Origin of the sequence: Cohnella sp. OV330 (genome assembly GCF_900112065.1) — a bacterium.
Lineage (GTDB): Bacteria > Bacillota > Bacilli > Paenibacillales > Paenibacillaceae > Cohnella.
On record NZ_FOKE01000007.1, the window covers coordinates 1 to 230,686 of the forward strand.

The following is a 230,686-nucleotide window of genomic DNA, read 5'->3' on the forward strand; positions in this document are numbered from 1 at the left end:
GGCCAGCAGCAGCCGTATTTCGAAAAGGGGTTCCAAACGCTTACGCAGAGCGCTGTATGTCGCTGTGCAGTGCGGGCTTAGAAAGGGTGTAAACGAACGGCTAAAAGCCTATTACGACAAGAAAAGGAAAGAGGGCAAGCCCTACAAGGTAGTCGTGATCGCTTGCGCCAACAAGCTTTTGCATCACGTCCATGCCATCCTCGTAAAAGGCGAGCCCTACAAAGCCTAAATTCCATATTCACCCAGAAGCATCCGCGCCAACGGAGGCTTCTTTGTGTTAGTTCAAAAACAGTATAGCAATAACGATGCCGCAATCCAACCACATAGGGTTGACAAACATTAGCTGGTTTTTGCTGACCGAATGGTTATGGATGGGAGGCAGCTTTCTGCTCCTGTCGATGCTGGTCGTCCGCTATCTGTCGGGAAGCTGCGCAAGGGAGATTTGGACGGTCTTCTTAACGATGCAGACAGTCAAGTGGTTCGTCGGCGCGCTAAAGTCGGAGTTCCGTCTGGTGGAATTCCCAGTGCGACTCTTTCCTTATGCGACGCATCAAGACTTCGTGACCGACTTCGCGTTATGTCCGACGATGGCCGTTCTCTACGCCATGTTCGTCCGCGAGCGCACGCTTCGCGTTCAGCTATTCTATGCCTTGTGGTTCGCCGCGGCCTATGCGCTGTGGAGCTGGACCATGACGAGATGGACGAACTTGCAGGTTCACCTACGATGGAGCTCCTGGTTCGACTTTTTGCTCGTATTGGTCATGCTTCCGGCCGTGAAGCGAATATCGGACTGGATCGTGACGACGCCCACGGCGGTTGCGGAAGGGCAAGTACGTCCATGAATCTCGAACAGGGGATCGAGATCTCCGTCTGGGTGATGTCCGCCGTGCTGCTGATCGGGCTCATCCCCCCGACTAGACGAAGAGAAGCCGTGCTTAGCATCGTATTCATGCAATTCATTTCTTGGATTTTAAGCTTGGTTGTCGTCGAGTTGCACTTGCTCGACTATCCTCAGTGAATCTTCACCGCAGCGACCCGGGCTAATGTGACCTTCGAATTTTGCGCTTTGCCGACGATCGGCGCGATCTTTAACGTCCGCTATCCTGCTGCCCGTCCTTTCTGGCTTCGCGCCGTTTATGTCATCGCATTCCCGACGATTCTGTCCGCAGTCGAATGGCCGATCGAGGTTTCTACCCATCTCGTCCGTTACGAGCATTGGAATCTCGGGGCGACCTGGATCAGCGAGTTTGCGGTGCTCCAGGCCTGTTATTGGTTCTACCGATGGTTCTTTGGCTTGGCGCGCGGGACGCGGCAGGCGGTCTGAACGCGGCGTATGGCGCTGGGTCCGCCCGGGCAAAATGGAGGAGAATGCCAGCGGTGAACGGAGGTTGACGATGGCTGACGGTAAGGGCAACGATGCGGGAGCGAATGCTGCCGAAAAGACGAAACCTACGCTGGCGCTCGTCGCCGAGTCGGTGAAGGGCTGCGCGGATTGCCTTCATGAGAAGCTCGCAGGCAGCGGCGCCGAACTGATCTATTTTCCGACGCTCGTCGATCTTGACTGCCTTCAGCGGGATCTGATCCGCCCCTTGTCCCAAGCGTCTCCCGAACAGCTGAACTCGCTGCTGTCCGGTGCGCCGTACAGGACCGCGACCGACCTGAAGTCCTGCGCCAAGTCAATCATGGACGGAGCGGCAGCCGTCTTCGCGGGGCAGGACGTCTACCTTTTCGATGCGCCGAAGTCGACCGGCAGGAAGATCGAGCAGTCGGAGACGGAGACGATCATCACCGGTCCCCATGACGGATTCGTCGAAGCGCTCGAGGAGAACCTCGGCGTCATTCGCAAACGGATTCGCAGCCCCAAGTTGAAGTCCGTCGCGCTCGAGGTTGGGGAAGTGGCCAAAACCCGCGCGATCCTGCTGTACGTGGAAGGACTTGCAAACGAACAATTCGTCACGATGTTAACCGACCGCATTCAGGATATCGAGATCGACGGCGTGTCGGATGCGAATATGCTCGTTCAACTGATCGACGAAAATCCGAACTCGCTCTTCCCGCAATACCTCACGACCGAGCGCCCGGACGCCGTCGTCTCGAAGCTGCTCGGCGGCCGCATAGCCGTCATCCTGGACGGGAGTCCGAGCGTGTTTTCGGCACCGACCGCTTTTCTCGAATTTTTCTCGTCGCCGGACGATTATTACCAACGGTGGCCGATCGGGACCGCGTTGCGCATCCTGCGGCTGATCGGCTTCTTGATCACGATTTGCTTTACCGCCTTCTACGTATCGGTGACGACGTTCCATTACGAGATGATCCCCCATACGATGCTGCTGAATCTCGCCGAATCCAGGAGCCGGGTACCGTTCCCGCCGCTCATCGAAGCGCTCCTCATGGAGACGACGATCGAACTGCTGCGGGAAGCAGGCGCGCGCCTGCCGACGAAGATCGGGCAGACGATCGGCATCGTCGGCGGTATCGTCATCGGCCAAGCTGCCGTCCAAGCCGGGTTCACGAGCAACATCCTGATCATCGCGGTCGCGATCTCGGCGATCGCATCGTTCGTCATTCCAAGCTACATCATGAGCGCTTCGCTACGCCTGATCCGATTCGGCCTGATCGTCCTGGCCGGCATCCTAGGCAATTTGGGCCTGATCTTCGGCATCGGCTTCCTCGTCGTTCATATGGCGGGCGTGACCAACCTCGGGACGTCGTATTTGACGCCGATCGCCCCGGCGAAGTTTATGGACATCCTCGACACGCTCGTCAGGGGACCGTTCTGGGCGCTCAAGAAACGACCGAGCCTGAGCCGTTCGCCGAACAAGACGCGTGCGAAAATCAAAAGATAGCGGAGGCATCCCGTGAAGGAAAAACTGAACGGCTTTCATGTGGCACTCCTGATTTTCATGATCGAGCTCGACGTCACCGTATTCATGCTGCCTCGCATGGTCGCCGTTCAGATCGGCACGAACGGTTGGCTCGGCTTCCTGGGCCTGTCGCTGATCGCGGCTTTTAACATCTGGCTCTATCGGCTCGTCTACCGGGCGGGGCAGGGAAGATCCGTATTCGACATCTCCGAAGCCGTCCTTCCCAAGATCGTCCTGTACCCGCTCTATGCGTCGCTGTCTCTCCTATGGCTAGGGATCGGCGCGTTCGCCGGCAAGAGCTTCGTGCTGGTATTCCAGACGCTCAGCTTCCAGACCAGCCCGCCGATGCAGATCTTTGCCGTCTATTGCTTGCTCGTATACGCGCTGCTGGCCAAGGACCTCTACAGCATCGTCAAGGCTTCTACCGTATTTTTTCTGCTGTCCATCTGGATGCTGGTGCTGGCGCCTTATTTCTTTAAGGACTGGAGCATCCACCGATTCACGGCGTTTTTCTTTCATGGCACGGAAAACGGCCACAGCTTATCCGGCATGCTGGACGTGTATGCCGTTTTTATCGGCTACGAGCTTTGCGTGTTCCTGTTTCCCTTTTCGGACGCCAAAACGAAGCTGTTCAAAGGCGTATTTGCCGGCCATGCGATCATCACGGCGACGTATTTGCTTACGATTCTGGTTTCCTTCGGCTTTTTCAGCTTCGAGGAAGTGAAGATCCTGCAGTTTCCGCTTATTCACACGCTGGAGTATATCGAGATGCCCTTCATCAATCGCGTCGAAAATCTGGTTTTTCCGTTCTTCCTGTTCTCCAATCTGGTCACCACGGTCATGTTCGCGTTCGCGGCCCGAAGCGCGCTCGGCCGCATGCTGCCCGGCGTCGAGGCGAAGCGGTTCGCGCTTCCGCTGGCGGCGGCGGTGTTCGCGCTCGGCTTTCTGCCGTCGGTCTTCCGCGAGGCTGCGGCGTTGATCCGCCTGACGTACTTTACGGAGACCTGCGTCGCGTTCATCCTTCCGCTGCTGCTGCTCATTCTCATCAAGATCGGCGGCAAAACGTCCAAGGAGGCCTCCTCGCGATGAGACGCAAGGGAATCGGCTGGCTGCTCGCCCTGTCGCTGCTCAGCGGCTGCGCGGATCAAAAAATACTCGAAAAAATCGGCTTCGCCCGCACGATCATCCTCGAGAAGGCGGAGGGCCAGGACAAAGCCTTGAAGGTCACGATCAGCATTCCGAAAACGAATCAGACCGAAAGCATTGTCTATACGGACGTCGCAAGGAGCTTCAAGCAGGCGAAAATCCATTTCGACATGCAAAACGACCGTCGAATCGTGCTCGGCCAACTGAGGCAGGTCATGTTCGGAGCGTCTCTGGCCCGCCAGGGCGTGTGGCTGCCGATGGAATCGGTCTTTCGCGATCCCGCGATCGGCATCCGCACGCACGTGATCGTCGCCGAGGGGGATATCGGCCGCTTTGTCACGAGAAAGTACGTGCAAGGCGGCACGATGGGCGAATATATCGATAACCTGTTGCGTTCGGATCCCGCCACCCGGGGACAATTCGATACCAATTTGCATACGTTCCTTCGGGATTACTACGATGACGGCGCGGAGCCGGTAGCCACGATCATCGGAGAGACCGTGGAGGGCCTGAAGGTGAAAGGCATCGCGCTGTTCGTGCGCGACCGATACGTCGCGAAGATTCAGGCGGAGGACGCCATGTTCTTTTCCTTGCTTCGCTCCGATGCCAAAAACGTCTCTTTGTTCATGGACGAAGTCGAGACGCCCCGCGGCGCGGGCAGCATCTCTCTGGCCAACGTGATAGGCAAACGCAAGATCAAAATACTGTCGCCGCCCGACCCGAATCGAAAAAAGCCTGCGCGAATCGTGGTCGAGCTCAAGCTCAAAGGCTCTTTAATGGAATACGACGATTTGCTGGAGATGAACAATCTCGCGAGCCAGCCCGTACTCGAGCGGGCGATGGGGAAGTACGTCGCCGATCGATGCGAGCGTCTGATCCGCGAGATGCAAAAGCCGGGCGCGGACGGAATCGGGATCGGCAGCCACGTTCGCGATCGCATGCGATATAAGGATTGGAAGGCGCTCGATTGGAATCAGGCTTTTTCGGACGCAGAGATCGAGGTCGTCGCGGATATTAAGATCAGAGATTACGGCAGACTGATCGACGCCAGCGCGTGAGCGGCCGCGAATGTGACGAATGTCATTGCCGGCGGAGGGCGAATATGGCAATCTGATAGGGTAAGCGGACCATCGACGGTCCGCAGAGGAGGCCTTCCCATGAAGTTCGACGATCTCCCCCCTGCCGATCAGATCATCGAGATGATCGGCCGCATCTACCGGTTCGGCATGACGACGACGTCCGGCGGCAACTTATCCGTCTTGGACGGTGACGGCGATATATGGATTACGCCTGCAGGCGTGGACAAAGGCTCCCTGCGCAGGGAAGATATCGTGCGCGTACGCGCGGACGGAAGCCATCAGGGCTTGCACAAGCCGTCGAGCGAATTTCCCTTTCACCAAGCGATCTACCGGGCGAGACCCGATTTGCGGGCCGTCGTGCATGCGCATCCGCCCGCGCTGGTCTCGTTCAGCATCGTGCGCAAGGTTCCCAACGTCGACATGCTGCCCGGCGAGCGCGAGATTTGCGGCGAAGTCGGGATCGCGCCCTACGCGCTTCCCGGCAGCGCGCAGCTCGGCGCCAACATCGCCGCCGTCTTCGCCGAGGGCAAGCGCTGCGTGATGCTGGAGAACCACGGCATCGTCGTCGGCGGCGACACGCTGGCGGACGCCTACAAGGCGTTCGAGACGCTCGAGTTTTGCGCGCGCATGGAGATCCAGGCGTCCAGCCTCGGCCGTCCGCGGTCGCTCACGCCGGCGCAGCAGGCGTTGGCTGCCGCCGCCGTCGCGGCGCTTCCCGTGCTCCCCGCTCGCAGCGTTCCGATGCCGACCGCCGAGCGCGAGGCGCGCGTCGGGATGCGCGATTTTATCCGCCGCTCTTACGAGCAGCGCCTGTTCACGAGCACGCAGGGCACCTTCTCCGTGAAGCTGGCGGACGACGCGTTTTTAATCACGCCGCACGGATTGGACCGCAAGTACCTGGAGCCCGAGGACCTCGTGCTGGTCCGGGACGGCTTGGCCGAGCAGGGCAAGCAGCCGAGCCGCTCCGTCTTGCTGCACCGGGCGATCTACGCGCAGCAGCCTCATGTCGGCTCGGTGCTGGTCGCCCACTCGCCCTACACGATGGCCTTCGCCCTGACGGACCGGCCGTTCGAGTCGAAGACGATTCCCGAAGCTTACATTTTGCTGCGCGGGATGCCCAAGTTGCCGTTCGAATCCGTCTACGCGTCGGTGGAGGAGACGGCGGCGCGGTTCACGCCGGACGTGCCGCTCGCGCTCGTCGACAACAACTGCGTCATCGCGACGGGCAGCAGCCTGCTGAACGCCTTCGACCGGCTGGAGGTCGCGGAGTACAGCGCCAAGTCGATCATCGAGGCGGCGAATCTCGGCGCCATCGTTCATATGGACGACGCGAGCATTAAGGACATCGAGACTGCTTTCGGGCTGTAAATAAACGCTAGAGCCGCTGCGGCTCTAGCATTTTTTAATTAAAGCGCGAACAGAAGGAATGGCCAATGGTTCCGTCTGCGGCGCGTCCCAGCCTCCATGTTCTCGCGTCTCCCCGGGTCAAGCGGACGTGAAGCATGCAGGCGCAAGATCGTGCGGATCCCTCCGCCCGAGCGGACCGTGCTGACCGATGCGGAGAACAGGGTGATCGAACGCGCCGGGCGGCGCTTCAGCCATGCGACCGGCACGCGCCTCGCGGCTTCTTACGCGGATTATTACATTTTCAACCGCGCCCTGCATCCTGCCGGCGTTCGGCGATTAACGAGACGGGAAGGCGTACGACCGTTTCTCTGTGCTCTTTCCGGACCACAAGATCGTGCGGGTATTCGCTCGGGAGATCGCGCTCGGAGGCGGCAATATTCGCGGCATCGCCCTGCGCGTGCCGGCGGCGGAGCGCCGCCGATGACGGCGAAAAACACTTGCGTTCGGGCGACAAGCTGCTACTATGTTGTGATGAAAGGCATCCAGAGCGGCATCGAATGAACCCCATTCAAAAACGGAGGGCATAATTCACGTGAAGCTTTTAACTTTCTTCAAGCAAGGCAAGCCTTCGCTCGGCATCAAGATCGACGGCGGCATCCTCGACGTAGCGGCCGCGGGCGCGGCTGCGGGACGGCCGGTGCCAGACTCGGTCCAGTCCGCGATCGAGCAGGGATCGGACGCCCTAAGCGCGCTCGCGGAATTGGCGGCGTCGTCCGCAGGAACGTCGTCTCTGCTCCCCGAGTCCGATTTGACGTTCGCGCCATGCGTGACGGCGCCCCGGAAGATCGTATGCGTCGGCTTGAATTATCGCAGGCACGCCGAGGAGACGGGCGCGCCGATCCCGGAATATCCGATTCTGTTCAACAAATTCCACAACGCGCTGGCCGCCCACGGGCAAACGATCGAGATCCCGCGCGTCACCGCCAAGCTGGATTACGAGGCGGAGCTCGCGATCGTGATCGGCAGACGGGCCAAAAACGTCCCGCGCGAGCAGGCGCTGGATTACGTATTCGGCTATAGCTGCGCCAACGACCTGTCCGCGCGGGACCTTCAGATGCGCTCCACGCAGTGGATGCTCGGCAAGATCGGCGACGGCTTCAGTCCGCTCGGGCCGTATGTCGTCACCGCCGACGAGGTCGGCGATCCCGGCAGCCTGGCGATCCGGTCGCTCGTCAACGGAGAAGTACGACAGCGCTCCAACACCTCGGACATGATCTTCGCATGCGACGAGATCGTCAGTTACATTTCCCTACACATGACCCTCGAGCCCGGCGACGTGATCCTGACGGGCACGCCCGAAGGCGTCGTCCTCGGCTATCCGCCGGAGCGGCAGCATTACCTGCAACCGGGCGATGTCGTCACGGTCGAGATCGATCGGCTGGGCGCCTTAACGAACCGCTTCGTAGCCGAACCGCAATAGCGGATCAGCCGCCAATCGCACTCTGCCCGCGAGATTCGCGGGCTTTTCGGCTTGCGCGCGGGCGCAGGACGGCCTCTATCGGCTTTGCAGCTTTTGCTATTGCGAGGCCGGCTTGATGTGGTAGACTTCATTCCATACGATCACCGACCCAGACTACGGGAGTGTGCCTATGAATCTCGTTCATGCGCTCAGGCGAACGTCCATCCTGACCAAGCTCGTGCTTACCTTCATGCTCACGATGACCCCCCTGTACTTCATCAGCCTGCAGATCAACCAGACCGGCTCCAGAAACGTCAAGGAAGAGATCATCGGATCACTCGAATCCAGGCTGCATTATTACCTCAGCGCCTTCGAGGCGGAGATCGGCCGGATCATGCGGCTGCAAGAGCAGTATGCCGTGGACGAGGACATCGACAAGCTCAGCGCGCTCCCGCCGTCGATGAGCGACTACGAAGCGATCGAACTGCAGAAGCGGGTCCAGAACAAGCTGCTCGTCCTGAAAAGTTCCAGTCTGTTCGTCGGAGAGGCCTACGCGTATATCGCCTCGCTGAACAGGACGCTCGATTCGGCGACATACGGCGGCGGCATGCCGGACGAGCGGATCTGGACGCTGCAGTCGCTCGCCCGCCTCCAACAGTCGCCGCTCGCGTTCGCGAACGGCCAGCTCATGATCAATTCCATTTTCCCTTCCCCCGTGTATTCCGAAGATCCGCCCGCCTACATTTTGCAAACGGTGCTTTCCCGCAGGGAGATCATGGCTTTCCTGCCGCAAGCGACGAACCACAAGGACGAGGAAGCGCTCCTGATGAATCTCGGGCAGGGCTGGAGCATCCGCGGCGGCGAAGACCGGACGATGGACGAACGCATCGCAGTTTTTCTCAAGGATCCGGCACGGCTCGGCAGTCCGATCGGCAGGGGCGTCCTCGAGGCCGACGGCCGTTCCTACTGGGTATCGTACGAACGCTCGTCGCTGCTCGATACCTACTTCGTCATCTATTTGCCGGAAAAGGAAATCACGGGCCAGCTACACAAGTATCGGGACTGGATCTGGATCGTATCGTTCGTCTCCTTTTTCGTCATTCTCGCGTTCTCCTACTGGATCTACCGGGTCATTCATAGCCCGCTCCGGAATCTCGTCCGGGCGTTCCGGAGAGTGGAGCATGGCGCCATGGACGTTCATATCAGGCACCGGAACTATACGGAATTCGACTATCTGTACGGCCAGTTCAACTCCATGGTCAGCAAGCTGAACACGCTGATCGAAGAAGTGTACGAGTCGCAGATCCGATCCCAGCGCTCCGAGCTGAAGCAGCTCCAGTCGCAGATCAATCCGCATTTTTTGTACAATACCTACTTCATGGTCCGGCGGCTGGCCGAGGAATACGATTACGACAACGTCGCGCGGCTCGCGCAGCATCTGGGCGATTACTTTCTGTACATCACGCGCAACGCCGACGACCTCGTGCGGCTGGAGACGGAATGGGCGCACACGTTCTCGTATATCGAGATTCAATCCATGCGGTTCGGAGAGCGGATCCGCACGTCGGTCGGCGAACTTCCCGAATGCTGCCGGAACTTGCTCGTGCCGAAGCTGTTCCTCCAGCCTATCGTCGAGAACGCTTACAATCACGGCTTGAAGGACAAGCTCGCGGGCGGGATCGCGGAGTTGTCGGCGCGCGTCGAGGAAGGAATCGTGCGCATCCGCATCCAGGACAACGGCGACGACTACGACGAGGCTCGCATCGAGCGCGTCCGCAGGCTGCTGGTGTACAGCGACATCGAGGTCGAGCGGACGGGCCTGATCAACGTTCACCGGCGGCTGCAGCTCACGTTCGGCAAAGCGTACGGAATCCGGATCTCGCGGGGCGAGATGGGCGGACTGGCCGTGGATATTACGATACCGCAACAGGGAGAGGGATAAAGCATGCAACGAATCTTGATCGTCGACGACGAGGAATACATCGTGCAGGGGCTGGTCGGCCTCATTCAGCGCGCGGAGGATCTAGAGCTTGAAGTGTACAAGGCGACCTCCGCGGAGCAGGCGCTCGACTGGCTCGGGCGGACGAAGATCGATATCGTGCTATCGGATATCTCGATGCCCGGGATGGACGGGATCGCGCTGCAGAAGGAGATTATGGCGCTGTGGCCGAACTGCCGGGTCATCTTTCTGACCGGCTTCAGCGATTTTTCGTACGTCAAGGAAGCGCTGCGCCACCAGGCCGTGGACTACATCCTGAAGGCGGAGGGGGACGAGGTTATCTTGGGGGCCGTGCGTCGGGCGGCGGATCTGCTGAACCGGGAGTTCGAGCGCGCGGGATTGCTGGAGCGGGCCGAGGAGCAGCTGGAAAAAGCCGTGCCGGCGCTGCAGAAGGAGCTGCTGACGGACGTGCTGCTCGGCGAGCTTCGCGAGCCGGACGATCTGAAGGCGCAATTCGGCGAGCTTCGCATTCCGCTGAGTCCGGAGCAGCCGGTGCTGCTGATCGTCGGCAAGGCCGACGAGTGGCCGATCGGGGACGGCGTATCGAATCGCGCGCTGCTGCTCCAAGCCGTCCGGCAGATCGCCGCGGAGCTGCTCGGTTCTTCGGCCAGGCTCGTCTCTTTTCCGTACGAGCGAGGGAAACTGGTCTGGTTCCTCCAGCCGTTGCCCGGCGAAGACGACGGGATCCAGCAGGAGCCGCGGGAGGAGCAGCGACTCGTCCGGTTTGCCGAGGGGACGCTGGAGTCCGTTCAGGAAAACGTCCGGCAGCATTTCGGCCTTCGCATGTCGTTCGCGCTTGCGAAGCGGGCGGTGCCCTGGTCCGAGGCGGCGGGGAAATTCGGTCGGCTGCAGCAGCTGCTGGGCAGCGGCGCCTACTTGGGACAGGAGGCGCTGCTCACCGAAGACGTCTCGCCGCTGGAGCCGGATGCGGACCGTCGCCGCTCGGGCGTCGTCCGCGCCGTTCGCCGCGCGGGACAGCTCGAAGAGCATCTTGAGAACGGACGAAAAACCGAGTTTGTCGCCAACCTGGAGGCGCTCGCTTCCGAGGCCGAGGCACAGACGCCCACGACGCGAATGATCGCCTACCATCGGCTGGCCGCGCTGTTCATGGCCCATATGGCCAAAATCGGCGCTTATCCGGCGATCGAGGCCAAGCTGGACTTGTCGAAGCTGGGCGGCTATGAAGCACACGGATCGTGGGAAGCCGCGGTCGCCTACTTCCGCGAGCTGGCGGAGCTCAACTTCGAATTCGGCCTATCGGATGCCCGGCGGCATCAGCATCGCCTCGTGCAGCGGGTCCATCAGTTCATCGGGGACAATCTGGCGGGGGACCTGTCGCTCACCCGGATCGGAGAGTGGCTGTCGATGAACCCGTATTACCTGTCGCGCCTGTTCAAGCAGTTGACCGGCGATAATCTTACCGAGACCATTGTGGCTTGTCGGCTGGACCGCGCCAAGCAGATGCTGCTGGACACCAATCTCAAGGTTATCGAGATCGCGGCCCGCGTCGGTTTCGAATCCAATGCGTATTTCCACCGTTTTTTCAAAAAATCGACCGGTCTGACCCCCCAGGAATTCCGCGAATCCGCAAAGTCGGATAAATAGGTCAGTAAAAATACAAATCGTCCAATTGAGCGAAGTTTACGTCCGCATCATACTTAAAGCGTAGCCCATTAACAATCATGTGCAGGGGGACGGTCGCATGCAATCGAGGATAACGAAGACGTGGATCGCGGCGCTGACGCTGGCGCTGCTGGCGACGGCTTGCTCGGGAAAAGAACAAGAAAACGCGGGCGAACCGTCCGCCGCGGTATCGCCCTCCGCAACGGCTGCGGCCGCCGGCAGCGCGTCCGCCTCGGCCGAGGAAGCGGTCAACCCGCTCGGCAAGTACGATCCGCCCATCGAGATGAGCTTCGGCAAGCTGATCGACCAGTCGATGAAATTCAAGGAAGGCGAGTCGATCGAGAACAACGCCTGGACCAAGCTGTACGAGGAGAAGCTCGGCATCAAGGTCGAATTCGACTGGACGGTCGCGGGTACGGAGGATCAATACTTCCAGAAGCTGAACGTCGCGGTCGCTTCGAACAACATCCCGGATTCGTTCATGGTCAATGCCCAGACGCTGGCCAAGCTGGCCGAAGCGGGCCAGATCGAGGATCTGACGCCCGTGTTCGATAAATACTTGACCCCCACGACTAAAGAGCTGTACTACGCGGACGGCGGCAACGCGCTCCGGGCGGCGACGTTCGACGGCAAGCTGATGGCGATACCGAACATATCGTCCGAGATCGACAGCACCTCGATGCTATGGGTCCGCACGGACTGGCTCGAGAAGCTGAAGCTGCCGGAGCCCAAGACGATGGACGACGTATACGCCATCTCCGAAGCCTTCGCGAAGCAGGACCCGGACGGCAACGGCAAGGCGGACACGTACGGACTCGGCGTCGACAAGCTGCTCTGGGACGGCTTCCCCGGGCTTGAAGGCTTCTTCAACGGCTTCCACGCCTACCCCAACATGTGGGTGCCGGACGCGTCGGGCAAGCTGGTCAGCGGCAACGTCCAGCCGCAGATGAAGGCGGCGCTCGCCAAGCTTCAGGAGATGTACAAGGCGGGCCAGATCGACAAGGAGTTCGGCATCAAGGATAGCGCCAAGGTCGCAGAATCGCTCATCGCCGGCAAGCTCGGCTTGTACTATGGCCAGCCCTGGACGCCGCTGTGGCCGATGCAGGACGGCAAAAACCTAGACCCGAACATGGAGTGGAAGGCGTACCCGCTGCCGAGCGTCGACGCCGAGCCGGCCAAGACGCAGTCGCTGTTCCCGATCAAGCAGTACTTCGTCGTGAAAAAGGGTTTCAAGCATCCGGAAGCGCTCGTGAAGCTCGCGAACATCTACAAGAGCGACGAGGTCGCGAACAATCAGGAGCTCTACTCGAGCAAAGACGGCATCGCTTTCTTCAAGTACGCGGTGACGGCCGGCAGCGATCCGCACCAGAATCTGAACGCCTACAAGAAGCTGTCCGCGGCGATCTCGGCCAAGGATCCGAGCGGACTGTCGCCCAGCGATAAGGCCGGCTACGACCATATTCAAAAGTATCTCAACGGCGATAACGTATCTTGGGGCAATTATCTGGTCTTCGGACCCGGAAGCTCTTATTCCATCATCGACCAGTATCTGACGGACAAACGTATTCAGTACGACGCCTTCTTCGGCGCCCCTACGCCGGCCATGACCGAGAAGACGGCCGCGCTGAACAAGCTGCAGCTCGAAGCGTTCACGAAGATCATCATGGGCGAAGCGCCGATCGACGCCTTTGACAAGTACGTGACCGACTTCAACAAGCTCGGCGGCGAGCAGATGACGCGGGAAGTGAACGAATGGTACGCCAAGCAAGGGAAATAAGTCGCGCGGAAGTTTCGCACTAAGCATCGGGGGAAAGCAATACCACTTGCTTTCCCTTTCTTATTCTCAATTTACAGGGAGAGGAAGGTAACGGAGGATGGCATTTCTCAAAACTTGGCGGAATCTCCCCTTGCATATCATGATCTTCCCCGCGCTGGCGCTCGTGCTCGTCTACAGTTACGTCCCGATGGTCGGCATCGTCATCGGATTCCAAAGCTTTCTGCCCGGCAAAGGTCTGTTCGGCTCCGAGTGGATCGGACTCGAGAACTTCCGCTATCTGCTGGACATGCCGGATACGCTCCAGGTGCTGCGGAACACGCTGCTTATCGCCTCGCTCAAGATCGTCGTCGGCGAATTTTTCCCCATCTTCGTCGCGCTGCTGCTGAACGAGGTGCGCAAGCTGTGGTTCAAACGCGGCGTGCAAACGCTGATCTACCTGCCCTATTTCATGTCGTGGGTCATCCTGGGCGGCATCCTGATCGATATCCTGTCCCCGTCTCAAGGCATCGTCAATCAAATGCTTGGCTGGATCGGCTTCGAGCCCGTCTACTTCCTCGGCAGCAACGACTGGTTCCCTTATACGATGGTCATGTCCCACGTCTGGAAGGAATTCGGCTTCAATACGATCGTCTACCTCGCCATCCTGACGAGCATCAGCCCGTCGCTGTACGAAGCGGCGGTCATCGACGGGGCCGGACGTTGGAAGCAGACCCTTCACGTCACGCTCCCGGGGATGGTTCCGATTATCCTGCTCATGACGACGCTGAGTCTCGGCAACGTGCTCAATGCCGGATTCGATCAGATATTTATCCTCTACAGCCCTTCCGTCTACGACAGCGGCGACATTATCGATACGCTCGTCTTCCGGACGGGGCTCCAGAACGCCCAATACGGCGTCGCGACCGCCGTCGGCCTGTTCAAGTCCGTCGTATCCTTTCTATTAATATCGGTCTCCTATATCGTCTCTTACCGGATGGCCAACTACAGAATCTTCTAGTGCGGAGGAAGGGTTGCGAATGCAGCATATAGCCCCCAGCAGAAAAGCGTTTCTCGTCGCGAACTATGCCTTCTTGTGCCTGCTCGCGGTCAGCTGCGTGCTGCCGCTCGTATACGTGCTGGCGATGTCGTTCAGCTCGAGCAGCGCGGCGGCCGGAGGACTCGTCACGCTGTGGCCGGTCGGCTTCACGACGAAGTCCTACGAATACATTCTGGAAAAGCCGGCGTTCAGTCAAGCATTCCTCGTGACGCTGGAGCGGGTCGCACTGGGAACGGCCGTCAACATGTTCCTGTCGATTCTGACCGCTTACCCGCTGTCCAAGGAGTCGACGCAGTTCAAGCCGCGCACCTTCTATGCCTGGGTCTTCGTGTTCACCATCCTGTTCTCGGGCGGCCTTATTCCATGGTATGTCACGATCCAATGGACGGGTATCAACGATACGATCTGGGCGCTGATCCTCCCTGGCGCCGTCCCCGTCTTCAACATCATCTTGCTGCTCAACTTCTTCCGCAAGCTGCCGAGGGAACTGGAGGAATCGGCTTTTATCGACGGCGCGGGCCATTGGACGACGCTGATCCGCATCTTCGTGCCTCTGTCGATGCCGGCGATGGCGACGATCATGCTGCTCACGATCGTGACGCATTGGAATTCCTGGTTTGACGGTCTTATCCTCATGAACAAGCCCGAGCATTATCCGCTCTCGACCTATCTGCAGACGATCATGACACAGATGAATCTGACGACGCTGACCGCGGAGCAGATGGAGGATCTGGCGAACGTGTCGGATCGCACCGCGAAGGCCGCCCAGCTGTTCCTCGGGGCGCTGCCGATCCTGCTCGTGTATCCTTTCCTGCAGCGGTTTTTCGTGACCGGCATCGTCATGGGCAGCGTCAAAGAATAACCCGGGGGAGGAGAACGGCATGCAAGCGTCATCTATATACAGTACACCCGTATCGTACATTCTGAGAGTGGTCGGCCTGTCCGAAGGGGATGAAGAGGAATGGGCGCGTACGCTCGATTTCGCGGACGCCGGGGCGTTCGACGCCGTCATGTGCTTCAACGCGACCGGAGAGATGCCACCGCACCCCCCGCTCGGGACGATCCGGGAGCGCGTCCCGTTCCTCGCCCGGCGCATGGCGGACATCCGCGCGCGCGGCATGTCGCCGATGCTGAATTATTTTGTGACGCTCGGACACGGCGAAGCGAAGCCGGCGGCGGGCATGGACCGGTTCCAGCCGATCGTCGACGGTCTGGGGCGCGAGCCGATGGGCTGCTATTGCCCGCTGGACGAATCGTTCGCGGCGTATCTCGCGGAGGCTTTCCAGCTGCATGCCCTGGCCGGCGCGGACAGTCTGTGGATCGACGACGACTTCCGCCTGTACGGGCGCGACGGCGCGGAGACGATGCAGTGCTTCTGCCCGCTGCACATCGGCGCGTTCGCGGAGCAGCACGGCGAGACGTGGACCCGCGAGGCGCTCTACGAGCGGCTCCTTCGCATGGACGCTCCAGACCGCGAGCTGCGCGCGCGCTGGTTCAGGCTGCAGGGCGATTCGCTCGCGGGACTGGCCGCGAAGCTCCGGGACGCGGTCGCCGCCGCCGACCCGGCGGCCGGAATGGGACTGATGGTCGTCCCGCCTTTCATGAACGGACTCGGCGGGCGGCGGCTGGACGCCGAGATCGACGCGCTGCGCACGCCGGCGCTGCCGGACCCATGGGTGCGGACGGGCGGCGGCTTCTATCACGACGAGCGTCCGCTCGACCTGCTCGACAAGATCGTGAACGCGGTCGATCCGCTGCCCGCCATGATCGGCGTGCCCGCGCGGCTGTGCGGCGAGATCGAGAACTATCCGTTCCCCGTCGGCTACAAGTCGGCGACGATGCTGCGGATGGAAATGTACCTGAATGTCGTATCCGCAAGCGGTCATCTGACTTTCAGCATCCACGACTTCTATCTGGGCAATCACGATCCGTCCGGCAACGTCCTGCCGATGCTGCGCGAGACCAAGCCTTATTTGCGGGCGGTCGCCGCGGCAATGGTAGGCAAGGTCCGCAGGGGCGCTTCCTTCCCGTACCACCCGCGCCTGGCGGAGGTGCGGGCGCTCACGCCGGAAGGCTATGCCTCCCGGTGGAACGTAAATCTGGCTCGCCTCGGCATCCCGCAGTCGCCGTCGGACGCTTCGCCGCCGCTGCTGATCGGCACGACGGCGAACCTGTATTCCGACACGGAGGCCGAAGCGCTGCTGGCGCGGGGAGCGATGCTGGACGCGGAGGCTTACTGGATCTTGCGGGAGCGCGGATTGTTGACGGAATGCCCCATCACCGTCGAACGCAGGCAGCCGGGCGGAAAGATCCAGACAGAGCGGGTCGTATGCAAGCGGGCACCCGACTGGCTGAAGGGCAAGAACCTTGCGGTGCGCTGGCATGTGTCGTATTTGGACGGCTATTCGCTGGAAGCGACGGCAGGCGCGGAAGACTTGTCGCTGCTGCTGGATGCCGAAGGCGACCGCTTGTCCGCAGGCGTCGTCGTGACGGATCGGCCGTATCGGCTGGCGGTCTTCCTGCACGCGGGCGAGCCGATGCGGGAGCTGGGCCGGCAGTGGCTGGTGCAGGAGGCGCTCTGCCGCGTCGCAGAAGGCAAGCTGCCCCCGATGGTGGAAGGCACGCTCAATCACTATCCGGTCTGGTGGGAGGGGGGCGGCGAAGCGGTGCTTGGCTTGTGCAACTTCGGGCTCGAAGCTTTTGCGCGCATGACCTTGCGTCTGCCGGAAGGAAGGCCGATCGTATCGGTGCAGCGCCTCGCGCGGGACGGCGAATGGACGGACGCGGATTATGGCGCGTCGCCCCATGTCTCGGGTTCGGGACTGAGCCTGATCATGCACGGCGACAGCGTGCCTCGGCCGCTGTCTTTCGAGACGTTCCGGATTCGGTATGCGGCAGATCGATAGAGCGGTTGAACGGCAAACAGAAAGGTGGCGGAAGGAGAAGAGCATGATGGAAAACACGGAACGGCTGCAAAGCCAGAAGGCCAGGCAAATGAGCTTCGAGGGCGACGCGCTGCGGATGTCGATGGACTGGTCGGTCGCGGATCTGGACAAGGCGCAGGTGCTCGTCGAGAGCACGCAGGGCTCGAGCCATCCGAGCTCGTACCATCTGGGCGAGCTGGTCGCCGAGATGGAGAAGGGCGTCCTGCAGAGCGGAGGCAAGCCGGCCGTCTACACGACGACGGACATCTGCGACGGTATCGCGCAGGCGCATGCGGGCATGCGGTACTCGTTGGCCTCGCGGGACGCAATCGCCTCGATGGTGGAGATTCATGCGCGGGCGACGCCGTTCGACGCGATGGTATTGAGCTCGGCCGGGGACAAGGCGGTACCCGCCCATCTGATGGCGATCGCCCGACTGGACGTTCCGGCGATCCACGTGCCGGGCGGCGCGATGGGCGCCGGACCTTGCATGAAGTCGAACGAAGAGCTGTGGCATATGAGCGTCGAGGTCAAGGAAGCGAAAATGTCGAAGGAGGAATTCCTCGCCTTTCAGCGTGCCTGCTGTCCGACCTGCGGCGCCTGCCAGTACATGGGCACCGCCGCCACGATGCAGGTCATGGCCGAAGCGCTCGGGCTGGCGCTGCCCTGGTCCGCGCTGATCCCCGCGACGAACGCCGAGATCCGGCGCATGGCGCGGGCCGCGGGACAGCAGGTCATGAGCCTGCTGAGGGACGATATCCGGCCGTCCCGCATCCTGACGCGCGAAGCGTTCGAGAACGCGATCATGATCCACTCGGCGATCGGCGGTTCCCTGAACGCGGTCATGCATCTGATCGCGATTGCCGGGGAGGCCGGCATCGCCATCGACGCCGGACTGTTCGACGAGATCCACCGCGAGATCCCGGTGCTCGTCGATACGAAGACGGCGGGCAGGTATCCGACGGAGCTGTTCTGGTACGCGGGCGGCGTGCCGGCGGTCATGAAGGAGCTGAAGGGAAGCCTGCACCTGGACTGCCTGACCGTCACCGGCCGTACCGTCGGCGACAATCTCGAACAGGTCGCGGCGAGCGAGATGCCGCGGTTCGCCGAGATGTTCCTCTCGAACTACAAGCTCGGCAAGCGCGATGTCATCTATCCGATCGGCAGGCCGTTGAAGGAGGAAGGCTCGACCGCGCTGCTTCGGGGCAACCTGGCGCCGGAGGGCGCGATCGTCAAGAAGTCGGCGGTCGTCAAGGAGATGCTCGTTCACGAGGGGCCGGCCAAAGTGTACGAGCGTGAAACCGACGCCGTGGACGCGCTGCTCGCGGGCGCGATCGTTCCAGGCGACGTCGTCGTCATCCGCTATCAAGGCCCGCGGGCGGTCGGCATGCCCGAGATGTTTTACATGTCCGAGCTGCTGGCTTCCGACCCGCTGTTGTCGAAGACGACCGCGCTCGTGACGGACGGCCGCTTCTCCGGCGCGACCCGCGGGCCGTGCGTCGGCTATCTCTGCCCGGAGGCGCTGGACGGCGGTCCGATCGCGCTCGTCCGCGACGGGGACCTCCTCCGCATCGACATTCCCGCGCGCCGGCTCGACGTGATCGGCTTCGGGGGCGAGCGCCGCGCCGAAGCGGACATAGACGCCGCGCTGAACGAACGGCGCGCGTCATGGGCGCCCCGAGCGATCCGGCACGCCGGAGCGCTCGGTCAATACGCGCGGCTCGCCAGGCCGGCGCTCGAAGGGGCTTCGAGCAGCGAACCGGGGGCGAACGCGCGATGAGGATCATGGTAGGCGGGCTGATGCAAGAGAGCAATACGTTCAGCGCCGCGGCGAGCGCGCTTTCCGACTTCGAGCGGCATTACTACGTCGTCGGCGAAGCGCCGAGCGATAAGCTCGGCATCGAGAACGAGTGGACCGGCTTCCGCTCGGCGGCCGCGGAGGCGGGCGTCGAGCTTGTGCCGACGCTTTACGCGACGGCCGTATCCTCCGGCAGGATCGGGAGAGCGTCGCTGGACGAACTGAAGGCGAGGCTCTTCGCCGAGATGGACCGCGCGCTGCCGTGCGACGGCATTCTGTTCGCGCTGCACGGCGCGTGGGTCGCCGAGGACGAGGACGATGCGGACGGCGAGGTGCTGGCGGCGATCCGGGAGCGGGCGGGCCCGGACGTGCCGATCGTCGTCACGCTCGATTCGCACGCCAACGTCACGCGGCGGATGATCGCTTGCGCCGACGCGCTCGTCGGTTATCGGACGTTCCCGCACGTCGACTACGCGGACACCGGATACCGGGCGGCCAAGCTGCTGTTCGCCGCCGTCCGGGGAGAGATCGAGCCCCGGCTCTCGCTGGCGAAGATCCCGATGATCGTGCCTGCGGAGAATCAGATGACCGACCGGGGTCCGATGGCGGAATTGTGGGCGGAGGCGGCGGCCGGCGAAGCGCGCGGGGTCTCGCTCGCCACGTCTCTCTTCGCGGTCCAGCCGTGGCTGGACGTGCGGGAGATGGGCTTCGCCGCCGTGACCGTGTCCGACGCGGCGGGCGCGTCTGCGGCGGAGACCGAGGCGAAGCGTCTCGGCGAGCTGGCATGGCGACTGCGCAAGCGATTCGACGTCGACTTGTTCACGCTCCCCCGGGCGCTTGCGCTTGTCGGACGGCCGGACGCGCGCAGGCCCCTCATCGCGTCCGACTCGGCCGACAGCCCGGGGGCGGGCTCGCCGGGCGACAGCAACGCCGTGCTGCGGGAGCTGCTGGCGCTGGGCGCAGGCGACCGCTTGAAGCTGAAATGCCTCGTGTCCATCGTGGATGCGGACGCCGCGCGCATCGCCTGCGAGGCAGGAGCCGGCGCGCAAGTGCGGCTAAGCGTGGGTTACTCGGTCAGCACGGCGCTCGGGCAGCCGCTCGAGATCGAAGGCGTCGTCGCGCGCACGGGAGACGGGCGCTTCCGCTTCGGCGGCGGCCATGTGGCGAATCTCGAGGCGAACATGGGCCGCTGCGCAGTCGTCGCGCTCGGGAGCATCTCGCTCCTCGTCATGGAAAATCCGGTGTTCACCGGCGACCCGGCGATGTACCGGTGCATGGGACTGGAGCCCATGGAAGCGGACCTCGTCCTGGTAAAGTCCGCCGCGCAATTCCGGGCCGAGTACGAGCAGCTGTCCGATGCGATCTGCATTCTGGATACGCCGGGCGCGAGCACGGCGAATCTGACGAGCCTGCCGTATAGCAGGCTGGAGCGGCCGATGTACCCGTTCGACGACGACTTCAGACGGGAGGAGGCGCGAGCATGAGGCTGGCGAACAAGGTGGCGCTCGTCACCGGCGGTTCGACGGGCATCGGCGAGGCGGTCTGCCTCGCGTTCGGCGCGGAGGGCGCCAGGGTCGCGGTCAACTATCCGTCCGACGCGGCGCGGGCCGAGGACGTTGCGGGGCGCATACGCGCGGCCGGCGGCGAAGCGATGGCCGTGCAAGCGGACGTCAGCAATTCGGACCAGGTCGAAGCGATGTTCCGCGAGATCGGCGAGACCTGGGGCGGGGCGGACATCGTCGTCAACAACGCCGGCATCTACCCCCGCAGGGCGTGGCACGAGATCTCCGAAGCGGAGTGGGACCGGGTGCTGGCCGTCAATCTCAAGTCCTGCTTTCTGACCAGCAAGGCGGCATTTCCTCATATGCGGAGCCGCGGATACGGCAAGATCATCAACGTCGCGTCGGTCGCGTTCCTTCGCGGGCAGGGCGGCTTCGCTCATTATGTCGCCTCCAAGGGCGGCGTGATCGGCTTCACCCGGGCGCTGAGCCGGGAGGTCGGCCAGTTCGGCATCGCGGTGAACGCGGTGTCGCCGGGCGCCGTGATGACCGAGCAGGAGCTGGCCGATCTGCCGGACCCCGTGGCGCAGGAGTCGCTGCGGGCCTACCTGGACCGGGAGCAGGCGATTCCCGGCCGGCTGCTGCCCCGCGACGTGGCGGGCTGCTTTTTATTTCTCGCGTCGGGGGACAGCGACCATATGACCGGCCAGACGCTGAACGTCGACGGCGGCTGGGCGATGCACTGATATGGATACGGGATAGGGGATCGTCAGAAAAAAAGGAGGCGCGGCAACATGCGAAGTTACGAAAAATCCCGAAGTTTGCTGGCCGAAGCGCGGGAGGTACTGGCCGGCGGCGTCGCCAGCTCGCTGCGGGCCTCGATGCGGCCCGTGCCGCTGTACGCGGCAAGCGCGGAAGGGGCGCGCGTCCGCGACGCGGACGGCAACGAATATATCGATTACCTGCTCGGCTACGGTCCGCTGATCCTGGGGCATGCGCCGGAGGCCGTGACGGATGCCGTCCACCGCGCGATGCGGCGGGGCGCCGCGTTCGGCTTGCAGCACGAAGGAGAGATCGCGCTCGCCCGGCTGCTCGCGGACCTGCTGCCGTGCGCGGACAAGGTCGCGTTCAGCGGATCCGGTACCGAGGCGGTCATGCTCGCGCTGCGGCTCGCGCGCGCCCATACCGGACGACGGCGGATCGTTCGCTTCCACGGCCATTATCATGGCTGGTCCGACGCGATCTTCACTGCTTTTCCCGCAGCGGATATGCGGCACGCCGGACAGCGGACGACCGCGCGGATTCCCCCCGGCACCGCGGGCCAGAGCGCGGGCGCGCTGGGCGATATTTTCCTGCTGCCGTGGAATGACGAAGCGGCGCTGGAATCGCTGCTTCGCGCCGATGGCGCGGACATCGCGGCGGTCATCACGGAGCCCGTGATGTGCAATTCGGGCTGTATCCGGCCGAAGCCGGGGTATCTGGAGCGGATGCGAAGCCTGACGTCGGAGCTCGGAATCGTCATGATCATGGACGAAGTCATCACGGGATTCCGGCTCGGACCGGGCGGCGCGCATGGCAGATTCGGCATTCTGCCCGATCTGGCCGTCGTCGGCAAAGCGCTCGGCGGCGGCTTCGCGGTCAGCGCGGTCGCGGGCCGGCGCGAGATCATGGATCTGATCGAGGACGGCACGGTCGGCCATCTCGGAACGCTGAACGGGAACAGCGCGGCCATGGCGGCGGCGCTCGCCACCGTGGGGGCGCTGTCCCGGAACGACGGCGCCGCGTATGCCCGGATGGAAGCGCTGATGATCCGGCTCGCGGAGGGCGTCCGCGGGCTGCTCGCGCTGCACGGCGTCCGAGGCGTGGTCAATCAGATCGGTCCCGTGTTCCATTTGATGTTCGTCGAGGCGGACGAGGTGTCCGACTTCGATACGTTCCAGCTTCGCGATTCGGGCGCTTATGGCGACTTCGCCGAACGGATGCTGGCGGAGGGCGTGCTCCTGAGGCCCAGCGGCCTATGGTACATCTCGGCCGCGCACGGCGAAGCGGACGTCGATCGGACGCTGGACGCCGCGGATCGGGCGCTGGCGGGCATGAAAGGGACCGTATAATTCCATTCGGGCGGGAGGGGAGGGATGCGGGCGCGGGCGACGGGCAGAGGCGGGAGCCGGCGATGGCGCCGGCGGCGTCGCGCAGGGGGCGCAACCGTACGGCGCATGGCGGCAAGCTGCAGTAAAAATCGATCGATAATGGAGCTGATGATTCATGACGGGCTGGCAGGCAAGAGGACGGCTGGCATTGGGACTCGCTTTCGTTATGCTGTTCGAACTGTTCGGCATCGGTTCGTTCGCCTCCCCCCGCTCGGCGTCGGCCGCGGGGAACTGGCCTGACGGATCCGGCTACGTGATGCCATACGCGCCCGCGGACGGGCTCGTGACGAGCCAGAATCCGCCCGACTTCCATTGGCCGTTCATCGGCGGCGCGGATACGTATCATCTGCAGGTAAGCAGGAGCGCTTCGGTCGCCAGCGTCGTATACGAAGACGCCGCGATCGTCCGAAATTACTATAACTTTTCCCATACGTTCGATGCCGGTACCTGGTATTGGCGCGTCAAGTACCATACGTCATCCGGCGGCTGGTCGGATTGGAGCGCGATTCGAAGGTTCCGGATCGAGGAGGACAACGTGCCTTTCGTCGTGCCCTCCGTCGATACGCTGATCGCGAACGTCGGCACGTCGCACCCGCGGATCTGGACGAACGCGGCGACGCTGCAGGATTTCCGGGACCTTAGGCTGTCCGTAGGCAAGACAGTGTACGAGGCCCGGCTTGCCGCGGCGACGGCGAATATGAACAAGTGCGCGACCGATCCCTCCAAGTGCAGCCTGGTCGAACCGGTCTTCGAGGGCATTCCGGGCAGCGATCCGTTCTCCCCCGCCTATGTCGCAGCCCAAAGAAAGCTTCGGGATCAGTCCGACGGCGCTGTAAACGTCATGATGGACGCGGCCTTCGTCTATCTCGTGACCGGAGACGCGCAGACCGGCGCTTACGCGAAGGCGCGTCTCCTGGATCTCGCCTCCTGGGATCCGAACGGGAGTACGAGCTACGAAAACTTCGACCAGGTCCATCGTTATATCGCCTACAATTCCGCAATGGCCTACGATTGGCTGTACGGCTTGCTCTCGCCCGCCGAGCGGGAGCAGGTGCAGGATATGGTCACGGCGAGGGCCGAACGGATCGTGAGCGCGTTCGCCTCGTATCCGATCGAGAAAAACCCGTACGATTCGCACGGCTGGACGCTGCTCGGCTATCTCGGCATCATCGCGACGGCGCTGCTGAACGACGTCGACGAGGCGGAGGACTGGTACCGCAAGGTCGTCCCGGCCTATATCAATTTGCTTCCGCCTTGGGGCGGCGAAGACGGAGGCTGGTCGCAGGGCACGGGGTACTGGCGGTGGTCGAACTTCGCCAACAAGGAGTTTGCGGACATTCTGCTGAGCTCGACCGGCTTCAGCCTGTACGACAAAGCGTACTCGAGAAACGAGCCGCTGTATCCGCTGTACATGTACCCAGGCGGAAGTCCGAGAGGCGTGTTCGGCGACGAATCCCAATTCGCGCCCGGCCCGCCGAGCGTGGCCGCGTACAAGCGCTTTGCGCAGATATACGGCGACGCCCGCTCGCAATGGGCGGCCAACGCGATAGGAACGCCGACGCGTCCGGAGCTTCCGAATTATTTTTACGGCGACGACAGCGTTCCCGAGCGGCTGCCGACGGATCTGCCGAACGGCAAGTGGTTCCGCGACGTCGGTTATGTCGCCATGCATTCGAGCCTGTACGATCCGGACCGGGTCTCTCTTTATTTCAGGTCCAGCCCGTACGGGACGTTCAACCATTCCCATGCCAACCAGAACGGCTTCGCGCTGAACGCGTTCGGCGAGACGCTGGCGATCGAGTCGGGTTATTACACGACTTACGGCAACGACCATTTCGACCATTACTTTAAAAACACGTTCGCCTACAACGCGATCACGTTCGACGACAAGACCGGACAAACCGACGGCAGCATCGACGCGGACGGCCGGATCGACGGGTTCGTCACGCATCCCTACTTCGACGCGACGGTCGGCGAGGCCGCCGCCGCGTACGGGGGCGCGCTCGATACGGCGAACCGTACGATCATCTACGTGCGGCCGGATCAATTCGTCGTCATAGACCGGCTGAAGGCGGCCGGCGCCGGGACGCATGCCTACGAATGGCGGCTGCATGCCGAGGACGAGCTGAACCTCGACGCCGACGAGGCCGGCGCGACGGTCGTGAACGGCCGTGCCGCGCTGAAGGTGCGCATCCAGGCACCCGCCGGCGTGACGGCCGCGGTCGAAGATCGTTACCTGGACGCGGCGGGCGACGAGTGGAAGCCGGACGCGCCGTACGCAGGCGAAGAACAGCTCCATGCGGCCTTCGTCACGCCGCAGGCGAACGCCGCGACCATCGTCGCGACGATGGAAGCCTACGCTTCGGACGGCGCGCCGTCCGGCGTCGTCGCCGAGAATGAGGGAACGTACGAAAAGCTCTCGTACGCGGACGGCACGGTCGTCTACGTGCGTCTCGGCGCCGGCGGCGAGGTGGACGCGGGAGACATACGATTCGACGGGACCGCCATGGCCGTCAAGGGCGATACGGTACTGCTCGTCGACGGGACGAAGGCGGTGAAGGACGGCATCGCGGTCATCGAGAGCGCCCAGCGCGCGACGATCGTCTTCGGCGGCGACCAGCTGTCCGTGTCGGGGCCGAGCGATACGGCGGTGACGCTTCGCGGGGCGAATATCGCCCGCCTGCGGGACTTCGAGAGCGGGGACGACATTCCCGCAGGTGGTTCGGTCGACGCGGCCGTCGGACTGCGAGGCGTGCACTGGACCGCCTCGGGCGGCGTCGCGACCGTGACCGTGGAGAAGGGACAGCGGGCGTTCAAGCTGAACGAAGCGCCGATGCCGGGCGAGCTGGCGCCGATGGCGCTGGCGACGGAGATCGACGGCGTGCCGGGCTCCGTGACGCTGGCCGCTTACGGCGACACGGAGGGCGTGCCTGTCGGCCGCGGCAGTCTTGGCAATGCCAAGGGACTCTACGAAATCGTCGAAGCGCCGGACGGATTCACGTTCGAGAAATACGGCGTGCCGAAGTACTTGTATCTCGGGGAGGATGCGACTGTCATCAAGCGGGGCGCGGGCGGTACGCTGAAGCTAGTCAAGCATTCGGGAGGAACGCCGCTGCCGGCTGATTTCTGGTCCGATCCCGAGGCGAAGCGGGATACGCTGCCGATCGCGTGGAAGGAGGCGGAGACGTTCGCCAAGGCGGATACCGGCATCGCGAAGTATACGACGCGTCCGTTCCTGTCCGGCGGCGCCGGCGTCGGCAGCTGGGATCAGGAAGGACAATGGATCGAATGGAAGCTCGATGTCCCCGTTGCGGGTACCTATGACCTGGTGTTCAAGTATGTCGGCGGCTGGTCTGCGCCGCCGGACGGCAAGACGACGCGCCAGGCCATGATCGGCGACAGCTTCTATACGTTCGAAGCGCCGACGACGTACCCGCAAGACTTCGGCAGGGAGGCCGCCTCCTGGCGGGGTCTGCGGGTCAAGACGGAGACGACGCTCCCCGCAGGCCTGACCACCGTGAGGCTGTGGCATGCAGGAGGCGCCATGAACCTGGATTGGATCGGCTTGATGAAGCCGAGCGCGGACGAACAGCCGCCGACGACGCCGGGCGACGTCCAGGTCGTCTCGTCGACCGATACGGCGGCAACGCTATCCTGGAACGCGTCTACGGACGATACGGCAGTCGAGAGTTACGCGCTGTACGCCGACGGCGTCCTTAGAGCGACCGTCCCCGGCACGGCGACGTCCGGTACGATCTCCGGTCTCGCGGTCTCCCGGACGTACGCGCTCACCGTGAGAGCCATGGACGCGAGCGGCAATCGTTCGCCGGCCAGCGCGGCGGCGAGCTTTACGACGGCCGATACGACGGCGCCGTATTGGGCCGATACCGACGGCGCCATCCGGGTCCGCACGTTCGATGGCGGGACGGCCCGAATCGAGTGGGACGCAGCGATGGACAATTCGGGCAAGATCGCGGCCTACAGGCTGTACCGCAAAAACAATCCGGGCGGCGCTTATGCGGCGACGGCTAGCGTGGCGGGGACGGTGTACGACCTATTAGACTTGACGCCGAGCTCTAGCTACAGCTTCAAAGTAGAGGCCGAGGATGTCTCGCACAACGTCTCGGCGACCGGCCCGGAGGTGACGGTGACGATACCGGCGCCGGCCGGCTCGGGCGGCGATTTTTACGAGACGTTCGATGCCTGGACGACAGGGACGGCGGTCCAGTCGGCGCATCCGAACTGGACCTTTACGACGGCCAGCGGCACGCTGGTCGAGTTGGCCGAGCTGCCGGAGGGCGGCAAGGCGCTGCAGTCGACGGACAACTACAACGATCCGGCCAACCCGTATGCGGAAACGCCGTACACGAAGCGATCCGTCTCCTCGCCGCTCGGCGGACAGGTCGTCGCGGAGACGCGCTTCAGGTTCAACGAGCAGTCGACTCCGATCGGCACCTTCTATTTCAGTCTGCTCGGCGACGCCAACGTCGAGGTGGCCCGGTTCAACGCCTTCTCCGACGGCGCGTTCGGCTACATGAAGCAGACGAACGGCATGAGCGGCTACGTGCGGATCCCGCTGCTCAAAGGCGGGGGCTTCGTACCGCTGCCGCACGACGCGTGGATCAAGGTGCGCGCGGAGCTCGACACCGATACCAAGACCTATGCCTTGTCGGTTCAATCGGACGGCTTCAAGAGCTTCGCGGGCAAGCTGGCGACAGGCAAGTTCGATGCGGCGACCGGCACGTTCCGGGTAGAGGGCCTGCCCTTCCTGAACGCGGCGGCGAACGTATCGTCCGTCACGGGAATCGCGATGCGGAGCGGACTATATACGGGCATCCTGCAGTATGATTATCTGACGATGTACGAGGACACGTCCTTCGGGCTCGTGCCGACTGACGTGCATGTCGGCTCGCAGACGTCCGCGGCGACCGCGGTCGAATGGACCGCTCCGGCCGACGCGGCCGCCGTCCGGGAGTACAGGGTCTATCTGAACGGCGTTCAGAAGGCGGCGGTGCCGGGAGGGACGCTCTCCGCGACCTTGACGGGGCTGACGGTCGGAGAGACGTACGCGGTTACGGTCCGTTCCGTCCATACGAACGGGCAGCGGTCGAAGGAGAGCGCGCCGATTCAGATTACGATACCCGATACCGTCGCGCCGGGCTGGGCCGCCGGAGCGGCGCTTCGAGCAGGGCATGCGTTCGCCGACACGGTACGTCTGTCCTGGGACGCGGCAACCGACAACTCGGGAACGATCTCTGCCTACCGCGTGTACCGCAAGGACACGCCGGGCGGGGCCTTCGTCCAGACGGCGTCGGCGGCGGGCATCGCGTACGACGCGACCGGGCTCTCGCCGGGCGGCACCTATACGTTCAAGCTGAAGGCGGAGGACGCGAGCGGCAACGTATCCGCGGACGGTCCCGAGCTGACGGTGACGCTGCCCGCGGCCAATACCGGCGGCGAATTCTACGAGTCGTTCGACGGCTGGACGACGGGTACGGTATCTACCGGCGGCGGCTGGACGGTCTCGGCGACGGGCGGCACCGGCGTTCAGGCGGTCGCCTTGTCCGGCGGAGGAAAGGCGTTGCAGATCGACGACAGCTACTACGATGCGGCCAACGAATACGCGGAGACGCCGTTCGTCAGGCGCTCGACGTCCGCGATCGGCGGCAAGGTAGCGGTAGAGACGAGGTTCAGGTTCGAGGAGCTCTCGCATCCCTTCGGCGCCTTCTCGCTCAGACTGATGGGCGGTTCGACGGAGATCGCGCGATTCTCCGGATTGTCCGAGGGACTGTTCGGGTATACAAAGCGGGTGAACGGCGTGGACAGCTACGGCATTATCCCCAAGTCCTACGGGTTTCCGCTGCCTCACGACGAATGGCTTACGCTGCGATACGAGCTTGATATGGACGCCAAGACGTATGCGATCGAGATGCAATCCGACTCTCTGAAGGCGTACGCGGGTACCGTGGACGCGCCGGGCACGCTCGACCGCGCGACCGGGATTTACCGGATCGATGGGTTGCCGATGCTGAGTTCGGCGGTCGGCTCGGTCAGCGAGATCCGATTCGTCAGCAGCAGGTACACGAGCCGGTTGAAGTTCGATTACGTGACGATGTACCAGATGCCTTCGGGCGCCTGACGGCTGCTTCGGCAGCCGCGGGAAGCTAAGCTTGCCGCCTCGCGATTGGCGAGTGCGGCAAGCTTTTATTGCGGCGGGAAGTTCAAGAAGGCGCTTGTCAGAGCGGGAAAGGTTGCTTATATGAATAAGACCGGACATATCGCATTTGCGATCGGAGAACTGCGCGTGGAGGGAATCAAGGAGCCGCTCGGGATCGACGTCGACAAGCCCCGGTTCTCGTGGCGCTTGCATAGCCAGGCGAGAGGCGCGATACACGCCGCCTTCCGCCTGCGCGTCGCGTCAGCCCAAGCGGCGCTCGAATCGAGCGCGGCAGACGTGTGGGACAGCGGGATCGTCCGAGGGCGGCATCTCCAACTCGACTATGGCGGGCCAAGTCTATCCGGCGCGCGGCGATATTGGTGGAGCGTCGAGGCATGGGACGCCGACGGACGCGCTGTCGTCTCCCCACCTTCGTTTTTCGACACCGGCCTCTACGCCGGCGACTGGCGGGCGGCCTGGATCTGGCATGACGCGGGTATACGGACGAACGACTTCGCTTATTTTCGCAAGGATATTCGCGTCCGCGGGCCCGTGGCTTACGCCAAGCTGTTCGTCTCCGCCCACCATGCCGTCCGCGCGTACGTGGGCGGGTGCCGGATCGGCGGCTGGGGGTCTCCCGCGCCGACGGACCCGGCCAAGCGCAAGTATTACCTCGCCTACGACGTGACCTCTCTCCTGAAGGCGGGAGCGGCTACGATCGCCGCGGTCGCCCATTACCTGGGCGGCAGCGGACAGAACTACGTCAACGGGAAGCCCGGCTTCCGCCTGCAATTGACGGCTCGCTATGAAGACGGGGTCAGCGAGACGTGGAGCACCGACGACAGCTGGGAGACGCTGGTCGATATCCCCCATGCGATCGGCACGCCTTATCAGCAGAATCGGCGTCTCTCGGCGATCGAGGATTATGACGCACGCAAGCACCACCCCGCATGGATGCAACCCGGATACCGGCCGGAAGCGAGCAGGCTGGCTGCGCCGGCTGAGATCGGCGCGGACGTATGGCCGATGGTCTGGCAGACGATCCCCGAGGGGGCGGTCGAGGAGCTGATCGCGCCCGCGCATGTTCCGGAGACTGACGGGGGAGATACCGCCGTCAACCGACCGGAGGCTCCAGCTGCCCCATTCGCGGTACGACAGGTTTTCGACGCCGGCAAGATCGTATCCGGGTGGCCGCGCATCGTCCTGCAGGGCGCTCGCGGGACGACCGTACGCATGCGGTACGCGGAGGCGCTGGACGAGAATGGCGCCGTTCTTCATCGGGTATGCAACGAACAGTCCGAGTATTATTACGATCAGTACACGATGCGGGGAGACGGGACCGAGCGTTGGGAGCCCGATTTCTCCTACAAGGCGTTCCGGTACGTCGAGGTGACGGGTTATCCCGAGCGTCTCGTGCCAGGCACGAATATATGGATCGTCTCGGCGCATACGGATTTGGCGCACAAGGGTCGTTTTCACTGCGCCGACGAGCGTTTGAACCGGCTGTACGAGGCGAGCGTGCAGACGCAGAAAAACAACGCCCTCGGCCAGCTCGCGGACTGCCCTCACCGGGAGCAGGCGCAGTATCTGGCGGACGCTGACCTGCAATCCGAGCTGCTCCTGTACAACTTCGACGCGCGGCATCTGCTGGAGAAGACGCTGTCGGACTTTGCGGACGCACAATACGCGGACGGGACTTTTCCCTTCGTCGCGCCGTCCAACGCCGAGCATCCGGACTTCGATCTGCGTATTCCCGAGTGGGACCTGCATTTTTGCACGCTGCTTCGGCATGTGTACGAGACCGTCGGAGACGAGCGGCTGCTCGCGCGTCATTACGGCGCCGCGAAGCGAGTGACAGACTATTATCTGGGCATCGTCGACCCGGGCGCCGGGCTGGCGCCCCTGGACCGGGGCTGGCATATCAGCGACTGGCCGTACCCGACGGTGGACCAGGAAGCCGCGTTTCTGGCGGTGCAAAATATGAAGCTGTATCGCGCGGCCTGCATCGTGGCGGATACGGCAGGCATCCTGGGACTGCCGGAAGAGCGGAGCGCTTATGCGCATCGCGCGGAACGTTTGAAGCGTGCGATCGTCGCCAAGCTGTACGATCCGGAGCGCAAGAGCTTTAGAAGCGGTCTCGGCTCCGGTCAATCGCATCAGGGCGTCAACGGCCTCGCGCTGCTGTACGGACTCGTGCCTGAGGAAGACCGCGCCTCGCTGTTGCGCCGGGTCGCGGACGCCGATTGGGAAGCGCGCACGGTGCTGTCGCTCCCCCTGCTGCGCGCGCTGTTCGAGCAAGGCGCGCCCGAAGCCGCTTATGCCCTGATCGCGAGGGAGGATTATCCGGGCTGGGGCTATATGATCAAGCACGGCGCGACGACGCTGTGGGAAGGCTGGGACGATATCGAGTCCCACTGTCATGCATGGAACGGCTATCCGGCCCGTCTGCTGCAGGAGTACATCGCCGGCATCCGAATAGCGGCCCCCGGGTTCGACGAGGTTCGAATCGAGCCGTATATGCCTGCCGGTCTCGCGTACGCCGAGGCGGCGGTATCTACCGTCCGCGGGACTGTCGTCGCAAGATGGGAACGGATGCCGGGTGCGGCGGCGGACGGATACGAAATGAAGATCAGCCTGCCGGCGGCGATGCGCGGGATGGTCGTACTGCCGATTGCTTCTGGCGCCGCGCCGCAGGTTCGCGAATCGGGCTCGCCGCTATGGCAGGATGGCCGGTTCGCCGGAGGCATTCCCGGCGTGAGCAGCTGCGATCGCGTACCTGGCGGTTGGGCGATCGAGGTCGCTTCGGGAGACTACCATTTTACGATAGAAGGAGAAGGATCGCGATGAAGCGGCCATACGGCAGACAGCAGAACGAGGCTTTCGTATTCGTCGGCGAGGCGGCCATGCCTTTCCGTTATCCCCCGGACCGCGCCGAGCCGCCGACGCTTAGAAGCCAAGCGGACGCGAGCTGTCCCGGCGCAGTTGCGTTCGAGGAGGGCGCCGACTATCTGGTCGACTACGAACGAGGAACGATCCGCCGAACGAAGCGCAGCAGGATTCCGGACGGAGCGCTGCACCCGCTGCACGGCGCGGTCCGCTTCGATCATACGAATATCGATTGCAGCAACCGCGCTTATACCGTGTACGCCGACTATCGGATCGCCGGGACGGACGACGGCGAGACCTGGGCCACAGCTCATGCGCGCGACAACAGGCCCCGACGCAGGCTTGGAAACGGGAAAAAAGGCGGGGACGCGGTCTATGTCGTGTTCGGAGACAGCATCAGCGCGGGCGGCGACGCGAGCGACGAGAAATATATGTATTTTAACCGCTTCCTTCAATATGTCAATGAACGTGCCATGGGCGGCGGCGTTCGCCTTATCAACAGATCGGTCGGCGGAGAGACGAGCGAGGGCGGATGGAAGCGAATCCGGGAGGACGTCGCCGCCCTTCGTCCGGCGCTCGTATCGATCGCTTACGGAATGAACGACCAGAACCTGTACGACACGGGTCTCGAAGTCGAACCGGATGCTTATGCCAAACATCTGCGCGACATGATCGCGTGCCTGCGCGAGATCCCGGACTGCGAGATCGTGCTCGTCACCCCTTGCTCGCCCCATCCGGCTTGGAAGCACGCGAGCGGCAGAAGCGGCGAGTACGCGGATGCCGTTCGCCGCTTGAGCGCCGAATGCGAGGTCGGCGTCGCGGACGTGTACGCGGCCTGGCAGCGGGAGCTTGCGGCCGGCAAAACGCCGAATTGCTTGTTGCTGAACCATATCAACCATCCGAACGATTACGGGCATCAAATCTATTACGAGACGCTGGTGGATTGGTTCGAGCGACGTTAAAGGAGGTTTGATTGACTTATATCTAACTCACAAAATCATTGACCCTTCCATGATATCAGGATATAATTTCTGTATTGTAATTTAGATATAAGTCAATAATCGCTAAAAATAAGGCATCGCGACACGCTGGATGGATAAAAATGGCCGGAGAGGAGCAAGTACCATGGCCTACACATTATCGCAAGTAAACAAAAACGGCATCCCGCCGTTGCTGGCCGGCATCGCCGACAAGGTGCAATGGATGGAAAAACGCGCGGGGATTCGCCGGACGTGGCTGGAATATATCGGGACGCTGCCGGAGCGGCCGCCGGCGAGCCTGCGTTATTTGTCCGCGACGGAGGAGTCGGGTTATACCCGTCATCGCGTCGAATACGATACGGCATACGGCGATACGGTCCCGGCTTATCTGCTCGTGCCGGCTGCGGCGGGGGACGGCTCCCGTCCGTCGTCCGGCTACCCGGCCGTCCTGGCGCTCCATCCGACGCACGAGAGCGGCAAGGACGACATCGCCATCGTGCCGGGCAGGCCGAACCGCGGCTATGCCGCCGAGCTGGTCCTTCGCGGATACGTCGTGCTCGCGCCGGACGCGCTCACGGCGGGCGAGCGGATTTATCCCGGCTATCAGGCTTTCGACAGCACTGCGTTTTACGAGGCATATCCGCAGTGGTCGACCGTCGCCAAGAACGCGACCGACCATATGCAGGCCATCGACGTCCTCGCGTCGCTGGCGTTCGTCGACCGCCGCGCGATCGGCGCGATCGGCCATTCGTTCGGAGGCTACAATGCTTATTTTTTGGCCGGTCTGGACGATCGTGTCCGTGCCGTCGTATCGAGCTGCGGCTTCAGCCCTTTCGCGGGCGACCCGCATCCGGACCACTGGGGCTACCGGACGTATCCCTACACGCATATCCCGAAGGTGAGCGCCGATCTGCGGGAGGACCGGATTCCCTTCGACTTTCACGAGATCGCCGCGCTGTGCGCGCCCGCGCCGTTTTTTAACTACGCGGGCCAGCAGGACGCCATCTTCCCGCATTGGCGTTCGGTCGCCGAAGGGATGGGAGAGCAAGCGAAGCTGTACGGCCTGCTCGGCCATGAGGACCGCTTCAGGTTCTATCTCGGCGAGGGCAAGCACGATTTTCCCGAAGAGATCCGCTTGCTGGCTTACCGCTTCTTGGACGGCTGGCTGAAGAAAGAAGGAGAATGATCGATGAACCCGCTGAAAATCGTCATGCTGCAAAGCCGTCATTTTACGGACCGTATCTTTACCGAAGCGCATCTGGCGCGAATCCGTCAGCTCGGCGAGCTGGTGGTCAACGACACCGTTGGCAACCCGACGCCGGAGCGCGCGGCCGAGCTGGCCGAGGGCGCGGACGTCATCATCACGTCGTGGGGCTGTCCGCCGCTGGATGCGCGGATCCTCGACCGCTGCCCGAAGCTCGGGATCGCCCTGCACGCAGCCGGCACGGTCAAGCCGATCCTGAGCCCCGAGCTTCCCGCGCGAGGCGTCCGCCTCGGAACGGCGAACGAAGCGCTGGCCCGCGGCGTGGCCGAGACGGCGCTGGGACTTGCGATCGTATCGCTGAAGAACATGTGGCAGTTGGCCCGCAATACGCGTGAAGGCGAGTGGGACAAGCAGCGCGAGCGCGTGCGCGAGCTGTACGAGGTGACCGTCGGCGTCATCGGCGCCGGGCTGTCAGGCCGCCACCTGATCAAGCTGCTTCAGGCGTTCGAGGTCCGGGTGCTCGTCTACGATCCGTTCGTGAGCGAAGCCGACATCGCCGGCATGGGCGCGGAGAAGGTCGAGCTGGACGCGCTGCTGACCGGCTCGGACGTCGTCTCGATCCATGCGCCGTCGATTCCGGAGACGGAGCGTATGATGAACGCGCGCACGATCGGCCTGATGAAGGACGATGCGATCCTCATCAATACGGCGCGCGGCTCGCTCGTCGACGAGGAAGCGCTGGCGGCGGAACTGCGCAAAGGACGGCTGTGGGCATGCATCGACGTCACGGACCCCGAGCCGCCGGCGGCCGACCATCCGTTTCGCTCGCTGCCTAACGTCACGCTGCTCCCGCATATCGCCGGCGCCGAGAACAACGGTCTGCGCCGGATCGGCGCCTATATCGCGAGCGAGGTCGAGCGATACGCGGCAGGCACGCCGCTCCAGGGAGAGGTCGACGTATCCCAGCTGTTCAGGCTGGCCTAGCGGTCGTATTGACACTGCGCGAAGCGCGCTACTAAGATAAGAAGAACATCGGATTCCGACTCGCCCGCGGGTACGCGAATCCTTTTTATTTCTTGAGAAGCGGCAGGGAGATAGCGATGAAAACGAAGCAGAGCCGCAAAACGTTCCGGATCCGCCAGGAAGAGATGAAGAGCCGCTTGAGGCAGGACATCCTCGAAGGCGTCCGTAGGCCGGGAGAGTTCCTGCCTTCGGAGAAGGACCTGTCGGACCGGTTTGCGCTTAGCAATAAAATCGTGCGGGACGTGTTGGCCGAGCTGGCGGCGGAGGGATTGATCGAGAAGAAGCCGCGGATCGGCAGCGTCGTCTCGCAGCGGAGCGAACCGGAACGCGTCGTCGTCAAGCTCGGACATCACGGATCGACGATGCAGGAGTCGGCCCTGAAGGCGCTTCTGGCCGGCTTCGAAGCCCTGTATCCGCATATCCGGGTGCAGGACGTCACGCTGCCCGGCCACGACCCGGAAGTGCTGAAGCCGTACCTGGCGCACGGGCTGATCGACGCGCTGACGCTGAACGATGCCGAACTGCGGGCATTCGGTGAAACGGGAGACGCTGACGGGCTGCTGCCGCTCGAAGGGGATCCGGACTGCTATCCGTTTTTGACCGGCGCGATGACGTCCGGCGGCGCGCTGCTCGCGAGACCCTTTACGTTCAGTCCGACGATCCTGTGCTACAACCGGGAGCACTTCCGCGAACGGGAGATGTGGGAACCGGATAGCAGCTGGGGCTGGGACGAGCTGCTCGGCGCCGCGGATCGGCTCACGGTGCCCCAGGAGCGGGCCGGCTTTCATTTTTCGGCCACCCAGCGCAACCGTCTCGCCGTATTTCTGCTGCAGAACGGCGCGAAGGCCGAGCGGGACGCCGCCGGCCGGCTTCGCATGCATGATACGCGGATGCTTGCGGGCATCCGCCGCTACAAGGAGATCGTCATGGACCGGATGGCGCCGCTCATTTCCGAGCGGGATGCCGGGTTTCGCGTCGAGGAGCTGTTCGCGCAGGGCAAGCTGTCGATGATGCTGACGACGTATTACGGCCTGAACGCGCTCCGTCAGGCCAACATCGCATACGATATCGCCCCGCTCCCCCGGCTGGCGGATCCGGTAACGCTGGTCATCGCCATCGGCCTCGGCGTGAACAGGCATTCGCCCCGGGCGGCGGAGGCGCGGCTGCTCGCCGAGTACTTGACGGGTCCGGCCGCGCAGACGATCATCCGCCGCGATACGCTCAGCCTGCCCGCGGTGAGAGCGTCCATAGACGAGTCCGGCATCGGCGGTGCAGCAGAGGGAGTATCCCGGCCATCCCGGTTCGGCATGTACCGCGAGATCATTCCGACGTTTCGGTTCGGCGACGCGCTCGGCCTGACGGAGCGGGAGTGGCGCTGGTTTTTGCCCGAGGTCATGCTGTATTTGTCCGGCCTGCAGACGGAGGGGGCTTTTTGCGACAAAGTCGAGGCGTCCGGAGAGCCTTCGTAACCGCAGGCATTCGAAAAAACGCGCGAGCCGCTATGGCTCGCGCGTTTTTTTCGGCATGTTTACACCGATTATTCTTTGCCAACGCATGCAACTCTCGGGGGTGACCCGCTCGCCGGCAAGCGCCGTCAGCCGATGATCCGGAAGGCGATGAACGCCAAGTCTTCAATATCGACGACGCTGTCCCGATTGATGTCCGCGACTTGCGCTGCTGCCCAATCCGGGCTTGACGGATCTTTTCCGTAATAAGTCGATACCTTTACGAAGTCGGCAATATTGAAGAGCGGGTTGTCGTCCATGTTGCCCGTTGCATCCGTAATCCGATGAGATTCGAACGCCGCAATGGCCGCCGACAACTCCGTTCTTGCTGTTTGCACCTGCGCTTCGGTTGCATCAGTCTGATTGAACACGGCCTTAGCCGCATCGATCGCTGCCGTCAGCGCCGATTTCAAACCTTCAAGCGCGGAGCTGAAAAAGCTGCCCGTTGTCGTTCCCGCGACAGCCTGATCGCGGGCGGCTTCAGCCTGCGCGATCAGCTCTCCAAGCGAGGCTTTGCCCGAGATACCGACTTGCGCCGTACTGCCCGACAAAGCGGAGATCGCGCCGGACTCCGAGGAAGCCGATCCGGCTGCCGTCGCGAAGCTTGCCGTCCCCAAGGCTGCATCCGGCTTCGCCTGGAAGCGCAGGGTCAAGAAAGGGGCGTCCGCCGGAAGCGTGCCGGTTCCGATTCGCGCCGACAGGATACGCAGCTTGCCTTCAGCCTCATTGTTCGTAAGGATCACCGCCTGCTGCCCGTAATCTTTTGCATACCCGGTATAGGTGAACTTGCTCGGATCGTAAGACAGCGTCAGATCGACGCCGGCCGCCGATTCGGCCTGTTCCAGCGCCAGTTGGACGTCCAGCGGTTGACCCGGCGAGACCGAGCTTGCGCTCGAGGTAACCTTGACGGACGGCACGGCGGCCGAATCGGTTTTGACCAAGCCGACCCAGTCCGTATTCATCGGTCCTCTGACATTCCACATTTTGAGCTGTACCTGGCCTGCGGGAAGAGCAGCGCCGGTGTGGACGGTCAGCGCTTTCCAGTACTCAGGCAGCGTCCCGAAGTCATACGTCGTTTCCGCTTCCGCCGTATAGAACTTGTTGCCCAGTTGGATCAGGCGAGTGGGAGGACCGCTTGTCGCATCCCAAGCAACGTATTTGATGACGATATCGTAATTGCCGGCCTCGGGGACGTTCAGATTCCAAGTTATATTTTGCCCGACCGTCGCCCAATTGCTGACGCCTTTGCCGCCGGACAACCAAGGCCGCGAGCTGTACACGTTAAACGTACCGCCGTCCGTATCGACGAAGCTCTCGGATTCCGCGAATACATCCAAGCTTTCTTTGACCGAATCGTAGTCGCTCGTCGCATTCGTCGGCGTAATCCCGCCGGCTCCTGCGCTTCGAAGCTTCAGCGTACCGGTTACTTCAGGCAAAATAATCTTCGTATTGGCCCCCAGGAATAGGACGGGCTTAGCCGTGCCCAATCCTTCGAAGATCAGACCCGGCGGCGAATCCTGCACCTCATAGAGAGCGGCCGAATTCGTTAAAGTCCCCCAGGCAGCCGTTCCGCCTTTCCCGTCGCTATAGGTGGACAGCGTGACCGAAGTAGATACGCCGTCGATCTCGATCGGATAGGCGACCGTTCCCATCGGCGCCGGTGCCGGGATATCGCTGAGTAAAAGTTGATGCTGTCCGGGCTCGACGTTCAGCTTCAAGGCGCTGCCGTCCGTGTCCCAATGCACGCCGCGGGTGTAGACCGCTTCCGTGACGCTTCCGCCCTTCGGCAGGCTGCGGTATTCTTCGTCGAGCACAGTCGTGACGCCTGGCTTATTCAAGCTGACCTGCGAGCCTTGCGTTCCGGTGATCGACAGCTCGTCGCCGGAGAGTGCGATGGTCGCCGGCTGCGTGCTGCTAATCCTCGTCACGCCGTCCATGATCAGTTGGGTGCCGCCGACCAAGAGAATCGAGTCTCCTTTGACGGTCGCCGCGATGCCGTCGAACTGAAGGCTGCCGGCATCTACGACACCGCTTTGAGCGGAGCGTACGTAGACGTCCGTACCGTCAGAGAAGCGCAGCTTGCGGTACGTATCGTGGTCCTCGGAGACAATGTCCTGCGGCGCAGAACCGACCTGGTACGGAACATACGTGGAAACGAGCGTTGCATACTCCGTTTTTGGCGTTGCGAATTTGGCATGGATCCGTTTTGCGTCTTTATACTGCTTGCCTATCGGCAGCCTTTCCGTGCCGTTTGCGTCCAAGAACTGATCGGTTTTGGATGCCGTCAGTCCCGGATAGTACAGACGCATTTTCAATGCTGCTTTATTTTTGACGATGGTTGCGCCGCTTTGATCCTCGTCGATCGTCAGGCTCTTGTCCGCTTGCAGCCAATATTCGAAGCTGGAGCCTCCCGGCTCGCGCGCATTCAGATTGTCGACGACGACCAAGGCGCCTGGTTTTACATAGATCACGCTGCGCTGAGCCAGATCGAGGCCGATACTGCTTCCCGTGTTATAGGATGTCGTAGCGTCGCCGACTGCCGCGTCGAAGTCTTTGTTGGTGGCGAAGCCCGTAATTTGACCCTTCGCATTCATATCGAAAATGTTCTGACCTTGTTTGTTGTCATACGTAATCGCATTATGGGCGAAGGTTTGCTTGGCGTATTTCTGGAAATGAGCGCTATTGTAATCGTCGTAAAATCCGCCGTCGACCGTCAGATCTTCGCCGTAGGCTTTGATCATGATGCCGTTCTGATCGGCATGGCTGTGATTGTAGCTGCCGAACGGACTGGATTTGAAATAGAACGATAACCGCTTCGGATCGAGCAAGCTCGAATGCATGGCGACCGTGCCGATATTTTCGAAGTACTTGGCGGTCGGCATCTCTACCGGCGGACGCGCTGGCAGGCTGCTGTCTTCATATGAGTAGGTAATGAAGTTGTCATAATCGTAGGCATCCCGCTGCGCATACCACTGCATAACCTCGTTCTGCTGCATCTGTGCGCTGCGCGTTACGCTCGCCGCGACATACGAACGGGAGATATCTTCATTGTCGTCCCCGAACGGCCCGTTTTTCTGTCCGTAAGGCAGCATGTACATCGGGTAATCGGGTTCATTGCGCAAAAATGCCTTGTTGTATAGGCTGAAGCCCGTCGCCGTATACAGCGTATCGATGAACTGCTTGTTGCTCATCGTGGCCCATTGCCAGTAGCCTTCGCCGTTGCCCCAGCTGCCGTCTTCTCCGCCCCATGGAGGCAATATATTAATATAAGCGGGAACGATCAGATTGAACCATTCCTGTGCGTCCTCCGCCACGACGTGGCCGTTCACGCTGATCTCGTCATGCAGCAAGGCGGTCGAGATGACGCCGAGGAAGCCGAAAACGGTCCAGCCATGCGAGTCGTAGGGTTTGCTGGAGATCGGCTTCTTGTCGTACAGGACATCGTCTGCAATCGTTTTGGCACGATTATGCACCATGGTCAAGACGGTTTCCCGCTCGGTCTCGCTGAGAAAATCGTAGAGCCAGTCGTACGCCATCGCTCCCGTCAACGCGATCTCCCGGTGAGCCTGATCGTCGTTTTCATAGGAGGTTGAACTCTCCTTATCCGTGCTCCACGAAGCAAGATGCAATAATCGCCGCTTGGCGAATTCGCCATAGTCGGGATCTTGCGTGATTAAGTATATAAAGGCGGCGTCTATTAAAGGATTGGTGAAGGCCGTCGTTTGATCAACAACTTTAATGTCGGTATCCGGCACTGGCTCGCCCGGCATCGTTTCCGGCGTTTCCGATTCGACTTTATCTTTTATGTGGCTTTTTACTTTATCGAACGTCTTTTTGCCATCGCCGTCTTTTCTGGCGCGGAATGCTTCTAGCGTATCCGGCGTCGTCAGAATGCGCGGATGAGCGTTCGGTACGGCATTGAACAGATCTGAAAGGGGCGGCACTGGAAACGGTACGTTGTCCGCGTCGATACGGAATTGACGAACATCGCTCCAGGCAGACCAGCCTTCCGTCTTATGGAATCTGACTTTCCAGAAGTAAGTCTGGCCGCCTGCGAAAATATAAGGGAAGTTATAAAAATTCGTCGTGATATCGCTCTTCTGGTAAGCGATCGTCTGAAAGGCGCTGTCAGGCGACACTTGCAGCTCGTACGCATCGGCATTGTCGATGAAAGGCCAGCCGAAATCGGGCGGATTCTGCGTCGTAACGAGATGGTCGATCGGCTGGAATTTCCTTGTGCTAGCCGGATCCTCTTCTATGGGCCAATTCAGCGAACCGGCAGGCGGGGGAGTCGGCGTAGGCGAAGCCGTGGGACCTGGCGTCGAACCGGCTACCTTAAGCGATGCCTGATCGAAGTAAATATCGGCGGTTCCGGCACCTGAGGTGGACAATTCGACTTGAACGCCGGTGGTCCCGGCCGGAGGCTCGGCGGTTAGCGTCAACGTCTCCCAGCTGCCTGTATTGGCGGATTGCGCTTCCGCGAATTGTTGGCCTCCGGCGCCTAGGAAGTGTAGGATCAGACTTCCGACTCCGGACGCTGCCTTCGCTTTGACGGATGCCGTATACGACTTGCCGGACACGATCGGCGTCGTCACGCTCTTCACGCTATAGGCATCCGTAGCGGATGGATCGACGATCCGCAGGTACTTGCTGCCGTGAGCCGCATATACGGCACTCGTAACGGTGGCGATGCTCGAGGCTGCGCCATGATCGTACAGCGTCCAATCATTCGGCTTTGTGCCCGTCGTCGCTTCAAAGCTCGGATTCAGGATCAACTCGTTCGTCCTAAACGATGCGTCGTCCACATAGACCGTGCCGATCTGAAGGCTGCTCGGAACGACAAGGACGACTTGAATGTTCACGGTATCCGCCGGCGGCGTATCGCTATACGCTAGCGTCTGCCATTGCGGACCGGTACCGCTGCTGCTAGCGACTTTTTGCGTGAACTGGCCATCGGCCTTGAAATATCGGATGATCATGGAGACGCCGCCGGCTTCGACTCTTGCCTTAACGCTGGCATTGTAAGACGTTCCTGGAGAGTAGGGCATCTTTGCGCTTTGAACGCCCGCCGCCAGCGTGCTGGATGCGTCCGTAAGCTTCACGCTGTATGTGCCTTCCGATACCTGATCCGTAACCGACTCGACGGTCACGCCTTCAGGCGTACCTGTCGCATATTTCGTCCAGCCCGACGGCAAACCGCCGGACACTTGCTCGAAGCCCGGGTTCACAAGCAATTCCGGTCCAAGGACGGAGCTGTCCACATTCGCAAGAGCATGTCGATAAACGAATAAATTCAAAATAAGACTTAAACCCATTACAAGCACTAGCGTTGCTGAAATTTTGCGCTGCCCGATACGGTTGATCAAGTTTTTCGCCTCCCTCTTTTTGTGAAAACGATTGCAAAGGATAGTTGCGACGTTCCTCCTTCAGAAAGTAATTGAGGCATTGCCCATCCGAGATGCACGCTCATTCTATAAGGGGCGGGCATGGCAAGTACATTCACTATTTTCTTGCGACTTGACTTTTTTCAGCGATATTCGCGATTGTTGGGCGCCATGCGACTGTGCTTTTTTATAGATTTTGATCTTTTTTCAAGGAACCCGAAAGAAATTGCAACATGCGCGATACCGCTCATTTCCCCCAATCGCCCGTATCTATATGATGTAGATAAAGATGAAGATAGGGTAGAGAGACGAAAAAGGGGGCGGTGAGTGGGACATGAAAAAAATACCAGAAACGCAATCAGGATGCATCGGATATAAGGAGCTGCAAGACAAATGGTCGAATCCGCCCATGGAGTGCCGACCGGTGCCATTTTGGTCGTGGAACGGCAACCTGGAGCAAGGCGAGCTGAACGAGCAGGTCGAAGGGTTCAAGGCGCAGGGCATGGGCGGCTTCATGATGCACGTGCGCGAGGGGCTCGAGACGCCTTACCTCGGGGACGACTTCATGGATCGCATCCGAGGGACGGTCGCGAAGGCTAAGGCGGAAGGGATGCATGCTTGGCTGTACGACGAAGACAAATATTCGTCGGGGATGGGCGGCGGCCGTGTAGGGCGGATCGGCGGCGACGCCGTCCGCGCGAAGGCGCTGTCGCTCGCCGTGGAGCGGACGCTGGACGCGGACGATGCGATTCAAGCGGCGTACGTCGCGGTCATCGAAGGCGACGCGCTTCTCAGCTGCGCTAGAATTCCGGAGTCAGGCGCAGGCGCTGCGGGTCGCGTCCTGGCGGAGAACGAAGCGTACCTGATCCTGCGACGCCACGTCGCGGCGCCGAACGAATGGTGCCACGGGGACGCGTACCCGGACGCGCTGAATCCCGAGGCAGCCAGGCTGTTCATCGAGACGACGCACGAGAAATACAAGGACGCGGTCGGCGAAGAATTCGGCCGCACGATCCCCGCGATTTTTACCGACGAGCCGTCCATCCGCGGATTCAACGAGGGCTTGAACCGGCCGGACATGACCTGGATCGCTTGGTCGGACCTGCTGCCGGAGGCATTCGCCTTGCGTCGCGGCTACGACATCTGGGAGCTGCTGCCGTATTTTTTCTTTAACGGCCCGCATGCGGCGCGGATCCGGCACGATTATTGGGCGACGGTGACGGAGCAATTCGCCGATGCCTATACGAGACAGCTGTCGGATTGGTGCCGGGCGAACGGCATCGAACTCGCAGGGCATTATTGCGAGGAAGGCAGCCTGATCGGCTCCACGCTCCACTGCGGCGCCGTCATGCCGCATTACCGGTATCTGGACGTGCCCGGCATCGACACGCTGTGCGAGCAGACGGACGAGAGCCTGACGGTGAAGCAGATCTCGAGCGTCGCGAACCAGTACGGCCGGAAAAAGGTCATTACGGAAACGTACGGCGTAACGGGGTGGGGGCTTACCTTCGAGAGCCGCAAGTGGATCGGCGACTGGCAGTTCGCGCTCGGCGTCAACGTGCTGACGCACCATCTCGCGCTCTATACGCTCCGCGGATGCCGCAAGCGGGACTATCCGCCATCGTTCAACTACAACGTCAATTGGTGGCCGCACAACCGGACGATCGAGGACTACTTCGCGCGTCTCGGCGCGGTGCTGAGCGAAGGCAAGGTTCGAAGGGACGTGCTGGTCGTCCACCCGGCGTCCTCGGTCTGGACGCAGCTCGGGCGGGACGTGCAGTCGGGCCCGTGGCGCAATCGGGCAGGCATATCGGCTGAGTTGGAGGCTTATAACAAGGCTTTCAACGCGCTGGTAGGCCTGCTGCTCGGCGAGCACTACGACTTCGATCTGGGCGACGAGACGATCCTGCGCGAGATCGGCGCGGCGCAAGGTGACAGGCTCGCGGTGGGGGAGGCCGTCTACCGCGTCGTCGTGCTGCCGGACCTGCGCAACCTGGCGCGCCCGACGCTTGCGCTGCTGCTCGCCTATATGGACGCCGGAGGCATCGTGTTGTCATACGGGGACGGGCCGGGGTTGCTGGACGGCAGGGAGTCGGCCGCCGAGCTGTCCGCGTTGACGGGACATGCCGGGTTCCGGCAGCTCCGCGATATGTATCGGCTGCCGGAGGCGCTGGCCGGGCTGTTCCCGCGGCCTGTCAGCCTGCGGGGCCGGGACGGGGCCGAGGAGCGCCGTCTTCTCTGCATGCGTAGGGAGCTGCCGGACGGCATCGTCGTGTTCGCCGCGAACAACGATCGCGAAGCGGGCTGCGAGGCGGAGATCCGGATCGAGGGCGCAGGGACGGTCGAGCGGTGGGATCCGCTGTCCGGCGCTGCGCAGCCCGTCGCATCCAGGCATGAGGGAGGCTTCACGGTATTCGAGGAGCGGTTCGGTCCGACGGATGCCGGCTTGTACGTGCTGCGCGTGGGCGAATCCGAAGCACGCCAAGTCGCCGCGGGAACCGCATCGCACGCGCCGACGGACGATGCTGCGCGTGCGATGCAGCATGCCGAGCCTTGGCTCGTCCTCGACGGACCGGTCGCTTTTTCCCGCGGCGCCCCTAACGCCCTCGTACTCGATCGCTGTCAGTATCGCCTTGGAGACGAGGCATGGTCGGAGGAGACGGATGTCTGGCAGGCGCAGCGGGCGCTGCGCGAACGGCTGGGCATGCGGCAGGTTTATGCGAACGGCAAGCTTCAGCGTTACCTATGGATCGGCGAGCCGCATGCCCGGGACGGGGCCGAAGCGGCTTTCCGCTTCACGTTTCACGCCGCCGATGTCCCGGAGGGGGGCGTCCGCTTGGCCTTCGAGCAGGTGGAGCGCTTCCGGTTCGCCTTAAACGGGCGTCCCGTGGCGCATTCGCCGGGAGGCTGGTATCTGGATCGCAGCTTGGGGACGGTCGAGCTGCCGCGGCTGGCGCAAGGAGACAACGTGCTGGACGTCGCTTGCGCCTATGCGCAGGATATGGAGCTGGAGGATGCGTTCCTCCTCGGCGACTTTGCGCTTGACGAGCGCCGCAGCTTGGTTCGGGAGCCCGCGCGCCTGGTTCTTGGGGATTGGTGCCGGCAGGGCTACCCGCATTACTGCGGGAGCATGATCTATCATTTTGAATTCATGGCCGATGCAACCCGGGACGCCCGGATTTTCATGGAAATGGGACCGTACGAGGCGGTAACGATGAAGTTGACGATCAACGACCGTCGCGAGCAGGCGATTCCATGGCGGGCCGCGGGCACGGTCGAGCTGACCGAGTGGCTGACAGAAGGTCTCAACCGGCTGGATATCGAGGTCGCCGGCAGCCCCCGCAATCTGCTCGGTCCGTTCCACGAGGCGGAGTCCGGCGCCGTATGGACCGATTGGTGGTCGTTCCGGCCGACGGGAGACGATTATACGCCGGATTATCGTCTTCTGCCCTACGGAATCAAGGGGCCGATCAAGCTTTTTGTTATCCCCAACGCAACCATTTAATGTTACGATCAGAGGAAAAAGGAGGAAGTCGCATGAGAAAATTCAATCCGATCCCTTTGTTCAAAGACCGGTCCACCTCTTTGTTTTTGCGGCTTCTTTCTGGCTTCCTCTGCATTATCCTGCTGATGAGCTCTCTCGTGCTTTACTTTTACGCCGAATCGAAAAAAAACGTCCGCGACCAGATCGTGAAGTACAACACGCTGATGCTCCAGCACACGACGGAAGGCTACGAAAAGCATCTGGACATGGTCAAACGCCAGATGCTCGTATTCCTGCTCAGCGAGAAGGCGCAGAGCCTGCGGACGACGCCGAATTACCGCGAGATTCCGCTTTTGCAGCAGGAGATCAACGGATGGACCTCCGACGTGCAGATGTACATGAACAATATCGTCTTTTACAGCAAGTCTAACAATCTGATCGTCGAAAGAGGCACGAGCGCGCACGCCGATTCGATGTTTAACGTGTTTTACGAGAGCGAGGCGTACGATGCGGCGTTCTGGGAAAAGCAGTTCGACGAAGATTACAGCACTCGCGTGCTGCCCGCCGCCGTTTTCCGCAATCATATGTTCCGCGAAGCGACGTCGACCATCGGCGAGCTCGTACCGATCGTTTTCAAGACCAAGAGCAGCCATGATTTTTTGATGATCGTCTTTTTGGACGCCCAGAAAATATATCGGGCGCTCCATCAGGCCGCCGGCGACGATTTTATGATCTTGGACGATACGGGCCGCGCGATCTACCGCAGCGTCGGCCAAACGCCGGAGATCGACCCCGCTGCGCTGCGCTCGGCAAGCGACGGAGAGTACGTATCGAACGGTAAATACTATTTTCAGTCGAAAGGCGCCCTGTCCGGATTCACCTACGTTCAGCGCGTGCCGGTCGAGCGGATCGCGTCGCAAACCCGGATGAACGTCACGCTGATCGTCGCGGCAGGCGTGTCGATCGCGCTAGGCATCGTCATCTCCTGGCTGTTCGCGGCCGGCATCAACAATCCGCTTCAGAAGGTGATCGGCGCCATCCGGGGCGAATCTGGCAGCGCTTCGTTCCGGTCTTCGATCCGCGAGTTCAACATTATCCGCCACCAGCTGCAGGACAAGGACAAGATGCAAAAGCAGCTCGCGTTCCTGCAGCAGCTCAAGGCGATCCCCAGCCACGGCGCCCCGCCGCCAACCGCTTTTAAAGACGAGCCGTTCGTCATCGTGCTGTTCCACGCGATGAGCAGGCGGGAGGAAGACGACGAGCAGGCGTTCTTCCGGACGTGGCTCAGTTATATGAAGGTACATATGGAAGACCGGCTTGGCCGGGCCTTCCCCGAATCGATGACCTTTCACATCGAGACCAATCAAATCTTGAGTCTCGTCTATACGAGTCAGCGCGAGGAAGTCATCATTCGCCTGAAGCAGATGGAGCCGCTGTTCGAGCAGGATCGGGCGTTCGGCACGGTGACGGTCGCCGTCTCCTCCGTATTCGGCAGCGCGAGCCGCATCGGCGCAGCCTATCAGGAAGCGCAAGATCTGGTACTCGAGCGCAAGCTGGCCGACCGGATGCAGATCGTGACCGATCGTACGGCGGGGGCGGAAGCCATCGGATTTTCGCCGGATCAATGGAAGGAGTTCCAGTCGAACTTGCGCGAAGGCAACGAGGCGCAGCTGACGAGCCTGATCAAGCGCGTCTTCGCCAAATGGCAGGGCAGGGAAGCGACGGCGGCCGCTTGGCTCGCATTCGGCGAGGGACTGATCGGCAAGATCAAGAGCGAAGCCAGCCCGCTCGTTATCGCGCCCGACCGGCTGCAGTCGATCTTCTTGGACATCGATCGTCAGTTGCGTCGCTGCATTGCCGCGCCCGAGCTCGAGGCGCTGCTTACGTCCAAGACGGCGCTCGCCGCCGAGGCGTTCCGGGAGAAAAAGCAGCTTCGGGACCCGATCACGACGTTTGTCGTCGAATACGTCAATCAGCATCTGTCGGAAGAAATCTACCTGGACACGCTGGCCGAACGGCTCAACCTGAGCGGCGGCTACTTGTCCTCCTATTTCAAAGAGAAGACGGGGATGAACATCGTCGACTTCATCAACGAAACCCGGATCATGAAGTCTGCGAGCTTGCTCGCGGACAGCAAATACAAGGTTCAAGACGTGGCCGAAGCCGTCGGCTACCGTAACATTACCTCCTTCAACCGCATGTTCAAAAAGTACATGGGACTCACGCCGAGCGAATTTCGCAGGAAACCCGGCGCGGAGAGCTGAAGCAGAAGAACGAAAAGGCTGACGTGCGGGCCATCGCGGAAGGTCAAAGGCGAACATGAAGAAAGGCGTGTCCGGCATTGGGGAGCGACGGGCGTGAAGAACGAAGCGCGCTGCGGTATGAAGCGGACCCCAGAGACGTTATTTCTCGCTTTTTGCCGATTATCGCTCTGTTGCGGACCGAGCGTCGGTTATTTCGGTAAATCAGGCCGCCGCAACCTCGAATTAAACGAAGTAGCGGACGTCGTGTCCGAAACGTCCCGAAGTTGGCCGGTACCTAGCGAATAACGGATGCTGGGTCCGGAAACCGCGGGCGATGGACGAGAAGGACGAAGCGCGCAGTACCGAGCGGCCGCCTTAGAGCCGTTATTTTTGCGGAGGGCTCGCGCTTAGGCTGATGTTTAGAAAAGTGGGCTTTTTTTCGACTATCCGAAAAAAGCTGCAAATTGGCCGCTTTCCGGTGATTTACGGACCGGCCGGACGATGTATACGATGGGTTGCATAAGGCGGCGGACGAAAAGCAAACGCGCCGAGCCGCCTTTGTAAGCGCAGCCAGCTCCAACGGCTTAGCAAACCATTCGGGAAGGGGTTTCCTATGAAAAAGAAAACGACGGGCAAAAGCGCCGCAGGCGTCCTGGTCGCCTCCGCGCTGACCGCCGCCATGCTGGCGGGCTGCAGCGGCAACAACAATAACAATGCGGGAGCGTCAAGCTCCGCGGCGGCATCGCCGAGCGCCAGCGCCTCCGCCGGCGGCAGCGCCTCGGCATCCGCTTCGCCGAGCGCAGCGCTGCCCGAGCCGGGCAAGATCTCGATCTTCACCGAATATTCGACCGCATGGCCGCCTCAGGCGGACTGGGGCGTCTGGAAATGGGTGAAGGAAGAGACGAATATCACCGTCGAGCAAAAGACGTCCACGACGACCGTGCCGTCGGAAGCGCTCGCGCTCGCCGTCTCGTCCGGCGATATGGCGGACGTCATGTCGGTCTTCCCGGGAGACGTGCAGAAGTTCGGCTCGCAAGGCGCCTTCCTCGATCTGTCGAAGCACATGGACAAAATGCCGAACGTCAAAGCTTACCTGGACAGCCATCCCGTCATCAAGATGCGGGTGACGCAGCCGGACGGCAAGATCCTGAATATCATCAACGACGGCGCCGGCGCGGGCAACCAGCTGGTCTGGTTCTATCGCGAAGACATCTTCGACAAGAACGGACTGACGCCGCCTAAAACCTGGGATGAGCTCTACGAAACGTCTAAAAAGTTGAAGCAGCTGTATCCGGACAGCTACCCGCTCGTGTTCCGGCACGGCCTCGGCACGTTGTCCATATTCGCCCCGTCGTTCGGCATCCTGCCGGAATACCAAAAGGATGCGGCGACCGGCAAGATGACGTACGGGCCGCTTAACCCGAACTACAAGAAGATGATCGAGTACCTGAACAAGTTCTACAAAGAAGGGCTGTTCCCGCCGGACTGGCTGTCGATGGACTACAAGGCGTGGACGCAGTTCATGGCCACGAACAAATCGTTCATCAGCGTCCAGTACATCGGCCAGATCGAGACGATGAACAACCAACTGACCGAAGGCCGTCTGAAGTTCATGGCGCCGCCGCTCGGCGCGGGCGACAAGGCGTATCTGCCGCAAGGCGGTTACGAGGATTACGGTTTCTCCGTCGCTTCGAATACGAAAAATCTGGATGCCGCGCTGCGGTACCTGGACTACATTTACTCGGAAAAGGGACGCGACATCCAAAGCTGGGGCAAGGAAGGCGAAACGTACACGATCGTCGACGGCAAGCGCAAACTGAACGACGTTTATAAGGAATCGAACGACCTGCGCCGCGTATCCGGCATTCTGTCGGCGGGCACTTACGGCTGGTTCGACTTCGAAGCGCCGCTGTCCTTGATCAAGGAAAGCGAGCGGGAAGCTTACGTCGAGTCGCCGAAGTATCAGTTCCCGGTCACCAGCACGCTGCCGATCCTGTCCAAGGAAGAGACGGATTCGATCTCTACGCAGATCGACGCCATCTACAAATATTACTCGACGTCCATCAGCAAGTTCATCATGGGCGAGACGCCGCTCACCGAGTGGGACAACTTCATCAAAGAACTGGATAAGTACGGTCTGCAAAAAGTGCTGCAAACGTATCAAGTCGCGCTCGATCGTCAAACCGCGGCTCAATAACGAAGAATCGGCATAACAACGAAGAGCGGGGCCGTCGTCGGAGCATCGACCGACGGCCCTCTCCATTTCGCGGAAAGGGGATGAAGCCGTGAAGCCAACGCTGATCCGGAATCTGAAGCGAGACCGGACTTACTTCCTGCTGCTCGCCCCCGTGTTGCTGTACTACGTGCTGTTCAAGTATGTCCCCATGTTCGGGATCATCGTATCCTTCAAGGACTACAATCTGTTCGCAGGCGTATGGAAAAGCGACTGGGTCGGGCTGAAATATTACAAAATGTTTTTCCAGAACCCCGACGCTTACGACATCATCAAAAATACGTTCGTGCTCGGCATTTACAAAGTGGTATTCGGGTTCCCCGCGCCGATCATTCTGGCGCTGCTGCTCAACGAGCTGCGGTGGAAGGCTTACAAGCGCTTCGTTCAGACCGTCAGCTACCTGCCTCACTTTCTGTCCGCCGTCGTCGCCTCGGGCATCATCATCATGCTGCTGTCGCCGAGCACGGGCTGGATTAACCACGTCATCCAGAGCTTCGGATTCGAGCCGGTCAACTTCTTGCAGCAGGCGTCCTGGTTCAGGACGGTCTATATCAGTTCGGAAATCTGGCAGGAGATCGGCTGGGGCTCGATCATCTACCTGGCCGCGCTCACCTCGATCGATCCGCAGTTGTACGAAGCAGCCCGCATGGACGGCGCGAGCAGGTGGAAGCAGACGCTGCACGTGACCCTGCCCGGCATCGCGCCGGCGATCGTCATCCTGTTTATATTGCAAATCGGCAAAATCCTCGAGTTCGGCTTCGACAAGGTGTACCTGCTCTCCAACGCGGCTACGTACGAGACGTCCGACATCATCGCGACTTACGTATACCGCATGGGGATTATCCAGGGCAACTTCAGCTACGCGACGGCGATCGACCTGTTCATGGGGCTCATCGGCCTGGTCTTCGTCTACTCCGCCAACCAGGTGAGCCGCAGATTCGGAGAGACCAGCCTATGGTAAGGAGCGACTGTCATGACTAAACGCATCGGCGTCTTCGATATCGTCAACGTCCTCATCCTGGCCTTCGTCGCGGCAGTGGCTTTGTTTCCGTTTATCCACATGGCATCCGTATCGCTCAGTTCCGCGCATTACGTCGTTCGCAACGAGGTCAGCTTCTGGCCAAAGGGTCTGCAGTTCGATGTCTATGCCGAGGTGCTTCGGGACAATCGTTTGCTAGTTGGCTACAAAAATACGATCATTTACGTCGTGCTGGGAACCGCGCTGTCGCTTTTCTTCACGTCGATGGGCGCATATTCGCTCTCGAAGCGGACGCTCACGTTCGGCAAGCAGATCATGCTGCTCATCGTGTTCACGATGCTGTTCAGCGGCGGGATGATCCCGACTTATCTGGTCGTGCGCAGCTACCACCTGATGGACACGGTGTGGGCGATGGTGCTGCCCGGCCTGATCTCGACCTGGAATCTGATCGTGATGCGCACCTTTTTTCAGGGCATCCCCGCGGAGATCGAGGAGTCCGGCAAGATCGACGGCTCGTCCGACCTTCGCACGCTCTTCAGCATCGTGCTCCCGTTGTCCAAGCCCGTCCTGATGACGATCGGTCTATTCTATGCCGTCGGCATCTGGAACAACTTCTTCCATGCGCTGCTCTATCTGCGGGAAGAGAGCCTGTACCCGCTGCAGCTCGTCATCCGCAATATCGTCATGGTCGGCCAGATCGGCGACGCCATCACGAGCGCGGCCAGCGATCAGCAGGGCATCGTGCTCGAATCGCTTAAATATGCGTTTATACTCGTGGGCACGCTGCCGATTCTCGTCGTTTATCCGTTCATCCAGCGGCATTTCGTGAACGGCGTGCTGATCGGCTCGGTGAAGGGCTGAGCCGATGGCGCGAAGCCGCCGTTCGCCTGAAAAAAAGTCAAAATAATCGCATCGATCGGTCATATCGTTCCTTAAACGTACGCGTTCAACGTATGGTACGCTGTTGACCTAACGTTAAAGGGATGAGGGGAAGGAAACGAGCATGCAGATTCTCGAACAGGATTACTTGACCGCTCGAACCGCGTTCGCGGCAACGGGGGCTTACCTCACGCCTGATACGGAAACGGACTGCGCATACGAAGCCGTGACCGAATTGCTGGCCGAAGCGTTCGTCCGCGCGCCGGGAGAGGCCGCCTACCGGTCTGTCGCCTTTCGCGAGCAATGGCCGCATGCGCTTGCGTCGCGGCTGCGCGCAGAGTTCGGCGCAGGCGCGACGGAAGACCCGGAAGCCTATGCGATCGTGTCGGAAGAGGATCGCATCGAGGTTTACGCGGCCACGGGACGCGGCCTTCTATACGGAGCGGCGACGCTGGTTCGCCTCTCGAAGGAAGGCTTCGTCCCGCACGGGCTCCTTTACAATCGACCGGTCTGCCCCGTGCGCGGCCTGAAGCTCTACTTGCCGACACGCGACGGCATCGCATATTTTAAACGTTTCGTCGACATGCTGTGCCGCTTCCAGTACAACACGGTCATGCTGGAGGTCGGCGGGGCGATGGCGTACGAGCGCCATCCCGAGATCAATGAGGGCTGGGTTCGTTATTGCGCGGAGATGCGCGAATATAGCGGCAAGACGATACGCATCCAGGAACAGACCTTTCCCTGGTACAAAAACTCGATGCACGTCGAGAACGGCGGCGGCAGCTTCTTAACGCAAGACGAAGCGCGGGAGCTCGTGCAGTATTGCAAGGCGCGCTTCCTGGACGTCATTCCCGAGGTGCCCTCGCTTAGCCACTGCGATTATTTGCTGATCAATCACCCCGAGATCGCCGAGCGCAAGAACGATCCGTACCCGGATACGTACTGTCCTTCCGACGAGCGTTCGTACGCGCTGCTGTTCGACGTGCTGGACGAAGTGCTGGACGTATTCGAACCGGAGACGGTGCATGTCGGCCACGACGAATATTACAGCATCGGCCTGTGCGAGCGCTGCAAAGGCAAGCCGGCCGAGAAGCTGTATGCGGACGACCTGTCGCGCATTCATGGCTATCTGGCGGAAAAAGGCGTGAAAACGATGATCTGGTGCGAGAAGCTCATCGACGCCATGGATACGAGCGGCAAGCCCTGGGGCGGCGCGGAGCGTCCGATGGTCAGCCATGAGACCGGCGTGCCGTTCGGCGAGACGATCCCGCCTACGTTCAAGGCGATCGGCATGGTGCCGAAGGATGTTCATATGCTTCATTGGTACTGGCAGATCGACGCGGCTTACGACCGGCTGTTCCTGGATCGGGGGATGCGGCTCGTCTACGGGAATTTCGACGGACCGTCCTTCCTGAATTGGAAAGAGCGGCGCGAGGCAGGCGCGCAAGGCGGCATCATCTCCAACTGGAGCGAGACCGCCGAAGGCAATCTGCAGCGCAACGGGATCCTCTTTTCGATGGCTTACTCGGCCTTCATGTTCTGGCGGGAGGACTACGCGGAAGGAGACTACGCGGACGTGGCCGATGCTTCGTTCGAGGCTTTGTTCCGCGACCGGTATCGGTCGCTCAAACGCCTTGCGTCGGACGCGGGAGCCGATTCGGGGACCGCGTACGTGGAGATCGTGCACGCGACGGACGATTTTTGGCCGTATCGCCGCTTTTTTGACGGGATCTTCCTAGAAGTGAACGAGTACCGGATCGGCGCGTATACGCTCGTATACGCCGACGGCACCGAGGCGGAAGCCCCGATCTGCTATGGTACGAATATATCCGGGCTCGACCGCAGCTGGGATCGCGCCGTACCGAACGACGATCCCTTGAGCAAGGACGGTTACAGAGCAGACGATTCCTTACTGGAGGCCGCCTATACGACGCGACCGACCCGGACGCCCGCGGGTACCTATTACCGCTGGATTCTCGAAAATCCGTTTCCCGGCAAGACGGTCGCTCGCGTCCGCCTGACCGTGGACGATCCGTCCGCCGCCAATATTTTCGTTCAGGAAATCCAGCCGTATCCGACGTCGTCCGCCTGTACGGCCGGAAGAGCCGCCCGCAAGCCGCTGGTTCGGATTCTGGGCGAAGGCGGCATCGTTTGACTGGCTAGATGAAGGTAGGAGCCCGCTCCGTTTCGGAGGCGGGCTTTTCCGTGTCCTCCAGCCGCTGCAGGACGGTTTCCGCATCCTCCAGTTTTGTCCAAAATAGAGTCAGCTCATGGTTCATCCGGTTTAGCGAGCCGGAGGTCGCGTTCAGGTCGCTATGAAAATGAAAGGTCGGGATAATATCGCGGTACATGTGAAAACGAAGAGGCCGTTCATCCTTATGCTCTCTGTTTTCGGCTGCTGATCTCAGGCTTGGAATGCTCAGCGTATGCCTGCGAACGCTCAGTTGAGACTCTTGGGATAGCAGAAAGTCCATAAGCGTCTTCGCCGCCTGCTTGGAAGCGCCGTGCTTGTTGATCGCGAGGCCGATGACCAGCAATAGCGTTCGGGCTTCCTTCGAGTAAGGGAGCGGAGAAATATCGAAGTCCAGCCCCGATTGACGCAGCGCGTTCATGCGGAAGTAACTCGTGACGATCATCGATACCTTCTGATGGGCGAACAGCCGCTCCGACACTTCCTCGTCCGTCATGGACAGCGACGCCAACTGGTCATCCACGTAGCCGAGGCCTTTTTCCAGGCATCGAATGAGATGCGCGTCCCGATAGATCGGTCTGCCATCCGGTTCCGTCCGGAACTTAAAGCCTTCTTGAAGCAAAAATAGCGGCCAGCGATTGGTAGAGGCGAGATTGAACAAAAAGCCGAGACGGTCGCGTCCGCGGGAGAGCGTTTCGTTTGCGCGGCCGACGTCGGCCCACGTCCAGCCGCTGTCGGGTTCGGACAAGCCGGCTTCCCGAAAATGGCTTTTGTTGTAGCACAGCACGATCGGGGAAAAAACGAACGGCTGTACGTATAGCGTGCCGTCCGTCGTGAACGGCTTGGTCAGGAAAGGAAAGATGCCGTCGATGGGCTCGAGTGGCTCGAAAGCGTCGGGATGAAGACTTCGATCCTGAAACTGCTCGTAGTTCTGCAGATTAACGGTCACCAAATCGATCGCTTCCCGTTCCATGCTCTCGCGCATGGTCGGAGAGTATTGGGTGTACGGCAATGGGATCATATCGACGCGTATATGCGGATATCGCGCGCGAAAGTCGTCGATCAACCCATTCAGGTTCGCGTCTTGTACGAGCGAAGGGTAGTAGCCGAACTTGACGACCGTACGGTTTGCAGGATCCATTGGAAGGACGCGCGCCCCGACTCGCGGCTGTTTTTCGATGTATCCCTGGTCCACGAGCGTATCGAGCGCTTTGCGGACGGACTTTTTGCTGAGCTGGTACTGCTCCCCTAGCGCGATCTCGGAGGGAAGCAGCTCGTTTTCTTTATATTTGCCCGTCGCGATATCGTTCGCGAGCGCGGCGATCATGTCGTCCATACGGGTCTTGAACGTCGTGCGCTTCGGTCGGTTGGTCATGACGCACCTCTTAAGCGATTATTGGCCTTCGAACTTGCAAGCACTTCCCGTAACTTAGGACCTAACTATGACCTATTCTAATCGAAAAATAAATACGCTACAAATGGCAAATTTCAATCCAACGACGTTCCAATTCAAGTTTACTATGTTATACTGGGATACATCTGGGGCATAACATTTTTTTGTTTGATTAATAGTTATTAAATATACCTCAGATAGATATTAAAATGGGGGGGTGGATTGCGAACGCGCCTGGCCACCGGGTTTCTTATTTTTCGAAAGGCTTCATCCGTTAGCGAAGACCGCATCATGCTTGTCCGCCCTGCATATCCACGGAGAGGGGAAAGGCAAAAATGAGAGTAAGCGCCAAACGTTGGACGGCCCTCGGCCTCGTATTGTTCATGATCGGCGGGGTACTCCCGCATTCTCTGCTCGGCCCGGCCCGCGCGTCGGCAGCGGCGCCCGCGTGGCCGCAATTTACGGATTCCGCGCACATGCCTTTTCGTCCGATCGATTCGCTCGTCACCTCGCAAAGTCCGCCCGATTTCAGCTGGCCGCTCGTACAAAATGCGGACAGCTATCAGCTTCAAGTATCCCGCACGAGCGACTTCGCGACCGTCGCGCACGAGGCGGCCGCGCTTACGACCAATTATTATAACTTTCCGGTCTCGTTCGATGCCGGCACCTGGTATTGGAGAGTCCGGTACGATCAGGACGGGACGGCATCCGAATGGACCGCGCCGCGCAAGTTCCGGATCGAGGAGGATGCGGTGCCGTTCCCGGTGCCGCCCGTCGATACGTTGGTGAACAGCGTGCCGGACGCGCATCCGCGCATTTGGGTAACAGCAGACACGCTGGATGACTTCCGGGCGCTCTCCACGGGCCAAGGAAAGACCATTTACGAACGGAGACGCTCGCAAGCGCTTGCTAATCTGGACTTCGTTCCCGTCGAACCTACCACGGTTACCGCGGTAGACAAAAGGTACGTCGATGAGTCGCTGACGAAAATGATGAACGCGGCGTTCACGTACCTGATCTCCGGCGATACGCGATTCGGGGACAGCGCCAAGCGCCAATTGCTTGCGATCGCAAGCTGGAACACCGACCCGAACGGCACGACCGGCTACGTCACGGACGATCAGATCCATCGCGCGATCGTCAACAAGGCCGCGATCGCTTACGACTGGATCTACGACAGGCTGGCGCCTGCCGACATCCAGAACGTACAGACGATGGTCACCGTACGCACGAACACGCTTATCGCGGACCTTTTCAACGTCCACTCGATGTTCAAAAATCCGTACGATTCGCACGGCTGGACCTCGTTCGGACTCCTGACGGTCATCGCGACAGCGATGCTTCACGATGTCGATCAGGCGGAGTCCTGGTTCCGGATGCTGGCGCCGGCATATATCAATCTGCTGCCGCCATGGGGCGGCGAAGATGGCGGGTGGTCCATGGGGACCGGCTACTGGCAGGGTGCGAATCTCTCGAATAAAGAGACCATGGACGTCTTGCTGTACGCCACGGGCTTCAATCTGTACGACAAGGCGTTTGCCCGCAACGAAGGCCATTTTCCTTTGTATACGTTTCCGCACGGGTCGCCCCATGGCCTCATCGGCGACGGCAATACGGAAGCGCCCACTTTCTACAACGTCTCGTTTTTCCGTCGCGCCGCCCAGATGTATCAGGATCCGCATTTGCAATGGGGCGCGCAGGCAGTAGGGGCGACGCCGATCGATCAGCTTTACACCTATTTCCACGGAGACCCCGACTTGCCGGCGGAGCCGCCGGTCGAGCTGCCGAAGTCGAGGTGGTTCAAGGATATCGGCGTGGTCGCGATGCACTCCGACCTGGTCAACCCCGACCGCGTCTCGATGTACTTCAAGTCGAGTCCGTACGGCAGCTACGTCCACAGCCACGCCGATCAGAACAGCTTCGTCATCAACGCGTACGGCGAACCGCTGGCGATCAAAGCCGGCTATTACGAAAGTTTCGGTTTCAACAGGCCTCATCACGGCGAATACACGCGCCAGACGCTGTCGAGCAACGCGATCACGTTCGACGGCAGGCAAGGCCAGCCGATCAACAAGCTCGACGCGAACGGCACGGTCACGGGCTACGTCGACAGCGCGGACTTCGCGGCGACGAGCGGCGATGCGACAGCCGCTTATATGGGCGGCGTCGGCAAAGCCGTTCGCCACATGCTGTACATCAGGCCGAATTCGTTCGTCGTGATCGACCGGCTGAAGTCGGCGAACCCGGCCGGCTCCGAATTCGAATGGGGACTTCATGCCGAGCATGATCTCAAGCTGGACGCGGATCAGGCCGGCGCGACCATCGTCGAGGGCCGAGCCGCGTTGAAGACGAGAATTCACTATCCTTCCAATATACGGGCGACGGTGGACAACCGGTACCTGAACCAGGCAGGCGTGGAAGTAAGGCCCGTAGACGTCAATATTCCGAATCAGATGCATGCGGCATTCATCACGCCCAAGTCTCAAGAAACGACGATCGTCTCGACGATGGGCGTATATCCATCCGGCGGCGAAGCGCCGGAAGTCGTTTCCGAAAATCATGGGAGTTATATGGAGCTGACCTTCGAGGACGGAACCGTCGTGTATGTCCGGATGACGAACGGCGGCGAGGTGGATGCCGGTTCGATCCGCTTCGACGGCGAAGCCGCCGCGGTCAAAGGAGACTCGGTCATGCTCGTGTCGGGCACGAAGCTCGTCAAGGACGGCGTCACGCTGCTGTCGAGCGACAAACCGGCGACGATCGCCTTCGGCGACCGGCAGCTGTCGATCTCCGGCACGGAGGAGATCAATGTCGCCGTGCAAACGCCGGGCGTCGTCCGCGTGCGGGACATGAGTGGCGAAGATATCGCGAACAGCGGCACGCCTGATGCTTCGGTCGCGCTTCGCGGCGTCTATTGGCAGGCAACCGCCGACAAGCTCACGGTCAGAGCGGAGAAGGGTGCGCATGCCTTCAAGCTGAACGATGCGCCGTCCTCGCAGCCGCTGGAAAACGTCGAGCTGCAGGTCAGCATCAACGGCGTCCCGCAGACGGTCTCGCTGCAAGCCCGCAGCGACATCGAAGGCGAGAGCGTGGCCTGGGGGAAGCTGACGAACGAGGAAGGGCTCTATCAGGTCGTCGAGGCGCCGACGGGCTTCGCCTTCGAGCGCCATGGCGGCCAGAACGCGCCTTATCTCGAACCTGGCGCCGCGATCCTGCTGCGCGGCGAGGCGGATCGTCCGCTGACGCTGCTCAAGGCCGGATCGGGGTCCCCGGCGGAGACCGTCGTACGGGACGATTACGACGCCGTGCGCGATACGCTGAGCGTGTTCGCGGAGGCCGAATCCTTTCAAAATTCTAGCGGCGGCACATTCAACAGATATACGAATCGACCGTTCTTGTCCGGCGGGGTAGGCGTGAGCAACTGGACGAACAAGGGCCAATGGCTGGACTGGACGCTGAACGTGCCCAAGCAAGGGCGCTACGATCTCGTCCTCAAATACGTGGCGGGCTGGGACGCCCCCGAGGGGGCGCTGACGAGCAGGCTTGCGAAGCTGGGCGACAACGCTTACTACTTCGAAGCGCCGAAGACGGTCGACTTCGGTACGCTGCCCGAGTACTGGAAGTCGATTCGGGTGAAGACGGGGGCGCTGCTGCCGGCAGGGCCGCTGAAGCTGACGATGTGGAATTCCGTCGCATCGATGAACCTTGATTGGATCGGGCTCGTGGAGGCGAAGGACGACGAGATCCGGCCTTCGGCGCCGGGCGCGCCGCAGCTCGTCGCCAAGACGAATACGAGCGCGACGGTCCGGTGGGGCGGCTCGACCGACAATGTCGGCGTCAAAGAATACCGGATCTATTCGAACGGCCAGCTTGCGAAGACGGTGCCGGCCGGCTCCACCGAAGTCCAACTAACGGGGCTGACCGCAGGCAAAAGCTACAAGATCATGGTCAGGGCAGTCGACACGAGCGACAATGAATCGCACGACAGCCCGGCGCTCGACGTCGTTACGACCGATACGCTCGCGCCGGTATGGGCGGAGGGCGCCGTCCTGAGCGCCGCGAACGTTTTCCCGGACAAGGCGACGCTGTCCTGGAGCGGCAGCGCGACGGACAATTCCGGGCAGCCGGTCGCCTATGACTTGTATCGAATCGACGGCGCAGCGGCGACGAAGCTGGCGTCCGTAACGGGCACGACCTACGAAGTGCAGGGCTTGCAGCCGTCCGGCAGTTATAGCTTCAAGCTCGAAGCGGTCGATACCGCCGGCAATGCGACGAAGGACGGACCGTCCGTCACGGTGCGCACGCCCGGCGCGAACATGAACGGAAACGGCTTCTACGAGCCGTTTACAGGGATGGCCGCGGGGACGAGTCCGGCAGGAAACGGATGGACCGTCGATCCGGGGCACGGTACGTCGATCGCGGTTACCGCGGCCGGAGACGGCAACAAGGTCCTCACGCTTACGGACTCGTACTACGATCTTCAAAACGAATACGGTCGCGCCCCCGGCATATCCAAGGCGATCCCGGCCGTGAGCGGGAAGGTCGTCTTCGAGACGAAGTTCAAGTCGAAGGCGCTCGGCCGGTCCGACTCGGGCAACTATGAGCTGCAGGTCGTGTCGGGCAACGCGGACGCCGTCCGAATCAGCGGCGGGAGCACGGGCACCGTCTCTTATCGCATACCGGAAAACGGAACGACGAAGGCCGTGGCTTTCCCGTCCAAAAACGGCGATTTCAAGATTCCTCTCGACCAGTGGATCAAGGTGAGGTTCGAGATGGACACCAGTACGAAGACCTACGATCTCATCTATCAAGCGGATGCGCTCAAAAGCTACGCGGGACCGGTCGACGCTCCCGGAACGCTCGATAAAACGAACGGCATTTACAGAATCAACGGACTTCCTTTCAATACCCCGACGCTGAGCTCGGTCAACGCGGTAGCCTTTGCCGGCACGCGGTATACGGGTGAATATACGTTTGACGACATGGCGTTGTACAAGGCGACGACCCCGCCGGCATTCACGCTCGATAGTCCGCAGTACGCGGGCCAGGATGAGCTTGTCCCCGTCGCGATCGGCGTCGGCAGCGTGACGAACGCCGTATACGAGAACGTGTCATTGCGATACGATCAGGCTTTGTTCGATTATGTCGGCGTCGAAGCGGCAGGTCCGGGCATCACCTTGACCGGCGTCTTGAACGATCCGGCACAAGGCACGGTGTCCTTCGCCGTAGACAACGGCGGTCCGATTGGCGGCTCGGGGCCGCTGGCGCTGCTGCAGCTCCGGACCAAAGCCGGGGCCTCCGGCTTCGGATCGGTGCGGATTGAAGCGGCGGCGTCGAAAGATCAGGCAGGCGTCACGCTTGGCGCCGTCAGCTTGCCGGGTAAGACGATCGGCGTCCATGTCATCACGGAGCTTGAGCCGGCCATCGTCGCGACGCCGGTCGGCTCGGCGCCGGCGCTGCCTGAGGCCGTGACGGCCGTCTACGCCGAACAGACCACGGGTCCCGCGACGGTGACCTGGGCTTCGGTCGATCCTTCGCAATACGCGGTGCCCGGCACGTTCACGGTGACCGGCACGGTCGCGGGCACCAGCATTCCTGCTCAGGCCGTCGTGACGGTCGTGAACGATTCGGCGGCGCTGTTGACCGGGCCGGGAACGGCGCGAATCGGCGAGCCCTTCGTCGCCAGGCTGTCCGTGGTCAGCGTTCACAACGTGTCCGCGCAGGAGGTCGTCGTGAGCTACGACAAGACGCGCTTCGAGTATGTCGACGCTGCCCCTGTTCAAGAGCAAACCGTCGTTCAATCGGCCGTCGACAATACGGAAGCTGGCACCGTCAAGCTGATTCTGGCGAATCCGGGCGCGGAAAATGCGGTATCCGGCGACGTGCCGCTGCTCGACTTGACCTTCAAGGCGAAGGAGGGCGCCGCGGGCGGCGGTACGATCGCGGTGACGCGGCTCAAGCTGTCCGACGGCGATGGCCGCGTGCTGGACGCGGATCTGAGCGGCGCCTCGCTGGCCGTGACGATCGCGGATCACGCGGAGCTGGCGGCGGCGATCGCAGATGCGCAGACCGCGTACGACCAATCGGCGGCAGGCATGGCGATCGGGCAGTATCCGGCTGCCGCGAGGTCTGCGCTGCTGGCGGCGATCGAAGCCGCGCGGGCCGTGCTGGCCGATGCGCAGACGACGGAGGCGCAAGCGGACGTGGCGACAGCCGCGCTTCTGACGGCGCTGCAGAAGTTCGCGCAGTACGTCATCGCAGCCGATACGGGCGACCTGAACGGCTCGGGCGGCATCGACATCGGCGACGTCGGCATCGTGGCCGGCCATTACGGCCAACAGGCCGGCGATGCGGGTTGGTCTAGCGCGCACGATCTCGACGGCGACGGGGCGATCGGACTTTACGAGCTGGCCTTCGTCTCTCAGAAGCTGCTAGAGCAGGGTTGATCCCCCGCGATTGAAACGTTGAGAGGAAGGCGTCCCGCCTTCCTCTTCTTAAATCCCTTGAACGGAGGCGAACCGATTGAAGCGAACGATGTTGTATCTATGGATTTTCGCGCTGGCCGCAGGCTTGGCTATACCCGCTGGCGGTTCAGCTTCGGCGGCGGCGACGCCCTCTTTTAAGGTCGTCGCGTCGACGCATTCGATCAAGCCGAACGAGCAGCTGACGGTCAAGGTGACCGCGACCGGACTGCCCGAGACGAGCGCCTACGAGATCCGCTTGGCCGTGCGGACGTCGGACGGCGGCGCCGCATCGCTGACACCGCAGTCGCAGCGCAACCTGCTGCCTGGCGCCGGATTTTCCGCGCGTGCGACCGACGGGGACGTCCTGAAGTTCGCCTATGCGCTGCAGGGCGGGCAATCGCCGGCGAGCGGCGACGCTGAATTGGCTTCCTTCGCGTTCAAAGGAGCTGGTGCCGGCCAGGTGCGGATCTCCCTGGAGTCGGTGCAGCTGATGGACGCGAATCTGGCGGCCTCAACGTACGAGGGGGGCTCGTCCGTCCTCGTGACCGTGTCGGACGGATCGTCGCCTTCGTCGCCCACGCCGAGCGCTTCGCCGACGGCGGGTCCGTCGGATGGAACGCCGACACCGACCACGCCGTCTCCTGCACCGGCCACGCCATCGCCGTCGCCGACCGCGAGTCCGTCCGCGGGTCCGTCGGCTTCGCCCGGACCGACGCCGGCGCCGGTGGTCATCGACCTTGCGGCAGAGCCGGATGCCGACGGCGTCGCCGTCGCCCGGCCGCCTGCGGAGCGGCTGCGCGAGGCGCTGACGTCGGCGCGCGGCGGCACGCTGCGCATCGCCGTCCGGTCGACCGCCGCAGCGGGCACGCTCGCGGTCGATCTGCCGCTCGCCGAGCTGCGCGGCTCCGACCTGCCGGCGCGGATCGAGATCGATGCCGGCGAGGCGAAGCTCGCCTTCGATCCGGCTCTGCTGTTCGCGCTGACGGGTACGGACACTTCGTCGCTTCGCGTCGGCGCCGGCCGCGCCGATAACGCGGCGATTCCGGAGGCTGCCAAAGCGCGGATCGGCGGCCGTCCGGTCTACGACCTGATCCTGACGGCCGACGGCAAGAGCCTCGGATCGCTTGGCGATGGCCGGCCCGTGACCGTGAGCCTCCCCTACACGGCCAAGCCGGACGAAGCGCCCGAACGTCTCGTCGTCTGCTTCGTCGCCGAAGACGGCAGCCTCGGGGTGGTCAAGCACGGCGCATACGATGCCGCGTCGGGACAAATCTCGTTCAAGCCGACGCACTTCAGCTTATTTGCGATCGTGCAGGCGCCGGCCGCCTTCACAGATCTCGCGCGCGTGCCTTGGGCGCAGCCTGGCATCGAAGCGCTTGCCGCCCGGGGACTCGCGAGCGGCGTCGGGGAGTCGATGTTCGCGCCGGACAGGCACGTCACCCGCGCGGAGTTCGTCGCGCTGCTCATGAACGTGCTCGCCCCGGCATCACGCGGGCCGGAGATCGCTCCCGCCTTCTCCGACGTCAAGCCCGGCGCTTGGTACGCAGGCGCCGTGTCCGCGGCTGCCGAACTCGATATCGCGCGCGGCCGCCCGGACGGCAGCTTCGGCATTCGGGACGAGATCAGCCGCCAAGATATGGCGGTGATGATGGAACGCGCGCTTCGCCTCGCCGGCGTTCGAACCGGCGCCGACGACGAAGCGGCGCCGACCGGCAGCCTATCCGCCCTTGCCTTCGCGGACAGCGACGCGATCGCGCCTTATGCGCGCGATGCCGTCGACGCATTGCACGCGGCCGGCATCCTGACCGGCGTCGGCGGAAGCCGAATCGCGCCGGCCGAGACCGCGACCCGGGCGCAGGCGGCGGTCATGCTGTACCGATTGTACCGGCTTCTGTAAGATTGCGATTGTGTTCACATGGCCTGATTCGCACCAAAGCCCGGCTTCCGAAGGCGCGATATTTCCGCCGCGTTGCCGGGTTTTTTACGCGTTCGTCGCGCTGCTTCCGTCACCTGCCCATGGCCTGCAGCACGTCGCTGATCTTGCGGCTATGGGATAGTACGCCATAGTTCATCCAGGCCAGAAAATCGACCTCGTATGCGCGGCCCGCTCTGACGGCGGGCAGGCTTTGCCAAACGTCGGAATCGAGCAGTTCCCGGCCCTCTCCGTGGCCCTCGAAGGTCACGAACAAATGATCGGCATCCAGCTCCTTCAGTTCCTCAAGCGACAGATTGACCCTTCGAACGCCGGAAGCCATCCTGCGCACGATGTCCGGCTCGGTTAGACCGAGACCGCGGTAGAGGAGCGGTCCCGTGTAGCCGCAAGCTCCGCCTCCGTACAGCGCGATCGACTGCCCCGAAATCCTTAGGACGGCTACGGACTCCTTGGCTGATGTGCGTCCCAGCCGAAAACGAGCCTCCGCGATCTGGCGTTCCAGCCGTTCGACGGCCGCCGTCGCTTCCTGCTGTCTGCCCAGGACATTTCCGATTGATCTGAGCATCAATCTCCAATCTTCTCCTGCAAATGGAATCTTAAAAACGGGGGAGATCCGGCTGTACCGTTCCAAATTCCATCTCCGGTGCCCGTCGTTCAGGAGGATGAAGTCGGGCTGGTGGCTGGAGAGGACCGTCCAATCGTCAACGGCGATATCGAAGTCGGGCACGCCGTACAGTCCCAAGTATTCTTGTCTGCCCCATCCGCGATGGAAAAATTGCAAGATAGGGGTAACGCCCAACGCGACAAGGTAATCTTCCAAAAAAGGTGCGAAAACACGCGTTTTTCCAGTGTTCCGGCTGCGGTACTGCCCCGGCGTGATTCCGACTTTTTGCTTAAACTTCCGATTGAAGTAATATTCGTTGCTGTATCCGACCGCAAGCGCGATCTGCTTCAGCTTGTCGCCGGTCAGCAGCAGCATCTCCTGCGCCTTGTCGATACGAACGGTGTTCAGGAAGTCGATCGGCAGCTGTCCCGTCTCTTCCTTGAACAACTGCGTATAGCGCCACCGGTTGGTTGCCGTCATCTCGGCGAGCCGACCGATGGACAGCGGCTGCGCGTAATGCGCTCTTACATATTCGACTGAACGGCCCACGGCCTGCCGCAGCGATTGCTCGCCGGCTGCCGCGCTGCGGTACGCTCTAAGCATCGAGAGCAACAGCGACTGAAAACGAATCTGCCGATCCAGCCGCTCCAGTTCGTCGGCTTCGTTCCGGCTGCGGTGCAAATGCTCCGCCTCCAGCAGCATGCCTGCAGCGGAAGCGCCGAATTCGTGCGTCCAAGATGCGAGCCATTCATCGAGCGTCTCAAGTCCGGTCTTACCCTCGGACGAATGCTGAAGCCCCGACATCTCGAATTCGAATCGGTAGCCCGTCATCCCGATCACTCCGGCCTCCAGCCGGCAGATCGCTTGAGGATGCAGCATCAGGCAGGCGCCTTGCGCGAGGGCGGTCTTTTTATTTTCCAGCATGCCATGTCCGACGCCGTCCGTGATCAACAGCATCATATAGACGCTTGACGCCATCGCGTTCCCTCGTCCAGCCTCGATTTGAAATGCTTCGGCATCCGCGAGCCGGAACTGAACCGCTCCCTTCGCCGTCGCCGCACCGTTTTGCAAATCGTTTGTCATCGCGGCCTCCACCTATTGATAACCATTCTCAAAGCCTGTCCGTCTAGTTTAAATAAAAAAAAGGAGCGCTTCAATCCTAAAATTGAAGAGCCCCCGTATGAATGTTTCTGTCCGATCTCCTTTACTTCACCATGAGCTTCAGAAGATCGTCGATTTTCATGCCGTTCGCCGTGATCGCGCCGCTCTGCCAGTGGCTGCGTTCGACCTTGTACACATGGCCGTTTTTAAAAGCGGGCACCGATTTCCATAGCGGACTGTCCAACAAGGAAAACGAATCTTGATTTTCCGCCGTCTGCCAATCCCCGTTGGACGGAATCACGATGATGTGATCCGCATCCAGCATCGAGAAGGCCTCTTCGGACAGAATCTCCTGGAATTCCGTCATTTTTTGCACCATCGGGTGCGGCGTAAGCCCCAGCTCGTCGAACAAAAGACTGCCCACAAAACGGTTTTTGACGCCGAACAACGCGATCGTCCGGTCGCCGACATTGACGCGGATGACCGCCACCGTCTCTTGGCCGACGGCTTGCGCCAGTTTGGCCTTGGCGTCCGCTAACTTAGCTTCATAGGCCGCAGCCACGCTCTCGGCTTGCTCGGGCATGCCGATGACATCGCCGATCGTCTTCAGAATTTGTTCGGAGCTCTGAAGAATGTCTTCGGGCAGCCTGTAGGTCGGCGCCACCTTCGTATATTGATCGTAAGCCGCCCGGTCCGTGCCGCCGTCGACGATGATGAGATCGGGACGTTGCGCGAGCAGCGCCTCGATGCTGCCGCTCGTATCGAACAGAGGCGCGTCCAGGTTCAGATAGTCTTGCTTGCCCCAGTTCGGATTGTACCACTGGACGATCGGCGTCACGCCCAGCGCCTTCAAGTAGTCTTCCAGATAGATGGCCGCGATCCGCTTCGGATGCGCTGGCACGGTGACTTCGCCGAATTCATCCTTGACGATTCGCGTTTCGTCGTCCGCCGTTGCGGCGGTGCCGGACGCAGTAGCACCCTGCGAAGACTGCGCGTTTTCCGTCGCTGAGGTCTGAGGCGCGGCGGCCTTCGAATGCTCGCTCGGCTTGTCCTCCCCGGATCCGCATCCCGCCAATAAACCTACCCACAATACCGCCGCCATCGTTACCGCCGTTTTTTTAACCCAACCAGACATTTCTCATTTCTCCCCCGGGTCCATTATCATTGATATTCATTCTCAATCAATAAACCTAGGGTAGCGCACGAGGGAATGAGAAACAATGCACTTTTTATCGCGGATTTTTTATACAAATTGTAAGCTTTCGGTTCCCAGCATCGCTTCCAACATCGCCTCTCCCAGAACCCGATCGAAGGGGCCCCAGCCGGTATCTTCGTTTCCGAACGTGTGATTGACCATGTTGCCCTTGAGCTCCGTCACGAAATATTTGCCGAAACGGTGCAAGTTGTCAAAGTAATCGAACCCGCCAACGAAAGCCACGCCGTATTCGGCCGCCAGTCTGCGGTACAACGCGTAAATACGGCGAATATGGCGTTTGGAGCCGTACTTCGTAAAGAGCGGATTAACGCCGTTCGCCATCACGATCATGCAAGCCGCGCCGTATTCGAGGATTCGCTCCAAGATCGCTCTGACCGTCCGTTCGATATCGGCTTCGACGTGACCGGAGCAGGCGTCGTTGATCAGATATTCGAGCACGACGAGATCGGGCGCCGCGGCCAGCCCCTCTTTTTCCAGCCGGTGAATGCCCATCGCCGATTGCTCGCCGCCGACCGCGACGTTCGAGCTGAACAGCTTCGCGTCCGGGTACCGCGTTCGGAGGCCCTCCATTACCTGATAGGGCCACAAGCCGGCGCGGGTCGCGCTCTCGCCGAAAAAGGCGATGCGCAGCGGACGTCCTGCCGCCATGGCCTGCCGGAAGCCCGCGAGATGCGCGGTCTGCTCCAGGGGGATCGACGCCGCCGGCGCGTCGCCGGCAAGCACGGATCTGCGGTCCATGATCATCTCCGGGATCGCTTCGATCGTGAATTGCAGACGCCCGTCTTCGTCGCCCTGGGGAGGCCGCGGGAACGCGAGCCCGAGTCCCCAGTCGACCTCGAATCCGTAAGCCGTCTCCATGACAAGCGGGAACTCTTCGTCCCATTCGAATGTTCGAGGCGCCGTCCAGCGCAGGGATTCCCGTGTCGGCGTCAGGCCGGTACCGTAATCCTCGCCTGTGGCGCCGATCCGAAGCTGAGGGCTTCCGCCGGGCTTCGGCTCGATTTCTACATAATAAGTCCGCCTGACCATGTCTTCGTATCGGCCGCGGAGCGCGCCCGGCGGAGAGGACGTGGACATGCTCGACAGCGAGCTCTCGCCGCCGTAGACGCACGATTGTCCCCAGCCGGTAAATATATGGGCGAGCACGAAGCCGTCCCTCACGAGCGGCGGCTCGGGCAGCAGCAGCTCTCTAGCCTCCGGGGCGTCGACATCCCCCTCGACGACAGTAAGGGAACCGTCCTCCCGGAGCACGATCGCATCATATCGGCAGAGCCATACCGCGTAGTCGAGCGAGAGCGTCTCGCCGTCCGCGATGCGGCCCCCAGACATTCGCTTCACCGTACCCCAATGATAGTCGTACGTATAGTCGACATCGGGCGCATACTTCGTCCCGCGATCGCTCGAATAAACCGACAGCGTACCCGGGACCATGCGCTGGTAGGGCGCGCCGCCGCTGCCGCGAATATCTTCGCCGTTCCACCAGGAAGGCGAGACCGCGCCTACGCCGCGGATCGTGTAGACTTGGTCGCTGTACTGCCGCCGGCCGGCGGGCCGGATCGGCAGCTTCACTTCGCGGGGCACCTCGACGACGCGGTCCGCTATCGTCAGGAAGCCGGGTTGAACGACAACCGCCATCGAGGCGGGGGCGGTAGAGACGACGGATAGACCGGAAACCTGCGCGTTCAAGGGAAGTCACTCCTTTGGGCTCTGTTTCGTTTGCCCCTATTGTAAAACGCGGCCCGCCGTACCTATATAGATAATCGTACAATCGCGTATTGATTTTTGTGCTGCTTTCCGGCGCAGGAATCGAGGGCCTATATTCGTCTCTATTGTCCCGGGAACTGAAAGCGTTTATATTAGCGATTAAGCGACTTGCGCCGTTCGGGTTGCGCCGGTTCGGGCGGCGGACATGAGGCGTGCGAATGGTCTGTAAGAGCGGGGCAGATGATCTTCACGACAGGGATGATGCGATGAAATTCACGAAGCGCTTTACGCCGTTCTTTCATAATTGGAACGTCATCTCCAAGTTTGTCGCTATTTACGTATCCATTTTGTTGGTATCGCTGGCCGTCACGGGTTATATGCTGTACCGGCAGGCCGCGAATTCGGCCATCGAGCAGTCACAGACCGTGTTGGAGCAAAATCTGCTGCAGACGAAGGAGAGCATCAAAGAGAAGGTGGCGATGACGGAGAACATCTCCCAGATCATCGCGTTCGACTCGCGCATGCAAACCTTTCTTGACAGCGATTTCATGATCGAAAGCATCCAGCTCCAAGACTACCGCGACAATATCGCGCCGATTCTGGACAATATCATGAGGCAGAATCCTTATATTCATTCGATTCATGTCTATATGGGCAATCCGACCATCCCGGAGCTGTACGGCGGGTACGACGGCTTTTACAGCATGAAGCGGATTCGGGAAGATCCGCAGTATCGGCCTATCCTGGAGAATCATGCGCTGCGCTCGGTTTGGCGGGATCTGCACAAGGAGAAGGTGCTGCTCGTGAGGCCCGATCTGACCGCGGACGCGGACGTGCTTTCGTTTAACCGGAAAGTGTACTCCATCCGCAACTATGAAGTCGCCGGGATGGTCGAAATCGAAATCACGGCTAAAGAGCTGTTCAAAACGCTGGAGGATTCGGTCTCGACCGCTATCGGAGACGTATTCGTCGCGGACGGCGGCGACCGGATCGTATCCGAAAACGTGCCGAACGCCTATGGAAAGCGATTGGAGCAACTGGGCCTGACCGGCCTGCCGCTTGAAGGCGGCGTCAACCGGATCGCAACGGTAGGGGGCGAACGATCCATCGTCATCTCGATTCCGCTTCAGGGTCCGGGTCTGCGGGTCGTCGGCGTCTTTCCCCTCGCCCACGTGCTGGACAAAGTGTACGAGTCCATCCGCACGACTATCGTGGTCCTGGCCTTGGCGCTGCTGCTGCTCAGCCTATTGGTCTACTATGTCACGGCGAAGCTGCTCTCCCGCATGAAGGTGCTGCTGAAGGCCATGAAGCAAGTGCGGGAGGGGTCGCTGGACGTATCCGTGCCCGTCGTCTGGAACGACGAATTTTCGCAGATGGCGCTGAGTTTCAACCATATGACCGAACGCATCCACGGGCTCGTGGAGACCGTCTACAAAGCCGAGCTTCTGGAGAAAGAGGCGGAAGTCAAGGCGCTGGAGTCTCAGATCAACCCCCATTTCCTTTACAACACGCTGGCGACGATCTCTTGGGTGGCGCGTAAAGCGAAGGCGCCGGAGGTCGTCCGCATCTCCGATTCGCTCGCGAAGTTCTACCGGCTCGTGCTGAACAAGGGCAGCTCGGAGACGTTGATCGGGAACGAGCTGGACATGGTCAAGGCTTATCTGGCGATCCAGAAATTCCGCTTCGAGGACCGCTTCGACGCCATTTTCGAGGTGGACGAGCGGGTCAGGGAATTCATTACCGTCAAAAACATCCTGCAGCCGCTCGTCGAGAATGCGCTCGTACACGGCATCGAGCCGAAGCGGGCGCACGGCACCATCTTCATTAAGGCAAGGCTGGAGGCGGAGCAAGTCGTACTGCAGATCGTCGACGACGGCGTCGGAATAGGCGGCGACCGCTTGCGCGAATTGAGGGAGGGCCGGCCCGTCGACTCGCAAGGCAGCGGGTACGCGCTGGCCAATATTATCGGACGCCTGCGCATGATGCACGGGGATCGCCACCGTCTGGAACTGTTCAGCCGTCCGGGGATCGGCACGGTCATTACGATCTCTTTTGAGGCAAGGAGGAGGACGGACATTGCTAAAGCTGCTGATCGTTGAGGACGAGCGATGGGAGCGGGAGGGACTCGCGGAACTTTTTGATTGGCCGACGCTTGGCATCGGCGCCGTGGAGACGGCTTGCGACGGCATTGAGGGCTTGGAGAAGGCGATCGGCATGGAACCGGATATCGTCATTACGGACATCTCGATGCCCGGCCTGAACGGTATCGAGATGGCGAAGCTTGTCCGCAGGGAACTGCCGGACGTGCGCTTCGTCGTGCTGACGGGCTACGACGATTTCGAATATGCGCGCGACGCGATTCGGTTCGGAGCCGTCGACTACCTGCTGAAGCCGATCGACGAGGAGGAGCTGCGCGCGACGCTGGCCCGGATCGCGATCGACTGCGAGGAGGCCGCAAGGCGGCGCGGCAACGAAGAACAAGGGCGGCAGGCTCGCGAAGAAGGACGGCGGGCGTCGCTGAGAACGGCGTTGGCCGCTCTCCTCGCCGACCGGGATCCGGCCGGGGAAGACGCCGAGGTACTCGAAGAAGCGCTTGCCGAAGCAACCGTTGGGCCGGCTCCCGAAGCGTTCGGCGTTTGGACCGTTCGCGCGCCAGCGGCAGCGGGCCGACCGGGCGCCGTCTTCTTCGAGGAGCGAGCGGAGCTGGCGCTTCGGCGCCCGGCGATCGCATATACGTTCGGGGCGGGCGCTGTCTTGGAAGCGGTGATCGTATTCGGCCTTCGAGCGGAAGAAGCCGAGTCTCAGCGCGAGCTGGCGACGAGGCTTCTTCATGACCTGTCTTCCGGACAGGCGCCGTCGCCGGACGACGGATGGACGGTTGCGGTCGGCGGCGCCGCGAAGACGCTGCCGTCCGCAATCGATTCGTACAGGGAGGCGGCCAAAGCGCTTCGATTCGCCGTATGGAGCGGACGCAAGGGAGTGGCGGAAGCAGCCGACGAAGAGGCGGAGCGAGCGAGCTTCGCCCTGGAAGCGGAGCGGTTAGACCGCCGTTTCAAGGAACTGGCGAAGCAGATTCGCAGCAGTCTCGGCAGCGGCGACGAGCGGGCGGCGGAGACGTCGCTGGACGAGCTGTTTGCCCTCATCGCCGCGTATCCGGGGGCTGGCCGCGCATACGTAACGAGTCTGCTTGGCGGGCTCGTCGAAGGGTTGTCGACGCTTGCGTCTCCCGCCGCTTTGACGGCGGGAGGCGAGGATGGATTCGGGTTCGAGGCGCTGCTCTCGAGCGAGGGGCAGCTTGAGCTTCGCGTTCGCATGCAATCCACCTTGCGGCGGATTGCCGATATCCTGCGCGATAAGCGGGAGAATAAGGACGACCATATCGTAGACCGGGTCATTCGACTAATTGAGGAGCAGTACGGCAACCCAAGTCTGGGACTCGCTTATCTCGCGGGGGAAGCGTTCGTCTCGCCCAACCATCTCGGCGCCACGTTCAAGAAGAAAATGGGGAAGACGCCGACCGAATATATTCAGGATTACCGGCTGGCTCGGGCCGAGGAGCTGCTGCGCTCGACGGGACTGCGCGTATCCGCCGTCGCCGAACGCGTCGGCATTCCGAACACGTCCTACTTCGGCACGCTGTTCAAAAACGCCTACGGCATGACGCCGGGCGAATACCAGGAAATGACCCGGCGATGACCCGTAATGACGATGTCCAGGGCCTTTAAGGCGCCTGGACTTTTTTTAAGATCAGAATGGGGCGGCAATTCGCGGACAATTGGCGTGCTGGCCGCGTACCGGAGCTTTCGAAAGCTCAGCGGTTCAAAAAACTGCATTTTTACATGTATTTTCTGCCGATGCGCGACACGTGATGGAATACCTGTAAATGTGCAGGTAAATACAAAGAGCAAGCCGGAAATCGGGCTGATGAAGGCAAATAAATGCAACTTTGCATCTTTTCTGTTCAAAAGGGTCGACAACGGCAAAATTAAATGTATATTTGCAGGCATCTTGGTGAAAGAACGACGCGGGCGACGACTGGCCGACCAACCGGAGAGGCTGTCGGATGAGCCATCGATAGTCGGCGCGAATCAAGTTTCGGATCAACGCCGTTGGATTTTGATACTCATGTGTATTTTTTGTATATCGATCAATTGATAGCGCTTTCTATAATAGGAGTACGCCAACACCCAAGTCGAAGAGGAAAGGAAGAAGGCCATGAGCAGCATACCCGTCAAGCGCAGCCTGACGAAGCGGATCTGGTTGCAGCGGTATCTGATGATTCTCACGCTCCCGGCGATCCTTTGGATGATCCTGTTCAATTACATTCCGATGTACGGCATTATCATCGCCTTCCAGGAATACACGCCTTTCAAAGGATTCATCCATAGCGATTGGACCGGCCTCGCCAACTTCAAAGAGCTGTTCAACGACCCAACGTTCCGGGAATCGCTGTCGAACACGTTCAAGATCAGCGTCGCGAAGCTCGTCTTCGGTTTTCCGGCGCCCATCTTGCTTGCCCTGCTGTTAAATGAACTCGTTTTCAAACGCTTCAAGCGCGTCGTCCAATCGCTCACGTACTTGCCCTACTTCGTTTCCTGGGTGCTTGTCGTCGGCCTCATGTATACGCTGCTCGATCCGGATACGGGCGTGCTCGCCAAACTGCTCGTCAAACTCGGCCTTATCGGCGACGAGACGATGCTGATGGGCAGCGCTCACTCCTTCCTGGCCCTCGTCGTCATTACCGAGGTTTGGAAAAATATCGGTTGGAACTCGATCATCTATCTGGCGGCGATCGCCGGCATCGATCCGCAGATGTACGAAGCCGCCGTGATGGACGGCGCCAACCGCTTCCAGCGGGTATGGCACATCATGCTTCCCGCGATTAAACCGACCATCATTATCCTGTTGATCCTGTCGATCGGCGGTCTCGTGAACTCGAACTTCGATCAGATGTATCTGATGCAGAACTCGATGACCCAGGATGCGGCCAACGTGCTATCCGTCTATTCCTACAAGATGGGCCTCGTATCCGGCAGATTCTCGTACGGTACGGCCGTCGGATTGTTTCAGTCGCTCGTCGCGTTCGTGCTGATGTACCTCGCCAACTACTCGTCGCGGAAAATAACGAAAGAAAGCTTGTTCTAGGAGGAAAGCCGATGTTGACCTCGCGAAGCCTAAGCGGAAAAACCTTCGACGTATTCAACGCGTTGTTGATGATCGCCTTGTGCGTCTGCACGCTGTATCCGTTCTACAATATCCTGGTCACCTCGTTAAATGATCCGGCGGACGCCGCCCGCGGCGGCATTACGTTCTGGCCGCGCGAATTCTCCATCGAGAATTACAAGGTCGTCTTCCGGGACGACAGCATGATCCGGGCCTTTGTCGTCACGATCGCGCGAACGGTCATCGGCACGGCCGCGGCCGTTCTCTTCACCGGCGCGTTCGCCTATGGCATATCCAAATCCGAGCTCGTGGGACGCAAGCTGTTTCTCATGATGGCCATCGTTACGATGTATTTTAGCGGCGGCATCATCCCCTATTATCTCGTCGTCGCCAAATACCTGCATATGAAAGGCCACTTCCTGGTTTACATCGTTCCGAATCTGTTCAACGTATTCAACGCGATCATCATGCTCACATTTTTCCGGGCGCTGCCCAAGGAGATCGAAGAATCGGCGAAAATCGACGGCGCCAACGACCTGCGCATCTTCTTCCAATTGGTGCTGCCGGTCTCCAAACCGGTGCTGGCGACGATCGCGCTGTACAACGCCGTATTCCACTGGAACGCCTGGTACGACGCGATGCTCTTCGGCGGCGAGAAGCTGCTGACGCTGCAGCAGATCCTGATGCAGATCATCAGCTCCAACAGCAACGTCAGCCTCATCGCGAGCCAGCTTGGCTTAGGTTCGGTCACGGCCGCCTCGCTGAAGCTGGCGACCATGGTCATCACGACGCTGCCCATCGTGTTTACTTATCCGTTCGTGCAGAAGTACTTCGTCCAGGGCGTGATGATCGGCTCGGTCAAGGGATGAGTCGGCATTACCAAACTTTCGGCTTAACCGGCTTCGGCCGTTCAAAGCATAGAGCAAGTTCGATCTAGCTCATCATTTCAAGGGAGGTCTCATCATGATAAGAAAAGGGATTCAGACAGGCGCCGCGGCGGTGCTGTTCGCCGCGATGCTGGCAGGCTGCAGCTCTAACAACAACAATGCCGCGCCGAGCGTCAGCGGTCCGGCGAGCACGAGCGCGCCAAGCGCGAGCGAAAGCGCAAGCGCTTCCGCATCCGCATCCGGCTCGGCCGACGCTTCGCAGCCGGCGTGGAAGACAGATACGTCTCCGTTTACGTTCACGCAGTACTTCTATGGCAACTGGGCGTCCAATTATCTCTGGAAAGAACAGTTCGCCATGGAGCTCGTGAAGAAGAAAACCGGCATCACGATCGACCGGAAGCTGGCGACCGGCAGCGACGACGATTATTTGAACACGATGATCGCGGCGGGCGACCTGCCCGACACGATCATGCTCGACTGGAACAACCCCGCCGTCACGAAGCTGATCCAGAACGGCATGGTATACTCGATCGACGAACTGATTGAAAAGTACGCGCCGGAATTCAAATCGCAGCTTGATCCGAACATGGTCAAGTATCATTCCGTTGACGGCAAGCTCTGGTATTTGCCGAACCTTTACGAGACCGAGGACCGCCTGACCAGCGGCGTGCCGATCGTGCCGATCCGCCCGTGGTTTATCCGCTCCGACATTTATCAGGCGATCGGCAGCCCGAAGATCGAGACGACCGACGATCTGATGAACGCGCTTAAATCGGCGAAGGAGAAGTTCCCCGACGTCAGTCCGGTCGGACTCGAGTTTTTCGACGTCGCCCAGAACGGCTTCCACGGCAGCAACTCGATGGATTACTTGATTTATTCCTTCTCCCCCCATCTGTTGGAGGAACAGGTCAAGGACGATCAGCAAATCGTAGAATACCCGATGCGCAACAAGGGTTTCATAGACGCATTCCGCTATCTGAACCAGCTGTTCCGAGGCGGCCTGCTGGACTCGCAATTGCTCATTTACAAGCAGGAGCAGTACGAAGAGAAGCTATACGGCGGGCAATACGCGGTCGCCTCCCAATTCATGACCAACATGTACACGATGTTCAATCCGAAGATCCAAACCGCGCTGGGCAAAGACAAGACCTATACGGTGCTTGACGGCTTGAAGGCCAACGGCCAGGATCCGCGGTATCCGGCGAGCCGCCTCATGGGCTGGCAGGGCTTCTTCATTACGAAGAACGCCAAAAATCCCGAGCGGATCATCAAGTTTGCCGAGTACGCCTGGTCGGATGAAGGACAGCTCGACATGCGGTACGGCACGGAAGGCGAGACGTACGACATGGTGGACGGATTGCCGAAGCTGAAGGACGATATTTTGAACATGAAGCTGAACGACAACGCCACGTTCAATTCGAAATACGGCTTCGACGATTCGACGCTGCTGTGGAGAGCGGGCAAACAATGGGACGACGCGGCCGCACGCGACCTGAAGGAAAGCCAGCCGGAGCAATACGACGCATCGGTGCTGTTGTCCAAGTACGATTACGACAGCTATTCGCTCGGCATGGAGAACCTGGAGCCGGACGGCTCGTCGAAAGAGGGCACGATCAATACGAAGGTGAAGGATTTGTGGAACAAGACGATTCCGAAGCTCGTCATGGCGAAGTCGGACGATGAGTTCAATTCCGCATACGACGCCTTCGTCAAGCAAATCAATCAAGTCGGCGCTGAGAAGGTCGAGAAGGTCATGTACCAGCGCCATATGGCCGACCTGCAGAAGAAAGGCTTGAAGTAAGCTGCGGGATCGCTACTTCCCCCAACGGATAAACTTATTGATTAACGCGTAAAAGGGGCTCGAATCCAGATCGGTCAAGCCGTTCAGGTCGCCCATCAGATCGGCGAACAGGAAGGGCAGCAGACCGATCGCGAGCGCAGCGACGACCATCCCGACCGTTAAGCTCCGTACCAAGCGGCTCCATGCGATCATGAGGCTCATCTCCTTTTATTTAATTCCGCATACGACGAAGAAGCGATCGCCCCGTCAGGGGCGATCGCTTGCTCATGCTCAGACGACAGCTTCCCGCTTCTTGAAAAACGTCTTCAGCGCATTGTAAACCTCGGCCTTCTCGCGGATCACGTAGTAAAGGAATTGCTGATGGTCCAGATGCTTGTAAGCCGACATCAGCGTGCTCGAGCGATTGTACTGGTTGACTTCCCCGTAGCCGAAAATGTTGGCGCGATTCAGCAGTTCCTTGATCAGTCTCACGCAGCGCTCGTTGTCGCTCGTCAGGTTGTCGCCGTCCGAGAAGTGGAAAGGGTAGATATTGTAGCTCGACGACGGGTACCGGCTGTCGAGAATCTCGAGCGCTTTGATGTAGGCGGACGAGCAGATCGTGCCGCCGCTCTCCCCGCGCGTGAAGAACTCCTCCTCGGTCACTTCCTTGGCTTCGGTATGGTGCGCGATGAAGACGATTTCCACCTTCTCGTACTGCCGCCGCAGGAAGCGGGTCATCCAGAAGAAGAAGGAGCGCGCGCAATACTTTTCGAAGGAGCCCATCGATCCGGACGTATCCATCATCGCGATGATGACGGCGTTGTTCTGCGGCTTCACGATCTCCTCCCACGTCTTGAAGCGCAGGTCGTCCGGCGAGATGCCGGCGATCTCGGCCCGTCCGTCGCGGGAATTGCGCCTCAGGTTCTCGAGGATCGTCCGCTTCTTGTCGATGTTGGACATGATGCCCTTGCGCCGCACGTCCGTGAACCGGATCTCGGTCGATTCGATGATCTCCTTGTCTTTGCGCTTCAGGTAGGGCAACTCGAGCTCCTCGAACAGCATGTTCTCGAGCTCCGCGATCGAGATTTCGGCTTCGACGACGTCCTCGCCCGGCTCGCTGCCCGCGCCTTCGCCTTTGCCGCCTTTCGCCGCAGGATCGGTCCCGAGTACGTCGCCTACCTGGCTGTCGCCGTCTCCCTGTCCGACGTGTTTCTTCTTATTATGATTGTAAACGATATGGTATTCGTCCATGCTGCGAATCGGGATCTTGATGATCTGCTTGCCGTTCGACATGACGATGTTTTCTTCGGACAGCAGGTCGGGCAGGTTCTGCTTCAGCGCCTCGCGGACTTTTTTTTGGTGACGCGACTGGTCCTGGTAGCCCTTGCGGTGAAGCGACCAATCTTCTCTCGACAAAATAAAGGACGACTTGTTCACGATTTTTCGCACCCCTTTTCGGCCTTCAGCTCCGGTATGCATTTAATATATTCGGCTTCGGCCGTACGATGTGTACGATTTGGAAACGGCGTCTGCCCGACCTGCTTTATTTTCCGATTCTGGCGCGTATATAATGGGGTAAAGGGATGAAAAAGAAGGTTTTGAATCATCATGAAAATGATGACAAGCGAAAAGGAGCGATGAGACGGGTGAAGGACACGATCGATAAAATGATCTCGCTGGGATTGGGCGTCGTCGTCGCAAGCAAGGAGCAAATCGAGAAGACGGTCGACGAGCTCGTGCGAAAAGGAGAAGTCGGGCGCGAGGAGTCCAAGGGGCTGGTCGACGAGCTGCTGCGCAAGGGCGCGGAAGCGCGGAGCAAGATCGAATCCATGGCGCAGGAGAAGGCGAGCGCCTTCCGCGGCGACGGCCGGTTCGTCACCCGGGAAGAGTTCGCGGCGATTCAGCTGAGGCTCGAGGCGCTCGAAGAGAAGATGCGGCAGGCCGAGACGCGTCCGGCAGAGATGTGAGCGCGGGGCCCCTATGAGCGCGGGAAAAAGGATACGGCAGCTCCGCCGTTACCGGACGATCGCGGCAGCGCTCGCGCGCAACGGATTCGGCTATGTGTCCGACGAGCTCGGGCTCGTCGACAAGCTGGCGATCTTCCGCGTCGCGGAGCGCAAGGATATCAAGACCAAGAGCATCGGCGCCCGGCTCCGGCACGCGCTCGAGGAGCTCGGCCCGACCTTCGTGAAGCTGGGGCAGCTCGCCAGCACGCGTCCGGATCTGATCCCGGTTCCGATTCTGAAGGAGCTCGAGCAGCTGCAGGACCAAGTGCCGCCTTTCGCCTTTGCGGAGGCGGCCAGGATTATCGAGCGGGAGCTTGGCGCCCCCGTCGGCGCCTTGTTCGCCGAATTCGACGAGACGCCGATCGCGGCCGCGTCGATCGGACAAGTCTACCGCGCGGTGCTGGCGGACGGGACGCAGGTCGCGGTGAAGGTACAGCGGCCGGGCATCGCGGCTCAGATGGAGACGGATCTCGAGATACTGGCGGATCTGACCCGGCTCGCCGAGCATCGTCTCGATTGGGCGAGGCAATATCGGCTAAGGGATATGGTCGAGGAGTTGGCTAGGGCGCTGCGGACCGAGCTGGACTACGGCGCCGAAGCCCGCAACGGCGAGCGGTTCGCCCGGATGAGCGAGAGATGGGCGCATGTCGATGTGCCGAATATTCATTGGGACTTCTGCTCGAAGCGCGTCCTGACCATGGATTACATAGAAGGGATCAAGCTGTCCGACCGGGCGCAGCTGGACGCTGCGGGGCTGCCACGGCGTCTGCTCGCCGAACGCTATGCGGAGACGATCTTCGAGCAAGCGCTCGTGGAAGGCTTTTTTCACGGCGATCCGCATCCGGGCAATGTGCTCGCGCTCCCTGACGGACGTCTCGCGCTGCTCGACTTCGGCATGGTCGGACGGCTGACGCCGAGCGCCAAGCGCAACTTCGCCGCCTTCGTGATCGCGCTCAAAAACCAGAGCACGAAAGGCGTGGTCCGGGCGATCGGCAATATGGGCGTCATTCCCGAGTCCGCGGACGAGGAGCGTCTGTACGCCGACATCGACGAGATGAGGGAGAAGTATTATAAAGTCCCGTTCAATCAAATCTCGATGGGCGAGGCCGTGCAGGATTTGTTCGCGGTCGCGTTCCGGCATCAGATTCGCGTGCCGACCGAGCTCACGCTGCTCGGCAAGTCGCTGCTCACGATGGAAGGCGTCGTGTCCGCGCTCGAACCCGGCTTCAGCATCTTCGACGTGGCCGAGCCGTTCGGCAAAAAGCTGCTGCGCGAGCAGCTGAATCCCGCGCGGATCGCCAAGGCATGGATCGAAGAAGCGCCCGAGTTCGTGGAGCTCATCCGCGACGTGCCGGAGGGGCTTCGGCAGTGGGCGTCGCTCGTTCACAAGGGCCGCGTCCGCGCGGAGGTCGAGATCGGGAACCTCGACGCGATGACGCGCAAGCTCAACCGGATCAGCAACCGGCTTTCGTTCAGCATCGTGCTGCTGGCGCTCAGCATCATCATGGCGGGGCTCGTCATCGGCGCCGCGCTCGGACATGCGGAGACGTCGATCTGGCGATTTCCCATCATCGAGACGGGATTCGTCATCGCCGCGCTCATGTTCGGCTGGCTCATCTACGCAATTATTCGTTCCGGCAGATTCTAGCTCGAACTCGCAGCACAGCCTCGGGGACGATCCTGCGCGATTGCAGGATGCCCCCGAGGCTATTTAGCGTTCGACGTTATTTGACCGCGCCGGCCGTGATGCCACTCGCGATCTTGCGCTGGAACAAAATGTAGACGACCAGCACCGGTATAATCGTGATCAGCAGCGCGGCGAACAGCGGACCCCACTCGGTGCGGTACTGCATCTCGGCCTGGAGGACGCCGATCTCGACCGGCAGCGTATATTGCTTAGGATCGTTGATCAGCACCGTGCCCACGACATATTCGTTCCAGATGTTCAAGACGTTGATGATGGCGACGGTGACGAGCCCGGGTTGCGAGAGCGGCAGCATGATCCTGAAAAAAGTGCCGTAGTACGAGGCCCCGTCGATGACCGCCGACTCCTCGAGCTCCTTGGGCAGCGACTTGAAAAATCCGACGAGGACGAACACGCCGAAGGCGAGCACGCTGGAGGCGTATACGAGGATGAGGCCGAACCAAGTATTGATCAGATGGAGCGAATTCAGCAGGAAAAACAGCGGTATGAGCGCCAGCACGAACGGAACCATCATCGAGGCGATATAGAACAGGTAGAGAATTCCGCTGCCTTTGAAGGAGTACCTGGCGAGGACGTACGCCGTCGAGGCCGAGAGCAGAAGCCCGAGCGCGGTCGATCCGGCGGTGATGACGAGCGAATTCACGAAGTAAGAATCGAAATTGTATTTGTCCCACACATACGAGAAGTTGGACCAGAGCAGCGGCAGCTTCGGCAGCGCCCAAGGCGCATTGGCCAGGAACTGGGCGTTGTTCTTCAAGGCGTCCAGCAGCGTCCATGCCAGCGGGTACAGGACCGCGAGGCTCCATACGAGCAGGATCGCGTAAAATATCGTTTTGGCGGCCGGGTTGCGAAGTCCCAGTTTCATCGTCGTATCCCCCTAACTCATCTCGATGGTTTCCCGGTGCAGCAGCCGCTGCAAGGCGACGGTCGTGATCAGCGACGTGACCAGGATAAGCACGCCGATCGCGGCGCCGAATCCGAAGTGGTATTGCCGGAACGCCATCTGGTACAGATACGAACCCATGACCTGTGTCGTATTGTCCGGGCCGCCTTCGGTCATGATCCAGACGATGACGAAGGAGCCGTTCAGCGTCGTCATCATGATGTTGATGATGGAAACCTTCATTTGTTCCCATACGAGCGGCAGCGTGATATGGCAAAATTGGTGCCATTGGTTCGCGCCTTCCAGCTCGGCGGCCTCGTACAGGGAGTCCGGCACGTTCTGGATCGCCGCGATGAGCAAGATCATGTAGAAGCCGATTCCCGCCCAGATCGACGGCGGCAGCAGCATCCAGATCGTATGCGAGGTGAAGCCGAGCCAGGTGATCGCGACCGGCTCCTTCGTGAAGAGAGAAAGAAAGGCGTTAAGGAAGCCGATCTGCGGATTGTATATGAAGTTCCAGAGGACGCCGATGACGACCACGGAGATGACGTTCGGGATAAAGTAGATCGAGCGGAAAAAGCCGGACATCCGGAAGCCGAACCGGGTTAGCGCTACCGCGAAAAACGTCGCGAGCAGCATGATGCCGACGATCTTGCCGGCCACGAGGAAGTAATCGTTGCCGAGCGCCTGCCAGACGATCGGGTCGCGAAGCATGTCCTTAAAATTTTGCAGGCCGATGAAGTCCATATGATCCGACATGCCGGACCAGTCGAAGAGCGAATAGTATAAGGCTTTGATGACCGGATAGATGGTAAATACGCAGAAAAACGCAAGCGTCGGAATCGTAAAGCTGGCGATGAACAAGCTGCGCTGCCATTTAGCGGTACCGGATGTCTTCAAGAGGGCCCCCGTCCTTTCCTATCCATGGGCCGAAGGAGACCCTGATGCGGGCCTCCTCGAGCCTAATGCACGGATGCTTTTTATTTGCTGACCTTGGCGGCGGCGTCGGTCACGCGCTTCACCCATTCGTCCGGCGTGATCTTGCCGATCGAGAGCGCATCGGTCGCGTCCCACATCACCTTCTCGACGTCTGCGTTGAACGTGATCATCGGGATGACGACGGTGTTCGGATCGGTCAGGAACTTGGCCGCATCCTTGACGAAGTTCGGCGCGTTAGAGCTGGAGATGTCGCCCTTGATGTTGGACGGCGCGCCGCTCAGCTCGGCCCACTGCGAAGCTTGCGCCTCGGAGAAGATGAAGGACAGGAACGCCTTGGCGGCTTCCTTGTTCTTCGCCTTGCTCGCGATCGCGACCGAAGCGGTGGACGTGTTGGCGACGACTTTGCCGTCGGCCTTCTGCGTGACCGAAGGGATGAACCCGAAGTCGAAGCCGGACGGAATGTCCTTGCTCATCTCGTTCGGCAGCCAGAGGCCGTTCGGAATGAACGCGTCCTTGTGCTGCAGGAACGACATTTGCGAATCCGTATGATTGATTTGAATGGAAGCCTTGTCGATGAAGCCCTTGTCGCGAAGCTCCACGATCTTGTTCAAGCCGGCCATGACGGCCGGGCTCTTGAACGCGTCGACCTTCGAATCCGCCATGTCCTGCAGGATCTTATAGTCGTCGTTGTTCGCCGAGACGATCGCGGGGAAGAGGAAGGCGTCCTGGATGTAATACGGGTATTTGCCGGTATGGATAAACGGCGTGACGCCGGCGGCCTTGATCGTATCCGCGGCAGCGATGAACGAATCGTAGTCGGTCGGCTCGGTCCAGCCCTTTTCCTTGAACAGCGCCTTATCCCAAAAGATTCCCCATGAGTTTAGGACGAGCGGGATGTTGTAGATCTTGCCGTCATACTGCTGCGGCTGCTGCGCCAGAATGTCCTTAATCAGGGTGCCGTCCACGTTTTTCGCCGTCTTGTACCATTCGGTCAGATCTTCGACCTGGCCGTCTTCGACCATCTGGCGGTCGTTCAGTCCCGCGCCGTCGATGTAGACGAAGTCCGGCGGATTGCCGCCGATCCAGCGCGGCTTGTTCTGCTCGTTGATCTTGGGGCCGCCGCTTTCGATGACGTTCAGGTCGGGATTGGCCGCCTTGAAGTCGGCGATGACTTTTTTCCACCACTTGTCGCCGTAGCCGCCGACGAAGTATTGGATCTCGAAGTCGCCGGTCAGCTTCGTTGCCGCGGCCTCGCCGCTAGCGCCGGCTGATGCGCTCGGTGCGGCCGATGCGCTTGCCGAAGCGGTTGGCGCGGCGGAGGAAGCGCTTCCCGCGCCGTTGTCCTTGTCGTTCGAGCCGCAGCCCGCCAGCGGCAGCACCGCCATCGCGGCGGCCAGGCCGACGGCCGCCATCTTTTTGTTCAATACCAATACCATGCAGCAAAACCCTCCCCGGATATGGATGATACGGTCGCTTTTCTTGGCGCCTGCAATCATCATACCGGGGAGGGCGTCGGGGCTCTATCGAATATATTCCGGGAAATCTAGAGGATCTTATGATTGTATTATTCGGCGGCGTAGGCGGCGCTGCGGGTGATCGCGAACGATTGCAGCTGGTCCAGCGCGGCCTTTGGCGAGAGGTGGTCGAACAGCACCGCATCGCCCATTTTGCGCGACTTGTCCAGGACGGCCTGCCAGGCGGGCTCCTGGATCGGATAGAACTTGGCGGCCGCCAGGGAGGCGATATCGCGCTTCATCGACGGATCGGCGGCCGACAGCGTATCGCCGACCGTCGACGTCACCGGGATGAGGCCTTCGCGCACGATCATGTCCCCGTAGTTCGCGTCGTCGTAGAGGAAGTCGAGGAACTTGGACAGGGCGACCGGGTCCGTGTGGTCCGTTTTGAACGAGACGAGCACGTCCTGTACCCCGAACGAGACGGGCGGCTGGCCGTCCTTCACCGGTATCGGTCCCGAACCCCATTCGAAGCCGGGAAATTCGCGCGGCACGACGGACGAGAAGTAATTGCCCGAGATCATCATGCCGAGCTTGCCGTCGCCCATGATTCGCTGCTTTTCGTCCCGCGTCGTCACGGTCGGCTCCTCGTCGGTCAGCCCTTCGTCGTACAGACGCTTGAGATAGGTCAGCGCCTCGACGTTGGCCGGCGAGTTGACGGCCCAGCGCCCGTCCTTGATCCAGTCTCCCCCCGCTCCGAAAAAAAAGTAGGAAAGATAGGCTTGCACCTCGTCGTCCGTCAGGTCGACGCCGAAGCCGCGAGCGTTCCCGGAGTCAACGAGCTTTCGCGCGCTCGCTTCGAGCTCGGACCAGGTGGCCGGCGGCTGCCCGATGCCTGCGGCGGCAAACAGCTTCTTGTTGTAGTACAGGTTGCGGACCGAGGCGACGTAGGGGATCGCGTACTGCTTGTCTTCCAGGCGGTCCATGGCGGTCAGATTCGGATAAAACTTGGACAGCAGCCGGGGCGAGGCGATCTCGCTTAGATCGTTCAGGATGCCGGCCTTGGAAAAGTGCGCGTACACGTTCGTGTTCAGCAAGTCGGGCGGCTGGTTGCGGCTGATCATCGCGGTGTAGATGCCGTCCAGCACGTTCCAGTTGGCGACCTGCAGTTCGACGAGGATGTCCGGATTTTTGAGTTCGAATTCGTGGACGAGCTTCTCGAGGTTCGCCTTCGTCTCCGTGCTGTACTCCGCGGCGACGAATCGGATGAGCGATTGCTTGGGCTCTGCCGGCGCGGCAGGCGCCGGCTGCCGCTTGGCGCAAGCGCCGAGCGGGAGCGCGAGGCATGCGGCGGCGACCAATGCCGTTGCTGAAGCGCGATAGAGGCTTGGCATGTCGAGGCCTCCTTTGAGGTTTAATGATTGTATGGTTCTGGCGGCGTTATGCGGCGGCGCCGCGTATCTAGGGCGATTTAGGCCGGGGAGAGCAGAGATAACCGAAGAATTCGGCTATCGCGAGCGATTCGGGCTCCGGAGAAGCGGAGATAAGCGAAAAGTTCGGTTATCGCGAGCCCGAAACGCTGTATGTCCGAGGCGGCTAGCTGCCGTCGCCGTCGAACGGGAATAGCAGCTTCTGATTTTCCGGCGCGTACATGTTGGACTTGGTCACTACGATCGAATCCGTGTACGAGACCCGGCTTGCGCCTCGAGGTTCCGCGCGCTTCAGCGCCGCCTTCACGCCCAAGTACCCCATATTGAACGGCTTCTGCACGATCAGCGCGCTCATGACGCCGTCCTCGAGCAGCCGGATCTCGTAGACCGAGCTGTCGAAGCCGATCAGCTTGATCCGTTGGTCCCCGGCCTCGCCGATCGCTCGGGCCGCGCCGAGGGCCGCCGTCTCGTTCAGCGCGACGACGACGCTCGGAGGCTCCGGCATGGCGAGCACGGCTTTCATGATTTCGTAAGCCTTGTCCTCCGAATCCTCGCAGTAGTATATCTCCGTCGCGCCGCCGGGATAAGCCTTGACCGCTTCCCTGACGCCGGCCTCGCGCTCGCCGGATACGCGGGAGCGCTCGAAGTCGCTCACGATCGCGACGTTCGGCCGTCCGTCCGTCAATTCGGCGGCGGTCTCGCCGGCCTGCCGGCCGGCTTCGCGGTGATCGTTCAGCACGGACACCGGCGCCGTCCCCGACTGAAGCGGCATGTCGATGACGACGACCCGAATGCCCGCCCTGCGGATCGCTTGCACCGCCTCGGAGACGCGCGGGTCGTCGACGGGCGCGACGACGACGGAAGAGGGGCGAGCGGCCAGCGCGTCCTGGAGGAGACGGACCTGCGTATCCGCGTCCGTCTCCTCCAGCGGGCCCTGGATATCGATCGTCGCGCCCGCTTCCTTGGCGGCCGCCGAGGCGCCCGCGCTGACGGCCTGCCAGAAGTTCGAGCGCACGCTGCTCGACTTGAGCACGACGGAGACGGAGCGGTCGCCGCCTTCTGCTGAATAGTAGAGCTTGATATACAAGCCTGCGCAGAGCGCGGCCGCAGCCAGCAGCAAGGTCAGCGCCCAGGCGTATTTATGATTGCGCATCGCAAGTTTTCCACCTTCGGTATTTTGATCGTGACGCGCGTGCCTTCGTACGGCTCGCTCCGGATGGAGATGCCGTAGGCCGGGCCGAAAAACAGGCGGATGCGCTCGTGCGCGTTGCCGACGCCGATCCCTTTGGCAAAACCGGCTTCGACCGGCGCGGGATTCCAAATTTTTTCGATCGTCTCGGCGGTCATGCCGACGCCGTCGTCCTCCACCTCGAAGATGATCGCGTCATCTTGTTCCCTGCCGCTCACGACGATCGTTCCTTTCTCCGGCAGGTTGCGGATGCCGTGGTAGATGGCGTTCTCTACGAACGGCTGGAGCAGAATCTTGAGCGTCTTGTACTTCAGGATGCCCTCCTCGAATTCGATCCGGTATTCGAGCTGGCTCGCGTAGCGCATCTTCTGGATCAGCATGTAGCTGCGGATATGCTCCAGCTCTACGCGGATCGGCACGAGCTCCTGGTCCTTGGCGATGCTCGCGCGGAACAGGCGGGCGAGCGCGGACGTCATGAGCACGACCTCTTCATGCTGCTTCTGCTCGGCCATCCAGACGATCGAATCCAGCGTGTTGTACAGGAAGTGCGGGTTGATCTGCGACTGCAGCAGGGCGAGCTCGCTCTTGCGCTTGTTTTCTTGCGTGGAGATGGCCTCGGACATGAGGTTTTTGATCTGGCCGACCATCATGTTGAAGGTCCGGCTGAGCTGGCCGATCTCGTCCATCTGCTGAACCGGCGCCTTGACCTCGAAGTTGCCTTTTTCCACGAGCCGCATGTTCCGCTGCAGGTTGCGGATCGGCCTTGACAGCCGGTGGGAGAGCGCCACCGAGAGCAGGAGCGCGACAGCGATGCCGATCAGCGAGATGAGCAGCGAATTGCGCAGCGTTTCCTTGTATCCGATCAGGTCGCCCGCATAAGCGACCCCGACGATCTTCCAGCCGAAATTCGTGTCCTGCACCGAGTAGAAGCGCTTGCCGTCCTCGTCGTCTACCGCGAAGGAGGTGCCGCTGGGCGCCCGGAGAACGTCGGCGATGCGCTCTGTCCGCAGGCTGCTGTAGATGAGCTGCTGCTGCGGATGATAGACGATGTCGCCCTCGCGGTCGACGATGAACACATAACCCTTTTTGCCGATGTCGATTTGTCTCAGCAGGTCGCTCACCGCGCTCAGGTTCAGGTCGACGAGGAAAATGCCGTCCGCGGTGATTCCGTCCGTATTTTTCAGCTCGCGCGAGAGCGATACGACCCAGCGGTATTCGTCCTTGATGATGTTCTGCACGTGCGGCGCGGAGATGACGGACTTGCCCCCGGCCTGCCGGGCGCCGATATACCAGGACTGCTCCCGGGGCGGCGCGTTCGGGTTCAGCGTCGTGATGCGGCGGTCGCTTACGTACCGTCCGTTGTAACCGAACACCATGATGGAGGCGATATCCTTGCGGGTATACAAGATGGACTGGAACAGATCCGAGATGCGTTTTTCGTACGGCCTGCGTTCTTCGTCGGTGATGAAGCTGTTGCTGGAAATGTAGTATTTGACATCCTTGTTCGTCAGTGCGAGCAGAGAGATATTTTCCATGTTGTCGACGTAGGATTGAATGTTCGTGTTGACCTGCTTGATGACTTCCTCGATGTAGTTCTCGGAGTTGTGCCGGACGGCGCCGGCGGACAGCCGGTAGCTGAAGAAGGTCGTCGCGGCGATCGTCAGCAGGATGAGGCAGGAGAAGGCGACGGCGATGCTAGCCTGAATGCTCTTGAGCGGAAAAATCGGCAAAAACGGCCTGAATTTTCGAAGCATGTCAGCGAGGCTCCTCCCGGGCCGAGAGGTCGCGGAAGTCCCGAGGCGACATGCCGGCATGCTTTTTGAACAACAGGCTGAAGTAGTTCGGATCGGCGTACCCGACTTGGCCGGCGATCTCGTAAAACTTGAGCGGCGTCGTCCGGAGCAGCGTCTTGGCCTTGTCCATACGCACCCGAGTCAAATATTCGACGAACGTCTCGCCGGTGTGCTGCTTGAACATCTGGCTGAAGTAGCTCGTGCTCATCAGGACGTGCCTGCATATTTCCTGCAGAGTCAGCTTGTCGCTCGCGTAATTGGCTTCGATATAGGCCGTCGCCTTGCCGATCTGCTCGCGAATGAACCGGTTGCGGCTGCTCGCCGCCGCCTCCATCATCGCGGAGACGATCTCCTTGAGCCAGCGCTCGATCTCGTCGAGCGTCTTGAACTTGTAGACGTCGGTCAGCCAGAGCGGGAGCGCCTCCGAGCCGCTCCGGATCCCCATCTCTTGCATGGCGTCGGTCAACGTCAGGACGAGCTTCTGCATATGCAGAAAGCAGGCTTCGATCGGCAGCCGAGAACTTTTAAGCTCGCGTACGCTGTCTTCGATCTGCGCGTAAGCTTCAGCGGAGGAGCTTGTCCGCACCGCTGCGGCAAGGCGGCGGCACCCGTCGTCCGGCGAAGGCGCAGCGGCCGGCTCGCCCTCCAGGTCGGCGATGCCCAGTACGCGGTTTTTGCCCATCAGGAAGCGGTAGTCCAGCGCCGACAGCGCCCCGCGGTACGACTGCGGCAGCTGCTCCGCCGAAGCGCAAGGCCTGCCGATGCCGACGGTAAGCGTAAAGCCGAGGAACCGGTCCACGTGGTGCCTCAACGCCTCGGCGATGCCGAAGGCCTGCTCGTAGAGCGCGCTCTCGTCCTCGTGGCCGAACAGGACGGCGACCATGCGTTCCTCTCGCGTGCGGAACAGCAGGACGTCTTCTCGGTCCTGGACCGTTTCTTCAAATATATTGAAGGCGGCGAAGCGAAGAAACTCCGCGTCGTGCGCGTCGCTGAAGTGGGTCTCCCGATCGCCGAAGTCGTCGATGTCCGCGGCCAGCGCGAGATAGGGCGGAGAGGCCGCAGGAATGCCGAAGTAGGCGAATCGCTCCTCGATCTCCGGACGGGAGAGGCCGAGCGCGACGAGCCGCTCCAGAAAACGCTCCTTGAGCAGCGGCAGGCTCTGATGCAGCTGGCTATGCAGGCGGGTAAGGTCCTCGCGGCGCTGCGTCTCCTGGTCCATTTCGCCGCGGATCTTGTCCAGCAGCGCCCGGATTTCCGCCGCCGTGATGGGCTTCAGGATGAAGTCGGACACCTTCAGCCGGATCGCCTGCTGCGCGTATTCGAACTGATCGTAGCCGGTCAGGATCAACACTTTGATATAAGGATAGTTGGCGGCGATAAGGCCGGTCAGCTCTAGTCCGTCCATAAAGGGCATGCTGATGTCGGAGATGACGAGATCCGGCTTCGCGTCCTCGATCGCGTCCCAGGCTTCCCGGCCGTTGGCGAAGTCGCCGACGAGCGCAAAGCCGTGCTTCTGCCAATCGATCGTGTTTTTCAAGCCGTCGCGGACGACGGCCTCGTCGTCGACGAGGATGACTTTGTACATGGCGCGTTCGCTCCCTCTCTTGAATCCTCGCTCTCATCATAAATCGAAGCGCTGCCGGACGAAGGGGTAAAAATCTACAATGAAGGGTAAATAATCGCCTTTCGGGGGCGCGGTCGCGGCGCTGTGGCGCAAAATGCCGCCGTCGTGTTATCATTTGGATAATAGCGCGAGCGCGGCGAAGCACGCCCCCGGACGACGGTCCTCCGTCAGCCGGGGGTTCGCTATGCGCATATACGATCGCCATGCGGGAGGGAGAGCGCCGTTGAAGACCCTGGTCATCGCGGAGAAGCCGGACATGGGCCGCAATATCGCCGCCGTCATCGAGCCGAAGGCCCAGAACAGACGCTCCTACCTTGAAGGAGAACATTATATTATCACGTGGGCCATCGGCCACCTGATCGGCCTCGCGGAGCCGGACCTGTACGACGAGAAATATAAAAAGTGGCGGCTCGGCGATCTGCCGATCATCCCCGACCGGTTCAAGCTGCTGCCCAATCCGCGGACGAAGGATCAGCTCGAGACGATCCGCGAGGTGGCGAAGCGCTGCGATCGCCTGGTCAATGCTTGCGACGCCGGGCGAGAAGGCCAGCATATTTTTTCGCTGATCCAGCGGCATCTCGGGCTGTCGCAGCCGGTCAAGCGGCTGTGGATCTCGGACCTCACGGCGGAGACGATCCGCAAGGGCTTCGCCGAACTCAAGGACGGGTCCGAATACGAGAATCTGACCCGTGCGGCCCGGGCGCGCAGCGAAGCCGATTGGCTCATCGGCATGAACGGCTCGCGCGCGTTCACGACGCGGCACAACGAGCTGCTGTCCGTCGGCCGGGTCCAGACGCCGGTGCTGGCGCTTATCTACGATCGCCAGGTACAGATCGAATCGTTCGACTCGCTCAAGTTCTACGAGGTGTCGGCGCAGTTCGCGCAGGGCGAGACCGAATACCGCGGACTGTGGCAGGGCGATCGGATCTCGGACGGCGACAAGGCGACAGCGATCGCGGATAAGGTGCGGGGCAAAGAGGGACGAATCGCGAGCTATGAAGTAAAGGATACGAAGGAGTATCCTTGGCGGCTGTACGATTTGACGCTGCTGCAGCGCGAGGCGAACGGCAAGCTCGGCTTTTCCGCCAAGAAGACGCTTGACGTCGCGCAGGCGCTGTACGAAAAGCATAAGGTCATCACGTATCCGCGGACCAACTCCAATTACGTGAACAATGAGAACATCCCGGAGATGCACAAGGCATTGGACGCGCTGCGTGGGACGGAGTTCGAGGCGATCGCGGCGGGGGGCAACAAGCGGCTCGTACACACCGGCAACAAGGGCGTCTGCAACCCGGCGAAGGTCGAGGACCACCATGCGATCATGCCGACGGCCAAGAAGGCGGGGGCGCTGTCGCCGGACGAACGCAAGCTTTACGACATGATCGTGCGCCGGTTCGTCTCGCACTTCTACCCGCCGGCGGAGTTCAAGGTGCACACGGTGCTCACTGAAGTATCGGGAGAGACGTTCAAGACGACGGTCAAGCAGATGATCGCCAAGGGATGGAAGGTCGTCTACGAAGACGCCGGGGGCGGCGCTGCGTCCGGCGGAGGCGCGAAAAAAGGGAAATCGGATGCGCCTTCGGCCGGCAAGGACGACGATGCGGAGTCCGAGCGCGGCGAAGAGGTGGAGACGAGCGGGGATTTCTCGCTGCGGGCGGAGGCGCCGGTGCAGTGCGTCGAAGCCGAGGCCAAGGAGAAGGAGACGCAGCCGCCGAAGCCGTACACCGAAGGAACGCTGCTGAAGGCGATGGAGAGCGCGGGCAAGCAGATCGAGGACGAGGAGCTGCGCGACGCGATGAAGGATTCGGGGCTTGGCACGCCTGCGACCCGCGCGGCGACGATCGAACGGCTGAAGCAGGTCGGCTATGTGGACATGCAGGGCAAGCGCATCGTCATCACGCAGAAGGGAAGATCGGCGATTCAACTGATCCGCGGCGCCGGCGTCGAGCTGCTCGCATCGCCGGAGATGACGGGACAGTGGGAGCGGCGTCTTGCAGAGATCTCGCGCGGACAAGCCTCGGCCGACGTATTTATGGCCAACGTTCAGAAGTTCACGCGGCTTATCGTGGACAAGGTACGCGTCCAGCGGCCGGCGACGAAGGAGGCGTTCGCGAAGCCCGAGCCGGCTGCGGGCCGCGGGCGCGGCAAGGGCAAGGCCGCCGGCGATGGCGAAGCGGCAAAGGGGCCGCGCGGCCGGGCCAAGGGCGGCGCCCAGGCCGAAGGCGGCGAGAGCGCCGATGGCGCATCGGCGCGCACCCGTGCTAAGGTCGCGGGGAGCAAGCGCGCCGAAGGCGCAGGGAGCGAAGCGGCCGCGGGACGTTCGCCGCGCGCGAAGAGCGGAGCGGCCGCGACGGGTACCAGGTCGCGCGCGGCCGCTTCCGGCCCGGCGTCGACGACTATGCCTACGTCAGGTGGGACCGCCGAACCGGCCGCTCCGCCTGCTCCCCGGCCCGCCGTCATCGCCAAATGTCCCCGTCCAGGCTGCGACGGCTCCATTTTCATGGGTCGCAAAGGCTACGGCTGCAGCGCGTACAAGTCCGGCTGCGGTTTCGTCGTCTGGCGAGACAGTTTCGGACTGACGCTGGACGACCGGCTCGCAGCCGAGCTGATCCGTTCTGGCCGCACGTCCAAGGTTAGCGTGCGGGACGAAGCCGGCTCGATGCGCGAAGCGCGAATCGTGCTGGCCGATCCGTCCACCGGCAGGCTGGAGATCGAAGACTAATTCGAATCTGCCCCGAGATACGTGGCATACGCGGCGGAAACCGCATATCTTTCAAATCTATCGCGAGCTCAATCCATTGGAGGTAAGAAAATGTTACTCAAAAAGTACGTCGGCATCGGCGCCATTGTCGCCGGCCTGGCCGTGGCATTCGGCGCGTTCGGCGCCCATTCGCTCAAAGAGACGTTGTCCGAGCATTACTTGGAGGTTTTCGAGACCGGCGTGCGCTATCAGATGTACCATGGTCTCGGCATTTTGCTGGTGGCGTTGCTGTCCGAACGGCTCCCGTCGGCGCTGAAGCTGTTGCGCTGGTCCGCACGTCTGCTTTTGATCGGCACCGTATTGTTTTCCGGCAGCCTGTACATTTTGGCCCTTAGCGGCATCGACTGGCTGGGCGCGATTACGCCGCTCGGGGGCGTCGCTTTCCTGGCCGGCTGGGCATGTCTCGCGGTCGCAGCGTTCAAAGGCGGACGAGGCGCGGCCTGAATCGCCGAAAAATCGACCGTTAAATAAGGGGACACCGCTTTCTTCTATGGAATAATGCTGTACGATTGGAAAGTTTGCACTATAATGAAACCTATAGATAGCTGCAAGCGGTCGATCTTCCATAGAGAAAGAAGGGGCGCATCATGGATCATTGGAGCGCGGCTGCGCTCGCGGCGGCCGTCATGGCGGCGCTGCTGCTCGGTACCTCCGCCGTCTTTCTCGTACTCCTTCGGCGCGAGCGGCAGCGCTCGCGAACGATCGCAGGCGCCGTCGATTCCGATTGGATCAACCTGCTGCGGGAGAGCCCGATCTCGCTCACGATTATTAACAGCAACGGCATCGTAGAGAATATCAGCAGGCAGCTCCTCCCTTTGCTGGGCACCTCCTCGGACCGCGTGTTCGGCCTTCATTTCCGGGACATCATCCATGCGGATTCGGCCGGTCAGGCCGCTTCCATCTTCGCCCGCACGCTGCGCGGCGAGAAATGCGTCGAAGACGTCAAGCTGCTGCGCGCGGACGGAGAGGCCATCGAGGCCCATGTCGAGACGAGTCCTTATATGCGGGAAGGCGCGATCGCGGGCATCGTCGTTTTCACCCAAGACCAAAGCGATCAAAAACGCTCGATGGAGCGGATCCGCTATATGGCCTATTACGACGATATGACGGGCTTGCCGAATCGCCGGTTTTTCATGAACAGGCTGACGGAGCGGCTGCACGCCGCAGCCCAGTCGGAGAACCGCGTCGCCGTTTGGTATATGGACATCGATCGCTTCAAACTGATCAACGCGTCCTACGGCCGTGATTACGGCGACATGCTGCTGCTTCAGGTCGCGGAGCGGTTGACGCGTTGGTTCCCCGATTCGTCCAATATCGCCCGCGTCGAGGGCGACGAGTTCGTCGGCATGTTCGCGGACTTCGAGCGGGAAGACCAGGCGATCCGGCAGATCGAAGGGTTGATGAAGCAGTTCGAGACGCCGTTCGAACTTGGCGGCGTCACCGTTCACGTGACCGTCAGCGTCGGTCTCGCCACCTGCAGCTCCGATTACCCCGATGCGAACGCGCTGCTCAAGCGGGCCGATACGGCCCTGCACCGGCTGAAGGAAAACGGACGCAACGGCTGCCTGCTGTACGACCCGGCCTTCGAGCATACGGCGATCAACAAGCTGACGCTCCAGCACGAGCTGATGGAGGCGATGAGCCGCCGTCAATTCCTGCTGTACTATCAGCCTCAATACGATCTTCGAAGCGGCAGGCTGGTCGGCTTCGAAGCGCTGATCCGGTGGCGGCATCCCGAGCGCGGGATGGTGCCTCCGTCCCATTTCATTCCGGCGGCCGAGGAGAGCGGGCTGATCATGGCGCTCGGCGACTGGGTGCTGCTCGAGGCATGCAGGCAGAGCCGCGCCTGGCAGCGCGCGGGCCTTCCCGCCTATCCGATATCCGTCAATCTGTCGATCCGGCAGTTCGCTCAGCCGAATCTGGTCGGTCGAATTGCCGAGATTCTGGACGAGACGGGGCTGGCGGCTCCTTATCTGAAGCTCGAGATTACGGAGAGCATCGCCATGGACGTCGAGAGAGCGACCGCGATTCTCGAATCGCTCAGCGACCTTGGCGTCGGCATCAGCGTGGACGATTTCGGCACGGGTTACAGCTCGTTCAGCTATCTCAAGCGGCTGCCTATCGACAGCCTGAAAATCGATCGCTCGTTCGTGCGGGACATTCATCAGGATCCCAACGACAGGGCGATCGTCGCCGCGATCATCGCCATGGCGCACAATCTGCAGATCGGCGTCATCGCCGAAGGCGTGGAGACCGAAGAACAAGTGCTGTTCCTGCAGGAGCATGCTTGCGACGAGATGCAAGGGTACTACGGGAGTCCGCCGCTTCCCGCCGAAGAGGCGGGCGCCATGCTGAATCGCGATCACGGCTTATCCATATCGGACTTGCACAACAACAACGCCGCGGCCCTTTGAGGGCAGCGGCGTTCGTTTTGTTGCGCGCATATGTTCATTCGGCAAAATCGTCGATTTCGTTCAAACGGAAGGAATAGACGCTTTTCTCGTCGACATGGTAGACCGTCAACAGCTCGTTGTCGGGATCGAAGTTCACGACCCTGCACGGAACGCTGAGCTTTTCGCCCTTGGCCCGGTTCACCGTAATTCGGATCAAGCGGGAGGTTTTAATGTAGTCGCGAATTCGCGAGTCGAGCGAATCGGTCAGTACTTGGTGCTTCGTCTTCGCGGACTTTAATTCGCGTTGAATCGTCTCGCCGAGCACGATGCCGGATTGAATGCGGAAGTCGTCGAAGCCCCCCGCGTTCAAAGACCTCAGCAGCTTCTCCAGCGCTTCCCCGTTCGTGCCTGCCTTCACCAAGATATCTACCGAGAATAGATAGGAACGTTCTGAGTTGTCGTCTGAAGCTTTAGTCATGATTGGCCCCCTATCTAATAGCAGTTTATATCCCGAGGATCAGGTTTGCTAGGAATAATATATCATGAATGCAAGGCTCGACAAAGTATTATTTTGGGTACTGGCCTATGCCCTGATAGGTCTAAGGTAGCATATGCTGAAATCAGAAATCCCGCGCTCCTCATGGTTTCCGTTGGAGGTGAACGATTATGATCAAACTCGTGCCGATCGTCATCGAAGGTTATACCGCTCTCGGGGTCGAGGTGCTGCTTCCCAAAACGACGCTGCTGGCGGTCACGGCTGGAGACGGTTACATTATGTGCGGCGCCTTGGATGTCGCCTTGCTCAACGATAAGCTGAAGGATCGAGCCATCCTCGCAGGCCGGGCTGTCGGCGTAAAGACGCTCGATCAGCTGCTGGACGCGCCGCTGGAATCCGTCACCTATGAAGCCGAACGTGCCGGCATCGTACCCGGCATGAAGGGCCGTGCGGCCGTCGCGCTCATGGCCTCGCTGTCGGCGCAAAGGGAAGGCTAGGCCGATCGAAGCCAAATGCGGTTACTCGGAGAGTAACCGCATTTGGTCGATCGTCATGGCGTTTATTCGTCGAACAGCTTGCGAAGACCGATGTCGTAGGGCGCGGTGACGATCCCTTTCTCGGTGACGATGGCCGTCACGAGCTCGCTCGGCGTGATGTCGAAGGCGGGATTGTACACCTTGACGCCTTCGGGAGCCGTCCGCTTGCCGAAGCCTAAGGTCACTTCGTCCGCGTGACGCTCTTCGATCGGGATGCTGGCGCCCGTGGGCGTCGACAGGTCGATCGTGGACATCGGACAAGCGACATAAAACGGAATGTTGTGCGCCTTGGCGAGTACGGCCACGCCGTACGTACCGATCTTGTTCGCGACGTCGCCGTTCGCCGCGACCCGGTCGGTGCCGACGATGACCGCTTGCACCCACCCTTTGGACATGACATGAGCGGCCATGTTGTCGGTGATCAAGGTTACGTCCACGCCGGCTTGCTGCAGCTCGAACGCGGTGAGGCGCGCGCCTTGCAGCACCGGGCGAGTCTCGTCCGCGTATACCTTAAGCGCGATGCCCTGCTCCAGCGCCAGATAGAAGGGGGCCAGCGCCGTGCCGTACTTGGACGTTGCCAGTCCGCCCGCGTTGCAGTGGGTGAGCACGCCCATGCCGTCCTGGAACAAGGTGAGCGCGTGCTCGCCGATCCGCCGGTTGGTCTCGATGTCCTCGGCCTGAATCTGTTTCGCTTCGGCGAGCAGCGCCTCGACGGCTTCGCGCGACGAGGCGACGGTAGAAGCCAGCGCCTTCGCGCGCTCCTTCATGCGGTCGAGCGCCCAGAACAGGTTGACCGCCGTCGGTCTGGACGTCGCGAGATGCGCGGCGTGGCGGAGCGCTTCGTCGGCCAGCGCCGTCGGAGGTCCCGGGAAGCGCTGCACGCCAAGCACGACGCCGAATGCGGCGGCGATGCCGATCGCCGGCGCGCCCCGCACCGCTAGATTACGGATGGCGTCCCAAACTTCCTGAACGGTATTCAGGTTTAAATAGATCGTTTGCTCGGGAAGCTGCCGCTGATCGAGCAGCTCCAGCGTTCCGTCGTTCCACCGGATCGGCTCCAGCACGCCTTTGATCGGGTCCGCCCCATGTTGTATATCGCTCATCGATCGATCTCCTTACGCTAAGTTAGTATAGACTGTCTAGTTCCGGTTTCCGGCAGCCGTTTCCGCGATCCGGACGACGTCCTCGATGGAGGTCGCGCCGCGATTGGATACGATCAGGTTCCGCGCGATGTTCAGCGCCAGTCGCTGCGCGCGCTCGCGCGCCTCGCGGTCCGGAATCGTCGCGATATCGGCGACCTGCGCCAGACCGTACACCCGTCTCAGCGCCTTGGCGCCGGCGAAGCCGATCGTATCCTGCAGCAGCCGTTTCATGTAATCGTCTTGATAGCCGGGGACGCCGAGCCGCTTGTCGACGCCATGCTCGTCCCACAGCGCGCGGAACTTGCGCTCGAACCGGGTCCACAGCTCCGTGACCGTCGCGAGCAAATAAGCTCTGCGGTCGCGCCGGCTGGCTTCGTCCGGACTCCAGTGCTCTTGTCCTGCGAAGTTAAGCAGGAGGTTCGCGACGATCGCGCCGATATCGAAGCCCATCGGACCGTAGTAGGCGAATTCGGGGTCGATGACCTTCGTCGACGCCGTCGTGACGAAAATGCTGCCCGTGTGCAGGTCGCCGTGAAGCAGCGCCTGGGCTTGCGTCAGGAACTTCTCGCGCAGCTTGGCGGCTTCGAGCAAAAGCTCTTCGTCGCGCCAGACGGATTCGGCGGCATCGCGAAGATGCGGTTCGATGTTGTTGGATTCCGCGTCGTAATAAGGGAAATTAAGGACGAAGTCTTCCGTAATCTTGCACAGGTCCGGATTGATGAAACGGCCGAGCTGCACCTTCTTGTCCTGCTGGTTCATGCCGAGATCCGAAGTGAAGAACAGCGTGCGGGACAGGAACTCCGCGAGGTGCTCGGCAAAATCGGGATAGACGCCGCCTTCGATCAATCCTTTGCGCATAATAACATGATCGCTCAGGTCCTCCATGATCGTGAGGGCCATGTCGGCGTCGGAGCGGTATACGACCGGCACGAGGCCGGGCGCGAGCTCGCCCTGCTTGATGAGCGCTTCGCCCTCGATCCGCGCGCGGTCGAGGCTGAGCGGCCATGAGTCCCCGATGATCTTGACGTAGGGGAGCGCCTGCTTGACGATGAGGCTGCGGCCGGTCGCCGGCTGCGTAATATGGAACACGAGATTCAGGTTGCCGTCCCCGATCTCGCGCGAGACGAGCTCTTCGCCTGTCGGGAATACCTCGGCGAAAGTACGGGCGATCTCGATGGCTTCCGCTTCGCTCAGCGGGTGATACTTGCTCATGAACAGGGCACCTCCGATAATGTACGCGGCTTGTCCGCCGCCGGCGGACGATCTACAAGACAGTATAGAACAATTCGCTCTGCAAGGCGAATGCTGACGGTCTCGATCCGGTTACTATTATAAGGGAAAAACGCGGCGGCGGAACAGCCGGAATCGCAGCCGGTTTGATGTGCGCCGACTTGGCATGTTAAGGTAATTCCGAAAGAAGATACCGGGAGGGATATGGATGAACGGTTCAAATCTCATCGTGCGTCTCGAAATGGATACGGACAGGGCCGTCTTCGGCGCGATCGCGACCGCGATCGGCGCGGCCGGAGGCGACATCGTCGCGATCGACGTCATACGGCCGGGGCAGAAGAGCATTCGCGACCTGACGATCCGCAGCGATGCGGGCCAGGAGGCGATCGCCTCGGCGATCCGCGCCGTGGAAGGCGTCCGGATCGTCAACATTTCCGACCAGACGCTGCTGATCCATCTCGGCGGCAAGCTTGAGGTGACGCCGCGCATCAAGATCCGCACGCGCGACGATCTCTCCCGCGTCTATACGCCAGGGGTAGCGAAGGTGTGCATGGCCATCCACGAAGATCCGGCATCCGCGTTTTCCCTCACGATCAAGCGCAACACGGTCGCCGTCGTCAGCGACGGCAGCGCCGTGCTCGGCTTGGGCAACATCGGCCCCGCCGCGGCGATGCCCGTCATGGAGGGCAAGGCGATGTTGTTCAAGGAGCTGGCCGGCGTCGACGCCTTTCCGATCTGCCTCGACACGCAGGATTCGGACGCCATCGTTGAGATCGTGCGCAGCCTCGCGCCCGGATTCGGGGGGATTAACCTCGAAGACATCTCGTCGCCCCGATGCTTCGAGATCGAGCGCCGGCTTCAGGAACTGCTCGACATCCCGGTATTTCACGACGACCAGCACGGCACGGCGGTCGTGCTGATCGCCTCGCTCATGAACGCGGCCAAATGCGTCGGCAAACGCATGGATTCGCTCCGCGTCGTCGTCTGCGGGATCGGGGCCGCCGGCATGTCGATCGTCCGCATGCTGCATTCGGCCGGCGTGCCGTCGGTCGTCGCCGTCGATCGCGAGGGCATCCTGTCCAGAGGCAGCGAGTACGCCAATCCGGCTTGGCAGTGGTGCGCGCAGCATACGAACCCCGAAGGCCGAACGGGCGGCCTGACCGAAGCGATCGCCGGAGCGGACGTCTTCATCGGCGTCTCCGGCCCCGGCGTGCTGAGCGTCGATCAGGTCAAGTCGATGGCCGCCGATCCGATCGTGTTCGCGATGGCGAATCCCGAGCCGGAGATCCGTCCCGACCTCATCCAGGGCATCGCCGCCGTCATCGGCACCGGGCGCAGCGACTACCCGAACCAGATCAACAACGTGTTATGCTTCCCCGGCATCTTCCGCGGCGCGCTCGATTGCCGCGCGTCGCGCATCACGGAGGGCATGAAGCTGGCCGCGGCCAAGGCGATCGCCGCCGTCGTCACGGAGGAGCAGCTCAGCAGCGAATATATCGTCCCGAGCGTGTTCAACGCCGCGGTCGTCGAGAACGTGAGAAAAGCCGTCATCGAAGCCGCGTATGCGGACAAGGTCGCCCGCCGCCAGGACAAGCGCAGCCTGGGCGACGACGACAAGCACTCGCACGCGGAGACAGGCATGTGAAGCTGTTCATCCATCGCAAGGATTTGCGGACCTCGGACCTGCCGGCGCTGGACTACATGGCCGCCGGCGGCGAGCCAGGCCTGCATGCGCTGTTTCTCGATCCTTTTCTCCTTCGGGGGGACAGGCATCGGGAGCACGGCGGCGCAGGCTTTCTGCTTGCCGCCGGCCGCCTTGAGCGCGCCTACGAGCAAGCGGGCCGCAAGCTCCACGTCTATTACGGCGAGCCGGCTTCCCTGCTGGCCCGCATGCTCGACGCTCACCCGGACATCCGCGAAGTCGTCGTGCACGAGGATTACACCCCGTACGCGATCAAGCGCGATCGCGAGCTAAGAGAAGCGACTCTGGCGCGAGGCGCCGCTTTTACCGCTCTTCCGGATCTGTCGCTCGCGCCGATGCGCGATTTTCACGAGTGGACGGGCCGTCAGGCGCCGTACAAGGTGTTTACGCCGTTTTACCGGCAGTGGCGCGCCTTTCTCGCGCAGCGCTTTACGACCGTTTACGCGAGCGGGGTTAGCGATCTGGTCACGGCGACAGCGACGAATCTGCCGGGCAGCGAAGTACCAGCTCCGCTAAGGGCCGTCATGGAAGATGGGGTCGGGCAAACGTTCGATCCGGAGCGACGTCTAAGCAGGTTCCTGAAGGGGGCCTTGCCTCGCTACGCCGAAGCGAGAGACGCTTATGCGCAGGACGGCACGAGCCGGTTGTCGGCCTCGCTGAATCGCGGCGAGATCTCGGCCAGACGACTGTACGCCGCCGCCGGCGAATTTCCCTCGGAGCAGCGGGAGAGCTGGCTGCGACAGCTGGCGTGGCGCGATTTCTACCTCTATCAATCCCGCATGGACCCGGATTACTACCATTATGAAAAAAAGTTCGATTTGTCGGGACTGGACGACCGCCACTTCGCAGCCTGGCGAGACGGCAGGACGGGCATTCCCGTGATCGACGCGGCCATGACCCAGCTGAACGAGACCGGCTGGATGCCGAACCGGCTGCGGATGATCGCGGCGATGTTTTTGACGAAAAACCTGCGTTGCCCGTTTATTTACGGCGAACGTTATTTCCGGCTGAAACTTTCGGATTACGATAACGCGCTTAATAGAGGCGGCTGGCTCTGGGCTTCTTCGCTTGGCTTCGACGCCGCGCCGTATTTTCGCATCATGAACCCCGTGACCCAATCCAAGAGGTTCGACCCGGCCGGCGAATATCTTCGAACCTGGCTGGAGACCCGGCGAGAAGACGTCGTCTCCATCCACGATCCGGCGCCGGACGCGATCGTCGACCTTCGCCCATCCCGGCTTGACGCGATAGCGGCGTACAAGTCGATCTTGATAGCGCGGATAGCGTGACGAGTGAAGCTAAAGACGATTTTTGACCATTAACTTGATTGAGCGCCTGCTCGCCTTGGCTTCCCCGCCCCGCATGCTATAATAAGAGAAGCAGAATTCGACAGGAGGCGTGACGCCGATGGAATATCCGATAGCGCTGCGGGAGTGGGCGGTGGCGGTCAAGGCGCTGGAAGCGGGCAAGCAGATTATCGTGCTGCGCAAGGGCGGCATCGCGGAGGAGACGAAGGAGTTCCGGCTGGAGAGCCCTTCGTTTTTTCTTTTTCCTTCCTATGAGCATCAGCGAGAGCACCTGATAAAGCCGGGTGCGAGTCCGAGCGTGGCGGAGACGGTAGCGGCGTTCGAGCGGGATCCGGATTCGGTCGTCATTTCCTCGTACGCCGAGGTCGTCGACGATATCGAAGTGACGGACGGCGAGACGCTGCGCAAGCTGGAGCCTTTCCATTTATGGACGGAGAACTATGCGGAGGAACGGCTGAAGTGGAAAAAAACGAAGCCGCTGCACGTGCTGCTGCTGCGCGTATACGTGCTGGACCGGCCGGTCGCGATACCGAACGACGAGCGGTACGGCGGCTGCAAGTCATGGCTTAACCTGGCGGAGCCTCTGTCGGCGCAGGGCGCCCGTCCCGCGCTCGGTGACGAGGCGTTCGGCAAAGAGCTTCAATCGGTCCGTCAGGCGTTGGCAGGCGGCCTCTAGAACGCGGGTCGGCCTCGATGGGGCTCGGCCCGGTTTGCAATTTTCATGACATTTTCATAAAATGGTGGTTGAGAATCACTGAGAATCACTTTAGAATAGTTATAAATAAGAAATGGATCTTAAGTGGCGACCGCAGGTTGCTTAAAAAAGGGGTCAACCCCACTTGGCGTCCGTATAACCTGGAGGGAAAACAATGTCCAATCTGTTCGAAATCAAGGGCTTGAAGTCGGAAATCGAAGGCAAAGAAATTTTGAAGGGCTTCGATCTGACGATCAAGGCCGGCGAAGTGCACGCGATCATGGGCCCGAACGGCACCGGCAAGAGCACCCTCGCCTCCTCGATCATGGGCCATCCTAAATATGAAGTAACCGATGGACAAGTGCTGCTGAACGGCGAAGACGTGCTGGAGATGGGCGTCGACGAGCGCGCGCTGGCCGGCCTGTTCCTCGCGATGCAATACCCGAGCGAGATCACGGGCGTGACCAACGCCGACTTCCTCCGCAGCGCGATCAACGCGCGCCGCGGCGAGGGCAACGAGATCTCCCTGATCAAGTTCGTCCGCCAGATGGAAGCGAAGATGAAGGAGCTCGAGATGAATCCCGAGTTCATGCACCGCTATTTGAACGAAGGCTTCTCCGGCGGCGAAAAGAAGCGCAACGAGATTCTGCAAATGATGCTGCTCGAGCCGAAGCTCGTCATCCTCGACGAGATCGACTCCGGCCTCGACATCGACGCGCTGAAGATCGTGGCCGCAGGCGTCAACGCGATGCGCTCCGAAGAGCGCAGCTTCCTGATCATCACCCACTACCAGCGCCTGCTGAATTATATTAAGCCTGATCATGTTCACGTCATGATGCAGGGACGCATCGTCAAGTCCGGCGGTCCTGAGCTGGCCGAGCGTCTCGAAGCCGAAGGCTACGAATGGGTCAAAGAAGAACTGGGCATCGTCGACGAGACGGTCGGCCAAGCCTAAGAGGATAAGGGAGGTCATACAACCATGAGTACGCCTACCGCCTCTTTTGGCCGCGATGCCGCATCGAGCATCGCCCGTAGCAAAAACGAACCCGCCTGGCTCGTCGCCTGGCGCGAAAACGCCGGCGAGCTGGCATCGCGGCTCGAACTGCCGAAGCCCGAGAAGACGCCGATCCAGCGCTGGCCGCTGGACCTTTACGGCACGGACCGCCCGGGCGCCAAGATCGACTCCGCATCGCAGCTGCCCGAAGCGCTAACGAAGCTGCTGCCCGCCGAAGCCGGCGGCGCGCTGATCGTGCAGCACAATTCCTCCGTCGTTTATACGCATTTGTCCGACGAGCTGAAGGCGAAGGGCGTCGTGCTGGCGAGCCTCGAAGAGGCTGCGCGCAGCCACGAAGAGCTCGTTCGCAAGCACCTGATGACGGCCTATGCGCCGGATGAGCACAAGCTCGCGGCGCTGCACGCGGCGCTGTGGAACGGCGGCGTCTTCCTGTACGTGCCTCGCGGCGTCGAGATCGAAGAGCCCGTGCAGGCGCTGCTGTTCGCGGACGACGCCGAAGCGACCTTCGTGCCGCACGTGCTGATCGTCGCCGAAGCGAACAGCCGCGTGACCGTCGTCGAGAATGCCTCCACGGCCGTCGGCGACGCCGCGCTCGTGTTGAACGGCGCCGTCGAAGTGTTCGCCAAGGCCGGCAGCCAGGTCCGCTATGCGGCCGTGCACAGCCTTGAGAAGGGCGCGGTCGACGTCTCGTACCGCCGCGCCGTGCTGGAGCAGGACGCGCGCATCGAATGGATCGTCGGCGAGCTGCAGGACGGCAACATCCTGTCCGACACCAAGACGATCCTGAAGGGCAACGGATCGACGTCCGACGCTAAGATCATCACCGTCGGCACCGGCAAGCAGCGCATGAGCCTTACGACGGGCGCCGTGCACTTCGGCCTCTCGACGGAGAGCGACATGATCACGCGCGCCGTCATGAAGGAAGAAGGCACCGCCGTCATCAACGGCGTGACCAAGATCGAAAAGGGCGCGACGCGCGCCAACGGCCAACAAACCGAAAAGGTGCTCATGCTGAGCCCGAAGGCGCGCGGCGACGCGAACCCGATCCTGCTGATCGACGAAGACGACGTCAAAGCCGGCCACGCCGCGAGCGTAGGCCAGGTCAATGCGGAGCAGGTGCATTATCTGATGTCGCGGGGCATCTCGAAGACCGAAGCGGAGCGCCTGATCATTTACGGCTTCCTCGATCCGGTCGTGTCGGAGATTCCGCTCGAGAGCGTCCGCGAGCAGCTGCAGCGCATTTTAGAGAGGAAGTTGGGTTAAATGGACGCTCGCGCACTAAGAAGCGAATTCCCGATTCTGGATCAGGAGATTAACGGTCATCCGCTCGTCTATCTGGACAACGCCGCGACCTCGCAGAAGCCGCGCAGCGTCATCGACGCCGTGAAGCGTTACTACGAGTTCGACAATGCCAACGTCCACCGCGGCGTGCATACGCTCGGCTCGCGCGCGACGGACGCCTACGAAGGCGCCCGCGAGAAGGTGGCCCGGTTCCTGAACGCCGCTTCTGCGCGCGAGATCATTTTCAACCGCGGCACGACGACCGGTCTTAATATGGTAGCCGGCGGTTACGCCCGTCAGCAGCTGCGCGAGGGCGACGAGATCGTCATTACGCAGTCCGAACATCACAGCAACTTGATTCCATGGCAGCAAGCCGCCAAGGCGACGGGAGCGACGCTGAAGTTCATTCCGCTCCAGGAGGACGGCAGCCTGAAGCTCTCGGACGTCGAGGCGACGGTTACCGAGCGTACCAAGATCGTCTCGATCGCCTACGTGTCCAACGTCATGGGGACCGTCCATCCGGTCAAGGAGATCGCCGCCATCGCCCACAAGAACGGCGCGATCATGGTCGTGGACGGCGCGCAGAGCTCTCCCCATATGAAGGTCGACGTGCGGGACCTCGACGTTGATTTCTATGCGTTTTCCGGCCACAAAATGTGCGGTCCGACGGGAATCGGCGCCTTGTACGGCAAGACGGCGCTGCTCGAGAAAATGGAGCCGATCGAATTCGGCGGCGAGATGATCGACTTCGTCGAGCTGTACGATTCGAGCTGGAAAGAGATCCCGTGGAAGTTCGAGGGCGGCACGCCGATCATCGCCGGCGCAGTCGGACTCGGCGCCGCGATCGACTTCCTGGAGTCGGTGGGGCTTGACGAGATCGACCGTCATGGCCGTGAATTGTCCAGGTACGCGTACGGCCGCCTGTCGGAGATCGAGGATATCTCGATCTACGGTCCGAGCGGCAATCGCTCGGGGCTTGTCACGTTTAATCTCGGCGACGTGCATCCGCACGACGTCGCGACGGTGCTCGACACGGAGGGCATCGCCATCCGCGCCGGCCACCACTGCTGCCAGCCGCTCATGCGATGGCTGAAGGTGAGCGCGACGGCGAGAGCGAGCTTTTACCTTTACAACACCGAAGAAGACGTCGACCGGCTGGTGGACGCGCTGGTCAAGACAAAGGAGTTTTTCCAGTTATGAGCCAGTTGGACGATTTATACCGCCGCGTCATCATGGATCACTATAAAAACCCGCGCAACCGCGGGACGATGGACGACGAATCCGTCACCGTCAACCTGAACAACCCGACCTGCGGCGACCGCATCTCGCTGCAGCTGCAGATCGAGGACGGCGTCGTGAAGAACGCCCGCTTTACCGGAGAAGGCTGCTCGATCAGCATGTCGTCGGCTTCGATGATGACGGACGCGGTCAAGGGCAAGTCTACGGAGGAGGCGCTGGCGCTGGCCGGCAAATTCTCTTCCCTGATGAAGGGCGAGCAGGTCGAGTTCGATGAGTACGAGGACATCGACGCCCTGTCGGGCGTCGGCAAATTCCCGGCACGCATCAAGTGCGCCACGCTTGCCTGGAACGCGCTGCGCAAGGGCGTCGAGCATGACGGTCAGGGCAAGGTCGAAGAAAACGTCGAGCAGTAAGCTTGATTTCGCAAATACAGCACGAACACTATGAAGGAGGGACAATCGTCATGGCAAAGCAAATGCCCGAAATCGAAGAGTACCAGTACGGTTTCCGCGACGAGCATAAGGCCGTATTTCAATCCGGCAAAGGCCTGACCCCCGAGATCGTCCGCACGATCTCGGAGATGAAGGGCGAGCCTGAGTGGATGCTGAATTTCCGGTTGAAGTCGCTGGAGCAGTTCTACAAAATGGCAATGCCGACTTGGGGCGGAGACATGGACGAACTGGACTTCAACGACATCCAGTACTACGTCAAGCCGTCGGAAAGACAAGGTAAGACATGGGAAGAAGTGCCGGAGGAGATCAAGGCGACGTTCGATAAGCTGGGCATCCCCGAGGCTGAGCAGAAATTCCTGGCGGGCGTCTCGGCCCAGTATGAGTCCGAGGTCGTCTACCACTCGATGCAGGCCGATCTCGAAGCCCAGGGCGTCATTTTCACCGACACCGACACGGCTCTGCGCGAGCACCCGGAGATCTTAAAGGAATACTTCGCCACCGTCGTTCCGGCAGCGGACAACAAGTTCGCCGCGCTGAACAGCGCCGTATGGTCCGGCGGCAGCTTCATCTACGTGCCGAAGGGCGTCAAGTGCGAGATCCCGCTGCAAGCCTACTTCCGCATCAACTCGGAGAACATGGGCCAGTTCGAGCGCACGCTCATCATCGCGGACGAAGGCAGCTTCGTTCACTACGTCGAAGGCTGCACGGCGCCCGTGTACAGCACGAACTCGCTGCATAGCGCCGTCGTCGAGATCATCGTCAAGAAGGACGCGCGCGTCCGCTACACGACGATCCAGAACTGGGCGCCGAACATCTACAACCTCGTCACCAAGCGCGCCGTCGCCGAAGAGAACGCGACGATGGAGTGGGTCGACGGCAACATCGGCTCCAAGCTGACGATGAAGTACCCGGCCGTCATCCTGAAGGGCCGCGGCGCGCGCGGCATGGTGCTCTCCATCGCCGTCGCCGGCAAGGGCCAGCACCAGGACGCAGGCGCGAAGATGATCCACCTGGCGCCGGACACGACGTCCACGATCGTCTCCAAGTCGATCTCCAAGCACGGCGGCAAAGTGACGTACCGCGGACTTGCTTCCTTCGGTCGCAACGCCGAGGGTGCCAAGGCGAACATCAAGTGCGACACGCTCATCCTCGACAACCAGTCGACGAGCGATACGATCCCGTACAACGAGATCTTCAACGACAATGTGACGCTCGAGCACGAGGCGACCGTATCCAAGGTATCCGAAGACCAGCTCTTCTACCTGATGAGCCGCGGCCTGTCCGAAGCCGAAGCGACCCAGATGATCGTCATGGGCTTCATCGAGCCGTTCACCAAGGAACTGCCGATGGAGTACGCGGTCGAGATGAACCGACTCATCAAGTTCGAAATGGAAGGCAGTATCGGCTAACGCTGCCAACCGTCTTGGACCGAATCCCATTCAATAACGTTTGATCTGGACCCGTAGAGCTTCTCTACGGGTTCTTTTTTATTTGTCATTCACGCAACGAATGCTGGATTGGCGCCGCGATGGGAAAGTCGGGGCTTGAATATCATGCTTAAACCGAGGGAGGTGTTAAATTGGACAGGCAAACGTTCTTTGGCCTGCTTGGTCCGCAAGCGCAGCGGGCGCGACAAGAAGGTTCGCCGCTTTTCCCAAGCGTCAGACTTGCCCAGAACTTGCTGGAGACCGGCGGCAAGATAGACGAACGCCATAATCTCGGCGGCATGAAGGCCGGCGGCGGTATGCCTAACCAGTGGTGGCATGGCGAGACATACACGACGCCGACTTGGGAATTCGTTAACGGCAAACGCGTCCAGGTCCAGGAGACATGGCGGGCTTACGACAGCGTGTACGACTTCTATAAAGACCAAGACCAATTGTTCGGAAATGCCAGGTATGCCCGCGTTCGCGCCGCCAAGACGGTCGCGGAGCAGGCGGAAGCGCTCCAGTTCAGCGGGTACGCGACCGATCCGGCCTATAGCAACAAGATTGCTCAACTTATTCAGAGATACGGTCTGACGAAGTATGATGACATCGACGGGGGGGACGTACCGATGACGAAGGAGGAGCGGGAACAACTCGAGCTGCTTCAAAACCGGGTTAGCGAGCAGACGGAGCAGATTAGAGCGCTCGCCGACCGGCTTACCCAAACGGAAAACCGACAGGTCATCGCCGAGCCGCCGGCTTGGGCCGCCGCCGCCGTGCAGGCTGCCGTTGAAGCGAAGCTGATCGATACGCCGCTGGGCGGCAGTTACGACTTTTATCGGCTGCTGACCATATTGCATCGTCAAAACTTGATTTGAATCGGAAGGCCCTGCGACTTCAGCGTCCTCATCGCAAGCCGGAGCTGTCTAACGGCATAAATCCGGCCGCGATCAACCATCCTAACGAAGGAATTTCTAGATGGGACCTTCGGAGGGATGGTTAAGCATGCGTAATCGTATGTTCGCAAGGGCGACTTGCGCGGGTATCGCGGCGGCAGCGCTGCTGGCAGGCGCCGGTTGCACGGACAACCCGGGCGATACGGCCGATCTGAGCCAAAGATACGCGCCGGTGAAGGTGAAGTCGGCGGAGCAAACGAAAGCCGGGGAAAAGGCCGAGAGCAGCGTCATCAAGCTGCGCAGCATCCACCGTACCGGTTACGTAGCTCTGTCCGACGTGGCCAAGGCGGCGGGATATACCGGCAAGTGGCTATCCGACGGCAGCTACGGTCTAGGCGATCATGACCCAAGGTGGAAGTTCCGGACGGGAGACAGCACGGTGCAAGCAGGCGGGAAGCAGACCAAGTTGCCGGCGCCGGCGGTAAAGGAAAAAGACGGCTTGTACATTCCAGCTGCAGGGCTGCCTGCGTTGTTCGGAAACGAGCTCGCGATGCGGACGAACGGCGGCAGCATCTCCCTCCTCCCGCGAGCGTTCGGTCATAATGCCGGACATGGCGGCATGCCTTTCGCCGACGCGGCGCCCGGCGCCGCAAACGGCGGGAAGCTGCGGATCGCCTCCGCTTCAAGCGACGCAGCCGATATTATTGCGCACGGGCAAAAGTTTCTAGGCGTAAAATATGACTTCGGGACAGGCGACTACCGGAATACGGGGTTGTTCGATTGTTCGTCGTTCGTCCAGTACCTGTTCGCCGACAAAGGCATTCAGCTGCCCCGTACGGCCAGAGAACAGGCTGAACGCGGTACTTCGGTGTCCAGAAACGAGCTGCAGCCCGGGGACCTGATGTTTTTTTACGTACCCGGCCGCTTCAAGACGGACAAGACGGTGGGTCATGTAGGCATCTATATGGGGGGCGGCAAAATGCTCCATTCGAGCCCGAAGCCCGAAGACGGGGTGCAAATTACGGATATCGACAAAGCGTATTGGCAGGATACCTTCCTGTATGCCAAGCGGCTGCTCTAGCATCCGCGGGTACGCGTATTAAAAAAGCCCCGGCCGATATGGGCCGGGGCTAGCCGTATTTACGTCGAGATCCGATCGATCTCCAGGTCGCGTTCGACGGCCAGGTCAATGAACGCGTCGTCGACATGGATGAGCGGGCGGAACGGATCCGTCGGGTGCGTCATGATGATCGTCCCCCACCGTCCGTCGGACAACTGAGCGCGTTTGCCGATGAAGTTGGGAATCATCCGGTTGATGAACGTCTGCGTCATCTCTGCATCCAGTTCATTGAAGCTGAGTCGGTACAGCTCCTTCAGCACGCAGAGCAAATCCCGCTTTTCCTGGTGGATGCGGTCCGAAGTCATGGCGCTGTAAATATCAGCGATCGCGATGACTCTCGACATCGGCAAGATCGCTTCGTCCTGCAGCCGCTCGGGATATCCCGTACCGTCGCGCCTCTCGTGGTGCTGGAGCGCGGCGACGGCGATCCCGTCGTCCGGGTACGAGTCGGTCAGAATCCGATAGCTGTGTAAAGGATGCTTCTTGATCTCCTCGAATTCCGCTTCGGTCAGCCGCCCGCTTTTCTTTAGGAGCTCCTCGGAAATGCGGCTCTTGCCGATGTCGTGCAGGAAGCCTGCCATGCCCGCCCGGATCTGGTCCTCGTCGCTCCAATCCAGCCACTTGGCCATGTAGAAGCTAAGCATGCCGACCTGGACCGAGTGCTGATACGTATATTCGTCCTGCGTGTGCATGCTCAGCATCAGCGAGACGACGTCGCGTTCCTCTTGAAAATGTCTGACGAGCGGCTGGAAGCTCTCTTTGGCGTCCGCCTCGGAGATCCTGCCTTCCACGATCGCCTGCTTGAATAGCAGTTCGCACCCCACGACGGCGTCTTCGAACCTGAAATGGAGTTCGGGAGGGAACAGGTCCGCCGCGGTCTCGGAAGCTTCGAACGAAGGGGAAACGCGTTGCTCGATATCGACGTACTCGATTCGGTGCTGGTAGAGACGGGACAAATCATGCTCGTTCAATATCGCGCCACTGGACAGGACGTGCAGTCCGTATCCGTTGAAAATATCTTGCGAGATCTGATCGCCAGCCTGCAAATCGGTAATATGAATTCGCATTGCGCACCTCGCCGTATGGTCTTCTGCGGCATCAACGTCGGATAACCGCTTTCAAACCATATGTTACCAAAGTATACCGGGCGCTTGCAATGGATTTTTGTCGATAAGGAGTAGGACTATTCGCCGAGCAGCTCGGCGTAAAGGCGCCTCGCGCGAACCGGATCGTCCGTACCGGACACGAGCGCGCGCCCGTCGGGGAAGAGCGCAAAGGCGATGCCGTCTGCCCGCCGAAGGCGCAGCAAATAGTCGCGCAGCTCCACGTGTCCGAGTGCGGCCCATCTGGCGGCGAGACGCGGCAGATCGAGCGACGCGTCGGAAGCCGAGGGCGATACCTGGACCGTCTGGCGGCCGCAGAGCGAAGCGGTCAACGGTTCGGCGGCGTCCCCGTCGAGCCATTCGAACCTTCGATCGGGGCCGCATACGGGGCAGTCCGCTCTTCGCGCGCCCGCGATCCCAAGCTGTTGCCAGCCGGTATGCCAGAGGTCGGTCTGAAGCAGCGCGCCGTGCAGCGCTTCTTCGCGGCCGCCGAGCAGCTTGATCGCTTCCATCGATTGGACGGAAGCGACGAGATCGACGATCGGCCCCAGCACGCCGGCCGTCTCGCAGGTGTCGAGCGCGCCGCCGCGCGGCGGCTGCGGGAAGATACAGCGCAGGCAGGGGCCGCCCGTGCCGGGACGGATCGTCATCGTCATGCCGGAGGCCCCGACGGCCGCGCCGTAGATCCAAGGCTTGCCGTGCTTCGCGCTCCACTCGTTCAGCAGGTACCGGACCCCGAAGCTGTCGGTGCCGTCGACGACCAGATCGGCGTCCGACAGCAGCGTCTCGATGTTGCCCGCGTTCAGATCGACCGCGTACGGCTTGTAGGCGACGCTGCCGTTGATCGCGGACAGCCTTCGCGCGGCCGCGACCGCCTTCGGCGTCCCTTCGGCGGCATCCGCTTCATCGTACAGCAGCTGCCGCTGCAAGTTGGTCGGCTCGACGACGTCGCGGTCGATCAAGATAAGGCGGCCGATGCCGGCACGGGCCAGATGATTGGCCGAGACGCAGCCGAGCGCGCCGACGCCGACGATCGCGGCGGTCTTGGCGGACAAGGACGCCTGGCCGTCGGCGCCGAACGGAGCGAAGCGGACTTGGCGCGCATAGCGGTCCGCGCCGCCTGCGAACGCCCCGGTCACGGCTGCTCGCCGGCGAGCGGCGCCAGCGGATCCCAAGGACCGGTCTGATGGCCTTTCCATTCGGAGCCGTCCTCGTAAACCTCGCGTTTCCAGATCGGCACCGTCTGCTTCAGCCGCTCGATCGCATACCTGCTCGCCTCGTACGCGGGCGCGCGGCGGGGCGAGGAGACCGCGATGAGCACGCTCGTCTCGCCGATGCCGACCGGCCCGATGCGGTGGTGGATCGCGCACAGCGTGCCCGGCCACCGCTCGCCGATCTCGTCGCCGATCTGCCGCAGCGCCGCGAGCGCCATCGGTTCGTACGCTTCGTATTCGAGCGTGACCGTACGTTGACCGCCCGTGAGCTCCCGCGTCGTCCCCGCGAACAGGAGCGCGGCGCCGTGATCGGGGTGATGCACGAGCGCGAGCACGTCCTCCGCCGACAGCACCGCCGCCGATATCGCATAAGGAGCTGTTGCTGCCGGCACGGCTTCGTTGCCTGCGTCAAGCCCGGAACCGCCCGACACGGGCGGCAGCAGCGCGATCTCGTCGCCGTGGCCGATCTCCGCCTCGTCGGGCGAAAACGACTGATTGCGCGCGACGAACGACACCTCGATCAGATCGGCTTGCTCCGGATGGGCGGCCGCGAGCCGCCGCTTCAACTCGCCGGCCGCGAGCCGGTCCTCGGCGAATTCCGTCTCGAGCAGGCGCGTACCGAGGCGCTCGGCCAGTCCGGCGAATAAATATATTTTCCATTTATAAGTCGTCATGTATTTGCCCTGCCTTCCATACGTTTCACAAGGGGGTTGCCTTGTCCAAGCATACCATAATGCTTCTGAAAATGTTATGCTATAACCATGTCAGCTAGCATAACAGGAGGAGGTTTCAAGCTTCCTGAAGGAGGGCCACGCCATGACGGAATTAAAGGACCGATACGACCGCAAACATACGTACCTGCGCATCTCCGTCACGGACCGCTGCAATCTGCGCTGCCTGTATTGCATGCCCGAGGAAGGCATGGAGTTCATGGACAAAGAACGCCTTCTGACCTACGATCAGATCGCCGAGGTGGTGGAGACCGCCGCGGGATTCGGCATCTCCAAGCTGCGGATTACCGGAGGGGAGCCGCTCGTCCGGCCGGGCATCGCGGGATTGATCGCGAAGCTGAAGTCGATCGAGGGCATCGAGGAGATCTCGCTTACGACGAACGGACTGCTGCTCGGGCCGCAGGCTGCCGCGCTCAAGGTCGCCGGACTCGATCGCGTTAATATTAGCCTGGATACGCTGGACAGCGCCCGTTTTCGCTTCATCGCGCGAAGGGGAAGGCTGGACAAAGTGCTGGAGGGCATCGAGGCCGCGGCCGAGGCGGGCCTTGGGCCGATCAAGCTCAACTGCGTGCTGCTCAAGGGCGTAAACGAGGACGAGATCGGCACGTTTCTGCGCCTGAGCGCCGAGAAGCCGCTTCACGTCCGCTTCATCGAATACATGCCGATCGGGCACGACGACGCCGGCTGGCGCGACCACTATCTGCCGCTGACGCGCGTCGCCGAAGAGGCCGACCGCCTCGGACTGGCTTACGAACCGCTGCCGGAGGGGCCTGCGGGCAACGGTCCGTCCGAGAACTTCCGGATCGCGGGCGGTGCGGGCTCTTTCGGTCTGATCCATCCGGTCAGCAATCACTTCTGCGCCAACTGCAACCGGCTCCGCTTGACGGCGGAGGGCGATCTCAAGCCTTGTCTGTACTGGGTGGACGAGCTGAGCGTCCGTCCGGCGCTCGGCTCTCCCGAGGCGATGCGCGAGCTGTTCATGAAGGCGATGCGCATCAAGCCCGAGAACCATGAGATGGCGGCTCTGTTGGCCGGAGACGCCCAGTCGCATGTGCCGACAGGGCGCAGGATGTCTCAAATCGGGGGGTAGGAGGCGAAAGTGGTGCAAAGCGGCAAGCTGGTCCTGCTTCATACCAACGATATTCACAGTCACTTCGAGGAGGCCGCCAGGGCGGCCGATTATATAAAGGAAGTCCGCGGGTCCGTGCCTGCGGACCGGCTGCTGCTCGTAGATTGCGGCGACCATCTGGACCGCGTGCGGATCGAGACGGAGGGGACGGACGCCGCAGTGAACCGGGAACTGCTGACGCGGCTTGGCTACGACGCGGTAACGTTTGGAAACAACGAGGGATTGACCTATACGCCCGAGCAACTGGACCGACTGTACGAGAACGCCCCTTTTCCGGTCGTCTGCGCGAATCTGAAGCTCGCCTCGACCGGACGTTCTCCGGCTTGGATGCGCCGCACGCTGACGCTTCAAAGGGCCGGGCTGACCGTCGGCCTTTTCGGTCTTACGGTCCAGTTTCACGAATTTTACGAGCTGCTCGGCTGGGAAGCGTCCGATCCGCTTGAAGAAGCGGCGGCTTGCGTCGCCGAACTTCGGGCTGCCTGCGACGTCGTCGTGGCGATCTCCCATCTGGGACTTCGCCAGGACGAGCGGATGGCGGCGGCCGTGCCGGGCATCGACGTGATCCTCGGCGCCCATACGCACCATCTGCTGGAGGTGCCGCTTCGTATCGACGGCACGGTGGTCTGCGCGGCCGGCAAGTTCGGCCGCTACGTCGGCACCGTCGAGATCGGTCGCGGCCGAGACGGGCAGGGGCTTGCCATCGAGGGCCGGACCGTTCCGACCGAAGGCCGGCGGGCGGATCCCGAGACGGCGGACATCGTCGGCGCCGCGCTGCAGAAGGCGAAGCTGGCGATGGCCGAGCCGGTCGCGGAGCTGGCCGTTCCGCTCGCCGGAGACGCGGACGCCGAGAGCCCGCTCGGCACGCTGCTGGCGGGAGCGCTGCGCCGCAAGACCGGCGCCGAGATCGGGCTGACCAACGCAGGGCAGCTGCTCGACGGACTCGCGGCAGGGCCGGTGACCCGCGAGCGGATCCATGCCGTCTGTCCATCGCCGATCAATCCGTGCCTCATCGAGCTGAACGGCGCGCAACTGAAGCAGGCGTTCGAAGAGAGCCTGCTGCCTGAATTCATCGGCCTGGAATTTCACGGCTTCGGCTTCAGGGGCAAAGTGCTGGGACGCTTGTGCACGGACGGCGCCGAGGTGGTCTTCGATCCCGCGGCGCCGCCGTACAGCCGCGTAATCGGCGTTCGGGTGAACGGCGAGCCGCTGGACGAAGCGCGAGCGTATACGGTCGGCACGCTCGACATGTTCACGTTCGGCATCGGTTATGTCGGCTTGAAGCAGGGACGCGTCGTGCGCTATTGCCTGCCGGAGTTCATCCGCGACCTGCTCGCCGAGGCGCTGGTCGACGATCGGGCCGTGGCCGATTGCGTCCGGCCCCGATGGACGGAGCGCGCGGCTTCCGCTGCCCTTTAAGCATCGGCTTCTCGCATATGGCATGCAAGGCAAAACGTCCGCCTATTCGTCTTCAATGACGAATGGCGGACGTATTTTTGTGGGTTCATACGGACTTTTGACGAATACTGTCGACTTTTAGGAAGGAATATCTTGTCAATGGGCGTCAAATCTCTTACATTATCATAAGAGGATTCCGATGATATAGCCAGAGCCTTTTTCTGCGGACGAGCATCGCCAAGGGGGGAGTTAAAGGAATATGCGCTTGATGCCAGTGACAGCTTGCCTCCCCGGTATGAGGCTTGGTAAAAAGATTTTCTCCGAAGATGGCATCGTGCTGCTGGCCGAAGGAGTCGAAATGACCCAGGGACTGTTGAATCGCCTGAGCAGTATGGGCATTCATTACATCTATATTCAGGACCCGAAGACCGAAGGCATCGAGATTCCCGAGCTCATCAGCGAGGAGACGCAGCGGCGGGCGCTGAAGACCGTCAAAAACGTATTCCGCGAAATGGCCGACAGCTCCCGGCGGGGGATTTATCCCTACGTCGGCAAAGCCGTGCGCGAGACGATGTCGACGATCCTCGACGATCTGTACAGCAACCGCGATGCCATGATCATGCTGCTGAACCTGCAGAGCGTGGATCACTATTTGTACCTTCATTCGCTTAACGTCTGCGTGTACACGTCGCTGCTCGGCATCGCCCGCGGCTATAGCAGGGACGAGCTGATGACGCTCGGACTCGGCTCGCTGCTGCACGACGTGGGCAAGTCCCGGATTCCGCTGGACGTGCTGCTGAAGCCCGGGGCGCTGTCCAAGCAGGAGTTCGAGGAGATGAAGCGGCACACCGAACGAGGCTTCCAGCTGCTCAAGGACGAGCCGAACCTGCCGCTCATCGTCGCTCATTGCGCCTTCCAGCACCACGAACGTCTCGACGGTTCGGGATATCCGCGCGGCATTCAAGGCAACGAGATCCACGACTATGCCAAATGGATCGGCATCGTCGACTCCTACGATGCGATGACGAGCCACCGGATCTACCGCAACGCCATGCTGCCTCATCAGGCGGTAGAACTTTTGTATGCGGGCAGCGATTCGCTGTACGACACGGAGATGCTGCGCCTGTTCCGCGACAAGGTCGCCATTTACCCGGTCGGCATGACCGTGGAGCTGTCGAGCGGACAGAGCGGCGTCATCGTGGACGTGAACACGCTGACGCTGCACCGTCCGATCGTGCGGATCCTGACCAACGAAGCCGGCGAGGAGCTGAAGTCCCCGTTCGACATGGACTTGTCCAAGCACCTGTCGGTCATGATCTCCCGCGTCGTGACGAGCGGCCCGGCCTTAGCCGAAGCATAGCGCGCAATCGAGCCCTTGGAGCGGCGAGTCTCCAAGGGCTTTCGTTTGCGTTAGCCGGCGTTTACCCGGTACAATAGCATTACATTCGACAAGACAGGGAGTATGACCGATGATTGGCTCCGCCCAAGCCGGGACGGGCGCCCCCTTCGCGCCGCCGGCCGATCTCACGCCGCTGTCGCCTGCGTACGATCCGTGGGATCCGATCCGTTCGCTGCAGGCGTACGGCAAGCACGCGCTCACGAGCGTTGAATTTACCGTTACTCATTTATGCAATATGCGATGCGAGCATTGCGCCGTCGGCGACAGCCTGACGATGACCGAAGCCGAAGCGCTGCCGATCGATCTCATGCTTCGCAGGCTGGACGAAGTCGAGCATCTGGAGACGATCAGCCTTACTGGCGGAGAACCGACGTTCAGCATGAACACCGTCAACCATGTGCTGATCCCGCTGCTCAAGTACGCCCGGTCGCGCGGCATCCGCACGCAGCTCAATTCGAACGTCACGCTGGATTACGGCCGGTACGAGCTGATCGCGCCTCATTTGGACGTCATGCATATTTCCTTCAATTATACGGAGGCCGAGGACTTTCACCGCATCGGCTTCGCGCGCACCGGGCGAGAGGTCGGGCCGGGCGCCGCCGGACGCATGTACGAACGCATGATGGACAACGCCAGGAAGCTGGCCGATGGCGGCCTGTTCGTCTCGGCGGAGTCGATGATCAACTATCGGACGCACGGCAAAATGAAAGAAATCCACCGGCTCGTCGGCGAGATGGGCTGCAGCAGGCACGAGGTGCATCCGATGTACCCGAGCTCCTTCGCCTCCGGGCTGCCCGTCATCTCCAAGCGGCAGATGCTTGAAGCCGTCGAGGAGTTGCTCGACGTCCGGCGCCGCGATATGTGGATGCTGTTCGGCACGCTGCCGTTTTACGCCTGCGGCGACGATCCGCTGGAGCGCCGCCTGCTGAGCAGGCTGGCCGCCGAACCGAACGTCACCGTCCGCAACGATCCGGACGGCCGCAACCGCGTCAACGTCAACTTGTTCAGCGGCGACGTATACGTGACCGATTTCGCGGCCGTCCCGCCGTTCGGCAACGTCAAGACCGAGCGGCTCGACGACGTGTTCGGCCGCTGGCAGGAGCACCCGATGCAGCGCGGCCTCAATTGCCACTGCCCGGCCGCTGGCTGCTGCGGTCCCAATCTTCTCGTGACCGACATGTATTACAAGGATGTCGACTTTACCCGCCGCAGCGCGATCGTTTAACGCGCCGCGCGCGGTCCGTTCGCCTATGCCGCGTCGTACGAAAGGAAGCTGAAGCTGTTTGAACACGGAATTGTTATGGGGCTCGATCGCCTGGCACGCCGTCCTCGTTCTCTTTCTCGTGCTGCTGAACGGATTTTTCGTGGCGGCCGAATTCGCGCTCGTCAAGGTGCGCCAGTCGCGGCTCACGCAGCTGACGAACGAGGGCAACGTCAGGGCGAAGTACGCGCTGAAGGTCAACCGCAAGCTCGACGTCTATCTGTCGGCCACGCAGCTCGGCATCACGCTGGCGTCGCTCGGACTCGGTTGGACGGGCGAACCGGCCATCGCCGACCTGATCGTCATCCCGCTGCTTCACCAATACGGCGTGACGAACGAGACGACGATCCATACGATCTCGTACATTATCGCATTCAGCGCGATCACTTTCCTTCATATCGTCCTGGGGGAGCTCGCGCCGAAGTCGCTCGCGATCCAGAAGTCGGAGAGCGTGTCGCTGTGGCTGTCGCTTCCGCTGCTTCTTTTTTACAGACTGTTCCTGCCGGTCATCTGGCTCCTCAACAACGCGGCTAACCTGCTGCTGCGCATGATCGGCGTCAAGCCGGCAAGCGAGCACGATGCGGCGCATACGGAGGAAGAGATCCGCATTCTCATGAACGAGAGCGCGAAAAGCGGCATCATCGACAAGGAAGAGATGACGCTTTTCGACAACGTGTTCGAGTTTTCCGAGCGGGTGGCCCGCGAAGTCATGCTGCCTCGCACGGACATGGACTGCATGTTCACCAACCTGCCGTTCGACGAGAACATGAAGCTCGCCTATCGCGTCAAGCATACCCGGTATCCGGTCGGCGTCGAGGACAAGGACCAGATCATCGGATTCGTCCACATCACCGACGTGCTCACGGCCGATCCGGACGAGGAGCAGGACCTGCGCGCCTATCTGCGCCCGATCTTAAGCGTGCCGGAATCGATGGAGATCAGCCGCGTGCTGAAGCTCATGCAGCGCCATAAGTCGCAGCTCGCGATCGTCATCGACGAATACGGCGGCACGGCCGGCATGCTGACGGCCGAGATGATCCTCGAGGAGATCGTCGGGGAGATGCAGGATGAATTCGACGACGAGCCGCCGACCGTAGAAATGCAGGGCGACGTGTATTCGGTAGACGGCCGCATGCTGATCGAGGAGGTCGACGACCTGCTCGGCGTCGAGATCGAGGAAGAAGAGGTCGATTCGATCGGCGGCTGGCTGTTCAAGAGCCTCGACGGCAACGTCGCGGAGGGCCGCAAGATCGTCGAGCAGGGCTACGTATTCGAGATCGCCGAAGTGGAACGTCTAAGAGTTCAGCGCGTACATATCTATCGGTATAAACAATCGGATGCGGACGACCGGACGGACCCGCCTTCCGACCTGTAGCTGACGTATACCGGCTTCGCCGCCAGGGCGACCGATCCTCGAAAGGTGTGAATGCATGCCGCTGCGCACAGTATTGCTGATGGTTTTGGGGCTTGGCTTTCTTTATTTGCTGTTTACGGTAGGCGCGCCCTTCCTGCTGGCCTTGATCGTCGTCATCTTCCTCGAACCGCTCACGAAGATATTCATGACCAAGCTTAAAATGAACCGGCTCGCGGCGTCTACGGTCACGAGCACGCTGTTCACGGTCGTGCTGCTCGGGCTCATGGGACTGATCGGCATCAAGATCTTCGCCGAGCTCACCTCGTTCTGGAGCAACCTGCCGTCGTATCTGAAGAGCGCCAACGACTATATTCAGGACGCGCTCGAAAAGGCGAGCAACTCGTACAACGGACAGGGCGGCGACAACGGGCTGCCGATCAAGCTGGAGAGCTTGACGAACAATTTGACCGACTGGCTGTCGGGACTCGCCACGTCGATTTCGAAGCCGCTCGTCGGTTTCGCGGCAGGCATCCCTAGCTTTTTCGTCGTCCTGATCGTCTTTTTCGTCGCCGTCTATCTATTCAGCCTGAGCCTGCCGACGATGATGGCGTCGTTCCTTTCGATCTTCGCCGAGGAGTCCAGAAGCCAGGTCGCGCAAGTTATGGAAAACCTGCGCAAGTCGATCTTCGGCTTCCTGCGCGCCCAGTTCGTGCTGAGTCTCATGACGTACGTCATCTCGTTCGTCGGGCTGCTCATCATCGGCACGGGTTACCCGCTCGCGATCGCGCTGCTCATCGTCGTCGTCGACATCCTGCCGATTCTCGGCACGGGGTCCGTGCTCGTGCCTTGGGCGGCCTATATGATGCTGACGGGAGATACATACACCGGCATCGGACTAATCCTGCTTTTCCTTGTCATCACCGTCGTCCGACGAATCGTGGAGCCGAAGGTGCTGGGAGATGCCGTCGGCATCGGCGCGCTTCCTGCGCTCATCAGCCTGTATGTCGGATTCGAATTGGTCGGCCTTGTCGGCGTCTTCCTCGGTCCTGTCGTCGTCATCGTGTACATGGCCGCCCGCAAGGTCGGGTTGATCAATCTCAAAATCAAGCTGTAGCCGCCTTGCGTTTTAAGTGCGCTAAGCCCCCGCCAATATCCGGCGGGGGCTTGTTTTTTTAGACGAGCCTATCAAAATTTATCCGTTCTTGTCGTTCGAACCGGGCGCACGGGCGCATAGGCTAGAGCAGTACGCCGTACGGTAACGCCTAAGGAGGAATTCGCGTGTACGACAACCAGTGGCGGGAGTGGCGCCCCTATGCCAGCCCCGACGATCCATGTCCGCCCGTGCCGGTAAAGAGGTATATCGTGCCGCCCAACCAGTATATTTATTTTCAACCGTCCAACCTGCCCCAATTTCCCCTCGACGAAGCCCTGTTCAAAGGTACGCTGTGGCCTGCGCTATATAGTCCGTATACGTCGCGCTGCAACCGCAAAGGAGGCTGATAGGCGTGGCCGACAGAGAGCAAGTCGCGAACCGGAACAATGAGAACGCCTATGCGCAGCATGAACCCCAGCGAGGGGGAGAAGCTTACAAGCGGGACCTGCTTGAGATTCAAAAGGTCGACTTCGCGCTCGTAGAGCTGAATCTGTTTCTCGACACGCATCCCGCCGACATGCAGGCGCTCCAACAATTCAACCAGCTCGCGCAGCTTCGCAAGCAGCTGATGGCCTCGTTCGAGCAAAAGTACGGGCCGCAGATGGGATTCGGCAACAGCTTCAGCCGGTATCCTTGGCAGTGGGTCGACACGCCGTGGCCTTGGCAAGTGTAGAAGAGGGGGCGCGATATGTGGGTTTATGAAAAGAAGCTGCAGTATCCCGTCAAAGTCGGCAAATGCGATATCCGAATGGCGCGCTACTTGTCCGAGCAGTACGGCGGCGCCGACGGGGAGCTCTCGGCCGCGCTTCGATACCTCAATCAGCGCTATACGATACCCGACAAGGTCATCGGCCTGCTGACGGACATCGGCACGGAGGAGTTTGCTCATCTTGAAATGATCGCCACCATGATCTACAAGCTCACCAAGGACGCATCCGTCGAGCAATTGGAAGCAGCCGGTCTCGGGCCTCATTTTGCCAACCATGACAGCGCGCTGTTCTACGAGAATGCGGGAGGCGTGCCGTGGACCGCTACCTATATCCAAGCGAAGGGAGATCCGCTCGCCGACCTGTACGAGGATATCGCGGCGGAGGAGAAGGCGCGGGCGACGTATCAGTGGCTGATCGACATGACGGACGACGTCGATATCCAGGACAGCCTGAAGTTTTTGCGCGAGCGCGAAATCGTGCATTCGCTGCGGTTCCGCGAGGCGGTCGAGATCATCAAGGCGGATCGAGAGCAGAAGAAGGTCTATTGAGCGAACGGTTCATCGGATACTTAAAAGCGGATCCCCTTCGGGCAACTTTGCCGTGAGGGGATTTTTCACGTTCATGGAGGAGAGCGTACCCTTCTAAGCGAGCTGCGGAGGTTGCCACATCCGCCGGGCTCCGGTATGATGGATGAAAAAAAACGAGGAGTCGACTATGAAACGGTACGATTTGCCGGAAGCCATGCTGTTCGATCTGGACGGAACGCTGTTCCGTACGGAGACGCTCTTAGAGGAAGTGCATCATCGCGTCTTCGCGACCTTGCGCGAGGAAGGCTTGTACTTAGCGCCGGAGCCGCCGGTGGAGCGCCTGCTCGGCTCGCTAGGCATGCTGCTCGAGCATATTTGGCAGCAGGTGATGCCGGACGGCTCTCAAGCCGCGCAAGATCGCGCGAATGTATTGCTGTTGCAGTACGAGCTGGAGGAACTGGAGAACGGGCGGGGCGATCTGTACGAAGGAGTGCCGGAGGTGCTGCGCGAGCTGAAGGGACGCGGCGTGCGGTTGTTCGTGGCGAGCAACGGGCTTGAAGCCTACGTCAAGGACGTGCCGCGTCTGAGGGGCATCGGAGAGCTGTTCGAAGGCTTCTACAGCGCCGGCGAATACGGCACGCGCTCGAAGGTCGAGCTCGTACGCTTGCTGCTCGAGCAAAGCGGCGCGAAGTCGGCGTGGATGGTCGGCGACCGTCACTCGGACGTCGAAGCGGGCAAAGGCAACGGCTTGTTCACCGTCGGTTGCGACTATGCCGGTTTCCGTCGCGAGGGCGAGCTGGACGGCGCGGACGTGCGGATCGGGAGCTTTTCCGAGCTGCTGGAATTGGTGCGCTGAAGCTGGGCCGAGCATGAAAAAACAGAGTAGGCTCCGAGGGGAGCTTACTCTGTTTTTTATTAGCGGCGAGCGAACGCGAGAAGCCACGCTTGCTATAGAGAATGCGGTAGCTCGCTTTTGGTGCGAGTAAGGGTGAACGCCTGCTGTAGAGAAGGCGATAGGCAGAATCCGGCGACGCAGTGTGCAATCCCCTACTGTAGAGAAGGCGGTAAGCAGAAACGGACGCCATCTAGAGCAATCCCATGCCGTAGAGAAGGCGATAGGCAAATGTAGTTGGCGGCGAGGCGCTTCAATCAGAAGAACGGACCGCCGCCAATGCCGCCGAAGTCGGCGGTCTCCGCAGCGAAGCCGCCGCCAACCGGCAGCCCGCCGCCCGCCGCGGCGCTGCCCGCCGTCTGCGTCCTGCCGGACGCGGAGCCGGCTCCGTTTCCGCCGCTAGCGCCTCCGGCGCCGGCCCCTGGGCTGCCGGCATCGGATCTGGCCGGCATGCGGCTTTTGCCGGTACGCGCGAGCCGCCGCTGGCGGTGAAGCCACGCCGCGTACTCGAGCGGCCTGGACAACGCCGTCCGGTACACGTCGCGCTCGCCTGCCTGGGTGAACACCTCGCGCGAGGGCTTCGGATTGACCTCGAGCAGCCAGACGCGCCCCTCGCGGTCGATCGCCAAGTCCAGCGCGAGCTCGCAGAGCGCCCCGTACGTGCGTTCGAGATGCCGCGCCACGCCGATGCCGAGCGTCTCGGCGGTCTTGCGGATCTGGCCGATGCGCTCCTCGCTGCCGATCCATTCGCGCAGCAGCGTCTTCATGGGCACGGCCTTACCGCCGCCGTGCAGGTTGCTCGTGATGCTGCGGGGCGGCCCGACGCGGCCGGCGCAGCCGGTCACCGTCCATTCGCCTTCGCCGTTTTTTTGCACGAGCATCCTGTAATCGTGCACCCGTCCGCTCGGCAGCCGGATATGCAGCCCTTGCTGTACGATATACCGGTCTCCGTGCTTATCCCACGACCGCAGCACGCCGGCTAGCTGCTCTTTGGACACCCGCCTCGGCGTTACGATGCGGCGGCTATGATCGCGGCCCTGCACCGCGTAGGAGCCGTCCTTCATCCGCTCCACCCGCAGGATGCCGCGCCCTCCCGTGCCGTTGATCGGCTTCACGTAGACGAGCGAATGCTTGCGCAGCATCGCCTGCACGTCTTCGGCAGCGTCGTAGAACCGGGTCGAAGGCAGATGGGGCTCGAACGCGGCCACTTTGCCGAGCGTCCGGTGAACGGTCCACTTGTTGCGCAGCGGACGGTTCAGGAACGTCAGGTGGCCGTACTTCCTCCTGAAGGCGAGCAGCCGCTGGAATCGCTGGCTGCGCTGGATGCGGCAGCGGTCGTAGATGAGTTGCGGGAACCGGACCCACCTGCGCTCCCACGTCCGCGAATTCGGACTGTAGAACATCGCGAAGATGCGTTCGCCCTCGTCGTCGACGTCGTCCGGCGTGAAGACGAATACGTTGAGCCCGTGCTTGCGTCCGATCGCGGTCATTCGCGCATAGACGGGCTTTTCCTCCAGCATCTTGCGGTCGTTCAAATACAGCGTCAATATGCCAAGCGTCGGCTGCGCCGCCACGTTCGTCACCTCGGTTCGGAATCTGCCGCATGGGCAAGCGCCCCGGCTTTGCCGTTCATCGGCGGCTTTACCTTCGGTCCTGGTTGCGACGCCGATGGATATAATGGCCGTATTGGAAAATGCGCTCGAGCGATTTTTTGCGAATATGCGGCTCGTCGAACTTCATCGGCTTCGAATTCGCCTCGAAAAACCACAGATGTCCGTCCTCGTCGACCCCGAGGTCCATCGACATCTCGAACAGCCGGCTGCGCGCGGAACGCTCGATCCGGGCCGCCAGCACGAGCACGGTCTGACGGACCTTCGTAAATACCTGCTGCGCCTTATCCGGTCCGAACACGGCGGCGAGCAGCCGCTCCGGATCCTCGATCGTGCCGCCGCGCGGCACATGCGTGGTGATGCTCGACGAGCCCGCCATCCGAGCGCCGATGCCGGTCAGCTCCCAGGCGCCGTCCGCGTTTTTCTGCACGAGCGCGCGCAGGTCGAACGGCCTTCCGTTCACCTTCGCCAGCGAGATGCCTTGCTGGGCGATATACGGCTCGGATTGGGCTTTCGTATGGGCCCGCACCCGCAGCCAGAGCCGGTTCAGCGTCGAGCAGTGGTACGTGTTGCTGCCTTTTTCATCCTGCACCTGCAAACGGTACGGCAGGTTTTTTTCGGGCGAGATCTTGACCGTCATGATGCCGACGCCGGCTTTGCCCATGACGGGCTTCAGATACACGAGCGGATGGCGCCGCAGCATGCCGGACAGCACCGTCTGTTCGGTCAGCCGCTTCGTCTCGGGGACGTAGCCGCGCGTCGTTTTGTACTCGCTCAGCCATTTGAACAGCGACCATTTGTTGAAAAAGCGCCGATTGAAAAACGCCATGTCGGGTTGGCTGGCGATCCGAGCCAGCTTCTTGCGCACCCAAGGCAGCCTCTCGTCCTCGCGAAGCGGAATGCGGTTGTATACGAGGGTCGGACGCGGGAACCAGGATTTGAGCCATAGATCCTTCGAAGCGTTATAAGTGAAGCCCAGCACGCGCGGCGAGGTGAGCTTCAGATTGCGGACGGTCACGACGTAAGCCAGGAAACCTTGGTCCTCGCCGGTCTTCAGCAGGTCGGCGAAGTTCTGGCGGTTGCCTCTGAACAACTGCAGGTCGTCGTCGATCGTCAAGATCGCGAGCACGGGCTTCTCCTGCGCCTGCACGTTCGCGGTTCCGGGCGCCACGGCGAGCGCGCCCGGTTCTGCTGCGGCTGGTCGTAGCATCAGGACTCATCCTTCCTGCGGAATTTGCTGAGATAGAGACAGTGGTCCAGGATATATTGGAGCGAAGCTCTGCCCTGCTCCTTGAGCGCGGGATGCTTGAAGATCGAGCGGCCCGGCTTCGCGTTCGCCTCGAACATCCAGATATCTCCGTCCTTGTCGATGCCGATATCCAGGCCGAGCTCGCCGAGCGTATGCGAATAGTTGCGCTCGATCGCCTCGGACAGCTTGACGGCCGCGTCCTTGGCGTTTTGCAGTACCTCGGACGAGCGATCCCCGAACGTCCGGCTCAGCGCCTGTTCGGGCGTCATGAGCTGCCCGCCGTTTTTAACGTGGGTCGTCACGCTGCCGCGGCCCGCTTTTTTCGCGCCGATGCCGGCTACGACCCAGCGGTTGTCGCCGTTTTTGTGCATGTGGAACCGGAAATCGATCGGGCAGTGGTCGATCTCGATCAGCCGGATTCCCTGCTGTACGACATAGCCCGACAGGCGCGCGCCGTGGCGGGCTCTCAGCATGCGAATCAGGCTCGCGAAGCTGGTGAACCGCAGCAGGACGTTGCTCGTGCCTCTCCGGTAGCGTACGAAGTAGCCTCGCTTCGGATGGTACGTCAATCGGTAGATGCCCATGCCGAGGCTGCCGCCCGTCGGCTTGTAGTAGAGGAAGTGATGTTTCTCCAGCAGCTCTTTGATTTTTTCGGACGTCGGATTGTTGATCGATTCCGGGAGATGGGCGAGCGCCTCCGGATCTTTGTCCAGCAGGCTGTACACGTCGGATTTATTGAAGAAGCTCCAGTTGAAAATCGGGATATGCCTTCGGACGAACTTTTCCCGCAGGGAAGTGATATAACTGCCGGTCTCCGCGCGCCTGCTCGGGAGCCGGTTGTACACGACGTCCGGCAGCGGCACGACGCGGCGCACCCAACCGCCGCCGCCGTCGAGGAACCAGCCGTGCACCGTTTCCTGCTGCCAGTTGATGTCTTTGGGCGTAAACGCGAAGAAATAGGCCTTCTTCTGGCCGACCGCGAGCAGCTGCTTGACGAATCCGGTCCGGGCGCCGAAAGGCGCGGTCTGCGAGCGGTCTCCGTCCGTGAGCACGCCGATCAGCGGCCCGAGCTGGATCTCGTCGCCATTCGCGTCGGCCAGGTAGACGTTGCCCGATTTCGGGACGCGGACGGAGCGCCTGAGCCCGGCGGACAGGAAGACGTGATGCCCCTTGCGCTTTACGGTCTTCAGGGCGGCAGGCACGACATCCCGGCCGAGCTTTACGTTGATCGTTCTGCGGCCGTCAATTTTCAGCATTTTGGCGAGCGGGCTGGACAGCCATATGACCTTCTCCGCTTGCTGCGTGAAGTGAACGTTGCACAAGGTCAAACTCATGACATACCCTCCCAGATGATACAAGCAGGATGTAACGCGCATAGGCCAAAGGGTTGTGAATCGCATCCGACATCGCCGCGTCCCCGGCTTCCGCCATGGAGGCGCGTCCGGGCTTCGTGTTCGCTTCGAGGAACCAGATCCGGCCTCCGCGGTCGATGCCGTAGTCGAGGCCGAGCTCCGCGAAGCGGCCGTACAATTGCTCAATGCGGGCGACGATGCTGCCCGAAGCCTCGCGGAGGCGCTCGAGCAGCCGGGCGGCCGCCCGCTCGCCGAAAAGTCCGGCGAGATAAGGCCCGGGCGGCCGGGCGACGCCCCCGCCGTGAAGATTGGCCGTCACGGATTCGGGCGCCCCCGTCCTGACCGCGATCCCGGTCATCCGCCAGACGCCGCCGCCGTCCTTCTGCATGAGCGCGCGCAAATCGAAGGGCTCGCCGCCCGGGCCGCGAAGCGCGAGCAGCGGCTGCATCAGGTACGGCCGGTGGCCGATCCAGGCGCGGACTTCGCGCAGCGCTTCGCGCCGGGGGAACCTGCGCGCGCGCACCAAGTCCCCGGCGGCGTCCCGGCCGCTCAGCGTCCAACGACCGCCCGGCGACTCCTCGATGGCGAGCGCGCCTTTTCCTTGCGAGCCGCCCGAGGGCTTCAGGAAGGCGGAGCCGCCCCGCGCCTCGATCCAAGAGACGAGCGAAGCTGCGCCTCGGTAGGCGGCGGACGGCGGCAGCAGCGGGCGGATCTCGGGGCAGCGGGACAGCGTCCGGAGCACGGCGGTCTTGCCGGGCAGGCTGCCGTTCAGCAGCCTGAAGCCGCCCGACTCCCGCATCGTGCGCAGCGCCGCGAGGCTGCGGTCCCGGGACTCGCGGTCGTCCGGCCATAGCCGGTCGTAGAGCAGGACGGGCGCCTGCACGGTCTCCCGCCGCCAGCCGCCATCGGCGTAGCGCCAGCCGGCGACCGCGTTCGTGCGGCTGTCCCAGGTCGCGGGATCGAAGGCATACGCGACGAGCGCATGCCGGGATGCGGCGGCCATCAGACGCCGGATGAAGTCCGCTTCGGCGAACGGCGCCGCCGTTCCCCCGTGGACGTATTCGCTTCGTTCGCTGACCAAAATGCCGATCGGGCGCAGCTCGCTCACGTTCGCCGGGCTACCGCTTCGCGCACGGGCGCGCCGTACGCCGTTCGCCGTACGCCGGATGCCGCCGCCTGCGCCGTCAGAATCCTGCAAGGTAACGGGCATATTGAATCATCATCCGCACCGATGGGCGGATTTTCCCCTCGTTTAGTGGCGTATTGTCGTTTTTAGAAGGCTTCGAATTCACTTCCAGGAGCCATACCCGCCCCGACGTATCGAGCGCCAGATCGACGCCGAGCTCGCCGAAGTGGGCGGAGATGCGTTCGTCGACGCCTTTGGAAATATCGAGCGCCGCCTTGTGCAGACGCGCCGAAACATCCTTGCGGGCGCCCGGCGCCATGTTCGACCTGGCGACCGCTTCCTTCACCGTGGACAGCGTGCCGCCGCGCGCGAGGTTGGAAACATAATGCTGACTGCCCGCGATTCTGCCGACGATCGAGGTGACGACCCATTTCCCCGAAGCGTTCTTCTGCGTCAGCGCGCGGAAGTCGACGGGCCGGCCGCCGATCTCGATGAGCGTCAATCCTTGCTGGATCAAGTACCGCACGGTTTTCATCTTGCCGCTGATCGCCGCGAATACCTTCATCAGGTTCGGATACACCTGCTTGCGCGTGCCCATGGGAGTCGTGAACGATGCCGTCCAGCCCTCCGGCCCCGCGCGGCTTAACCGGATGATGCCTTTGCCGAGACTGCCGCGCACCGGCTTGAGGAAGACGGACGGGTATCTGGCGCACATGCTTTTCAGCGTCGTGTAGCTCAGCAGCGAATGGGATTCGGGCAGATAGCGCAGCACCGCGGCGTCGCCTTTGAGCGCGTCGAACACTTCGGATTTGTCCAGGAACTTTTCGTTGAACACTTGGGCGCCGTAGCGCTGCTTGATGTCGATCAGAAATTGTTGGACGCTTGATTTGTTCTCGAGCTTGCGCGAGGTCAGCCGGTTGTTCACGACGTCCGGCGCCGGGAGAACGGCCTGATGCCAGCCGCCTTGATACACCCAGCCCTCGACGCCGCCGCTCCGCGAAACGATGCCGCCAGGCGTGAAGAAGTAGACGAACGCGCCTTGGCTCCGGCAGGCGTCCACCAGCTCCCGGCAAAACATCGTGATGCTGCCGAACGGCTTGTCGGGCTGCGTCGGGTAGTCCCGGCTGACCAGCACCCCGATGACGGGACCGAGCGACAGCGTGCGGGACCCCGGCCGGTACTGAAGGCGCAGCGGCGTGCCCGAAGCGAGACCCATGCGCCTGGCCAGGGCGTGCCCGACGCGAAGCCCGTCGTACCGGGGCACGGGGATCACGGTGACCGATTGGCGAAAGGAACCGAACTGCAGGATGAGCTGCTGCTGGGCCGGGATTTTGGCTGCCTTCATCACCGAATCCCCCAGCATCAGGACGTCATCGGCCATTATGCCGGAGCTTACGACCTGGACGTCGACCTTTGGGGTAGGCATGTGGACGGCTCCTTCCAACGTGCTCGCAGTCCGTCCTCGAACGGCCCGGACGGGGCCGCCTTGCGGACGCAGGCGAGAATACACCATCATATGAGGACATCTATCCATAGGTGATTGGCCGACTCCGCCTAAAAAACGCTATACTGGGAACAAACGAACGATCGGGGAGGCTGTGAGATGAGGGATTCGCCGCCTCTTTGGACGCGTCACGCGAACGGGATCGTGCAGCTTCGGCTGCCGCTGCCGTTCGCGCTGAAGCAAGTCAACGCTTATCTGCTGCAGGCGGACGACGGTTGGACCGTCGTCGATCCGGGGCTGCGCACGCAAGAAGCCGAAGCCGCATGGGAAACGTTCATGGCGCAGGCGGGCATCGAATGGCGCGACATCGCGCGGATCGTGGCGACCCATTATCATCCGGATCATTACGGACTCGCGGGCTGGCTGCAGGCGCGCACGCGCGCGGAGGTCTGGCTGTCGGAGACGGCCGGCTTTTATGCGCGGCGCCTGTGGGGGGGAGACGAGACCTTCTCCGCTGAACTGGTTGCAGCTTTCCGCGCGCACGGACTTCCGGAGCCGCTATGCGCCGGCGTTCTGGCGAATTTGGAGAGCGTCAAGCGACAGGTGCTGCCGCACCCGGCCCGGACGCGAACGATCCGGGCGGGGGACATGCTTTCCTTCGGAGGGGCACGGTGGGAAGCGATCGGCGGAGAGGGACATGCGCCGGGGCATCTCGCTTTTTACGATCGCGAGCGTCTCATTATGCTGTGCGGCGATCAGGTGCTGCCCGACATCACGCCGAACATCGGCTGGATGGCGGGCGGGGACCCGGATCCGCTCGGCTCGTATTTGTCGAGCCTTGACCGCATGGCGGCATGCGAGGTCGTCACGGCGAATCCGGGACATCGGGAGCCGTTCGCCCGTTACGGCACGCGCGTGGCCGAGCTGCGCGACCATCATGCCCGGCGGCTCGTGCGCATGGCGGCGCTGGCGGCGGAGCTGGCCGCCCGAGACAAGGGGCGGTTCGCGGCGTTCGCCATGTGCGAGGCGCTGTTCGGCGAGCGCATCGGCGGCAATCCGCACAATCTGCGGTTCGCCATGGCGGAGACGATCGCGCATTTGGAGCGGATGACGTTCGAGGAGACGTTGGTCCGGGATCGCGGGAGCGATGCGGCGGCCGGCGCCTCGCGTATCTATTACCGGGCGGCGCGCTGAGCCCTGCCGCAACGGCGCAGCTTCGCGGCGATGCCGGAGCGTCCTTCCCGATTTTAGGATAGCGACATGAGAAAAACGCCTCCATGACGAGCGCTTCGGCGCGCGCATGGAGGCGTTTTTGTTGCAAGCTTGGGACGTTACTCGCTTTGAGCTTGTTCGGCGAGCGCTTCCTCGACGGCTTCGCGCTCCGCTTGCTTGCGGTGGGCGATCCGGCTGGCCGCGGACGCGGCGATGGCGCCGACGATATCGTCCAGGAACGTATGGACGTCCTTCCCGTTTTTCTCGTTAAGCTTCTTCAGCACGCCGGGCTTGAACTTGTCGACGTAACCGAAGTTCGTGAGGCCGATGCTGCCGTATACGTTAACGATGCTGAGCGCGAGCACCTCGTCGCAGCCGTAGAGGCCTTCGTCATGCCAGATCATGTTCTGAAGCGGGGGCAGCAGCTGGCCTTGCTCCGCAAGCATGTCGAGCTGAATGCCGGTCAGCACGGCGTTCTGGACTTCGCGCTTGGACAGGACGGCTTCGACGTTCGTCACGCATTCGTCGAGGGTCAAATCCTTAAAATAATCCTTTTGCAGCAGCATGACCAATTGGCCGATCTGTTCCTTCGCGACTCCGCGTTTGCCGAGCCAGTCCATGGTCGCCTGGGCGACTTCCTTGCTATTAAGCCGGTAGTTGGCCGGATTGGACATGACGCACACCTCTTTCTGGTCTTCGCTCTCCCATGCGAGCGATCACGATCATTATATTCCTCGCCCGCGCCGGACAAACCGTACATATTTCTCCAGGGGGCTCGTATACATAGTACTACAATACGAGGGAAGCGATAAAGCGCGGCGCCCCTGCGGGAGGAATTGGCAAAGATGATACCGATCCATTATCGCAAACCGTTGTGGAAGCTGCTTGCCGCGGGAGGACTAGCCGTAGCCGTCACGGGCTGCAGCATTACGGGCGTAGAAAAGACCGCCTCCGATCCGATCGACGCGCCGCCGGCCGTCGTCGAAAATCAGATGCTTCAGGCCGCCGACGACGCCATGGCGCCGATGGGGGGCTCCGCGATCCCGGACGGTCTGACCGTGTATCTGAAGGACAGCAAAGGCTACGTCGCGCCGATGACGCTGGACCGGTCCAAGCAGGAGAGCGCGACCGGGCCCAACGCCCCGGAGATCGAAGCGCTGGCCTGGATGACCGCGGACGCCAAGCTGGCGGGACAGCTTCCGCCGGGCTTTACGCCCGTGCTGCCCAAAGGGACGGTCGTCTCCAAAGTCGTTAAAAATCCCGAAGCCGGCTCGGTCACCGTCGACTTCGCGAAGCCGCTATCCGGCATCCCGGCATCGGACGAGCGCAAGGCGCTGGAGGCGATCGTCTGGACGATGACGGAGCTGCCCGGCATCGACAAGGTGCATCTCACCGTCGCCGGCCAGGACATGACCGAATTGCCGGCTTCCGGCTTGCCGGTGCCCGGCGTGCTCACGCGCAATATCGGTATCAACCTGGAACGCTCGCCTAAGGTCAAAGTGAGCGATTCGATGGCCGTGACGCTTTATTTCTCCGCCAAAAACGAGCAGGGGGACGGCTATTTCGTGCCCGTGACGCGCCTCGTCGAACGGCAGAACGACCGCGCCCGCGCCGCGCTGAGCGAGCTGATCAAAGGACCGCAGGATACGAAAGGCCTCGAAGCCGTCATGCTCGCGAATACGAAAGTGGAAGAGCTCGCCCTGAAGTCGGATACCGTTCAGGTCAAGCTGCAGGAACAGGACTGGGCCGCCGGAATGACGATGCCGACCGAGATGATGGAAGGATTGGTGCTGACCTTGACCGAGGCGACCGGCGCCCCGAAGGTCGCGGTCGCCGTCAACGGCAGCACCAAGCTCACCGGGGCCGATAGCGAGACGTACGAGCAGCCGGTCGAACGCCCCGCGCAGATCAACGCTTATACCGGCTGAGCCTGACGCGTCGCTTGATCCCAGCCAGCTAGCGAATCAGCCCGGATCCTTGAATCGATACGTTCGCGCGCACTTCGAACCGGATCTCCGGGTAGAGACGCTTCCATTTCTCCCATCTGCCCTTCGCGTTGTGATGGTCGGCCAAGTAATGCAGGCCGAAGCCGTAAGGATCGACGCCGGCGTCGCGGATCTTGTACAGCATTCGTTCGGCCTCCTCCGAGAAGTGCTTGCCCATTTTGCGCTCGAGCCCTCCCCAATCTTTCTCCAAAAGATGGGGAGGGCTTTGCTCGAGGAAGCCCTCGATGGAGACGTTAACGACGGCGACGGGATCTTCTCCGCCCTTCAGGTTGATTTTAGATGTCGTGTGCGTCGCGGCGAGCACGATGTTGAGCGGCTTATCCGGCAAGACGAGGATCGTATTGTCCACGCCGAAAGCCGTCATATTGAACAAGAGCGTCTCGTCCGGATCGAGGAAGAGACGCGTTTTGTCTTTGTCCAACACCGCGGCGCGGTCGATCTTGTAGGCGTCCCGGAACACGTTGGCCACGGGCAGCACCGGGTCAAGGCCGGTCTCGTATACCCGGCGGTACAAATCGAACAGATAAGTCGTGACCGTGTTGGCCGCCTCCGTGCCTTCGTTGCCGAACGACAGAAAGAGCGAATTGCCGGGATATCGTTCCGACTTGGGCTTCAGGTTGACGACGGAGTAAGCGTCAGGATCGCCGACCATGACGTTCGAGACGCTCTGGATATCGCGTCGCCGGGACAGCCATTGCAACGAGTTGTCGATGCCGTCCTTCTCGATCAGCTTGCGGCCGAGAATGAACTCGCGGCAGTGTCCGAATTCCAGCTCCTTGTCCACGGTCGATTTCAAATGCCGGACGGCTTCTGCGATCGAGGCGGCGTCCGCGGTCTGCACGACGGACATGGCGCCCCCTTCTTCGACCTTGGAGGAAGGAAGGGCTAGCCTGAGCGTCACTCGGTAGGGCGCGGCCGGATTGTCAGAATAATCGAATCCCGCCGAGACGACGAAGTACCGCTTGTCGATATCTTTCATCTGACAGCCGCCGAGCGCGAGGAGCAACGTTAGACATAGGCACCGCAGCAGCGTTCGATGTCGTATCATCGGCTCGCACCGCCGCTCCGCCGTTCATGCTGGTCGTCGATCCGCTTCATGTATCCTTTTTTCTTCATGACGAGAAAGACGAGCAGGAGCACGATCAAGATGGATTCGATGATAAAGCGCGTGACCAGCCACAGCTCGGCAGCCACGCGGTTGAATATATCGTTGGTAAAATACGCGTAGACGAACGTCAATCCGGCCAACACCCCGCAGATCCACCAGTTAATGGCAGGCACGTTGACTTCGTCCGTAGCCGGCTTGTACTTTTTGAAGCAGGCTTTGAAAAATTCCATGCCGGTATGCCACGTATTCATGACGAACACGAGCGAAAGGAATGTATAGAGCAGCAGGAACAAGTAGAGTACGCGCTGGATAAATCCGTACTTCATCATCAGGCTGTCGGTCGTGACGCTCCAGACGTACAGATAGTTGCCGACAGCCTGGGTACCGTGGAAGCCGATCGGCACGAAAAAGGAGACGAGCAAAAAAAAGGTGCCGACGATCGGGATGGTCCATCTGAGCCTGAATTTGAGATCTTTTGGATTCAACCGGTTGAACAGCGTGATGTTCATATGGCCGGAGAAGACGAAGGAGGCTGCGAAAAGGCAGACCATCGACGGCGGCTTGCGTATGCCCGCGTCGGCGACGAGCCGAATGGCGTCCCAGTCCAGCCAGTGGCTGAACAGCGCCTTGAACAGAATCCACAGAATGATCGGCGTGCTGACGATAAGCAGCACCTCGTGCGTGAACTGTACCGATCGGGACGTGCGGGAAGCGGCCCAGAGCGAGGCTGCGGCCATGATCGCCAGGTTCAGATAGGAGCTGGCCTCCGGATCGAAGAAGATGCCGACCGTATTGGAGTAAGAGAACAACACGATGATGCCCGCGGTGCACCAGATCACGACGCCGACCATGTTCAGGCAGTTGGCCAGCCAGACCGGCAAGAAAAGCTTGTAGATCTCGGGCAGGCCGAGTCCCGGAAAGCGTTGGAAAAAGGCGGAGGTCACGTAGCTGTAGACCGTTCCGAAAACGATGGCGAGCGGAAACGACGATACGGCCCCGTCGAACCGGTGGCTGATCAGCACGTACGGGACCAGCACCATGATATTCATCATTCCGACGTAGAAGATGTGATAGTAGTAATAACGGATCATGGGGCAACGCCTCCCTCTCGAACGCTTATTGGATCTTGTCGCTGGCTTTGCCCGCCTTGCTCTGGAACAGGGCGAAGTAGGGCTCGCCGAAGCTTCGCATGTTGCACAAGTACACGACGAGCATGAACAAGCCGACCACGACGCCGACGAGTCCCGCGAATACGGCGACGATGACGAAGGCGTACTTCAATATGCGGATGAAATAGCTGAAGGTAGAATTGGGAATGACGAAGTTGGAAATGGCCACGACGGACGTGACGATGATCATGATGCTGCTGACCAGCCCCGCCTGTTGGGCGGCTTGACCCAGGATGAGACCGCCGACCGTCGCCGCCGTCGAGCCGACCGACCGGGGCAGCCGGAGGCTGGCCTCGATGAGCGCCTCGATCATGAACAGCATGAGCAGCACCTCGATGAAGGACGGATAAGGCACCGCCGCGCGGCTCCCGTCGATCGTGAAGGCGAGCTGGACTCGGAAAACCTCGGGGTTGTACGACACGATCGAAATATAAAGCGCCGGCAGCATGAGCGTCAGCATCATCGAGACATAGCGCAAGCCGATGAGGAACCGGCTCATCCAGGACGGCTCGTAATGGTCGTCCATCGCGTACATGAAGTCGAAGAAGTGAACGGGCAGCAAAATGGCGAACCGGCTGCCGTCCATCAGAACGGCCAGCTTCCCTTTGTTCAGATGGATGCTGAGTCGATCGGGCCGTTCCGTGATTTGCGTGATCGGGAACAAGCGGTATTTGGCTTGCGAGATCTTCTTGGCCAGCTGACCGGCGGACAGGAGCAGGCCGCTATCCAGGTCGCGCAGCCGCTTGCGCACCTCTTCCAGCGTCGTTTCGTTGCGCTTGGCGCGGTCGTAGAGCAAGGCGATTTTGGATTTGGATTGGTTTTGAGGCTCGAAGTTTTCCACGGCCAGCTCGGGAATGTTGTACAGATTGCGGACCAGCGTCAGGTTAAGGTCGAGATTTTCGGTAAAAGCGGATTGCGGACCTTGCAGGGACGCCTCCACTTGCGTCTGGTCAGGCTTGGTCTGCATTCTCCGGATGGCGCGGAATAAGAACACTTCTCCTTCGTATTCGATGATGACGTAGCCTTTGAGCAAAAAATCGACCCATTTCTCGGGGGGGACGTCCTTCATGAACCCGATGCTCGTATGCAGCAATCTGCGAAACTCGTCGGGGTCGAACCGGTAAGAAAAAGGCACGATAATGGCGTCCTTCAGTTGGTCCATGTCGCACATGCCGGGAAAGAAGCAAATTTGCATTTTGGCGTAGCCATTGTCCATCGTTTCGGCCGTAAAATCGGAAGGCGTGCCGAGAATTTCTTTGACTTTTTCAAGCATGGCGGAGCCTCCTTTCATTTCCAGTCCCGGATAGGTTGCCCTGAAAATGGGAACTCATGCGTGCAGCCTCCTCGGTCCCTTTTGCGGGTCCGAAGATGCTTTTGCCCGTGCACTCTGGTAAAATGGGATGGATTTGTCGGGGGGACGCTTGTCCCGCCGCTTAAGCTCAAGGAGGAATGGCATTCATGAGATCCGACGGAAGAGATCGCGGCGAGCTAAGACCGATGGCCGTCGTGCTGAATCCGAACAAATACGCCGAAGGCTCGGTGCAGATCGAGATGGGCGATACGAAGGTGCTCGTCACGGCCACGGTGGAGGAGCGCGTACCGCCGTTCCTGAAGGGTCAGGGCAAAGGTTGGGTCACGGCCGAATACGCGATGCTGCCGAGAGCGACGCATTCGCGGAATCAGCGGGAATCGGTGAAGGGCAAACAGGTCGGGCGCACGATGGAAATCCAGCGGTTGATCGGGCGCGCGCTGCGCTCCGTCGTCAACCTGGAAGCGCTCGGCGAGCGGACGATTACGCTGGACTGCGACGTGCTGCAGGCGGACGGCGGCACGCGGACCACCTCGATTACCGGCGCGTTCATCGCGCTCGCGCTTGCCGTTCACAAGCTCGCGGGCACGAACGCGTTCGCGAAGTATCCGCTGACCGACTATCTGGCCTCGGTCAGCGTAGGCGTCTTGGGCGACGCCGCGCTGCTCGACCTGAACTACGCGGAGGACTCCAAGGCCAAGGTGGACATGAACGTCGTCATGACGGGAGCCGGCGCCTTCGTTGAAGTTCAGGGCACGGGCGAAGAGCAGCCGTTCTCGCGGACCGAGCTGGACGGCATGCTGGCGCTGGCGGAGTCGGGCATCGCGAGGCTGATCGAACTGCAGAAGCAGGCGCTGGGCGAAGCGGGCGCGCGGATCGGAACGGTGCGGACATGAGGCTCGCGCCGGGAGATACGCTGCTCGTCGCGACGCGCAACAAAGGCAAGACGGCCGAGTTCAGGGCGGCCTTCGCGGCGCTCGGCGTGAAGGTGGCCGACTTGACCGAATTCGAGGGCGGGCGGGATATCCCGGATATCGTGGAGGACGGCGATACGTTCGAGGCGAACGCCACGATCAAGGCAAGGACGGTCGCGCTCGCGACCGGGCTGCCCGCGCTCGCGGACGATTCGGGCTTGTGCGTCGACGCGCTCGGCGGCGCGCCGGGCGTCTATTCGGCGCGATACGCCGGCGAAGGCGCCACCGATGCGGACAACAACGCGAAGCTGGTCCGCGAGCTGCGCGCAGCGGGAGCTTCCGTGCCGGACGATATCGCGGGAGGCGCGTCGGAGGCGCTGAGCACGGCCCGCTTCGTCAGCTGCCTCGTCCTCTTCAAGCCCGACGGCGACACGCTGAGCGCGGAGGGGACCGTCGAAGGCATCGTGACCGGTGCGCCGCGCGGCGAAGGCGGGTTCGGCTACGACCCGCTGTTTTGGCTCCCTTCGCACGGGCGGGCGATGGCGGAGCTGAGCGTAAGCGAAAAAAACGCGATCAGCCACCGCGGCAATGCGCTGGCGAAGCTGCTTGAACGCCTCGGGGCGCCCGGGGCGGATCGTTGAACGGCGTGCTGCTTATCATGCGGCGGGATCCATCGCACCTGTCTTCGGATCGCTTCTTGGGCCGATGAACTAACCAGCGAGTGGAAAGAAGTCTCGCTTAGGACTACTTCAGCCCGCCTGCGCGCCTGAGCCCGTCAAGAAGTCTCCATCAGAACTCCTTCGGCCAGCCGGTGACTTGATACCCAACAACCAACACGCAAAAGGATGGAGCAGATTGGATTCTGCTCCATCCTTTTTGTCGTCTAAAAGTTAAACGAGCCTCACTTTGTACGAGCGCAGCCAGTAATCGACCTGCAGCAGGTAGGCGAAAAGCTGCGGGCCGCTCATGAGCTGCCCGAACCAGGGCAGGTTCGTGCTGGCATCGGCCGTCTCGGCGATTTGGCGAACCTTCTTCCCGTCGATCAACTGCAGCAGCGGAGACGACGCGTCGTCGAGACGTTCTAGCAGGCGCGTTTTCACCGCGGACAAGTAATTCGGATTATGCGTCTTCGGATAAGGACTCTTTTTACGGTAGAGCACGTCGTGCGGCAGTACGCCCTCGAGCGATTTGCGGAGAATGCCCTTCTCCCGGTCGCCAGCCTGCTTGATTTTCCACGGGACGTTGAACACGTAGTCGACCAGCCGGTGATCGCAGTATGGCACCCGCACTTCAAGCCCGGCGGCCATGCTCATCCGGTCTTTGCGGTCCAGCAGGGTCGGCATGAACCGGGTGATGTTCAGGTACGACATGCGGCGCATGAGACGCTGTTCCTCGTTTTCGCCGGGCAGCGCCGGCACCTCGCTTACGGCCTGCGCGTAGCGGTCCGCTACGTATTCCCGCGGACGGACCGATTCGAGCACGCCGGGCGACAGGATGCTCTCCCGGAGATCCACGGACAGCGACCAGGGGAACGTGTTCGCTTCCAGCGCTTCCTTGCGGTGGAACCACGGATAGCCGCCGAACACTTCGTCCGCGGCTTCGCCGGAGACCGCGACGGTCGCGCCCTTTTTAATCTCCTTGCAGAACAAGTACAGAGACGCGTCGATATCCGCCATCCCCGGATAATCCTTGGCACGCACCGCCGCTTCCAACGCTTCGACGAGCTCGGGCGTATCGAACTGGATCGGATGATGGACCGTGCGCAGATGCTCGACCATCCGCTCGATCCATGGCGCGTCTGCGTTCGGCTGGAAGGCGTGCGCCTTGAAGTGCTTGTCGTTGTCGACGTAGTCTACGGAGTACGTTTCGACGTTGCCCTGTCCCGTGCGATTGTAATAGGCGACCGCGAGGGCGGTCAGGGCGCTGGAGTCCAGTCCGCCGGACAGCAGCGTGCACACGGGCACGTCGGAGGCGAGCTGGCGTTCGAGCGTATCCGCGAGGAGCTCGCCGATGCGCGCGGCCGTCGCCGCTTCGTCGTCCTCGTGCTCCCGGCTCTCGAGCTGCCAGTACGTCCGGATGCGCAGGCCGTTTCGGTCGAAAGTGAGCGTCTGTCCCGGCTTCAGCTCGGACAGCCCGCGCCAGATGCCGTGGCCCGGCGTCCTCGCGGGGCCGAGCACGAACAGCTCGGCGAGTCCTTCGCCGTCGATCTCGGGCTCCACGTCAGGGTGAGCCAGTACGGCTTTCGGCTCCGAACCGAACAGTAGCCGGACATCGTCGTGCCGGTAGAAGAACGGCTTGACCCCAAGCCGGTCGCGCGCGGCGAACAGCGTCTGTTCGAGCGAATGCCAGACGGCGAACGCGAAGATGCCGTTGAGACGCTCCACGCAGGCCGGGCCCCACTCTACGTAAGCTTGCAGCAGCACTTCCGTATCGCAGCTCGTCTTGAACGCGTAGCCGAGGGAGAGCAGCTCCCTTTTGAGCTCGGGCGCGTTGTACAATTCTCCGTTATAAACAATGACGCAGTCGTGATCCTCAGCTTCCTTCGACGGACGAATCATCGGCTGCGCGCCGTTCGCGGGATCCATGACGGACAAGCGCCGGTGCCCGAACGCGCAATGGCGGGAAAGCCAAGTGCCCGAGGCGTCGGGCCCGCGCAGCTCCAGCGTTTCCGTCATGCGCTCGAGCACGTCGGCCTGTTGCGTCAAGTCCCGATTCCAATCGATCCAGCCTGTTATTCCGCACATGGCCTATCGCAACCTCCCCGCTGGTATTGCCTGGCTGCCTTATGAATGGGGCAAAACCAATCATAGGATGTGTATGCGGAATTCAGAGTAAAATGTCTGTCCTTGCGGAAAAAATAAGAACGGGCGCCCGAAAGGAGAGGGATGCGGCCATGTTGACGGTTAGGCACGCCGCTTTTCGAAGAGTGCTGGCGAGGGGAAGGCAATTGTACGGCGAGGTAGAGGTGCACACCGACCTTGCGCGCGCGCCGCGTCTGCTGGCTTACTTCCGCAAGGAAGACGACGGCAGGCTGCAGCTCGTCCGCGTGATGAAGGAGGACTCCTATCTCGAGCCGGGCGTCATCGGCGTCGTCGATCTCCCCGTCTATGCCGCCACCGAGGACGTGACGGAGCAGCTGTTCAGCGGACCAGACCATGCGGCGGGAGAAGACAGGCACGTTTTCGGCCGGCAGATCGTCGCGATCGGCGAGGTGCGGCAGGCGCTCGAGCAGGCGCTCGTATGACAAGCCGTTCAGCTTAAGTTGCGGGAGGAGGGATTTGCATGCCTGGCAAAAGGAAGAAGAACAAAGGCAACAGCTACGCCGAGCGGGGCGAGGAATTCGCCGAAGCGGTGATCAAGGCGACGGAAGGCAACCATCCGGCGCAAAACGCGCCTGCGTCGCCCCACAACCGATAATCGGAAAGTCGTCATCGACGCCGTGCAACTTGGCGGACCGCCGCCTCGTCTTATTTTCCAAACGGAAAAATAAGGGAGCCTGGCGATATGCGCGAGACCTCATTCAGACATACGACAGCGCGGCGAATCGTCATCGCCGCGCTGTTCGTCATGGCGCCTGTTTGGCTGAACGCCTGCGGAGCGAAGCACGGGGCGGAGGAGGCGCGAACGACAGCGGCCGCCGTCGTCTCGGTGACGGACGGTTCGATGGCGGGCGGCTCGACTGAAGTTGGCCCGTCTGCGGCAGCCGGTTCATCCGCGCCGGAAGCGGCGGCCGAGAAGACGCGAACGGCAGCGCCCAAGGCGAGCGAATCGCGGACGGTAACCTTCGGCGACGCGGCGGGAAAAACGGCTGTCACGCTGCCGCTAATCGGCGTTCCGACCGAGTACGGCGTCGACGGGGGCGGTTCGCCGCCGTCGATTTTGCCTGCGGCGGAACTGCCGGCGCAGGCATTCGCCGTTCCGAAGAAGCTGGCTTCGGAGCTGGCCGTCTACTGGATGAATCTAGGTTATGATGAGCGAGGGTTCATGATGCTGGCCCCGAAGGAATGGAGGGTCAAAGGCGTCGTCGGCGCGGACGGCTCGTTCGGCATGCACGCCGAGGATCCTGCGGACGCGGGACGGTTCCTGGATACGATCGATACGGCGGGCGGCTGCCAAGGCTGCGCGATCGCCGATATAGGCGCATACTTTCCGAAACTGGCGAAATGGGCGGAGGAACAAGGCTTCCCTGCCGAATCGCCGAAGGCATACCTGACTTCGAAATTAGTCGGGGACCGCATGATCGAATTTACGGAAGCGCCCGGGGAGGGGCATGGCGGATACGGCGTGCTTGGAGCGGCGTACGAAGAGCACGAGGGAGGCCGCTTGTTTCGGAGCGCCAGAACGGGGTACGCCGAATCGGATCAAGCGGCCGCCGAGACGATGATCGCTTTTTATGAGTGGATGTACGGCGATCGTTGAACGGCTTGCCTACTTCAGCGCGGTCAGGATAACCCCGATCGTGATCAGCCGATGCCGATTCCGTTCAGCAGCGTGATTTTTTCTCCGAGGAAAAGAAAAGCGAGCAGCGCCGCGAGGACCACGCTGAGCTTGTCGACCGGTCCCACCTGCGCGACCTTGCCGTATTTGAGCGCAAGAAAATAAAACATCCAGGACACGGCTCCTGCCACGCCGCTGAGCGCGACGAAGCCAAAAGCTTTCTTATGACCCCAGATCGTGCCTAGCTCGCCCCATTTGCCCTGGACGACCACGACGCCGAGCATGAAGACGGCCATAATGACCGAGCGCACGGCGGTCGCCGCGTTCGAGTCGATGTTCTGCAACCCGACCTTCCCGAAGATGGCGACGAGCGCGGCGGCCGCGGCGGATAGCAATGCATAGATCAGCCAGATTCTCATTTTGCGGAAAAACCTCCGTAGACGAGTGTATGCTTCGCAAGGCCTGCGCCGTCACCGAGACGCGCGATCGGTGTTATAATAGTAGGAAGCGATTGAACGCTAGAACACGGCAGCATGGAGGCAGACGGCTTGGCACATTTATACTTCAAGTATGGCACAATGAACAGCGGGAAATCGATCGAAATCATCAAAGTCGCGCACAATTACGAAGAACAAGGGAAGCGCGTGCTTCTCTTTACCCCGGCCATCGACACCCGTATCGGGGCGAACCTCGTCGGATCGCGTACCGGGCTGACTCGCCCGGCGATCCCGGTGGGGGCGGATACCGATCTGTTCGAGTGGGTCCGCCGGGAGCAAAGCGGCGACGGGCAGCGCATCTCCTGCGTGCTCGTGGACGAAGCCCAGTTTCTCAATAAGCGCCAGGTGCTGGAGCTCACGTGGATCGTCGACGAACTCGACATTCCCGTCATGGCGTTCGGCCTCAAGAACGACTTTCGCAACGAGCTGTTCGAAGGCAGCTACAACCTGCTCGTCAACGCGGACAAGATCGAAGAGATCAAAACGATCTGCTGGCACTGCGACCGCAAGGCGACGATGGTGGTCCGGTCCGTCAATGGCGTGCCAGTGAACGAAGGCGACCAGATCATGATCGGCGGCAACGACGATTATAAGCCGGTGTGCCGGAGCTGCTACCGCAAGACGTTTCAAGGCGGACTCTGAGCGCATGGCTTGGACGAAGCAGATGTAGGTCCCCGAGTCTCGTACGCGAGGCGCGGGGATTATTTATTTTGCACAGGCGAATCGATCGGAGCGGGGAACGGAAGCTTCGCCGATTTTGACAAAAAACCCGCAAAGCCTTTGATATCAAGGCTTAGCGGGTTATGAACGACTTAAATGAGTCAGTCTATAGTGAATAAAACACGTCCCAAGAGGGATTCGAACCCCCGACCGCACGCTTAGAAGGCGTGTGCTCTATCCAGCTGAGCTATTGGGACACAGCTTGATCATATTACCACAGGGACGGTACTGCGCTCAAGTCCCATTTTTAGAATTGTGCCGCATGCACGCTTGGCACGCGAAGTTCCTTGCGCATATGCCGGTACGGATGGCCGTTGATGCGGATGCGCTTGTCTTCCTCGAACCCGAGCCGGGCGTACAGGGCGCGGGCGCTGTCTTTCCCGATATCGACGTTCAGCCCGATCGCGGCGTATCCCCGCGCGGTCGCTTGCAGCTCGGCATGGCGGATGAGCGTCTTGGCGAATCCGCGGCCTTGATATTGCGGGAAGACGGCTACGGCATCGATGTAATATTCGTCTTCGTCCGCTTCGCGATCCTGCACGGCGTCCCCGAAGCCTTCAGCGCGGAGCCGCTCGGCGATAGGCGCATAGAGCGCGTCCGCTTGATCGCCGCCGTAGCACAGGATGGTGCCGGCAGGTTCGCCGCCTTCCGCAATGAGCAGCGCATGACGCTCGGCGCTGAACCGATTGCCCGGCGTCCTGTAGTATTCGGCCAGCTTTGCGAGCACGGCCGCTTCGGTATGTTCGCCGGTGAGCCTGAAGGCGATGTCTTCGATGGCCAGCAGCACAAGCCTGGATACTGCTGCGGCGTCGGCAGGGTTAGCGGATCTGATTTGCATCGCGGAGGACCTCCATTTTCGCATTTTCCAGCTGAGAAATAAAATTTCGCATTTTCCAGCTGAGAAATAAAAAAGCCTCTGCGGCAACAGAGGCTCGTCGGTTATGCGGTTGGAGCGGGTGATGGGAATCGAACCCACGCCTCAAGCTTGGGAAGCTGGCGTTCTACCATTGAACTACACCCGCGTAGCAGTAGTATAATAGCATAGCTTGACCGCTCTAGGCAACGCGCGGCTTTTTTATTTGTTTCGTCTTCGTGATATAATTCGTGAATCGGACTGGTCAAGCAAGCACTCGGACAGCGATGGAGGAAGGGGTTCGCGGCGTGTCGGACTTCACCGGGGATAATCTGGTCTTGTTTCCCAAGACCTTGGACTACTATCAGATACAATTGACGCGCATGCTCGAGACGGAGCGATACGGGGAGGCCAAAGGCCTATTGGACTTCCTGCTGCAATGCGGAGGCGAGGCGGAGCGGCATCATACCGAGTGGCAGGCGCTGCTCGGTTGGCTGGAAGCGGCTTTTCCGGAGGCCACGGCGACGGGGTTGCCCGGGGACGATGCGAACGGCGCCGAAGAGGAAGAAGAGGACGCGGATTCGATCCTTAAGCAGCGGGTGCTGGACCGGGCGGCCGAGGATCCTGCGTATTTGCAGCGGCTAATCTCCATTCTCTTCGACGACGAGGACCCGGAGCAGCAGCTGCTGGCGCTGGGCCAAATGACGCATCTCCCGGGACATGAGGCCGAATCGGCGCTGCGTAGATGGCTGTCCGAGCGCGAGCACCATCCGCTCGTGCAGTTCCGCGCGCTGCAGCTGCTTCGCAGGTTCGGGGCCGAGGGGGCGGCGGTCATGCTGCGGGAGGGCGAGGCGCTGACGCTCGAGATCGAGGAGACCCCGCTGTCCTTCGAGGAATTTCCTTCTGCCGTGCTCGAGGTGCCCGAGCGTCTGGGACGAATGGCGGAGGTATCCGATCCCGCGTTGTCCTACTTCGCTGACGAGATGTGGCGCGAATGCGTGCAGGCCGCCTACGGCTCCAACGTGTTCAAATGGATGATGGAGGCGGACGACGGCGCTTCGGATCTATGGGCCGCGGCGCTTCACCAGCATTTGCAGGAGAAGCTCCACGGACAGTCGGGCGACGAATGGACCCGCGAGCAGTACGGCATTACGGGCGACCTGCGGTTCCGGTACGAGCAGGCGCTGCGCTGGCTGAGGGCGTACGGAGCGGACAGGGTCTGATCCGCGACCCGTTTTTACCTTGAATTCGCTGCCAGTCTTGTTCTATAATAAAATGGTTTATGTCAATCGGCCGCATCAGGCGGCAAGACGTCTTCGGAGGGATTGAATATTATGCAAGCAAAATGGGAAAAAATAGAGAAGAACCTCGGCGTTCTTGAGGTCGAGATCGACGAGGCGCAGGTCGCCGAGGCGCTTGACAAAGCCTTCAAGAAGGTCGTTCAAAAAGTAAACGTACCCGGTTTCCGCAAAGGCAAAGTGCCGCGCGGCATCTTCGAATCCCGCTTCGGCATCGAGAGCCTGTACCAGGACGCGATCGACATTCTGCTGCCCGGCGCTTACAGCGAAGCCGTCGAACAGACGGGCATCGTGCCGGTAGACCGTCCTGACGTGGACGTCGAGCAGTTCGGCAAGGGACAGTCCTTCATTTTCAAAGCTAAAGTAACCGTTAAGCCTGAAGTGAAGCTGGGCGAGTACAAGGGCCTCGAAGCCCCTGCTGCTGACAGTGAAGTCAAGGAAGAAGAAATCGCGGCCGAACTCGAGCGCCTGCAGAACCGCCACGCCGAGCTCGTCGTCGTCGACGAAGGCCCCGCGCAAAACGGCGACACCACGATCATCGACTTCGAAGGCTTCCTGGACGGCGTGCCGTTCGAAGGCGGCAAGGGCGAGCGCTATTCGCTCGAGCTGGGCTCCGGCTCCTTCATCCCTGGCTTCGAAGAGCAAGTCGTCGGCTTGAACATCGCCGAGGACAAGGACATCAACGTCACGTTCCCGGAGAACTACCAAGCCGAGAACCTTGCCGGCAAGGACGTCGTGTTCAAGGTGAAGCTGCACGAGATCAAGCGCAAGAACCTGCCTGCCCTGGACGACGAGTTCGCGAAGGACGTCAGCGAGTTCGACACGTTCGACGAATACAAAGCGGACCTGACGAGCAAGCTGAAGGAGCGCAAGGACAAAGAAGCCGAAGCCGCCAAGGAAAACGCCTTGATCGACAAGGCCGCCGAAGGCGCCGAGCTTGAGATCCCGAATGCGATGATCGAGTCCGAGATCGACAGCATGCTGAAGGACTTCGAGAGCCGTCTGCGCATGCAAGGCATGACGCTGGACCTGTACTATCAGTTCAGCGGCCAGGACGCAGAAGCGCTCAAAGGCCAGATGCGCGTCGACGCCGAGAAGCGCGTCCGCAACAACCTGGTGCTCGAAGCGATCGCGAACGCGGAGAATCTCGAGATTTCCGAGGACGAGCTGTCCGCGGAGCTGGACAACCTCTCCACGATGTACAACCGTTCCGCCGACGAGCTTCGCACGATCTTCGGCTCCAACGGTTATATCGACACGCTGAACGCCGACCTCAAGGTCCGCAAAGCCGTCAAGTTCCTGCTGGAGAACAGCAAGACCGCATAATCGCCGAGACCGACGCGAAGTCGGCTTTCGGCTCATAATCATGGGGCACGTGATCATCGCGTGCCTCATTTTTAACCCTACATATGCTGGAAATAAGCCCGAACCGCGCGGTTTTTTCGCCGACATGACATTCGGGTATGAACATGTTAGAATATTACCGAATCGCGAAGTCCATTTCAGAAAAGAGGTTGGCGCGTATGGCATTGGTCCCTATGGTCGTTGAACAGACTAACCGCGGAGAGCGGTCTTATGACATCTACTCGCGGTTGCTGAAGGACAGAATCATATTTCTAGGCAGTGCGATTGATGACGATGTCGCCAATCTCATCATGGCCCAGCTGTTGTTCCTCGCCGCAGAAGACCCGGAGAAGGACATCCATCTTTACATCAATTCCCCAGGCGGTTCGGTCACGGCCGGCATGGGTATTTACGATACGATGCAGTACATCAAGCCTCCGGTGAGCACGATCTGCGTCGGCATGGCCGCGAGCATGGGATCTCTGCTGCTGACGGCGGGCGCTCCCGGCAAGCGCTTCGCGCTTCCGAACAGCGAGATCATGATCCACCAGCCGCTCGGCGGCGTGCGGGGGCAGGCTTCCGATATCAAGATTCACGCCGATTGGATCGTCAAGACCAAGGAGAAGCTGAATAAGATCTACGTGGACCGGACCGGACAGCCGTACGAGAAGATCGAGCGCGATACGGACCGCGATAACTTTATGAGTGCGGACGAAGCGCAGGCTTACGGGCTGATCGACAAGGTCATCTCTTCTCCGACCAACGTATAAGGAGTGATTCCATGTTTAAATTCAACGACGAGAAGGGCCAGCTGAAATGTTCCTTCTGCGGCAAGTCGCAGGATCAGGTTCGCAAGCTGGTAGCCGGACCGGGCGTCTATATATGCGACGAGTGTATCGAGCTGTGCACGGAGATCGTCGAGGAGGAGCTCGGACACGAGGAAGAGCTCGATCTCAAGGATATTCCGAAGCCGATCGAGATCCGCAATATTCTGGACCAGTACGTCATCGGCCAGGAGCAAGCGAAAAAGTCGCTGTCCGTCGCCGTTTACAATCACTATAAGCGGATCAACTCGCAAAGCAAGATCGAGGACGTCGAACTGCAGAAGAGCAACATCATGCTCGTCGGCCCTACGGGCTCGGGCAAGACGCTGCTCGCGCAAACGATGGCCAAGATCTTGAACGTGCCGTTCGCGATCGCCGACGCGACTTCCCTGACGGAAGCCGGCTATGTTGGCGAAGACGTCGAGAACATTTTGCTGAAACTGATCCAGGCTGCGGACTATGACGTAGAAAAGGCCGAGCGCGGCATCATCTACATCGACGAGATCGACAAAGTGGCCCGCAAGTCCGAAAACCCGTCGATCACTCGCGACGTATCTGGCGAAGGCGTCCAGCAGGCGCTGCTGAAGATTCTCGAAGGCACCGTCGCTTCCGTGCCTCCGCAGGGCGGACGCAAGCACCCGCATCAGGAGTTCATCCAGATCGACACGACGAACATTCTTTTCCTGTGCGGCGGCGCCTTCGACGGCCTCGAGCAGATCATCAAGCGCCGGATCGGCAAAAAGGTCATCGGCTTCAGCGCGGCCCTCGAAGGACAGAAGGAGCTCAAGCCGGGCGAATATCTGTCCCTTGTACAACCGGAGGATCTGCTGAAGTTCGGCCTGATCCCCGAGTTCGTCGGCCGTCTGCCGGTCATCTCTTCGCTGGAGCCGCTCGACGAGCCCGCTCTGGTACGCATCCTGTCCGAGCCGAAGAACGCGCTGGTCAAGCAATACCAGAAGCTTCTCGAGATGGACAACGTCAAGCTCGATTTCGAGCAGGGCGCGCTCGAAGAGATCGCCCGCGAAGCGATCAAGCGCAACACGGGCGCCCGCGGTCTGCGCGCCATCATCGAGGGCATCATGCTCGAAGTGATGTACGAGGTGCCGTCCCGCGACGACGTCAATACTTGCGTCATCACCGAGAAGGTCGTCCGCGACAAGATCGCGCCCGAGCTGACCAACAAGAAAACGAAGAAAAAAGAAGAGAGCGCTTAAGGCGCCTCTATTCCGCTCAAGATCCACCCCGCCCCCTCGCGAACGCCGTGCGGAGGCGGGGTGGACTTATGCCTTTTACGGGGTGAACTGAACCATGTATTTGCGTACGGATACCGTGCCGGTCCGCGTCGGCAACCTGACGATCGGCGGCAACAATCAAGTCGTGCTGCAGAGCATGTGCACGACGAAGACGGCGGACGTCGCGGCCACGGTGGCCGAGATCAAGCGTCTCGAGGAGGCCGGCTGCCAGATCGTTCGCGTGACGGTTAACAACAAGGAAGCGGCTGCCGCGATCAAGGAGATCAAAAAGCAGATCAGCATTCCGCTCGTCGCCGACATTCACTTCGACTACAGGCTGGCGTTGCTGGCGATCGAGAACGGCATCGACAAGGTCCGGATCAATCCGGGCAACATCGGGCGCCGGGAGAAGGTCGAGGCAGTCGTCAAGGCGTGCAAGGAGCGGGGAATCCCGATCCGGATCGGCGTCAACGCGGGCTCGCTGGAGAACCATCTGCTCGAGAAGTACGGCTATCCGACCGCCGAAGCGATGGTCGAGAGCGCCTTGTTCCACATCGGCATTCTCGAAGAACTGGATTTCCACGATATTATCGTCTCTCTTAAGGCATCCGACGTCCCGATGGCGATCGAAGCGTATACCAAGGCGGCCGAGGTTATCAAATATCCGCTCCACTTGGGCATTACCGAAGCAGGCACGCTGTTCTCGGGCACCGTCAAGAGCGCGGCAGGTCTCGGCGTTCTGCTGAACGCCGGCATCGGCAACACGATGCGCATCTCGCTCAGCGCGGATCCGGTCGAGGAGATCAAGGTCGCCCGAGAGCTGCTCAAGACGTTCGGTCTGATCACCGACGCGCCGACGCTGATCTCTTGTCCGACATGCGGCCGCCTGGACATCGATCTGTTCTCCGTGGCCAACGAGGTCGAAGAGTATTTGTCCAAGCTGAAGGTGCCGATCAAGGTGTCCGTGCTCGGCTGCGCGGTCAACGGTCCCGGCGAAGCGCGAGAGGCCGATATCGGCATCGCGGGAGCCCGCGGCGAAGGCATGCTGTTCCGTTACGGCGAGATGATCCGCAAGGTGCCGGAGGCCGAGCTCGTCGGCGAGCTGAAGAAGGAGATCGACCACATCGCGGCCGTGTACGCCGAGACGGGCGAGATTCCGGGCCGCAAGCAGCATGCGCCGAAGCCCGGCGTCGCGGCCGGCACCGGCACGCTTTGAGCATTTCTTAGAATCGCCGTCGAATGCGGCATTGGGAAGGCCCCGCTTTTGGCGGGGCTTTTTTGCGTTATCCAGGCAGGCACGAGGCGACGCCAATCGGATCGGCCGCTTTTGGGTAAAAAGAGCAAGCGGAAACATTTATATCAGCGTCGAGAAGGAGGAATGCATCAACATGGCCGAAGCGATAATCAAAAGCATGGAATCCTGTATCGAGGACTGCCTCGCTTGCGTAAAAGCTTGCAATGAATGCTACGACGCATGTCTTGGGGAGACGCACATCGATAAAATGCGGGACTGCATCCGGCTCGACCGGGAGTGCGCGGACCTGTGCGCGTTCACGGCGCAGGCGCTAACGATGCGAAGCAGCTATCGCGGGGAACTCGCGCTGCTGTGCGCGGAAGCGTGCCAGCGCTGCGGAGAGGCTTGCGCGAAGCACGAACACGAGCATTGCCGGCGTTGCGCGGAAGCTTGCTTCAAGTGCGCCGAGTCTTGCCTGAAGCTGGCGCGCGAGCTGAGCGCGCTTCAAATGGACGCTGCGCATGCTTAATCCCAGACAGTCGCTAAGCGCGCAGCCATTTTAGGCAGCAGGGCGCGATTTGCTCGCTGACTGCCAACCTCATCCTCGCATGACTATATCCGCCTCCAACCGGGCAATACTAAGAATTATGCTGCCAGCTTGCCGGTTGGACGGACGTGGGATCCACGACGCTAGTAGAGAGGATGAGGTTATATGGCACTGGGCACCGTTTTGATGCTCGTACAAGTATTTTTCGCCGTCGTAATCGGGATTTACTTTTGGAATCTGCTTCGCAATCAAAAAACGAACAAGACGGCCGTCGACCGGGAATCGCGCAAGGAGATGGACAAGCTGCGCAAGCTGAGGTCCATCTCGCTCACGAAGCCGCTATCGGAAAAGACGCGTCCTGTGTCGATGAACGATATCGTCGGACAACGCGAGGGCCTCCGCGCGCTCAAGGCCGCGCTGTGCAGCGGCAATCCGCAGCACGTCATCGTCTACGGGCCTCCCGGCGTCGGCAAGACGGCCGCTGCGCGCGTCGTGCTGGAAGAGGCCAAAAAAAATCCTTCGTCGCCCTTCAGGCTCGAAGCGAAGTTCACGGAGATCGACGCGACGACCGCCCGCTTCGACGAGCGCGGCATCGCCGATCCGCTGATCGGCTCGGTTCACGATCCGATCTACCAGGGCGCCGGCGCGATGGGCGTCGCGGGCATTCCGCAGCCTAAGCCGGGCGCGGTCACCAAGGCGCACGGCGGCATCCTGTTCATCGACGAGATCGGCGAACTGCACCCGATCCAAATCAACAAGCTGCTCAAGGTTCTCGAGGATCGCAAGGTATTTCTCGAGAGCGCCTATTATCATGCGGAGGATCCGAACATTCCGCTCTATATCCATGACATCTTCCAGAACGGGCTGCCTGCCGACTTCAGGCTCGTCGGCGCGACGACGCGATCGCCGAGCGAGCTGCCGCCGGCGCTGCGCAGCCGCTGCATGGAGATCTACTTCCGGCCGCTGCTGCCGTCGGAGATCGGCGAGATCGCCCAGAACGCGGTCTCAAAGATCGGTCTGCCGGCCGACCCGGAAGCCGTCGAAGTCGTCAAGCATTACGCGACCAACGGCCGCGAAGCCGTGAATATGATCCAACTGGCGGCGGGGTTGGCTTTGTCTGAAAATCGCCAGCGAATCTCGGCCTCCGATCTCGAATGGGTCGTGAACAGCAGCCAGCTGCCGCCGCGACCGGACCGTAAGGTGCCCGACAAGCCCGCGGTGGGCTTCGTGAACGGCCTGGCGGTGTTCGGGCCGAGCATGGGCGCGCTGCTCGAGATCGAGGTGACGTCCATCCCGGCGGTTCCGGGCAAGGGCGTCTATACGATTACGGGCGTCGTCGAGGAGGAAGAGATCGGGGGCGGCCAGCGCACGCTGCGGCGCAAGAGCATGGCGAAGGGATCGGTCGAGAACGTGCTGACCGTGCTTCGCACCTTTGGTCTCAGGCCGGAAAATTACGACCTGCATATCAACTTCCCCGGTGGGACGCCGATCGACGGACCGTCGGCCGGTATCGCGATGGCCGTCGCGATCGCTTCCGCGATCACGGGCCAGCCGATCGACAACAAGCTCGCGCTGACGGGGGAGATCAGCATCCACGGCCGCGTGAAGCCGGTCGGGGGCGTGCTCGCGAAGGTCGAGGCGGCCTTCCAATCCGGCGCGGACACGGTGCTCATTCCGAAAGAGAACTGGCAGGCGATTTTCGAAGGGCTGCAAGGCGTCAAAGTCGTTCCCGTCGAGACGGTGGAGGAAGTGTTCGTTCGCGTGTTCGGTCCGGCGCCGCTCCGTCTCCCCGGCGAGCTCGAGACCGCGGATCGGCCGATGCCGGCCGACGGTTATACGGCGGCGGCCCCCTTATCGATCCTTCATGCCGGATCGCCCGCTTCCCCGAATCCGTCCGAGAACGTTCGCGCTCCGCTGCATGGAGACGGACGCCCCGCGCCTGGCGCAGGCGTTTAAGCGGTTTGATTCCGACTGCCGGTACGAGCGCCGTCCTTCGGGCGGCGCCGCTCTGTTTTTTGCGGCGCGCAATTTCTTTTGATACAATGACTGAAGGGTTAGCCGCCGGCTACTGGCGACCCTAACCATACCGGGCCACGCCGTTATCGGCTAGGCTTGAGGAGGTGCCGTCCTTATGGCTTCGAACAAGACGAAGAGCCGTTCATTGCCTTTGCTCCCTCTACGCGGGCTGCTCGTCTACCCCAGCATGGTGCTGCATCTGGACGTAGGCCGCGAGAAGTCGATCAAGGCGCTCGAGCAATGCATGATCGACGACCACATGATCCTGCTTTGCTCCCAGTCGGAGATCAATATCGAAGAACCGACGCAGGAGGACATTTACCGCGTCGGCACGATCGCCAAGGTCCGGCAGATGCTGAAGCTGCCGAACGGCACGATTCGCGTGCTGGTCGAAGGCGTCGTCCGCGCGGAGATCGAACAGTATTTGCCCAATGACGGCTTCTATGAAGTCGTCGCCCGGGAGCTCCCGGAGCCGGATTCGAACGATTCCGAACTGGATGCGCTCATGCGCGCGGTATTAAGCCAGTTCGAGCACTATATCAATCTGTCCAAGAAGGTCACGCCGGAGACGCTCGCCGCCGTGTCGGACATCGACGAGCCGGGCCGCCTGGCCGACGTCATCACCAGCCACCTGTCGCTCAAGATCAAGGACAAGCAGGAGATTCTCGAGACGGTCGAAGTGCGCAGCCGGCTGGAAAAGCTCCTCGACTTCCTGAACAACGAGCGCGAGGTGCTGGAGCTCGAACGCAAGATCAGCCAGCGCGTCAAGAAGCAGATGGAGAAGACGCAAAAGGAATACTATCTGCGCGAGCAGATGAAGGCGATCCAAAAGGAACTCGGCGAGAAGGAAGGCCGGGCAGGCGAGGTTGAGGAGCTTCGGAGCCAGCTTGAGGAGAAGAAGCTGCCGGAGAAGATCGCCGCCAAGGTAGAAAAGGAAATCGACCGCCTCGAAAAGATGCCGGCCTCGTCCGCGGAAGGCGCCGTCATCCGCAATTATATCGAATGGCTGCTTGCCCTCCCGTGGAACAATTTCACGGAGGACCACCTGGATCTTACGAAGGCCGAGCAGATTCTGGACGAAGCGCATTCCGGCCTCGAAAAGCCGAAGGAGCGCGTGTTGGAATATCTGGCGGTTCAGCAGCTCGTGAAGAAGCTGAAGGGACCGATCCTCTGCCTTGTCGGGCCGCCCGGCGTCGGCAAGACGTCGCTCGGCCGCTCGATCGCCGCTTCGCTCGGCCGCGAGTTCGTGCGCATCTCGCTCGGCGGCGTCCGCGACGAAGCGGAGATCCGCGGACACCGTCGTACGTACGTCGGCGCGATGCCGGGCCGCATCATCCAGGGCATGCGCACCGCAGGCTCGATGAACCCGGTATTCCTGCTCGACGAGATCGACAAGATGGCGAGCGACTTCCGCGGCGATCCGTCGTCCGCGATGCTCGAGGTGCTCGATCCGGAGCAGAACGCCACGTTCAGCGACCACTATATCGAGACGCCGTTCGACCTGTCCAACGTCATGTTCGTGACGACGGCCAACGTCGCCCATCAGATCCCGCGTCCGCTGCTGGACCGGATGGAGGTTCTCTATATTCCGGGCTATACCGAGCTGGAGAAGCTCGAGATCGCGAAGCATCATCTGCTGCCGAAGCAGAAGCGCGACCACGGCCTCGAGGAAGAGCAGCTTGTCATCGATGAGGAAGTGCTGATGCAGCTCGTACGGGGCTACACGCGCGAATCGGGCGTGCGGAACCTGGAGCAGCAGCTCGCCGCGATCTGCCGCAAAGCGGCCAAGATCATCGTAGGCGATGCCGAGGTCAAGTCCGTCGTGGTGGACGCCGCGAAGCTCAAGGAGTTTCTCGGCCCATCCAAGTTCCGCTACGGAATGGCGGAGCTTGAGGACCAGATCGGGGCCGTTACGGGCCTCGCCTGGACGGAAGTCGGCGGAGACACGCTCGTCATCGAGGTGACGGTGATGCCCGGTTCGGGCAAGCTGACGCTGACCGGCAAGCTAGGCGACGTCATGAAGGAGTCGGCGCAGGCCGCGTTCAGCTACACGCGCAGCCGGTCGATCGCCCTCGGCATCGATCCGCAGTTTCACGAGAAAAACGATATTCACATTCATATTCCCGAAGGCGCGATTCCGAAGGACGGTCCGTCGGCGGGCATTACGATCGCCACGGCGTTGATATCCGCGCTCACGAACCGGCCGGTGAACCGCGAGGTCGCCATGACGGGCGAGATCACGCTCCGCGGCCGCGTGCTGCCGATCGGCGGCCTGAAGGAAAAGTCGCTCGCCGCCCACAGAGCCGGCATCAAGACGGTGCTGCTGCCGAAGGACAACGAGCGCGACCTTCGCGACATTCCGGACAGCGTGCGCAGCGAGATGACCTTTATCCCGGTGGCGCATATGGACGAGGTGCTCGAGCACGCAATGGCGACCAAGCTGAGCGACCTGCCCAGCGGGGATGAGCCGATCACGGCCGAAGTAGCGATGCCGCGAGAGGGCGATAGGGAAGAGCTTCCCCCGATGGGGACGCATTGACGGGAGTGTACCGCTTCATATGAAAATCAAGTCCAGCGAATTTATTATCAGCGCAGTAGGACCCAAGCAATATCCCGTTGACGGCTTGCCGGAGATCGCTCTGGCAGGCCGTTCCAACGTCGGCAAGTCTTCGCTGATCAACCGCTTGCTGCTCCGGCGCAATCTCGCCCGCACGAGCTCGCAGCCCGGCAAGACCCAGCAATTGAACTACTACAAGATCAATGAAGAAATGTACTTCGTCGACGTGCCGGGCTACGGCTACGCTAAAGTATCCAAGTCGGAGCGCGAGGCTTGGGGCCGGATGATCGAGAATTATTTGCGTCAGCGGGAGGAGCTCAGGCTCGTGATTCAGCTGATCGATCTGCGGCATCCGCCCACCGCGCTCGATATTTCCATGTACGAGTGGCTATCCCATTACGATATTCCGCTGTGCGTCGTCGGCACCAAAGCCGACAAGCTCTCGCGCAATCAGGTGGCCAAGCATGGGCGCATCATGCGGGAGACGCTCGGCATGCCGAAGGGCGCGCCGCTCGTTTTGTTTTCATCGGAGACCGGAGAGGGTAGAGATGATTTATGGCGCATTATCGCCCACGCCGCTGATATTCCCGTTGCTTCCCCTCCTGAATCGCAGCATGAACGGCAGGAAACCGAGGATAACGGTTAATTGTACGGTTCAATGCCGGGAGGAATCGATTTTTACGGCTTTTTTCGGCTAAATCGGGTTTTCTTCGGAAGATAAGATCGAGCCGGATGTCGTATAATTAAAAAGGCAAGGAATCATCACCTTCGTGAACAAAATGGAATTGAGGAGATTTTTATGGCTAAGCGGGTAGCCACAGAGTATGTAAACGCCAGTCTGACATTGACAGAAGCCGAGATGCGAAGCTTAACCTCCCTGTGCGGAACGCAGCAGCTGCGCCAGCAGATATTCGTGCTGGAGAACGGCAACCAAGAAATGGTTCTAGAAGACGAAGCTGGCGGAGAGTCGATCCGCTTGACGTTCGAGCGTCGCGGCGGCCGTTACCGTTGCTCTTTATCCTGCAGAGTCGTCCAGCCCGGTCTTACCGACGCGCTGCGCAAGATGGTGTCCTCGTTCAAGGGGGATGCCGTCGTCAACCGTATTTATCCCGGTTTTACGATGGTTTATCATTACTTAGGCGGCAATGTCGTACGCATCGTCGAATGCAAGGGCGACGCCATCCGCACCGTTTTCGAGCACGAGAGCGCGCTAACGGCGATGGAGTCCCGTTACAAGCTGTGCGCGGTCGAGGAAGAGATCGCGATCGTACGCGGCGCCGTCAACGAATTGCTCGACCTTCGCAATACGCTTACGGATGCGGACCGCATCGCGGAGATCGACGAGCGACTGAGACATCATAGCCGATTGCTATTCGCGCTTGAAGCTTAATCTACCTATACGAATCCCGTGAAGAACCTGCCTTCTCCCTAGGCGGGTTTTTTATTATGTCTGCCTATGCGCATGTCGTTTCAGAAGCGGGATATTTTGCTTAAAAAAAGAGTTGCATTTCACCCCGATAGATGTTATTTTTAGTTTCGTTGACAAAACAATAGGAACCAGGATTCACTCAGGAATGGAATGCGATTGTTTTGCAGATTCCCTCGAGAAGTGAATGACGTAGGTCCTAGCGGATGAAATCAGCTTCACATTTTATTCCTAGGAAGGGGGAACCGAACAGTGGAATACTCTACTTTCGGACGGCACGTTGCGGTTGATACCTGGGGGGTCGATTTCGATCTTCTGAACAGCGCTGAACTTCTCCAATCGCACATGGTGGAGGCAGCCGAAGCTTGCGGAGCAACCGTTCTCTCGGTTCAAGCCAAACAATTCGAGCCGCAGGGCGCAACGGTTCTCGTCATGCTGTCGGAGAGCCATCTCTCCATTCACACGTATCCTGAGCGGGGTTTTGCCGCGATCGACTGCTACACTTGCGGCGAGACGGTCGATCCGCAGCTCGCGATCGACTACATGGTTAACGTACTCAAGCCGAAGAATACCTACGCTAAGAAGCTCATTCGCGGCGTCGGCGAGATGCAGGTCGAAGAGCCTGCTATCAAACAAGCCGAACTGGTGTAAGAGTAGAAGCGCCTACAGACGATGATGATGCATGTTAGCCATGGGGCCTCGTCCCCATGGCTTTTTAAATGCGATCCGCAGACTATAGGCCGGCAAGAATAGAATGCGACCCGGACGACGACAATAGGAAATATGGAAATCGACCGGATGTCGCAAAATATTCATCAAATCTTCAGGGCCGGCACGCCCGGCTATGCTATAATAAGTCCTAGTTGGCGGGCAAGCCGGACGCGCTTGCTCCGCATGATCGGCATCCAGACCTCAGGAAAAGGCAGGTGAAGTCCCGTGCATCTTATAGTCGTCGGTTTGAACTACAAAACGGCACCGGTAGAAGTCCGGGAACGCTTCGCGATTCCGGACGAGGAACTGCCGCTGGCGCTGGATGCGCTGAAGGCGACGACGGGCATTTTGGAATGCGTCATCGTCGCGACCTGCAACCGCACCGAATTGTACGCGGTCGTCGATCGCCATACGCTGTGCGGGCACTATATTCGCTCTTTTATGGAGCAGTGGTTCAACCTGCCCCGCGAGATGTTCAACCGTCATCTCTACATGTACGAGGATGACCTCGCCAATCGTCATCTGTTCCGCGTAGCTTGCGGACTCGATTCGATGGTCATCGGCGAGACGCAGATTCTCGGACAGGTGCGGGACGCCTTCTTCCTCGCGCGCGAGCGCAAGGCGACGGGAACGCTGTTCAATCGTTTGTTCCAGCAGGCGATCACGGTCGCCAAGCGCGCCCATACCGAGACGTCGATCGGCGAGAGTGCCGTATCCGTCAGCTATGCGGCGGTGGAGCTCGGCAAGCGGATTTTCGGCCGCTTCGACGACAAGAAGGTCATGATCCTCGGCGCGGGCAAGATGAGCGAGCTTACGGCGCAGCACCTGACCGCCGGCGGCGCCAGGGAAGTGTATGTCGTGAACCGCACGCTCTCGCGCGCGGAAGAGCTCGCGGACAAGATGGGCGGCAAGGCAATGGCGATGGACGAAGCGCTGCGCCGGCTCGACGAAGCCGATATCGTCATCAGCAGCACCGGGGCGCAGCGGTTTGTGCTGGAAAGGGACGTCGTCGCGCGTGCGATGAAGAGCCGCAAGAAGAGACCGTTGTTCTTAATCGATATCGCGGTCCCTAGAGACATCGATCCCGCTTGCGGCGAACTGCCGGGCGTCTACCTGTACGACATCGACGATCTCGAAGGCATCGTCGAGAGCAATCTGGAAAAGCGCAGGCAGGAGACGGCTGTCATCGACGTTATGATCGACGCCGAGATGGAGTCCTACCGGCAATGGTACGCGACCCTTGGGGTCAGCCCGTTGATCCGAGGCCTCCAAGAGAAGGCGGCTGCGATTCACGAGGAGACGCTGGACAGCCTGCTTCGCAAGCTGCCCGAACTGGACGAGCGGCAGGTCAAAGTGATCCGCAAGCTGACCAAGAGCATGCTGACGCAGATGATCCACGACCCGATCCTGCGGGTTAAGGAGCTGGCCGCGGAAAAGCGCAGCGAAGCATCGTTGGACCTTTTCGTGCAGCTCTTCGCGCTCGAGGAGGAAGTCGCTCGCCTCAAGAACGAGGCGAAGGAGGCGGAAAAGGCGCGCGCAGCCGGCCTAGCCGCTGCTGCCGCGCCCGACAAGCAAGCCGCCTCCGCGGAGCCTCAATCATTCCTGGCTCAGCTGGCCGGCGCGCTTCGCTGACCGGATCGCCGGCCTGGCCGGATTCGAGAGAAGCCGGAGGCGGTGCTGCATGTTAACGAATAATTGGCTGACGGACGCCATCATGTATATTTACGCCCTGAGTCTGCTGTTTTTCGTATCGGACGCCGCCTACGGCAACCGAAACGGGAAACGGATCGGCACAGGGCTGCTTGTTTTTGTCTGGGTGCTGCAGACGGGGTTTCTCGTCGACCTGCTCGTGCGCCGTTTCGCGGTTCCGGAGGTGACGCTACACGACTATGTTTTTTTTGTATCGTGGCTGCTAGTTTCCGCGTCGTTCGCCGTGAACCGGATCGTCCGCGCCGAGCTTCTGGTGTTGTTCGTGAACGTCGTCGGCTTCGCGGTGCTTGGCCTTAATCTGATGGAACGCTCCGGCCGGGAGATCGCCTTGGCTCCGTCGGAGGTGGCAAGACGGCTGCTCGTCCTCCATGTGAGCCTGATTACGGTCGCCTTCGCCCTTCTTACCGTTTCCGCGGTATGCGGCGCCATGTATCTTTTTCTGAATTACCGATTGAAAAAGAAGAAATGGGGCAGCGTGATGAACCGCATGCCGAGTTTAGAGGCGATCGACAAGTATGCGTTTCGATCCGGTCTGTTCGGCGTGCCGCTGCTGCTCCTGGCGCTATCCACCGGCACGGCCGCATTGCTCGTCGACGGTCACTATGGCAAGCTTCTGGACGAGAAGGTGCTTCTGTCGTTCGTCGCGGGCGCCGTATATATTTTCTATCTGCTGCGCAGGTGGATCGGCAGGGACGACGCGGGACGCTGCGCGATATGGAATTTGGTCGGTTACGTCCTGCTCGTATTGGATTTTTTCGCGAATTCGCTCTCATCCTTTCATCGTTGGTTATAGAAAAGGAGAATACGGCATGCAGCGCTATTATCCGATCATGGTATCCGTAGAGCACAGCAGATGCGTCGTGGTAGGCGGCGGCGCCGTCGGCGAGCGAAGAACGGGCGGTTTGCTGGAGGCGGGCGCGGACATTTTGCTCGTCTGCCCCGAGATCGTCTCGGCCAGGCTGCGTCAGTGGAAGGAAGCAGGGGCGATCCGTCACTTGCCGAAGCCGTTCTCGCCGGACGATCTGGAGGGTGCCGCGCTTGTTATTGCGGCTACAGGTGCCGACGAGTTGAACGGCTGGATCTGCGACGAGGCGAAGCGGCGCGGCATCCCGGCAAACTCCGCCTCGGACGGTTCGAGGGGGAGCTTTATCGTGCCGGCCGTAGTCCGCAGAGGCGGCTTGTTATTGACCGTCGGTACCTCGGGCGCCGGGCCGGCTTGGTCCGCTCGCATCGCGAGCGAACTGAGGGAGCGATACGGTCCCGAATATGCCGAACTGACGAGAAAGCTGGGCATCCTGCGCCGGCGCGTGCTGGCGGAGGTCGCCGATGCGTCTGAAAGGCGCAGGCTGATGCAAGTTGCCGTTACGGATCGCGCTGTCGAAGCGTGGTCGTCCATGGCGGAACTGCCCGAGGCAGAGGCGTTGGTCGCGATGCTGCGCAAATGGGCGGATGCCAAGCATGCCGAGAATGCTGAGAATTCGGAGAATGCCAACTAGGGAGTTCGATAGAGCCCTGCTGGCGATGTTTGGGTCTGGCGGCTGAATATGAGACAATAGTTAGTAACTTGAAGTCCACTGACGATTTGAAAAGAAATACCGGGGAGTGTTGCGGCGAATGCGCAAGATCAAGGTTGGGACTAGACAAAGCGCGCTGGCGATGACGCAGAGCGGGCAGACGCTCGATGCGCTTAAGCGATTGGCAGAAGAGGCAGGACTGCCGCTCGAATTCGAGGTCGTGCCGATCGTAACGCGGGGAGACCGGATATTGGACGTGACCTTGTCCAAAGTCGGAGGCAAAGGCCTGTTCGTCAAAGAGATCGAAGAAGCGCTGCTCGGCGGCGAGATCGATATCGCGATCCACAGCATGAAGGATATGCCGTTCGAGCTGCCCGAAGGCCTCGTGATCGGATGCGTGCCGCCGCGCGAGGATCCGCGCGACGCGCTCGTGAATTTGACCTCGAGCACGCTGTCGGATTTGCCGCCGGGCGCCAGGATCGGCACGAGCAGCCTTCGCCGGTCGGCGCAGCTGCAGTCGCGCCGACCCGATTTTCGGATCGAATCGCTCCGCGGCAATATCGACACCCGGCTTCGCAAGCTGGAGTCCGAAGGACTCGACGCGATCGTGTTGGCCGCTGCCGGCTTGAAGCGGATGGGGTGGAGCGATCGCATCACCGCTTATATCGAGCCCGGGGACTGCCTGCCCGCTGTCGGACAGGGCGCGCTTGCCATTGAATGCCGGGCGTCCGACGATGAAGTGCTGGCGCTGCTGGCTATGCTGAACGATACCGCCGCCGAGCGCGCGGTAGCTGCCGAGCGCACGTTTTTGGGATTGCTGAACGGCGGCTGCCAGGTGCCGATCGGCGCTTATGCGACCGCAGCGTCGGCGGAGTCCGATGCCGTCGTATCCATGACGGGCATGGTCGCGGCTGCAGACGGCAGACTGGTGCTTAAAGCGTCGGCTTCCGGCAGCGATCCGGCCGAGGTCGGACGACGCGTGGCGGAGGAGCTGCTGGGCAAGGGCGCGGACGCATTGCTCGCGGAAGCGAGGGAATAACGATGACGCAGGGGAAAGTATATCTGGTGGGCGCGGGGCCGGGAGACCCGAAGCTGATCACGGTACGCGGGCTGCGCGCGCTTCAGCGCTGCGACGTCGTCGTGTACGACCGCTTGGCGGGACCTCAGCTGCTGCAGGAGACGCGGCCCGGCGCGGAACGGATCTACGTCGGCAAGCGGCCGGACCGGCATACGATGAAGCAGGAGGAGATTAACCGGCTGCTGCTCGATTTGGCGCTTTCCGGCAAGATCGTGTGCAGGCTCAAGGGCGGCGATCCGACCGTGTTCGGGCGCGTGGGCGAAGAGGCGGAACTGCTGCGGCAGCATGGCGTGCCCTACGAGATCGTCCCGGGCATCACGTCCGCGATCGCGGTACCGGCCTATGCCGGCATTCCGGTGACGCACCGGGACCTCGCCTCCTCCTTTTCGATCGTGACCGGACACGAGAGCCCCGACAAGCTCGACCGTATGATCCAATGGGACAAAGTAACCAACGCTACCGGCACGCTGCTTTTCCTGATGGGCGTTGCCAAGATCGGCTATATTAGCGAGCAGCTGATCAAATACGGCCGGCCGGCCGAGACCCCCGTGGCGCTTGTCCGATGGGGCACGCGCGCGGAGCAGGAGACGCTGACCGGTACGCTGGGCGACATCGAGCAAAAAGTGCGCGAGGCCGACTTCCAGCCGCCGGCGGTCATCGTCGTCGGCGACGTCGTGCGGCAGCGCGAAACGTTGAAGTGGATCGAGGCGAAGCCGCTGTTCGGCTGGCGCGTCCTTGTCACGCGGGCGCGTTCGCAGGCAAGCGAGCTTGCGGACCGGATCGACGAACTAGGCGGAGAGCCTTACGTGTTTCCCGTGATCGACACGGTTAAGCAGACGAATCCGGCCGAAGTCGAACGGATCGAATCGGCGATGCGCGAGGCCGAGCGCTTCGATTGGGTCATTTTGACGAGCGCTGCGGGCGTCGAGTACTTTTTCTCTTGGCTTGCCGAATCGCGCGTCGATATCCGCCGGTTTGCCAGGGCGCGATTTGCCGCGGTTGGACCGAAGACGGCCGAAGCGCTCGCGGCGCGCGGCGTCGTCGCCGACGTGATTCCTTCCCAGTTCCAGGCCGAAGGTTTGCTGGACAGCTTGGCGGACAAGCTGGAGCCGGGACAGCGGGCGCTGCTGCCCAGAGGCGATCTGGCCCGCGGATTGCTGCCGGCAGAGCTCGCCAAGGCGGGCGTCGAAGCCGTGGAGTTAGACGTATACGAAAACAGGCTGGTCGTTCAAGAGGACGACATGATCGTCGAGATGCTGCAAGCCGGCGAGATTCATGCGGTGACATTTACGAGCTCGTCGACGGTCGTTAATCTGCTCGAAGCGTTGCGCCAGTTGGGCGCGGAGCGTCCGGCGGACCTGCTGGCAGGCTGCGCGATCGCGTGCATCGGACCGATCACCGCCCGCACGGCGGAAGAGCACGGGCTTCGCGTGACGCTGACCGCCGAACAGTCCACGATCGAAGGATTGCTCGCGGCGATGCTGAAGCATCGCGGCGCCGGCAACGAAATTCGTTAAAGAAAGGTTTTGATTCGAATGAATACATCTATCGTGCGCCATCGCCGGCTTCGGCGAACGGCCGGCATCCGCAATCTGGTCCGGGAGACGCATCTGCACGTGCACGACCTGATCATGCCGATCTTCGTCGCCCACGGCGGCAACATCAAGACCGAGATCTCCTCGATGCCCGGCGTATATAACCTGTCGCTCGACCGTCTGGACGAAGAGATCGAAGAGATCGTCTCCCTAGGCATCCAGGCCGTGCTGCTGTTCGGCATCCCGGGCGCCAAGGACAGCGTCGGCACGGGCGCGTATGCGGAAGACGGCATCGTACAGCAGGCCACCCGCAAGATCAAAAAGCTGGCGCCCGATCTGGTCGTCGTCGCGGATACCTGCTTGTGCGAATTCACGGATCACGGACACTGCGGCGTCGTGCACGAAGGAGACTGCGGCGCGGTCGTGGACAACGACGATTCGCTGGCACTTTTGGTGCGCACCGCCGTATCGCAAGCGCGCGCGGGCGCCGACATCATCGCGCCTTCGAATATGATGGACGGATTCGTGGGCGCCATTCGGCAGGGGCTCGACGAGGCCGGCTTCGAGGATATTCCGATCATGTCCTATGCGGTCAAATATTCCTCGGCTTATTACGGCCCGTTCCGCGAGGCTGCCCAGTCGGCGCCGAAGTTCGGCGACCGCAAGACGTACCAGATGGACGCGGCGAACGCCCGCGAGGCGCTGAGAGAGGCCGAGACGGACGTACGAGAGGGAGCGGACATGCTCATGGTCAAGCCGGGGCTCGCGTACCTGGACATCGTGCGGCTGCTGAAGGAGCGGTATGATCTGCCGCTCGTCGTATATAACGTGAGCGCCGAATACGCGATGGTGAAGGCGGCGGCGATGCAGGGCTGGATCGACGAGCGCGCGATCGTGCTGGAGACGCTGACCGGCATGAAGCGTGCGGGCGCGGACATGATCATCACGTATCATGCGAAGGATGCCGTTCGTTGGATGAACGGACTGTAAAGCGAAGGGTATAGGAGCTGGCGTGGGCGAGCATAGCGGCAAACTGCAGCTGTGCTCGGCGAGCCGGTGGAGTCTTGGCTAGCATAGCGGTAATAAGTTCCGCTATCGTGCCTGGCTAGCCGATCGTAGGCGTGCATAGCGGAAAAAAGCACCGCTAATTTGCCCGGCGAGTCCGGTCATAAGCTGAATAGCGGTAAAAAGTACCGCTATCTTGCTTAGCGAGGCTTGCCATAGCCTGAATAGCGGTAAAAAGTACCGCTATCTTGCTTAGCGAGGCTTGCCACAGCCTGAATAGCGGTAAAAAATACCGCTATCTTGCTTAGCGAGGCTTGCCACAGCCTGAATAGCGGTAAAAAGGCCGCTAATGTGCCGGGAAGTGCGTTGCAGGCGCGTATAGCGGTAATAAAGCAGCCTCAGCCCCGCAGCTTGGTCAAATTAAGCGTGTACTGGTTCAGCCCGAACGCGAGCACGCCTTTTGCTTCGAGCTCGCGGAGCACTTCGGACAAGATCTGCTTGGACACGCCGGCCATTTGCGAGAGCTCGTCATAATTGAGCGCCAGATGAATGCGGATGAAGACGCCGTCGCGCTTGCCGTGCTGGTTGGCGAGATTGATCAGGTTCTTCAGCACGCGCGTGCGGTCGTCGAGGAAGGTCAAGTCGCTCACATGCTCGTTCGTCTGCCGGAGCCGCCGGCTCAGCTCGGCGAGTATGCCCTTCGTGATATCGAAGTGCGACTCGAGCAGCCGCATGAAGTCGTCGCTCGCGATCTCCAGCAAGAGCGAAGTCTCGAGCGCGCGGGCGGACGCCGAGCGCGGCAGCCCGTCGAGGAGGGCTAGTTCCCCGAAGCTGTCGCCTTCCCCGACGACGGACAGCACCTTCTCTTCGCCGCCTGCGCTGCGCGTGAAGAGCTTGATGGATCCGTTCAGCACGACGTAGAATACGTTGCCCGGATCTTTTTCCTGAAAGAGGATGCTGCCGGCGGACAAGCTGCGCCGTCTCGCTATCCGAGATATGTGTTCAAGCTGCGAATCGCTGAGTTTGTCGAACAAAGACACCTTTTTAAGCCATTGAATCATGACGGAGCCCCCATTGCCGCGCATTATGATGATTCAGTTTACCATAGACTTTTCCATTCCAGATAGCAGAGGTGGACCAAAATGAGCGAAACGCGTCAAATCCGCTCGGACGCTAAGTCCAAAGCCGCATTCGAACGGGCCAAAAGGTCTATTCCCGGCGGCGTCAACAGCCCGGTTCGCGCGTTCAAGTCGGTCGGCTTGACGCCGGTCGTCATCGAACGCGGCCAAGGGAGCCGGATTACCGATATCGACGGTCAAATCTATATCGATTACGTACTGTCTTGGGGGCCGTTGATTGCCGGCCACGCCCATCCGGAAGTGGTGGAAGCGATCAAGCGGACCGCCGAAAAAGGAACGAGCTTCGGCGCGCCGACCGAATTGGAGACGGAGATGGCGGAGCTTGTATGCGCCCGCGTGCCGTCGATCGAGGTCGTCCGCATGGTCAACTCCGGCACCGAGGCGACGATGAGCGCCATTCGGCTCGCGCGCGGCTATACCGGCCGCAGCCGGATCCTGAAGTTCGAGGGCTCGTATCACGGCCATGCCGACAGTCTCTTGATCAAGGCGGGCTCCGGCGTGGCGACGCTTGGATTGCCCGACAGTCCCGGCGTGCCGGAGAGCATCGCGTCCCACACGATCACGGTGCCCTACAATGATCTTGCGTCGGTCAAGCTTGCTTTCGAGCGGTACGGCGAGGAGATCGCGGCGGTCATCGTGGAGCCGGTCGCCGGCAATATGGGCGTCGTTCCTCCGCTCCCCGGTTTTCTCCAGGGGCTGCGGGACGTGACGAAGCAATACGACAGCTTGCTCATTTTCGATGAAGTGATGACGGGCTTCCGCGTGCACCTGAACTGCGCGCAAGGCCTCTACGGGATTACGCCAGACTTGACCTGCCTCGGCAAGGTCATCGGCGGCGGTCTGCCAGTCGGCGCCTATGGCGGCCGGCGGGAACTGATGGAGCGCATGGCGCCGGTCGGGCCGATCTATCAGGCGGGCACCTTGTCGGGCAACCCGCTCGCGATGTCCGCGGGGTTGGCCACGCTCAAGCTGCTCGACGAGTCCGCCTACCAGCGCCTGGAGCGGCTCGCGATGCGCCTGCAGGCCGGCCTCGCGTCCAATGCGGCCGAATACGGCATCGCGATGACGATCAACCGCGTCGGCTCGATGGTCTGTCCGTTCCTGACGGACAAGCAGGTCATCAACTTCGAGACGGCCAAGCAGTCCAACACGGAGCGATTCCGGACGCTGTTCGGCAGAATGCTCGACCAGGGCGTCAACCTGCCGCCTTCCCAGTTCGAGGGCTGGTTCCTGTCCACCGCCCACAGCGAGGACGACATCGACGAGACGATCGCGGCGCACCGCACTGCGCTTGGCAAGTTTTAAAGCCAGACGACGCACAAGTCCGTAGGCATGCCCACCTTTTTAAGGCATATAGATAGATAAGGAGTGAAGCCTGCCTCCGGGCGTTTTCCGGCAGCCGGGAATGCAGGGACTCTATGCCGAGAGGGGGAGACCTGTCGTGACGGAATCGTCGAACGGGTTGAGATTCGATATTTATGAACGGGTGCAGCTGACGAGTGACGCCTTGCCCATCGACACGCTCGAGGAGATCGAGCTGTCGCCGCACATCGAGGCGGTGGAACAGGAAGACAGCGTGCTGTTGCGGGGATATTTGCTGCTGAGCGGCACTTACCGGCCGATCGGGGAAGAGGATGCGGCCGGGACGCTGGAGCATCGCATTCCGGTCGAGATTTCTTTGCCGCAGAGCCGCGTGCGTCAATTGGAAGAACTGGACGTCGAGATCGATCATTTCGACGTCGACCTTCTCACCGAGCGCTCGCTGAACGTGACCGGAGTTTTGGGGTTGCGGGGCGTGCAGACGGAAGCGCGCGAGGCGCCGGTATGGCTGGAAGACGGCTTTACGGTCGCGCATGACGCGCCGGAGCGGGTGTACGCGGCCGAAGCGGAGCAGCGCGACGAGGGCAATCAAGCGTTCGAGCTGCCGCCGCTGGGCGAATTCGCCTTCGAATCGGCGGAGGAAGGCGGGGCGAACGAGGGCTTCGGCAGGACGCCCGAAGCAGGACGCTCGAATGCCCCTTTTACCGCAGGCGGCCAGCCGCAAGCGCCCGTTTATTCGCAGCCCGGACCGGTCTATCTGCCGCCCGCTTGGACGGATCCGAACGCCGCCCAGGAGGCGTCAGCCTCGCCGGTCTGGTATGAGCAGCAGCGGGCTCGCGCCGAAGCTGAAGCACGGGCTCGGGAAGAGGCGCTGCTTCGGCAGCAGGAGCTCGCCCAATTCGCCGCCGAGGCACTGGAGCGGCAGCTTGCCGAAGCAACGAGGGCGAATGCGGAACTGGAGGCTCGTGCCGCCGAGGAAGCGCGCGCATACGAGCTTGCGGAGCGGGAAAAAGCCGAGCGGGAAGCGCTAGACGCGATCGCGCAGGCGCAACGCAACAAGCAGCTGGAGGAAGAGCGGGACAGGCAGGAAGAGGCCGAAGCTTGGGAGCGGCTGCTCGCTTACCAGCGTCTAGAGGAGGAGCCGGCGGAGTTCATCGCGCCATCGGAGACCGTTCCTCCGCAATCGGAACCGTCAAGCTATCCTCAAGTATATGAGGCGAATATTCCCTCGCCTTCCACATGGCCGGGTCTCGAGAACGAAGCGCAGCCTCAGGATCATACGGAGTCGGCCGATTCCGACGAGGCGGCCCCGTACGGACATCGCCAGCCGGAACCGACGGGACCGAAGCTGGGCTTGTCCAGCAAAGGGGCGGGCGGGGCCGAATCCGCATTCGGCGTCGGCATCCTGTCGCAGCTCGGGGACAAAGGCGCGATTCGCGAGGCCGGCCTGAAGGCGGCCGAGGAAGCGCGGTTGGCCGCGCCTCCCGAGAATACGCAGAACAGCCGCGCCACGGGAGACGAGATCGAATGGACGCGTCTATTCCTTGCCAAGGAAGCCGGCCAATCGTTTCGCAAAGTAAAAATGGTGATCGTGCAGCGGGAGGATACGCTCGACGGCATCGCGGGCAGGTACCAGCTTCAATCTCGCGAGCTCCAACTGTACAACCGTCTTCCCGATCCGCATCTGGCGGAGGGGCAAGTGCTGTATATCCCTTAAGCTTCGAATCGGTTCGCCCCGCGGCAGCAATGGCCGCGGGGTTCTTCGCGTCTTCGGCCCGGCGCGCCAGACGCCGTAGCGGCCGGCAGGTTGACTGCATGTAGCCGTACGGGTATGATAGGAAAATAAGACATGGATAGGGACCAGTAAGCAGTCCTACCCTTCAGAGAGCGGAACCGCTGCCTTGCAGCGCTGCGAGGTTCCGCAGGAAGTAAGCTGCCGAAGTCGCCCTGGAGTTTCCCGTTCGAACCGAGCACGCCGTAGAACGGGACGGCCGCAGCCGTTATCCTGCGTTCGAGAGCCGCATTTCGTCCGATTGGGAGATGCGGAATGAAGGTGGTACCACGGAAGTTCAACCTTTCGTCCTTTGCGGCGGGAGGTTTTTGCTTTTTTTCGGGGTCCCGCCCCGAACCCGCATATGCTTCGGCTTTGCCGTTACGGACCGGCCCGGCATGACGCGAGCCGGAGGCCGATCGCCAATCGTCTGATCCACGTCCCTGGAGGTTGTGAATTCAATGAGCGACATCAATCAAAGCAAACCCCTTGAACTGCCCACCACGTACGATCCGACAGGCGCCGAGCAGAAGTGGTACGACGCTTGGCTCGAAGGCGGATATTTCAAGGCCGGCCTGAGGCCAGACGCGCCCAAATACACGATCGTCATCCCGCCGCCCAACGTGACGGGCATGCTGCATATCGGCCATGCGCTCGATCTGACGCTGCAGGACATCCTGATCCGCTTCAAGCGGATGCAGGGCTTCGACGCGCTATGGGTGCCGGGTACGGACCATGCGGGCATCGCCACGCAGACCAAGGTCGAGAGCACGCTTCGCGAAGAAGGCTTGTCCCGCTACGATCTCGGCCGGGAGAAGTTCCTTGAGCGCGTCTGGGACTGGAAGGAACAGTACGCCGGCTCGATCCGCAAGCAATGGTCCAAGATGGGCCTCAGCCTCGACTATTCCCGCGAGCGCTTCACGCTCGACGAAGGGTTGTCCAAGGCGGTCCGCGAGGTGTTCAAGCGCCTTTACGACAAGGGCCTGATCTACCGCGGCAAGCGCATCATCAACTGGGACCCGGCCGCCAAGACCGCTCTCTCGGACATCGAAGTCGAATACAAAGAAGTGAACGGGCATCTCTATCATCTGAAGTATCCGCTATCCGACGGCAGCGGCCATCTGACGGTCGCGACGACGCGTCCCGAGACGATGCTGGGCGATACGGCGGTAGCCGTGCACCCCGAGGACGAGCGCTACAAGCACCTGATCGGCAAGACGCTCCGTCTCCCGATCGTCGGCCGCGAGATTCCGGTCGTCGGCGACGAATACGTCGACAAGGACTTCGGCAGCGGCGCCGTCAAGATCACGCCGGCGCACGACCCGAACGATTTCGAGGTCGGCGCCCGTCACGATCTGCCGCAGATCATCGTCATGGACGAAAGCGGGCGGATGAACGACCAAGCCGGCCCGTACGAGGGCATGGACCGCGCCGATTGCCGCAAGGCGATCGTCAAAGATCTGCAGGAGCAAGGCGTCCTGATCCAAATCGAGGATCACGTTCACCAGGTCGGCCACAGCGAGCGCAGCGGCGCCGTCGTCGAGCCGTACCTTTCGACGCAGTGGTTCGTCTCCATGAAGCCGCTCGCCGAAGCCGCGATTAACGCGCAGCGATCGGGCAATGGCGTCAACTTCGTGCCTGACCGCTTCGAGAAAATCTATCTGCACTGGATCGAAAACGTACGCGACTGGTGCATTTCCCGCCAGCTCTGGTGGGGACACCGCATTCCGGCCTGGTACAAGGAAGGTACGGGCGAGATATACGTAGGCACGGAGGCGCCAGAAGGCGATGGCTGGGTGCAGGACGAAGACGTGCTGGACACGTGGTTCAGCTCGGCGCTATGGCCGTTCTCGACGCTCGGCTGGCCGGACAGTACCGAGGATCTGAAGCGTTACTATCCGACGGACGTGCTCGTTACCGGCTACGACATCATTTACTTCTGGGTCGCCCGGATGATTTTCACCGCGCTGGAGTTCACGGGAGAGTCGCCGTTCAAGGACGTGCTCATCCACGGTCTCGTGCGCGATGCCGAAGGGCGCAAGATGTCCAAGTCGCTCGGCAACGGCGTCGATCCGTTCGAAGTCATTGAGAAATACGGCGCCGATGCGATGCGCTACATGCTGTCCACGGGCAACACGCCGGGGCAGGATCTTCGCTTCCGCTGGGAGAAGGTCGAGCAGGCGCGCAATTTCGCCAACAAGATCTGGAACGCATCGCGCTTCGCCCTGATGAACCTCGAAGGCTTCAAGGCGGAGGACATCGACCTGACAGGCAGCCTGTCCACGGCCGACCGTTGGATTTTGCACCGGCTCCACGAGACGGCGCGCGACGTGACCCGGCTTATGGAAACGTACGAATTCGGCGAAACGGGACGTCTGCTGTACAATTTCATCTGGGACGATCTGTGCGACTGGTACATCGAGTTCGCCAAGCTCACGCTGTACGGGGAAGACGCGGCCGCCAAGACAAGCACCCAATCCGTCATCGCGTATGTGCTGGACCGCACGCTGCGGCTGCTGCATCCGTTCATGCCTTACCTGTCGGAAGAGATCTGGCAGCATCTGCCGCACGAAGCCGGCGAGACGATCACGCTGGCTGCCTGGCCGGCCTACGATGCCGCGTTCGAAGCGCCTGACGCAGTCTCGGAGATGGGTCTGCTCATGGACGCGATCCGCGCGGTTCGCAACGTGCGCGCCGAAGTCGGCGTAACGCCGGGCAAAAAGATCGAACTGCTCGCGAAGCCGACCACGGAAGCGTCCGCGGGCATCCTGAAGCGCAACGAGGAATATTTGCGCAGGTTCTGCAATACGTCGAGCTTGACGCTGGACGCGAGTCTCGCGGCGCCGGAAAAGGCGATGACCGCCATCGTGACGGGCGTCGAGCTGTACCTGCCGATCGCCGGCCTGATCGATATCGGGCAAGAGATCGCGCGGCTGACCAAGGAACTGGCTTCGCTCAACGCCGAGGTCGATCGCGTGGAGAAGAAGCTCGCGAACGAAGGGTATATCGCGAAGGCGCCTGCCCACGTGGTCGAGCAGGAGCGCGCGAAAGGCGCCGATTATCGCGACAAGCGCGACAAAGTGCTGGCTCGGATCGAAGAGCTTAAAAACTGATGGAGGCGAGCACAGGCATGACAACTTCGCAAGACGCGTCATCTCAGAACGCTCATGACCTGACATCCGCCGGGGACAACGTGGAGGCATCTTTCCGCACCGCCGCCGAGGCGGTCAACTGGATCTCCGGCCTCGCTCCGGTCGTCGGCATTAAGCCGGGTCTCGAGCGAATGGAGCTGCTGCTGGAAAAGCTGAACTACCCGCACCGCCGTCTCAGATTCATCCATGTGGCGGGCACGAACGGCAAAGGCTCCGTATGCGCCATGCTGGCCTCGGTTCTGCGGAAGAGCGGTTATGACGTCGGCCTGTTCACGTCGCCGTATCTGACGTCGTTCGCGGACCGCATCGATTACAACGGCGAGGCGATGCCCGAGGAGGTCATCGTTCGCCTCGCGAACCGCCTGAAGCCGCTCTCCGACGAGCTGGCGGATTCCGAATGGGGGGCGCTGACGGCTTTCGAGCTGACGACGGCCATGGCGATTTTGTATTACGCGACGGTCGCTTTTCCGGATTATGTCGTATGGGAAACGGGACTGGGCGGACGCCTCGACGTGACGAACGTCGTCACGCCGGTCGTCAGCGTCATCACGAACGTCGGGCACGACCATATGGATCTGTTGGGCGACACGATCGCGGACATTGCCCGGGAAAAAGCGGGGATCGTCAAATCCGGCGTCCCGGTCGTATCGACCGTGCTGCAGCCGGAGGCGGCTGCGATCGTCAAAGAGACCGCCGCCTCGCGCAAAGCGACGCTCTATCAGCTGGGCGAACAGTTTTCCTATGAAAACCGCGGTACGCAGGAAGAATCTCAGTCCTTCGATTTTCGGGATTTGTTCAGAGGACTGGAGGATATCCGAATCGGCCTGGCCGGTCCCCACCAACAGGCCAATGCCGCCGCCGCGATCATGGCGATCGACGTGCTGCGGACGTACTACGCGCTTATCGTCGACGAGGAGGACCTTAGGGAAGGACTTCGCCGGGCGGCTTGGCCGGGCAGGCTTGAACTCGTGAGCCGCGAGCCTCGGATTCTGCTTGACGGCGCCCACAATCCCGAAGGCATGGCTGCACTCGCGGAGGCGCTTCGGCAGGGGTATCCGCGCGATAAGCTCAACGTGCTGCTCGCCATGATGCCCAACAAGAATCATGAAGACGCCTTAAGGCATATACTACCAATGGTGAGTACGCTTGTCGTTACGGAACCGGATCATCATCGCAAGATGGGGGCTGAAGCGCTGGCGGATGTCGCCCGGCGTGCAGGGCGGGATACGGGCGGCGCGGCAGCCGTCATCGTCGAACCGGATTGGCGCAAAGCGCTCGAAAAAATACAAAGCCTCGCGGCCGCCGAACCCGAGGAAAATACGTTGACGCTCGTGACGGGCACGCTCTATTTGATCGCGGACGTCCGTTCATGGCTGCTTGAACGAAAGACTTCTGACAAAGGCTGGTGAAGCGTCGTTGGCAACGGCTGAACACGTACATTTTATCGGCATCGGCGGCTACGGGATGAGCGCCATTGCCAGAGTGATGCTGGAGATGGGCTATCATGTGACCGGGTCGGACGTCGCCCGGCAGGAATTGACGGACAAACTGGCCAGCAAAGGGGCCGAGATCTACATCGGGCACGAACCCGGCAACGTCCGGGGCGCCAATCTGGTCGTCTACTCGACGGCGCTGGCGCGGGATAACGTAGAGCGCTTGGAGGCGGAGAGTCTGAACATTCCGACGCTTCACCGCGCGCAGATGCTGGCCCGGCTGCTCAACAGCCGCACCGGCATCGCGGTGGCCGGCGCCCACGGCAAGACGACGACTTCCTCGATGATCGCGCTCGTCATGGAGCTATCGGGTCTGGATCCCACGTATATCATCGGGGGGGAGATCGTGAACGTCGGCACGAACGCCAAGGCCGGCAAAGGCGAGCACGTCGTGGCCGAGGCGGACGAGAGCGACGGGTCGTTCCTTCAGTACGAGCCCGCGGTAGCCGTCGTTACGAATATCGAGGCGGACCATCTCGAGAACTACGACGGCGACTTCGGCAAGCTTAAGGCGGCTTACGTGCAATTTCTTAAGCAGGTTCGTCCCGAAGGCTGCGCCGTCGTATGCGCGGACGACGCCAACGTCAGGGAGCTGCTCCCCCAGGCGGCGGGAACGAACGTGATCACGTTCGGCATCGAGCAAGAGGCGGACTACAAAGCGGTCTCGATCGAATTGGGCGACCGTCAAGCCTCCTTCAACGTCGTGAAAGGCGAGGAGACGCTCGGTCTCGTTCGTCTCTCCGTGCCCGGTATGCATAACGTTTACAACGCCCTTGCGACGATCGTCGTTTGCCTGCACGCCGGCGTGCCTTTCGAACGGATCGCTTCGTCGATCGTGGAGTTCCGGGGCGCGAAGCGCCGGTTCCAGGTGCTCGGGGACGTCAACGACGTGCTCGTCATCGACGATTACGCGCACCATCCGACGGAGATCCAGGCAACGATCCTGGCGGCCAAGGCGACCGGGAAACGCATTTTGGCCGTATTCCAGCCGCAGCGGTACACGCGTACCTACTTTCTGCTGGATGCGTTCAGCCGGGCATTCGCCGAGGCGGACGAGGTGTATATTACCGATATCTACTCGCCGGCCGGCGAGAAGCGCATCGAGGGCGTCACGTCGTCGCGCCTTGTTCAGTTGATCGCGGAGAATAGCAATGCCAACGTCTCGTACGTGCCGACGCGAGAGCAGGTCCGCGACCTGCTCGCCGAGCGGGTGAAGCCCGGCGATCTCGTGCTGACGATGGGCGCCGGGGACATCTGGAAGTCCGCCGACGAACTGGCCCGCATTTTGCGGGAACGGGCGGGAAATTAATAGCAGGAACGAAGCGCAGCGGGATGACCCCGCTGCGCTTTTTGATTGCCCGGCTCGGGCTTTAATTCGCTTTAAGTGCACGGCTGCAAGAGAGGAAAGCACCGCTGGAGCGGGCATTTTCCGGCCTGGCGCAGGCTGCAAGCGAGGTTATGCGGTTGGTAGAACACTGGCGAAACGGATTTGCAGGCGATCATATTCTCTCTCATTCGCTCATAGACTAGGATTAATAGACGAAGCAGCAGGGAGAGAAGCCAAGATGCAGCCACCTTCCAGAATGACCTTTAAGTTCGACGGCAACCTTCCGAGGGAAGTCCGAAACGATAGCGCCGTCCGGCAAGATTCCGCGCTGCAGGCGTCCGGGCAAGGAAGCGCGAACGCCGACCTAGCGGATCCGGCAGCCCGAGGCTTTAAACCGCGCGGGTTTTCGGCGCAGGCGAGCAGACAGGCGCAGAGCGCCGGCAGCGGGTATCGCCTGCCTGGCAAAGGCGCGCATATCGGGCAAGGGCGCCCTGTGCCGGACACGGCGTCAGGGCTAAGGATGCGAGATGCCGCGCCGGAAGGCGGCGCGGCGGCGCCGATCGGCGCGCAGCAAAGCGCGTCCGCGGGCAACGGGCCTGCGGCTGGACGGCACCCTTCCGACGGGCATATGTCGGACGCGCGCTCGACGCGCGAACATCCGATTCGTCCGCAATCGGCTAAAAGACCGGCCGATCGCGTTGCGCGATCAGGCCCTTACCAGGACGACGTCGAGGCTTTGGAGCAGATGATCCGCGGCACCGACGGGGAGCGCGGCCATCCGCGGAGCGAGAGCCGTTCGCAATCTTCGGAACGCGTGAAGACCTTGCCGGCCGGACGCGTCGCCGGTTTTCGCAAGCCGTCTTCCGTCCAAGCGCCGTCTTTGCCCGATCTCCCTTACGGAGACCTTCGCCACGCCATCGCGGATCAGGACGATCAAGAAGTGTATCCGTCCAGCGAAGTTCAAGATCCTTATGCGGCGCATAATCATAGCGCGGCGTACGATGCCGGTTCGGTCCCGCTGGATTCGGAACCGTATTCGGATGTGGACGAGCATTGGATCGACGGCGGAAATACGCGTAGATATCGCGGCGGGCCCTCGTGGATGCGCATATTCGCTTCGGTCGCGGCCGCGATCGTGACGGGAGCGATCTTCGGATACATCGTGCTGGCGCTTTTCACGGGCGAGCCTATTTTGCCGTCGGGAAGCGCGGCCGATCCGGCATCCGCCGGGTTAAAGCCCGCGGCATCCGGCGCTGCGGCGGCGTCCGACGGCACCAAGGCCGATCCTGCAGCGTCGGGACAGGCGCCAGCCGGCAAGCCGGACGGCACCGATCCGGCAGGCGCAGCGCAGCCGGACAAAGCGGCTGGCGCCGCAGGCGACGCCCAGGTGCCCGCTTCGGTCAGCTACCTGCTGCAGTACGGCGTCTTCCAGAGCGAAGCCAGCATGAACGAGGCCGTCCAAGCGCTGACGAGCCAAGGCATCGCGGCCGCGACGGATACGAAGGACGGGTACCGCGTATACGCGGGAATCGCAGCCGACAAGGCCGAGGCGGAAAAGCTGGCCGCGGCGTTGACCGACGAGGAGCTGTACGCCAAAGCGCTGGACAACCGGGCGCTCTCGCTGCCGCAGACGCCGGCGGCGGTGTCGTGGGCTGCATATCTGAAGGAGAGCGACGCGCTCGGCCGCTTGCTCGCCGGGACGTCGGCCGAGCTGCTGGCCGAGGGCGATTCGCCGCCGCCAAGCGCGCAGGCTGCTGCCGATATGCAAGCCGCATTGAAACGCTGGAACGCCGCAAAGACGGACATGGCTTCGTGGTCCGGCAGCCGAAGCGAGCCTGCCGGCGCCTTGGCCGCTCAGCTCGGAGCCGCGTCCGAGCAGTGGGCCGCCTACGGCAAGGAACCGTCCGCCGCCCGCTTGCGCGCCGTGCAGACGTCGGCGATGAAAGCGGCGTTGATCGCCCGCCAGCTGCGCGAGGAGCTCGGCGAAGATGGCGACTGAGCTGCGGCTGTGCCTGCAAATGCAGGGACGCTGTCTGGACCCGAAGACCTATCGCCGCCGCCGCTTCCCGCATCGCGCGGACAGACAGCCCCGTCCTAGGGGCTGTCTTTGCGTTGTCCATTGTGCGTGCCGCCGGAGCCACGTATAATAATGAAGCAAGTGTCAAAAAATGGCGGGAGACGTAGATAGCGTGAAGAAAAACGGCTGGATTTTACTTTTATTCGTATTCCTCGGCATGCTGGCCGGCGCGCTTGTCGCGGACTGGCTGAAGCGCGTTCCCGGGCTCGACTTCCTCACGCGGACGGTGAAAGTGCACTGGTCCCCTTCCGCCGATTTGCTCGTTCTCGTTTACAACATCAACATCTCGCTGAACGTGAGCCTGCTAAGTATGGTCGGCATTGCGGCGGCGATCTGGATTTACCGAAAAATGTAATGGAATGCCCGCAGGGCGAAAGTTCAAGGATCCCGAAAGGAAGAATGCCGCTATGACCCAACACGCAGTGCCAGAGACGCGGGCAACGCTCGTACTGGCGTCCTCTTCGCCTCGCAGGCAGCAATTGATCGGCTTGCTCGGCTTGCCCGTCGAGATTATGCCGAGCCACGTCGACGAGGATACGCCCGAGGGATGGAGCCCCGCTCGCATCGTCGAGGAGCTCGCGCGCCGCAAGGCTTCCGCCGTGCTGGAGCGGGCTTCGCGGACGCCGGGGGCGATCGTCGTCGGCAGCGATACGATCGTCGTGCTGGACGGGGACGTGCTCGGCAAGCCGAAGGATCGCGAGGATGCCATTTCGATGCTGACCCGGCTCGCGGGGCGAGGGCACGAGGTGTTCACGGGCCTGTGCTGCATCGAAGCGGAGTCCGGACGTACCGTCGTGTCGCACAGCGTCACGCGCGTGTTCATGCGGGCGTTGACCGGGGTACAGATCGCCCGGTACGTCGATTCGGGCGAGCCGATGGACAAAGCGGGCGCGTATGGCATTCAGGAGATCGGCGCGATGCTCGTCGAACGGATCGAAGGCGACTTTTTCACTGTCGTCGGACTGCCGGTCTCCCTGCTAGCGGCGCAGCTCGGCGAGTTCGGTCTCCAGTTTCCCTGACCGGATCGGATGAGGGATTTCGCACGGACGACGCACGACGGCCGCGACCAGGCCGCGGGGTAGCGTCCCGCCGGAAGACCTTGAGCCGATATCCGCAGCCGATGCGGTCGATAGGGAAGAGGGAACGTTCGATATGGAACAACGCGCTTATATGTTAAGGGAAATGCCGGAAGAAGAAAGGCCGCGCGAACGGATGCAGAGCCGGGGCGCCGCGGCGCTCAGCCACGCCGAGCTGCTGGCCATCCTGCTGCGCACGGGCACTAAAAACGAGTCCGCGATCCACCTTGCGCAGCGCATACTGAACGAATGCGGCGGGCTTCGCAGATTGGCCGAGCGCGCTTGGGACGAGCTCATACATATCAAGGGCATCGGACCGGCCAAGGCGCTCGAGCTGCAAGCTTCGATCGAACTCGGCAGGCGCATGGCCCGCGCGCGGCTGCCCGAGATGCCTCGCATTCAGCGTCCGCAGGACGCCTCCGAGCTGCTGATGGAGGAAATGCGGCATTTGCGCGAAGAGCGCTTCGTTTGTCTGTTTCTCGATACGAAAAACCAGGTCATCGGCATGGACACGCTCTCCGTCGGCTCCCTGAGCGCGGCCATCGTGCATCCTCGCGAGGTTTACCGCGCGGCCATCCGCCGCAGCAGCGCCTCTATCATCTGCGCGCACAACCATCCTAGCGGAGATCCGAGCCCGAGCGCGGAAGATATAGCGCTCACCCGGAGGCTTGCCGAAGCCGGCCAACTGGTCGGCATCGAATTGCTCGACCATTTGGTAATCGGTGACAATCGCTTTGTAAGTTTGAAGGAGCTGGGCTCCTTGTAATATAATATACAGGATTGTCCCAACAGGAGGTTACAAAGCATGTTCGGTGGATTTACACGAGACCTGGGTATCGACCTGGGCACAGCTAACACATTGGTATACGTCAAAGGCAAAGGCATCGTCGTCAGGGAGCCCTCCGTGGTCGCCCTTCGTACCGATACAAAGAAGATCGAGGCAGTGGGCGAAGCAGCCAAGAAAATGATCGGACGGACCCCGGGCAATATCCGCGCCATCCGCCCGATGAAGGACGGCGTCATCGCCGACTTCGACACGACCGCCACGATGATCAAGTACTTTTTGAATCGCGCCCAGAAGCAGCGTTCCTTCCCTTCGCGTCATCCTAACGTGATGATTTGCGTGCCTTCCGGCATTACCGCCGTCGAGAAGCGCGCGGTCGAAGACGCCGCCAAGCAAGCCGGCGCGCGCGACGCCGTCACGATCGAAGAGCCGTTCGCGGCCGCCATCGGCGCGGATTTGCCCGTTTGGGAGCCGACCGGCAGCATGGTCGTCGACATCGGCGGCGGCACGACCGAAGTCGCGGTCATCTCGCTCGGCGGCATCGTCACGAGCCGCTCGATCCGCGTAGCCGGCGACGAGATGGACGAGGCGATCATGCAGTACATCAAGCGCCTCTACAATTTGATGATCGGCGAGCGCACGAGCGAGCAGCTCAAGATGGAGATCGGCTCGGCTATGCCGCTCGACAAGATGGAGTCGATCGAGATTCGCGGCCGCGACTTGGTCACCGGCCTGCCGAAGACACTCGCCATCACGTCCGACGAGATCACCGAGGCGCTGGCCGACACCGTGAACGCGATCGTCGACGCCGTCAAGGTGACGCTGGAGAAGTGCCCGCCCGAGCTATCGGCGGACATCATGGACCGCGGCATCGTGCTGACGGGAGGCGGCGGCCTGCTCCGCAATCTGGACAAGCTGCTCGCTAGAGAAACCGGCATGCCGGTCATCGTCGCAGAGAATCCCCTGGATTGCGTCGCCATCGGTACAGGTAGAGCGCTCGAGAATATCCATCTTTTCAAGACCAAGGGCTCCTCGCGCGGCCGTTAATGCGCCGGGTACCGCCGTTCGGCGGCATGTCAGAAGCAGGTGATCGTTATTTTTAAATTATTCGGGACCAAACGTTTATTCATTCTCATGATCGGCTTGATCCTTTTTATCGCAGTCATGGGTTTCACCTTGCGCCGCAGCGGCCTGACGTGGCCCGAACGCTTCGTTAACGATGCGTTCGGGACTGCGCAGGGCGCGCTGTACCGGCCGGTCGGAGCGGTCGCGGGCTTTTTCCGCGACCTCGGCCGGCTTTCCGACGTCTACAAGGAGAACGAGGAACTGCGCCGTGCGTATGCCAAATATACGCAGGATCAGATCCGATACAATGAGATCGCGAGCAGTAATGAGCGTTACAAGCAAGAGCTCGGATTCAAGACGAGGCAAGAGCAATTATTTACTTATAAGTACGTCATCTCGCAGGTGATCGCGAGCGGCTCCAACCCGTACGACAAGACCATCAAGATCGATCAGGGCTCCCACGACGGCGTCAAGACCGGTATGGCGGTTGTCACGGTGGACGGTCTCGTCGGGTTGGTCAGCAAGGTATCCGAGTTCACGTCGACCGTCATGCCGATCACCGAGCTGGACCCGACCTCGCCGGATACGATCCAGATCTCCGCAACCGTATCGGGCAAGGAACAGCAGGTGTTCGGCATCGTCGACTACGACAAAGAGAACGGCGTTATGCGAATGAGCAAGATCGACGAGAACGCGAATGTGGCCGAGGGCGATATCGTCGTCACGTCCGGCAATGGCGGCGTGTTGCCAAAAGGCCTGGTCATTGGCAAAGTGCTGACTAATCAAGTCGGCGACTTCGGCCTCACGCATACGGCGACGATTCAGCCGGCCGCCAAGTTCGACCATTTGTACGAAGTATTTGTCGTCATGACGCCGGATCCGGATCAGCCATGACGAAGATCCGTATGAACCGGGCCATCGTGGCTACGCTCGTTCTGCTGCTGATTCAGACCTCGATCCTGCCATGGCTCGTTCCGTCCGCCTGGAGCGGCCGGCTGCTGCTGCATCTTCCGTTCGTCATGACGGTTTTCGTCGCGCTGCTGGGCGGCCGTCATCGCGCTTTTTTGTTCGGCCTCGGGTTCGGTTTGCTCGAGGATATGCTTTTTTACGGCCATATGATCGGCGCGTACGCCTTCGGCATGGCGTTGATCGGTTATCTGATCGGGCACGCCTTCGAGCGCAAGCTGAGCACGCTGGCCTTCGTCCTGCTCTTGACTGGCGTAGGCAGCGGTTTGTTGGACATGCTCGTCTATTTAATATACAAGCTGTTCTCCCTGACGCACTTAAGCGCCAGCTTCGTCTTCTACTGGCAGGTGCTGCCGACGCTGCTGCTGCACATGCTTGTTGCCTTGGCGCTCTATCTGCCGGCGCGCCGCTATTTGGTCCGGCAAGTCGTATCGCAGTCGGAGGGAGCCGAAGGCAATTGATCTTCGCGCCCGCGGCGGAGCGTAGGCACCATGCAGGAATTCGGGCTTTCGTGCCCGAATTGGTTAGCAGTAGGAGGGACGAGGCGTGAATGTCAAATCGCTAGTGACGATCAAAGGGGTCAAGGACGGACTTGTATTTTTGCTCGACGACGCCTGCGAGCTCGACGCGCTGATCGAAGAGCTCGAAGCTAAGCTTGAGAAGCACGAGCAGCAGCTCTCCGGACCGATCGTGCACATCCAGATCAAGCTCGGGGCCCGTCAGCTTTCGGAAGAAGACAAAGAGCGCATCCGCTCGATTATTCGCAAGCAGGGCAATTTTGTCGTTCAGTCGATCGAGAGCGATCCGCTTCCCGTAGGACCGGCTGACTACAGTTCATATAAGGTAGAAACGGTCACGGGCATGGTCCGGTCCGGGCAGACGCTCGAGCACGAAGGACATCTTCTGCTGCTCGGAGACGTCAATCCCGGAGGGGCCGTCCGGAGTACGGGCGATATTTATATTATGGGCGCGCTGCGAGGCGTAGCGCACGCCGGCTGCGCGGGCCATTCGGAGGCGATCATCGCTGCGTCGCTCATGAAGCCGACGCAGCTTCGCATCGCAGAGGTCATCAGCCGGCCGCCCGACGAATGGGCCAGCGGCGAATCGTGGATGGAATACGCATATCTCAAGGATGGCGCCATGCAAATCGACAAAGTGGCGCATCTGCACCATATCCGCAATCGAGTCTTGCAGGCCAAAGGAGTGTAGAACGATGGGTGAAGCGATAGTCGTGACATCGGGCAAGGGCGGCGTCGGCAAGACGACGACATCCGCGAATGTCGGCACGGCCCTGGCGCTCATGGGCAAAAAGGTATGCATGATCGACACCGATATCGGCCTGCGCAATCTCGACGTCGTGATGGGTCTCGAAAACCGGATCATTTACGATCTGATCGACGTGGCCGAAGGACGCTGCCGCTTGAACCAAGCGCTCGTGAAGGACAAGCGCTTCGACGAGCTGTATATGCTGCCTGCCGCGCAAACAAAGGATAAAAACGACATTTCGCCCGATCAAGTACGCAAGATCGTGGAGGAGCTCAAGCCCGACTTCGATTATATCATTATCGACTGTCCGGCAGGGATCGAGCAGGGCTTCCGCAATGCGATCGCCGGCGCCGATCATGCGATCGTCGTGACGACGCCTGAAAACGCGGCCGTCCGCGACGCCGATCGGGTTATCGGCCTGCTTGAAAAGACGAACATCTCGCAGCCCAAGCTCATCATCAACCGGATTCGGCCGAATCTGCTGAAGAGCGGGGACATGCTGGAGGTCGACGATATTATCCAAGTGCTGGCGATCGACTTGATCGGCATCGTGCCGGACGACGAGGACGTCATCAAGGCGGCTAACCAGGGCGAACCGACCGTCATGAATCCGAATTCCCGCGCCGCGATGGCCTATCGCAACGTCGCGCGCCGCATTCTCGGCGAGACGGTGCCGCTTATGCATCTGGACGAAAAGGCCGGCGTGTTCAGGCGCATGCGCAAGTTTCTCGGAATGGGTTGATCTCAATTGCTTAACCGACTTAAAAAAATCGATCTGATCATGCTGCTGTGCCTGGTCGGCTTCATGGGGATCAGCGCGCTGCTCGTGCGCAGCGCAACGAGTACCGATGTCGGATATTCCGGCAAGGACATTCAGCAGCTCGTCTTCTACGGCGCGGGATTCGTGCTGATCGTGCTCGTTACGCTGTTCGATTACCGGCTGCTGCTGAAGACCTGGTACGTATGGTACGGCATCGGCCTCGTACTGCTTGTCGCCGTTTATTTTCTGGCGCCGCCGATCAACGGGGCCAAGAGTTGGTTCCAACTGCCTGGCGGCATGTTGTTCCAGCCCGCGGAGATCGTGAAGATTTTCTTGATTCTAGCCGTCGCATGGCTGATGGGCAGGAGGCAGGGAGATCCGCTCTCCATGCGCAAGGACGTACTGCTCATCGCGGCGGTCTCGTTCGTGCCGTTTTTGCTCGTCATGATCCAGCCCGACCTCGGTAACGCGACCATTTACGTATTTATCGTGCTCGGCATGCTCTGGATCGGCAACGTGCGGTATTCATACGTTCTCATCGGCCTTGCCGTCGTCGTTGGCGGTGTCGTATTGTTCTACACGCTGTTCAATACGTACAACACGGAAATTCAGACGTATCTCGAAGGGCACGAAAAAGGTCACTGGTACGAGCGGATCAATACTTATATTCATCCCGAAGAAGCGTCGGCGGACGCGAGGCGCCAGACCGAGTACGCCAAGATCGCCATCGGATCAGGCGGACTGGCCGGCGACGGATACATGCAGGGCGAGTCCAAAAACCGGAAGTTTATCCCCTACACGTATTCGGACTCGATCTTCGTCGTCGTCGGGGAGGAGTTCGGCTTCCAAGGCGCTGCGGTGCTGCTGCTGCTGTATTTCGTCTTTATTTACCGGATGATTATAATCGCTTACCAGTGTATCGATATCAAAGGCTCGTTCATCATTATCGGCATCGCTTCGATGCTGGTCTTCCAGATTTTCCAGAACATCGGCATGATGATCGGACTTATGCCGCTTACGGGCATCACGCTGCCTTTCGTCAGTTACGGCGGCACTTCGCTTCTGCTTAACATGCTGTCCATCGGGCTCGTGTTCAGCATCAGGGCGCATCAAGAGAAATACACGCTTGAAGATTAAATATGCTTTGCCATACAGCCGTCCCGTCGCGTCTGCTTCAAAGACGCCGGGACGGCTGTTTGCGTCCGCAGAGGTCTATGAGGTCTATTCCTTGTCCTCTAGCCATAAGGTGTTAGAAGTAGAGGACAAGGAGGGCTCGGCATGGCGAAGAAACCGGACAAGCGGGAGGCGGGACGGGCGGGGAGAGCCGAGGGGAAAGCGGGTCCCGGAGGGGGCGCGCCGTCGGCGCCGTACGCGTACAGACCGTATTCGCCGGAGGAGCTGGAGGCCGATCCCGAACTGTGGTGGAAGGAACGACAGCGTCAACTTCGGATGAGCGCCGCTTGGAGCCCGATCGTGAAGACAAGACGGCGCGCCGAATACGACGGAATGGCGGCTGGCGCCGGTCCGAAGGGCAACCTGCGAATCGGCGGCGAGAGGACGCTGGGCGATCTGCCTGTTGCCGGCGCCGGCATTCGAAACGAGCATGATGCCGGGATCGCTCCCCTTGCTGGCGGAACGGCCGGCGCTTCTAGCGTGTTCGGGGGCGGACGAACAGTAGGCGGAGCTGCAGGGGGAACTCTAGGCGGAAATGCGAGCGCGACTGTCGGTGGAACCGTCGGCGGAACCGCCGGAGGCGCAGGTCTATACGGGAGCGGCGCCCCGATCGCGCCTTGGTACAACGATCCGGCCGGGCCGAACGCGGGGCGCTGGCCGCCCGGCGGGAGCGATGGAAGACGGGGCATGCTTGCGCGGCTGCGAAGGGGATTCGTCATGCGCGCGGCAGTCGCCCTGCTGCTGTACGGTGCGGCCTGGGGCTGGCTGAAGTGGGATTTGCCGGGCCGGGGAGAAGCCGAAGCGTGGATGACGGTTGCGGTGACTCAAGACATGGATTTCTCCGCCGCCGAAGCTTGGTACGGCCGCATGTTCGGCGATTCGCCATCCTTTCTGCCTGTCTTCCGCCGAGGTGCGAGCGACGTCGAGGAAGTGACCGCGGAGTGGGACGGCCAAGAGACGGTGGCGCCCGTTCAGGGCCGCGTAGCGGAGACCTTCAAGCAAAACGGCAGCGGCGTGAGGATCGAGGCGGCTCCGGGCAGCGCGGTGAACGCCGTCCATAGCGGCCGAGTCATCCAGGTCACGTCGTCCTCCCAAGGAGACGCGACCGTCCTCGTGCAGCATGCAGGGCGGATCGTAACCGTCTACGGGGGCGTAAGCGCGGCTTCGGTACGGGCGGATGATTGGGTCGAGGCGGGCGGCAAGCTCGGCGTGCTCGGGCCGGCGGCGGACGGCGCGGGCGTGCGCATCCTTTATTTCGCGATTCGCCTGGGCGACCGGCCGCTCGATCCGCAGGAAGTGATTCCTTTTGATTAAACTCGGGGGAATCGTCTTCAGGTTCCACCCGCTCTTCGTGCTTCTCATGCTGCTCTCCGTGCTCACCGGCCGCTTCCAAGAGATGATCGCGCTCTTTTTTATCGTTTTGCTGCACGAGCTTGCCCATCTATGGACCGCGCTTCGCTTCGGGTGGAAAGTCCGCGAGGTCAAGCTGCTGCCGTTCGGAGGCGTCGTCGAGACGGAGGAAGCGGGCTCGGTGCCGGCGCGCGAGGAAGCGCTCGTCGCCGCGGCAGGCCCTGCGTACAACGCCTTGCTGTCCTTAGCGGCTTGGGGACTCGGCCTTGCCGGACTGATCGATCAGGCTTGGGCCGAGAATTTTGCCAGGGCGAGCGGCTTGATCGCCGCGTTCAACCTGCTGCCGGTGCTGCCGCTGGACGGCGGCAAGCTGCTGCAATGCTGGTTTTGCCTGCATTTCCCCTATCATCGCACCTTGATATGGAGCGCCCGCATCAGCCTGCTGTTCAGCGCGGCCGTCGTCCTCGGCGCTTTGTCCCCGCCGCTCTACGGCGGACTGGTGCATCTCAATTTGCTCGCGATCGGCTTGTTTTTGTTTGCCTCCAACTGGACGTACATGCGCAATCTTCCGTTCGTCTTCCTGCGCTTTCTCGTCCGCCGGGCGGAACGCGCCTCGAACCGGATCGACGCGGGGACGCTGGCGCAGCCGATCGTCGTGTCGCGCCATCGACAGCTTTCCCACGTCGTCCGATTGCTCATGAAGGAGCGCTATCACCTCGTCTATATGATGGATCACGGGAAAATCTCGCGCGTCCTGCCCGAGGGTCAGGTCATCGACGGCTTTTTGGGCAGCTTGCCGGAAGGGAATGCGGATTTTCGTTTTTTCATGTAAAATGGGTTAAAACGGCTGTATTCCGCAGCCCGGACAGCGATCGCTGCGGGATATGCGGGACCGTTCGCCCAGGAGGTAGGCATGAAGCAGCTCTTCGTTCACTGCACGCGTAACGTGACACAGTCCTCGCTTCTCGAAGACGGCGTGCTGACCGAATTCAGCGTCGAGCGCTCGGAAGGCACCTCCCTGGTCGGGAACATTTATTTGGGACGCGTCGTCAACGTCCTGCCCGGCATGCAGGCCGCTTTCGTCGACATCGGGCTCCCCAAAAACGCCTTCCTGTATGTGGACGACGTGCTTCATCCGCACCTGGACCGGCAGCCGAAGACCAAGCCGTCCATCGCCGAGCTTCTGAAGCCCGGCGACAGGCGCGTCGTTCAGATCATGAAGGAGCCGCTCGGGGGCAAGGGCGCGCGGATCACGACGCACTATTCGCTGCCGGGCCGCTGCCTTGTCTATATGCCGCACGCCGATTACGTCGGCGTGTCCAAGAAGATCGAGCTGGAGCACGAACGCGCCAGGCTAAAGGGACTTGCGGAGGAGCTGCGCGAGGCCGGAGAGGGGCTTATTTTGCGGACCAACGCAGAAGGCGAGTCGCGCGAATCGCTTGCGCGGGATCTCGAAGGGCTTCGCAACGTTTGGCGCCACATCAAGGAGCGCGGAGCGGAGGCCGAGGCGCCGGCGGAGCTCCATCGGGACTTCGGGCTCGTGCAGCGGACCGTGAGAGACGTCTTCAAGCCCGACATGGAGGCGCTGCTCGTCGACGACGAGCGCGCTTTCCGCGATGCGCGGGCTTATCTGAGGCAAGCCGCGCCGCATCTGGAACATCGCGTCAAGCTTCATGCCGAAACGTCGCCGCTTTACGAGCATTTCGGGATCAAGGCGCAGATCGACCAGGCCTTTCAGCGGCGCGTGGCGCTGCGCAGCGGCGGGTATTTGGTCATCGACCAGACGGAGGCGTTGACCGTCATCGACGTCAATACCGGCAAGTACACGGGCGCGATCGATCTCGAGGAGACCGTCTTTCAGACGAATCTCGAGGCCGCGGCCGAGATCGCGAGATTGCTTCGCCTCCGCGACATCGGCGGCATCGTCATCGTCGACTTCATCGACATGACGGACGAAGAACATCGCAGGCGGGTGGTCGAGCGAATCGAGGAGACGATGCGGCTGGACCGGACCAAGTGCCAGGTCGTAGGCTGGACGAGGCTGGGCTTGCTGGAGATTACGAGAAAAAAAACCCGCGCGGACCTGATGAGCTATTTTTACGAGACGTGCATCGCCTGCAAAGGATCGGGCAGAACGTACGTGCGCTGAAGCCGGCAACAAACAGGTTGCCACGGGCAGGCGCTTGTGATAGAATACTCTAGTGCGTGCAATGGGCTCCTGTCAATTGCAAGCTACAACCGCACTCCAAAGGGTATCGAAGACCGGACGTTCGCGCGCCCGGCACCCCATGAGGCGAGTCTTAGACATGAGGGAGGTGCACACATGTACGCGATTATCGAGACTGGCGGCAAGCAATACAAGGTTCAAGCCGGCGACGTCATCTTCGTGGAGAAGCTCTCCGCAGGCGAAGGCGACAGCGTGACGTTTGACAAGGTTCTGGCCGTATCCAGCGACAAAGGCTTCGTTACCGGAGCTCCGCTTCTGTCCGGCGCTAGCGTGACGGGCAAGGTTGAGAAGCACGTCAAGGGCGAGAAGATCATCGTCTTCCACTATAAACCGAAGAAGAACGAGCGCAAGAAGCAAGGCCATCGCCAACCGTACACCAAGGTGACGATCGAGAGCATCCAGGCTTAAGAGGCGCAGGATGATCAAGATCGACATTCGCCGCGACGAGCGGCAGCGGATCAAGTCCTTCGAAGTATCCGGCCATGCGGGATACGACGATCCGGGTAAGGATATCGTTTGCGCGGGCGTGTCGGCCGTTACGGTCGGCGCGGTCAACGCGATCGAACGCCTGACCGGCATCGTGCCGAAGGCTAAGGTGAAGTCGGGCTTTCTCTCCGCGGACATGCCGCCCGAGGGCATCGATTCAGACCGCGTCCAGCTTCTGCTGGAGGGGATGGTCGTCGCGCTCGAGGACATCGCGGAGGAATACGCGAAGCACGTTCGGATCAAGCAATAATTAAGCACAGAAGGAGGTTGACACCATGTTGAAGCTCAATCTTCAGCTCTTCGCTTCGAAGAAGGGCGTAGGTTCCACGAAGAACGGACGCGATAGCCAATCCAAGCGTCTGGGCGCGAAGCGCGCCGACGGCCAAGCCGTTACCGGCGGCACGATCCTCGTTCGCCAACGCGGCACGAAGATCCACCCGGGCAACAACGTCGGCATCGGCAAGGACGATACGCTGTTCGCTCTTGTCGAAGGCGTCGTGAAGTTCGAGCGCTGGGGACGCGATCGCAAGAAAGTTAGCGTCTATCCGGCTCCGGTGGCGCCCGTCGCCGCCGCACTTGAATAATCGACATCCAGAACCCCGGCCGCGCGTAGTGGCCGGGGTTTTTGCGTAGACGGACACGAATACGGCTTCTGCCATTTACAAGGCAGCCTGCGTCGGCTGTATCCAAAGCGGGGAAAAGTAATGATGCCTAGACAAAAAACCTACGGCTTAATGCTTGCGGCTGCGACGCTCCTGATCCCGGCTTGCGCGGTCGTAGCGTGGCGGGACCGGTTGTGGCCGATCGTGCTGTTTCTCGTATGGGCGGTCGCCGCGGCCTTGGTCGCCGGCATCTTCGAGCGGCGTGCCTTCAAGCGAGAGATGGCCCGGTTGGCGGAACGCGCCTCGCGAGACATCGTCAAGTCGCGACAGGACCTCGTCGGCACGCTGAGCCACCATCGTCACGACTGGATGAACGAGCTGCAGATTTTATACGGCTACCTGCGCATGCAAAAAATCGATAAGGCGATCGCAGTCGTGGACAGAATAAAGGAAGAGATGGAGCGCGACAGCCGAATATCGCGTCTCGGCAGTCCGGAGCTGTCCGCGTATCTGCTCTCTTTTCGGACATTCTGCGATACGATGACGCTGGATGCGCGCGTAGACGAGAGTCTCCAGGCGTCCTGCGTCGCCTCGGCGGGTCCGGAGCGCGTCTCCCGGGCCGCGATCGGCATGATCAACGCCTACCGGGTCCGCGTCTCGGCCGCTACGGCGGAGGAGAACAAGCTGCGCATCGCCTTTTCAGAAGCGGACGGCGAACTGCGAATCGAGACGTCATACGAAGGCGGCTGGTCCGCGTGGAGCAGTCTGCGCGAGGACGTATCGCAGTCGCTGCCGGACGGGGCACGGTTGTCCGCCTCGGCGGACGGGGATGGCGAAGGCGGCGCACGCAAGCTAACGGTCGTCGTGCCTTTCGAGTAATGCATTTTCAGATTGCCTGCTCATCGAAGCGGAAACGAGAGTGATCACAACATGTTTGTAGACAAGGCGAAAATATATGTCAAGGGCGGGGACGGCGGCGACGGACTCGTCGCGTTCCGCAGGGAATTGTACGTCCCGGAAGGCGGACCTGCGGGCGGCGACGGCGGTGACGGCGGCGACGTCGTGTTCCAGGTCGACGAAGGGCTTCGCACGCTCATGGACTTTAGGTACCAAAAGCACTTTAAGGCCACGCGGGGCGAAAAGGGGCGCAACAAGTCCCAGCACGGCGCCAACGCAGACGACATGATCGTACGCGTGCCTCCGGGCACGGTCGTCTTTGACGACGACACCGGCGAGATGGTCGCCGACTTGACGCAGCATGGCCAGGCTGTCGTCATTGCGAAGGGCGGACGCGGCGGACGCGGCAATACGCGCTTCAAGAGCTCGGTCAACACCGCGCCGGCCATCGCCGAAAACGGAGAAGAGGGCCAGGAGCGTTGGGTAACGCTGGAGCTGAAGGTCATGGCGGACGTCGGCCTCGTCGGATTTCCGAGCGTCGGCAAATCCACGCTCCTGTCGGTCGTATCGGGTGCGCGTCCGAAGATCGGCGCGTATCACTTCACGACGCTGACGCCGAACCTCGGCGTCGTCGAGCTTGGCGACGACAGCAGCTTCGTCATGGCGGATCTGCCCGGCCTGATCGAAGGCGCGCATACGGGCGTAGGGTTAGGCCATGAGTTTCTGCGGCATGTTGAACGGACTCGCGTCATCGTGCATGTCGTGGATATGTCCGGCCTCGAAGGACGCGATCCTTTCGACGACTGGGTCAAGATCAACGAGGAGCTCAAGCTCTACAACCTGAAGCTGACCGAGCGTCCGCAGATCGTCGCGGCGAACAAGATGGACATGCCCGAATCCGAAGAGAACCTGGCAGCGTTCAAGGCCAAGCTCGCGGAAGTTCGTTCCGATATCGAAGTATATCCGATCTCCTCGCTTACGCGAGCCGGCGTGCCGGAGCTGCTGTACAAGACGGCCGAAGTGCTGGCGAATGCGCCCGATCCGGCAGAGCTGGCCGCGCAGGAAGCAAGAGAGGCCGAAGAGGCCGAAGGCGTCGTCTACAGGCTGGAACACCGCGAGGAAGTGCACGACTATACGATCTCCCGGGACAACGAGACGTTCGTCGTCGAAGGCGAATCGATCGAGCGCCTCTTGAGGCGGACGCAGTTCGGCTCGTACGAAGCGGTCATGCGCTTCGCGCGCATCATGCGCAAGATCGGGCTCGACGCGGATCTGCGCAAGCGCGGAGCCAAAAACGGCAGCATCATTCGAATCGGCGACTTCGAGTTCGAGTTTTTCGAAGGCGGCGAGCAAGAGTATTTGTACGAAGACGAATAAGCGCTTGGCGGCCCCTCGAACAGCGCCTGGCACGGAGCCTTATCGCCAGCCGGCATTCGCGCGGCGGGAAGATAAGGCTTTTTTTAATGCCATTCGACTATTGCCGCCCCGGGGTCGATCGGATATAATGTCCACTATACACAAACATGCGTCTTTCCTAGGAGGACGGGGAATGGCGGAGCAGTATTACGCGGTACGCGAAGACTTGCTGCCCGAAGGCATGCGCAAGGCCGAGCAGGCGAAGGCGATGCTCCGGCGCGGCGAAGCGGCTACGGTGGGCGAGGCTGCCGAGCGGGCGGGCATTAGCCGCAGCGCCTTTTACAAGTACAAAGACGGCGTATATCCGCTCGACCAGGGGGCGCGGGAATCGATCGCGACGCTGTCGATCGATCTCGAGCATCGTTCGGGCATTCTGTCCAAGATGCTGGCGCTTCTCGCGGACAGCGGAGGCAACGTGCTGACGATCACGCAGTCCATCCCGCTTCAGGGATTGGCGAATGTCGTCGCAACGATCGACGCGGCGCAAATGACGGGCGGCATCGGCGAACTGGTCGAACGGCTGAAGGCGCTGGATGGCGTTCGGCGCGCGTCCGTCGTCGGACGCAGCTGACGAAAGCGGTGCAGGCCATGCGAAATAAGAGCACGCAGAGCATGAAGCGGAGGAGAAAAGCTATGAAGCCGGTAAAAGTTGGATTGATGGGTTTGGGCACCGTAGGCACCGGCGTCGTCCGGATCGTGGAGGGTCACCAGGCGGATCTGCAGAGCCAGGTCGCCTCGCCGATCGAGATCGCGAAGATTCTGGTCAAGGACGCGTCGAAGTCGCGCAGCGTGGCCATTGATCCCTCGAAGCTGACCGAGGATCCATGGGATCTCGTACGCGACGAGGAGATCGACATCATCGTCGAGGTCATGGGCGGCGTAGGCGCCACCAAGGAGCTGCTCCTCGAGGCGCTCGAGCGGGGCAAACATATCGTCACCGCCAACAAGGACCTGATGGCGCTGCACGGCCAAGAGATTCTGGCCAAGGCAAAGGAAAAGGGCTGCGACGTATTTTACGAAGCCAGCGTGGCTGGCGGCATCCCGATCATCCGCACGCTCATCGAAGGCTTCTCCTCGGACCGGATCACCAAGATCATGGGCATCGTCAACGGGACGACCAACTATATCCTGACCAAGATGAGCCAGGAGGGCGCGGACTATCAGGACGTCCTGAAGGAAGCGCAGGCGCTCGGCTACGCCGAGGCCGATCCGACGTCCGACGTCGAAGGCCTCGACGCCGCGCGCAAGATGACGATCTTGTCGACGCTCGGCTTCCGCGCGAACGTGACGCTCGACGACGTGGACGTAAAAGGCATCAGCGGCGTCACGCAGGAGGACATCCGCTACGCGCACCAGTTGGGCTGCGAGATCAAGCTGCTCGGCATCGCCGAGCGCCAGGACGACTTCATCAGCGTCAGCGTGCAGCCTACGCTCGTACGCCGCAGCCACCCGATCGCCTCCGTCAACGGCGTGTTCAACGCCGTCTACGTGCACGGCGAAGCGGTCGGCGAGACGATGTTCTACGGACCCGGCGCCGGCGAGATGCCGACGGCGACGTCCATCGTGGCCGACCTCGTGGCCGTCGTCAAGAACATGAAGCTCGGCGTCAACGGACGGCAGGCCTCCTTGTCTTACAAGGAAAAGAAACTGAAGACCGACGAGCAGATCGCTTCGAAGTACTTCATGCTGCTGCACGTCGAAGACCGGGCGGGCGTATTGATGCAGATCGCCCAGGTGTTTTCGAAATACGACGTCAGCATCGAGTCCGTCATGCAGCCCGTCACGCCGGACCAGCAGGGCGCTCAGTTGATCATCTCCACGCACGCGGCCGACAAGGCTTCGATGAAGGCCGTCCAAAAGGCGTTCGAAGAACTGCCGGCAGTCAAGACCATCAAGAGCGTCTACCGCGTCGAGGGCTGATCAGGCAGCTGCGGCAGGGAAATCCGGAGAGGGGTAAGAAGTACAATGACGGATAAGGCAACACGTCCCGCGACCGACCGCGTCGTCGTCCGCGTACCCGCCAGCACCGCGAATATCGGTCCGGGCTTCGACAGTCTGGGCATGGCGCTATCGATATACGCTTGGGTCGATCTGGCGCCGGCGGAGCGGACGGTCGTGACGCTTCACGGCGATCATCTCGAAGGCGTCGCGCGGGACAAGAGCAATCTGATCTACGAAGTCGCACAATCGGTATTCGCCAGGGCCGGGGCCCGGATTCCGGAGCTGGCGATCGGCATTCGCAGCGACATTCCGCTGACGCGCGGACTCGGCAGCAGCGCGTCGGCGATCGTCGGCGCGCTCGTGGCGGCCAATGCGCTGATCGGCGAACCGCTCTCCCAGGACGAGCTGTTCCAGATGGCGACCGCCCTTGAACGGCACCCGGACAACGTGGGCGCTTCGATCTACGGCGGCATGATCGCGGCGGCATGGGACGGGCACAGGGCCGAGGCGGTTCGGTTCGATCCGCCCGAAGCCCTTCGCTTCCTCGCGGCGATCCCGGACTTCGAGCTGGCGACCAAATCCGCCCGCGGCGTTCTGCCACAGCAGGTGGCTCGGGAAGACGCGGTGTTCAACGTGACGCACAGCTCGTTGCTGACGGCCGCGCTCGCGACGGGCAGGCTCGACGTGCTGCGCCATGCCCTGCGCGACAAGCTGCACCAGCCTTATCGGGCGCCGCTCATCCCAGGCATGGAGCGCGTGCTGCGCGAGGCGCCGGAACACGGAGCGCTCGGCGCGGTGCTGTCGGGCGCTGGACCGACGCTGCTCGCGCTCGCCGAAGCGGGCGCCGACGCCGAGGGGCTCGAGTCCTTCGTTCGCGAGGCGCTGGCCGAGGCCGGCGTTCAGGCGGAGCTTCGCTGGCTTAGCCCCGACCTGAACGGCCCGTCGGTCCGGCTTCTTCGTGCAGGCGACGGGGACTTCGGCGCGGCGCCTGACGCCGTGCTGCCGCCCCGGACAGGAACGGAGGTGCGGCTTTGAATCGCGTACCGAGCGTGGCGGTGCTCCCGAAGGGGACGTTTTCCGACGAGGCGGCCCGCTATTTTTTCCGCGACCGGGAGGTCGATCTTCGCTATCACAAGATGATCGCGGACGTCTTCAAGTCGACGGCCGGCGGCACGACCGATTGGAGCGTCATTCCGATCGAAAATACGATCGACGGCTCCGTCAGCCTCCATACGGATTGGCTCGTGCACGAAGTGGAGCTGCCGATCCGGGCGGAGTGGGTGTTCCCCGCCGTGCAGAATCTGGTCGGCCGGCTGAGCGAGCTGGCCGCGGACGGCGCGGAAGCCCAGGATACGGCCAACGCCTGGGATCCCGCCAAGATCGTCAAGATTTTCAGCCATCCGGTGGCGATGGCGCAGTGCTACGAATTCATCCGCGCGCACATCCCGCACGCGGAGCTCGAGACGCTCTCGAGCACGGCCGAAGCGATCCGCACCGTGCACGACAACCCGGGGCGCGGTTGGGCCGCGATCGGCACGCGGACGGCCGCGGCGGATTACGGGTTGGACCTGCTGCAGGAGGCCGTGACCGATCACGACAACAACTATACGCGGTTTCTGCTCGTCGGTCATCGCGTTTACGAATCGGCGGCCGCGCCAAAGCACAAGACGAGCATTCTCATCACGCTGCCCGAGGATTATCCGGGCGCGCTTCATCAAGTGCTGTCGGCCTTTTCGTGGCGGAAGATCAACCTGTCGCGCATCGAGTCGCGTCCGACGAAGAAGAAGCTGGGCAGCTACTACTTCTGGATCGATATCGAAATGTCGCTCGACACGGTCCTGCTTCCAGCGGCCATTGCGGAGATCGAGGCGATCGGCTGTCAGGTGCGCATTCTCGGCTCTTATCCCAGTTTCCCATTCGAAGGTTAAACATTTCCGGAGGTGTCCTTAGGCATGTCTGAGCAATGGATTTATCTGAACGGGCAATACGTGAAGAAGGAAGACGCCAAAGTCTCGGTCTACGATCACGGTTTCTTGTACGGGGACGGGATCTTCGAAGGGATTCGAATTTATGACGGGAACATATTCAGATGCCGGGAACACCTTGATAGGTTATACGATTCGGCCAAGTCGATCATGCTGAACATTCCGCTCAGCTTGACGCAAATGGAGGACGCGCTCTGCGAGACGATCCGGCGCAACGGCCTTCGCGACGGCTACATTAGGCTCATCGTCTCTCGCGGGGCCGGCAATCTCGGACTCGATCCGCTCCGCTGCCCGGAGGCGTTCGTCGTCATTATCGTGGAGCAGCTCGCGATCTACCCGGAGGAGGCCTACCGGGACGGCTTGCGTTCGGTATCGGTCAGCCCCCGGCGGAATCTGCCTGACGCGCTTAATCCGAAGATCAAGTCGCTGAACTACTTGAACAACATCCTGGTGAAAATCCAAGCGAATCTGGCGGGCGTGGGCGAAGCGATCATGCTCAACTCGCAAGGCTACGTGGCCGAGGGCTCGAGCGACAATATCTTTATCGTGAAAAGAGGCGTCGTCTATACGCCTCCGTGCTATATCGGCGCGCTTGAGGGCATCACTAGAGGCGCGATCATCGAGCTGTGCGCGAAGCTTGGGTTCCCGTTGCGGGAAGAGCCTTTCACGCTGCATGACGTCTATACGGCCGACGAAGTGTTTTTCACCGGGACGGCCGCCGAAGTCATCGCGGTGCGCGAAGTGGACGGACGCATCGTCGGCGAAGGCCGCGCGGGACCGGTTACCAGCCAGCTGTTGGACGAATTCCGGGGCATCGTCACGGTCGAAGGCGTCAAAGTTTACGGATAAGTGCAGTCAGGAGACGGCGCTCGCGATGCGGGCGGCCGTCTTTTTTTCGTGAATTGTTACGGTTTACAAATGCTTACAAAAGTGATATCATAATCATATAAAAATAAAATCATTTCGAATGGAGAGGCCGCTATGACGGAAAAACGCGCTTGGCATATGAACGGGTTTTTAGCTTTGCTGTTGTGCCTGGCCTCGCTGGCCGGCGGAATCGCGCTGATGGTGAACGGCGGCGATCGAGCGGAGCCGGACGGCGGATTGATCGGTCTCGGCATCGCGCTTCTGCTGCTCGCGTTGGTCATGCTCACTTCGCTGACGATCGTCCAGCCGAACCAGGCGAAGGTGGTCACTTTTTTCGGAAGCTACATCGGCACGGTATCGCGCAGCGGTCTGTGGATGGTGCTCCCGTTTACCGTCAAGAGACGGGTATCGCTCAAGGTTCGCAACTTCACGAGCAACACGCTGAAGGTGAACGATGCGGAAGGCAATCCGATCGAGATCGGGGCCGTCGTCGTATTCCGCGTATCGGATACGGCTAAAGCCGTGTTCGACGTGGACGATTACGAGCGGTTCGTGGAACTGACCAGCGAGACGTCGATCCGGCATACGGCGGCCAAATATGCATACGACACGTTTACCGACGAGCCGAGCCAGTCGCTGCGCGGCAACTCGGACGAGGTGGCGGCGGAGCTGTCGGCGGAGCTTCAGAACAGGCTTCATGTCGCGGGCATCGAAGTGCTCGAGACCCGGCTGACCCATTTGGCGTACGCGCCCGAGATCGCCAGCGCCATGCTGCAGCGCCAGCAGGCGATCGCGATTATCGCGGCCCGGGCGAAGATCGTCGAAGGCGCCGTCTTCATGGTGGACGCTGCGCTGCGGCAGCTCGTGGAAAACGGCATCGAGCTCGATGCCGAGCGTCGCGCGGCGATGATCAACAATCTGATGGTCGCGGTCGTGTCCGACCGGGCGGCGACGCCGGTCATTAACACGGGCACGCTGTACGGCTAAGGATGCGAGGCGATGTCATCCAAACCGAAGAAAGCCTATCCCCTTCGTCTCGATCCCGAGATCTATGCGGCGCTGGAGCGATGGGCGGCGGATGAATTCAGAAGCGTCAATGCGCATATGGAATACCTGCTGCGGGAGGCGCTGCGCAAGGCGGGAAGGCTGAAGGGTCGGCCCGCGCCGCCCGGGGAAGCGGACGAATAATGGCGAACCGGGCTGCCGGCGATCGCCGGTACGATCGATAGGCGAATCGGAACTTTAACGTTCCGGTTCGCCTATGTTTTTTTGCCGAAGGGATGTCAAACGCCCAGCTCCTGCATAGGATGTAAGGATTGCGCGGGGGCGGCAGCCTGCACGCGAGAGTTCAGCCACCGGGAGGGAACCGAGTGAAGATCCATATCGCCAAAAGCGGTGACACGCTGTACAACTTGGCTAAGAAATACGGCTTGTCTCTTGACGAGCTGATCGCCGCCAATACGGACATCGCGAATCCGGACGAGATCGAGGTAGGCGCCAAGATACGCATTCCGAAGCCGGGCCAAAAGCAGTACGAGATCGCCCAGGATTATACGATCCAGCAGGGCGATACGATGTGGAAGCTGTCTAAAACGTACCAAGTGCCGCTGGCGGACCTGATCGCGGCCAATCCGCAGATCGTCAATCCGAGCGCGCTCTTGACCGGTCAAGTCGTCCATATTCCGAAGGTGCCTGCGGAAGGCTCGGGTACGTCCGAAGAAATGCATCATCACCAACATCATCATGGCATGCCGGAAACGGGCGCCATGCCGGCCGCAGGTGGAAAGCCCAGCACGGCGGTTATGCCAGGCGCGTCGGAGAAACCGAGCACCGCGGTCATGCCAGGCGCGTCGGAGAAGCCGAGCACCGCGGTTATGCCGGCCGTAACAGAGAAGCCCAGCACGGCAGTCCTGCCGGCTCCGACGGAAAAGCCGAGCACGGCGCCGATCCCGCAGCCGCCCCAAGTCATGGCTCCGATCGAGGTTCAGATGCCGGCGCCGATGCCGCCCGCTCCGCCGATGCCGCCAGTGCACGAGCATTATCCTGTCTATATGACGACTTATCAGCAGTCGACGGACCTGTTCTTGCAAATGCCTCAGCCTGCCGTCGAGGCATCTGCGGCGCCGACCGGTTACGGGCATGGAGCCGTATCGCCGGCCGCGAGCCATGGTTACGGATACGATCACATCCAGAACGCTCCCGTCAGTCCGGCGACCGCCATGCCTTATAGTTTCGGCGACGTAAGTCCGAACGCTACCAAGCCTAATCAATACGGCGCCGTCAATCCGGCGAATGCCATGCCGGCTACTTACGGCGCGGTAAGTCCTGCCGCTGTCCAAAGTTATAACGGTTACGGCACCGCAGTATCCCCTGCAAGCATGCAGCCTTATGTCGGCGCACCTTGCGCGGAAGGCATCGGCCCGCTTGTCGGAGGCATCCCCGCTTACCCGGGCCATCTGGGCGGTCTCGAGGGCGGCATTCCCGGGCATCTCGGCGGCCTTGAAGGCGGCATTCCGGGGCATCTGGGCGGACTCGAAGGCGGTATCCCGGGGCATCTTGGAGGCATTGAAGGGGGCATTCCCGGTCATCTGGGCGGACTCGAAGGCGGTATCCCGGGCCATCTGGGCGGACTCGAAGGCGGTATCCCGGGCCATCTGGGCGGTCTCGAGGGCGGCATTCCCGGCCATCTTGGCGGCCTTCAAGGAGGCATTCCCGGCCATCTTGGCGGACTCGCAGGCGGCATCCCCGGCCACCTTGGCGGCTTAGAAGGCGGCATTCCGGGGCATTTGGGCGGCCTCGGCGGCCTGCAGACCGGATGGGGCCAGCCATGCCATCCTTGTGCAGGAACGCCAGTCTCCCCGGCAGCGGTATCTCCGGTACAAACGTCCGGCTACGGTTTTCCAAGCGGCGTCATGCCGGTGCAGACGGCCGTCTCTCCCGTTTCGACGGGCTATTCGCCGAATGCGGTCTCTCCTGCCTCGATGGGCTATGGCCCGAATTCTTTCTCGCCTAACGCCGTATCGCCGGCTGCCGTCGGTCCTGCGGCGGGCCAGTACGGGTATGGCTATGATCCTCGTTTTCAGCTGACGGCGAGCTACGGCGCGCAGCCGTTCGCATCCGAGTATTCGCTCCCGTACCGCGACGGCTTCGGCTTCGTGCAGTACCCGCTGGCCGGAAGCGCCGCGGACGCGGCCAACAAGGGTCTGGCTTACGCGGCGGCGGAAAACGCTTCGGAGCGTTTTTCGGATGACGATCGCTTCGGCGACGAGGAGGACGCGGCAACGGAAGCCAAGCCGAAGATCGGCGTCGCCAAGACGGCCCGTTCGGCCGCGCAGCGCCAAGGAGCCGCGGGGTCCGGCGCTGGATCGGCGAAGCGCGTAGCGTCGTCCTCGGCGGGCAAAAGCCAGGCGCGCGTCGCCGCCGCCCCGAAGAACAGAAAGAGTCTTCCCTGGATCAAATGGTAAGCTTTGATGCATAACCCGACGGGCCCGGGATCACAATAGGTTTAAAACGGAAAAGAAGGGATCCCGGTGCTCGGAAATCGGATTCGCCATTGGAAGAAACGATTAAAGCGCAACAAGCGTCTGGCATGGTCCCTTGGCATATGGGCTGCCGCCGTATTGACGGCGGCAGCGGCGCTGGCCGCGGTCAAGCCTCGCATTGAGCGCGCGGAGCGTTCCGCCGGCGCCATGACGGACGCCGAAGCCGTGTGGCTCGACAAGCGGTCATCGCTCCTATCGTTCGAAGGCCCCGACTCCGAGCGGGGACGGGCAATCGCCGCGCTCGCCGGCCTCGAAGGCAAAGTAGAGGTCGTGCTGCAGCGCATGTACGTGTGCGGAGAGGAGTTCCGGCGGCTCGGATCGTTCTCCTCGTCGGAAGCGATGGACCTGCTCAAGGCCCATCGCGAGTGGACGGCGACGCTGCAGAACGCGGACAGGCTCGTCATGCGCGAGTCGGTCGACGATCTGTCGGCGTCCTGCAAGGCATCGGCGAGATTCGGTCTGGACAGCTTCGGCAACCTCTCGCTCTTCGACGGACCCGTGAAAAAAGACAAGGTCATCCGGACTTTTTTCCACATGGACGTCAAGGCGCTGGAGAGCGGGTTGTCGCCCGAGGAATTGCGAAGATTGCGGGAAGGCATGCCGGTGGGCGACGGCATCGACGATTACCATCAAGTCGTGAGCCGCCTCGGCGAGTACGCCGACAAATCCGGGGACTCCGCAAGCGCCGCCGAATAGTCGTCCGACTGAGGGCAAACGGGAAGCCACGAAGCGCTGGAGCGTTCGCTCGGGCGCTTTTTTAATGCGCGGACTTGCTGTTCGGCTTTCTGTTCTCATCCCCGTCTTCAAATGGTATAATCAAGTAGTCTGTCAGTAGATACAGGAAGCGGGGGACCCTCATGCGGGTACTCGGAATCGACCCCGGCATTGCCATTATGGGATTCGGATTCATCGACAAGATCGGACATCGTCTCGTGCCGGTGCAGTACGGGAGCATCCAGACGACGCCGGACACGGCGCAGGAGGTCAGGCTTCAGCAGATCTACGAATCTTCCTGCAAGCTTCTGGACCAATACCAGCCGGAGACCGTTGCGGTCGAAAAGCTATTTTTCAACAAAAACGTAACGAACGCGTTCAGCGTCGGCCAAGCCCGAGGCGTGCTGATGCTTGCCGCCGCGCAGCGCGGCATTCCGATCGGCGAATATACGCCGATGCAGGTCAAGCAGTCGGTCGTCGGATACGGCGGCGCGGAGAAGAAGCAGGTCCAGGAAATGGTGAAGCGCCTGCTCGGACTCGCGAGCGCGCCGAAGCCTGACGACGTGGCGGACGCGCTGGCCGTGGCGATCTGCCATGCGCACGCAAGCGGCATGAGTCAATTGATGAACGGAGCGACGCGGCGGTGATCGATTACTTAAAGGGTTTTGTAGCGCATATCGAGCTCGAGTACGTCGTGCTCGACGTGCGGGACGTGGGATACAGGGTGTTCACGCCCAATCCGTACGGCTTGGCGAGAAGCGAAGAGCAGGTGCAGCTGTTCATTCACCATCACGTCCGCGAGGACGCGATTCAGCTGTTCGGCTTCACGACGCGGGAAGAGCAGAGTCTTTTCCGCAAGCTGCTGGAGGTGTCGGGCATCGGCCCTCGCGTGGCGCTCGGCGTGCTGGCGGGCGGCAGGCCGGAGTCGGTCGTGGCGGCGATCCAGCAGGAGAATTTGACGTTTCTGACGAAGCTGCCCGGCATCGGGAAAAAGACGGCGCAGCGAATGGTGCTCGACTTGAAGGATAAGCTGGGCTCGGCATACGATGCCGCGGGCCTCGGCCTGCCTGCGGCAGAGCGACTGTCGCTGCCGGACGACGGCCATGCATCGTGGGCGGCGGCGAGAGAGGCGCTCGCCGGGCTCGGCTACCGGGATGCGGAGCTGGACAAGGCCTGGACGGCGCTGAAAGACCGGATCAAGGCCGAGGATTCGCCGGACGTGCTCATGAAGCTCGCGCTTCAGCAGCTATTTACCGGCTAAGGAGCGGAAAGGGGGACGCATAGGTGGAAGACCGCATCGTGACCGCTCATTTGATGATGGAGGACCGGCAGGCGGAGCTGAGCTTGCGTCCGCGGTATTTGAACGAATACATCGGCCAGTCGCAGGTCAAGGACAACATGAAAATCTACATCGAGGCAGCCAAGCTGAGGCAGGAGGCGCTCGATCACGTGCTGCTGTACGGTCCGCCGGGTCTCGGCAAGACGACGCTCTCGAACATTATCGCCAACGAGCTGGGCGTCAGCATCCGCACGACCAGCGGTCCGGCGATCGAGCGCCCCGGCGATTTGGCCGCCATTTTAACGAATTTGCAGGAAAACGACGTCTTGTTCATCGACGAGATTCACAGGCTGCATCGCACGGTCGAAGAAGTGCTGTATCCCGCGATGGAGGACTTCGCGCTGGACTTCGTCATCGGCAAGGGACCGAGCGCGAGGTCGGTCCGGCTCGACCTGCCGAAGTTTACGCTGATCGGCGCGACGACGCGCGCCGGACTGCTGTCCGCGCCGCTGCGCGACCGGTTCGGCGTCGTCAGCCGCCTCGAGTTTTACACCGAAGACGAGCTCGCCTTCATCGTGTCGCGGACGAGCGATCTGCTTGGCGTCGACATCATCGGCGAAGCTTCCCGGGAGATCGCGCGCAGGGCGCGAGGCACGCCGCGCATAGCGAACCGGCTGCTCAAGCGGGTGCGCGATTACGCGCAGGTGCGCGGAGACGGCATTATCACCGAGCAGCTCGCCCACGAGTCGCTGGAGCGGCTCCAGGTCGATCCGATGGGCCTCGACGCGATCGACCACAAGCTGCTTCACGCGATGATCTCCCGGTACAAAGGCGGCCCGGTCGGCGTGGACACGATCGCCGCGTCGATCGGAGAGGAGAGCCAGACGATCGAGGACGTGTACGAGCCCTACCTGCTTCAGATCGGCTTCCTGCAGCGAACCCCACGCGGCCGCGTGGCGACGTCCGCTGCCTACAGGCATTTGGGCTTGCCGATTCCGGAGCAGCGGGCGTGAGCGCGGAGGCGGACGCCGGCAGGCGGCGCGTCCTGACCGTCTTTTACGACGGCGAATGCAACCTGTGCTTGACGGCCGTGGACCGTCTTCGCCGTTCGCGCACGCGATCCGAGCTTCGGTTCATGCCGCTTCAGTCGGTTCCGGCAGGCAGCCTTGTCGTCACGCCCGGCACGCTTGAACGGGAGGACGGGCATCTGTCGCAGATGCTCGTGAAGGACGAGTCGACAGGCAACATGGTCGGCGGCGCCGATGCGGTCATGCTCCTGCTTCAAGACATGCCAAGCCTTGCCTGGCTCGGAAGGCTGGGCGCGCTGCCCGGGCTGAGGCTGCTCAGCGCCGCCGCTTATCGGTTCGTGGCGAAGCACAGGTACCGGTTGTTCGGAAGAAGCGACGCCTGCAAGGACGGTTCTTGCAAGACGATTGACAGAGACCAAGATGGATCACACGGAGGATCGACATGACTAAATTGAATCGCCGGGTCGCGCTGGGCGCATCCGCCGCGGTCCTGCTCGCTTGGGCGGGGGCCGGCGGACCGGCGGCGAATGCCGCCCTCGTGCCCGATACGATACGCGTCGCCCTGTTTTTGGACCTGGGGTCCAAGTATCAATCCACGACGCCCGTCGCGACGCTCGTATCCGCGGGGGGACTCGGGCTGTCCTGGGTCGGCGGACAAGGAAAGGCGGACTATCCGGCGCCTGGCGGCACGGTCCGGTTCGCGGTCGACGCCTATCGGGCGATGGTGCTCGAGACCGAGGATTTTTCCGCTGCGCAAACGGTCCTGAAGAAGATCCAAGCTTCTTCTAAGGCAGGCTTCGTGACCAAACTGACGAAAAAAGGGAAGCCGGTCTACCAAGTGTCGGAGGGCGTCTATAGCACGGCATCCGCGGCTCAATCCGCCCTGTCGAAGTGGGCGGCCGCGGCAGGCGGGCAGACGTCGCTCGTCCAGCCGTACGTGGCGGGTCCGCTCGCTGTCGAAGCCGGTCCCTACGCCAGCGCGAGCGAGGCCTTGGCGGCGGTCGCGCAGCTCGGCAACGCGGGCTTCGACGCCTTCGTCGCCGTGAAGCCATCGGCGGAGGGCACGGCTTACGCCGTGCGCATCGGACAAGCCGCCGGCCAGGCCGAGCTGACGAAGATCCAAGCCGCCGTCGCGGCCTCCGGATTCTCGGCCCAGCTCCCCGCGGCGGGGGGCGCCTATGCCGTCATTCGCGACGACGTGACCTACACGGGCTCCGCGACGAATTCGGCGCCGCTCTACGCCCTGCCGGCCGCGGGCGGCGTCGCTTTGCAAGCTGACGTTCAGAGCGACGGCACCATCCAGGTCGTCGAGCGCAGCAAGAACAAATATCGAGGCAGCATGCAGATCAGCGTGCTGAACAACAATCTCGCCGTCGTCAACGTCGTCGGACTCGAGCCGTATTTGTACTCCGTCGTCGGCGCCGAAGTCGGCTCGAGCTGGCCGGCTGAAGCCCAGAAGGCGCAGGCGGTCGCCGCCAGGTCGTACGCGCTGGCGGGCGGCGTGACCTATCAAATCGCCGACGTCGTCGACAATACCTATAGCCAAGCCTACAACGGACTCGGCTCGGAGAACGCGAACTCTACCGCTGGCGTGCAGGCGACGGCCGGCGAAGTGATGACGTACGGCGGCAAGATCATCACCGCCATGTTCGGCGCGAGCGCGGGCGGCATCACGGCCGATCCGCTCGAATATGCCGGCAATGCGATTCCCTATTACGCGGGAGCGGTTCAAAGTCCCGACGGCGGCATTCAAAAGGGCAAGCTCGACTGGTACCGCGTCGCGCTCGATTCGGGGACGGTCGGCTATATCCGCGGCGACCTGCTTGCCGACAAGGGACAGAAGAACGAAGCGGGTCTCGCCATGCTCACCGTGACCGGGGACAACGTGCAGGTCCGCCCGAGCCCGCGCGTCCAGACCGACGTCCAGCCCGTCGCCTCCGTCAATGCCGGCGCGCTCGTGCTGTCGCTCGGCAAGACGCCGGAGTACACGAACAACAGCTGGGTAGAAGGTCCGCTGACAGCGGACAAGCTGCTCGCGACGATCAACGCGAAGCTGTCCGACAAAAACAAGATTCAAGGCCCCCTCCGCACGTTAGAGGTATTCGAGACCGGCTCATCCGGGCGGGCGGTCCGTCTCAAGGCGAACGGCACGACCGTTCAGCTGTACGGCGACAGTTGGCGCAGCGCGCTCGGCGGCATCAAGAGCACGCTCTTCAAGATCGACGAGACCGCGCGCGCGACGATCGCCGGCGCGAACGGCGCGAGCCGCGAGGTGCCCGACGGAGCGGGATCCCTGCAGGTGCTCGGCGGCGACGGCACCGTACGCCCGCTTGATTCGGCGGGCGGCACCGCCATCGTCCTGAACGGGTCGGGCCAGGTGCGCGCGATAACCGCTGCACCCCAATTCATCCTGACGGGAACCGGCTTCGGCCACGGGCTCGGCATGTCCCAGTGGGGCGCGCTCGGGCTGGCGGAGCAAGGGTATGACTACAAGAAGATCCTGCAATACTACTATAAGGATATTAAGATCGAGAAGGATGGCGCTTCATGAACGTCGGCGATTACGATTTTGAACTCCCCGAGCGGCTGATCGCCCAGACGCCGCTGTCCGACCGGACTTCGTCCCGTTTGCTGGTCCTGCACAAGGACGGCGGACGGGTCGAACACCGTTCGTTCAAGGATCTAGCGGACTATCTCGTGCCGGGAGACACGCTCGTCCTTAACGATACGAAGGTGATACCGGCGAGATTGTTCGGGCGCAAGGCGGATACCGGCGCGAAGGCCGAAGTGCTGCTCCTCAAGGCGCTCGGCGACGATCGCTGGGAGGCGCTCGTACGGCCCGGCAAGAAGCTGCACAAAGGCGCCGTGCTTCATTTCGGTGAGACGGAAGATTCGATGAAACCGTTGCTGGCCGCCGTCGTAGAAGAAGAAGGCGAAATGGGCGCGAGAACGATCCGTTTTCAGTATGACGGCATTTTTAACGAAATTCTCGATCGGCTCGGCGAGATGCCGCTTCCTCCGTACATCAAAGAGCGTCTGGAGGACCGGGACCGCTATCAGACGGTCTATGCGCAGAACGAAGGCTCGGCCGCCGCGCCGACCGCCGGCCTCCACTTTACGGAGGACTTCCTGCGGGAGCTTCAAGGACGCGGGATCGCCGTATGCCGCGTGACGCTGCATGTCGGGCTGGGCACATTCCGTCCCGTATCGGTGGATAACGTGCTCGAGCACAAGATGCACGAGGAATGGTACGGCGTGGACGAGGAGAACGCGGCTTTGTTGAATCGGGCCAGGCAAGCGGGCACGCGGATCGTCGCGGTGGGCACGACTTCGGCGAGGACGCTGGAGACGCTGGGCCAACGTTTCGGGGACCGGCCCATCGAGGCGTGCAGCGGATGGACGGGCATTTTCATTTATCCCGGCTACGAATTCCGCCTCGTGTCCGCGCTGCTCACGAACTTCCATCTGCCCAAGTCGACGCTGGTGATGCTGGTCAGCGCGCTTGCGGGCCGCGAAGCCGTTTTGGCGGCCTATCGCGAAGCGGTCGCCGACGAGTACCGGTTTTTCAGCTTCGGCGATGCGATGTTCATTACTTAGACGACTTTGGCGCATTAGACAAGAAGGGACCGATCGAGTACAATGCCGGCTATTACTTACGAACTGATCAAGACCTGCGCCCAGACGGGCGCAAGGCTCGGACGCGTCCACACGCCGCACGGCGTCATCGATACGCCTACCTTCATGCCGGTCGGGACGCAAGCGACCGTCAAAGGCATCAGCCCCGAGGAGCTCAAGGATTTGAACGCCCAGATCATCCTGAGCAATACGTACCACCTGTTCGTCAGGCCGGGCCACGAGCTCGTCCGCGCGGCGGGCGGCCTGCACAAGATGATGAATTGGGACCGTCCGATCCTGACAGACAGCGGCGGCTTCCAGGTGTTCTCGCTGGCGCAGATGCGCAAAATCACCGAGGAGGGCGTCACGTTCCGCTCGCATCTGAACGGCGACAAGCTGTTCCTATCGCCGGAGGTCGCGACGGCGGTGCAGAACGCGCTGGGTCCGGACATCATGATGGCGTTCGACGAATGTCCGCCGTACCCCGCAGAGTATGCGTACGTCAAGCAATCGACGGAGCGTACGAGCCGGTGGGCCGAGCGATGCCTCAAGGCGCATGCCAGGCCGCACGATCAAGGCCTGTTCGCCATCGTGCAGGGCGGCATGCACAAGGACCTGCGCGCGCAGAGCGCGGCGGATTTGACTTCCCTGGATTTTCCGGGATATGCTATTGGAGGCCTTAGCGTAGGGGAATCCAAGGAAATCATGTACGAGGTGCTCGACCATACGGTACCGCTGCTTCCTTCGAACAAGCCGCGCTACCTGATGGGCGTCGGTTCGCCGGACGCGCTCGTCGAGGGCAGCATCCGCGGCGTGGACATGTTCGACTGCGTGCTCCCGACCCGGATCGCCCGCAACGGCACGCTCATGACGAGCGAGGGCCGCGTCGTCGTGAAGAACGCGAAGTACGCGGAGGACTTCGGTCCGCTCGATCCGAAGTGCGACTGCTACGCCTGCCGGAACTACTCGCGCTCCTATGTCAGGCATTTGATCCGCGCGGACGAGATGTTCGGGCTTCGGCTTACGACGATCCACAACCTGCATTTCTTGGTTAATCTCATGAGTCAGGTCCGTCAGGCGATCCGCGACGACCGTCTCGGCGATTTCCGCGACGAATTTTTCGAAGCGTACGGCATGGCGACAAACGAGAGCGGCTTCTGATTATTAAAAATACGAAGGGAGGTTTTTTACTATGTGGTTAGCTGACAATGCCGCAGGAGGCGGCGGCAACCTGCTTTATTCGCTGGCGCCGTTCCTGCTTATGTTCGTCGTTTTTTACTTCCTGCTTATCCGTCCGCAGCAGAAGAAATCGAAGAACCGCAACTCGATGCTCCGGGCGCTCGCCAAAGGCGACAAGGTGACGACGATCGGCGGGCTGCACGGCACGATCGCCGAGATCACCGACGATACGATCGTGCTCAAGGTCAACGACGCGACGAAGCTAACGTTCGATCGTTCCGCGATCAACAACGTCGCGGCTCGGTCGGGCGAGTCGAAGTAATAAAAAGCAATAACGAAGCACGAAAAAACAAGCCGCCGGGTCTTGCGACCCGGCGGCTTGTTTTTATGCGATTCAAGAATCCGTCAAACGCGAAGGCGCCAGCTTCTTGAACTCGTCCTGAATAAGGGGCTGACGCTTGCGGCGAAGCGCCGGGCGATCCGCCCAAGCGCCGACCTTGAGGCCGACGGCGACGACGAGGCACGCGAGGACGAAGCCCGCGAACATATCGGTCGCCCAGTGAATGCCGAGGTAGAAGATGGAGAAAAGAATAACGACGGCGTTCGCGACGCCGAATATCGCCCAGCGCCTGCTGCCGGAGCGAAGCGCCAGAAGCGCCATCGTCACGGAAATGGACGTATGGAGGCTCGGAAAGCAATTGTCCAAACCGGACAGTCGGCGATACTGCGTCTCGAAGCTCGGAAAAGCGTCAAGCATCAGAAAACGGATATTCGGCGAAGCGGCCCACGCCTCGTGAACGGGCACGAACAAGTAGAACGGGACCGCGATCAAGTAATTCAGCAGCAAGGCGACGCATAGCGCGTAGTAGAGTCTATCGTTGCCGGCCTTGGCGTAGACGATGAGCGAAGCGACCATAAATCCCTGGAAAACGACCAAGTAGAAAAAGGCGCATACGAGCGTGAGCCAGGGGGATTCGAGCGCTCGCTGCAAGACGCCTTGCCAGCTGCCTTCCCAGCCCGCCAGCGTGCGGGTGAGATCCGCGGGCACGGGCAATGCCGCCTCCAGGCGCAGCTCGAACTTGTTGAGCGCCATGATCAGAAGCAGCGACATAAAAAAAATCGCGTGCTTGGGAGAGCGATACAGCTTGCGAACGAAAGCGGCCGCAGCGGCGAAAGGCTGTCTCGCGGTGCCGTATCCTACGAGGAGCGCCACCGTGACGGCCGTAAGCGCGGATATCGTTTTCATGCTGCCGAATACGATCAACGGAGTCGCTCCTTGCCGCTAGAAATGATTGTATCAGTATAACACGATTTCCCTATTTCTAACGGCGGGAGGCGGTTTTATTTTCCGTTTAAAAGCGCCGAGCGTTTGCCCCCGCGCCGGCGTTCACGCCCAGCATGCCCCCGAAGGCGCCAGCAAGCGCGGCGATCAATCCCAGCAGTCCGATGCGGGAATCGAAGCCGATGTCCTGCGAAAGGAATCCGATGAGCACGACCGCGACCGCATAAAGCAAGCCGGCGATGGCGCCGATATACCAGCCGCGCTTGCCGGATCTTTTGGCTGCCGTGAATCCGCCGGCGAGGCTGGCCGCTCCGTGAACGCCGAATATCCAAGACAGAAGCTTCGTTTCCGGCATGGACGAACTGTAAAGCAGGATCGATAACGCAAGCGTGCCGAGACCCAGCCAAATAAACGCCCAGACGAAGCCCGCGACCAGGGGGGATGCGATGCGAATGCCGGATACGCGTACGGGATTCATATCGATGCACTCCTTTGAATTCAAACGATTTGTACCATTGTATGGGCTTGTACCCGCAGCTAGTACTCGGGAATGCCGATAATTTCCGCAGGGCCGGACCGTATCGCGGGCAGGATGCCCGGTGAGACTACAATCGCAGACCCGACTCCGACATCCGGCAAGGGAGGAACAGCACTTGGAATTGACGGCGATCACGATCCGGACGCTGCTCATGTACTTATTCGTATTCCTCATCCTGCGGTTGATGGGCAAACGGGAGATCGGCAAGCTGTCGGTTTTCGATCTCGTCATCTCGATCATGATCGCCGAGATCGCCGTCATCGCGATCGAAGCGCCGAGTCGCCCCCTTCTGTATGCGGCCGCGCCGATGGGCGTGCTCGTCGTCGTGCAATTGATCGTTTCTACGCTCACGTTGAAAAACCGCAGGCTTCGTCTTTGGTTCGAGGGCAAGCCGAGCGTCATCATAAGCCAGGGCGATTTGAATTGGAAAGAAATGAAAAAGCAGCGCTACAGCCTCGACGATCTGATGATGCAGCTTCGGGAGAACAGGATCGATCACGTCGCGGACGTCGAGCTTGCGGTGCTCGAATCGTCCGGAAAGCTATCCGTCATCATGGCCGATAAACAAAAGAAGGAGACCCCGCCCGCCCAGGAAGAAGCGAAGCCGAAAATAAAATACGGCTTGCTGCCGCTCCCCCTGATCATGGACGGTCTCGTGCAGGACGACAGCCTCGAACGTATCGGCAAAAACCGGTTTTGGCTCAGGCAGGAGCTGCGGCGGGAAGGCGTCAAAGCGTTTAAGCAGGTCGCGTTCTGCAGCCTGGATCACAAAGGACGGCTCTATATCAATCGAAGGCCTTAGCGCGCGTCTTATTTGAAAAATCGACCGAAAATCGGAATGCGCGCAGCGTCATGCCTGTCGATCAGCCTCATGGCCATGAGAAGGAGCAAATAAACGACGAGCGACAATGCGCCTGCCGCCAGCAGGTCCAGCCAGACGCCCGGTAGCCTGCCGGCGTTCCATATCCAGAGCGCGACCGCGCCCATAATCGTCATGGCGGCGCCGATCTTGAGGAAGTCGCCAGGGAGCAATCGGACGCCTGTCAACCGGACGACGCTGATCCAATGCAGCAGCGTGACCAGCGCCATGTTGGCGCCGATGGCAATGACCGCGCCGCGGATGCCGAGCTCGGGCTTCGACGCCAGCTGAACGATCAGGACCAGCTTCACCAAGGCCCCGGCGAACGTATTGAACAGCGCCGTGCCCGGACGGTCCAGCGCCTGAAGGGCAGCCTGAAGCGGCGCTTGCATGTACAAAAACACGGCGGCGGGAGCCAGCAGGCTCAGCAAGGCGCCGGGCTCGGGATCTCCGTAGATAAGCCCGCAGATCGGCCGGCCGAACAACGCCATCAGAATGATAAACGGGGCGCCGGTCACGACGGCCAGCCGCATCGATTGATGAAGGCGCTTCTGGATGGCGGGCCGGTCGCCCCTGGCGGCGGCCTCCGACAGCGAAGGCACGAGCGACGTCGCCAGCGAAAAGGTGAGCGAGCCGGGCAGCAGCAGCAGCGGGATGACCATGCCTTGGAGGATGCCATACTGCGCGGTAGCCGCGGCGGTGCCCAGGCCGGCCGCGATCAAGGCGCGCGCCGTGAGGATCGACTCGAACAGGTAGGATAATGAACCGATCATCCGGCTGCCCGTGACGGGCACCGCGATCTGAAGCAAGGCGCGCGTTCGGCTCTCTTTGGCACCGGACGGTGGCGGAGGTCCATCAATCGCCGCGAGCCCGCCGTTAGTCGCAGGCGAGCCTTCGGCTTTTCCGCGTCCGCGAGCTTCGCTCCTCAGATGCAGCCAAAGCGCCGCGAGGCCGGCCAGTTCGCCCGCGCCTGTTCCGATCATCGCGCTGGCCGCGGCCGCCTCGAGTCCCCAAGGCAGGAACAAAAAGGCGAGCGTCAACGACAGCGCGATTCGGATCACCGTCTCGACCGTCTGCGAGACAGCCGTCGGCAGCATGTCCTGCTTGCCTTGAAAGTAACCCCGCCAGATGGCGGATACGGCTACGAGCGGAATGACCGGGATAATGGCCAGGAACGCGGTGTGAACCCGAGGATCGGTCATCAGGCTGGACGAGATCCAGTCCGACAGCGCGAGGCAAAGCCCGCATACGGTCAAGCTGGCCGTCAATGCGATGGTCAGCGCCGTCCGGCGGATGCGGACGGCTTCGTCCGCGTCCCCGCGGGAATCGGCGGCGGCCACGAGCTTTGCCACGGCCAGCGGCAACCCGCCCGTGATAATCGTCAGCACGACGATAAAGAACGGAAAAACAAGCTGGACGAGTCCTACGCCTTCGGCGCCGATCAGCCGAGGCAACGCGATCCGAGGCACGAAGCCGAGCAATCGGTTGAGGAGACCGGCGGCGAGCAGGATCATGGCTCCCTGGATAAAGGTTTGTTTGCGCGGCGACAAGGTTCATCCCATCCTTCGCTCTTCGGTTCGTCTACCTCACCAGCATATGCGGGGGCTGTCCGCAATCATGCCAAGCCTTGCCGGACAAGGCGCGCAGACGGCGTTTGCAGGAATTCGGCAAGCGGCGACGAAAGGTATATACTGTTGGTTTGAGTGGAACGCGAGTAGACACGCAGGGCGGCAAGGCAGCAGGCGCGAAGCGGGAAGGGGGAACTGCCGATGACGGACGAGGTGCGCATAGACGGCATGGACGAGGCGGAGTTGAACCGAACGATCAGGGAGCTCTGCGAGAGCAAGGCCGAAGAATTCCGGATGATCGGCTACGACCAGGCGACGGGACCCGAGATTTGGGAATGCGTGAGCGACAAGTATCACAAGAAGGGAACCCCTCCGCTGCATGCGATCGTCAATGACATCCTGTCGCTGAAGGTGACGAACTTCATGAACTATATTACGCTGAGCATCTATCGGGGAGAGAAAAGACGATAGATTCGCGAGGCGGAACGGGCGCGTTCCAGCTCATGGATACGTGCCCGAAGGCTCCCGTTCTGGGAGCCTTTTTTCGCGCTTATCATGACGTTTCGACAAATTGACTTCGCTTTGAGCGCGTAGGTATAATAGGAACATTGAGAATCGAAAGGGGTCGGCAATACCATATGAACCGGATGCTCGCTTTCGTGCTCGTGGTTCTCGTTTCGTTCGGCGTTATCGCGGCTACCAGCCCGTATTTGCTGGACAAGACGAAGCTAGGGCTCGATTTGCAAGGCGGCTTTGAAATTTTGTACGAAGCATCCCCGCTCTCGGGATCGGGCGAAGTCACGAAGGATTCGCTCAACAAGACGGCCGAGAGCATCAAGAAGCGGATCGACGCGCGAGGCGTCGGGGAATCCGAAGTGACGCCGGAAGGCAAGAACCGGATCCGCGTCAAGATCGCGGGCGTCGCCGACGAGGCGGAAGTCCGCAAGATGCTGCAAAAACCGGCCGTCCTTACTTTCCGCAGTGCGGACGGTTGCGCTGCGGACGCTGGATATTGCAAGGTCGAATTGCAAGGCAACGAGTTCAAGGAAGGCGCCGCGAAGGTCGAGTACAACCAACTCCGGGAACCGCTCGTCGCCATCCAGGTCAAAGACAAAAAGAAGTTCGAGGAAATCTCGACGCGTCTCCTGGGCAAGCAGCTCGCGATCTACCTCGACGAGGACCTGCTGTCCGATCCGACCGTACAGGGCGTATTCACCGACGGCACGGCTACCATCTCCGGCCAGCCGACGCCGGCCGACGCCAAGGCGCTGGCCGACACGATCAACCTCGGCGCGCTGCCGCTGAAGCTGACCGAGAAGTATACGCAAAGCGTAGGCGCGACGCTCGGCAAGAAGTCGCTCGAAGAGACGCTGCTGGCCGGCATCATCGCATCGGTCGCCATCTTTGTTTTCATGGTCGTTTTTTATCGTCTTCCCGGCGTCATCGCAGGCTTCTGCTTGCTCGTGTTCGTCTGGCTGCTGATCGGCGTCTTCTGGCTGATGGGCGCGACGCTGACGCTGCCCGGCATCGCCGCGTTCGTACTCGGCATCGGCATCGCGGTCGACTCGAACATCATCACGGCCGAACGGATCAAGGACGAGATCCGCACGGGCAAGAGCATCGCGTCGTCGCTGCGGTCCGGCAACAAGAACAGCTTCCGCACGATCATCGACGCGCATATCACGAACATCATCGCCGGCGCCGTGCTTTACTTTATCGGCCAAGGTTCGGTCAAGGGCTTCGCGGTCGTGCTGCTCGCGTCGATCATCTGCAACATCGCGACCAACATCTTCCTGCCCCGCTACTTGATGCACCTGCTCGTGAAGAGCGGCAAGTTCAACAAGGTCGGCTACTATGGCGTAAAGGAGAGTGAAATCCGTGCGCTATAAGTTTCACGACATCGACTGGATCAAATGGAGCAAGCCTTTCTTCATCGCTTCGCTCGTTATCGTGCTGATCGGCATTTTGTCGCTCTCCATCCGGGGGCTGAACTACGGCATCGACTTCCAATCGGGCACGTCGGTGGACATCGCCATCACCAAGCAAGTGAACGGCGACGACATCAAGGCGTTTCTCGAGAAGGAAGAGCTCGGCGAGTACCACCTGACGACCGCCGCCGAACGACTGTCGATCCGATTCAAGGCTGCGCTGACGGAAGACCAGCAGAGCAAGCTCGAATCGGACTTCAAGTCCCAGTTCGACGACAAGGCATCGTTCGAAAAGAACATCGTCGACGTCGAGATCGCCAAGGAGCAGCAGACGAACGCGCTGCGCGGCGTCCTGATCGCTTCGCTCGGCATCATCATCTATATCGCGATCCGCTTCGAATGGCGGTACGCGATCTCGTCGGTCATCGCGCTGCTGTATGACGCGTTTATCGTCATCACGTTGTTCTCGATCTTCCATCTGGAAGTCAATCTTCCGTTTATCGTCGCCGTGCTGACGATCATCGGTTACTCGATCAACGATACCGTCGTCATTTTCGACCGGATCCGCGAGAACATGCGCTTCGCCAAGGTAAAGTCCGAAGCCGATCTCGCCAAGGTCGTCAACGACAGCATCACCCAGACGCTGACCCGCTCGATCAACACGGTCATCACCGTCGCCTTCGCCGCCGTCTGCCTCTTCGTATTCGGCAGCGAATCGATCAAGATGTTCTCGCTCGCCATGATCTTCGGTTTGATCAGCGGCGCCTATTCCTCCATCTTCATCGCCAGCCCGCTCTGGTTCTGGATGAAACGCAAAGCGAAGCCTGCCAAGCCCGTCAAGGCGCAGCCGGCGCCTTGACGGAACAAGGAATAGAGGTGTATCGATAAGATGACTCAAAAAAGGACCGGCAAAACGCTGCATGGCATCAAGGTTTCCCTGCTCGGGTTGCTCGTACTGTCGGTCTTCAAGGGTCTCGCGGGTTGGTTCACGGGCAGCAAGGCGCTGATGGCGGACGCTTGCCATTCGGCCGCCGACTTCGCCGCCGCCGTCAACTCTTATCTGCGGCATCGCCGGGCCATCGCGCCTCGCGGCGCCGCCGAGCGGCAGCGCGAAGCGGTGGCGGCCGTCGTCTTCGCGGCGCTGCTGCTGCTCGCCGGCCTCGAGATGGCGATCTCCTCGCTGCGCGCGATCGCGTGGGGCGAGGACCGCGCGCCCGGCTGGGGCGCCGTCATCGTCATCGCGGCCGGCATGGTCGCCCGCGAAGCGCTGATCCTGTACCGCCGCAGCTACGAGCACCGAATGGGACTGCGTCCCGAAGCGTCGCGTACCGACCGCTCGGACGTGTTCGCGTCGTTGACCGCGCTGGTCGGTACGGCCGGCGCCATGACCGGACAGCTGCTGGACCTGCCCGTCCTGTACGTGCTCGACCCGGCCGCCGGACTCGTGATCGGCGTCTTCGTACTCCGTATGGGGTACCGGCAGGCGGCTTCCGCCATCGGCGCGGTCGAACGCAGGCCGATGGACGAGGTGGACGCTCAGACGCTGCTTGAAGTGGTGCAGCGGGTCGACGGCGTCGTCGCCGTCGACGAGCTCAGAGCGAAGGAACACGGTCATTACGTGATCATCGACGTCCTTATTCGCGTGAATCCGCGCATCTCGGTATTGGATGGACACGATGTCGCGCAGCGCGTGCGAAGGCAGCTGACCAAGCGGTTTTTGCATGTGTCGGACGCCAGCGTGCGCGTCGAGCCGTACGATCCGGGCTATCCTTACAAATCGAATCACCAAGAAGAAGAAATGCCTACTTTAATTCAATAAATCGCTGTGGACTCCGCCGCCCAAGGCGGAGTCCACAGTGCTGTAAGGCAGAAAGGAGCGATTCCGGGTGAAATCCACCTATCGCTGGGTATTGGCGGAAGAAGACGACGAAAAAGCGGCCGCTCTCGGCGCGCAGCTTGGGCTGGCGCCGCTCGTCAGCCGTCTCCTCGTGTCGCGGGGCTATCGGGACGCGGAGGCGGCGGAGCGATTTCTGCATCCTGGGCTCCGCGACCTGCACGATCCCTATTTGCTGCTCGGCATGGAACGGGCCGTGGCCCGGATCCGCCAAGCGATCGAAGGCGGGGAGCGTATCCGCGTATACGGCGATTACGACGCGGACGGCGTGACCTCGACGGCGCTTATGCACAGGCTTCTCCATCGGCTCGGCGCCGACTTCGATACATACATTCCGCATCGCAGCAAGGAGGGCTACGGGCTCAACCTGCCCGCGATCGACCTGGCGGCGGAAGCGGGCGTCAAGCTCATCGTGACGGTAGACAACGGGATCAGCGCGGTAGAGCAGATCGCCTATGCGGCAACGCGCGGCATCGACGTCGTCGTGACCGATCACCATGAACCGCCGGCCGCGTTGCCGACCGCGGCGGTCGCCATCGTCAATCCGAAGCAGCCCGGCTGCCCGTATCCGTTCAAGGAGCTCACGGGCTCCGCGGTCGCGTTTAAGCTTGCGCATGCGATGCTCGGCGAACCGGATCTCGCGTTCGCGGACGTAGCGGCAATCGGCGTCGTCGCGGACTTGATGCCGCTGACCGGCGAAAATCGCGCGATCGTGAAGCTGGGACTCGAGGAGATGAACGCGCGGCCGTCACCGGGCATCAAGGCGCTGGCGCAAATTTCCGGCGCCGAGCCGGGGCGGCTTACGAGCGGCCGCATCGCTTTCGGGCTCGCGCCGCGGCTGAACGCGGGCGGCAGGCTGGCCGAAGCGGATACGGCGCTGCGGCTTCTCATCACCGCCGACCAGAGCGAAGCCGAGCTGTTGTCGGCAGAGCTTGACATGCTGAATCAGGAACGACAGCAGCTGGTAGAGGACACGCTCGTCCAAGCCGACGCCGCTTGGCAGGCGATCGCGGCTGCCCACGGCGGGCGAGGCCCCGCGGTGATCGTCGTCGCGGGCGAAGGCTGGAACGCGGGCATCGCCGGCCTTGTCGCCTCGAAGCTCGTCGAGCGTTACTACAAGCCGACCGTCGTTCTTGCGGCCGACGCAGCCACGGGCCTGTGCAAAGGCTCGGCGCGCTCGATCGAAGGCTTCGACCTGCATGCCGCGCTCACCGCCTGCGCGGAGGAGCTGGAGCACTTCGGCGGCCACAAGGCGGCGGCCGGCATGACGATGCGGACAGAGCGGGTCGCCGCGCTGGGCGAGAAGCTGTCCGCGCTCGCGGAAAGCTGGCTGTCGGCGGACGACTGGATCCCGCGCAAGAAGGCCGACCTCGTCTGCAGAGCTTCCGAGCTGACGCTCGAGGCCGCCGAGCAGCTTCGCGCGCTCGAACCGTGCGGCATCGGCAATCCTTCGCCCCGATTCGTGCTGCGCGGCGCGGAAGTGATCGACGCCAAGGCGATGGGCAAGGAGAGCAGGCATTTGCGCGCGGTGCTGGGGCAAGGCGGCCGCAAGCTGGAGGCCGTTTACTTCGGCAGAGGCGCCGACTGCGGCGCCATGCTGGGCTGCGGGACGGCGAACGTGCTGGGCGAGCTGTCCGTGAACGAGTGGAACGGCAGCAAGCGCGTGCAGCTCATGCTGCAGGATTGGCAGTCGGCCGCGCTGCCCGTGCACGACCGTCGGCACGAGGCCGACTGGCGCAGCGCATTGCTGACGCTGGCTGCGGCTGCCGGCTCGGCGGGCCTGCTCGCCGTCGCGGCGAGCGAAGCCGCGGTGGCCGAGCTGCGCGAGGCGCACGGCGAAGTCGCCGGGCTGACCGTCGCTTCATACGCCGAAGCGGCCGCTGCGGCGTCCGGCGCGGATACGCTGCGCCTCGTGCTCATCGATCTGCCGGAGGCGGGCGATGGCCTGGAGGGGCTGCGGGGGCTGTTGACCGGCTGCGTCGTCGAGGAGATCCATCTCCTCTCGGCCGGCCGCGCATCGTCCGGCTCGCGCAGCCGATCGCCGCAGGGCGGACGCATGCCGAGCCGGGAACAGTTCGGCGAAGTGTACGGCCTGCTCAAACGCAAAGGGAGCTGGATCGAGACGCCGGACGGATTTCTCCGCCAGGTGGCGGAGCGAACCGGCCGGACGCTCGCGGACGTCGTGATGATGCAGGACGTGTTCGAGGAGCTCGGCTTCTTGCGGCGGAGCCGGGCGTCGGTCGAGATCGTCGCCCAGCCCCCGAAGCGTCAGCTGGAGGAGTCCGCGAGATACCGCAAGGCGCTGCTCCGGTCGGAGGCCGAGGCGCTGGCCGCGATGTCTCCGGCCGAGCTGCGGAATTGGCTGCGGGCGCTCGCCGAAGGTAACGATGGCAAGCGGCTGAGATCAAGTGTATAATGCAAGCTGGCGAACTTGTTCTGAAGGAGCGATTGAGAATGGATTTTAAACCATATATTCGCGTTATTCCCGATTTTCCCGTACCCGGGATCCGATTCAAGGATATTACGACCCTGCTAAACAACGGCGAGGTATACCGCGCCGCCATCGACGAACTTAAAGAACGCGTGAAGGACTGGGAGATCGATATCGTCGCCGGTCCCGAAGCGCGCGGCTTCGTCATCGGCGCGCCGCTCGCGCTGGCGCTCGGCGTCGGCTTCGTGCCGATCCGCAAGTCGGGCAAGCTCCCCGGCGAGACGGTAGAAGCCGGCTACGACCTGGAGTACGGCAAAGACACGCTGGCCGTGCACAAGGACGCGATCCAACCGGGCCAGCGCGTGCTCATCGCGGACGATCTGCTGGCTACGGGCGGCACGATCGCGACGACGATCAAGCTCATCGAGCAGCTTGGCGGCGAGATCGTCGGCGCCTCCTTCTTGATCGAGCTGAGCTATCTCGACGGACGGGACAAGCTCAAGGGCGCGCGCGTCGAGTCGCTGGTCCAGTACTAACCGAATATCGCGGCGAATCGCGGCACAGCTGCCGAGGCCGGACGTTCCGCCTGCCGGAGCGTCCGGCCTTTTTGCGGTCTCGTTCCCTTCCCGGCCGTTCGGTTCGCTTGATCTTCAGCCGATCTTCAGCATCGCCTCAGAGTCGCTTCAGCGCCTCGAAGCATAATGGGAATACACGAATAGCGGGCAACGCAGAGGGGCGACATCGCGATGAATCCAATCAAAGGCATACGTATTCTCGCCGTAGACGACGAACCGAACATTTTGCAATTTTTAGAGCTGGGATTGGTCAATGAAGGCTTCGAGGTACAGACCGCGCCCGACGGAATGACGGCGATCAACCTGGCCAAGAGCTTTAAGCCGCATGTCGCTATCCTGGACGTGATGATGCCAGGCATGGACGGCTTCGAGGCTTGCAAGCTGCTGAAGAAAACCGAGAACGTGGCGGTTATCATGCTCACGGCCAAGGACGAGGTGGACGATCGGGTCAAAGGGCTTTTGCTGGGCGCGGACGACTATATGTCCAAGCCGTTCAGCTTCGAGGAGCTGCTGGCCCGCATTCACGCGCGTGTTCGCAACCAATTTCCGCTCATGTCCGGCCAGGCCGTGTTCGGTCCGATCAGCATCGACGACCGGCGCAAGGAGATCAGCCTTAGCGGCCGGGTGCTGGAGCTGTCGCCGACCGAATACGAGCTGCTCAAATACATGGTCATCAACCATGGCATCGTGCTGAGCAAGGCGCTCATCCTCGACAAGGTTTGGGGCTACGATTTCGGAGGCGACGAAAACATCGTCGAGGTGTACATCCGATCGCTGCGCGAGAAGCTCGGGGACAAGGAACATCAGTTGATCCGCACGCTGCGCGGCGCGGGCTACAGGATCGATCTGCCATGAGGCGGGCGTCCGGGGGCGCCCCGCGAACGCAACTGAAGGGCTCGCTGCGTCTTCAGCTGCTGTCGCGGTCGCTGCTCGTGGTGGCGGTGCTGCTGGTGTTCATCGGATTGTTCCAGTACGTGCTCATGCGCAAGTTCACTTACGAGAACAAAGCTTCCGCGCTCCGAAGCCAGATCCTGTCGCTGCCGCCGGACATCTGGCGGGACCGCCAGGGACATGGCGCCTCAGGCGTCGACCGCACGATGAAGTCCGGGTTCGGGCTGGGCATCGGCAAACCGCAGGACGAGGACGATACGGACGGCTGGAGGGATGGGGAAACGGGGCAAACGGACGCATCCGGCGAGATGCGAGGCCGTTATTACGTCCCGGATGCGACCGTCGTCCTGATCGGGACCGATCTGAGCTTCACGACGTTGTCCGAATGGACGGATCAGGCGGAGCCGCCGCGGCTCTCCGACGAGACGTACCAGTCGGCCATGAATAGCGGGGAGGGCGAGCCGGGGGGCGCGGACTACCGGATCGCGAAAGATGCCGAAGGCCGCGAGCAGCTCGTGGTTCTTCGTTCGCTCGGCAAGGACGGTCAAGGCTCCGGCGTCATTCAGATCAGCACGGGCACGGAAGAGCTCAAGCGGACGCTGAACGGCCAACTGCTGATGTTCGGCGCTCTATCGCTGCTGGCGCTGTTCGCGGGGCTGCTTGCGCTGCTGCCCGTGCTGCGTCGCACGCTAACGCCGCTGTCCGAACTGGTCGACAAGGTCGAACGGATCGACGCCGGCAACCTGGACGAACAATTCCCGGCGATCGCGAAGCCGGTGGAGATCGGACGGTTGTCCGCTTCCTTCAACGGCATGCTGTCGCGGCTAGGCGATGCGTTCGAGACCGAGAAGGAAGCGAAGGAGCATATGCGGCAATTCGTAGCGGACGCCTCGCATGAACTGCGAACGCCGCTCACTTCGATTCACGGCTTTCTGGAGGTGCTGCTGCGGGGCGCATCGAACAATCCCGAGCAGCTCGAGCGCGCGCTTCGCAGCATGCACGGCGAGTCGGAGCGGCTCCGCAAGCTGGTCGGGGACCTGCTGACGCTGGCGAAGCTCGATCAACGGGGCGGCGTTCATGCCGTCCGCGGCAACCTGAGCGACACCCTGCGCGAGATGGAGCCGCAGCTGCGGATGCTGGCCGGCGCCCGCGAGGTCGGGTTCGCGCTGCCGGAGGGCATGTACTGCCTGTACGATCCGGATAAGATCAAGCAGGTCGTGCTCAATTTGTTTCACAACGCCGTTCAGCACACGGATGCGGAGGAGGGAGCCATCACGCTCTCGATCCGTCGCTCGGACGGCCACGTGCATCTCGACGTCGGCGACAACGGCTCCGGCATCGACGCCGCGCACCTGCCGCATGTATTCGACCGTTTCTACCGAAGCGACTCTTCCCGCACGCGCAAATACGGGGGGGCCGGACTCGGGCTGTCGATCTCCAAGTCGATCGTCGACGCGCTCGGCGGCGGCATCGGGGTTACGAGCGAGCCAGGCCGGGGCACCATCTTTACGATTCTTTTGCTCGAAGCCTGATTATAGTCAAGCTGCCTCTCCCTCGCGGGAAGGCAGCTTTTTTTGACCGAATGCCTTCGCCGCCGTCGCTAGCCTCCTTGCGCGCCCTCGTTCAGGCAACCTTCAGCATCGGCTCATGAAGCGCTCAGTTCGAGTTAAGGGAGCATTCAGACCCGCCGCCTATAGTTAGGGGCATGGAGCTTTCGTCCCGAGGAGTGACCGGCATGATACCCGTACGAAGCCGTCTTGTCCGGTTTTATTATTGGCGGAGCGCGCGCGGAAAGCCGCTCGCGCTCTTCCTCGGGAGTGGTGCGGAAACGGCATTTTCATCTGTCTTTAAGCCCTTGTTCATCTTTAATTCACGCAAGTCTGCTAGTCTCCTCTTATCGTACATAGGAGGTCGTCTAGGATGAGGAAGAGCAGAAAGTGGATCGCCTGGATCGTGATCGTCTGCCTGATCGCGGCCGGCGGCGGAGGCTATTGGTGGTATACGTCCAAGGACACGAAGGCGGCGACGAGCGGTCCGTCCTTTACCCAGTCCCGCGTGACCAAAGGGACGATCACGAAGAGCGTCTCCGGCAGCGGCGCCGTCGAAGTCAGCGAATCGGAGACGGTGAAGCCGTCCGAAGCCGCGACGGTGGAGACGGTCAAGGTAACCGAAGGACAGGCGGTCAAAAAAGGAGCGGTGCTCGCGACGTTCGAGGGCGAGGACGTCAGTCTCTCCCTCAGCAAGTCCGAGCTAAGTCTCGAGCAACTGCAGATGCAGCTGGAGCAGGCCCAGGAGAAATGGAAGTCCCTGCAAATTTCCAGTGCCGAGCAAGCCGATATCGAATCGGCCGAGATGAGTATCAAGACGATTCAGCTGAACATCAAGCAAACGCAGCTGGACATGCAGGATACGCAGGAAAAAGCGAAGGCGCCCGACCCGATCGTCGCATCGATCGACGGTACGGTGACGGCCGTGAACATCAAGGACGGCGACGCGGTAAACGGCCAGACCGAAGCGTTCACGATCGTTAACTACGACAAGCTGGACATCCAGATCTCGGCGGACGAGCTCGATATCTCGCAGTTGAAGCTCGGGCAAACCGCGAACATCACGATGGACGCGCTCAGCGGCCAGGCGTTCACGGGCAAGGTGACCGAGATCGCCAAAGAAGGCACCTCGACGAACGGAGTCGCGACGTTCCCCGTCACGGTGCGGCTGGATAAGACGGACGGCGTCATGCCGGGCATGAACGGAAGCGTCGACGTCGTCATCGAGTCGAAGCAGGACGCGCTGCTCGTGCCGGTCGAGGCGGTTACGCAGATGGGCACGAAGTATTTCGTGCGCGTCCCGGCGGACGGTACGACAACGGGGCAAACGGCAGGCGGCCAGTCTGCCGGCGGTCAGGCTGCAGGCGGGCAAGCTGCAGACGGGCAAGCGCCAAGCGGCGACCAGGCTGCAAGCGGCCAGGGAACCGGCGGTCAGCCAGCTACCGGCCAGTCTGCCGGCGGTCAAGCGGCAGGCGGTAACGTGCCAGAGGGTATGCCTCAGGCAGGTGCGGCTCAAGGCGGCAACGCAGCCGGCGCTCAAGGCGGCTACGGCGGCGGCCAGGGCAGACAAGGCGGCTACGGCGGCGCAGGTCGTCAAGGCGGCTATGGCGCGGCAGCCGGCGGCTTTACGAGAGGCGCTCAAGGCCAGACGGCCGCAGGCGTCGCGAGCGCGAATTTTACCCTCAAAGAGATTACCGTCGGCATCACGACGGATTCCCAAGTCGAAGTATTGACCGGGCTGACCGAAGGCCAGACGGTACTGATCCCCGTGACGGTATCGACGAGCTCGGGCAATCAGCAGCAGGCGGGCTTCGCCATAGGCGGCGGCTTCGGCGCGGGCGGCGGCGCGTTCCCGGCAGGCGGAGGCAACTTCGGCGGGGGCGGCAACTTTGGCGGCGGCACCAATCGTACAGGCAGCACCGGCGTCCGTACCGGCACGGGCACTGCGGGAGGTCGATGACATGAGCAAGTCCGCGCCCTCTCCTCTGATCACCATGGAGGACGTATTCAAAAAGTACACGCTGGCGGGAGAGACGCTGAACGCGCTCGACGGCATTACGCTTACGGTCAACAAAGGCGACTTCATGGCGATCATCGGGCCTTCGGGCTCCGGCAAGTCGACGCTCATGAACGTGCTCGGTTGCCTCGATACGCCGACCAGCGGCAAGTATTCGCTGGACGGCGCCGAGGTCGGCAAGCTCAGCGACAATAAGCTGGCGAACATTCGGAACAACAAGATCGGCTTTATCTTTCAAAGCTTCCACCTGCTGCCCCGTCTCCGGGCGATCGAAAACGTCGAGCTGCCGCTTATCTATCGCGGCATGTCCGGCCGCGAACGCCGGGCGCTCGCGAAGGAGGCGCTCGAGAAGGTCGGGCTCGGCGATCGCATGTATCACGTCCCGAACCAGCTGTCGGGCGGTCAGCAGCAGCGCGTCGCCATCGCCAGGGCGCTCGCGGGACGGCCGCCTCTGCTGCTGGCGGACGAACCGACGGGCGCGCTCGACAGCAAGACGAGCCGGGACGTCATCGGCCTGCTCAAGGAGCTGAACGCCGAAGGCAATACGATCGTGCTCATCACGCACGACCCGAAGGTCGCCGAGCAGGCGCAGCGCGTCGTGCGCATTCAGGACGGCAAGCTGACCGAAGAGAGGAGCGTCGCTTCATGAAGCTGAGCCAAGGCATCCGCATGGCTTGGGGGAGCGTCCGCGCCCAGCCGCTTCGCACGCTGCTCACCGTACTCGGCATCTTGATCGGCGTCGCTTCCGTGACGATCATGGTCGCGATCGGCAACGGCACGTCGGAGCAGGTCAAGAGCCAGCTCCAGGGCCTCGGCACGAACATGCTGACGGTCAACGTCGTCGGCCGCGGCGCGGTCACCAGCATCAAGCCGACCGACGTGCAGTCGCTGGCGGACGTGGACAACGTCGACAGCTACGCGCCGAACATCAGCGGCAACGTGACCGCGAAGTCCGGCACGCTCACCTACTCGGCGTCCGTCAACGCGACGACCTCGGCGTTCGCCGGCATTCGCGATTACGAGGTGGCGCAGGGTCGCTTTATCATGGACATCGACGACTCGTTTAAGCAAAAGGTGGCCGTCATCGGTTCCGAGGTCGTGACCGAGCTGAAGCTGAGCAATCCGGTCGGCAGCAAGATTTCGCTGAACGGCATTCCGTACAAGATCGTAGGCGTCCTCGCAGCAAAGGGCAGCACGACGAACGGATCGAGCGACAACGTCGTCATCGTGCCGTTGTCCACGGCGCGCGTCGTGCTTCAGACGGACGCGATCCGCACGATCTACGTGCAGGTCGACAGCGAGAAAAACGTAGACAAGGTGCAGACGGCGCTCGAGAGCAACCTCAAATCCTTTTTCCGCAACGACGAAGACAGCTATAATGTGTTCAACCAACAGGATCTGCTCGAGACGATCACGTCGGTATCGACTTCGGTCTCTACGCTGCTGACCTACGTGGCGGCTATCTCCCTGCTCGTCGGCGGCATCGGCGTCATGAACATGATGCTCGTCTCGGTGACGGAGCGCACGCGGGAGATCGGCATCCGCAAGTCGCTCGGGGCCAAGCAGCGCGACATTCTGTTCCAGTTTCTCGTCGAGGCTTCGATGATCGGCCTGCTCGGCGGCATCGCCGGGGTGGCGGTCGGCGCGAGCGGCTCCAAGTTCGTCGGCAAAATGATGGATTCGCCCGCTTCTCCGTCCGTCGATATCATGGTGATCGCGGTCGTCTTTTCGATCGGCGTCGGCGTGCTGTTCGGGTTTCTGCCGGCTAGGCGTGCATCCCGTCTCAATCCGGTCGAGGCGCTGCGCCAATAATCGAATCGCAAGCTTGAATGAAAGGAGGCAGGCCGGTTGTCCGCGCACATCCTCGTCATCGAAGACGATCCGTACATCAGCGAGTTGATCGGCCTGTATCTGAAGCGCGAAGGCTTCGGCTACGACGTGGCGGGCGACGGGGAGGACGGTTGGGATCTGTTTTCCGCCAGACCTCCCGATCTCGTCATTCTCGACCTTATGCTACCGGGGCTGGACGGCTGGGCCGTCTGCCGCAAGATTCGCGCCGAGCGCTCGACGCCGATCATCATCCTCACGGGCAAGGGCGAGAGCTACGACAAGCTCAAGGGCTTCGAGCTCGGCGCGGACGATTACCTCGTGAAGCCTTTCGATCCGAAGGAGCTCATGGCTCGCGTGCGCGCCGTTCTCCGGCGGACGATGCCGGGGTTCGCGCGGGAACCGATCCGGATCCCCGACCTGACGATCGACCTGGACCGCTATATCGTCGAGTGCTGCGGATCGGAGCTTACGCTGCCGCCCAAGGAGATGGAGCTGCTGCATCTGCTCGCTTCGATTCCCGGCCGGGTTTTCACCAGGGATCAGCTCCTGGATCGGATATGGGGCTTCGAATTCGACGGCGATCCGCGCACGGTAGACGTGCACATCAAGAGAATCCGGGAGAAAATCGGCATGACGGAGCATTATCGAATCGAAACCATACGGGGCGTCGGCTACAAATTCGAGGTGAGCGGGGCATGAGGCGGTACAGCGGCATTACCGTCAAGCTGCTGCTCGCCTTTTTTGCCGTTCTGCTCATCTCCTTCGCCATCACGATGTTCGTTTCCGACCGTTTCGTCCGGTCGCAGCTGCGGGATCGCAACGACCAGATGGAAGCGCGGCAGCTCGACGTGACGGCGGCGCTCGTGCGCAGCGCGTACCGGGAACAGTGGAGCCGTACGCAGATGACGTCCGCGCTTCAGATGAGCGGGGGGCCGAACCGGACGATCGTCATTTTGAACAACGCAGGGGAGGTCGTGCTGCAGTCGGGCAATCCGAACGCCGGCGGGAACGTAGAGATCGATCCGCAGGCGCTGAAAGAGACGCTGGCGGCCCGGGACAAGCATTGGCGACCCGGCGACGCGTCCGGCGAAGGCAAGATCCGCATCGCGGCGGGGCCCGTCGGCGGCGACGCTTCGTGGAACGCACAGACGATTCTAATCGTTTCGCAGGCGTTCCAGCAGGATTTTAACGTATTCAGCGGCTTGTTCCGCAACATTATGATCACGATGCTCGTGGTCTCGACAATCATGGTTCTCATCGTTTCGCGCGGCATGACGGCAAGGCTCAGGCGCATGACGCAGGCGGCCAGGGATATCGCCAAGGGCAAGTTCGATACCCGACTGCCCGACCGGCATCGCGACGAGATCGGCGAATTGGCCTCTTCGCTCAACCATATGTCCGCCGAGCTGGGCAGTCTCGACCGGATGCGCAGAGAGTTTCTCGCCAACGTGTCGCACGACCTCAGATCCCCGCTCACCTCGATCGGCGGCTTCGTCGAGGCGATGCTGGACGGCGCCGTGCCGCAGGATAAAGAAATGCACTACCTGGGGCTCGTTCGCGAGCAGACGCAGCGGATGAACCGGCTCGTCAACGACTTGCTCGACGTGGCGCGCATGGAGACGGGTCAGCTCGAGATCTCGCCGGTGCCGTACAATCTCAGCAGTTGGATCCGGGGGCTGCTCGCCCGCATGTCTCCCGATGCGGAGCGCCGGGGCATCAAGCTCGAGCTGATCGGGGACGCTGAGGACCTCTGGGTGCTGGCGGATCCCGACCGGATCGACCAGGTGCTCGCGAATCTCGCGCTGAACGCGATCCAGTTCTCGCCGAACGGCCGGACGGTGCATGTCGAAGCGGTCCGCGACGGAGCGCGCGCGCGAGTCAGCGTGCGGGATCGCGGCGTCGGCATTCCCGGCGAAGAGCTCGATAAAATCTGGCAGCGTTTCTATAAATCCGACAAAGCCCGCTCCGCGCGAACGGGCAGCGGCCTGGGACTCGCCATCGTTCAATTCGTGCTCGAGAAGCACGGCACAGCGGCTTCCGTCGACAGCGCCGAGGGGGTCGGCACGGTGTTCACCTTCTCGCTGCCGCTGTCGGAGCAGCCGTCCCATCCGCCTTATTCCGCCCGCGACGGGGCCTGACGGCGCCCGCGGGCTGTTGACGGTTCCCTCCGCCAAGAGGCATAATGGAGGGAATACTTCACGATTCGCGGCGGCCCGCGTTTTTTCTCGCTGGCCCGGAGCGGAAAGGAACATGGCATGGGCATGGAGCAGCTGCTTGAAAAAGCGTCGACATACATGAAGGAACAGGACTTAGAGCGCATCCGGGAGGCCTACGCGTACGCCGACGAGGCGCACCGGGGGCAGCTGCGCAAATCTGGCGAGCCTTATATTCTCCACCCCTTAGCGGTAGCGGAGATCATGGTTCAGATGCAGATGGACGTCGTCACCGTCGAAGCGGCGCTCTTGCACGACGTCGTCGAAGACACGACCGTGACGGTCGAGGACGTGCGCGGCGAGTTCGGCGAGACGATCGCAGGTCTCGTGGACGGGCTCACGAAGCTGGAGAAAATCCAGTTCCGCTCCAAGGAAGAACAACAGAACGAGAATTACCGCAAGATGTTCGTCGCGATGGCCAACGACATCCGCGTCATCCTCATCAAGCTGGCGGATCGCCTGCACAATATGCGGACGCTGAAGTTCCAGTCCGAGGAGAGCCAGCGGCGCATCGCGCACGAGACGATGGAGATATACTGCCCCATCGCGCACCGGCTCGGGATGAGCGCCATCAAGTGGGAGATGGAGGATATCGCGCTGCGCTATCTCAATCCGCAGCAATATTACCGGATCGCCAACTTGATGAAGAAAAAGCGCACGGAGCGCGAGCAATACATCTCCGAGCTCGTCGACAAGATCCGCGAGAAGCTCGAGGAGATGGGCATTCAAGGCGATATCTCGGGCCGCCCCAAGCATATCTACAGCATTTACAAGAAGATGACCGAACGCGGCAAGCAGTTCAACGAGATCTACGACCTGCTGGCGATCCGCATCCTCGTGGACAACGTCAAGGATTGCTACGCGACGCTGGGCATCATCCATACGCTTTGGAAGCCGATGCCGGGCCGCTTCAAGGACTATATCGCGATGCCCAAGGCGAATATGTACCAGTCGCTCCATACGACCGTCGTCGGGCCGACAGGCGAGCCGACCGAGGTGCAGATCCGCACCTGGGACATGCACCGTACGAGCGAATACGGGATCGCCGCCCACTGGGCCTACAAGGAAGGCAAGGATTCGGGCAACGTGGCGGGCAGCTTCGGCGACAAGATGAGCTGGTTCCGCGAGATTATCGAGCTGCAGCAGGAGACGAGGGACGCCGCCGAGTTCATGGAGTCGCTGAAGATGGATTTCTTCACCGATCTCGTATTCGTGTTCACGCCCAAAGGCGAAGTGTACGAACTGCCGGCCGGCGCCGTGCCGCTCGACTTCGCGTACCGGATTCACACCGAGGTCGGCAACCGGACGATCGGCGCCAAGGTCAACGGCCGGATCGTCCCGCTCGACCACAAGCTCAAGACCGGCGACATCGTCGAGATCCTCACGTCCAAGCACTCGTACGGACCGAGCCAGGATTGGCTGAAGGTCGCGCAGTCCTCGCACGCGCGCGCCAAGATTCGCGCCTGGTTCAAAAAGGAAAAGCGCGAGGAGAACGTGGCGAAGGGCCGGGACGCTATCGAGCGCGAGCTGAAGCGCCTCGGACTGGAGCCCTCCGAGTGGATGACGGACGACAAGCTGCTCGAGGCTGCGCGCAAGTTTACGTTTAACGATACCGAGGATATGATGTCCGCGATCGGCTTCAGCGGCATCACGGCCGCGCAGGTCGTCACCCGGCTGACGGAGAAGCTGCGCAGGGAAGCCGAAGAAGCGCAGCAGATCCAGCTGACCAACGAGGTCAAGGAAGTACGCGCCCCTTCGGCGGCCGCCGCCGCGAACCGGTCGCGCACGTCGAGCGGCGTCCGGGTCAAAGGCGTCGACAATTTGCTCGTCCGCTTCGCGCGCTGCTGCAACCCGGTGCCGGGCGATCCGATCATCGGCTACATTACCCGCGGGCGCGGCGTATCCGTTCACCGTTCGGACTGTCAAAACCTGCCGACGGCCGCCGAGGGCGAAGAGGCGCAGCGCGTCATCGAGGTCGAATGGTGCGAGGAGGTCGAGGCGAGCTACAGCGTCGAGATCGAGATCCTTGGCCACGATCGCCGGGGCCTGCTCAACGAGGTGCTGCAGACGGTATCGGAGAGCAAGACCAATATCGCGGCCGTCTCGGGCCGCTCGGACCGCAACAAGGTCGCGATCATGCACCTGACGATCCTGATTCGCAACAAGGAGCATCTTCAGAACGTGGTAGACAAGATTAAGCGGATCAAGGATATTTTCTCCGTGCAGCGGCTCATGCAGTAGGGATGCTAGACATGCAGCTGGAAATGTAAAACGACCATTGCGGCGGCCGACTCGGCCGCCGCTTATGCGTCCGGGAGGGGTTTAGACGATGAAGGTGGTTTTGCAGCGGGTGTCCGCGGCCCGCGTCGACATCGAAGGAAAAACGGTCGGACAAATCGGAGCGGGACTGCTGCTGCTCGTTGGCGTCGGTCATGAAGATACCGAGCGTGATGCCGCCTGGATGGCGGACAAGATCGCCGGCCTTCGCATTTTCGAGGACGACGGCGGCAAAATGAATTTGTCTGTGAAGGAGACTGGCGGAGCGATTCTGTCCGTCTCGCAGTTCACGCTGTTCGGGGATACCCGCAAGGGGAGGCGTCCGAACTTCATGGACGCGGCGAGGCCGGAGGCGGCTTCCGCGCTCTATGACCGGTTTAACGGGATGCTGCGCGAAGCGGGATTGACCGTCGAGACCGGCTCTTTCGGGGCGATGATGGACGTGACGCTGACGAACGACGGTCCGGTGACTTTGATTCTGGATACGAAGGAATAACGGATATAGTAGGAAGGGGCTTCGCTTGACCGGCTGCTCTTTCGATCTAAGCTGAATGGAAAAACGAGCCGAGGGCAACACTACGTATCGTTATTCTTTTCAGCATGGAAAGGAGCCGATCGTATGCGCCAGTCTCCGAAGGAAGCGCGGATGGATCGAGCGGGCAGGACGCTGCCGGGCGCGGATCGCCGCGAAGCGCAATCGTTGATGGGCGAGGAGTTCGCGGCGGAACTCGCGCCTCGGGATACGACCGGCGACGGCGGCATGCGCCCTCGCCGCCCGAAGCGCGGATGATCGCGAATGGGATCGTCGTCTGCAGCAGGTAAGATGAAGGCGTGCAGCCGACGGATCTACGTGCAGCCGACGGTACCGTTTTCCCGCGATTGTAACAAACCCGTAATGTTAGCTTCATCCGCCCTTAATGAATTCCGACTAATATAGTTGGTGACCCCCTTTTTCTATACAGCAACAAACTTAAGCCCGCTCGATTATCGAGCGGGCTCTTTCTTTGCCTATTTTCTCGCTGTCCGATTACTTGGCGAACATTTGCTTCTTGAGCTCCGCGTTGCGCTTCGCGAACACGTCGTTGTGCGAGGACACCATGCCATAGGCATTCGCTTCGGGCGTAATGTATTGCTTTGCCTTGTTGACGGCGTTCGCGGCGTCCTGGAAGGCGCCCGCGATCAGGTGAAGCTTGCCGTCATGCGCCAATATGTCGCCGGCCGCATAGAGGCCAGGCACGGACGTCTCGCTCATCGGCGTGCCGTCGATGCCCCAATCCGGTCTCATCCGGACGTCGATGTCGCTCTTGTCGAGCATATCGCTGTCGCGCTCGTAGCCATGATTGATGATGACCTCGTCGACCTGGAGCTCGACCGTGGATTCGTCTTCTACGTTTTTCAGCATGACGCTGCAGATCGCATCGTGATTTTCCGAAGCGACGAGTTTGTCGATCGCCGTGTTCAGCAGGCAGACGACGGTACCGCTGTTCAGCTTCGTGATCTCGGCTTCGTGGCCCTTCAACGTTTCCTTGCGGTAGGTCAGGTATACTTTCGACGCGATCGGTTCCAGCTCATTGGCCCAGTCGATCGCCGAGTTGCCGCCGCCCGAGATCAGGACGATCTTGTCTTTGAAGCGGGAGAGGGACTTGACGGTATAGTGGAGGTTGGACACCTCGAACCGGTCCGCGCCATCGATGTTGAGCTTGGTCGGCTTCAGGATGCCGCCGCCGACGGCAAGAATGACCGTTTTCGAATAGTGCTTGTCGCCAGAATCCGTGCACAGGACGAACAGACCGTCCTCGCCTTTGGAGATGGACGTGACTTTTTCCCCCAGGACGACTTCGGGGCTGAAGGTGAGGCCCTGCTGGATCAACTGCTTGACCAGCTGCTCGCCGGTCACCGGCGTGAGGCCGCCGACGTCCCAGATCATTTTCTCGGGGTAGACGTTGACCTTGCCTCCGAGTATCGGCTGATACTCGATGAGTTTGGTCTTCATTTCGCGCAAACCGCTATAAAATGCGGAGTACAGCCCGGCCGGGCCTCCGCCGATGATGGTGACGTCGAATACGTTCGGTTGCATATGCGATCGATCGCTCCTTTATGGTCGCGTATTGAGCCGGGCTGCAGGCAGTCCGCAGGACTCTTTTCCTTTATGGTACCATATTCTCATGAGAATGAGAATCGTTATTGATTCATTGCGCTCAGAATCTTTCCTAATTGAGGCCATTTCTTGACATGCCGGCCGGGCGGAGGGTAAAATGAAACTCAATTGTATCAAGCCATGGATTCAATGACGGGAACAAGTACTCCGGACCCACTTCTCCAGAGAGGATCGCCTTCAGGCTGCGAGCGATCCGCCGATGACCGGACGAACGACATCTCCGAGAACCTCCCGCGAACGGGCGGAAGAGAGGCGAAGCGCGCCGAAGCGCGGACGCCGGGATTCCGCGATCAGTAGCGAGCAGGCGTACGCCGGGCGTTAACCGGTTTTGAGAGCGATCGCGATCGCTTCCGCGTTATTTGCGGAAGAGCGCGTTCGAACGACGGGTGGTACCGCGGGAGCATATGAGGAGCTCTCGTCCCGGATGGCGCAGCGATGCGCCGTCCGGGACGAGAGCTTTTTTTGACGAATTCGAGAGGGTGGTGCAGCAATGGCATTCCAAAAGCCGCCGGGCACGCAGGACTTCCTGCCGGGCGCGTCCGAGCTGTGGCAATACGTCGAGCGGACCGCGAGGGAAGTCGCCAGAAAGTACAGGTTCAGGGAGATCCGCACGCCCGTATTCGAGGCGACCGAGCTTTTCCAGCGGGGCGTCGGCGAGACGACGGACATCGTCGAGAAGGAAATGTATACGTTCGTCGACAAAGGCGACCGCAGCATGACGCTGCGGCCGGAAGGCACTGCGGGCGTCGTCCGCGCCTATGTCGAAAACAAGCTGTACGGAGAGCCCGAGCTGTCCAAGCTGTACTACATCGGGCCGATGTTCCGGTACGAGCGGGCGCAAGCAGGCCGCTACCGCCAGTTCCACCAGTTCGGGGTGGAGGCGATCGGATCCGAGGATCCGGCGCTCGACGCCGAGGTCGTGGCGCTTGGCTATTCCTTCTATAAGGAAGTGGGCCTGACCGGCGTGACCGTCGACATCAACTCCGTCGGCACGCCCGAGGTGCGCGCGGCTTACCGGGAGACGCTGCTCGGCTTCCTCCGTCCGATCAAGGACACGCTGTGCAAAGACTGTCAGTCGCGCATGGAGCGCAATCCGCTGCGCGTGCTCGACTGCAAAGTCGACCAGGACAAGTTCGAAGGCGCGCCTTCGATCCTCGATAGTCTGGACGAGGCATGCAGCACGCACTTCGCGCTCGTTCGCCGGTACCTGGACGACATGGGCATCCCGTACCGGGTCAATCCGCGGCTCGTGCGCGGCCTGGACTACTACACGCATACGGCGTTCGAGTACAAGGCGAAGGGCATCGGCGCGATCGACACGATCGGGGGCGGCGGACGCTACAACGGCCTCGTCTCGCAGATCGGCGGCGAGGACCGTCCGGGCGTCGGCCTTGGCCTCGGACTCGAGCGCACGGTCATGCTGCTCGAGAGCCAGAACGCGAAGCCGGACTTCGGGCCGGCCGTCGAC

184 protein-coding genes, 2 tRNA genes, 1 pseudogene and 2 other annotated features (1 of these 189 cut by a window edge) are annotated in these 230,686 nt (G+C 61.4%); of the genes and pseudogenes, 147 read left to right on the forward strand and 40 right to left on the reverse strand.

What is annotated here, in order from left to right; translation table 11 throughout:
• The 8 genes from BM235_RS17210 to BM235_RS17245 form a co-directional block, all read left to right on the forward strand.
• Positions 1-229, forward strand: a 229-nt coding sequence (locus tag BM235_RS17210; RefSeq protein WP_143106693.1) for a transposase, incomplete at its 5' end; no start/stop codon positions are given.
• Between the two features lie 142 nt (positions 230-371).
• A complete protein-coding gene (locus tag BM235_RS17215; protein ID WP_090115469.1) occupies positions 372-842 on the forward strand; it encodes a CBO0543 family protein in 471 nt (156 codons plus the stop codon).
• A complete protein-coding gene (locus BM235_RS17220; RefSeq protein ID WP_090115470.1) occupies positions 839-1,018 on the forward strand; it encodes a hypothetical protein in 180 nt (59 codons plus the stop codon). The genes BM235_RS17215 and BM235_RS17220 overlap by 4 nt, the downstream gene beginning before the upstream one ends.
• Positions 1,019-1,324 (forward strand): CBO0543 family protein, encoded by a 306-nt coding sequence (locus BM235_RS17225; protein WP_304441412.1) that lies wholly within the window; start codon positions 1,019-1,021, stop codon positions 1,322-1,324.
• Between the two features lie 70 nt (positions 1,325-1,394).
• Complete coding sequence (locus tag BM235_RS17230) at positions 1,395-2,846, forward strand: spore germination protein (RefSeq protein ID WP_255374439.1); 1,452 nt, start codon at positions 1,395-1,397, stop codon at positions 2,844-2,846.
• A 12-nt stretch (positions 2,847-2,858) separates the two neighbouring features.
• Positions 2,859-3,953 (forward strand): GerAB/ArcD/ProY family transporter, encoded by a 1,095-nt coding sequence (locus BM235_RS17235; RefSeq protein WP_090115473.1) that lies wholly within the window; start codon positions 2,859-2,861, stop codon positions 3,951-3,953.
• Positions 3,950-5,068 (forward strand): Ger(x)C family spore germination protein, encoded by a 1,119-nt coding sequence (locus BM235_RS17240; protein ID WP_090115474.1) that lies wholly within the window; start codon positions 3,950-3,952, stop codon positions 5,066-5,068. The genes BM235_RS17235 and BM235_RS17240 overlap by 4 nt, the downstream gene beginning before the upstream one ends.
• 99 nt (positions 5,069-5,167) lie before the next feature.
• Entirely contained in the window at positions 5,168-6,457 is a 1,290-nt protein-coding gene (locus BM235_RS17245) for a class II aldolase/adducin family protein (protein WP_090115475.1), read from the forward strand.
• 38 nt (positions 6,458-6,495) lie between these two features.
• Here BM235_RS17245 and BM235_RS31695 read toward each other — a convergent pair whose 3' ends face one another.
• Entirely contained in the window at positions 6,496-6,702 is a 207-nt protein-coding gene (locus BM235_RS31695; RefSeq protein WP_143106695.1) for a hypothetical protein, read from the reverse strand.
• Positions 6,703-7,028: 326 nt separating this feature from the next.
• On the opposite strand from BM235_RS31695, the gene BM235_RS17250 reads away from it, so the two are divergent.
• The 17 genes from BM235_RS17250 (at position 7,029) to BM235_RS17330 (ending at position 36,420) form a co-directional block, all read left to right on the forward strand.
• Entirely contained in the window at positions 7,029-7,916 is an 888-nt protein-coding gene (locus BM235_RS17250; protein WP_090115476.1) for a fumarylacetoacetate hydrolase family protein, read from the forward strand.
• A 169-nt stretch (positions 7,917-8,085) separates the two neighbouring features.
• Positions 8,086-9,837 (forward strand): sensor histidine kinase, encoded by a 1,752-nt coding sequence (locus tag BM235_RS17255; RefSeq protein WP_090115477.1) that lies wholly within the window; start codon positions 8,086-8,088, stop codon positions 9,835-9,837.
• Between the two features lie 3 nt (positions 9,838-9,840).
• Positions 9,841-11,499 (forward strand): response regulator, encoded by a 1,659-nt coding sequence (locus tag BM235_RS17260; protein ID WP_090115478.1) that lies wholly within the window; start codon positions 9,841-9,843, stop codon positions 11,497-11,499.
• A gap of 97 nt (positions 11,500-11,596) precedes the next feature.
• Positions 11,597-13,294: an extracellular solute-binding protein gene (locus BM235_RS17265; RefSeq protein ID WP_090115479.1), complete on the forward strand. Its 1,698-nt coding sequence runs from the start codon at positions 11,597-11,599 to the stop codon at positions 13,292-13,294.
• Between the two features lie 97 nt (positions 13,295-13,391).
• Complete coding sequence (locus BM235_RS17270) at positions 13,392-14,291, forward strand: ABC transporter permease (RefSeq protein WP_090115480.1); 900 nt, start codon at positions 13,392-13,394, stop codon at positions 14,289-14,291.
• A gap of 19 nt (positions 14,292-14,310) precedes the next feature.
• Complete coding sequence (locus tag BM235_RS17275) at positions 14,311-15,192, forward strand: carbohydrate ABC transporter permease (RefSeq protein WP_090115481.1); 882 nt, start codon at positions 14,311-14,313, stop codon at positions 15,190-15,192.
• Between the two features lie 19 nt (positions 15,193-15,211).
• A complete protein-coding gene (locus tag BM235_RS17280; RefSeq protein WP_090115482.1) occupies positions 15,212-17,236 on the forward strand; it encodes a hypothetical protein in 2,025 nt (674 codons plus the stop codon).
• Between the two features lie 46 nt (positions 17,237-17,282).
• On the forward strand, positions 17,283-19,034 hold the full coding sequence (ilvD, locus tag BM235_RS17285; RefSeq protein WP_199408962.1) for a dihydroxy-acid dehydratase: 1,752 nt from the start codon (positions 17,283-17,285) through the stop codon (positions 19,032-19,034).
• The gene (locus BM235_RS17290) at positions 19,031-20,536 is read left to right on the forward strand and encodes a M81 family metallopeptidase (protein ID WP_158544046.1); all 1,506 of its coding nucleotides are present in this window, start codon (positions 19,031-19,033) and stop codon (positions 20,534-20,536) included. Before ilvD ends, BM235_RS17290 begins: the two co-directional genes overlap by 4 nt.
• Positions 20,533-21,297: an SDR family NAD(P)-dependent oxidoreductase gene (locus BM235_RS17295; protein WP_090115485.1), complete on the forward strand. Its 765-nt coding sequence runs from the start codon at positions 20,533-20,535 to the stop codon at positions 21,295-21,297. The genes BM235_RS17290 and BM235_RS17295 overlap by 4 nt, the downstream gene beginning before the upstream one ends.
• A 48-nt stretch (positions 21,298-21,345) precedes the next feature.
• Positions 21,346-22,662, forward strand: coding sequence for an aspartate aminotransferase family protein (locus tag BM235_RS17300; RefSeq protein ID WP_090115486.1), 1,317 nt, complete (start codon positions 21,346-21,348; stop codon positions 22,660-22,662).
• A 154-nt stretch (positions 22,663-22,816) separates the two neighbouring features.
• Complete coding sequence (locus BM235_RS17305) at positions 22,817-28,840, forward strand: DUF4962 domain-containing protein (protein ID WP_090115487.1); 6,024 nt, start codon at positions 22,817-22,819, stop codon at positions 28,838-28,840.
• Between the two features lie 120 nt (positions 28,841-28,960).
• Positions 28,961-31,705 (forward strand): alpha-L-rhamnosidase, encoded by a 2,745-nt coding sequence (locus BM235_RS17310; RefSeq protein ID WP_090115488.1) that lies wholly within the window; start codon positions 28,961-28,963, stop codon positions 31,703-31,705.
• On the forward strand, positions 31,702-32,706 hold the full coding sequence (locus BM235_RS17315) for an SGNH/GDSL hydrolase family protein (protein ID WP_158544044.1): 1,005 nt from the start codon (positions 31,702-31,704) through the stop codon (positions 32,704-32,706). The genes BM235_RS17310 and BM235_RS17315 overlap by 4 nt, the downstream gene beginning before the upstream one ends.
• Positions 32,707-32,869: 163 nt before the next feature.
• On the forward strand, positions 32,870-33,910 hold the full coding sequence (locus tag BM235_RS17320; protein ID WP_090115490.1) for a dienelactone hydrolase family protein: 1,041 nt from the start codon (positions 32,870-32,872) through the stop codon (positions 33,908-33,910).
• A gap of 3 nt (positions 33,911-33,913) precedes the next feature.
• Positions 33,914-34,912, forward strand: a complete 999-nt coding sequence (locus BM235_RS17325) for a hydroxyacid dehydrogenase (protein ID WP_090115491.1) — start codon at positions 33,914-33,916, stop codon at positions 34,910-34,912.
• Between the two features lie 116 nt (positions 34,913-35,028).
• The gene (locus tag BM235_RS17330) at positions 35,029-36,420 is read left to right on the forward strand and encodes an extracellular solute-binding protein (RefSeq protein ID WP_090115492.1); all 1,392 of its coding nucleotides are present in this window, start codon (positions 35,029-35,031) and stop codon (positions 36,418-36,420) included.
• Between the two features lie 125 nt (positions 36,421-36,545).
• Here BM235_RS17330 and BM235_RS17335 read toward each other — a convergent pair whose 3' ends face one another.
• Positions 36,546-41,684 (reverse strand): DUF4962 domain-containing protein, encoded by a 5,139-nt coding sequence (locus tag BM235_RS17335; RefSeq protein ID WP_158544042.1) that lies wholly within the window; start codon positions 41,682-41,684, stop codon positions 36,546-36,548.
• A 580-nt stretch (positions 41,685-42,264) separates the two neighbouring features.
• Here BM235_RS17335 and BM235_RS17340 point away from each other — a divergent pair.
• The 6 genes from BM235_RS17340 to BM235_RS17365 all read left to right on the forward strand — a co-directional run bounded on the left by BM235_RS17340 (position 42,265) and on the right by BM235_RS17365 (position 53,813).
• Complete coding sequence (locus tag BM235_RS17340) at positions 42,265-45,345, forward strand: glycosyl hydrolase (RefSeq protein WP_158544040.1); 3,081 nt, start codon at positions 42,265-42,267, stop codon at positions 45,343-45,345.
• Between the two features lie 32 nt (positions 45,346-45,377).
• Entirely contained in the window at positions 45,378-47,588 is a 2,211-nt protein-coding gene (locus tag BM235_RS17345; protein ID WP_143106696.1) for a helix-turn-helix domain-containing protein, read from the forward strand.
• A 592-nt stretch (positions 47,589-48,180) separates the two neighbouring features.
• Positions 48,181-49,764: an extracellular solute-binding protein gene (locus BM235_RS17350; RefSeq protein ID WP_090115496.1), complete on the forward strand. Its 1,584-nt coding sequence runs from the start codon at positions 48,181-48,183 to the stop codon at positions 49,762-49,764.
• Between the two features lie 88 nt (positions 49,765-49,852).
• The gene (locus BM235_RS17355; RefSeq protein ID WP_255374440.1) at positions 49,853-50,761 is read left to right on the forward strand and encodes an ABC transporter permease; all 909 of its coding nucleotides are present in this window, start codon (positions 49,853-49,855) and stop codon (positions 50,759-50,761) included.
• A 12-nt stretch (positions 50,762-50,773) separates the two neighbouring features.
• Positions 50,774-51,640 (forward strand): carbohydrate ABC transporter permease, encoded by an 867-nt coding sequence (locus tag BM235_RS17360; protein WP_090115497.1) that lies wholly within the window; start codon positions 50,774-50,776, stop codon positions 51,638-51,640.
• Between the two features lie 142 nt (positions 51,641-51,782).
• Complete coding sequence (locus BM235_RS17365) at positions 51,783-53,813, forward strand: family 20 glycosylhydrolase (RefSeq protein ID WP_090115498.1); 2,031 nt, start codon at positions 51,783-51,785, stop codon at positions 53,811-53,813.
• Between the two features lie 4 nt (positions 53,814-53,817).
• On the opposite strand, the gene BM235_RS17370 is transcribed toward BM235_RS17365, so the two are convergent.
• Entirely contained in the window at positions 53,818-55,224 is a 1,407-nt protein-coding gene (locus BM235_RS17370) for an extracellular solute-binding protein (protein ID WP_090115499.1), read from the reverse strand.
• A gap of 353 nt (positions 55,225-55,577) precedes the next feature.
• On the opposite strand from BM235_RS17370, the gene BM235_RS17375 reads away from it, so the two are divergent.
• Entirely contained in the window at positions 55,578-61,688 is a 6,111-nt protein-coding gene (locus BM235_RS17375; protein ID WP_090115500.1) for a DUF4962 domain-containing protein, read from the forward strand.
• Between the two features lie 76 nt (positions 61,689-61,764).
• The gene (locus BM235_RS17380; protein WP_090115501.1) at positions 61,765-63,603 is read left to right on the forward strand and encodes an S-layer homology domain-containing protein; all 1,839 of its coding nucleotides are present in this window, start codon (positions 61,765-61,767) and stop codon (positions 63,601-63,603) included.
• Positions 63,604-63,712: 109 nt separating this feature from the next.
• On the opposite strand, the gene BM235_RS17385 is transcribed toward BM235_RS17380, so the two are convergent.
• The 3 genes from BM235_RS17385 to BM235_RS17395 form a co-directional block, all read right to left on the reverse strand.
• A complete protein-coding gene (locus tag BM235_RS17385) occupies positions 63,713-65,326 on the reverse strand; it encodes an AraC family transcriptional regulator (RefSeq protein WP_090115502.1) in 1,614 nt (537 codons plus the stop codon).
• Positions 65,327-65,447: 121 nt separating this feature from the next.
• The gene (locus BM235_RS17390) at positions 65,448-66,479 is read right to left on the reverse strand and encodes an ABC transporter substrate-binding protein (RefSeq protein ID WP_255374441.1); all 1,032 of its coding nucleotides are present in this window, start codon (positions 66,477-66,479) and stop codon (positions 65,448-65,450) included.
• A gap of 108 nt (positions 66,480-66,587) precedes the next feature.
• Positions 66,588-68,246 (reverse strand): SGNH/GDSL hydrolase family protein, encoded by a 1,659-nt coding sequence (locus BM235_RS17395; protein ID WP_090115503.1) that lies wholly within the window; start codon positions 68,244-68,246, stop codon positions 66,588-66,590.
• Between the two features lie 284 nt (positions 68,247-68,530).
• Between BM235_RS17395 and BM235_RS17400 the strand changes: the two genes are divergently transcribed.
• The 5 genes from BM235_RS17400 to BM235_RS17420 all read left to right on the forward strand — a co-directional run bounded on the left by BM235_RS17400 (position 68,531) and on the right by BM235_RS17420 (position 76,115).
• Entirely contained in the window at positions 68,531-70,363 is a 1,833-nt protein-coding gene (locus BM235_RS17400) for a cache domain-containing sensor histidine kinase (protein ID WP_158544037.1), read from the forward strand.
• Positions 70,341-71,960 carry a response regulator gene (locus BM235_RS17405; protein WP_143106697.1) on the forward strand — a complete coding sequence of 540 codons (1,620 nt, stop codon included), beginning with the start codon at positions 70,341-70,343 and terminating at the stop codon, positions 71,958-71,960. Before BM235_RS17400 ends, BM235_RS17405 begins: the two co-directional genes overlap by 23 nt.
• 519 nt (positions 71,961-72,479) lie before the next feature.
• Positions 72,480-73,409, forward strand: a complete 930-nt coding sequence (locus BM235_RS17410; RefSeq protein ID WP_090115506.1) for an ABC transporter permease — start codon at positions 72,480-72,482, stop codon at positions 73,407-73,409.
• Positions 73,410-73,420: 11 nt separating this feature from the next.
• Positions 73,421-74,296 (forward strand): carbohydrate ABC transporter permease, encoded by an 876-nt coding sequence (locus BM235_RS17415; RefSeq protein WP_090115507.1) that lies wholly within the window; start codon positions 73,421-73,423, stop codon positions 74,294-74,296.
• 94 nt (positions 74,297-74,390) lie between these two features.
• Positions 74,391-76,115: an extracellular solute-binding protein gene (locus BM235_RS17420; RefSeq protein WP_090115508.1), complete on the forward strand. Its 1,725-nt coding sequence runs from the start codon at positions 74,391-74,393 to the stop codon at positions 76,113-76,115.
• A 12-nt stretch (positions 76,116-76,127) separates the two neighbouring features.
• Here the strand turns inward: BM235_RS17420 and BM235_RS17425 are convergent, their stop codons facing one another.
• Both BM235_RS17425 and yhbH read right to left on the reverse strand, forming a co-directional pair.
• The gene (locus tag BM235_RS17425) at positions 76,128-76,307 is read right to left on the reverse strand and encodes a hypothetical protein (RefSeq protein WP_090115509.1); all 180 of its coding nucleotides are present in this window, start codon (positions 76,305-76,307) and stop codon (positions 76,128-76,130) included.
• A gap of 78 nt (positions 76,308-76,385) precedes the next feature.
• Complete coding sequence (yhbH, locus tag BM235_RS17430) at positions 76,386-77,531, reverse strand: sporulation protein YhbH (protein WP_255374442.1); 1,146 nt, start codon at positions 77,529-77,531, stop codon at positions 76,386-76,388.
• 209 nt (positions 77,532-77,740) lie between these two features.
• Here yhbH and BM235_RS17435 point away from each other — a divergent pair, with 209 nt between their 5' ends.
• Both BM235_RS17435 and BM235_RS17440 read left to right on the forward strand, forming a co-directional pair.
• A complete protein-coding gene (locus tag BM235_RS17435; RefSeq protein WP_090115736.1) occupies positions 77,741-78,061 on the forward strand; it encodes a phasin family protein in 321 nt (106 codons plus the stop codon).
• A 13-nt stretch (positions 78,062-78,074) separates the two neighbouring features.
• Positions 78,075-79,748, forward strand: coding sequence for an ABC1 kinase family protein (locus tag BM235_RS17440; RefSeq protein ID WP_090115511.1), 1,674 nt, complete (start codon positions 78,075-78,077; stop codon positions 79,746-79,748).
• Positions 79,749-79,824: 76 nt separating this feature from the next.
• Here the strand turns inward: BM235_RS17440 and BM235_RS17445 are convergent, their stop codons facing one another.
• From BM235_RS17445 to BM235_RS17475, 7 genes are all read right to left on the reverse strand, one after another.
• On the reverse strand, positions 79,825-80,670 hold the full coding sequence (locus tag BM235_RS17445) for a carbohydrate ABC transporter permease (protein WP_090115512.1): 846 nt from the start codon (positions 80,668-80,670) through the stop codon (positions 79,825-79,827).
• 12 nt (positions 80,671-80,682) lie between these two features.
• Positions 80,683-81,588 (reverse strand): carbohydrate ABC transporter permease, encoded by a 906-nt coding sequence (locus BM235_RS17450; RefSeq protein ID WP_090115513.1) that lies wholly within the window; start codon positions 81,586-81,588, stop codon positions 80,683-80,685.
• Positions 81,589-81,668: 80 nt separating this feature from the next.
• Positions 81,669-83,063, reverse strand: a complete 1,395-nt coding sequence (locus BM235_RS17455; RefSeq protein WP_177244246.1) for an ABC transporter substrate-binding protein — start codon at positions 83,061-83,063, stop codon at positions 81,669-81,671.
• Between the two features lie 128 nt (positions 83,064-83,191).
• Positions 83,192-84,475, reverse strand: a complete 1,284-nt coding sequence (locus tag BM235_RS17460) for an extracellular solute-binding protein (protein WP_090115514.1) — start codon at positions 84,473-84,475, stop codon at positions 83,192-83,194.
• A gap of 202 nt (positions 84,476-84,677) precedes the next feature.
• Positions 84,678-85,664, reverse strand: coding sequence for a substrate-binding domain-containing protein (locus tag BM235_RS17465; RefSeq protein ID WP_090115515.1), 987 nt, complete (start codon positions 85,662-85,664; stop codon positions 84,678-84,680).
• A complete protein-coding gene (locus BM235_RS17470) occupies positions 85,634-87,454 on the reverse strand; it encodes a sensor histidine kinase (RefSeq protein WP_090115516.1) in 1,821 nt (606 codons plus the stop codon). The genes BM235_RS17465 and BM235_RS17470 overlap by 31 nt, the downstream gene beginning before the upstream one ends.
• 1 nt (position 87,455) lies before the next feature.
• Positions 87,456-89,078 carry a response regulator gene (locus BM235_RS17475; protein WP_090115517.1) on the reverse strand — a complete coding sequence of 541 codons (1,623 nt, stop codon included), beginning with the start codon at positions 89,076-89,078 and terminating at the stop codon, positions 87,456-87,458.
• A gap of 262 nt (positions 89,079-89,340) precedes the next feature.
• Between BM235_RS17475 and BM235_RS17480 the strand changes: the two genes are divergently transcribed.
• From BM235_RS17480 to BM235_RS17490, 3 genes are all read left to right on the forward strand, one after another.
• Entirely contained in the window at positions 89,341-91,839 is a 2,499-nt protein-coding gene (locus BM235_RS17480; RefSeq protein ID WP_090115518.1) for a DNA topoisomerase 3, read from the forward strand.
• A 90-nt stretch (positions 91,840-91,929) separates the two neighbouring features.
• Positions 91,930-92,322, forward strand: coding sequence for a DUF423 domain-containing protein (locus BM235_RS17485; protein WP_090115519.1), 393 nt, complete (start codon positions 91,930-91,932; stop codon positions 92,320-92,322).
• Positions 92,323-92,465: 143 nt separating this feature from the next.
• Positions 92,466-94,292, forward strand: a complete 1,827-nt coding sequence (locus BM235_RS17490; RefSeq protein ID WP_255374443.1) for a putative bifunctional diguanylate cyclase/phosphodiesterase — start codon at positions 92,466-92,468, stop codon at positions 94,290-94,292.
• A gap of 34 nt (positions 94,293-94,326) precedes the next feature.
• Here the strand turns inward: BM235_RS17490 and BM235_RS17495 are convergent, their stop codons facing one another.
• The gene (locus BM235_RS17495; protein ID WP_090115520.1) at positions 94,327-94,749 is read right to left on the reverse strand and encodes a hypothetical protein; all 423 of its coding nucleotides are present in this window, start codon (positions 94,747-94,749) and stop codon (positions 94,327-94,329) included.
• Positions 94,750-94,937: 188 nt separating this feature from the next.
• Here BM235_RS17495 and BM235_RS17500 point away from each other — a divergent pair, with 188 nt between their 5' ends.
• Positions 94,938-95,264, forward strand: coding sequence for a YunC family protein (locus tag BM235_RS17500; protein WP_090115521.1), 327 nt, complete (start codon positions 94,938-94,940; stop codon positions 95,262-95,264).
• A gap of 62 nt (positions 95,265-95,326) precedes the next feature.
• Here BM235_RS17500 and mtnA read toward each other — a convergent pair whose 3' ends face one another.
• Complete coding sequence (mtnA, locus tag BM235_RS17505) at positions 95,327-96,406, reverse strand: S-methyl-5-thioribose-1-phosphate isomerase (RefSeq protein ID WP_090115522.1); 1,080 nt, start codon at positions 96,404-96,406, stop codon at positions 95,327-95,329.
• A gap of 36 nt (positions 96,407-96,442) precedes the next feature.
• Positions 96,443-97,657 carry an S-methyl-5-thioribose kinase gene (gene mtnK, locus BM235_RS17510; RefSeq protein ID WP_090115523.1) on the reverse strand — a complete coding sequence of 405 codons (1,215 nt, stop codon included), beginning with the start codon at positions 97,655-97,657 and terminating at the stop codon, positions 96,443-96,445.
• 226 nt (positions 97,658-97,883) lie between these two features.
• On the opposite strand from mtnK, the gene BM235_RS17515 reads away from it, so the two are divergent.
• The 10 genes from BM235_RS17515 to BM235_RS17560 all read left to right on the forward strand — a co-directional run bounded on the left by BM235_RS17515 (position 97,884) and on the right by BM235_RS17560 (position 108,769).
• Positions 97,884-99,320, forward strand: a complete 1,437-nt coding sequence (locus BM235_RS17515; protein ID WP_090115524.1) for an NAD-dependent malic enzyme — start codon at positions 97,884-97,886, stop codon at positions 99,318-99,320.
• Positions 99,317-100,666 (forward strand): cryptochrome/photolyase family protein, encoded by a 1,350-nt coding sequence (locus BM235_RS17520; RefSeq protein ID WP_090115525.1) that lies wholly within the window; start codon positions 99,317-99,319, stop codon positions 100,664-100,666. Before BM235_RS17515 ends, BM235_RS17520 begins: the two co-directional genes overlap by 4 nt.
• A 118-nt stretch (positions 100,667-100,784) precedes the next feature.
• Complete coding sequence (locus BM235_RS17525) at positions 100,785-101,360, forward strand: DUF1802 family protein (protein ID WP_090115526.1); 576 nt, start codon at positions 100,785-100,787, stop codon at positions 101,358-101,360.
• A gap of 193 nt (positions 101,361-101,553) precedes the next feature.
• On the forward strand, positions 101,554-102,333 hold the full coding sequence (gene sufC, locus BM235_RS17530; RefSeq protein ID WP_090115527.1) for a Fe-S cluster assembly ATPase SufC: 780 nt from the start codon (positions 101,554-101,556) through the stop codon (positions 102,331-102,333).
• A gap of 24 nt (positions 102,334-102,357) precedes the next feature.
• Entirely contained in the window at positions 102,358-103,656 is a 1,299-nt protein-coding gene (gene sufD, locus BM235_RS17535) for a Fe-S cluster assembly protein SufD (protein WP_090115528.1), read from the forward strand.
• The gene (locus tag BM235_RS17540) at positions 103,657-104,874 is read left to right on the forward strand and encodes a cysteine desulfurase (protein ID WP_090115529.1); all 1,218 of its coding nucleotides are present in this window, start codon (positions 103,657-103,659) and stop codon (positions 104,872-104,874) included.
• Positions 104,871-105,326, forward strand: a complete 456-nt coding sequence (sufU, locus tag BM235_RS17545; protein WP_090115530.1) for a Fe-S cluster assembly sulfur transfer protein SufU — start codon at positions 104,871-104,873, stop codon at positions 105,324-105,326. Before BM235_RS17540 ends, sufU begins: the two co-directional genes overlap by 4 nt.
• A gap of 50 nt (positions 105,327-105,376) precedes the next feature.
• Positions 105,377-106,774, forward strand: a complete 1,398-nt coding sequence (gene sufB, locus BM235_RS17550) for a Fe-S cluster assembly protein SufB (protein WP_090115531.1) — start codon at positions 105,377-105,379, stop codon at positions 106,772-106,774.
• Positions 106,775-106,944: 170 nt separating this feature from the next.
• The gene (locus BM235_RS17555) at positions 106,945-107,670 is read left to right on the forward strand and encodes a glycoside hydrolase family 73 protein (protein WP_090115532.1); all 726 of its coding nucleotides are present in this window, start codon (positions 106,945-106,947) and stop codon (positions 107,668-107,670) included.
• 127 nt (positions 107,671-107,797) lie between these two features.
• Positions 107,798-108,769, forward strand: a complete 972-nt coding sequence (locus tag BM235_RS17560; protein WP_255374444.1) for a C40 family peptidase — start codon at positions 107,798-107,800, stop codon at positions 108,767-108,769.
• Between the two features lie 59 nt (positions 108,770-108,828).
• Here BM235_RS17560 and BM235_RS17565 read toward each other — a convergent pair whose 3' ends face one another.
• The 3 genes from BM235_RS17565 to BM235_RS17575 all read right to left on the reverse strand — a co-directional run bounded on the left by BM235_RS17565 (position 108,829) and on the right by BM235_RS17575 (position 111,799).
• The gene (locus BM235_RS17565) at positions 108,829-109,875 is read right to left on the reverse strand and encodes an HD-GYP domain-containing protein (protein ID WP_090115534.1); all 1,047 of its coding nucleotides are present in this window, start codon (positions 109,873-109,875) and stop codon (positions 108,829-108,831) included.
• 116 nt (positions 109,876-109,991) lie between these two features.
• A complete protein-coding gene (locus BM235_RS17570; RefSeq protein WP_090115535.1) occupies positions 109,992-111,110 on the reverse strand; it encodes a ThiF family adenylyltransferase in 1,119 nt (372 codons plus the stop codon).
• On the reverse strand, positions 111,047-111,799 hold the full coding sequence (locus BM235_RS17575; protein WP_090115536.1) for a molybdenum cofactor biosynthesis protein: 753 nt from the start codon (positions 111,797-111,799) through the stop codon (positions 111,047-111,049). The genes BM235_RS17570 and BM235_RS17575 overlap by 64 nt, the downstream gene beginning before the upstream one ends.
• 142 nt (positions 111,800-111,941) lie before the next feature.
• Here BM235_RS17575 and moaA point away from each other — a divergent pair, with 142 nt between their 5' ends.
• The 10 genes from moaA to BM235_RS17625 all read left to right on the forward strand — a co-directional run bounded on the left by moaA (position 111,942) and on the right by BM235_RS17625 (position 121,640).
• Positions 111,942-112,946 carry a GTP 3',8-cyclase MoaA gene (moaA, locus tag BM235_RS17580; protein ID WP_090115537.1) on the forward strand — a complete coding sequence of 335 codons (1,005 nt, stop codon included), beginning with the start codon at positions 111,942-111,944 and terminating at the stop codon, positions 112,944-112,946.
• A gap of 12 nt (positions 112,947-112,958) precedes the next feature.
• Positions 112,959-114,401, forward strand: coding sequence for a bifunctional metallophosphatase/5'-nucleotidase (locus BM235_RS17585; RefSeq protein WP_255374445.1), 1,443 nt, complete (start codon positions 112,959-112,961; stop codon positions 114,399-114,401).
• A 238-nt stretch (positions 114,402-114,639) separates the two neighbouring features.
• Positions 114,640-115,740 carry an HD-GYP domain-containing protein gene (locus BM235_RS17590; protein WP_090115538.1) on the forward strand — a complete coding sequence of 367 codons (1,101 nt, stop codon included), beginning with the start codon at positions 114,640-114,642 and terminating at the stop codon, positions 115,738-115,740.
• A gap of 109 nt (positions 115,741-115,849) precedes the next feature.
• Positions 115,850-117,004, forward strand: a complete 1,155-nt coding sequence (gene yfkAB / locus BM235_RS17595) for a radical SAM/CxCxxxxC motif protein YfkAB (RefSeq protein ID WP_090115539.1) — start codon at positions 115,850-115,852, stop codon at positions 117,002-117,004.
• Positions 117,005-117,062: 58 nt separating this feature from the next.
• Complete coding sequence (locus tag BM235_RS17600; protein WP_090115540.1) at positions 117,063-118,415, forward strand: hemolysin family protein; 1,353 nt, start codon at positions 117,063-117,065, stop codon at positions 118,413-118,415.
• 55 nt (positions 118,416-118,470) lie between these two features.
• Entirely contained in the window at positions 118,471-119,508 is a 1,038-nt protein-coding gene (ytvI, locus tag BM235_RS17605; protein ID WP_090115541.1) for a sporulation integral membrane protein YtvI, read from the forward strand.
• Between the two features lie 164 nt (positions 119,509-119,672).
• Positions 119,673-119,894 carry a spore coat associated protein CotJA gene (locus BM235_RS17610; protein ID WP_090115542.1) on the forward strand — a complete coding sequence of 74 codons (222 nt, stop codon included), beginning with the start codon at positions 119,673-119,675 and terminating at the stop codon, positions 119,892-119,894.
• A gap of 98 nt (positions 119,895-119,992) precedes the next feature.
• Complete coding sequence (locus tag BM235_RS17615; protein ID WP_255374468.1) at positions 119,993-120,220, forward strand: spore coat protein CotJB; 228 nt, start codon at positions 119,993-119,995, stop codon at positions 120,218-120,220.
• Between the two features lie 15 nt (positions 120,221-120,235).
• Positions 120,236-120,805, forward strand: a complete 570-nt coding sequence (locus BM235_RS17620; RefSeq protein WP_090115544.1) for a manganese catalase family protein — start codon at positions 120,236-120,238, stop codon at positions 120,803-120,805.
• 166 nt (positions 120,806-120,971) lie between these two features.
• Positions 120,972-121,640: an HAD family hydrolase gene (locus BM235_RS17625; protein ID WP_090115545.1), complete on the forward strand. Its 669-nt coding sequence runs from the start codon at positions 120,972-120,974 to the stop codon at positions 121,638-121,640.
• A 293-nt stretch (positions 121,641-121,933) separates the two neighbouring features.
• Here BM235_RS17625 and BM235_RS17630 read toward each other — a convergent pair whose 3' ends face one another.
• The 5 genes from BM235_RS17630 to BM235_RS17650 are packed head-to-tail and all read right to left on the reverse strand — an operon-like array spanning position 121,934 to position 128,439.
• Complete coding sequence (locus tag BM235_RS17630; RefSeq protein ID WP_369803524.1) at positions 121,934-123,259, reverse strand: YheC/YheD family endospore coat-associated protein; 1,326 nt, start codon at positions 123,257-123,259, stop codon at positions 121,934-121,936.
• Positions 123,260-123,317: 58 nt separating this feature from the next.
• Complete coding sequence (locus BM235_RS17635; RefSeq protein WP_090115546.1) at positions 123,318-124,496, reverse strand: YheC/YheD family endospore coat-associated protein; 1,179 nt, start codon at positions 124,494-124,496, stop codon at positions 123,318-123,320.
• Positions 124,496-125,869 (reverse strand): YheC/YheD family endospore coat-associated protein, encoded by a 1,374-nt coding sequence (locus BM235_RS17640; protein ID WP_090115547.1) that lies wholly within the window; start codon positions 125,867-125,869, stop codon positions 124,496-124,498. The genes BM235_RS17635 and BM235_RS17640 overlap by 1 nt, the downstream gene beginning before the upstream one ends.
• Entirely contained in the window at positions 125,778-127,097 is a 1,320-nt protein-coding gene (locus BM235_RS17645) for a YheC/YheD family endospore coat-associated protein (protein WP_090115548.1), read from the reverse strand. The genes BM235_RS17640 and BM235_RS17645 overlap by 92 nt, the downstream gene beginning before the upstream one ends.
• Positions 127,072-128,439, reverse strand: coding sequence for a YheC/YheD family endospore coat-associated protein (locus tag BM235_RS17650; protein ID WP_090115549.1), 1,368 nt, complete (start codon positions 128,437-128,439; stop codon positions 127,072-127,074). The genes BM235_RS17645 and BM235_RS17650 overlap by 26 nt, the downstream gene beginning before the upstream one ends.
• A 177-nt stretch (positions 128,440-128,616) precedes the next feature.
• Between BM235_RS17650 and BM235_RS17655 the strand changes: the two genes are divergently transcribed.
• The gene (locus BM235_RS17655; RefSeq protein WP_090115550.1) at positions 128,617-129,651 is read left to right on the forward strand and encodes an MBL fold metallo-hydrolase; all 1,035 of its coding nucleotides are present in this window, start codon (positions 128,617-128,619) and stop codon (positions 129,649-129,651) included.
• A 137-nt stretch (positions 129,652-129,788) separates the two neighbouring features.
• Here the strand turns inward: BM235_RS17655 and BM235_RS17660 are convergent, their stop codons facing one another.
• The gene (locus tag BM235_RS17660; protein ID WP_090115551.1) at positions 129,789-130,343 is read right to left on the reverse strand and encodes a phosphatidylglycerophosphatase A family protein; all 555 of its coding nucleotides are present in this window, start codon (positions 130,341-130,343) and stop codon (positions 129,789-129,791) included.
• Between the two features lie 171 nt (positions 130,344-130,514).
• Here BM235_RS17660 and BM235_RS17665 point away from each other — a divergent pair, with 171 nt between their 5' ends.
• The gene (locus BM235_RS17665; RefSeq protein WP_090115552.1) at positions 130,515-131,597 is read left to right on the forward strand and encodes a GerMN domain-containing protein; all 1,083 of its coding nucleotides are present in this window, start codon (positions 130,515-130,517) and stop codon (positions 131,595-131,597) included.
• A 28-nt stretch (positions 131,598-131,625) separates the two neighbouring features.
• Here BM235_RS17665 and BM235_RS17670 read toward each other — a convergent pair whose 3' ends face one another.
• From BM235_RS17670 to BM235_RS17680, 3 genes are all read right to left on the reverse strand, one after another.
• The gene (locus BM235_RS17670) at positions 131,626-132,654 is read right to left on the reverse strand and encodes a Ger(x)C family spore germination protein (protein WP_158544035.1); all 1,029 of its coding nucleotides are present in this window, start codon (positions 132,652-132,654) and stop codon (positions 131,626-131,628) included.
• A 65-nt stretch (positions 132,655-132,719) separates the two neighbouring features.
• Positions 132,720-133,874 carry a GerAB/ArcD/ProY family transporter gene (locus BM235_RS17675; RefSeq protein WP_090115554.1) on the reverse strand — a complete coding sequence of 385 codons (1,155 nt, stop codon included), beginning with the start codon at positions 133,872-133,874 and terminating at the stop codon, positions 132,720-132,722.
• Between the two features lie 25 nt (positions 133,875-133,899).
• Positions 133,900-135,225, reverse strand: coding sequence for a spore germination protein (locus tag BM235_RS17680; RefSeq protein ID WP_158544033.1), 1,326 nt, complete (start codon positions 135,223-135,225; stop codon positions 133,900-133,902).
• A 185-nt stretch (positions 135,226-135,410) separates the two neighbouring features.
• Here BM235_RS17680 and rph point away from each other — a divergent pair, with 185 nt between their 5' ends.
• Positions 135,411-136,157, forward strand: a complete 747-nt coding sequence (rph, locus tag BM235_RS17685; RefSeq protein WP_090115556.1) for a ribonuclease PH — start codon at positions 135,411-135,413, stop codon at positions 136,155-136,157.
• Positions 136,154-136,816 carry an RdgB/HAM1 family non-canonical purine NTP pyrophosphatase gene (rdgB, locus tag BM235_RS17690; RefSeq protein ID WP_090115557.1) on the forward strand — a complete coding sequence of 221 codons (663 nt, stop codon included), beginning with the start codon at positions 136,154-136,156 and terminating at the stop codon, positions 136,814-136,816. The genes rph and rdgB overlap by 4 nt, the downstream gene beginning before the upstream one ends.
• A 249-nt stretch (positions 136,817-137,065) precedes the next feature.
• Here the strand turns inward: rdgB and asnB are convergent, their stop codons facing one another.
• Positions 137,066-138,919, reverse strand: coding sequence for an asparagine synthase (glutamine-hydrolyzing) (gene asnB, locus BM235_RS17695; protein ID WP_090115558.1), 1,854 nt, complete (start codon positions 138,917-138,919; stop codon positions 137,066-137,068).
• A gap of 149 nt (positions 138,920-139,068) precedes the next feature.
• On the opposite strand from asnB, the gene BM235_RS17700 reads away from it, so the two are divergent.
• The 3 genes from BM235_RS17700 to BM235_RS17705 all read left to right on the forward strand — a co-directional run bounded on the left by BM235_RS17700 (position 139,069) and on the right by BM235_RS17705 (position 140,594).
• Positions 139,069-139,419: a hypothetical protein gene (locus BM235_RS17700; protein WP_143106698.1), complete on the forward strand. Its 351-nt coding sequence runs from the start codon at positions 139,069-139,071 to the stop codon at positions 139,417-139,419.
• 38 nt (positions 139,420-139,457) lie between these two features.
• The gene (locus BM235_RS32595; RefSeq protein WP_255374446.1) at positions 139,458-139,592 is read left to right on the forward strand and encodes a hypothetical protein; all 135 of its coding nucleotides are present in this window, start codon (positions 139,458-139,460) and stop codon (positions 139,590-139,592) included.
• A gap of 87 nt (positions 139,593-139,679) precedes the next feature.
• Entirely contained in the window at positions 139,680-140,594 is a 915-nt protein-coding gene (locus tag BM235_RS17705; RefSeq protein WP_090115560.1) for a DUF4850 domain-containing protein, read from the forward strand.
• Positions 140,595-140,603: 9 nt separating this feature from the next.
• Here BM235_RS17705 and BM235_RS17710 read toward each other — a convergent pair.
• A pseudogene (locus tag BM235_RS17710) lies at positions 140,604-141,031 on the reverse strand (EamA family transporter).
• A gap of 129 nt (positions 141,032-141,160) precedes the next feature.
• On the opposite strand from BM235_RS17710, the gene BM235_RS17715 reads away from it, so the two are divergent.
• Positions 141,161-141,751 carry a thymidine kinase gene (locus BM235_RS17715; protein WP_090115561.1) on the forward strand — a complete coding sequence of 197 codons (591 nt, stop codon included), beginning with the start codon at positions 141,161-141,163 and terminating at the stop codon, positions 141,749-141,751.
• A 201-nt stretch (positions 141,752-141,952) separates the two neighbouring features.
• Here the strand turns inward: BM235_RS17715 and BM235_RS17720 are convergent.
• From BM235_RS17720 to BM235_RS17730, 3 genes are all read right to left on the reverse strand, one after another.
• A tRNA-Arg gene (locus BM235_RS17720) sits at positions 141,953-142,026 on the reverse strand.
• Between the two features lie 50 nt (positions 142,027-142,076).
• Positions 142,077-142,667 (reverse strand): GNAT family N-acetyltransferase, encoded by a 591-nt coding sequence (locus tag BM235_RS17725; protein WP_158544031.1) that lies wholly within the window; start codon positions 142,665-142,667, stop codon positions 142,077-142,079.
• A gap of 110 nt (positions 142,668-142,777) precedes the next feature.
• Positions 142,778-142,851, reverse strand: a tRNA-Gly gene (locus tag BM235_RS17730).
• A gap of 139 nt (positions 142,852-142,990) precedes the next feature.
• On the opposite strand from BM235_RS17730, the gene BM235_RS17735 reads away from it, so the two are divergent.
• The 17 genes from BM235_RS17735 (at position 142,991) to hemB (ending at position 162,698) form a co-directional block, all read left to right on the forward strand.
• Positions 142,991-143,905 (forward strand): HEAT repeat domain-containing protein, encoded by a 915-nt coding sequence (locus tag BM235_RS17735; protein ID WP_090115563.1) that lies wholly within the window; start codon positions 142,991-142,993, stop codon positions 143,903-143,905.
• A gap of 111 nt (positions 143,906-144,016) precedes the next feature.
• On the forward strand, positions 144,017-145,306 hold the full coding sequence (tig, locus tag BM235_RS17740) for a trigger factor (protein ID WP_090115564.1): 1,290 nt from the start codon (positions 144,017-144,019) through the stop codon (positions 145,304-145,306).
• 197 nt (positions 145,307-145,503) lie between these two features.
• Positions 145,504-146,094, forward strand: coding sequence for an ATP-dependent Clp endopeptidase proteolytic subunit ClpP (clpP, locus tag BM235_RS17745; RefSeq protein WP_090115565.1), 591 nt, complete (start codon positions 145,504-145,506; stop codon positions 146,092-146,094).
• Positions 146,095-146,105: 11 nt separating this feature from the next.
• Entirely contained in the window at positions 146,106-147,362 is a 1,257-nt protein-coding gene (clpX, locus tag BM235_RS17750) for an ATP-dependent protease ATP-binding subunit ClpX (RefSeq protein ID WP_090115566.1), read from the forward strand.
• A gap of 94 nt (positions 147,363-147,456) precedes the next feature.
• Positions 147,457-148,596, forward strand: coding sequence for a flavodoxin-dependent (E)-4-hydroxy-3-methylbut-2-enyl-diphosphate synthase (ispG, locus tag BM235_RS17755; protein ID WP_090115567.1), 1,140 nt, complete (start codon positions 147,457-147,459; stop codon positions 148,594-148,596).
• A 172-nt stretch (positions 148,597-148,768) separates the two neighbouring features.
• Positions 148,769-149,143 carry a four-helix bundle copper-binding protein gene (locus BM235_RS17760; protein WP_090115568.1) on the forward strand — a complete coding sequence of 125 codons (375 nt, stop codon included), beginning with the start codon at positions 148,769-148,771 and terminating at the stop codon, positions 149,141-149,143.
• A gap of 183 nt (positions 149,144-149,326) precedes the next feature.
• Positions 149,327-151,117 (forward strand): ATP-dependent protease LonB, encoded by a 1,791-nt coding sequence (gene lonB, locus BM235_RS17765; RefSeq protein WP_090115569.1) that lies wholly within the window; start codon positions 149,327-149,329, stop codon positions 151,115-151,117.
• Positions 151,118-151,292: 175 nt separating this feature from the next.
• A complete protein-coding gene (gene lon, locus BM235_RS17770) occupies positions 151,293-153,716 on the forward strand; it encodes an endopeptidase La (RefSeq protein WP_090115570.1) in 2,424 nt (807 codons plus the stop codon).
• 19 nt (positions 153,717-153,735) lie between these two features.
• Entirely contained in the window at positions 153,736-154,380 is a 645-nt protein-coding gene (gene yihA / locus BM235_RS17775; RefSeq protein WP_090115571.1) for a ribosome biogenesis GTP-binding protein YihA/YsxC, read from the forward strand.
• 153 nt (positions 154,381-154,533) lie between these two features.
• Positions 154,534-155,124 (forward strand): non-ribosomal peptide synthetase module, encoded by a 591-nt coding sequence (locus BM235_RS17780; RefSeq protein ID WP_090115572.1) that lies wholly within the window; start codon positions 154,534-154,536, stop codon positions 155,122-155,124.
• Between the two features lie 288 nt (positions 155,125-155,412).
• On the forward strand, positions 155,413-155,811 hold the full coding sequence (speD, locus tag BM235_RS17785; protein ID WP_090115573.1) for an adenosylmethionine decarboxylase: 399 nt from the start codon (positions 155,413-155,415) through the stop codon (positions 155,809-155,811).
• A gap of 285 nt (positions 155,812-156,096) precedes the next feature.
• Positions 156,097-157,503, forward strand: coding sequence for a glutamyl-tRNA reductase (hemA, locus tag BM235_RS17790; RefSeq protein ID WP_090115574.1), 1,407 nt, complete (start codon positions 156,097-156,099; stop codon positions 157,501-157,503).
• A gap of 49 nt (positions 157,504-157,552) precedes the next feature.
• Entirely contained in the window at positions 157,553-158,374 is an 822-nt protein-coding gene (locus BM235_RS17795) for a cytochrome C assembly family protein (protein WP_090115575.1), read from the forward strand.
• A 16-nt stretch (positions 158,375-158,390) separates the two neighbouring features.
• Positions 158,391-159,077 carry a precorrin-2 dehydrogenase/sirohydrochlorin ferrochelatase family protein gene (locus tag BM235_RS17800; protein WP_090115576.1) on the forward strand — a complete coding sequence of 229 codons (687 nt, stop codon included), beginning with the start codon at positions 158,391-158,393 and terminating at the stop codon, positions 159,075-159,077.
• A gap of 118 nt (positions 159,078-159,195) precedes the next feature.
• Positions 159,196-160,134: a hydroxymethylbilane synthase gene (hemC, locus tag BM235_RS17805; RefSeq protein WP_090115577.1), complete on the forward strand. Its 939-nt coding sequence runs from the start codon at positions 159,196-159,198 to the stop codon at positions 160,132-160,134.
• 2 nt (positions 160,135-160,136) lie between these two features.
• Positions 160,137-161,690: a uroporphyrinogen-III C-methyltransferase gene (gene cobA / locus BM235_RS17810; protein WP_090115578.1), complete on the forward strand. Its 1,554-nt coding sequence runs from the start codon at positions 160,137-160,139 to the stop codon at positions 161,688-161,690.
• Positions 161,691-161,708: 18 nt separating this feature from the next.
• The gene (gene hemB / locus BM235_RS17815) at positions 161,709-162,698 is read left to right on the forward strand and encodes a porphobilinogen synthase (protein WP_090115579.1); all 990 of its coding nucleotides are present in this window, start codon (positions 161,709-161,711) and stop codon (positions 162,696-162,698) included.
• Between the two features lie 413 nt (positions 162,699-163,111).
• Here the strand turns inward: hemB and BM235_RS17820 are convergent, their stop codons facing one another.
• On the reverse strand, positions 163,112-163,774 hold the full coding sequence (locus BM235_RS17820; RefSeq protein WP_158544029.1) for a Crp/Fnr family transcriptional regulator: 663 nt from the start codon (positions 163,772-163,774) through the stop codon (positions 163,112-163,114).
• 81 nt (positions 163,775-163,855) lie between these two features.
• On the opposite strand from BM235_RS17820, the gene hemL reads away from it, so the two are divergent.
• The 40 genes from hemL (at position 163,856) to yajC (ending at position 205,532) form a co-directional block, all read left to right on the forward strand.
• Positions 163,856-165,157, forward strand: a complete 1,302-nt coding sequence (gene hemL, locus BM235_RS17825) for a glutamate-1-semialdehyde 2,1-aminomutase (RefSeq protein ID WP_090115581.1) — start codon at positions 163,856-163,858, stop codon at positions 165,155-165,157.
• Positions 165,158-165,293: 136 nt separating this feature from the next.
• Positions 165,294-166,889, forward strand: a complete 1,596-nt coding sequence (locus tag BM235_RS31700) for a LysM peptidoglycan-binding domain-containing protein (RefSeq protein ID WP_158544028.1) — start codon at positions 165,294-165,296, stop codon at positions 166,887-166,889.
• A gap of 124 nt (positions 166,890-167,013) precedes the next feature.
• Positions 167,014-167,260 (forward strand) — a binding site (T-box leader).
• A 144-nt stretch (positions 167,261-167,404) separates the two neighbouring features.
• On the forward strand, positions 167,405-170,056 hold the full coding sequence (locus tag BM235_RS17835; protein WP_090115582.1) for a valine--tRNA ligase: 2,652 nt from the start codon (positions 167,405-167,407) through the stop codon (positions 170,054-170,056).
• A 17-nt stretch (positions 170,057-170,073) separates the two neighbouring features.
• Positions 170,074-171,504: a bifunctional folylpolyglutamate synthase/dihydrofolate synthase gene (locus BM235_RS17840; RefSeq protein ID WP_090115742.1), complete on the forward strand. Its 1,431-nt coding sequence runs from the start codon at positions 170,074-170,076 to the stop codon at positions 171,502-171,504.
• Between the two features lie 7 nt (positions 171,505-171,511).
• Positions 171,512-172,897, forward strand: a complete 1,386-nt coding sequence (gene murC, locus BM235_RS17845; RefSeq protein WP_090115583.1) for a UDP-N-acetylmuramate--L-alanine ligase — start codon at positions 171,512-171,514, stop codon at positions 172,895-172,897.
• 256 nt (positions 172,898-173,153) lie between these two features.
• Positions 173,154-174,914, forward strand: a complete 1,761-nt coding sequence (locus BM235_RS17850) for an SPOR domain-containing protein (protein ID WP_090115584.1) — start codon at positions 173,154-173,156, stop codon at positions 174,912-174,914.
• A gap of 190 nt (positions 174,915-175,104) precedes the next feature.
• Positions 175,105-175,347, forward strand: coding sequence for a DUF4321 domain-containing protein (locus BM235_RS17855; RefSeq protein ID WP_090115585.1), 243 nt, complete (start codon positions 175,105-175,107; stop codon positions 175,345-175,347).
• A gap of 52 nt (positions 175,348-175,399) precedes the next feature.
• Complete coding sequence (locus tag BM235_RS17860) at positions 175,400-176,011, forward strand: Maf family protein (protein WP_090115586.1); 612 nt, start codon at positions 175,400-175,402, stop codon at positions 176,009-176,011.
• Between the two features lie 133 nt (positions 176,012-176,144).
• On the forward strand, positions 176,145-176,834 hold the full coding sequence (gene radC / locus BM235_RS17865) for a RadC family protein (RefSeq protein WP_090115587.1): 690 nt from the start codon (positions 176,145-176,147) through the stop codon (positions 176,832-176,834).
• 39 nt (positions 176,835-176,873) lie between these two features.
• Positions 176,874-177,899: a rod shape-determining protein gene (locus tag BM235_RS17870; protein ID WP_090115588.1), complete on the forward strand. Its 1,026-nt coding sequence runs from the start codon at positions 176,874-176,876 to the stop codon at positions 177,897-177,899.
• An 87-nt stretch (positions 177,900-177,986) separates the two neighbouring features.
• Positions 177,987-178,811 (forward strand): rod shape-determining protein MreC, encoded by an 825-nt coding sequence (mreC, locus tag BM235_RS17875; protein WP_090115743.1) that lies wholly within the window; start codon positions 177,987-177,989, stop codon positions 178,809-178,811.
• Positions 178,808-179,344 (forward strand): rod shape-determining protein MreD, encoded by a 537-nt coding sequence (gene mreD, locus BM235_RS17880; protein WP_090115589.1) that lies wholly within the window; start codon positions 178,808-178,810, stop codon positions 179,342-179,344. The genes mreC and mreD overlap by 4 nt, the downstream gene beginning before the upstream one ends.
• Positions 179,345-179,429: 85 nt before the next feature.
• The gene (locus BM235_RS17885; protein ID WP_090115590.1) at positions 179,430-180,092 is read left to right on the forward strand and encodes a septum site-determining protein MinC; all 663 of its coding nucleotides are present in this window, start codon (positions 179,430-179,432) and stop codon (positions 180,090-180,092) included.
• Between the two features lie 4 nt (positions 180,093-180,096).
• Positions 180,097-180,891, forward strand: coding sequence for a septum site-determining protein MinD (minD, locus tag BM235_RS17890; protein ID WP_090115591.1), 795 nt, complete (start codon positions 180,097-180,099; stop codon positions 180,889-180,891).
• Between the two features lie 6 nt (positions 180,892-180,897).
• Positions 180,898-182,046: an FtsW/RodA/SpoVE family cell cycle protein gene (locus BM235_RS17895; protein WP_090115592.1), complete on the forward strand. Its 1,149-nt coding sequence runs from the start codon at positions 180,898-180,900 to the stop codon at positions 182,044-182,046.
• 141 nt (positions 182,047-182,187) lie between these two features.
• A complete protein-coding gene (locus tag BM235_RS17900) occupies positions 182,188-183,396 on the forward strand; it encodes a M23 family metallopeptidase (protein WP_090115593.1) in 1,209 nt (402 codons plus the stop codon).
• Complete coding sequence (locus BM235_RS17905; RefSeq protein ID WP_090115594.1) at positions 183,389-184,264, forward strand: M50 family metallopeptidase; 876 nt, start codon at positions 183,389-183,391, stop codon at positions 184,262-184,264. Before BM235_RS17900 ends, BM235_RS17905 begins: the two co-directional genes overlap by 8 nt.
• Before the next feature lie 81 nt (positions 184,265-184,345).
• The gene (locus BM235_RS17910; RefSeq protein ID WP_090115595.1) at positions 184,346-185,581 is read left to right on the forward strand and encodes an Rne/Rng family ribonuclease; all 1,236 of its coding nucleotides are present in this window, start codon (positions 184,346-184,348) and stop codon (positions 185,579-185,581) included.
• A gap of 77 nt (positions 185,582-185,658) precedes the next feature.
• Positions 185,659-185,743: a sequence feature (ribosomal protein L21 leader region), on the forward strand.
• A gap of 12 nt (positions 185,744-185,755) precedes the next feature.
• A complete protein-coding gene (rplU, locus tag BM235_RS17915; protein ID WP_090115596.1) occupies positions 185,756-186,067 on the forward strand; it encodes a 50S ribosomal protein L21 in 312 nt (103 codons plus the stop codon).
• Positions 186,068-186,077: 10 nt separating this feature from the next.
• The gene (locus BM235_RS17920) at positions 186,078-186,395 is read left to right on the forward strand and encodes a ribosomal-processing cysteine protease Prp (RefSeq protein WP_090115597.1); all 318 of its coding nucleotides are present in this window, start codon (positions 186,078-186,080) and stop codon (positions 186,393-186,395) included.
• Between the two features lie 25 nt (positions 186,396-186,420).
• Positions 186,421-186,729, forward strand: coding sequence for a 50S ribosomal protein L27 (gene rpmA / locus BM235_RS17925; RefSeq protein ID WP_090115598.1), 309 nt, complete (start codon positions 186,421-186,423; stop codon positions 186,727-186,729).
• Positions 186,730-186,852: 123 nt separating this feature from the next.
• Complete coding sequence (locus BM235_RS17930) at positions 186,853-187,626, forward strand: Spo0B domain-containing protein (RefSeq protein ID WP_158544026.1); 774 nt, start codon at positions 186,853-186,855, stop codon at positions 187,624-187,626.
• Between the two features lie 51 nt (positions 187,627-187,677).
• Positions 187,678-189,021, forward strand: a complete 1,344-nt coding sequence (obgE, locus tag BM235_RS17935; protein ID WP_090115600.1) for a GTPase ObgE — start codon at positions 187,678-187,680, stop codon at positions 189,019-189,021.
• Positions 189,022-189,193: 172 nt separating this feature from the next.
• Positions 189,194-189,631 carry an ACT domain-containing protein gene (locus tag BM235_RS17940; RefSeq protein ID WP_090115601.1) on the forward strand — a complete coding sequence of 146 codons (438 nt, stop codon included), beginning with the start codon at positions 189,194-189,196 and terminating at the stop codon, positions 189,629-189,631.
• 62 nt (positions 189,632-189,693) lie between these two features.
• Positions 189,694-190,980: a homoserine dehydrogenase gene (locus tag BM235_RS17945; RefSeq protein ID WP_090115602.1), complete on the forward strand. Its 1,287-nt coding sequence runs from the start codon at positions 189,694-189,696 to the stop codon at positions 190,978-190,980.
• A gap of 45 nt (positions 190,981-191,025) precedes the next feature.
• Complete coding sequence (gene thrB / locus BM235_RS17950; protein WP_090115603.1) at positions 191,026-192,036, forward strand: homoserine kinase; 1,011 nt, start codon at positions 191,026-191,028, stop codon at positions 192,034-192,036.
• Positions 192,033-192,929: a prephenate dehydratase gene (pheA, locus tag BM235_RS17955; RefSeq protein WP_090115604.1), complete on the forward strand. Its 897-nt coding sequence runs from the start codon at positions 192,033-192,035 to the stop codon at positions 192,927-192,929. Before thrB ends, pheA begins: the two co-directional genes overlap by 4 nt.
• A 24-nt stretch (positions 192,930-192,953) precedes the next feature.
• Positions 192,954-193,835, forward strand: a complete 882-nt coding sequence (ilvE, locus tag BM235_RS17960; protein WP_090115605.1) for a branched-chain-amino-acid transaminase — start codon at positions 192,954-192,956, stop codon at positions 193,833-193,835.
• Positions 193,836-193,967: 132 nt separating this feature from the next.
• Entirely contained in the window at positions 193,968-194,840 is an 873-nt protein-coding gene (locus BM235_RS17965) for an SPFH domain-containing protein (protein ID WP_090115606.1), read from the forward strand.
• A gap of 12 nt (positions 194,841-194,852) precedes the next feature.
• Positions 194,853-195,041 (forward strand): type II toxin-antitoxin system antitoxin, encoded by a 189-nt coding sequence (locus BM235_RS17970; RefSeq protein WP_090115607.1) that lies wholly within the window; start codon positions 194,853-194,855, stop codon positions 195,039-195,041.
• A gap of 182 nt (positions 195,042-195,223) precedes the next feature.
• A complete protein-coding gene (locus BM235_RS32855; protein WP_158544025.1) occupies positions 195,224-197,317 on the forward strand; it encodes a LysM peptidoglycan-binding domain-containing protein in 2,094 nt (697 codons plus the stop codon).
• Between the two features lie 66 nt (positions 197,318-197,383).
• The gene (locus tag BM235_RS17980) at positions 197,384-198,091 is read left to right on the forward strand and encodes a BofC C-terminal domain-containing protein (RefSeq protein WP_090115609.1); all 708 of its coding nucleotides are present in this window, start codon (positions 197,384-197,386) and stop codon (positions 198,089-198,091) included.
• Positions 198,092-198,252: 161 nt separating this feature from the next.
• Complete coding sequence (gene ruvC / locus BM235_RS17985; protein ID WP_090115610.1) at positions 198,253-198,756, forward strand: crossover junction endodeoxyribonuclease RuvC; 504 nt, start codon at positions 198,253-198,255, stop codon at positions 198,754-198,756.
• Positions 198,753-199,370 carry a Holliday junction branch migration protein RuvA gene (gene ruvA, locus BM235_RS17990; protein ID WP_090115611.1) on the forward strand — a complete coding sequence of 206 codons (618 nt, stop codon included), beginning with the start codon at positions 198,753-198,755 and terminating at the stop codon, positions 199,368-199,370. Before ruvC ends, ruvA begins: the two co-directional genes overlap by 4 nt.
• Before the next feature lie 23 nt (positions 199,371-199,393).
• Positions 199,394-200,401 carry a Holliday junction branch migration DNA helicase RuvB gene (ruvB, locus tag BM235_RS17995; protein WP_090115612.1) on the forward strand — a complete coding sequence of 336 codons (1,008 nt, stop codon included), beginning with the start codon at positions 199,394-199,396 and terminating at the stop codon, positions 200,399-200,401.
• Complete coding sequence (locus BM235_RS18000) at positions 200,398-200,862, forward strand: thiol-disulfide oxidoreductase DCC family protein (protein ID WP_143106699.1); 465 nt, start codon at positions 200,398-200,400, stop codon at positions 200,860-200,862. Before ruvB ends, BM235_RS18000 begins: the two co-directional genes overlap by 4 nt.
• Complete coding sequence (locus tag BM235_RS18005; protein WP_090115613.1) at positions 200,859-202,967, forward strand: SpoIID/LytB domain-containing protein; 2,109 nt, start codon at positions 200,859-200,861, stop codon at positions 202,965-202,967. Before BM235_RS18000 ends, BM235_RS18005 begins: the two co-directional genes overlap by 4 nt.
• Positions 202,964-204,013 carry a tRNA preQ1(34) S-adenosylmethionine ribosyltransferase-isomerase QueA gene (gene queA / locus BM235_RS18010; protein ID WP_090115614.1) on the forward strand — a complete coding sequence of 350 codons (1,050 nt, stop codon included), beginning with the start codon at positions 202,964-202,966 and terminating at the stop codon, positions 204,011-204,013. The genes BM235_RS18005 and queA overlap by 4 nt, the downstream gene beginning before the upstream one ends.
• Positions 204,014-204,055: 42 nt before the next feature.
• Positions 204,056-205,192, forward strand: coding sequence for a tRNA guanosine(34) transglycosylase Tgt (gene tgt / locus BM235_RS18015; RefSeq protein WP_090115615.1), 1,137 nt, complete (start codon positions 204,056-204,058; stop codon positions 205,190-205,192).
• A 31-nt stretch (positions 205,193-205,223) separates the two neighbouring features.
• On the forward strand, positions 205,224-205,532 hold the full coding sequence (yajC, locus tag BM235_RS18020) for a preprotein translocase subunit YajC (RefSeq protein ID WP_090115616.1): 309 nt from the start codon (positions 205,224-205,226) through the stop codon (positions 205,530-205,532).
• A gap of 72 nt (positions 205,533-205,604) precedes the next feature.
• On the opposite strand, the gene BM235_RS18025 is transcribed toward yajC, so the two are convergent.
• Positions 205,605-206,474, reverse strand: a complete 870-nt coding sequence (locus BM235_RS18025; RefSeq protein WP_090115617.1) for a phosphatase PAP2 family protein — start codon at positions 206,472-206,474, stop codon at positions 205,605-205,607.
• A gap of 88 nt (positions 206,475-206,562) precedes the next feature.
• Complete coding sequence (locus BM235_RS18030; protein ID WP_090115618.1) at positions 206,563-206,970, reverse strand: TIGR04086 family membrane protein; 408 nt, start codon at positions 206,968-206,970, stop codon at positions 206,563-206,565.
• A 175-nt stretch (positions 206,971-207,145) separates the two neighbouring features.
• Between BM235_RS18030 and BM235_RS18035 the strand changes: the two genes are divergently transcribed.
• A complete protein-coding gene (locus tag BM235_RS18035; protein WP_255374450.1) occupies positions 207,146-207,832 on the forward strand; it encodes a DUF421 domain-containing protein in 687 nt (228 codons plus the stop codon).
• A gap of 8 nt (positions 207,833-207,840) precedes the next feature.
• Here the strand turns inward: BM235_RS18035 and spoVB are convergent, their stop codons facing one another.
• A complete protein-coding gene (spoVB, locus tag BM235_RS18040) occupies positions 207,841-209,439 on the reverse strand; it encodes a stage V sporulation protein B (RefSeq protein ID WP_255374451.1) in 1,599 nt (532 codons plus the stop codon).
• Between the two features lie 219 nt (positions 209,440-209,658).
• On the opposite strand from spoVB, the gene BM235_RS18045 reads away from it, so the two are divergent.
• From BM235_RS18045 to BM235_RS32090, 16 genes are all read left to right on the forward strand, one after another.
• Positions 209,659-209,928: a post-transcriptional regulator gene (locus BM235_RS18045; RefSeq protein ID WP_255374452.1), complete on the forward strand. Its 270-nt coding sequence runs from the start codon at positions 209,659-209,661 to the stop codon at positions 209,926-209,928.
• Positions 209,929-210,095: 167 nt separating this feature from the next.
• Positions 210,096-211,346, forward strand: coding sequence for a protein translocase subunit SecD (gene secD, locus BM235_RS18050; protein WP_090115619.1), 1,251 nt, complete (start codon positions 210,096-210,098; stop codon positions 211,344-211,346).
• On the forward strand, positions 211,336-212,244 hold the full coding sequence (gene secF / locus BM235_RS18055; RefSeq protein ID WP_090115620.1) for a protein translocase subunit SecF: 909 nt from the start codon (positions 211,336-211,338) through the stop codon (positions 212,242-212,244). Before secD ends, secF begins: the two co-directional genes overlap by 11 nt.
• Positions 212,245-212,274: 30 nt before the next feature.
• On the forward strand, positions 212,275-213,204 hold the full coding sequence (locus BM235_RS18060; RefSeq protein WP_090115621.1) for a cation diffusion facilitator family transporter: 930 nt from the start codon (positions 212,275-212,277) through the stop codon (positions 213,202-213,204).
• Between the two features lie 67 nt (positions 213,205-213,271).
• The gene (gene recJ / locus BM235_RS18065) at positions 213,272-215,695 is read left to right on the forward strand and encodes a single-stranded-DNA-specific exonuclease RecJ (protein WP_090115622.1); all 2,424 of its coding nucleotides are present in this window, start codon (positions 213,272-213,274) and stop codon (positions 215,693-215,695) included.
• Between the two features lie 38 nt (positions 215,696-215,733).
• Entirely contained in the window at positions 215,734-216,246 is a 513-nt protein-coding gene (locus tag BM235_RS18070; protein WP_090115623.1) for an adenine phosphoribosyltransferase, read from the forward strand.
• Positions 216,247-216,456: 210 nt separating this feature from the next.
• Complete coding sequence (locus BM235_RS18075) at positions 216,457-217,140, forward strand: response regulator transcription factor (protein WP_090115624.1); 684 nt, start codon at positions 216,457-216,459, stop codon at positions 217,138-217,140.
• Complete coding sequence (locus tag BM235_RS18080) at positions 217,137-218,708, forward strand: sensor histidine kinase (RefSeq protein ID WP_090115625.1); 1,572 nt, start codon at positions 217,137-217,139, stop codon at positions 218,706-218,708. The genes BM235_RS18075 and BM235_RS18080 overlap by 4 nt, the downstream gene beginning before the upstream one ends.
• 388 nt (positions 218,709-219,096) lie before the next feature.
• Entirely contained in the window at positions 219,097-220,683 is a 1,587-nt protein-coding gene (locus BM235_RS18085; RefSeq protein ID WP_090115626.1) for an efflux RND transporter periplasmic adaptor subunit, read from the forward strand.
• Between the two features lies 1 nt (position 220,684).
• Positions 220,685-221,389 (forward strand): ABC transporter ATP-binding protein, encoded by a 705-nt coding sequence (locus tag BM235_RS18090; RefSeq protein ID WP_090115627.1) that lies wholly within the window; start codon positions 220,685-220,687, stop codon positions 221,387-221,389.
• Complete coding sequence (locus tag BM235_RS18095; RefSeq protein ID WP_090115628.1) at positions 221,386-222,552, forward strand: ABC transporter permease; 1,167 nt, start codon at positions 221,386-221,388, stop codon at positions 222,550-222,552. The genes BM235_RS18090 and BM235_RS18095 overlap by 4 nt, the downstream gene beginning before the upstream one ends.
• A gap of 36 nt (positions 222,553-222,588) precedes the next feature.
• Positions 222,589-223,269, forward strand: a complete 681-nt coding sequence (locus tag BM235_RS18100) for a response regulator transcription factor (protein WP_090115629.1) — start codon at positions 222,589-222,591, stop codon at positions 223,267-223,269.
• Positions 223,266-224,708 (forward strand): sensor histidine kinase, encoded by a 1,443-nt coding sequence (locus BM235_RS18105; RefSeq protein WP_090115630.1) that lies wholly within the window; start codon positions 223,266-223,268, stop codon positions 224,706-224,708. The genes BM235_RS18100 and BM235_RS18105 overlap by 4 nt, the downstream gene beginning before the upstream one ends.
• 117 nt (positions 224,709-224,825) lie before the next feature.
• On the forward strand, positions 224,826-227,024 hold the full coding sequence (locus BM235_RS18110) for a RelA/SpoT family protein (protein ID WP_090115631.1): 2,199 nt from the start codon (positions 224,826-224,828) through the stop codon (positions 227,022-227,024).
• A gap of 88 nt (positions 227,025-227,112) precedes the next feature.
• Entirely contained in the window at positions 227,113-227,556 is a 444-nt protein-coding gene (gene dtd / locus BM235_RS18115; RefSeq protein WP_090115632.1) for a D-aminoacyl-tRNA deacylase, read from the forward strand.
• 123 nt (positions 227,557-227,679) lie between these two features.
• A complete protein-coding gene (locus BM235_RS32090) occupies positions 227,680-227,850 on the forward strand; it encodes a hypothetical protein (protein ID WP_158544023.1) in 171 nt (56 codons plus the stop codon).
• 237 nt (positions 227,851-228,087) lie between these two features.
• Here BM235_RS32090 and BM235_RS18120 read toward each other — a convergent pair whose 3' ends face one another.
• Positions 228,088-229,137 carry an NAD(P)/FAD-dependent oxidoreductase gene (locus BM235_RS18120; RefSeq protein WP_090115633.1) on the reverse strand — a complete coding sequence of 350 codons (1,050 nt, stop codon included), beginning with the start codon at positions 229,135-229,137 and terminating at the stop codon, positions 228,088-228,090.
• A gap of 571 nt (positions 229,138-229,708) precedes the next feature.
• Here BM235_RS18120 and hisS point away from each other — a divergent pair.
• Positions 229,709-230,686, forward strand: partial view of a histidine--tRNA ligase gene (gene hisS, locus BM235_RS18125; protein ID WP_090115634.1) — the 5' portion only. It continues 303 nt past the right edge of the window; the window shows 978 of its 1,281 coding nt (coding positions 1-978); it begins with the start codon at positions 229,709-229,711; its stop codon lies off the right edge, out of view.

What these genes read in the sequence shown, in the direction of transcription:
- BM235_RS17215 (WP_090115469.1), top strand. Translation starts at nt 372, where the DNA reads ATGGGAGGCAGCTTTCTGCTCCTGTCGATGCTGGTCGTCCGCTATCTG.
- BM235_RS17220 (WP_090115470.1), top strand. Translation starts at nt 839, where the DNA reads ATGAATCTCGAACAGGGGATCGAGATCTCCGTCTGGGTGATGTCCGCC.
- BM235_RS17230 (WP_255374439.1), top strand. Translation starts at nt 1,395, where the DNA reads ATGGCTGACGGTAAGGGCAACGATGCGGGAGCGAATGCTGCCGAAAAG.
- BM235_RS17240 (WP_090115474.1), top strand. Translation starts at nt 3,950, where the DNA reads ATGAGACGCAAGGGAATCGGCTGGCTGCTCGCCCTGTCGCTGCTCAGC.
- BM235_RS17245 (WP_090115475.1), top strand. Translation starts at nt 5,168, where the DNA reads ATGAAGTTCGACGATCTCCCCCCTGCCGATCAGATCATCGAGATGATC.
- BM235_RS17255 (WP_090115477.1), top strand. Translation starts at nt 8,086, where the DNA reads ATGAATCTCGTTCATGCGCTCAGGCGAACGTCCATCCTGACCAAGCTC.
- BM235_RS17260 (WP_090115478.1), top strand. Translation starts at nt 9,841, where the DNA reads ATGCAACGAATCTTGATCGTCGACGACGAGGAATACATCGTGCAGGGG.
- BM235_RS17265 (WP_090115479.1), top strand. Translation starts at nt 11,597, where the DNA reads ATGCAATCGAGGATAACGAAGACGTGGATCGCGGCGCTGACGCTGGCG.
- BM235_RS17270 (WP_090115480.1), top strand. Translation starts at nt 13,392, where the DNA reads ATGGCATTTCTCAAAACTTGGCGGAATCTCCCCTTGCATATCATGATC.
- BM235_RS17275 (WP_090115481.1), top strand. Translation starts at nt 14,311, where the DNA reads ATGCAGCATATAGCCCCCAGCAGAAAAGCGTTTCTCGTCGCGAACTAT.
- BM235_RS17280 (WP_090115482.1), top strand. Translation starts at nt 15,212, where the DNA reads ATGCAAGCGTCATCTATATACAGTACACCCGTATCGTACATTCTGAGA.
- ilvD (WP_199408962.1), top strand. Translation starts at nt 17,283, where the DNA reads ATGGAAAACACGGAACGGCTGCAAAGCCAGAAGGCCAGGCAAATGAGC.
- BM235_RS17290 (WP_158544046.1), top strand. Translation starts at nt 19,031, where the DNA reads ATGAGGATCATGGTAGGCGGGCTGATGCAAGAGAGCAATACGTTCAGC.
- BM235_RS17295 (WP_090115485.1), top strand. Translation starts at nt 20,533, where the DNA reads ATGAGGCTGGCGAACAAGGTGGCGCTCGTCACCGGCGGTTCGACGGGC.
- BM235_RS17300 (WP_090115486.1), top strand. Translation starts at nt 21,346, where the DNA reads ATGCGAAGTTACGAAAAATCCCGAAGTTTGCTGGCCGAAGCGCGGGAG.
- BM235_RS17305 (WP_090115487.1), top strand. Translation starts at nt 22,817, where the DNA reads ATGACGGGCTGGCAGGCAAGAGGACGGCTGGCATTGGGACTCGCTTTC.
- BM235_RS17310 (WP_090115488.1), top strand. Translation starts at nt 28,961, where the DNA reads ATGAATAAGACCGGACATATCGCATTTGCGATCGGAGAACTGCGCGTG.
- BM235_RS17315 (WP_158544044.1), top strand. Translation starts at nt 31,702, where the DNA reads ATGAAGCGGCCATACGGCAGACAGCAGAACGAGGCTTTCGTATTCGTC.
- BM235_RS17320 (WP_090115490.1), top strand. Translation starts at nt 32,870, where the DNA reads ATGGCCTACACATTATCGCAAGTAAACAAAAACGGCATCCCGCCGTTG.
- BM235_RS17325 (WP_090115491.1), top strand. Translation starts at nt 33,914, where the DNA reads ATGAACCCGCTGAAAATCGTCATGCTGCAAAGCCGTCATTTTACGGAC.
- BM235_RS17330 (WP_090115492.1), top strand. Translation starts at nt 35,029, where the DNA reads ATGAAAACGAAGCAGAGCCGCAAAACGTTCCGGATCCGCCAGGAAGAG.
- BM235_RS17345 (WP_143106696.1), top strand. Translation starts at nt 45,378, where the DNA reads ATGAGAAAATTCAATCCGATCCCTTTGTTCAAAGACCGGTCCACCTCT.
- BM235_RS17350 (WP_090115496.1), top strand. Translation starts at nt 48,181, where the DNA reads ATGAAAAAGAAAACGACGGGCAAAAGCGCCGCAGGCGTCCTGGTCGCC.
- BM235_RS17360 (WP_090115497.1), top strand. Translation starts at nt 50,774, where the DNA reads ATGACTAAACGCATCGGCGTCTTCGATATCGTCAACGTCCTCATCCTG.
- BM235_RS17365 (WP_090115498.1), top strand. Translation starts at nt 51,783, where the DNA reads ATGCAGATTCTCGAACAGGATTACTTGACCGCTCGAACCGCGTTCGCG.
- BM235_RS17370 (WP_090115499.1), bottom strand. Translation starts at nt 55,224, where the DNA reads ATGACCAACCGACCGAAGCGCACGACGTTCAAGACCCGTATGGACGAC.
- BM235_RS17375 (WP_090115500.1), top strand. Translation starts at nt 55,578, where the DNA reads ATGAGAGTAAGCGCCAAACGTTGGACGGCCCTCGGCCTCGTATTGTTC.
- BM235_RS17385 (WP_090115502.1), bottom strand. Translation starts at nt 65,326, where the DNA reads ATGACAAACGATTTGCAAAACGGTGCGGCGACGGCGAAGGGAGCGGTT.
- BM235_RS17390 (WP_255374441.1), bottom strand. Translation starts at nt 66,479, where the DNA reads ATGTCTGGTTGGGTTAAAAAAACGGCGGTAACGATGGCGGCGGTATTG.
- BM235_RS17400 (WP_158544037.1), top strand. Translation starts at nt 68,531, where the DNA reads ATGAAATTCACGAAGCGCTTTACGCCGTTCTTTCATAATTGGAACGTC.
- BM235_RS17410 (WP_090115506.1), top strand. Translation starts at nt 72,480, where the DNA reads ATGAGCAGCATACCCGTCAAGCGCAGCCTGACGAAGCGGATCTGGTTG.
- BM235_RS17415 (WP_090115507.1), top strand. Translation starts at nt 73,421, where the DNA reads ATGTTGACCTCGCGAAGCCTAAGCGGAAAAACCTTCGACGTATTCAAC.
- BM235_RS17420 (WP_090115508.1), top strand. Translation starts at nt 74,391, where the DNA reads ATGATAAGAAAAGGGATTCAGACAGGCGCCGCGGCGGTGCTGTTCGCC.
- BM235_RS17425 (WP_090115509.1), bottom strand. Translation starts at nt 76,307, where the DNA reads ATGATCGCATGGAGCCGCTTGGTACGGAGCTTAACGGTCGGGATGGTC.
- BM235_RS17440 (WP_090115511.1), top strand. Translation starts at nt 78,075, where the DNA reads ATGAGCGCGGGAAAAAGGATACGGCAGCTCCGCCGTTACCGGACGATC.
- BM235_RS17445 (WP_090115512.1), bottom strand. Translation starts at nt 80,670, where the DNA reads ATGAAACTGGGACTTCGCAACCCGGCCGCCAAAACGATATTTTACGCG.
- BM235_RS17455 (WP_177244246.1), bottom strand. Translation starts at nt 83,063, where the DNA reads ATGGTATTGGTATTGAACAAAAAGATGGCGGCCGTCGGCCTGGCCGCC.
- BM235_RS17460 (WP_090115514.1), bottom strand. Translation starts at nt 84,475, where the DNA reads ATGCCAAGCCTCTATCGCGCTTCAGCAACGGCATTGGTCGCCGCCGCA.
- BM235_RS17465 (WP_090115515.1), bottom strand. Translation starts at nt 85,664, where the DNA reads ATGCGCAATCATAAATACGCCTGGGCGCTGACCTTGCTGCTGGCTGCG.
- BM235_RS17470 (WP_090115516.1), bottom strand. Translation starts at nt 87,454, where the DNA reads ATGCTTCGAAAATTCAGGCCGTTTTTGCCGATTTTTCCGCTCAAGAGC.
- BM235_RS17475 (WP_090115517.1), bottom strand. Translation starts at nt 89,078, where the DNA reads ATGTACAAAGTCATCCTCGTCGACGACGAGGCCGTCGTCCGCGACGGC.
- BM235_RS17485 (WP_090115519.1), top strand. Translation starts at nt 91,930, where the DNA reads ATGTTACTCAAAAAGTACGTCGGCATCGGCGCCATTGTCGCCGGCCTG.
- BM235_RS17490 (WP_255374443.1), top strand. Translation starts at nt 92,466, where the DNA reads ATGGATCATTGGAGCGCGGCTGCGCTCGCGGCGGCCGTCATGGCGGCG.
- BM235_RS17495 (WP_090115520.1), bottom strand. Translation starts at nt 94,749, where the DNA reads ATGACTAAAGCTTCAGACGACAACTCAGAACGTTCCTATCTATTCTCG.
- BM235_RS17500 (WP_090115521.1), top strand. Translation starts at nt 94,938, where the DNA reads ATGATCAAACTCGTGCCGATCGTCATCGAAGGTTATACCGCTCTCGGG.
- mtnA (WP_090115522.1), bottom strand. Translation starts at nt 96,406, where the DNA reads ATGAGCGATATACAACATGGGGCGGACCCGATCAAAGGCGTGCTGGAG.
- mtnK (WP_090115523.1), bottom strand. Translation starts at nt 97,657, where the DNA reads ATGAGCAAGTATCACCCGCTGAGCGAAGCGGAAGCCATCGAGATCGCC.
- BM235_RS17515 (WP_090115524.1), top strand. Translation starts at nt 97,884, where the DNA reads ATGAACGGTTCAAATCTCATCGTGCGTCTCGAAATGGATACGGACAGG.
- BM235_RS17525 (WP_090115526.1), top strand. Translation starts at nt 100,785, where the DNA reads ATGGAATATCCGATAGCGCTGCGGGAGTGGGCGGTGGCGGTCAAGGCG.
- sufC (WP_090115527.1), top strand. Translation starts at nt 101,554, where the DNA reads ATGTCCAATCTGTTCGAAATCAAGGGCTTGAAGTCGGAAATCGAAGGC.
- sufD (WP_090115528.1), top strand. Translation starts at nt 102,358, where the DNA reads ATGAGTACGCCTACCGCCTCTTTTGGCCGCGATGCCGCATCGAGCATC.
- BM235_RS17540 (WP_090115529.1), top strand. Translation starts at nt 103,657, where the DNA reads ATGGACGCTCGCGCACTAAGAAGCGAATTCCCGATTCTGGATCAGGAG.
- sufU (WP_090115530.1), top strand. Translation starts at nt 104,871, where the DNA reads ATGAGCCAGTTGGACGATTTATACCGCCGCGTCATCATGGATCACTAT.
- sufB (WP_090115531.1), top strand. Translation starts at nt 105,377, where the DNA reads ATGGCAAAGCAAATGCCCGAAATCGAAGAGTACCAGTACGGTTTCCGC.
- BM235_RS17560 (WP_255374444.1), top strand. Translation starts at nt 107,798, where the DNA reads ATGCGTAATCGTATGTTCGCAAGGGCGACTTGCGCGGGTATCGCGGCG.
- BM235_RS17565 (WP_090115534.1), bottom strand. Translation starts at nt 109,875, where the DNA reads ATGCGAATTCATATTACCGATTTGCAGGCTGGCGATCAGATCTCGCAA.
- BM235_RS17570 (WP_090115535.1), bottom strand. Translation starts at nt 111,110, where the DNA reads ATGGAAAGGCCATCAGACCGGTCCTTGGGATCCGCTGGCGCCGCTCGC.
- BM235_RS17575 (WP_090115536.1), bottom strand. Translation starts at nt 111,799, where the DNA reads ATGACGACTTATAAATGGAAAATATATTTATTCGCCGGACTGGCCGAG.
- moaA (WP_090115537.1), top strand. Translation starts at nt 111,942, where the DNA reads ATGACGGAATTAAAGGACCGATACGACCGCAAACATACGTACCTGCGC.
- BM235_RS17590 (WP_090115538.1), top strand. Translation starts at nt 114,640, where the DNA reads ATGCGCTTGATGCCAGTGACAGCTTGCCTCCCCGGTATGAGGCTTGGT.
- yfkAB (WP_090115539.1), top strand. Translation starts at nt 115,850, where the DNA reads ATGATTGGCTCCGCCCAAGCCGGGACGGGCGCCCCCTTCGCGCCGCCG.
- ytvI (WP_090115541.1), top strand. Translation starts at nt 118,471, where the DNA reads ATGCCGCTGCGCACAGTATTGCTGATGGTTTTGGGGCTTGGCTTTCTT.
- BM235_RS17620 (WP_090115544.1), top strand. Translation starts at nt 120,236, where the DNA reads ATGTGGGTTTATGAAAAGAAGCTGCAGTATCCCGTCAAAGTCGGCAAA.
- BM235_RS17625 (WP_090115545.1), top strand. Translation starts at nt 120,972, where the DNA reads ATGAAACGGTACGATTTGCCGGAAGCCATGCTGTTCGATCTGGACGGA.
- BM235_RS17635 (WP_090115546.1), bottom strand. Translation starts at nt 124,496, where the DNA reads ATGCTACGACCAGCCGCAGCAGAACCGGGCGCGCTCGCCGTGGCGCCC.
- BM235_RS17640 (WP_090115547.1), bottom strand. Translation starts at nt 125,869, where the DNA reads ATGAGTTTGACCTTGTGCAACGTTCACTTCACGCAGCAAGCGGAGAAG.
- BM235_RS17645 (WP_090115548.1), bottom strand. Translation starts at nt 127,097, where the DNA reads ATGCCCGTTACCTTGCAGGATTCTGACGGCGCAGGCGGCGGCATCCGG.
- BM235_RS17650 (WP_090115549.1), bottom strand. Translation starts at nt 128,439, where the DNA reads ATGCCTACCCCAAAGGTCGACGTCCAGGTCGTAAGCTCCGGCATAATG.
- BM235_RS17655 (WP_090115550.1), top strand. Translation starts at nt 128,617, where the DNA reads ATGAGGGATTCGCCGCCTCTTTGGACGCGTCACGCGAACGGGATCGTG.
- BM235_RS17660 (WP_090115551.1), bottom strand. Translation starts at nt 130,343, where the DNA reads ATGTCCAATCCGGCCAACTACCGGCTTAATAGCAAGGAAGTCGCCCAG.
- BM235_RS17665 (WP_090115552.1), top strand. Translation starts at nt 130,515, where the DNA reads ATGATACCGATCCATTATCGCAAACCGTTGTGGAAGCTGCTTGCCGCG.
- BM235_RS17670 (WP_158544035.1), bottom strand. Translation starts at nt 132,654, where the DNA reads ATGAAAGATATCGACAAGCGGTACTTCGTCGTCTCGGCGGGATTCGAT.
- BM235_RS17675 (WP_090115554.1), bottom strand. Translation starts at nt 133,874, where the DNA reads ATGATCCGTTATTACTACTATCACATCTTCTACGTCGGAATGATGAAT.
- BM235_RS17680 (WP_158544033.1), bottom strand. Translation starts at nt 135,225, where the DNA reads ATGCTTGAAAAAGTCAAAGAAATTCTCGGCACGCCTTCCGATTTTACG.
- rph (WP_090115556.1), top strand. Translation starts at nt 135,411, where the DNA reads ATGAGATCCGACGGAAGAGATCGCGGCGAGCTAAGACCGATGGCCGTC.
- rdgB (WP_090115557.1), top strand. Translation starts at nt 136,154, where the DNA reads ATGAGGCTCGCGCCGGGAGATACGCTGCTCGTCGCGACGCGCAACAAA.
- asnB (WP_090115558.1), bottom strand. Translation starts at nt 138,919, where the DNA reads ATGTGCGGAATAACAGGCTGGATCGATTGGAATCGGGACTTGACGCAA.
- BM235_RS17700 (WP_143106698.1), top strand. Translation starts at nt 139,069, where the DNA reads ATGTTGACGGTTAGGCACGCCGCTTTTCGAAGAGTGCTGGCGAGGGGA.
- BM235_RS32595 (WP_255374446.1), top strand. Translation starts at nt 139,458, where the DNA reads ATGCCTGGCAAAAGGAAGAAGAACAAAGGCAACAGCTACGCCGAGCGG.
- BM235_RS17705 (WP_090115560.1), top strand. Translation starts at nt 139,680, where the DNA reads ATGCGCGAGACCTCATTCAGACATACGACAGCGCGGCGAATCGTCATC.
- BM235_RS17725 (WP_158544031.1), bottom strand. Translation starts at nt 142,667, where the DNA reads ATGCAAATCAGATCCGCTAACCCTGCCGACGCCGCAGCAGTATCCAGG.
- tig (WP_090115564.1), top strand. Translation starts at nt 144,017, where the DNA reads ATGCAAGCAAAATGGGAAAAAATAGAGAAGAACCTCGGCGTTCTTGAG.
- clpP (WP_090115565.1), top strand. Translation starts at nt 145,504, where the DNA reads ATGGCATTGGTCCCTATGGTCGTTGAACAGACTAACCGCGGAGAGCGG.
- clpX (WP_090115566.1), top strand. Translation starts at nt 146,106, where the DNA reads ATGTTTAAATTCAACGACGAGAAGGGCCAGCTGAAATGTTCCTTCTGC.
- ispG (WP_090115567.1), top strand. Translation starts at nt 147,457, where the DNA reads ATGTATTTGCGTACGGATACCGTGCCGGTCCGCGTCGGCAACCTGACG.
- BM235_RS17760 (WP_090115568.1), top strand. Translation starts at nt 148,769, where the DNA reads ATGGCCGAAGCGATAATCAAAAGCATGGAATCCTGTATCGAGGACTGC.
- lonB (WP_090115569.1), top strand. Translation starts at nt 149,327, where the DNA reads ATGGCACTGGGCACCGTTTTGATGCTCGTACAAGTATTTTTCGCCGTC.
- lon (WP_090115570.1), top strand. Translation starts at nt 151,293, where the DNA reads ATGGCTTCGAACAAGACGAAGAGCCGTTCATTGCCTTTGCTCCCTCTA.
- yihA (WP_090115571.1), top strand. Translation starts at nt 153,736, where the DNA reads ATGAAAATCAAGTCCAGCGAATTTATTATCAGCGCAGTAGGACCCAAG.
- BM235_RS17780 (WP_090115572.1), top strand. Translation starts at nt 154,534, where the DNA reads ATGGCTAAGCGGGTAGCCACAGAGTATGTAAACGCCAGTCTGACATTG.
- BM235_RS17795 (WP_090115575.1), top strand. Translation starts at nt 157,553, where the DNA reads ATGTTAACGAATAATTGGCTGACGGACGCCATCATGTATATTTACGCC.
- BM235_RS17800 (WP_090115576.1), top strand. Translation starts at nt 158,391, where the DNA reads ATGCAGCGCTATTATCCGATCATGGTATCCGTAGAGCACAGCAGATGC.
- hemC (WP_090115577.1), top strand. Translation starts at nt 159,196, where the DNA reads ATGCGCAAGATCAAGGTTGGGACTAGACAAAGCGCGCTGGCGATGACG.
- cobA (WP_090115578.1), top strand. Translation starts at nt 160,137, where the DNA reads ATGACGCAGGGGAAAGTATATCTGGTGGGCGCGGGGCCGGGAGACCCG.
- hemB (WP_090115579.1), top strand. Translation starts at nt 161,709, where the DNA reads ATGAATACATCTATCGTGCGCCATCGCCGGCTTCGGCGAACGGCCGGC.
- BM235_RS17820 (WP_158544029.1), bottom strand. Translation starts at nt 163,774, where the DNA reads ATGATTCAATGGCTTAAAAAGGTGTCTTTGTTCGACAAACTCAGCGAT.
- hemL (WP_090115581.1), top strand. Translation starts at nt 163,856, where the DNA reads ATGAGCGAAACGCGTCAAATCCGCTCGGACGCTAAGTCCAAAGCCGCA.
- BM235_RS17835 (WP_090115582.1), top strand. Translation starts at nt 167,405, where the DNA reads ATGAGCGACATCAATCAAAGCAAACCCCTTGAACTGCCCACCACGTAC.
- BM235_RS17840 (WP_090115742.1), top strand. Translation starts at nt 170,074, where the DNA reads ATGACAACTTCGCAAGACGCGTCATCTCAGAACGCTCATGACCTGACA.
- BM235_RS17850 (WP_090115584.1), top strand. Translation starts at nt 173,154, where the DNA reads ATGCAGCCACCTTCCAGAATGACCTTTAAGTTCGACGGCAACCTTCCG.
- BM235_RS17860 (WP_090115586.1), top strand. Translation starts at nt 175,400, where the DNA reads ATGACCCAACACGCAGTGCCAGAGACGCGGGCAACGCTCGTACTGGCG.
- radC (WP_090115587.1), top strand. Translation starts at nt 176,145, where the DNA reads ATGGAACAACGCGCTTATATGTTAAGGGAAATGCCGGAAGAAGAAAGG.
- BM235_RS17870 (WP_090115588.1), top strand. Translation starts at nt 176,874, where the DNA reads ATGTTCGGTGGATTTACACGAGACCTGGGTATCGACCTGGGCACAGCT.
- mreC (WP_090115743.1), top strand. Translation starts at nt 177,987, where the DNA reads ATGATCGGCTTGATCCTTTTTATCGCAGTCATGGGTTTCACCTTGCGC.
- mreD (WP_090115589.1), top strand. Translation starts at nt 178,808, where the DNA reads ATGACGAAGATCCGTATGAACCGGGCCATCGTGGCTACGCTCGTTCTG.
- minD (WP_090115591.1), top strand. Translation starts at nt 180,097, where the DNA reads ATGGGTGAAGCGATAGTCGTGACATCGGGCAAGGGCGGCGTCGGCAAG.
- BM235_RS17900 (WP_090115593.1), top strand. Translation starts at nt 182,188, where the DNA reads ATGGCGAAGAAACCGGACAAGCGGGAGGCGGGACGGGCGGGGAGAGCC.
- BM235_RS17910 (WP_090115595.1), top strand. Translation starts at nt 184,346, where the DNA reads ATGAAGCAGCTCTTCGTTCACTGCACGCGTAACGTGACACAGTCCTCG.
- rplU (WP_090115596.1), top strand. Translation starts at nt 185,756, where the DNA reads ATGTACGCGATTATCGAGACTGGCGGCAAGCAATACAAGGTTCAAGCC.
- BM235_RS17920 (WP_090115597.1), top strand. Translation starts at nt 186,078, where the DNA reads ATGATCAAGATCGACATTCGCCGCGACGAGCGGCAGCGGATCAAGTCC.
- rpmA (WP_090115598.1), top strand. Translation starts at nt 186,421, where the DNA reads ATGTTGAAGCTCAATCTTCAGCTCTTCGCTTCGAAGAAGGGCGTAGGT.
- BM235_RS17930 (WP_158544026.1), top strand. Translation starts at nt 186,853, where the DNA reads ATGCCTAGACAAAAAACCTACGGCTTAATGCTTGCGGCTGCGACGCTC.
- obgE (WP_090115600.1), top strand. Translation starts at nt 187,678, where the DNA reads ATGTTTGTAGACAAGGCGAAAATATATGTCAAGGGCGGGGACGGCGGC.
- BM235_RS17940 (WP_090115601.1), top strand. Translation starts at nt 189,194, where the DNA reads ATGGCGGAGCAGTATTACGCGGTACGCGAAGACTTGCTGCCCGAAGGC.
- BM235_RS17945 (WP_090115602.1), top strand. Translation starts at nt 189,694, where the DNA reads ATGAAGCCGGTAAAAGTTGGATTGATGGGTTTGGGCACCGTAGGCACC.
- thrB (WP_090115603.1), top strand. Translation starts at nt 191,026, where the DNA reads ATGACGGATAAGGCAACACGTCCCGCGACCGACCGCGTCGTCGTCCGC.
- ilvE (WP_090115605.1), top strand. Translation starts at nt 192,954, where the DNA reads ATGTCTGAGCAATGGATTTATCTGAACGGGCAATACGTGAAGAAGGAA.
- BM235_RS17965 (WP_090115606.1), top strand. Translation starts at nt 193,968, where the DNA reads ATGACGGAAAAACGCGCTTGGCATATGAACGGGTTTTTAGCTTTGCTG.
- BM235_RS17970 (WP_090115607.1), top strand. Translation starts at nt 194,853, where the DNA reads ATGTCATCCAAACCGAAGAAAGCCTATCCCCTTCGTCTCGATCCCGAG.
- ruvC (WP_090115610.1), top strand. Translation starts at nt 198,253, where the DNA reads ATGCGGGTACTCGGAATCGACCCCGGCATTGCCATTATGGGATTCGGA.
- BM235_RS18005 (WP_090115613.1), top strand. Translation starts at nt 200,859, where the DNA reads ATGACTAAATTGAATCGCCGGGTCGCGCTGGGCGCATCCGCCGCGGTC.
- queA (WP_090115614.1), top strand. Translation starts at nt 202,964, where the DNA reads ATGAACGTCGGCGATTACGATTTTGAACTCCCCGAGCGGCTGATCGCC.
- tgt (WP_090115615.1), top strand. Translation starts at nt 204,056, where the DNA reads ATGCCGGCTATTACTTACGAACTGATCAAGACCTGCGCCCAGACGGGC.
- yajC (WP_090115616.1), top strand. Translation starts at nt 205,224, where the DNA reads ATGTGGTTAGCTGACAATGCCGCAGGAGGCGGCGGCAACCTGCTTTAT.
- BM235_RS18030 (WP_090115618.1), bottom strand. Translation starts at nt 206,970, where the DNA reads ATGAATCCCGTACGCGTATCCGGCATTCGCATCGCATCCCCCCTGGTC.
- BM235_RS18045 (WP_255374452.1), top strand. Translation starts at nt 209,659, where the DNA reads ATGACGGACGAGGTGCGCATAGACGGCATGGACGAGGCGGAGTTGAAC.
- secD (WP_090115619.1), top strand. Translation starts at nt 210,096, where the DNA reads ATGAACCGGATGCTCGCTTTCGTGCTCGTGGTTCTCGTTTCGTTCGGC.
- BM235_RS18060 (WP_090115621.1), top strand. Translation starts at nt 212,275, where the DNA reads ATGACTCAAAAAAGGACCGGCAAAACGCTGCATGGCATCAAGGTTTCC.
- BM235_RS18070 (WP_090115623.1), top strand. Translation starts at nt 215,734, where the DNA reads ATGGATTTTAAACCATATATTCGCGTTATTCCCGATTTTCCCGTACCC.
- BM235_RS18075 (WP_090115624.1), top strand. Translation starts at nt 216,457, where the DNA reads ATGAATCCAATCAAAGGCATACGTATTCTCGCCGTAGACGACGAACCG.
- BM235_RS18080 (WP_090115625.1), top strand. Translation starts at nt 217,137, where the DNA reads ATGAGGCGGGCGTCCGGGGGCGCCCCGCGAACGCAACTGAAGGGCTCG.
- BM235_RS18085 (WP_090115626.1), top strand. Translation starts at nt 219,097, where the DNA reads ATGAGGAAGAGCAGAAAGTGGATCGCCTGGATCGTGATCGTCTGCCTG.
- BM235_RS18090 (WP_090115627.1), top strand. Translation starts at nt 220,685, where the DNA reads ATGAGCAAGTCCGCGCCCTCTCCTCTGATCACCATGGAGGACGTATTC.
- BM235_RS18095 (WP_090115628.1), top strand. Translation starts at nt 221,386, where the DNA reads ATGAAGCTGAGCCAAGGCATCCGCATGGCTTGGGGGAGCGTCCGCGCC.
- BM235_RS18105 (WP_090115630.1), top strand. Translation starts at nt 223,266, where the DNA reads ATGAGGCGGTACAGCGGCATTACCGTCAAGCTGCTGCTCGCCTTTTTT.
- BM235_RS18110 (WP_090115631.1), top strand. Translation starts at nt 224,826, where the DNA reads ATGGGCATGGAGCAGCTGCTTGAAAAAGCGTCGACATACATGAAGGAA.
- dtd (WP_090115632.1), top strand. Translation starts at nt 227,113, where the DNA reads ATGAAGGTGGTTTTGCAGCGGGTGTCCGCGGCCCGCGTCGACATCGAA.
- BM235_RS32090 (WP_158544023.1), top strand. Translation starts at nt 227,680, where the DNA reads ATGCGCCAGTCTCCGAAGGAAGCGCGGATGGATCGAGCGGGCAGGACG.
- BM235_RS18120 (WP_090115633.1), bottom strand. Translation starts at nt 229,137, where the DNA reads ATGCAACCGAACGTATTCGACGTCACCATCATCGGCGGAGGCCCGGCC.